The organism is Bradyrhizobium daqingense (assembly GCF_021044685.1).
Classification (GTDB): Bacteria; Pseudomonadota; Alphaproteobacteria; order Rhizobiales; family Xanthobacteraceae; genus Bradyrhizobium; species Bradyrhizobium daqingense.
Genome location: NZ_CP088014.1, coordinates 3,712,077 through 3,942,762, shown reverse-complemented (window position 1 = coordinate 3,942,762; position 230,686 = coordinate 3,712,077). Strand labels below are relative to the sequence as shown.

Annotated in this window: 195 protein-coding genes and 4 pseudogenes (2 of these 199 only partly in view); 98 read left to right on the top strand and 101 right to left on the bottom strand. The window is 64.9% G+C overall.

What is annotated here, in order from left to right; all coding sequences use genetic code 11:
• The 8 genes from LPJ38_RS18680 to LPJ38_RS18645 all read left to right on the top strand — a co-directional run.
• On the top strand, window positions 1–485 hold the final stretch of the coding sequence (locus tag LPJ38_RS18680) for a Bug family tripartite tricarboxylate transporter substrate binding protein (RefSeq protein ID WP_145627480.1). It extends 523 nt beyond the left edge of the window; the window shows 485 of its 1,008 coding nt (coding positions 524–1,008); its start codon lies beyond the left edge, outside the window; its stop codon occupies window positions 483–485.
• Between the two features lie 88 nt (window positions 486–573).
• Window positions 574–1,071, top strand: coding sequence for a tripartite tricarboxylate transporter TctB family protein (locus LPJ38_RS18675; protein ID WP_145627482.1), 498 nt, complete (start codon window positions 574–576; stop codon window positions 1,069–1,071).
• Between the two features lie 60 nt (window positions 1,072–1,131).
• Window positions 1,132–2,631, top strand: a complete 1,500-nt coding sequence (locus LPJ38_RS18670) for a tripartite tricarboxylate transporter permease (protein WP_145627485.1) — start codon at window positions 1,132–1,134, stop codon at window positions 2,629–2,631.
• A 415-nt stretch (window positions 2,632–3,046) separates the two neighbouring features.
• Entirely contained in the window at window positions 3,047–4,336 is a 1,290-nt protein-coding gene (gene oxlT, locus LPJ38_RS18665; protein ID WP_061848827.1) for an oxalate/formate MFS antiporter, read from the top strand.
• A 257-nt stretch (window positions 4,337–4,593) separates the two neighbouring features.
• Window positions 4,594–5,916 (top strand): oxalate/formate MFS antiporter, encoded by a 1,323-nt coding sequence (gene oxlT / locus LPJ38_RS18660; protein WP_145627488.1) that lies wholly within the window; start codon window positions 4,594–4,596, stop codon window positions 5,914–5,916.
• Window positions 5,917–6,091: 175 nt separating this feature from the next.
• Window positions 6,092–6,520, top strand: a complete 429-nt coding sequence (locus LPJ38_RS18655; RefSeq protein ID WP_145627490.1) for a CBS domain-containing protein — start codon at window positions 6,092–6,094, stop codon at window positions 6,518–6,520.
• 102 nt (window positions 6,521–6,622) lie between these two features.
• A complete protein-coding gene (locus tag LPJ38_RS18650) occupies window positions 6,623–7,642 on the top strand; it encodes a 2-dehydropantoate 2-reductase (protein ID WP_145627492.1) in 1,020 nt (339 codons plus the stop codon).
• A gap of 11 nt (window positions 7,643–7,653) precedes the next feature.
• Window positions 7,654–8,427 (top strand): fumarylacetoacetate hydrolase family protein, encoded by a 774-nt coding sequence (locus tag LPJ38_RS18645; protein ID WP_231088654.1) that lies wholly within the window; start codon window positions 7,654–7,656, stop codon window positions 8,425–8,427.
• A 121-nt stretch (window positions 8,428–8,548) separates the two neighbouring features.
• Here LPJ38_RS18645 and LPJ38_RS18640 read toward each other — a convergent pair whose 3' ends face one another.
• Complete coding sequence (locus LPJ38_RS18640) at window positions 8,549–9,532, bottom strand: ABC transporter substrate-binding protein (RefSeq protein ID WP_158644724.1); 984 nt, start codon at window positions 9,530–9,532, stop codon at window positions 8,549–8,551.
• 778 nt (window positions 9,533–10,310) lie between these two features.
• Between LPJ38_RS18640 and LPJ38_RS18635 the strand changes: the two are divergent.
• From LPJ38_RS18635 to LPJ38_RS18610, 6 genes and pseudogenes are all read left to right on the top strand, one after another.
• Window positions 10,311–10,507 (top strand): annotated as a pseudogene (locus LPJ38_RS18635) (hypothetical protein).
• Window positions 10,508–10,554: 47 nt separating this feature from the next.
• Entirely contained in the window at window positions 10,555–11,205 is a 651-nt protein-coding gene (locus LPJ38_RS18630) for a hypothetical protein (RefSeq protein WP_061848832.1), read from the top strand.
• A 364-nt stretch (window positions 11,206–11,569) separates the two neighbouring features.
• A complete protein-coding gene (locus LPJ38_RS18625) occupies window positions 11,570–12,565 on the top strand; it encodes an NAD(P)H-dependent flavin oxidoreductase (protein ID WP_145627498.1) in 996 nt (331 codons plus the stop codon).
• A gap of 25 nt (window positions 12,566–12,590) precedes the next feature.
• Window positions 12,591–13,559: a zinc-binding dehydrogenase gene (locus LPJ38_RS18620; protein WP_145627500.1), complete on the top strand. Its 969-nt coding sequence runs from the start codon at window positions 12,591–12,593 to the stop codon at window positions 13,557–13,559.
• 260 nt (window positions 13,560–13,819) lie between these two features.
• Window positions 13,820–15,190 (top strand): cation-efflux pump, encoded by a 1,371-nt coding sequence (locus LPJ38_RS18615; protein WP_145627504.1) that lies wholly within the window; start codon window positions 13,820–13,822, stop codon window positions 15,188–15,190.
• A 213-nt stretch (window positions 15,191–15,403) separates the two neighbouring features.
• The gene (locus LPJ38_RS18610) at window positions 15,404–17,731 is read left to right on the top strand and encodes a PAS domain-containing sensor histidine kinase (RefSeq protein ID WP_145627506.1); all 2,328 of its coding nucleotides are present in this window, start codon (window positions 15,404–15,406) and stop codon (window positions 17,729–17,731) included.
• 166 nt (window positions 17,732–17,897) lie between these two features.
• Here LPJ38_RS18610 and LPJ38_RS18605 read toward each other — a convergent pair whose 3' ends face one another.
• From LPJ38_RS18605 to LPJ38_RS18540, 14 genes are all read right to left on the bottom strand, one after another.
• Window positions 17,898–18,791, bottom strand: a complete 894-nt coding sequence (locus LPJ38_RS18605; protein ID WP_145627508.1) for a LysR family transcriptional regulator — start codon at window positions 18,789–18,791, stop codon at window positions 17,898–17,900.
• A 188-nt stretch (window positions 18,792–18,979) separates the two neighbouring features.
• Window positions 18,980–21,967, bottom strand: coding sequence for a bifunctional [glutamine synthetase] adenylyltransferase/[glutamine synthetase]-adenylyl-L-tyrosine phosphorylase (locus LPJ38_RS18600; RefSeq protein ID WP_145627510.1), 2,988 nt, complete (start codon window positions 21,965–21,967; stop codon window positions 18,980–18,982).
• Entirely contained in the window at window positions 21,964–23,424 is a 1,461-nt protein-coding gene (locus LPJ38_RS18595; protein ID WP_145627512.1) for a sensor histidine kinase, read from the bottom strand. Before LPJ38_RS18595 ends, LPJ38_RS18600 begins: the two co-directional genes overlap by 4 nt.
• Window positions 23,408–24,088 carry a response regulator transcription factor gene (locus tag LPJ38_RS18590; protein ID WP_145627514.1) on the bottom strand — a complete coding sequence of 227 codons (681 nt, stop codon included), beginning with the start codon at window positions 24,086–24,088 and terminating at the stop codon, window positions 23,408–23,410. The genes LPJ38_RS18595 and LPJ38_RS18590 overlap by 17 nt, the downstream gene beginning before the upstream one ends.
• 274 nt (window positions 24,089–24,362) lie before the next feature.
• A complete protein-coding gene (locus LPJ38_RS18585) occupies window positions 24,363–25,940 on the bottom strand; it encodes a Do family serine endopeptidase (RefSeq protein ID WP_008553794.1) in 1,578 nt (525 codons plus the stop codon).
• A 293-nt stretch (window positions 25,941–26,233) separates the two neighbouring features.
• The gene (locus LPJ38_RS18580) at window positions 26,234–26,716 is read right to left on the bottom strand and encodes a cytochrome c-type biogenesis protein (RefSeq protein ID WP_145627516.1); all 483 of its coding nucleotides are present in this window, start codon (window positions 26,714–26,716) and stop codon (window positions 26,234–26,236) included.
• A gap of 4 nt (window positions 26,717–26,720) precedes the next feature.
• Window positions 26,721–28,703, bottom strand: a complete 1,983-nt coding sequence (locus LPJ38_RS18575; RefSeq protein WP_145627519.1) for a heme lyase CcmF/NrfE family subunit — start codon at window positions 28,701–28,703, stop codon at window positions 26,721–26,723.
• On the bottom strand, window positions 28,700–29,209 hold the full coding sequence (ccmE, locus tag LPJ38_RS18570) for a cytochrome c maturation protein CcmE (protein ID WP_145627521.1): 510 nt from the start codon (window positions 29,207–29,209) through the stop codon (window positions 28,700–28,702). The genes LPJ38_RS18575 and ccmE overlap by 4 nt, the downstream gene beginning before the upstream one ends.
• A 37-nt stretch (window positions 29,210–29,246) precedes the next feature.
• Window positions 29,247–30,347 carry a c-type cytochrome biogenesis protein CcmI gene (gene ccmI, locus LPJ38_RS18565; RefSeq protein ID WP_145627523.1) on the bottom strand — a complete coding sequence of 367 codons (1,101 nt, stop codon included), beginning with the start codon at window positions 30,345–30,347 and terminating at the stop codon, window positions 29,247–29,249.
• A gap of 132 nt (window positions 30,348–30,479) precedes the next feature.
• Entirely contained in the window at window positions 30,480–30,749 is a 270-nt protein-coding gene (locus LPJ38_RS18560; RefSeq protein ID WP_145627525.1) for a hypothetical protein, read from the bottom strand.
• A 95-nt stretch (window positions 30,750–30,844) separates the two neighbouring features.
• On the bottom strand, window positions 30,845–32,248 hold the full coding sequence (locus LPJ38_RS18555; RefSeq protein ID WP_167520185.1) for a hypothetical protein: 1,404 nt from the start codon (window positions 32,246–32,248) through the stop codon (window positions 30,845–30,847).
• A 160-nt stretch (window positions 32,249–32,408) separates the two neighbouring features.
• Window positions 32,409–33,785, bottom strand: a complete 1,377-nt coding sequence (locus LPJ38_RS18550) for a sensor histidine kinase (RefSeq protein ID WP_145627529.1) — start codon at window positions 33,783–33,785, stop codon at window positions 32,409–32,411.
• A gap of 93 nt (window positions 33,786–33,878) precedes the next feature.
• Window positions 33,879–34,553 carry a response regulator transcription factor gene (locus LPJ38_RS18545; RefSeq protein WP_011085905.1) on the bottom strand — a complete coding sequence of 225 codons (675 nt, stop codon included), beginning with the start codon at window positions 34,551–34,553 and terminating at the stop codon, window positions 33,879–33,881.
• A 228-nt stretch (window positions 34,554–34,781) separates the two neighbouring features.
• Complete coding sequence (locus LPJ38_RS18540; RefSeq protein ID WP_008553760.1) at window positions 34,782–34,937, bottom strand: hypothetical protein; 156 nt, start codon at window positions 34,935–34,937, stop codon at window positions 34,782–34,784.
• 224 nt (window positions 34,938–35,161) lie between these two features.
• On the opposite strand from LPJ38_RS18540, the gene ku reads away from it, so the two are divergent.
• From ku to LPJ38_RS18500, 8 genes are all read left to right on the top strand, one after another.
• Window positions 35,162–36,157 (top strand): non-homologous end joining protein Ku, encoded by a 996-nt coding sequence (gene ku / locus LPJ38_RS18535; protein ID WP_145627530.1) that lies wholly within the window; start codon window positions 35,162–35,164, stop codon window positions 36,155–36,157.
• Window positions 36,158–36,214: 57 nt separating this feature from the next.
• Window positions 36,215–36,451: a hypothetical protein gene (locus tag LPJ38_RS18530; RefSeq protein WP_145627532.1), complete on the top strand. Its 237-nt coding sequence runs from the start codon at window positions 36,215–36,217 to the stop codon at window positions 36,449–36,451.
• A 205-nt stretch (window positions 36,452–36,656) separates the two neighbouring features.
• Window positions 36,657–36,830: a hypothetical protein gene (locus tag LPJ38_RS18525; RefSeq protein WP_060737648.1), complete on the top strand. Its 174-nt coding sequence runs from the start codon at window positions 36,657–36,659 to the stop codon at window positions 36,828–36,830.
• A 206-nt stretch (window positions 36,831–37,036) separates the two neighbouring features.
• Window positions 37,037–37,201: a Flp family type IVb pilin gene (locus tag LPJ38_RS18520; RefSeq protein ID WP_008553742.1), complete on the top strand. Its 165-nt coding sequence runs from the start codon at window positions 37,037–37,039 to the stop codon at window positions 37,199–37,201.
• Between the two features lie 403 nt (window positions 37,202–37,604).
• Window positions 37,605–38,006, top strand: a complete 402-nt coding sequence (locus LPJ38_RS18515) for a hypothetical protein (RefSeq protein ID WP_145627534.1) — start codon at window positions 37,605–37,607, stop codon at window positions 38,004–38,006.
• A gap of 154 nt (window positions 38,007–38,160) precedes the next feature.
• Window positions 38,161–39,795, top strand: coding sequence for a thiamine pyrophosphate-requiring protein (locus LPJ38_RS18510; protein ID WP_145627536.1), 1,635 nt, complete (start codon window positions 38,161–38,163; stop codon window positions 39,793–39,795).
• Window positions 39,796–39,899: 104 nt separating this feature from the next.
• On the top strand, window positions 39,900–42,398 hold the full coding sequence (locus LPJ38_RS18505; RefSeq protein ID WP_167520186.1) for a GAF domain-containing sensor histidine kinase: 2,499 nt from the start codon (window positions 39,900–39,902) through the stop codon (window positions 42,396–42,398).
• 78 nt (window positions 42,399–42,476) lie between these two features.
• Window positions 42,477–44,126, top strand: coding sequence for an alpha/beta hydrolase (locus LPJ38_RS18500; RefSeq protein ID WP_145628344.1), 1,650 nt, complete (start codon window positions 42,477–42,479; stop codon window positions 44,124–44,126).
• Window positions 44,127–44,128: 2 nt separating this feature from the next.
• Here the strand turns inward: LPJ38_RS18500 and LPJ38_RS18495 are convergent, their stop codons facing one another.
• Window positions 44,129–45,709 (bottom strand): MDR family MFS transporter, encoded by a 1,581-nt coding sequence (locus tag LPJ38_RS18495; RefSeq protein WP_145627540.1) that lies wholly within the window; start codon window positions 45,707–45,709, stop codon window positions 44,129–44,131.
• A gap of 157 nt (window positions 45,710–45,866) precedes the next feature.
• On the bottom strand, window positions 45,867–46,382 hold the full coding sequence (locus LPJ38_RS18490) for a YcgN family cysteine cluster protein (RefSeq protein ID WP_145627542.1): 516 nt from the start codon (window positions 46,380–46,382) through the stop codon (window positions 45,867–45,869).
• Window positions 46,383–46,677: 295 nt separating this feature from the next.
• Here LPJ38_RS18490 and LPJ38_RS18485 point away from each other — a divergent pair, with 295 nt between their 5' ends.
• The 4 genes from LPJ38_RS18485 (at window position 46,678) to LPJ38_RS18470 (ending at window position 51,668) form a co-directional block, all read left to right on the top strand.
• Window positions 46,678–48,966, top strand: coding sequence for a transglycosylase domain-containing protein (locus tag LPJ38_RS18485; protein ID WP_145627544.1), 2,289 nt, complete (start codon window positions 46,678–46,680; stop codon window positions 48,964–48,966).
• 9 nt (window positions 48,967–48,975) lie between these two features.
• Window positions 48,976–49,554 (top strand): DUF1214 domain-containing protein, encoded by a 579-nt coding sequence (locus tag LPJ38_RS18480; RefSeq protein WP_145627546.1) that lies wholly within the window; start codon window positions 48,976–48,978, stop codon window positions 49,552–49,554.
• A complete protein-coding gene (locus LPJ38_RS18475; RefSeq protein WP_061848857.1) occupies window positions 49,551–50,132 on the top strand; it encodes a DUF1254 domain-containing protein in 582 nt (193 codons plus the stop codon). The genes LPJ38_RS18480 and LPJ38_RS18475 overlap by 4 nt, the downstream gene beginning before the upstream one ends.
• A 459-nt stretch (window positions 50,133–50,591) precedes the next feature.
• Complete coding sequence (locus LPJ38_RS18470; RefSeq protein WP_145627548.1) at window positions 50,592–51,668, top strand: Cj0069 family protein; 1,077 nt, start codon at window positions 50,592–50,594, stop codon at window positions 51,666–51,668.
• Window positions 51,669–51,772: 104 nt separating this feature from the next.
• Here LPJ38_RS18470 and LPJ38_RS18465 read toward each other — a convergent pair whose 3' ends face one another.
• Complete coding sequence (locus tag LPJ38_RS18465; RefSeq protein WP_145627550.1) at window positions 51,773–52,960, bottom strand: MFS transporter; 1,188 nt, start codon at window positions 52,958–52,960, stop codon at window positions 51,773–51,775.
• A gap of 300 nt (window positions 52,961–53,260) precedes the next feature.
• Between LPJ38_RS18465 and LPJ38_RS18460 the strand changes: the two genes are divergently transcribed.
• Complete coding sequence (locus LPJ38_RS18460) at window positions 53,261–53,671, top strand: GFA family protein (protein ID WP_145627552.1); 411 nt, start codon at window positions 53,261–53,263, stop codon at window positions 53,669–53,671.
• 9 nt (window positions 53,672–53,680) lie between these two features.
• On the opposite strand, the gene LPJ38_RS18455 is transcribed toward LPJ38_RS18460, so the two are convergent.
• Genes LPJ38_RS18455 through LPJ38_RS18445 form a run of 3 tightly spaced genes read right to left on the bottom strand, consistent with a single transcriptional unit; the run spans window position 53,681 to window position 56,309 of the window.
• Window positions 53,681–54,733, bottom strand: coding sequence for a transketolase family protein (locus tag LPJ38_RS18455; protein ID WP_404437812.1), 1,053 nt, complete (start codon window positions 54,731–54,733; stop codon window positions 53,681–53,683).
• Complete coding sequence (locus tag LPJ38_RS18450) at window positions 54,688–55,527, bottom strand: transketolase (RefSeq protein ID WP_145627556.1); 840 nt, start codon at window positions 55,525–55,527, stop codon at window positions 54,688–54,690. Before LPJ38_RS18450 ends, LPJ38_RS18455 begins: the two co-directional genes overlap by 46 nt.
• Window positions 55,528–55,547: 20 nt before the next feature.
• Window positions 55,548–56,309 carry an SDR family NAD(P)-dependent oxidoreductase gene (locus LPJ38_RS18445; RefSeq protein WP_145627558.1) on the bottom strand — a complete coding sequence of 254 codons (762 nt, stop codon included), beginning with the start codon at window positions 56,307–56,309 and terminating at the stop codon, window positions 55,548–55,550.
• Window positions 56,310–56,441: 132 nt separating this feature from the next.
• On the opposite strand from LPJ38_RS18445, the gene LPJ38_RS18440 reads away from it, so the two are divergent.
• Complete coding sequence (locus LPJ38_RS18440) at window positions 56,442–57,329, top strand: LysR substrate-binding domain-containing protein (RefSeq protein WP_145628346.1); 888 nt, start codon at window positions 56,442–56,444, stop codon at window positions 57,327–57,329.
• Window positions 57,330–57,394: 65 nt separating this feature from the next.
• Here the strand turns inward: LPJ38_RS18440 and LPJ38_RS18435 are convergent, their stop codons facing one another.
• Both LPJ38_RS18435 and LPJ38_RS18430 read right to left on the bottom strand, forming a co-directional pair.
• Window positions 57,395–58,759, bottom strand: a complete 1,365-nt coding sequence (locus tag LPJ38_RS18435) for an NAD(P)/FAD-dependent oxidoreductase (RefSeq protein WP_167520188.1) — start codon at window positions 58,757–58,759, stop codon at window positions 57,395–57,397.
• Between the two features lie 52 nt (window positions 58,760–58,811).
• A complete protein-coding gene (locus LPJ38_RS18430; protein WP_145627562.1) occupies window positions 58,812–59,129 on the bottom strand; it encodes an ArsR/SmtB family transcription factor in 318 nt (105 codons plus the stop codon).
• A 118-nt stretch (window positions 59,130–59,247) separates the two neighbouring features.
• Between LPJ38_RS18430 and LPJ38_RS18425 the strand changes: the two genes are divergently transcribed.
• From LPJ38_RS18425 to arsC, 3 genes are read left to right on the top strand one after another with little or no spacing between them, the layout of a single operon-like run.
• A complete protein-coding gene (locus LPJ38_RS18425; RefSeq protein WP_145627564.1) occupies window positions 59,248–59,610 on the top strand; it encodes an ArsR/SmtB family transcription factor in 363 nt (120 codons plus the stop codon).
• Between the two features lie 4 nt (window positions 59,611–59,614).
• A complete protein-coding gene (locus tag LPJ38_RS18420) occupies window positions 59,615–60,316 on the top strand; it encodes an aquaporin (protein WP_145628348.1) in 702 nt (233 codons plus the stop codon).
• Window positions 60,313–60,714: an arsenate reductase (glutaredoxin) gene (arsC, locus tag LPJ38_RS18415; RefSeq protein WP_145627566.1), complete on the top strand. Its 402-nt coding sequence runs from the start codon at window positions 60,313–60,315 to the stop codon at window positions 60,712–60,714. The genes LPJ38_RS18420 and arsC overlap by 4 nt, the downstream gene beginning before the upstream one ends.
• Before the next feature lie 21 nt (window positions 60,715–60,735).
• On the opposite strand, the gene LPJ38_RS18410 is transcribed toward arsC, so the two are convergent.
• The 3 genes from LPJ38_RS18410 to LPJ38_RS18400 form a co-directional block, all read right to left on the bottom strand.
• Window positions 60,736–61,713: a tripartite tricarboxylate transporter substrate binding protein gene (locus tag LPJ38_RS18410; protein ID WP_145627568.1), complete on the bottom strand. Its 978-nt coding sequence runs from the start codon at window positions 61,711–61,713 to the stop codon at window positions 60,736–60,738.
• Between the two features lie 72 nt (window positions 61,714–61,785).
• Window positions 61,786–62,691, bottom strand: coding sequence for a VOC family protein (locus LPJ38_RS18405; RefSeq protein WP_145627570.1), 906 nt, complete (start codon window positions 62,689–62,691; stop codon window positions 61,786–61,788).
• Window positions 62,692–62,701: 10 nt separating this feature from the next.
• A complete protein-coding gene (locus tag LPJ38_RS18400) occupies window positions 62,702–63,694 on the bottom strand; it encodes a zinc-dependent alcohol dehydrogenase family protein (protein ID WP_145627572.1) in 993 nt (330 codons plus the stop codon).
• A 112-nt stretch (window positions 63,695–63,806) separates the two neighbouring features.
• On the opposite strand from LPJ38_RS18400, the gene LPJ38_RS18395 reads away from it, so the two are divergent.
• The 3 genes from LPJ38_RS18395 (at window position 63,807) to LPJ38_RS18385 (ending at window position 66,067) form a co-directional block, all read left to right on the top strand.
• On the top strand, window positions 63,807–64,508 hold the full coding sequence (locus tag LPJ38_RS18395; protein ID WP_145627574.1) for an FCD domain-containing protein: 702 nt from the start codon (window positions 63,807–63,809) through the stop codon (window positions 64,506–64,508).
• 96 nt (window positions 64,509–64,604) lie between these two features.
• Window positions 64,605–65,468 (top strand): fumarylacetoacetate hydrolase family protein, encoded by an 864-nt coding sequence (locus tag LPJ38_RS18390; protein WP_145627576.1) that lies wholly within the window; start codon window positions 64,605–64,607, stop codon window positions 65,466–65,468.
• Between the two features lie 8 nt (window positions 65,469–65,476).
• A complete protein-coding gene (locus LPJ38_RS18385; protein ID WP_145627579.1) occupies window positions 65,477–66,067 on the top strand; it encodes an amino acid synthesis family protein in 591 nt (196 codons plus the stop codon).
• 21 nt (window positions 66,068–66,088) lie between these two features.
• On the opposite strand, the gene LPJ38_RS18380 is transcribed toward LPJ38_RS18385, so the two are convergent.
• The 6 genes from LPJ38_RS18380 to LPJ38_RS18355 form a co-directional block, all read right to left on the bottom strand.
• Window positions 66,089–66,853, bottom strand: a complete 765-nt coding sequence (locus LPJ38_RS18380; protein WP_145627580.1) for a hypothetical protein — start codon at window positions 66,851–66,853, stop codon at window positions 66,089–66,091.
• A gap of 2 nt (window positions 66,854–66,855) precedes the next feature.
• Window positions 66,856–67,053, bottom strand: coding sequence for a hypothetical protein (locus LPJ38_RS18375; protein WP_145627583.1), 198 nt, complete (start codon window positions 67,051–67,053; stop codon window positions 66,856–66,858).
• Entirely contained in the window at window positions 67,050–67,493 is a 444-nt protein-coding gene (locus LPJ38_RS18370; RefSeq protein ID WP_145627585.1) for a hypothetical protein, read from the bottom strand. The genes LPJ38_RS18375 and LPJ38_RS18370 overlap by 4 nt, the downstream gene beginning before the upstream one ends.
• Window positions 67,494–67,515: 22 nt before the next feature.
• Window positions 67,516–70,932: a CHAT domain-containing tetratricopeptide repeat protein gene (locus LPJ38_RS18365; RefSeq protein WP_145627587.1), complete on the bottom strand. Its 3,417-nt coding sequence runs from the start codon at window positions 70,930–70,932 to the stop codon at window positions 67,516–67,518.
• A 190-nt stretch (window positions 70,933–71,122) separates the two neighbouring features.
• Window positions 71,123–71,884: a hypothetical protein gene (locus LPJ38_RS18360; RefSeq protein ID WP_145627590.1), complete on the bottom strand. Its 762-nt coding sequence runs from the start codon at window positions 71,882–71,884 to the stop codon at window positions 71,123–71,125.
• 15 nt (window positions 71,885–71,899) lie between these two features.
• Window positions 71,900–72,088: a hypothetical protein gene (locus tag LPJ38_RS18355; RefSeq protein WP_008553585.1), complete on the bottom strand. Its 189-nt coding sequence runs from the start codon at window positions 72,086–72,088 to the stop codon at window positions 71,900–71,902.
• 256 nt (window positions 72,089–72,344) lie between these two features.
• Here LPJ38_RS18355 and LPJ38_RS18350 point away from each other — a divergent pair, with 256 nt between their 5' ends.
• Entirely contained in the window at window positions 72,345–73,319 is a 975-nt protein-coding gene (locus LPJ38_RS18350) for a DUF2336 domain-containing protein (protein ID WP_145627592.1), read from the top strand.
• Between the two features lie 148 nt (window positions 73,320–73,467).
• Here the strand turns inward: LPJ38_RS18350 and LPJ38_RS18345 are convergent, their stop codons facing one another.
• From LPJ38_RS18345 to LPJ38_RS18335, 3 genes are read right to left on the bottom strand one after another with little or no spacing between them, the layout of a single operon-like run.
• Window positions 73,468–73,812: a DUF1491 family protein gene (locus tag LPJ38_RS18345; RefSeq protein WP_145627594.1), complete on the bottom strand. Its 345-nt coding sequence runs from the start codon at window positions 73,810–73,812 to the stop codon at window positions 73,468–73,470.
• Between the two features lie 56 nt (window positions 73,813–73,868).
• Entirely contained in the window at window positions 73,869–74,570 is a 702-nt protein-coding gene (locus LPJ38_RS18340) for a peptidoglycan-binding domain-containing protein (protein ID WP_145627596.1), read from the bottom strand.
• Complete coding sequence (locus LPJ38_RS18335; RefSeq protein WP_167520189.1) at window positions 74,563–76,407, bottom strand: PAS domain-containing sensor histidine kinase; 1,845 nt, start codon at window positions 76,405–76,407, stop codon at window positions 74,563–74,565. Before LPJ38_RS18335 ends, LPJ38_RS18340 begins: the two co-directional genes overlap by 8 nt.
• Window positions 76,408–76,816: 409 nt before the next feature.
• Here LPJ38_RS18335 and LPJ38_RS18330 point away from each other — a divergent pair, with 409 nt between their 5' ends.
• Window positions 76,817–77,248 carry a DUF5330 domain-containing protein gene (locus LPJ38_RS18330; protein ID WP_145627601.1) on the top strand — a complete coding sequence of 144 codons (432 nt, stop codon included), beginning with the start codon at window positions 76,817–76,819 and terminating at the stop codon, window positions 77,246–77,248.
• A gap of 80 nt (window positions 77,249–77,328) precedes the next feature.
• Window positions 77,329–77,757 carry a SufE family protein gene (locus LPJ38_RS18325; RefSeq protein WP_145627602.1) on the top strand — a complete coding sequence of 143 codons (429 nt, stop codon included), beginning with the start codon at window positions 77,329–77,331 and terminating at the stop codon, window positions 77,755–77,757.
• Window positions 77,758–77,889: 132 nt separating this feature from the next.
• Here the strand turns inward: LPJ38_RS18325 and LPJ38_RS18320 are convergent, their stop codons facing one another.
• Both LPJ38_RS18320 and LPJ38_RS18315 read right to left on the bottom strand, forming a co-directional pair.
• Window positions 77,890–78,306 carry a Ros/MucR family transcriptional regulator gene (locus LPJ38_RS18320; RefSeq protein WP_008553547.1) on the bottom strand — a complete coding sequence of 139 codons (417 nt, stop codon included), beginning with the start codon at window positions 78,304–78,306 and terminating at the stop codon, window positions 77,890–77,892.
• 139 nt (window positions 78,307–78,445) lie between these two features.
• Entirely contained in the window at window positions 78,446–79,282 is an 837-nt protein-coding gene (locus LPJ38_RS18315; protein ID WP_167520190.1) for a DUF308 domain-containing protein, read from the bottom strand.
• Between the two features lie 310 nt (window positions 79,283–79,592).
• Here LPJ38_RS18315 and LPJ38_RS18310 point away from each other — a divergent pair, with 310 nt between their 5' ends.
• Entirely contained in the window at window positions 79,593–81,242 is a 1,650-nt protein-coding gene (locus LPJ38_RS18310) for a glycosyltransferase family 39 protein (RefSeq protein WP_145627609.1), read from the top strand.
• A 182-nt stretch (window positions 81,243–81,424) separates the two neighbouring features.
• Complete coding sequence (locus LPJ38_RS18305; RefSeq protein WP_061848876.1) at window positions 81,425–82,204, top strand: class II aldolase/adducin family protein; 780 nt, start codon at window positions 81,425–81,427, stop codon at window positions 82,202–82,204.
• A 323-nt stretch (window positions 82,205–82,527) separates the two neighbouring features.
• On the opposite strand, the gene LPJ38_RS18300 is transcribed toward LPJ38_RS18305, so the two are convergent.
• From LPJ38_RS18300 to LPJ38_RS18290, 3 genes are all read right to left on the bottom strand, one after another.
• Window positions 82,528–83,922 carry a M20/M25/M40 family metallo-hydrolase gene (locus tag LPJ38_RS18300; RefSeq protein WP_145627611.1) on the bottom strand — a complete coding sequence of 465 codons (1,395 nt, stop codon included), beginning with the start codon at window positions 83,920–83,922 and terminating at the stop codon, window positions 82,528–82,530.
• A 24-nt stretch (window positions 83,923–83,946) separates the two neighbouring features.
• Window positions 83,947–85,275 carry a glycosyltransferase family 87 protein gene (locus LPJ38_RS18295; RefSeq protein ID WP_145627613.1) on the bottom strand — a complete coding sequence of 443 codons (1,329 nt, stop codon included), beginning with the start codon at window positions 85,273–85,275 and terminating at the stop codon, window positions 83,947–83,949.
• A 151-nt stretch (window positions 85,276–85,426) separates the two neighbouring features.
• Entirely contained in the window at window positions 85,427–87,049 is a 1,623-nt protein-coding gene (locus tag LPJ38_RS18290; protein ID WP_145627615.1) for a helicase HerA-like domain-containing protein, read from the bottom strand.
• Between the two features lie 337 nt (window positions 87,050–87,386).
• Between LPJ38_RS18290 and LPJ38_RS18285 the strand changes: the two genes are divergently transcribed.
• The 9 genes from LPJ38_RS18285 to LPJ38_RS18245 all read left to right on the top strand — a co-directional run bounded on the left by LPJ38_RS18285 (window position 87,387) and on the right by LPJ38_RS18245 (window position 95,074).
• Window positions 87,387–87,752, top strand: a complete 366-nt coding sequence (locus LPJ38_RS18285) for a hypothetical protein (protein WP_008553501.1) — start codon at window positions 87,387–87,389, stop codon at window positions 87,750–87,752.
• A 25-nt stretch (window positions 87,753–87,777) separates the two neighbouring features.
• The gene (locus tag LPJ38_RS18280; RefSeq protein WP_008553500.1) at window positions 87,778–88,185 is read left to right on the top strand and encodes a DUF4332 domain-containing protein; all 408 of its coding nucleotides are present in this window, start codon (window positions 87,778–87,780) and stop codon (window positions 88,183–88,185) included.
• A 244-nt stretch (window positions 88,186–88,429) separates the two neighbouring features.
• Window positions 88,430–89,290, top strand: coding sequence for a dihydropteroate synthase (folP, locus tag LPJ38_RS18275; RefSeq protein WP_145627617.1), 861 nt, complete (start codon window positions 88,430–88,432; stop codon window positions 89,288–89,290).
• Complete coding sequence (gene folB / locus LPJ38_RS18270; protein ID WP_008553485.1) at window positions 89,287–89,655, top strand: dihydroneopterin aldolase; 369 nt, start codon at window positions 89,287–89,289, stop codon at window positions 89,653–89,655. The genes folP and folB overlap by 4 nt, the downstream gene beginning before the upstream one ends.
• On the top strand, window positions 89,655–90,146 hold the full coding sequence (gene folK, locus LPJ38_RS18265; protein ID WP_145627619.1) for a 2-amino-4-hydroxy-6-hydroxymethyldihydropteridine diphosphokinase: 492 nt from the start codon (window positions 89,655–89,657) through the stop codon (window positions 90,144–90,146). Before folB ends, folK begins: the two co-directional genes overlap by 1 nt.
• An 81-nt stretch (window positions 90,147–90,227) precedes the next feature.
• Entirely contained in the window at window positions 90,228–92,099 is a 1,872-nt protein-coding gene (locus tag LPJ38_RS18260) for a methylmalonyl-CoA mutase family protein (protein WP_145627621.1), read from the top strand.
• A complete protein-coding gene (locus LPJ38_RS18255; protein ID WP_145627623.1) occupies window positions 92,096–92,560 on the top strand; it encodes a GFA family protein in 465 nt (154 codons plus the stop codon). The genes LPJ38_RS18260 and LPJ38_RS18255 overlap by 4 nt, the downstream gene beginning before the upstream one ends.
• Window positions 92,561–92,583: 23 nt before the next feature.
• The gene (gene scpA / locus LPJ38_RS18250; protein ID WP_145627625.1) at window positions 92,584–94,740 is read left to right on the top strand and encodes a methylmalonyl-CoA mutase; all 2,157 of its coding nucleotides are present in this window, start codon (window positions 92,584–92,586) and stop codon (window positions 94,738–94,740) included.
• Between the two features lie 37 nt (window positions 94,741–94,777).
• Window positions 94,778–95,074, top strand: a complete 297-nt coding sequence (locus LPJ38_RS18245; RefSeq protein WP_145627627.1) for a nucleotidyltransferase family protein — start codon at window positions 94,778–94,780, stop codon at window positions 95,072–95,074.
• Window positions 95,075–95,292: 218 nt separating this feature from the next.
• On the opposite strand, the gene LPJ38_RS18240 is transcribed toward LPJ38_RS18245, so the two are convergent.
• The gene (locus LPJ38_RS18240) at window positions 95,293–95,772 is read right to left on the bottom strand and encodes an SRPBCC family protein (RefSeq protein WP_145627630.1); all 480 of its coding nucleotides are present in this window, start codon (window positions 95,770–95,772) and stop codon (window positions 95,293–95,295) included.
• Window positions 95,773–95,990: 218 nt separating this feature from the next.
• Here LPJ38_RS18240 and LPJ38_RS18235 point away from each other — a divergent pair, with 218 nt between their 5' ends.
• The 8 genes from LPJ38_RS18235 to LPJ38_RS18200 all read left to right on the top strand — a co-directional run bounded on the left by LPJ38_RS18235 (window position 95,991) and on the right by LPJ38_RS18200 (window position 103,192).
• The gene (locus LPJ38_RS18235) at window positions 95,991–96,983 is read left to right on the top strand and encodes a tripartite tricarboxylate transporter substrate binding protein (protein ID WP_145627632.1); all 993 of its coding nucleotides are present in this window, start codon (window positions 95,991–95,993) and stop codon (window positions 96,981–96,983) included.
• Window positions 96,984–97,254: 271 nt separating this feature from the next.
• A complete protein-coding gene (locus LPJ38_RS18230; protein ID WP_145627634.1) occupies window positions 97,255–97,746 on the top strand; it encodes a tripartite tricarboxylate transporter TctB family protein in 492 nt (163 codons plus the stop codon).
• A gap of 3 nt (window positions 97,747–97,749) precedes the next feature.
• Window positions 97,750–99,261 (top strand): tripartite tricarboxylate transporter permease, encoded by a 1,512-nt coding sequence (locus LPJ38_RS18225; protein ID WP_145627636.1) that lies wholly within the window; start codon window positions 97,750–97,752, stop codon window positions 99,259–99,261.
• Window positions 99,262–99,356: 95 nt separating this feature from the next.
• On the top strand, window positions 99,357–99,671 hold the full coding sequence (locus LPJ38_RS18220) for a nucleotidyltransferase family protein (protein WP_145627639.1): 315 nt from the start codon (window positions 99,357–99,359) through the stop codon (window positions 99,669–99,671).
• A complete protein-coding gene (locus tag LPJ38_RS18215; RefSeq protein WP_145627641.1) occupies window positions 99,672–100,016 on the top strand; it encodes a HepT-like ribonuclease domain-containing protein in 345 nt (114 codons plus the stop codon).
• A gap of 21 nt (window positions 100,017–100,037) precedes the next feature.
• Complete coding sequence (gene meaB, locus LPJ38_RS18210; protein WP_145627643.1) at window positions 100,038–101,024, top strand: methylmalonyl Co-A mutase-associated GTPase MeaB; 987 nt, start codon at window positions 100,038–100,040, stop codon at window positions 101,022–101,024.
• Window positions 101,021–101,728 (top strand): pyroglutamyl-peptidase I, encoded by a 708-nt coding sequence (locus LPJ38_RS18205; protein WP_145627645.1) that lies wholly within the window; start codon window positions 101,021–101,023, stop codon window positions 101,726–101,728. The genes meaB and LPJ38_RS18205 overlap by 4 nt, the downstream gene beginning before the upstream one ends.
• Window positions 101,729–101,821: 93 nt before the next feature.
• Entirely contained in the window at window positions 101,822–103,192 is a 1,371-nt protein-coding gene (locus LPJ38_RS18200; RefSeq protein WP_145627648.1) for a TIGR03808 family TAT-translocated repetitive protein, read from the top strand.
• A 122-nt stretch (window positions 103,193–103,314) separates the two neighbouring features.
• On the opposite strand, the gene LPJ38_RS18195 is transcribed toward LPJ38_RS18200, so the two are convergent.
• The 4 genes from LPJ38_RS18195 to LPJ38_RS18180 form a co-directional block, all read right to left on the bottom strand.
• Window positions 103,315–104,097 (bottom strand): TIGR03809 family protein, encoded by a 783-nt coding sequence (locus LPJ38_RS18195; RefSeq protein WP_145627650.1) that lies wholly within the window; start codon window positions 104,095–104,097, stop codon window positions 103,315–103,317.
• A gap of 481 nt (window positions 104,098–104,578) precedes the next feature.
• Window positions 104,579–106,294: a S8 family serine peptidase gene (locus LPJ38_RS18190; protein WP_145627652.1), complete on the bottom strand. Its 1,716-nt coding sequence runs from the start codon at window positions 106,292–106,294 to the stop codon at window positions 104,579–104,581.
• A 16-nt stretch (window positions 106,295–106,310) separates the two neighbouring features.
• Window positions 106,311–107,006: a hypothetical protein gene (locus tag LPJ38_RS18185; RefSeq protein ID WP_145627654.1), complete on the bottom strand. Its 696-nt coding sequence runs from the start codon at window positions 107,004–107,006 to the stop codon at window positions 106,311–106,313.
• Window positions 107,003–107,572, bottom strand: coding sequence for a sigma-70 family RNA polymerase sigma factor (locus tag LPJ38_RS18180; RefSeq protein ID WP_060735540.1), 570 nt, complete (start codon window positions 107,570–107,572; stop codon window positions 107,003–107,005). The genes LPJ38_RS18185 and LPJ38_RS18180 overlap by 4 nt, the downstream gene beginning before the upstream one ends.
• Before the next feature lie 436 nt (window positions 107,573–108,008).
• Here LPJ38_RS18180 and LPJ38_RS18175 point away from each other — a divergent pair, with 436 nt between their 5' ends.
• The 3 genes from LPJ38_RS18175 (at window position 108,009) to LPJ38_RS18165 (ending at window position 112,481) form a co-directional block, all read left to right on the top strand.
• Window positions 108,009–109,166, top strand: coding sequence for a GGDEF domain-containing protein (locus tag LPJ38_RS18175; protein WP_145627655.1), 1,158 nt, complete (start codon window positions 108,009–108,011; stop codon window positions 109,164–109,166).
• Between the two features lie 62 nt (window positions 109,167–109,228).
• Complete coding sequence (locus LPJ38_RS18170; RefSeq protein WP_145627657.1) at window positions 109,229–110,329, top strand: DUF2336 domain-containing protein; 1,101 nt, start codon at window positions 109,229–109,231, stop codon at window positions 110,327–110,329.
• 247 nt (window positions 110,330–110,576) lie between these two features.
• Window positions 110,577–112,481: a hypothetical protein gene (locus LPJ38_RS18165; protein ID WP_145627659.1), complete on the top strand. Its 1,905-nt coding sequence runs from the start codon at window positions 110,577–110,579 to the stop codon at window positions 112,479–112,481.
• Window positions 112,482–112,505: 24 nt separating this feature from the next.
• Here the strand turns inward: LPJ38_RS18165 and LPJ38_RS18160 are convergent, their stop codons facing one another.
• Both LPJ38_RS18160 and LPJ38_RS18155 read right to left on the bottom strand, forming a co-directional pair.
• Window positions 112,506–113,144: an NrsF family protein gene (locus tag LPJ38_RS18160; RefSeq protein ID WP_145627661.1), complete on the bottom strand. Its 639-nt coding sequence runs from the start codon at window positions 113,142–113,144 to the stop codon at window positions 112,506–112,508.
• 2 nt (window positions 113,145–113,146) lie between these two features.
• Window positions 113,147–113,692: a sigma-70 family RNA polymerase sigma factor gene (locus tag LPJ38_RS18155; RefSeq protein ID WP_145627664.1), complete on the bottom strand. Its 546-nt coding sequence runs from the start codon at window positions 113,690–113,692 to the stop codon at window positions 113,147–113,149.
• Between the two features lie 286 nt (window positions 113,693–113,978).
• Between LPJ38_RS18155 and LPJ38_RS18150 the strand changes: the two genes are divergently transcribed.
• The 5 genes from LPJ38_RS18150 (at window position 113,979) to LPJ38_RS18125 (ending at window position 119,181) form a co-directional block, all read left to right on the top strand.
• Window positions 113,979–114,656 carry a hypothetical protein gene (locus LPJ38_RS18150; RefSeq protein ID WP_145627666.1) on the top strand — a complete coding sequence of 226 codons (678 nt, stop codon included), beginning with the start codon at window positions 113,979–113,981 and terminating at the stop codon, window positions 114,654–114,656.
• A gap of 105 nt (window positions 114,657–114,761) precedes the next feature.
• Complete coding sequence (locus LPJ38_RS18145) at window positions 114,762–115,541, top strand: enoyl-CoA hydratase (RefSeq protein WP_145627668.1); 780 nt, start codon at window positions 114,762–114,764, stop codon at window positions 115,539–115,541.
• Window positions 115,542–115,762: 221 nt separating this feature from the next.
• Window positions 115,763–117,160, top strand: a complete 1,398-nt coding sequence (locus LPJ38_RS18140; RefSeq protein ID WP_167520191.1) for a TolC family outer membrane protein — start codon at window positions 115,763–115,765, stop codon at window positions 117,158–117,160.
• Between the two features lie 389 nt (window positions 117,161–117,549).
• Window positions 117,550–117,900: an addiction module antidote protein gene (locus LPJ38_RS18130; protein ID WP_145627673.1), complete on the top strand. Its 351-nt coding sequence runs from the start codon at window positions 117,550–117,552 to the stop codon at window positions 117,898–117,900.
• A 318-nt stretch (window positions 117,901–118,218) separates the two neighbouring features.
• Window positions 118,219–119,181: an amidohydrolase family protein gene (locus LPJ38_RS18125; protein ID WP_145627675.1), complete on the top strand. Its 963-nt coding sequence runs from the start codon at window positions 118,219–118,221 to the stop codon at window positions 119,179–119,181.
• Window positions 119,182–119,184: 3 nt separating this feature from the next.
• Here the strand turns inward: LPJ38_RS18125 and LPJ38_RS18120 are convergent, their stop codons facing one another.
• The 3 genes from LPJ38_RS18120 to LPJ38_RS18110 form a co-directional block, all read right to left on the bottom strand.
• The gene (locus LPJ38_RS18120) at window positions 119,185–122,301 is read right to left on the bottom strand and encodes an efflux RND transporter permease subunit (RefSeq protein ID WP_145627677.1); all 3,117 of its coding nucleotides are present in this window, start codon (window positions 122,299–122,301) and stop codon (window positions 119,185–119,187) included.
• Window positions 122,302–122,330: 29 nt separating this feature from the next.
• The gene (locus tag LPJ38_RS18115) at window positions 122,331–123,575 is read right to left on the bottom strand and encodes an efflux RND transporter periplasmic adaptor subunit (protein WP_145627680.1); all 1,245 of its coding nucleotides are present in this window, start codon (window positions 123,573–123,575) and stop codon (window positions 122,331–122,333) included.
• Window positions 123,576–123,715: 140 nt separating this feature from the next.
• Window positions 123,716–125,134 carry a CoA transferase gene (locus tag LPJ38_RS18110; protein ID WP_145627682.1) on the bottom strand — a complete coding sequence of 473 codons (1,419 nt, stop codon included), beginning with the start codon at window positions 125,132–125,134 and terminating at the stop codon, window positions 123,716–123,718.
• 56 nt (window positions 125,135–125,190) lie between these two features.
• Here LPJ38_RS18110 and LPJ38_RS18105 point away from each other — a divergent pair, with 56 nt between their 5' ends.
• Window positions 125,191–125,478 carry a hypothetical protein gene (locus LPJ38_RS18105; protein ID WP_145627684.1) on the top strand — a complete coding sequence of 96 codons (288 nt, stop codon included), beginning with the start codon at window positions 125,191–125,193 and terminating at the stop codon, window positions 125,476–125,478.
• Window positions 125,479–125,694: 216 nt separating this feature from the next.
• Window positions 125,695–126,465, top strand: a complete 771-nt coding sequence (locus tag LPJ38_RS18100) for an SDR family NAD(P)-dependent oxidoreductase (protein WP_145627687.1) — start codon at window positions 125,695–125,697, stop codon at window positions 126,463–126,465.
• Window positions 126,466–126,634: 169 nt separating this feature from the next.
• Here LPJ38_RS18100 and LPJ38_RS18095 read toward each other — a convergent pair whose 3' ends face one another.
• From LPJ38_RS18095 to LPJ38_RS18085, 3 genes are read right to left on the bottom strand one after another with little or no spacing between them, the layout of a single operon-like run.
• Complete coding sequence (locus LPJ38_RS18095; protein ID WP_145627690.1) at window positions 126,635–130,123, bottom strand: error-prone DNA polymerase; 3,489 nt, start codon at window positions 130,121–130,123, stop codon at window positions 126,635–126,637.
• The gene (locus LPJ38_RS18090; RefSeq protein WP_167520192.1) at window positions 130,120–131,715 is read right to left on the bottom strand and encodes a Y-family DNA polymerase; all 1,596 of its coding nucleotides are present in this window, start codon (window positions 131,713–131,715) and stop codon (window positions 130,120–130,122) included. Before LPJ38_RS18090 ends, LPJ38_RS18095 begins: the two co-directional genes overlap by 4 nt.
• Window positions 131,612–132,400, bottom strand: a complete 789-nt coding sequence (locus tag LPJ38_RS18085; protein WP_145627692.1) for an ImuA family protein — start codon at window positions 132,398–132,400, stop codon at window positions 131,612–131,614. The genes LPJ38_RS18090 and LPJ38_RS18085 overlap by 104 nt, the downstream gene beginning before the upstream one ends.
• A 162-nt stretch (window positions 132,401–132,562) precedes the next feature.
• On the opposite strand from LPJ38_RS18085, the gene LPJ38_RS18080 reads away from it, so the two are divergent.
• From LPJ38_RS18080 to LPJ38_RS18070, 3 genes are all read left to right on the top strand, one after another.
• Window positions 132,563–133,798, top strand: coding sequence for a putative DNA modification/repair radical SAM protein (locus LPJ38_RS18080; RefSeq protein WP_145627694.1), 1,236 nt, complete (start codon window positions 132,563–132,565; stop codon window positions 133,796–133,798).
• Window positions 133,798–135,240: a UdgX family uracil-DNA binding protein gene (locus tag LPJ38_RS18075; protein ID WP_145627697.1), complete on the top strand. Its 1,443-nt coding sequence runs from the start codon at window positions 133,798–133,800 to the stop codon at window positions 135,238–135,240. The genes LPJ38_RS18080 and LPJ38_RS18075 overlap by 1 nt, the downstream gene beginning before the upstream one ends.
• 94 nt (window positions 135,241–135,334) lie before the next feature.
• The gene (locus LPJ38_RS18070) at window positions 135,335–136,963 is read left to right on the top strand and encodes an inorganic phosphate transporter (protein ID WP_145627700.1); all 1,629 of its coding nucleotides are present in this window, start codon (window positions 135,335–135,337) and stop codon (window positions 136,961–136,963) included.
• A 119-nt stretch (window positions 136,964–137,082) separates the two neighbouring features.
• On the opposite strand, the gene LPJ38_RS18065 is transcribed toward LPJ38_RS18070, so the two are convergent.
• Window positions 137,083–138,255 carry a M20 aminoacylase family protein gene (locus tag LPJ38_RS18065; RefSeq protein ID WP_145627702.1) on the bottom strand — a complete coding sequence of 391 codons (1,173 nt, stop codon included), beginning with the start codon at window positions 138,253–138,255 and terminating at the stop codon, window positions 137,083–137,085.
• 175 nt (window positions 138,256–138,430) lie between these two features.
• Between LPJ38_RS18065 and LPJ38_RS18060 the strand changes: the two genes are divergently transcribed.
• Window positions 138,431–140,059, top strand: coding sequence for a GMC family oxidoreductase (locus LPJ38_RS18060; protein ID WP_145627706.1), 1,629 nt, complete (start codon window positions 138,431–138,433; stop codon window positions 140,057–140,059).
• A 104-nt stretch (window positions 140,060–140,163) separates the two neighbouring features.
• Window positions 140,164–141,045, top strand: coding sequence for an alpha/beta fold hydrolase (locus tag LPJ38_RS18055; protein ID WP_145627709.1), 882 nt, complete (start codon window positions 140,164–140,166; stop codon window positions 141,043–141,045).
• Window positions 141,046–141,082: 37 nt separating this feature from the next.
• Here the strand turns inward: LPJ38_RS18055 and hpnO are convergent, their stop codons facing one another.
• Window positions 141,083–142,474 carry an aminobacteriohopanetriol synthase HpnO gene (gene hpnO / locus LPJ38_RS18050; protein ID WP_145627712.1) on the bottom strand — a complete coding sequence of 464 codons (1,392 nt, stop codon included), beginning with the start codon at window positions 142,472–142,474 and terminating at the stop codon, window positions 141,083–141,085.
• Window positions 142,475–142,615: 141 nt separating this feature from the next.
• Between hpnO and LPJ38_RS18045 the strand changes: the two genes are divergently transcribed.
• A complete protein-coding gene (locus LPJ38_RS18045) occupies window positions 142,616–143,302 on the top strand; it encodes a DUF2147 domain-containing protein (RefSeq protein WP_167520193.1) in 687 nt (228 codons plus the stop codon).
• Here LPJ38_RS18045 and hpnN read toward each other — a convergent pair.
• Window positions 143,270–145,858: a hopanoid transporter HpnN gene (gene hpnN / locus LPJ38_RS18040; RefSeq protein ID WP_145627720.1), complete on the bottom strand. Its 2,589-nt coding sequence runs from the start codon at window positions 145,856–145,858 to the stop codon at window positions 143,270–143,272. The genes LPJ38_RS18045 and hpnN overlap by 33 nt on opposite strands.
• 460 nt (window positions 145,859–146,318) lie before the next feature.
• Here hpnN and ispH point away from each other — a divergent pair, with 460 nt between their 5' ends.
• The 3 genes and pseudogenes from ispH to LPJ38_RS38130 all read left to right on the top strand — a co-directional run bounded on the left by ispH (window position 146,319) and on the right by LPJ38_RS38130 (window position 149,054).
• Complete coding sequence (ispH, locus tag LPJ38_RS18035; RefSeq protein WP_145627723.1) at window positions 146,319–147,245, top strand: 4-hydroxy-3-methylbut-2-enyl diphosphate reductase; 927 nt, start codon at window positions 146,319–146,321, stop codon at window positions 147,243–147,245.
• 36 nt (window positions 147,246–147,281) lie between these two features.
• Complete coding sequence (hpnH, locus tag LPJ38_RS18030; RefSeq protein ID WP_008553273.1) at window positions 147,282–148,442, top strand: adenosyl-hopene transferase HpnH; 1,161 nt, start codon at window positions 147,282–147,284, stop codon at window positions 148,440–148,442.
• 360 nt (window positions 148,443–148,802) lie between these two features.
• Window positions 148,803–149,054 (top strand): annotated as a pseudogene (locus tag LPJ38_RS38130) (antitoxin).
• A gap of 122 nt (window positions 149,055–149,176) precedes the next feature.
• On the opposite strand, the gene LPJ38_RS18025 reads toward LPJ38_RS38130, so the two are convergent.
• From LPJ38_RS18025 to LPJ38_RS18000, 6 genes are all read right to left on the bottom strand, one after another.
• Window positions 149,177–149,929 (bottom strand): phosphorylase, encoded by a 753-nt coding sequence (locus tag LPJ38_RS18025; RefSeq protein ID WP_167520194.1) that lies wholly within the window; start codon window positions 149,927–149,929, stop codon window positions 149,177–149,179.
• The gene (shc, locus tag LPJ38_RS18020) at window positions 149,926–151,908 is read right to left on the bottom strand and encodes a squalene--hopene cyclase (RefSeq protein ID WP_145627729.1); all 1,983 of its coding nucleotides are present in this window, start codon (window positions 151,906–151,908) and stop codon (window positions 149,926–149,928) included. Before shc ends, LPJ38_RS18025 begins: the two co-directional genes overlap by 4 nt.
• 50 nt (window positions 151,909–151,958) lie before the next feature.
• Window positions 151,959–153,215, bottom strand: a complete 1,257-nt coding sequence (hpnE, locus tag LPJ38_RS18015; protein ID WP_145627733.1) for a hydroxysqualene dehydroxylase HpnE — start codon at window positions 153,213–153,215, stop codon at window positions 151,959–151,961.
• Window positions 153,215–154,054, bottom strand: coding sequence for a presqualene diphosphate synthase HpnD (hpnD, locus tag LPJ38_RS18010; RefSeq protein WP_145627737.1), 840 nt, complete (start codon window positions 154,052–154,054; stop codon window positions 153,215–153,217). The genes hpnE and hpnD overlap by 1 nt, the downstream gene beginning before the upstream one ends.
• Complete coding sequence (gene hpnC, locus LPJ38_RS18005; protein ID WP_145627741.1) at window positions 154,044–154,928, bottom strand: squalene synthase HpnC; 885 nt, start codon at window positions 154,926–154,928, stop codon at window positions 154,044–154,046. The genes hpnD and hpnC overlap by 11 nt, the downstream gene beginning before the upstream one ends.
• Before the next feature lie 191 nt (window positions 154,929–155,119).
• Window positions 155,120–155,353 (bottom strand): hypothetical protein, encoded by a 234-nt coding sequence (locus LPJ38_RS18000; protein ID WP_008553259.1) that lies wholly within the window; start codon window positions 155,351–155,353, stop codon window positions 155,120–155,122.
• A 458-nt stretch (window positions 155,354–155,811) separates the two neighbouring features.
• Between LPJ38_RS18000 and LPJ38_RS17995 the strand changes: the two genes are divergently transcribed.
• Window positions 155,812–156,309: a hypothetical protein gene (locus LPJ38_RS17995; protein WP_145627745.1), complete on the top strand. Its 498-nt coding sequence runs from the start codon at window positions 155,812–155,814 to the stop codon at window positions 156,307–156,309.
• A 75-nt stretch (window positions 156,310–156,384) separates the two neighbouring features.
• Window positions 156,385–157,218: a hypothetical protein gene (locus tag LPJ38_RS17990; protein ID WP_145627749.1), complete on the top strand. Its 834-nt coding sequence runs from the start codon at window positions 156,385–156,387 to the stop codon at window positions 157,216–157,218.
• A gap of 13 nt (window positions 157,219–157,231) precedes the next feature.
• Here LPJ38_RS17990 and LPJ38_RS17985 read toward each other — a convergent pair whose 3' ends face one another.
• From LPJ38_RS17985 to LPJ38_RS17965, 5 genes are all read right to left on the bottom strand, one after another.
• A complete protein-coding gene (locus tag LPJ38_RS17985) occupies window positions 157,232–157,927 on the bottom strand; it encodes a class I SAM-dependent methyltransferase (protein ID WP_158644725.1) in 696 nt (231 codons plus the stop codon).
• A 162-nt stretch (window positions 157,928–158,089) separates the two neighbouring features.
• Window positions 158,090–160,456, bottom strand: a complete 2,367-nt coding sequence (locus tag LPJ38_RS17980) for an efflux RND transporter permease subunit (protein ID WP_145627754.1) — start codon at window positions 160,454–160,456, stop codon at window positions 158,090–158,092.
• 208 nt (window positions 160,457–160,664) lie between these two features.
• Window positions 160,665–161,450, bottom strand: a complete 786-nt coding sequence (gene eutC, locus LPJ38_RS17975) for an ethanolamine ammonia-lyase subunit EutC (RefSeq protein WP_145627756.1) — start codon at window positions 161,448–161,450, stop codon at window positions 160,665–160,667.
• 6 nt (window positions 161,451–161,456) lie between these two features.
• A complete protein-coding gene (locus LPJ38_RS17970; RefSeq protein ID WP_145627759.1) occupies window positions 161,457–163,043 on the bottom strand; it encodes a B12-binding domain-containing radical SAM protein in 1,587 nt (528 codons plus the stop codon).
• A gap of 152 nt (window positions 163,044–163,195) precedes the next feature.
• Window positions 163,196–164,578, bottom strand: coding sequence for an ethanolamine ammonia-lyase subunit EutB (locus LPJ38_RS17965; RefSeq protein ID WP_145627762.1), 1,383 nt, complete (start codon window positions 164,576–164,578; stop codon window positions 163,196–163,198).
• Between the two features lie 222 nt (window positions 164,579–164,800).
• Between LPJ38_RS17965 and LPJ38_RS17960 the strand changes: the two genes are divergently transcribed.
• The gene (locus tag LPJ38_RS17960; protein ID WP_145627766.1) at window positions 164,801–166,540 is read left to right on the top strand and encodes a methyl-accepting chemotaxis protein; all 1,740 of its coding nucleotides are present in this window, start codon (window positions 164,801–164,803) and stop codon (window positions 166,538–166,540) included.
• Between the two features lie 229 nt (window positions 166,541–166,769).
• Here LPJ38_RS17960 and LPJ38_RS17955 read toward each other — a convergent pair whose 3' ends face one another.
• The 3 genes and pseudogenes from LPJ38_RS17955 to LPJ38_RS17950 all read right to left on the bottom strand — a co-directional run bounded on the left by LPJ38_RS17955 (window position 166,770) and on the right by LPJ38_RS17950 (window position 169,577).
• Window positions 166,770–168,224: a hypothetical protein gene (locus LPJ38_RS17955; RefSeq protein ID WP_145627770.1), complete on the bottom strand. Its 1,455-nt coding sequence runs from the start codon at window positions 168,222–168,224 to the stop codon at window positions 166,770–166,772.
• 273 nt (window positions 168,225–168,497) lie between these two features.
• Window positions 168,498–168,724: pseudogene (locus LPJ38_RS38125) on the bottom strand (acyl-CoA dehydrogenase family protein); the annotation flags it as partial.
• Between the two features lie 22 nt (window positions 168,725–168,746).
• On the bottom strand, window positions 168,747–169,577 hold the full coding sequence (locus LPJ38_RS17950; protein ID WP_231088653.1) for a hypothetical protein: 831 nt from the start codon (window positions 169,575–169,577) through the stop codon (window positions 168,747–168,749).
• A 311-nt stretch (window positions 169,578–169,888) separates the two neighbouring features.
• Between LPJ38_RS17950 and LPJ38_RS17945 the strand changes: the two genes are divergently transcribed.
• Window positions 169,889–170,344: a DoxX family protein gene (locus LPJ38_RS17945; RefSeq protein ID WP_167520214.1), complete on the top strand. Its 456-nt coding sequence runs from the start codon at window positions 169,889–169,891 to the stop codon at window positions 170,342–170,344.
• A gap of 614 nt (window positions 170,345–170,958) precedes the next feature.
• On the opposite strand, the gene LPJ38_RS17940 is transcribed toward LPJ38_RS17945, so the two are convergent.
• The 15 genes from LPJ38_RS17940 to hpaR form a co-directional block, all read right to left on the bottom strand.
• Window positions 170,959–171,339, bottom strand: coding sequence for a type 1 periplasmic-binding domain-containing protein (locus LPJ38_RS17940; protein WP_158644726.1), 381 nt, complete (start codon window positions 171,337–171,339; stop codon window positions 170,959–170,961).
• A gap of 216 nt (window positions 171,340–171,555) precedes the next feature.
• Entirely contained in the window at window positions 171,556–172,773 is a 1,218-nt protein-coding gene (locus LPJ38_RS17935) for an acyl-CoA dehydrogenase family protein (RefSeq protein ID WP_145627776.1), read from the bottom strand.
• A 208-nt stretch (window positions 172,774–172,981) separates the two neighbouring features.
• Complete coding sequence (locus LPJ38_RS17930) at window positions 172,982–174,193, bottom strand: ABC transporter substrate-binding protein (protein ID WP_145627780.1); 1,212 nt, start codon at window positions 174,191–174,193, stop codon at window positions 172,982–172,984.
• A gap of 120 nt (window positions 174,194–174,313) precedes the next feature.
• Window positions 174,314–174,889, bottom strand: coding sequence for an HdeD family acid-resistance protein (locus LPJ38_RS17925; RefSeq protein WP_145627783.1), 576 nt, complete (start codon window positions 174,887–174,889; stop codon window positions 174,314–174,316).
• A gap of 124 nt (window positions 174,890–175,013) precedes the next feature.
• Window positions 175,014–176,537: an FAD-dependent oxidoreductase gene (locus tag LPJ38_RS17920; protein ID WP_145627787.1), complete on the bottom strand. Its 1,524-nt coding sequence runs from the start codon at window positions 176,535–176,537 to the stop codon at window positions 175,014–175,016.
• Between the two features lie 28 nt (window positions 176,538–176,565).
• Complete coding sequence (gene folE, locus LPJ38_RS17915) at window positions 176,566–177,192, bottom strand: GTP cyclohydrolase I FolE (protein WP_145627791.1); 627 nt, start codon at window positions 177,190–177,192, stop codon at window positions 176,566–176,568.
• 171 nt (window positions 177,193–177,363) lie between these two features.
• A complete protein-coding gene (locus LPJ38_RS17910) occupies window positions 177,364–178,257 on the bottom strand; it encodes an alpha/beta fold hydrolase (RefSeq protein ID WP_145627793.1) in 894 nt (297 codons plus the stop codon).
• Between the two features lie 113 nt (window positions 178,258–178,370).
• Window positions 178,371–179,198: an HD domain-containing protein gene (locus LPJ38_RS17905; RefSeq protein ID WP_167520195.1), complete on the bottom strand. Its 828-nt coding sequence runs from the start codon at window positions 179,196–179,198 to the stop codon at window positions 178,371–178,373.
• Between the two features lie 216 nt (window positions 179,199–179,414).
• Window positions 179,415–180,293, bottom strand: a complete 879-nt coding sequence (locus LPJ38_RS17900; protein WP_145627796.1) for a transglutaminase family protein — start codon at window positions 180,291–180,293, stop codon at window positions 179,415–179,417.
• Complete coding sequence (locus LPJ38_RS17895; protein ID WP_145627799.1) at window positions 180,290–182,815, bottom strand: circularly permuted type 2 ATP-grasp protein; 2,526 nt, start codon at window positions 182,813–182,815, stop codon at window positions 180,290–180,292. The genes LPJ38_RS17900 and LPJ38_RS17895 overlap by 4 nt, the downstream gene beginning before the upstream one ends.
• A 27-nt stretch (window positions 182,816–182,842) precedes the next feature.
• On the bottom strand, window positions 182,843–186,112 hold the full coding sequence (locus LPJ38_RS17890) for a transglutaminase family protein (protein WP_145627802.1): 3,270 nt from the start codon (window positions 186,110–186,112) through the stop codon (window positions 182,843–182,845).
• A 168-nt stretch (window positions 186,113–186,280) separates the two neighbouring features.
• On the bottom strand, window positions 186,281–187,804 hold the full coding sequence (locus tag LPJ38_RS17885) for a UxaA family hydrolase (RefSeq protein ID WP_145627805.1): 1,524 nt from the start codon (window positions 187,802–187,804) through the stop codon (window positions 186,281–186,283).
• A 197-nt stretch (window positions 187,805–188,001) separates the two neighbouring features.
• A complete protein-coding gene (locus tag LPJ38_RS17880) occupies window positions 188,002–188,778 on the bottom strand; it encodes an HpcH/HpaI aldolase family protein (protein ID WP_124160740.1) in 777 nt (258 codons plus the stop codon).
• A gap of 128 nt (window positions 188,779–188,906) precedes the next feature.
• Window positions 188,907–189,992, bottom strand: coding sequence for a malate/lactate/ureidoglycolate dehydrogenase (locus LPJ38_RS17875; RefSeq protein ID WP_145627808.1), 1,086 nt, complete (start codon window positions 189,990–189,992; stop codon window positions 188,907–188,909).
• A gap of 116 nt (window positions 189,993–190,108) precedes the next feature.
• On the bottom strand, window positions 190,109–190,627 hold the full coding sequence (hpaR, locus tag LPJ38_RS17870) for a homoprotocatechuate degradation operon regulator HpaR (RefSeq protein ID WP_145627812.1): 519 nt from the start codon (window positions 190,625–190,627) through the stop codon (window positions 190,109–190,111).
• Between the two features lie 124 nt (window positions 190,628–190,751).
• Between hpaR and hpaH the strand changes: the two genes are divergently transcribed.
• From hpaH to LPJ38_RS17855, 3 genes are all read left to right on the top strand, one after another.
• The gene (hpaH, locus tag LPJ38_RS17865; protein WP_145627816.1) at window positions 190,752–191,558 is read left to right on the top strand and encodes a 2-oxo-hept-4-ene-1,7-dioate hydratase; all 807 of its coding nucleotides are present in this window, start codon (window positions 190,752–190,754) and stop codon (window positions 191,556–191,558) included.
• 45 nt (window positions 191,559–191,603) lie between these two features.
• Window positions 191,604–192,002 carry a 5-carboxymethyl-2-hydroxymuconate Delta-isomerase gene (locus LPJ38_RS17860; RefSeq protein ID WP_145627820.1) on the top strand — a complete coding sequence of 133 codons (399 nt, stop codon included), beginning with the start codon at window positions 191,604–191,606 and terminating at the stop codon, window positions 192,000–192,002.
• 81 nt (window positions 192,003–192,083) lie between these two features.
• Window positions 192,084–193,712 (top strand): thiamine pyrophosphate-dependent enzyme, encoded by a 1,629-nt coding sequence (locus LPJ38_RS17855; protein ID WP_145627822.1) that lies wholly within the window; start codon window positions 192,084–192,086, stop codon window positions 193,710–193,712.
• A gap of 123 nt (window positions 193,713–193,835) precedes the next feature.
• Here the strand turns inward: LPJ38_RS17855 and alkB are convergent, their stop codons facing one another.
• From alkB to LPJ38_RS17835, 4 genes are all read right to left on the bottom strand, one after another.
• On the bottom strand, window positions 193,836–194,489 hold the full coding sequence (gene alkB / locus LPJ38_RS17850) for a DNA oxidative demethylase AlkB (protein WP_145627824.1): 654 nt from the start codon (window positions 194,487–194,489) through the stop codon (window positions 193,836–193,838).
• A 9-nt stretch (window positions 194,490–194,498) separates the two neighbouring features.
• Window positions 194,499–195,245, bottom strand: coding sequence for a 2OG-Fe(II) oxygenase (locus tag LPJ38_RS17845; protein ID WP_145627826.1), 747 nt, complete (start codon window positions 195,243–195,245; stop codon window positions 194,499–194,501).
• Between the two features lie 193 nt (window positions 195,246–195,438).
• Window positions 195,439–196,128 carry a DUF2848 domain-containing protein gene (locus tag LPJ38_RS17840; RefSeq protein WP_145627829.1) on the bottom strand — a complete coding sequence of 230 codons (690 nt, stop codon included), beginning with the start codon at window positions 196,126–196,128 and terminating at the stop codon, window positions 195,439–195,441.
• Window positions 196,121–197,470 carry an amidase gene (locus LPJ38_RS17835; protein WP_145627834.1) on the bottom strand — a complete coding sequence of 450 codons (1,350 nt, stop codon included), beginning with the start codon at window positions 197,468–197,470 and terminating at the stop codon, window positions 196,121–196,123. The genes LPJ38_RS17840 and LPJ38_RS17835 overlap by 8 nt, the downstream gene beginning before the upstream one ends.
• A 176-nt stretch (window positions 197,471–197,646) precedes the next feature.
• Between LPJ38_RS17835 and LPJ38_RS17830 the strand changes: the two genes are divergently transcribed.
• The 4 genes from LPJ38_RS17830 to LPJ38_RS17815 all read left to right on the top strand — a co-directional run bounded on the left by LPJ38_RS17830 (window position 197,647) and on the right by LPJ38_RS17815 (window position 201,498).
• On the top strand, window positions 197,647–198,060 hold the full coding sequence (locus LPJ38_RS17830; RefSeq protein ID WP_145627838.1) for a Zn-ribbon domain-containing OB-fold protein: 414 nt from the start codon (window positions 197,647–197,649) through the stop codon (window positions 198,058–198,060).
• Window positions 198,061–198,063: 3 nt separating this feature from the next.
• Window positions 198,064–199,203: a thiolase C-terminal domain-containing protein gene (locus tag LPJ38_RS17825; RefSeq protein ID WP_145627840.1), complete on the top strand. Its 1,140-nt coding sequence runs from the start codon at window positions 198,064–198,066 to the stop codon at window positions 199,201–199,203.
• A gap of 138 nt (window positions 199,204–199,341) precedes the next feature.
• Entirely contained in the window at window positions 199,342–200,256 is a 915-nt protein-coding gene (locus tag LPJ38_RS17820) for an SDR family NAD(P)-dependent oxidoreductase (protein ID WP_061848957.1), read from the top strand.
• Window positions 200,257–200,385: 129 nt separating this feature from the next.
• On the top strand, window positions 200,386–201,498 hold the full coding sequence (locus LPJ38_RS17815) for an SMP-30/gluconolactonase/LRE family protein (RefSeq protein ID WP_145627843.1): 1,113 nt from the start codon (window positions 200,386–200,388) through the stop codon (window positions 201,496–201,498).
• A 117-nt stretch (window positions 201,499–201,615) separates the two neighbouring features.
• On the opposite strand, the gene ppc is transcribed toward LPJ38_RS17815, so the two are convergent.
• Entirely contained in the window at window positions 201,616–204,408 is a 2,793-nt protein-coding gene (ppc, locus tag LPJ38_RS17810; RefSeq protein WP_145627847.1) for a phosphoenolpyruvate carboxylase, read from the bottom strand.
• 1,216 nt (window positions 204,409–205,624) lie between these two features.
• On the opposite strand from ppc, the gene LPJ38_RS17805 reads away from it, so the two are divergent.
• The 3 genes from LPJ38_RS17805 (at window position 205,625) to LPJ38_RS17795 (ending at window position 208,810) form a co-directional block, all read left to right on the top strand.
• Window positions 205,625–206,731, top strand: coding sequence for a TRAP transporter substrate-binding protein (locus LPJ38_RS17805; protein ID WP_158644727.1), 1,107 nt, complete (start codon window positions 205,625–205,627; stop codon window positions 206,729–206,731).
• Between the two features lie 94 nt (window positions 206,732–206,825).
• The gene (locus LPJ38_RS17800) at window positions 206,826–207,389 is read left to right on the top strand and encodes a TRAP transporter small permease subunit (RefSeq protein WP_145627856.1); all 564 of its coding nucleotides are present in this window, start codon (window positions 206,826–206,828) and stop codon (window positions 207,387–207,389) included.
• On the top strand, window positions 207,386–208,810 hold the full coding sequence (locus LPJ38_RS17795) for a TRAP transporter large permease (protein WP_145627859.1): 1,425 nt from the start codon (window positions 207,386–207,388) through the stop codon (window positions 208,808–208,810). Before LPJ38_RS17800 ends, LPJ38_RS17795 begins: the two co-directional genes overlap by 4 nt.
• Before the next feature lie 73 nt (window positions 208,811–208,883).
• Here the strand turns inward: LPJ38_RS17795 and LPJ38_RS17790 are convergent, their stop codons facing one another.
• The 4 genes from LPJ38_RS17790 to LPJ38_RS17775 all read right to left on the bottom strand — a co-directional run bounded on the left by LPJ38_RS17790 (window position 208,884) and on the right by LPJ38_RS17775 (window position 213,114).
• Complete coding sequence (locus tag LPJ38_RS17790; protein ID WP_145627863.1) at window positions 208,884–209,288, bottom strand: YccF domain-containing protein; 405 nt, start codon at window positions 209,286–209,288, stop codon at window positions 208,884–208,886.
• Window positions 209,289–209,354: 66 nt separating this feature from the next.
• A complete protein-coding gene (locus tag LPJ38_RS17785; RefSeq protein WP_145627866.1) occupies window positions 209,355–210,446 on the bottom strand; it encodes a rhomboid family intramembrane serine protease in 1,092 nt (363 codons plus the stop codon).
• Between the two features lie 174 nt (window positions 210,447–210,620).
• Window positions 210,621–212,165 (bottom strand): acyl-CoA synthetase, encoded by a 1,545-nt coding sequence (locus LPJ38_RS17780; RefSeq protein ID WP_145627869.1) that lies wholly within the window; start codon window positions 212,163–212,165, stop codon window positions 210,621–210,623.
• Between the two features lie 139 nt (window positions 212,166–212,304).
• On the bottom strand, window positions 212,305–213,114 hold the full coding sequence (locus LPJ38_RS17775; protein WP_145627873.1) for a crotonase/enoyl-CoA hydratase family protein: 810 nt from the start codon (window positions 213,112–213,114) through the stop codon (window positions 212,305–212,307).
• Window positions 213,115–213,219: 105 nt separating this feature from the next.
• Between LPJ38_RS17775 and LPJ38_RS17770 the strand changes: the two genes are divergently transcribed.
• A complete protein-coding gene (locus tag LPJ38_RS17770; RefSeq protein WP_145627877.1) occupies window positions 213,220–214,092 on the top strand; it encodes an SDR family oxidoreductase in 873 nt (290 codons plus the stop codon).
• A 236-nt stretch (window positions 214,093–214,328) separates the two neighbouring features.
• Complete coding sequence (locus LPJ38_RS17765) at window positions 214,329–215,906, top strand: fatty acid--CoA ligase (RefSeq protein ID WP_145627879.1); 1,578 nt, start codon at window positions 214,329–214,331, stop codon at window positions 215,904–215,906.
• A 180-nt stretch (window positions 215,907–216,086) separates the two neighbouring features.
• Here the strand turns inward: LPJ38_RS17765 and LPJ38_RS17760 are convergent, their stop codons facing one another.
• Complete coding sequence (locus LPJ38_RS17760; protein ID WP_145627881.1) at window positions 216,087–217,361, bottom strand: acyl-CoA dehydrogenase family protein; 1,275 nt, start codon at window positions 217,359–217,361, stop codon at window positions 216,087–216,089.
• A 213-nt stretch (window positions 217,362–217,574) separates the two neighbouring features.
• Between LPJ38_RS17760 and LPJ38_RS17755 the strand changes: the two genes are divergently transcribed.
• Window positions 217,575–218,354: an enoyl-CoA hydratase-related protein gene (locus tag LPJ38_RS17755; RefSeq protein ID WP_145627882.1), complete on the top strand. Its 780-nt coding sequence runs from the start codon at window positions 217,575–217,577 to the stop codon at window positions 218,352–218,354.
• Window positions 218,355–218,470: 116 nt separating this feature from the next.
• Here LPJ38_RS17755 and LPJ38_RS17750 read toward each other — a convergent pair whose 3' ends face one another.
• Genes LPJ38_RS17750 through LPJ38_RS17740 form a run of 3 tightly spaced genes read right to left on the bottom strand, consistent with a single transcriptional unit; the run spans window position 218,471 to window position 220,622 of the window.
• On the bottom strand, window positions 218,471–218,848 hold the full coding sequence (locus LPJ38_RS17750) for a DUF6285 domain-containing protein (RefSeq protein ID WP_145627885.1): 378 nt from the start codon (window positions 218,846–218,848) through the stop codon (window positions 218,471–218,473).
• Window positions 218,849–218,850: 2 nt separating this feature from the next.
• Entirely contained in the window at window positions 218,851–219,837 is a 987-nt protein-coding gene (locus LPJ38_RS17745) for a phosphotransferase family protein (protein ID WP_145627887.1), read from the bottom strand.
• Complete coding sequence (locus LPJ38_RS17740; RefSeq protein ID WP_145627889.1) at window positions 219,834–220,622, bottom strand: enoyl-CoA hydratase/isomerase; 789 nt, start codon at window positions 220,620–220,622, stop codon at window positions 219,834–219,836. The genes LPJ38_RS17745 and LPJ38_RS17740 overlap by 4 nt, the downstream gene beginning before the upstream one ends.
• Before the next feature lie 202 nt (window positions 220,623–220,824).
• On the opposite strand from LPJ38_RS17740, the gene LPJ38_RS17735 reads away from it, so the two are divergent.
• From LPJ38_RS17735 to LPJ38_RS17720, 4 genes and pseudogenes are all read left to right on the top strand, one after another.
• Window positions 220,825–221,604, top strand: a complete 780-nt coding sequence (locus LPJ38_RS17735; RefSeq protein WP_145627891.1) for an SDR family NAD(P)-dependent oxidoreductase — start codon at window positions 220,825–220,827, stop codon at window positions 221,602–221,604.
• Between the two features lie 108 nt (window positions 221,605–221,712).
• Window positions 221,713–222,093: a VOC family protein gene (locus LPJ38_RS17730; RefSeq protein ID WP_145627893.1), complete on the top strand. Its 381-nt coding sequence runs from the start codon at window positions 221,713–221,715 to the stop codon at window positions 222,091–222,093.
• A gap of 294 nt (window positions 222,094–222,387) precedes the next feature.
• On the top strand, window positions 222,388–223,665 hold the full coding sequence (locus LPJ38_RS17725; protein ID WP_145627894.1) for an acyl-CoA dehydrogenase family protein: 1,278 nt from the start codon (window positions 222,388–222,390) through the stop codon (window positions 223,663–223,665).
• Between the two features lie 112 nt (window positions 223,666–223,777).
• Window positions 223,778–224,396, top strand: a pseudogene (locus tag LPJ38_RS17720) (flavin reductase family protein).
• Window positions 224,397–224,536: 140 nt separating this feature from the next.
• Here the strand turns inward: LPJ38_RS17720 and yghU are convergent.
• Complete coding sequence (gene yghU / locus LPJ38_RS17715; protein ID WP_145627897.1) at window positions 224,537–225,412, bottom strand: glutathione-dependent disulfide-bond oxidoreductase; 876 nt, start codon at window positions 225,410–225,412, stop codon at window positions 224,537–224,539.
• A gap of 235 nt (window positions 225,413–225,647) precedes the next feature.
• A complete protein-coding gene (locus LPJ38_RS17710) occupies window positions 225,648–227,303 on the bottom strand; it encodes a flavin-containing monooxygenase (protein ID WP_145627899.1) in 1,656 nt (551 codons plus the stop codon).
• Window positions 227,304–227,549: 246 nt separating this feature from the next.
• On the opposite strand from LPJ38_RS17710, the gene LPJ38_RS17705 reads away from it, so the two are divergent.
• Both LPJ38_RS17705 and LPJ38_RS17700 read left to right on the top strand, forming a co-directional pair.
• Window positions 227,550–228,683: a nitronate monooxygenase gene (locus LPJ38_RS17705; protein WP_145627901.1), complete on the top strand. Its 1,134-nt coding sequence runs from the start codon at window positions 227,550–227,552 to the stop codon at window positions 228,681–228,683.
• A 177-nt stretch (window positions 228,684–228,860) separates the two neighbouring features.
• A complete protein-coding gene (locus LPJ38_RS17700) occupies window positions 228,861–230,369 on the top strand; it encodes an acetyl-CoA acetyltransferase (RefSeq protein ID WP_145627904.1) in 1,509 nt (502 codons plus the stop codon).
• A gap of 152 nt (window positions 230,370–230,521) precedes the next feature.
• On the opposite strand, the gene LPJ38_RS17695 is transcribed toward LPJ38_RS17700, so the two are convergent.
• Window positions 230,522–230,686: the end of an efflux RND transporter periplasmic adaptor subunit gene (locus tag LPJ38_RS17695; protein ID WP_145627907.1), read on the bottom strand. It continues 1,032 nt past the right edge of the window; only the last 165 of its 1,197 coding nucleotides appear in the window; the start codon falls outside the window, past its right edge; it ends in the stop codon at window positions 230,522–230,524.

Here is a 230,686-nt window from a genome sequence, read left to right as displayed (position 1 = left end):
AGGCGATCGAGGCGAAATTCACCTACATCCCCTACAAGGGCGGCGGCGAAGTCGCCGTCCAGCTCGTCGGCAATCACGTCGATTCCACCGTCAACAATCCGATCGAGGCGGTGGCGCAATGGCGGGGCGGCAAGCTCCGTCCGCTCTGCGTGTTCGACGCCCAGCCGATGGCCTATGACGAGCCGATCGCAGATGGCAAGGCCTGGAAGGATATTCCGACCTGCAAGTCGCAGGGTCTCGCGATGGAGTATCTCATGCTGCGCGGCATCTTCATGTCGCCCAGGGCCACCAAGGATCAGATCGAATATTATGTCGAGCTGTTCAAGAAAGTCCGCGCCACGCCGGAATGGCAGGACTTCATGAAGAGCGGCGCCTTCAATACGACCTTCCTGACCGGGGCCGACTACGCCAAGTGGATCGAGACCGAGGAGAAGCGCCACCAAGACTTGATGAAAGAAGCCGGCTTCCTCGCCTCGGGGAATTGACCGGCGACATCGGCGACGGCTCGAGGACGCTGGTCGTCCTCCCGTCTGCCGCGACCGTTGAAAGACTGCAATTCTGCCTGGAGGTCCTATGACTCAACGATCCGGCTCCGCGTCCGGCCCGGCGCACAAGACGCTCGAAATCGGCATGGCGCTGCTGATCGGCGTCTTCGGGCTCGTCGTGATCTTCGGCAGCCTGAAGGCCGGCATCAACTGGGGCGCGGAAGGCCCGCGTGCCGGCTTCTTCCCCTTCTATATCGGCGCCGCCATCGTCGCCTCGAGCGCCATCAACCTGTGGAACGCGCAACGCGACGACGACGGCCGGCTGTTCGCCGAATGGGGACAGCTGCGCCAGGTCATGAGCGTCGTCGTGCCCACCGCGATCTATGTCGGCTCGATGCCGTTCATCGGGCTCTACGTCGCCTCCATGGTGTTCATCGCCTGGTTCATGCGCTGGCTCGGCGGCTACCGCTGGCTGACGACGATTGCAATCGCGGTCGGCATGCCGGTTGTGACCTATCTCGTTTTCGAGCGCTGGTTCCTGGTCCCGCTGCCCAAGGGGCCGATCGAGGATTGGCTCGGTCTGTAAGAGAGCTTCGTCTGTAAACACCGACCCGTCATCTCCGTTACTGTTGCAGGACGTATCGATATGGAAGAGTTGGCCAATCTGTTTCACGGCTTCGCGGTCGCCCTGCAGCCCTACAACATCATGCTGATGGTCATCGGCATCACGCTCGGGGTCATCATCGGCGTGCTGCCGGGGTTAGGCGGCGCCAATGGCGTCGCGATCCTCCTCCCCCTCACCTTCAGCATGCCGCCGACGTCGGCGATCATCATGCTGTCCTGCATCTATTGGGGCGCATTGTTCGGCGGCGCCATCACCTCGATCCTGTTCAACATACCGGGCGAGCCCTGGTCGGTGGCGACCACCTTCGACGGCTATCCGATGGCACAGCAGGGCAAGCCCGGCGAAGCGCTGACCGCCGCTTTCACCTCCTCCTTCGTCGGCGCGCTGTTTGCCGTCATCATGATCACGCTGGTCGCGCCGCTCGTCGCAGGCTTCGCGTTGCGATTTGGGCCGGCGGAGAAGTTCGCCGTGTACTTCCTCGCCTTCTGCAGCTTCGTCGGCCTCAGCAAGGAGCCACCGTTCAAGACCATCGCGGCGATGATGATTGGATTTGCGCTCGCCGCGGTTGGCCTCGATTCGATCACCGGGCAGTTGCGGCTCACCTTCGGCGTCACCGAGCTGCTCAACGGATTCGACTTCCTGATCGCGGTGATCGGCCTGTTCGGCATCGGCGAGATCCTGCTGACCATGGAGGAAGGGCTGGCGTTCCGCGGCGGCAAGGCCAGCATCAACCTTCGGGTGGTGCTGCAGACCTGGCGGGAGCTGCCCGCCTATTGGATGACCTCGCTGCGCTCCTGCCTGATCGGATGCTGGATGGGCGTGACGCCCGCCGGCGCGACGCCGGCCTCCTTCATGAGCTACGGCATCGCCAAGCGCCTGGCGCGGCGCGGCAACAATTTCGGCAAGGGCGAGATCGAGGGCGTGATCGCGCCGGAGACGGCCGCGCATGCTGCGGGCACCTCGGCGCTGCTGCCGATGCTCTCGCTCGGCGTGCCCGGCTCGCCGACCGCCGCCGTCCTGCTCGGCGGATTGTTGATCTGGGGCTTGCAGCCCGGCCCGATGCTGTTCGTCGAGCAGAAGGAATTCGTCTGGGGCCTGATCGCCTCGATGTATCTCGGCAATATCGTCGGCCTCATCGTCGTGCTCACCTGTGTGCCGATCTTCGCCGCGATCCTCCGCGTGCCCTTCGGCATCATCGCGCCGCTGATCCTGGTGCTCTGTGCGATTGGCGCCTATTCGGTGCACAACAGCACCTTCGACGTGATGCTGATGCTGGTGTTCGGCGTGATCGGCTATCTCCTGAAGAAGTGCAACTACCCGCTCGCGCCGCTGGTGCTGGCCATCGTGCTCGGCGACAAGGCCGAGGAAGCCTTCCGCCAATCGCTGCTGGGATCGCAGGGCTCGCTCGGCGTGTTCTTCTCCAACGGCCTCGTCAGCACGATCATGGCGCTCGGCCTCGTCGCCCTGTTCTGGTCCGTGATCCAGGAAGGCTACAGCCGGCTGCGCACCTCGGCGGCGTGAGACGCGAGGCGCGGCGCAATCCGCGCCGTCGCTCACGCCAAATTGCCGCAGGCCGGACTTCTGGAATATAGGATTCCAGGAATCGCAGGCTCAACCAAGCCTTTGCGCGCCGGCCAGCGGGAACAGTGCCGGTGCTAAAAATCCCCGACTTCGCCGCTTCAGTGGGATCCGCGCGGCCTTGCCGCCTCGGATGAAAATATCTTTGAAATCAATATTTTGAGTGGAAAAAGCTCCACGCGCCGCCGACACACCGGCGGCGATTGGGGCTTTACAATTTCCCGCTGATGGCGCATGGGGAAGACCCGCGCTATTTCGCCGCACCCTCCAGTCCCTCGCTTGAATCTTGGCATAATGCATACCAGGATGCGCGCCAGCGCATGCTTAAAAATGATCGGCGCGTTTGGGAGGGTTTTGAATGACGGACATGGTGCAGTCGGCTGCGGTCCCTGGTACCGCACGTGTGAGCGATGCTTATCGGTGGGCGCAGCTGGCCATCGGCGTAGGCGCGATGGTGATGATCGCCAACTACCAATACGGCTGGACGTTCTTCGTCCCTGATATCCAGAAGACGTTCGGCTGGGATCGCGCCTCGATCCAATGGGCCTTCACGCTGTTCGTGCTGTTCGAGACCTGGCTCGTGCCGGTCGAGGGGTGGTTCGTCGACAAATACGGCCCGCGCATCGTCGTGCTGGTCGGCGGCGTGCTCTGCGCCATCGGCTGGGCGATCAACGCGCAGGCCACCACGCTCAACGGTTACTATCTCGGCATGATCATCGCGGGCATCGGCGCCGGCGGCGTCTACGGCACCTGCGTCGGCAACGCGCTGAAGTGGTTTCCGGACAAGCGCGGTCTCGCCGCGGGCATCACGGCTGCGGGCTTCGGTGCAGGCTCCGCACTCACCGTCGCGCCGATCCAGGCCATGATCAAGGACAGCGGCTTCCAGACCACCTTCCTCTATTTCGGTCTCGGACAGGGCATCATCATCTGCATCCTCGCCTTCTTCCTGCTGTCGCCGAAGGCCGGCCAGGTGCCGAACGTGGTTGCGAACGCCCATCTGCTGCAGACCCGCCGCAACTACCAGCCGACCGAAGTGCTGCGCCAGCCGATCTTCTGGCTGATGTACTTCATGTTCGTGATCGTCGGCGCCGGCGGCTTGATGGTGACTGCCAATCTGAAGCCGATCGCGGCCGACTGGAAGGTCGACAACGTGCCGGTCACGCTGATGGCGGTGACGATGACGGCGGTGACCTTCGCGGCCACGATCGACCGCGTGCTCAACGGCCTGACGCGTCCGTTCTTCGGCTGGATCTCCGACATGATCGGCCGCGAGAACACGATGTTCATCGCCTTCGGCATGGAAGGGTTCGGCATCTGGATGCTCTACCTCTGGGGCCACGATCCGATCTGGTTCGTGCTGCTCTCGGGCTTCGTGTTCTTCGCCTGGGGTGAGATCTACTCGCTGTTCCCCTCGACCTGCACCGACACGTTCGGCGCCAAGTTCGCGACCACCAATGCCGGCCTGCTCTACACCGCGAAGGGCACCGCCGCGCTGCTGGTGCCGATCGCCAACTACATGCAGCAATCGTCGGGCACCTGGGACGCCGTGTTCATCATCGCAGCCGGCGCCAACATCCTGGCCTCGGTTCTGGCGATCGCGGTGCTCAAGCCCTGGCGCAAGGTCGTGGTCGCCAACTCGACGGTCTGACCCGCTTCGCTCAGCTCACTGAACAAGACGCCCGGCCTTACGGCCGGGCGTTCTCGTTTGGCGCGAAGGATCGCCGCTATCGCCATCCAGGCGGAACCCGCCGCATTTCGTAAGCGTGGCGTCAAGTTAAAGCTTGCAATCTGGAATATCGTATACCAATCTCCCGCCCTACGCCTGCGACGATAAGCCACAATACTTGCGACATCAGGTCGTCTTGCGATCCTGCGTCACTGAAAATCAGGCGTTGGGAGGTTTTGATGATTTCCAGCCCGGATGGCGCCGTCACCGCCGCGCCGCTTCGCACAGGTTTCCGCTGGCTGCAGCTCGCGATGGGCATCGTCTGCATGGCGATGATCGCCAATCTGCAATACGGCTGGACGCTGTTCGTCGATCCGATCGACGCGGCCCATCATTGGGGACGCGCCGCGATCCAGCTCGCTTTCACCATCTTCGTCGTCACCGAGACCTGGCTGGTGCCGGTCGAGGCGTGGTTCGTCGACAAATACGGCCCGCGCATCGTCATCATGTTCGGCGGCGCGATGATCGCGCTCTCGTGGATTCTCAACTCGTATGCCGACAGCCTCACCCTGCTCTACGCGGCCGCGATCATCGGCGGCATGGGCGCGGGCGCGGTGTACGGCACTTGCGTCGGCAATGCGCTGAAATGGTTTCCCGACCGCCGCGGCCTCGCGGCGGGCGCGACCGCGGCCGGCTTCGGCGCGGGCGCTGCGCTCACCGTCGTGCCGATCGCGAGCATGATCGTGTCGAGCGGCTACCAGCACGCGTTCCTCACCTTCGGCATCGGCCAAGGTCTGATCGTGTTTGTGCTCGCCTTCTTCATCCAGCCGCCGCGGATCTCGATTCCGCCGAAGAAGAAGCAGCTCAACCTGCCGCAGACCAGAATCGACTTCACTCCACCCCAAGTGCTGCGGACCCCTGTTTTCTGGGTGATGTATCTCGTTTTCGTCATGGTCGCCTCGGGCGGGCTGATGACGGCGGCGCAGATCGCTCCGATCGCGCACGACTTCAAGATCGCGGATACGCCGGTCACCCTCGCCGGCTTCCAGATGGCGGCGCTGACCTTCGCGATCTCGCTCGACCGCATCTTCGACGGCTTTGGCCGCCCCTTCTTCGGCTTTGTCTCCGACACGATCGGCCGCGAGCCCACCATGTTCATCGCCTTCGGCACGGCGGCGGTGATGCTCCTGACCCTGTCGGCGTACGGCCACATCCCTGTCGTGTTCGTGCTCGCGACCGCGGTCTATTTCGGCGTGTTCGGCGAGATCTACTCGCTGTTTCCCGCCACCTGCGGCGACACCTTCGGTTCGAAGTTCGCGACCACCAACAACGGCATGCTCTACACCGCCAAGGGCACCGCATCCCTGCTCGTCCCGCTCGCGAGCGTGATCTCGACTGCTTATGGCTGGAAGGCGGTGTTCGTAGTCGCTGTAGCCCTGAACGCAACGGCGGCGCTGATGGCGCTGTTCGTGATCAAGCCGCTGCGCCGCGCCTTCATCCTCGGCAAGGAAGCCGAGGGCACCAGCACCGCGACCGGCAGCGCCAAGACCGAAACGGCTTGAGCAGCACACGTTGCGCCGGCTCGAGAAGGGGCGCAGCAATGCGCCCCTTCTTTTTTGGCGCAGGGCAAACGTCAGCATCGCTGTCGCAAGATTTTTCGGATCAGCCAAATCCAGCGCTTGACGATTGGCATTATGTATACCACACTTGCCCTGTCATTCACCCAGGGAGGTTGCAATGCTGGTCGGAGACATTCTGCGCAAGAAGACCCCGCGCGTTGTCACGCTGCGAATGAACGAAACGGTGGGTATCGCCGCCAAGCTGATGCGCGCCAACAATATCAGCGCGCTGGTGGTCAAGGACGTGGTTCGCTCGGAGGGCAATACCGCCGTCGGCATGTTCACCGAGCGCGACGTGGTGCGCGCGGTCGCCGAGCACGGCGTCAACGCGGTCAATGTGAAGGTCTCGCAGCTCGTCTCGGTGCAGCAGCTCGTCTCCTGCACCTCCTCGGACACGATCGAGCACGTCCGGCACCTGATGAACCGGCATCACATTCGCCATCTGCCTGTGATCGACGATTACAGCCTCGTCTCCGTCATCAGCATGCGCGACATCGCCGCGGCCGTGGACGAAGCGATCAACGGCTCGCCGCAAGCGGCCGCCTAAAGCTACACACACTTCCCCTGCGACTACCGGCCCCGGCTCGGATTCTTCCGAGCCGGACCGGATCTTTCGTCCCAAAATCCGGTCTCTGCTCGCGAGGATTTCATGAAGATCTGCATCTACGGCGCCGGCGCGATCGGCGGATATCTCGGGGTTCAGCTCGCCCGCGCGGGCGCCGATGTCAGCCTGGTCGCACGCGGCGCGCACCTTGCCGCGATGCGCGAGCGCGGCCTGACGCTGCTCGCGGGCGAGGAGACGCACACCGTGCATCCGCGCTGCACCGACGATGCCACCGAACTCGGCGTGCAGGACTTCATCATCGTCACGCTGAAGGCGCATTCGATCACTGGCGTGATCGAGAAGATGCAGCCGCTGCTCGGGCCCCACACCCGCATCGTCACCGCCGTCAACGGCATCCCCTATTGGTATTTCTACAAGCATGGCGGCCAATACGAGAATTCGACGCTGGAGAGCATCGATCCGGGCGGCCGGCAGTGGCGCGAGATCGGGGCCGAGCGCGCTATCGGCTGCATCGTCTATCCCGCCACCGAGATCGAGGCGCCCGGCGTGATCCGCCATGTCTACGGCAACAATTTCCCGCTCGGCGAGCCCTCCGGCGAGATCACCCCGGACGTGCAGCGGCTCGCCGACCTGTTCGTCACGGCCGGGCTGAAAGCCCCGGTGCTCGACCGCATCCGCGACGAGATCTGGCTCAAGCTGTGGGGCAATGTCTGCTTCAACCCGATCAGCGCCCTCACCCACGCAACGCTCGACGTGATCTGCACCGATCCCGCAACGCGGGCGCTGTCGCGCGCCATCATGGTGGAGACGCAGGCCATCGCCGAGACGTTCGGCGTCAAATTCCGCGTCGACGTCGAGCGACGCATCGAAGGCGCCCGCAAGGTCGGCGCGCACAAGACCTCGATGCTCCAGGATCTCGAGCGCGGCCGTCCGATGGAGATCGATCCGCTCGTCACCGTGGTGCAGGAGATGGGCCGCCTCACCGGCATCGCCACGCCCGCGCTCGACTCGGTGCTGGCGATGGTGACACAGCGCGCCCGCATCGCCGGCCTCTATGACGGCGTGTCGGCGCCGGCGGATCCGCGCGCATTGGCGGTGGCGTGATGGCGGGTGAGATGAAGAAATGGCTGCGCTTTCGCCACGCCGGCACGACCGGTTTCGGCAAACTAACCTCGTCAGGCATCAGCGTGCACGAGGGCGAGTTGTTCGGCCGCAACGCACCCACGGGCAAGACACTGGCACTGTCGGAAATCGAGTTGCTCGCGCCCTGCGTGCCCAGCAAGATCGTCGCGCTCTGGAACAACTTCCACGCGCTCGCCGCCAAGCTGAATCAGCCCGAGCCGCCGGAGCCGCTCTATCTGCTCAAAGCGACCACCAGCATCACGACGCCCGGCGCCGTGATCCGCCGCCCCTCATACTATGACGGCAAGACCACTTATGAAGGCGAGCTCGGCATCGTCATCGGCAAGACCTGTGCGCGTGTCTCGCCTGGAGAAGCCGACAACTTCATCTTCGGCTACACCTGCGTCAACGACATCACCGCGAACGACATCTTGACCCGCGACCCCACCTTCCCACAATGGGCGCGCGCCAAGGGCATCGACGATTATAGCCCGTTCGGCCCCGTCATCACGACCGGGCTCGATCCAGCCAGGCTCACGGTCCGCACGATCCTCAATGGCGCGGAACGGCAGAACTACCCGATCTCGGACATGATCTTCAGCGCGCAGGAGCTGGTCAGCAAGATCTCACACGACATGACCCTGCTCCCCGGCGACCTCATCGCCGTCGGCACCTCGGTCGGCGTCGGCGTGATGAAGGAGCCGGTCAACACGGTGACCGTCGCGATCGACGGCATCGGCGAGCTCACCAACGAGTTTCGCCTGTAGGGCGTGTACTTATAAGTGAGACGCTTGATCTTGGTTGGCCTGATGTCCGCTCATCATTCAACAGCGGCACAAAAGCAGACATCATCGAGGTCGCAGAAGGGCGAGAAGGAAGTACCAAGCCTTATTCGATCAAGTCGTCCGCACGAGCGAGAAGGGACGCCGGGATTTCCAGACCGAGCGATTTCGCCGTTTTGAGATTAATGACGAGCAGGAATTTGGTGGGTTGTTGAATAGGAAGTTCGGCCGGCTTTGCGCCTTTCAGAATCCGATCGACATAGCGAGCCCCAAGCCGAGCCAAGGCGGGAAAGTCTGGCCCGTAAGACATCAATCCGCCCGCCTGCGCAAAGCTGGACATCAAGGAGAGCGACGGTAGTCCTGCCTGTGCCGCGAGATCGGGCGCCCGGTTTGGCGGGTAGGAAAAGATGGGGTCACCAAATATGTTCAAAGCCTCAGCACCTCGGGCTTTGGCCTCGGCAAAGGCGCCAGGCATTTCCGTCGTTTCACGCATCTCGATAACGTCGAGTTGAAAGCCGAGCTTAGCGGCCGCAGGCGGCATCTCCGGAAATGTCAGCCGATGGATCTCGTTTGCAGGATTGATAAAAACTGCAACACGCTTTGCCTGTGGCAAAAGCTCCCGAAGCAGGTCGAGCGCCTTCGCATTGAAACCGCCCGGAACCAACGTGGAAACGCCAGTCAAGTTTCCGCCGGGATGGGCAAGGCTTGCTGCAAGCCCCAGACCGACTGGATCGGCGACGAAGAGCATTACAATTGGTATCTCCGATGTTGCGTTCTTTGCGGCGCGCACAGCCGGAGGGGTGAAGGCGGCGATGAGATTGGGTTTTGACCGGACGAGTTCGGCGGCGAGTTCGGGAAGGCGGTCGAGGCGATACTCCGGGTCTTTACGCTCGATGACGATGGTCGTGCCCTCGATCCAGCCGAGCTTACGAAGCTCGTCCAAAAAAGCGTCGTTGGGACTGACGTGGCATGTGGGGGCGCAGAGCATTCCAATCCGCGCAACTTTGGACGCCGGTTGCGTTGCGGCTGCCGACGCGAAGGCAAGCAGCACAACAAGAATTACCGGTACCGCAGCGGCAAAGCGGCCCATTCGATCACCGTGTCTTCTCATATGAGAATTTCGCGATCGCGAGGCCGCGCGCGTTTGGCCCCGAGCGGGGTAAGTCATAGCACCTTCTGAGCCGACCTGCGGATCACAATTGTCCGCCTCGGGTCCACAAGCGGTCATGCGCTAACCAGTCAGACCATTTCCGCTCAGCCATCAGAAGCCGACATCGTCATTCATGAGTGCACGCCCTGGTGCTCTCCATCATTTCGGCGCGCGACAAGTCGTGCCTCCGGAATGAAGGCTCCCCGGCTATTTGCTCCGCAGCACAGCAAAATTGATCCAGCGCAAATCGCGCCGTCGCGGCCAAGACTATCCTTCCCGCAAGACATCAATTTCTGATGCCAGGGAGGACGCCATGTCGAATGCCGGCAATGCACTCTTGTGGACGGTCCTGTACTTCGCTCTCTCGTTCGTTGCGATTTTCGTGGTCTGGTTCGCCGAGAAGCTGCGCTCGAACTTCCTCGGAAAACGATAGACCGATCCGGTGAGAATAGGCTGTGTTGTATTCCGGATGAGCGAAGTGACATCCGGGACCCATGCACCCGTAAGGAACCCGTATCGCTGTGCTCAGGCGGGCTACAAAGCTGCATGCGCTCGCGCGGCCGAAACATCCGTAGACATCACATCTCCGCGCGTCAGACATATGCCGCCAACATGTCCCGCGCGTGCCGCAACTTAGACGCATTCGACCGCCCTTCTGTGAGCGTGTCTGGGGGCACGGCATGGTCGTGTTTTGACCAAACCTTCTAGGGGTATCACTGTGAAGAAGATTGTAATTGCTCTGGGTGCCACGCTTGCTCTCGTGACGGCTGCGAACGCTGCGGATCTGCCGCGCCGTCAGCCCGTGCCGGCCTATCCGGCCGCCAGGCACCGATCGGCAAGATGCCGATTGGCAAGAGCCCGGTTGGAAAGGCCCCCATCGGCAAGGCGCCCGGCCCGGTCGCAGCGCGCTACTGACGCGCAACACGAAGCAGCGTAAGCGGCCGAGCCAGAGGGGGCACAGCGTGACGTACAAGCCTGATCGATCGGGATCCTGCATCCTCGCGGGCTTCGCGCTCGCGGCCATGATCGCCTGCACGATGCCCTCGGCCTCGGCTCACGAAGCGAACAAGCGCGTTGCCGATGCGAACGCGCTTGCCACTGCTGACACCGCATCACGGCCGGCACCGCAAGCAACGCGGCGTCCACTGGCGCGTGCGGAGAAAGGTCCCTATTACGTCGACTTCCGTGCGCGGACGGCGGCGAGTTGGGGCCACGCCTTCGTCTGGTACGGCAAGACAAGCGAGAAGGCGGTCGAGGTCGCGGGCCTCACGCCGGCGGGCGACACGCTGGCTTACGTGCTCGGCCACATCACCTTCGTGCCCGCCGAGACCGGCGCGAGCTATGGCGACCTCGATCCGGAATATCTGACCGCGAGCTATCGGGTCTATCTGAACGAGGCCGACGCCAAGCGCGTGTTCGCCTACATCAAGAAATTGCAGGCGAACACGCCAGTGTGGAACGCCGAGACCATCAACTGCACCGGCTTCATCGGCGACATCGCCGAGTTCATGGGCTTGCAAGTCCCCAACCGCTGGCAGCGCCCGGAAAACTTCGTCAACCGCCTCAAGGAAATGAACGGCGGCCGCCAGATGGTGCGGCTGTCGGCGGAGTAGCTCCGCAGTCATCGCAAGCAATTTGGCTTGAAAGCCGAGGCTCGTGCCCCGGACGCTGCGCAGCACCATAAGCGCGTTCACGCGCGTCTTCGACGCGCTATGGTGATGCGCTGCAGAGCCGGGGGCCATGCATCGGCACGCCGCGCGGCTTTCTGGGTCCCGGCTCTGCGCCGCAACGCCGAGAGGCGTTGCAGCGCGTCCGGGACACAGGCCTCCAATTATCCGCCCCACGGAATCTCTCTCATCACTGCATGAGGTCCCGCCCTCAGCGCACGGCCCCGCAATAGACATTTCCCCACCCGGGCGGCATCCTGCCGCCATCAACCGATAACAGAGTGCCATCCAGGCGCGGGGGAAACAGATCATGTTGCAGACACGGTTCACCAAGCTCGTCGGTGTCGAGCACCCGATCGTCCAGGGCGGCATGCAATGGGTCGGGCGCGCCGAACTGGTCGCGGCGGTCGCCAATGCCGGGGCGCTCGGCTTCATCACCGCGCTGACCCAGCCGACGCCGGAGGACCTCTCCAAGGAGATCGCGCGCTGCCGCGACCTCACCGACAAGCCGTTCGGCGTCAACCTCACCATCCTGCCCGCGATCAAGCCGCCGCCTTATGCCGAATACCGCGCCGCCATCATCGAGAGCGGCATCAAGGTGGTCGAGACCGCCGGCAACAAGCCGCAGGAACATGTCGACGAGTTCAGGAAGCACGGCGTCAAGGTCGTGCACAAATGCACCAGCGTGCGCCACGCGCTCTCGGCCGAGCGGATGGGCGTCGACGCCATCTCGATCGACGGCTTCGAATGCGCCGGCCATCCCGGCGAGGACGACACGCCCGGCCTGATCCTGATCCCGGCCGCCGCCAACAAGGTCAAGATCCCGATGATCGCCTCGGGCGGCTTCGCCGACGCGCGCGGTCTCGTTGCCGCGCTGGCGCTGGGCGCCGACGGCATCAACATGGGTACACGCTTCATGGCCACCAGGGAGAGCCCGATCCACCAGCTCATCAAGGAGAAGATCGTCGCCAATGACGAGCGCGAGACCGAGCTGATCTTCCGCACCATGCGCAACACCTCGCGCGTCGCCAGGAACGCGATCTCGACCAAGGTGGTCGCGATGGAGAAGGAAGGTGCCAGGTTCGAGGACATCCGTGAGCTCGTTGCGGGGGCCCGCGGCAAGATGGTCTATGCGACCGGCAATTCCGACGAGGGCATCTGGTCGGCCGGCCAGGTGCAGGGCCTGATCCAGGACATCCCGAGCTGCGCCGAACTGATTTCCCGCATCGTGCGTGAGGCCGAGGCGATCATTCGCGGCCGGCTGGAGGGCATGATCGTTCAGCCGCAGCGCGAAGCCGCGGAATAGTCACTGCAAGAAGCGAGAGCAATTCATGAAGGCTTACGTCTACGGCTCTGACGGCGCTCGTATTTCCGACGTCCCTCAACCAAAGCCTGAAGGCACGCAGGTGCTGGTGCGCGTACGCGCCTGCGGCCTGAACCGCGCCGACACCGGCATGCGCAAAGGCCATGCGCACGGCGCGGCCGGCGGCGTCGGCACCGTGCTCGGCATGGAATGGGCCGGCGAGGTCGCCGAGCTTGGGCCTGACGCAAAGGGCGTGAAGGTCGGCGACCGGATCATGGGCTCGGGCGGCGCCGCCTTCGCCGAGTACACGCTGGCTGATCACGGCCGGCTGTTTCACGCGCCCTCGAACATGAATTTCGAGGAGGCCGCCACCCTGCCCGTCGCACTAGCGACCATGCACAATGCCGTCGTCACCGTCGGCGGCGTAGAAGCGGGGCAGAGCGTGCTGATCCAGGGCGCCAGCTCCGGCGTCGGGCTGATGGCCATGCAGATTGCGAGGCTCAAGGGAGCAAAGCTTGTGATCGGCTCGTCGACCGATGCCACCCGTCGCGGCCGGCTGAAGGACTACGGCGCCGATCTCGCCGTCGACAGCTCGGACCCCAAATGGGTCGACGAGGTGCTCAAGGCAACGAACGGCGAAGGCGTCGATCTGATCGTCGACCAGGTCTCGGGCAAGGTCGCGAGCCAGAATCTCGCCGCGACCAAGGTGAAGGGCCGCATCGTCAATGTCGGCCGGCTCGGCGGCGCCCATGCCGACTTCAATTTCGACCTGCACGCGGCGCGGCGCATCGACTACGTCGGCGTCACCTTCCGCACCCGCACCATCGAGGAGGTCCGCGAGATCTTCGAGGAGGTCCGCAAGGACATCTGGGGTGCGGTGGAGTCGCGAAAACTGCAGCTGCCGATCGACAAGGTGTTCGCGTTCAACGACATCGATCAGGCGTTCGCGCACATGGAGGCGAACAAGCATCTGGGGAAGATCGTGGTGACGGTGTGAGGCGCATGGAGCGAGGGGCGGCGTTGGTCTGGCCGTACGGCCCCGCTCTCTCCGCTCGTCATGGCCGGGCTTGACCCGGCCATCCACGATTTGCCAATCGGCACGAAGGACGTGGATGCCCGGGACAAGCCCGGGCATGACGGAGCAAGTGCCCATTCAAATTCGGAAGCATTCGCAGTAGCTTCGCTCCTGCAACTCACTTGCGACTACAGCTGTGGATCGTCGCTTGATGTTCAGCCACGCCCTGCTAAATCCCCGCCATGACCTCCCAGCACAACAAGACCTCGGTGGCCGCGATCTCGATCTTCGCCAGCGGCGGCATGGCGGCGGCCAAGTTCGTGGTCGGGATCGCGATCGGCTCGCTGGCGCTGATCTCCGAGGCCCTGCATTCCGCGATCGACCTGGTTGCGACCATCATCACCTGGGCCGTGGTGCGGGTGTCCGACAAGCCGGCCGACGAGGAGCACCATTACGGCCACGGCAAGCTCGAGAGCGTCTCCGCGCTCGGCGTCACCGCCCTGCTCTACGTGCTCGCCGGCGGCATCCTGGTCGAGGCCTATAGCCGCCTCAGCGAGGGAAGCCCACCGCCGACGATCTCGGCCGTGCCCTTCGTGGTGCTGGTGATCGACATCGCGGTGAACCTTTGGCGCGCCCGCGCCCTGCACCGCGCCGCGCGCGCGACGCGGAGCCAGGCGCTGGCGGCCGATGCGCTGCATTTCGCCTCCGACGTCATGGGCTCCTGCGCCGTGATCGTCGGCCTGGTCCTCGCGGGGCTCGGCTTCTGGTGGGGCGATGCGGCCGCCGCCGCCGCCGTCGCAGTCATGATCGCGGCTCTCGGCCTGCGCATGGCCGGCTCAACGGTGCAGACCCTCGTCGACCGCGCGCCGGAGGGCGCCCATGAGAAGGCCACGGCCGCGATCCGCAGCGTGCCCGGGGTGATCGACGTCGAGCGACTGCGCGTGCGCATGGTCGGGGCGACCACGTTCATCGATACCATCGCCAAGGTGCCACGGACCTATCCGATCGACCGCGTCGAGGACATCAAGCACAATGCCGAACTGGCGGTCAGCAAGGCGTTCGGCGACGCCGACCTCACCTTCACAGCCGTCCCCGTCGCGCGCAACAACGAGACCGTGCGCGACCGCATCATGGTGATCGCGCGCAATTCGGGCCTCGCCATCCACCACGTCACGGTGCACGATCTCGGCGCCAAGCTGATCGTCAGCATCGACCTCGAGGTCGACGGCGAGATGCGGCTCGATTCGGCCCACGACATCGCCAACACGCTGGAGCGCAACATCCAGGAGGAGTTCGAGGATGTCGAGGTCGACGTCCATATCGAGCCGCTGGAACCGGAACTGCCGTTCGGCATCGACGCTCCGGCGGAACGCGTGCAGACCATCGCCGCCGCGCTCGCCGAGTTTGCCGGCGAGGGCGAGATCCACGACATCCATAATGTGCGCGTCCGCAATACCGACGCCGGCGAGATCGTCAATTTCCATTGCCGCGCTGCGCCGTCGATGAGCGTGATCAGGGTGCACGAGCAAGTCGACGCGATCGAGCGCGCGCTGCGCCGCGCGTTCCCGAGCGTGAAGCGCGTCATCAGCCACGCCGAGCCGCCGCGTGCGTGACTAGGCGCGACCCGGAGTCACACGTTCTCGTTTCGGACTCCTCACGCCCGTGAGTTTGCGGACGCGCGCTGCAGAAACTGCGCATTGGATAAGAATAATTTCGCGTTAACGATTCGTTGACTCTCGACAGCCCGCGAAAACTGGATTCAAATCGGTGTGATTCGAAAGCGACGTGGGGCTGCTTTCGAAACTCGTTTTCAGGGGGCCGAAGGCATGTCGCGTGCAGACGCCGCGAACGCGTGCGTCCAATCCGATTCGATCAAAGGATTGGCGCAATCGATCGCGAAACCTGCCTATCACCGGCTGCTGATCGCGGAGCCGGCGCTGCGCCGCGCCGTGCCGACGCTCATCATCGCATTCCTGATCACGATCTGCCTCGGCGCGTTCGTGCAGGTCGTCGACCAGACGCGCCAGAAGCGCATGGTGATCCGGCACGACATCTCGGCGCTCGCCGACCTGCTCGCCGAACGCATCGACCGCCTCACCTCGGTGCGACAGGAGCGGCTCAAGACCATCGAGAGCCTGCCGACGCTGCTGCCTGATCTCATTCCGTCCTGGGGCACCGCCTCGGGCCGCCACGTCATCGTCACCTCGGCCGGCATCGACCGCCGGATCCTCGCCCGCATCCCGATCGACAACGACCCTGCCGGCAACGACCGCCTGCTCGATGCGATTACCACGGCGCAACTGGTCGCGGCGCCGCCGCGCGACGCCAGCGTCTCCGACATGACGCTGCCGAACGGAAATGCCGCGATGGCGACCTCGCGCCAGATCAAGTCGCTCCCCGGCTTCATCACCGTGATCCAGGAGCGCAACGAGCCGATCTGGGGGTCGGACGCCGCGCTCTCGGTGACCTTGTCGGCGACGACAGGCTTCGTCGTCCTGATCCTGGGCTTCGCGTTCCACTGGCAGTCGACCCGCGCCCGCGAAGGCGACCTCATCAACGACGCCGTGCGTGGCCGCATCGACACCGCGCTCAACCGCGGCCGCTGCGGCCTGTGGGACTGGGACCTGTCTCGCGGCCGGATCTTCTGGTCGCAGTCGATGTTCTCGATGCTCGGCCTCGACGGCCGCAACGAGCTCCTCACCTTCGGCGAGGTCAACGCGCTGGTGAAATCCGACGACATCGATCTGTTCGAGATCGCCGACCAGCTCATCTCCGAGAAGATCGACCACATCGACCAGACCTTCCGCATGCAGCATGTCGACGGCCACTGGATCTGGCTCCGCGTCCGTTGCGAAAAGGTGCGTGGCGCGACCGATTCCAGCGTGCACCTGATCGGCATCGCGGTCGACATCACCGAGCAGAAGAGCCTCGCCGAGAAGACGGTGGAAGCCGACCTCCGCCTGCGCGACGCCATCGAGACCATTCCGGAAGCCTTCGTGCTGTGGGACGCCAGCGACCGCCTGGTGCTGTGCAACTCGCACTTCCAGCGCCTGCATAAGCTGCCGGACACCGCCGTGATCCCCGGCACCTCCTACGAAACCGTGCTCGAAGTCGGCCGCATGCCGGAGGTGCGCACCCGCCACAACGAGACCGCCGCCCAAGGCCCCGGCGCGCGCACCTTCGAGGCGCAGCTCGACGACGGCAGCTGGCTGCACATCAGCGAGCGCCGCACCAAGGACGGCGGCTACGTCTCGGTCGGCACCGACATCACGCGCATCAAGGAGCACGAGCAGAAGCTGGTCGACAACGATCTGCGCCTGCGCGCCACCGTGATCGACCTCAAGCGCTCGCAGGCCGCGCTGGAGCGCCAGGCGGTCGAGCTCGCCGACCTCGCCGAAAAGTACCAGCGCGAGAAGACCCGCGCCGAGGAAGCCAACCAGACCAAGTCGAAGTTCCTCGCCAATATGAGCCACGAGCTGCGCACGCCGCTCAACGCGATCATCGGCTTCTCCGAGATCATGGGCTCGGGCATGTTCGGCGAGCTCGGCAGCGAGAAGTACCAGGAATACTGCCAGGACATCCTGACCAGCGGCCACTACCTGCTCGAGGTCATCAACGACATCCTCGACATGTCCAAGATCGAGGCCGGCCGCATGAAGCTCGACATGGAGGAGCTCGACCTGTCCCGGACGCTGGCGGAATCGCTGCGGGTCGTCACCGGCCGGGCGCAGGACAAGCACCTGACGCTGGATGCCGACATCGCCAAATCCATCTCCGTCGTCGCCGACCGCCGCGCCACCAAGCAGATCATCGTGAACCTGCTCTCCAACGCGGTGAAGTTCACGCCCGACGGCGGCCGCGTCGTGGTGCGCAGCCGGCAGCTCGACGACAAGATCGTGTTGATGATCGCCGACACCGGAATCGGCATCGCGCCGCATTCGCTGGCGCGGCTCGGCCGCCCGTTCGAGCAGGTCGAGAGCCAGCTCACCAAGACCTATCATGGCTCGGGCCTCGGCCTCGCCATCGCGCGCTCGCTGGCGCAGCTCCACGGCGGCTCGATGCGCCTGCGCTCCAAGATCGACGTCGGCACGGTGGTGCGCGTGACGCTGCCGCGCGACGCCGTGAAGGCATCCAAGATGTGGGCTGCCGCTTAGCGCACCGCGGGAGGCTCGCCTGCCACCATCCTTCGAGACGCCCGCCTCCGGCGGCCCTCAGGATGAGGGCGGAGTACGCGGCAGCAGTTTCAACGAAAACCGAGGAGCCCGCGAAGCGGGCGTGTCGAAGGACGAGGCGCTTGCTCAGGCGCTTTCGCCCTGGTCCCTACAGCTGCAGCGTCGGCGCCACTTCGCGCGCCACATTGACCAGCGCCGCGATCAGCGGCGTCATGGGATCGCGCTGCGGGATCACGAGGCCGATGCTGTAATTGACCTCGGGATCGACGATCGGGATCGAGCGCACCGTATCTGACAGGCCGAGCGTTTCGGCGAGCTTGGCCGGCATCACGCTCGCCCACCGCCCGGTCTTGACGTGCGTGAACAGAACCAGCAGCGAGTTCGAGGTCAGCGTCGGTGTCGCCTCCGCGCCGACCGAGCGCAGCGCGCGGTCGATGATGCGGCGGTTCTGCATGTCGGGCGTGAGCAGGCACAGCGGCACCTGCCCGACCTCGATCCAGGTCACCGTTTCGCGGTCGCCGAACATCCCGTCCGGCGCGGTCAGCAGGCGGTAGCTCTCGTTGTAGAGCGGGATGGTGCGCACCTTGCCGATCGGCTCGTTCTCGATATAGGTCAGCCCCGCATCGACCTCGAGATTTTCGAGCAGCCCGAGCACCTCCGATGAGGTTGTCGAGCGGATGCTGAAACGCACATCGGGATGCCGGGCGCGGAACGGCGTCGTCAGCGCGGCGACCATACCGAGCACGGTCGGGATCGCCGCGATGCGGATCTCGCCGGAGAGCTGATGCTTCAGCCCGTTGATCTCGTCGCGCATCGCGCGGGCATCGCCCACGATCCGCCGCGCCCAGTCGAGCGCACGCTCGCCTTCGGGCGTGAAGCCTTGGAAGCGGGAGCCGCGCTGGACCAGCATCACGCCGAGGATCTCCTCGAGCTGCTTGAGCCCGGTCGACATCGTCGGCTGCGTCACGCCGCAGGCCTCCGCCGCGCGCCCGAAATGCCGCTCCTTCGCCAGCGCCAGCAATAGTTCAAGCTTGTCGATCAACCGGTCGTCCCCTCGTGTTCCGTCGGGGCGCGCAAGCTAGCACACCCGCCTCCGCCCCACACCCTGAAATCCCCCGGCTCGATGGCGCATTATGTCATTTTCAGATCGCGTGATCACCCCCGCCAATCGATCCGAATTCACGGCCGCAGCACGGGACGCCGACCTCGCGCCTGACGTCCGCGAGGCCCTCACCGCGCTGAAGCAGACGACGTCCCTTCCAGCAGCGCCCTGAAGACGCGCCGCACCTCGCTCTGCGTCTCCTTCACCCGCGCCTCCAGCGAGGAGAAATCCGGCGCATCGCCGGCCCGCGCCATCACGCGCTGGAGATCGGTGCCGGCCGTTTCCGGCTTGAAGCGGTCGCTGACGCAGAGCCGCAAGATCTGCGTCAGGTCGTGATAGAGGCGCGCTGCGGCGCGCAAGATCTCGGTCTCCGATTGCGGGAGCACGCCGAGCCTGCATGCGTTCTCCAAAACCTGCATGGTGCTGACGTCGAGAATCTCCGGCTTGTCGTGAGCGTGCACGAGCTGGAGATATTGCGCGATGAAGTCGATATCGACCATGCCGCCGGCGGCATGCTTGATGTCCCAGCAATCGGCCTCGCCCTTCTCCTGGGCGATGGCACGCCGCATGTCGGCGACGTCGTTGGCGGTGATGGCGGGGTCGCGGCGGCGGATCAGGACGTCGCGGATGACGCGCTCGATCCGCTCGCGGAATTCGGGCGAGGCCGACACCACGCGGGCGCGTGTCAGGGCCATGTGCTCCCAGGTCCAGGCCTCGTTGGCCTGGTAGTCCGCGAACGAGACGAGGCTCGAAGCCACGGGACCGGCACGGCCCGAGGGACGCAGTCGCATGTCGATCTCGTAGAGCACGCCGTAATTGGTGCGCGTCGTGAAGGCGCTGATCAGACGTTGGGTGAAGCGTGCGAAATAGTGGGCGCCTTGCAGCGATTTCGGCCCGTCGGAGTCCGGATCGTCGCTGTCGAAATCGTAGAGCAGGATCAAGTCGAGATCCGACGAGGCCGTCATCTCGCGGCTGCCGAGCCGGCCCATCGCGATGATCGCGGTCTCCTGCCCCTTGATGCGGCCGTGCTGAGCGGCGAAGCGGTCGGCAACGAGGCCATGCACGGTGTGGACCATGCCTTCTGCGACATCGGCAAAGGCCGTGCTGGCCTGTTGCGCCGAGACGGTGCCGGACAGGATACGCGTGCCGATCAGAAACAGGCTCTCCTGCCCAAAGAGGCGCAGGCGATCCAGGAACTCTTCGTATGAGCCGGCATCCTGCACGGTCGCAGCCAACCGTCCCGACAATTCCTGCCGGTCCGGCATCGCGCCGAAGAAGCGCGGATCGATCAGGCCGTCCATCAGCTGCGGCTGGCGCGCCAGCATCTCGCCGAGCCGCGGCGCCGCGCCCAGCACCAGCGCCACCAGCGCGACGAGATCGCGATTCTGGCCGAGCAGCGTGATCAGCCGGCCGCCGCGCTGCAGCGCGGCGAGGAAATGATCGAACGCCACGACGGCACGATCCGGCTCTTCGGCATGGGCGAGACCGTCGATCAGGGCCGGCACGAACTCGACGAAGGCGCTTCGCGTCGCCTCATTGCGGAACACGCGATAGTCGCCGGTGATCCAGTCGCGCACGGTCTGCGCGACCGCGGCAGGCTTTTTGAAGCCGAGCGCGGCAATGTGCTGAAGCAGGCGCGGATCTTCGGGACCCGCGCTGTAGTCGAGCGCCGGCAATTTGGCCGTGCCGGTCGGATCGTCGCCCTCGAACAGCTTTTCGTAATGGCCCTGCACGATCTCGAGCTGGCGCAATAGATCGCGCGCAAAGGCCTCGCGATCGGGGTAGCCGAAGAAACAGGCGAAACGCTCGACCGCCGCCTTGTCCTCGGGCAGCGTATGGGTCTGCTCGTCGGCGATCATCTGAAGACGATGCTCGACGCGGCGCAGGAATTCGTAGGCCGTGGCCAGTTCGTCCCGCGCGGCAGAGGTGATCCAGTTGCTGGAGGCGAGCACGTCGAGCGCTTCAAGCGTCGGCCGGACCCGCAATTCCGGATGGCGGCCGCCGGCGATCAACTGCTGAGTCTGTGCGAAGAACTCGATCTCGCGGATGCCGCCGCGCCCGACCTTGACGTTGTGGCCCTCGACGGCGACTTCGCTTTGGCCGCGATAGGTCTGCATCTGACGCTTCATGTCGTGCACGTCGGCGAGCGCGGCGAAGTCGAGATGCTTGCGCCAGACAAACGGCGCGATCTCGGCCAGCAATGCCTCGCCCGCTTTGGGATCCCCGGCGCAGGCACGCGCCTTGATCATCGCGGCACGCTCCCAGGTGCGCCCTTCCCTTTCGTAATAGCTCAGCGCAGCATCTCGGGAGATCGCCACCTGTGTCGAGGACGGATCTGGCCGCAGGCGCAGATCGACACGAAAGACGTAACCGTCATAGGTGCGCTGCTGGAGAACGCGCGCCATGCCCTGGGTCACGCGTACGAAGAACGGCTGCGGTTCGATATCGGGCGCGAGCGTGGTCGCCTCGGGGTCGAAGAACACGATGAGATCGATGTCGCTGGAATAGTTCAGCTCGCCCGCGCCCATCTTGCCCATCGCGAGCACGATCAGCCCGCAGCCGATCTCGGGCGCCTCCGGATCGGGCGGTGAGAGCTTGCCGCGTGCGGCTTCCTGCCGCAGCAGGTACTGGAGCGCCGCCTGGACCGAGAACACCGCGACATCGGTCAGCGCCGCGGTCACGCGCATCACGGGCCAGACGCCGCCGATGTCGCACAGCGCGGTCAGCAGCGCTGCCTCCGCCTTCATACGGCGAAGCAGGCGCATCACCTCGGCTTCGTCAGGCGCCGCGAGCACGGCGCCCCTCGCCTCCGCCATCAACCCCGCCAGATGCACATTCGGATCGCATTCGAGCAACCGGATCAGGCGCGGAGGATCGGCGCGCACCAGCTCGAACAGATAGGGCGAGAATTCCGCAATGCCGGTCAGAATCTCCCGCGTGAAGCGATGAACCAGCAGCGATTCGAGACGGGCTGATTGCGCCGGCTCGAGCTCGGCCAGCCAATTCGAAAAACGATTCTCGTCGGTTGTGGAAGCGGCAACACAGGGAGCCTCCGCGAAGCGTGCGGCGAGGCTCTCACCATGCTTGTCCGCGTTTCCCGGCGCGGAGTGGTTCATGCCACCTTCTGTGGCACATCCGGTATTGGCGGAGCAACCCTGTCGCCGACACCCGCGCGCGCCGGCAGGACGAGTGTGGCGACGAGGCCGGGATGCGCATCGCCCAAGCGCAATTCGCCGCCGTGCAATGTCGCAACCGCCGAGGCGAGGCTGAGGCCGAGGCCGGAGCCCGGCAGCGTGCGGCTGGCTTCCAGCCGCACGAATCGCTCGACTACATGCTTGCGATCCGCTTCCGGGATGCCCGGGCCACGATCGGTGACGCTGAGCAGCACCTGGTCGCCATCGCGCCTCGCCTCGATCGTGATCTGCCTGGCGTCCATGCTGACCACGGTTCCCGCGGCCTGCGCCACTGGCTTGCCATATTTGATCGCGTTCTCGACGAGATTGGCGAGCGCCTGACTGATCAACTCGCGATTGGCGTGAACCGGCGTCGGCTCTGCCTTGACCTTCAGCGTCATGCCGTCGTCTTCGGCAAGCGGCTCGTAGAGCTCGTGAATGCCGTTCGCGACCTCGGCGGCGTCGAAGTCGTCCATGTTGCCGCGCGCCTGTCCGGACTCGGCGCGCGCGATCATCAGAAGCGCGTTGAAGGTGCGGATCAGCCCGTCGGATTCCTCGATGGTTCGCTCCAGTGCGGCGCGATAGTCGGCCTCGCAGCCTGATTTGGCGAGCGCCTCTTCGGCGCGGTTGCGCAGGCGCGTCAGCGGCGTCTTGAGATCGTGCGCAATGTTGTCGGAGACTTCCTTCAGCCCTGCCATCAGCGCCTCGATCCGCTCCAGCATGGCGTTGAGGTTTTCGGCGAGGCGATCGAGCTCGTCGCCGCTGCGCCCCACGGGCAGGCGCTCGCTGAGATCACCGGACATGATCCGCTGCGTGGTGCCGGTCATCGCGTCGATGCGCCTCAAGACACGGCGCGCGACGAAGATGCCGCCACCGAGGCCGAGCACCACGACGATCAGGACCGACCATTGCGCGGCCTTGGCCACGATGCCGAACAGCCGCCGCCGCTCGTCGAGATCGCGGCCGATCAGAAGTCGGAAGCCGTTCTCCAGCTCGGTGACGCGCACCAGCGCGCGATGATCCCGTTCGTCCGCATCCTCGATCCGCCGATAGGCCGTCTCGGACCAGCCGCGCGTCGCCATCACGCCGGGCGCGAGCGAGCCGACATTGCCGGCGATCGCCTGCCCGGTCGGCGTGGTCACGAGGTAGAGGTTGGCCCCCGGCCGCAGCGCCCGGTATTCGATCGCAAGCACGAGACCGCGCAGCCCTCTGCGACCGTAGATCTCGCTGATCTCCGAGGTTTCGGCATTGACCGTCTGGGTGATTTCCTCGGTGATCAGCCGCCGCGTGTTCCAGGCGAAATAAGCCAGAAGCGAGGCCGCGAACATCGCAAACAGCAGCAGATAGACCAGCGTCAGCCGGAACGCCGTGGTGCGGACGAGTTTACCGAATGCCGTCACGGATCATGTATCCGGCGCCGCGGATCGTGTGCAGCAGCGGGCGCTCGAAACCCTTGTCGATCTTGGAGCGCAACCGCGAAATGTGCACGTCGATCACGTTGGTCTGCGGATCGAAATGATAATCCCAGACGTTCTCGAGCAGCATGGTGCGCGTCACCACCTGGCCGGCGTGCTTCATGAGGTATTCGAGCAGGCGGAATTCGCGCGGCTGCAGCGTCAGCTCGTCCTTGCCGCGGGCGACGCGGTGGGAGAGACGGTCGAGCTCGAGATCGCCGACGCGGTAGAGCGTGTCCTCGGCGGGGCCGCCGCGGCGGCGCGACAGCACCTCGACGCGGGCGAGCAGCTCGGCGAAGGAATAGGGTTTCGGCAGATAATCGTCGCCGCCGGCGCGCAGGCCCTTGATGCGGTCGTCGACCTGTCCGAGTGCGGAGAGAATCAGCACCGGCGTGGTGTTGTCCTTCTCGCGCAGCGCGCCGATCAGCGACAGGCCGTCGCGCTTGGGCAGCATGCGGTCGACCACCAGCACCTCGTAATCGCCGCTCTCCGCCATGGCGAGGCCTTCCTCGCCGTCGGCGGCGTGGTCGGCAATGTGCCCGACTTCACGAAACGCCTTCACGAGATAGTCGGCGGATTCGCGGTCGTCTTCGATGATGAGGAGGCGCATCGTGCGTTCGGCGACGGTCAAGGGCGTGAACCTTCTCTAAACATGGCGCGGACGGCAATCGCATGCAAGCCGAGCGGGACCATCTCGGAGCGAGGAAAAGGCGGGCGGTGAGGCTGGGGGGACCTCACCGCCCTAGGCCTTCCGACGGAGGGGGGCGTAATTCCACCGGAAGGTAGACAGGGGAAGCGAGCATTGCGCTGCTCCCCCGAAGGGCGCCACCGGCGGGGGCGACTGATGCCGGCGACACCCTTCATCTCGTAAGCCTCCTGACGCCTCAGCCCTTGGCGATGGGCACGGCGACGAAGCGCGACTGGCCGCCGCTCTTCACACGCATCAGGATGCTGTTCTTGTTGTCGGTCCGCGCCGTGTTGATGGCATCGCGGACTTCGCCGGCAGTGGCGACGCTCTTGCCGCCGACTTCGAGGATCACGTCGCCTTCCTTGAAGCCGCGTTCGGCCGCGGCGCTCTTCGGATCGACCTGGGTCACCACGACGCCTTCCTTGCCGGCGCCGGCGACGGAATTGGCGGGCGCAACGGTCATGCCGAGCTTGGGCACGTCGGTGCCGCGGCTCGCACCCTTGCCGCTGTCAGTGTCGGTGTCGGCCTTGGCCTCGACCGTGTTCGGCAGCTGGCCGAGCGTGAGGTTCACCACCTTGTCCTGGCCCTTGTGCAGCACGTTGAGCTTCACGGTGGCGCCGGGCGCCATGCCGCCGATGGTGCGCGCCAGCTCGCGGGCGTCCTTGACGGCTTCGCCGTTGACCGCGGTGATGACGTCGCCGGACTCGATGCCGGCCTTGGCCGCCGGACCGTTCGCCTGCGGCTCCGCCACCAGCGCGCCTTCGGCCTTCTTCATGCCGAGGCTGTCGGCGATGTCGGAGGTGACGGGCTGAATCTGCACGCCGATCCAACCGCGGCTGACCGAGCCCTTGTCCTTGAGCTGGGCGATCACGCTCTTGACGGTGTTGGCCGGAATCGAGAACGCGATGCCGACGCTGCCGCCCGAGGGCGAGTAGATCGCGGTGTTGACGCCCATCACCTCGCCGTTGGTGTCGAAGGCCGGACCGCCGGAATTGCCCTTGTTCACGGGCGCGTCGATCTGGATGAAATCGTCATAGGGGCCGTTGCCGATGTCGCGGCCGCTGGCCGAGACGATGCCTGCGGTCACGGTGCCGCCGAGACCGAAGGGATTGCCGACCGCGAGTACCCAGTCGCCGATCCGCGGCTTGCTGTCGGCAAGCTTGGCGAACGGGAAGTTCGAGCTGCCTTCGACCTTGATCAAAGCGAGGTCAGTGCGCTGGTCGGTGCCGATCACCTTGGCGGTATAGGTCTTGCCGTCGTCGGTGGTGACCTCGACCTTGTCGGCGCCGTCGACCACGTGATTGTTGGTCACGGCATAGCCGTCGGCCGAGATGAAGAAGCCGGAGCCCTGGCCCTGCACGACGCGGCCACGACCGCCCTTCAGCCCCGGGATACCATCCGGACCGCCGAAGCGGCGGAAGAAGCGCTCCATCGGCGAGCCCGGCTGGAACGGCGAGGACTGGTCATCGCCGTCATCGTTGCTCGCGGCCTTCTCCTTCATGTTGACCTTCACCGAGATCACCGACGGCTTCACGCGCTCGACGACATCGGCGAATCCGACCGGACGCTCGACCTTGCGGACCTCGTTGTTGACCTGTGCATGCGCCGGACTGGCGAACAGGTCTGCCGGCGAGGTCGAGGGGCTGAAGCCATAGACGGCCGCGCCGAGACCGGCGACGACCGAGGCCATCAGCGCGATCTTGCGTGCGGAGAACACCGACCGGCGCGGCTGCCGGTAGGACGGAAGGTTCGAGAGGTCGGGACGGTCGGTCATGTAGAGATCTCCAGGGCCTTGAAATTCTTTTGGCGCCCGATGGCGGCACCTTACGGACCTGAACATGGGGGCTCCCGCCTTACCGTGCGCTGGCGGCGGGGTTAAACTTTCGTAATGAAGCCACGCGCGGATGCGGCAGTTTAGCGCAGCAAGAAAAGCGTTGCGCTCCAGGAACTTAGTCGAGTTCCGGTGACACGCGTTAGATCAGGTTTTTGGCGACGTCAGCTCGCCCTGCCGCTGACGATGAACTCGTCGACTTTGCGCTTCCCGGCGGCCTACGTATCATTGCGTAGCTAGGACGACTTCGCGTCGTCCGACATCAAGGAAGCGAGTCGCGCTTTCTCTTCCGGCGAGAGCGGCGGAGCCGGTAGGTCTGCACCGCTTCGCGCACGACGCCGGATTTGCAGCCATAACGCAAGGCCGCCGCCGATCAGCAGCACCGGTCCGAGCAGCCACAACAGCAGGTTCTGGCGTTCGAAGCGCGGCTTGAGCAGCACGAACTCGCCATAGCGCGCGACCAGGAAATCGAGCACCTGCGAATTGCTGTCGCCCGCCGCGATGCGCTCGCGCACCAGGAGCCTGAGATCGCGCGCCAGCGGCGCGTCGGAATCGTCGATCGACTGGTTCTGACAGACCATGCAACGCAGCTCTCGCGACAATTCGCGCGCGCGCCCTTCCTTGACCGGGTCCGACATGATCTCGTCGGGCTGCACAGCGTGCGCCGCAGGCGAGGCCAGCAGCATCAGCGCCACGAACGCAGCCATCATCCGGCGCATCGGATCACTCCGCCGGCTGGAGGCGCTGCTTGGCCCGCGCCGGCTTCGGCGCGCCGACGCGCAGGCGCCGGTCGGACAACGACAGCACGCCGCCGAACGCCATCATCACCGGTCCCCACCATATCAAGAGTACCATCGGCTTGTAATAGATGCGCACGGCAATGGCGCCTTCGGCGGTGGCATCGCCGAGCGAGATATAGAGCTGGCTCGCGCCACGCGTCATCAGCGCCGCCTCGGTGGTGGACGAGCCGCGCGTGGTGAAGCTGCGCTTGGACGGCGTCATGACGGTGACAGGCTCACCGTCGCGGCTGACGTTGAACTCGGCGATCATCTCGCGATAGTTCGGGCCCTGGCGCTGCAGCAAGCCGTCGAGCTTCACGTCGTAGCCTGCGATTTGAGCGACGTCGTTCTGCTTCATCGTCGCGATATGTTCGCTGTTCCAGGTGGTCTCGCAAACGATCCCGATCAGCGCCACGCCGAGACCGGCATGTGCAAAGGCGGAGCCCCAGGCCGAGCGCGGCAGGCCGCGCGCGCGGTGCAGCACCGTCGCGAACGGCAGGCGGACCAGGCCGGTGCGCTCGGCGAGGTCGGTGACGGCGCCGGCAATGACGAAGACCCCGAGCCCGATCGCGAGCGGCGCCAGCGCGCTGCCGCCCCGTACCCAGGCCCAAACGATGGCGACGACGACGAGGCCGGCAACGCCGGCTGCGAGCAAGCGCTGGGTCACGCCGAGCAGATCGCCGCGCTTCCACGCCAGCATCGGCCCGAACGGCACGGCGAGCAGCAAGAGGGCGAACAGCGGGGCGAAGGTGAGATTGTAGAAGGGCGCGCCGACCGACATCTTGAAGTCGGCCAGCATCTCCATCGCCAGCGGATAGAGCGTGCCGAACAGCACGACCGCACAGGCGACCGTGAGCAAGAGATTGTTCAGCACCAGCGCGCCCTCGCGCGAGATCGGCGCAAACAGGCCGCCCTGCTTCAACGACGTCGCGCGTCCCGCGAACAGCGCGAGGCTGCCGCCGATGAACAGGCAGAGGATCAGCAGGATGAACACGCCGCGGGTCGGATCAGTGGCGAAGGCGTGCACCGAGGTGATGACGCCCGAGCGCACCAAGAACGTGCCGAGCAGCGACAGCGAGAAAGTCAGGATCGACAGCAGGATGGTCCAGACCTTCAGCGCGTTGCGCTTCTCCATCACCAGCGCCGAGTGCAACAGCGCGGTGCCGGCGAGCCAGGGCATCAACGAAGCGTTCTCGACCGGATCCCAGAACCACCAGCCGCCCCAGCCGAGCTCGTAATAGGCCCAGTACGAGCCCATGGCGATGCCGAGCGTCAGGAATATCCAGGCAACCAGCGTCCACGGCCGCACCCAGCGCGCCCAGGCCGCATCGATCCGTCCCTCCATCAGCGCCGCGATGGCGAAGGAAAACGAGATCGAGAAGCCGACATAGCCGAGATAGAGCATCGGCGGATGCACGGCGAGGCCGATGTCCTGAAGCACCGGATTGAGGTCGCGTCCCTCGATCGGCGGGCTGGCGATGCGCAGGAACGGGTTCGACGTCGCCAGGATGAACAGATAGAAGGCGCTGGCGACCCATGCCTGCACGGCAAGCACATGCGCGCGCAGCGACAGCGGCAGATTGTTGCCGAATGCCGCAACGAGGCCGCCGAACAGGGCCAGGATCAAGACCCACAGCAGCATCGAGCCTTCATGGTTTCCCCACACGCCGGTGACTTTGTAGAGCAGCGGCTTCATCGAGTGGGAATTCTCGTAGACGTTGGCAACGGAGAAATCCGAGTTGACGTGCAGCATTACCAGCGCGGTGAATGAGGCGCCGACGAACAAGAGCTGCGCCAGCGCGGTCGAGCGCGCCACGTTCATCAGCGCAGGATCGCGCAGGCGTGCGCCGACCAGCGGCACGATCGACTGGATCAGTGCGAGACCGAGCGCCAGCACCAATGCGTAATGTCCTGTTTCCGCGATCACCGCACCGCTCCCTGCGGATTGCCCTGCGCCGTCGCGGCTTGAGGCTTGCTGCCGCCGGAGGCTTTGGGATCGTAATCGTCCTTCCAGTGCCCCTGCTTCTTCAGGGCATCGGCGACGTCCTTGGGCATGTAGGTCTCGTCGTGCTTGGCGAGCACGGTGTCGGCCTTGAACACGCCGTTGGCGTCGAGCGCGCCTTCGGCGACGACACCCTGCCCTTCGCGGAACAGGTCGGGCAGGATGCCCTTGTAGGCGACCGGAAGCTTGGCGCTGCCGTCGGCGACCTCGAAGGTCACCATGAGATTGTCGCCACGCTGGAGCGAGCCAGGCTGCACCAGGCCGCCGAGGCGAAACCGCTTGCCGGGCTCGACGTGCTTCTCGGCGACCATCGTCGGCGTCGAGAAGAACACGATGGAGTCGCGCAATGCGTTGAGCACCAGCGCGGCCGCGAGCGCGAGCACGGCGAGCGAGCTGCCGATGATGGTCATACGTCGCTGCTTGCGGGTCATGGCGTGTCCGTTCTCCGCTCGTGTGGTCCCGACATCGTCATCCGTCGAGCCCGAGAGTTTTGAGGCCATCGTTGAGTTGGCGCAGCCGCTCGGCATTGCCGGCCACCGCCTGCCGGGCATCGGCCGATGCGCCGACGGCCTTCTCGCGCTCGCCCATCACGAGATAGGCGCGTACCAGGCGCAGCCAGCCGTCGACATCGTCGCCGTTCTGCTTCAGCCGCGTGGCCAGACGGTCGACCATGCCGCGCACCATCGCGTTGCGGTCGCCCTCGGCCATATCCTTGGACGCAGCGATCGTCTCATCCGACAGCGCCGGCATCGTGCTTCCGCCGACCCGCGCCAGCGACGATTGCACCAGGGGACGCCAGGGCGCATCCGCCGGCGCCTTCGCAAGCAGCGCGCGCCAGATATTGGCCGCATCGTCCTTGCGCCCGTCCTGCTCGGCGGCGAGCCCGAGGAAATAGTTCGCCTTGGGATCATCGGCATCGAGCGCATGCGCGCGCTCGAACTCGGTCTTGGCTTCGGCAGTCACGACACCGCCCGCGGCCGCCGAGAGCGCCTCGCCGAGATCGGCCCGGCGTTCCGAAGTCTCGCCATTATAGGTCAGCGAGTTGCGATAGGCGCGCACCGCATCGTCGAAGCGGCCGAGCCGCTGCAGCACCGGCCCGAGCACGTTCCAGCCACGGCCGTCGGTCGGATTCTTCTCGAGGTGCTGCTCGACCTGCGTGACCATATTCTCGAGCGTGTTGGACCCCGGCCCGCGCTCGCGCTGCGCCAGCGGAAAATCCTGCAGCCTGGGCGAGCCGAGCGGCACGTAGACGCCGATCGCAACCACCGGCAGGCCGATCAGCGCCAGCACGGCGGCCGCACGGCGCCATTTCAGACTAGACTTCGGCTCCAGTGCCGCTTCGCTGCCGGCCGCGGCGAGCAGCCTGCGGCTGATCTCGACGCGCGCCGCCTCGGCTTCAGGTGCGGCGATCAAGCCCGCACCGAGATCACGCTCGATCTCGGCCAGCTGGTCCTTGTAGACCGCGACCTCGCTGCCTTGGTTTTGCGCGCGTCCGCTGCGGCCGAGCGGAAGGAGCACGGCGAAAATCGCCGCGACCGTCATCAGCGCGAACACGAACCATAGCGTCATCTGGCAAGCTTCCGGCGGGCGCACGATCCGCGCCCATAGGTGGCTTTACACCACGGCTAGACGAGGCGGCAATTGACAATTGTCAATTCGGCGCGACCGCAGGCGGTCCCGAAACGGTGAAACTCCAACGGCTTAGCCGATCTCGAAGTCCGTGCTTTGCGCGGCGTCCTCGCCGTGCCCGTTAAAAGCCTTGAGGAAGTACGTCCCTGCCCGGATCGCCGCCGGCAATCTGATGCGCAGCGCGCCGACGGGAACCGGCGAGGCGACCCTGGTGACCGTTTCCGGCAACTGCCGACCGCTTGCCTTCTCGACCAGCACCACCTTCGCGCCGACCATCAGTCGTTGATATTTGGCAGTGATGACGCGGTTCTCGATTTCGATGGAGCTGATAACGGGTTTCATGCGCCCACAAATAGAAATTCCCCGGACTTGCACGGAGCGTAGGGCTCAGCACCGGCAGCGTCAACTTAAAATTGTGATCAGGAAAAGATGCGTGTCTATCCGCTTGCACGCGACGATTTGCGTTCGCCCGTGAGCGCGTTTTCTGCCGCGCGACTCATCAGCGAGGCGTAATCGTCGCCGAACAGCACCTGACAGAATCGGATCGCGGCCTGCACTTGCTGCTGCCGATAGGTGCGGACCTTGTGATCGGCGGCGCGCAGCGCCTGCACCAGCTGCTCGGTCGAGCGTTCGACATATTGCTGGAGATCGGAATAGGTGCGCAGCGTCACCTCGTTGATCGCGAGCTCGCTCGCATAGTTGCGGCAGGTCGCGACGAAATCGATCAGCGCCACAGCTTCCTCGACCTCGGTGCTGTCGATCCGCGCCCCCGGCGGAATATCCTTCTCGGGGCGCTGGCGCAGGATGCGGCGGACACGGCCGGGAACGCTGTCGATCTCGGATTGCAGCGCATTGGAGATGTCGGCCCGGATCGAAGTCAATTGTTTGCCCCAGGCAGAATCGTTGCGCAGGTCCAGCTCGGTGCGCAGGCCCCGCACACCGTCATGCAGTGTCTTGAGATTGTCGGCGACATTGTCGAAATGGCCGCGCTTGATATCCATGCGCAGGATCGCGGCAACGCGGGACAAATCGTGCAGGGCGATGGTGACGGCGACACCGTAGGGCGTTGCCGCGACGCGGATTTCGTCGTCGGATGCGGCAATCTTGATGGCGAGGCGGATGATCTGCCACGGCGCGGTCATCCGCTGCACGACCATCGACAGTGCAAAGGGCAGCATCTGCGGCGTCTGGAGCACGGGGATGTTGAGCGCCGAGGTCACCGAGGCGATCTGGGAATCGCCGAAGGCGCGCAGGAAGCGCGGCAGCTTCTCGTTCAGGGCCGCGATGGCCTCCCGGACCTGGAGCACCGCACCGATCGAATAGAGGTCCTCGATCACGTTGGGAGGGCCGACCCGGGCGAGCGCGCGCGACTTGTCGCCGCCGCCGGGTCCCGTCAGCTCGAAGATGGCGTCCGCAGCCACCGCCTGGAGCTTCGAGGCCAGGGCCTCGACCTGCCCTGCATTGTCCGCCGGCATGCGGGCCAGCGCCGCCTCGAATTCATTCACCTTGTCCGGCGCGCCGTCGCGGCCGAGCCACTGCCAGATCGGGTGCAGCGAGGAGCGGCGGATCTGCCCGACCCTGACAGGGGCACCCGCCTCCACCAGGAACGGTTCCAGCACCTGAAACAGCAGCCGCGACAGATCGTCCGTGCGAGGTGGCGAGGCGTCGTCGGCTTCGCTCTTGCGGACGATCTTGCGCAGTTGCTCAAGCACGAGGGTTGCCACTGCCGTGTCCTGGCCACGCTCCAGCGCGCGCTCGAACTCCCGCATCAACAGCGCCTGCGCCTGCGGCGGGAGCTGCGCGAGATATTCCCTCAGCCGCTCGATCGATGTCTGGCTCATGCGCCCGGGTAATGCATGGTAAAATGGCGGACCTGGGATGCGTCCGGGCGCGATCATAGGAGGTCCCGCTTAAGAAGCCGTTTAGGAAGAGGCCTCGAAATGCCGCGGTTTCCACCGGAGAGCTATCGGTCGTGACGAAAAATCCCGTGGGAACAAGAGATTACAATCCGGGAAGGACCAGCTCCGCCCGCAGACCGCCGGTCGGCGCGCCGCCAAGCGAGAGGCTGCCGCCATAAAGGGCGGCGAGATCGGTCACGATCGACAGCCCCAATCCGGAGCCGGGCTTGGATTCATCCAGCCGCTGGCCGCGCCGGGAGACCTGGGCCCGCTCGGCCTCCGACAGGCCGCGGCCGTCGTCGTCGACGATGATCCGCAGACGCGGGCCGGTGCCGGTCTGGTGCGGCGTCTCGACCAGAACCTCGATCAGGACGCGCGAGGTCGCCCATTTGCAGGCGTTATCGACGAGATTGCCGACCATCTCCTCCAGATCCTGCCGCTCGCCCCGGAATTTGGCGGACGGATCGGCCTTGGCCTCGACCACGATGCCGCGGTCGCGGTGGATCTTCTCCATGGTCCGCCGCAGCGCCTCGATCGCGGGCGCAACTTCCGTCACCGTCGCGACCACGGAGACCCGTGCTGCAATCCGCGCGCGCTCCAGATGATGGGCGACCTGGTCGCGCATCACGTCGGCCTGCTCCATCACCTTGGACGCGAATGGATCGGCCGGATGGCTGCCTGCCTCATTGACGATGACCGAGAGCGGCGTCTTGATGGCGTGGGCGAGATTGCCGACATGGGTGCGCGCGCGCTCGACGATCTCGCGATTGGCGTCGATCAGCGCGTTGGTCTCGCGCGCCAAAGGCGCGATCTCGACCGGGAATTCGCCCTCGAGCCGCTCCGCCCGCCCGGAGCGGATGTCGGCGATGGATTCCGAGATTCGCTTGAGCGGCGCGAGGCCAAAGCGAACCTGGAACACCGTGGTCAGCAGCAGCACGATGCCGAGCGCCGTGAACGTGCCGCCGAGATAGTAGTCGAAGCTCCGCGTCTCGTCGAAAATCTCGGTGTCGTCGCCGGCGACGCTGACGAGATATTTGCCGTCGGCACCGAGGTCGACCGGTCGCTCCACCATGCGCAGGTTTTGCCCCTCCGGACCGTCGACATAAGCCAGGCGGATGCCGGCGGCGGTGAGTTCGGCGCCCTGCTCCTCGAGCTTCGGCAGCTTCTTGTCCCAGAGCGAACGCGAGGAGCGTACCTCCGGCTTCTCGGTATCGGTGCGCGTGATCTGCCAGTACCAGCCGGACAGCGGCAGCTCGAACAGCGGCTCGCCGAGCGACTGGAACTGGCGGTCCGGCGGCTCGTCGGGGGTCGCGACCTCCGCGATCAGGGTGCGTAGGTAGAGATTGAGCCGGCGGTCGAAGGCGCGTTCGGTGGCGTCCTTGTAGACCGACGACAGCACCACGCCGGTGATGGCCAGGATCACCACGAGCCAGGCGGTCGCCGACAGGAACAGGCGGTTCGCAAGCGAGCTAGCGGCCATCGGTCATGAACCCGGAAGGCGCGATGTCAGGTCGTCGGATGTCATGACCGGACCAAGGCCCCTGTTCGGCCTCCCGTCAAGTCCGCGAGGGGCTCAAGCGCCCGGAGCCGGCGGCGGGGTCAGAAGATAGCCGAGGCCGCGGACGGTCTGGATGATGTCGACGTCGAGCTTCTTGCGGATGCGGCCGACGAAGACCTCGATGGTGTTGGAGTCGCGGTCGAAGTCCTGGTCGTAGAGATGCTCGACCAGCTCGGTGCGGGAGACCACGCGCCCGGAATGGTGCATCAGATAGGCCAGAAGCCGATATTCGTGCGAGGTCATCTTCACGGGATTGCCTGATACGCTGACCCGGCCGGTCCTGGTGTCGAGGGTGACGGGACCGCAGCTGAGCTCGCTCTGGGCGTGGCCGGTCGAGCGGCGCAGCAGCGCGCGGATGCGTGCCAGCACCTCCTCCAGATGGAACGGCTTTGCGACATAATCGTCGGCGCCGGCATCGAAGCCCTGCACCTTGTCGCTCCAGCGGTCGCGCGCGGTGAGGATCAGGACCGGCATGGTGCGGCCGTTACGGCGCCATGCCTCCAGCACCGAGATGCCGTCCTTCTTCGGCAGGCCGATATCGAGCACCACGGCGTCATAGGGCTCGTTGTCGCCGAGATAATGCCCCTCCTCTCCGTCGAAGGCGCGGTCGACGACATAGCCGGCGTCGGTCAGCGCCTTGGTGAGCTGGCGATTGAGATCGGGGTCGTCCTCAACAACGAGCAGGCGCACGCGTCTCTCCAAAGATTGGCTGCATCTTGCGCCAGAGATGAGCAATTCCGGCGTGAACTGAATATGAACGCGGGGAACCCGCCAACGTTACTTTTTGGTCATTTAGGATTTCCGCCGGCCCATACGACTGCGCCCACCAGTCCGGCCGGGCGAACCGGCGGCTTGGCGGGCGCAATGTGCCGCGACACGCGGCGAATAGGAAGGGTCCGAGGCGTGTTGGTCTGCCCGTCAGGTCCGGAAGAAGACGAACCAGACGACGGCGAGGATCAGGATCGCCAGCCCGGTCGAGATGGCGAGCAGCGCCGCCACCGAAGGTCCGGGTTCGCCCTGACGGGCCTCGGTCGGAGTTTCGACGATACGGTGCTGCTCTCGCGTGGTTGCCATGATGCCCTCAATCTCTGGATGTCGCTTCGTTAGCCGCGACCTCCTCGCAGCCGTGTCCCGAGCCAACGCGGGATCGAATGCGATGTTCCGACTTTTGCGCTCCGATCGGGCCGCAACCACCGGCCGATTAACGCAGTTGCCAGATTCAGCAACGCCCCTTGCTATGATTCGTTGTTCCCCGATGGTATCCTCGTCATCTGTCCCCGTTGCGTTTGGAGTAGCCCATGGCCCCCCGCGCCAATTGGAAGGGTTTTCTGCGTCTGTCACTCGTGACCTGTCCGGTCGCGCTCTATCCGGCCACTTCGGATACCGAGAAGGTCTCTTTCAACCAGATCAACCGCAAGACCGGCCACCGGATCAAGTATCTCAAGGTCGACGCCGAGACCGGTGACGAGGTGACGTCCGAGGACATCGTCAAGGGCTACAAGGTCGACACCGACACTTATATCGAAGTCACTAAGGACGAACTGGACGACATTGCGCTCGACTCCACTCACACGATCGAGATCGACGAGTTCGTTCCCAAGGCCGACATCGACAGCCGCTATCTGATTCGTCCCTATTACCTCGTGCCCGACGGCAAGGTCGGCCATGACGCCTATGCGGTGATCCGCGAGACGATCCGCAGCATGGACAAGGTCGCGATCGGCCGCGTGGTGCTGACCAACCGCGAGCACATCATCGCGCTGGAGCCGCTCGAGAGCGGGCTGATGGGCACCCTGCTGCGCTACCCCTATGAGGTCCGCAGCGAAACGGAATATTTCGACGACATCCAGGACGTGAAGCTGACCAGGGACATGCTCGATCTCGCCAGGCACATCGTCGAGAAGAAGTCCGGCGCGTTCGAGCCCGAACTCTTCGAGGATCACTACGAAACCGCGCTGATCGACCTCATCAACAAGAAGCGCAGCGGCATGCCTATCGCAGCCAAGGCCGCGCCGAAAACCGGTGGCAACGTCATCAACCTGATGGACGCGCTGAAGAAGAGCCTCGCGACCGAGAAGGACGCTGCGCCCGCGGCGAAGGTTGCCAAGGAAACTGTCAAGGAGACCGTCAAGGGCAAGAAGCCGAAGAAGCGCGTCGTGGGCCAGCGCGAGATGCTGCTGCCGATATCTGGCAAGGTCGGCAAGGACGCCACGGCAAAGACCGCGCCCAAGGAGGCCGCGAAGAAGGCCGACAAGCCGGTGCGTGCGCCGGCGCGGGCGAAGAAGGCCAGCTAGAGGCTTCACACCAGCAACGCGCCGTGATGTCCTCCCTCGCCGGTCGGCCGGCCTGACATGCCCTGGTCGACGACGTTCGACGATCCGATCCGGGTGAACAACAAGCGCAAGTTGCTCACGCTGCAACAAGCGGCCGACTACATCATGCAGCTGCCCGAGGACGCCCAGCACGAGACACACTGGCAGACGGCGATCGAGACCCTGATCAACGCAGCCGAGACCGGCGGCGGCTGGGTCATGTTCGCCCGCATCGCCATGTTGCGGGCCCTGAATGCGGACGGCCGGCGTGAATGAGGGCGATGACCGGCACGCACGATCGACATGCTTGCCCAGCCGTTGACGAACAGGCTCAACGATCCGTTAAACGCGACCGTCATTTCCGCGGCGGCGGAGCCCTGCGCATGAACCAGAGTATTCCCAGGGGATACGAAGTTGAGCACTGGTTGTCCTTGCGCCCAGCATGGTCCCAGCCCTCAGATCGAGCCAAGGTTTGCGTGCCGTGCAGCAGCAGGACGTCAGAAAGAACTACATCGGCATCGTGAGCGACGCGACCGAGCGCGAGCGGGCCGCGGGCACGGCAGCGCGCTGGCAGCCGGGCACGATGAAGGATTTCGTCGGCCGCCTCACAGCCGTGCTCAAGCGCCGTCTCCCCCGCCCGACAATCATGTCCTAACGAACGTCGCGGATGTACGCAGGCAGCGTTGCGGTTTGCGTCCATTTGGACGGGATGAGGGAACCTTAAGTTAATGAATGTTACCGTATGAAACTGGGGCGCGCTCGCCCGGGTCTCATTCATTTGACGCGCAGAATATCTATTCGATCGATTCGAATTCGAAAACGACGCGACCAAACATTGGATTGGATGAAGAGGAGTTGGCAATGCGTTTGCTTAGGTCTTTCCTTGCCGATGAGACTGGCGCCACCGCCATCGAATACGGCCTGATCGCCGCCGGCATCGCACTGGCCATCGTGACCGTCGTCAACAACACGGGCAGCCAGCTCCTCAACAACAAATTCAACTCGATCAGTTCGTCGCTGAAGTAGCGGCCGCGACGGCTCGAGGCGACGTCCTGCACACGCGGAGTTCGGCGCGGCCTCCGGCCGCGCCGCTAGCGGCCATACTCTCTCCCCGTCATTGCGAGCGCAGCGAAGCAATCCAAAGTCCTTCCGCGGAGGGATTCTGGATTGCTTCGCTGCGCTCGCAATGACGCGTATGGGGCCGCCGTTCTTTCGACTCACATTTCAAACAGCAGACACGACTTCTCGCTCTCGCGACGGATTTCGTCGGAGTTCTGCTCTCGTTTCCGCCCCTTTCTTAGAGAAAAAGAGCGCAGGGAAGGCTGGACGGGCGCTTTGACGGCCAGCTGAGTCCTGATATTCTTCAGCGCGGCATGCCCCAATGAGCCATGCCGCCCATCGACAAACCAGAGCTGTTTGCAGGATGCAGATGAGAAGCGCGACGCTCTTGGCTCTCAGCCTCTTGTTTGCCGGCCTCTGGCCGCACGATGGCGCGAGGGGACAGACGTCGGCCGCACCGCCGGTCTCGCTTGCTCCGCCCGACGCATCGCCGCCGCGCGCGAGCGCTAAAAATTCCAGACCTCCCCCATCCGGCAGAGAAGCTTTTCCACCCGTGATGGGCAGACTTACACCGGCGCCAAATCCGGCCGCCGACTATGATGGCTTCAGCGCCGTCGACGACAATGACACGCCAAGCCGGGTGGCGCCGGCCGCGAGATCACGCGCGGCAAAGGGCGCCGCGTCCAATACGGATGCCGACGGGCAGTCATCGATCGATCAGGAAGACGAGTCGTTGAAACGGAAGCTGACGATCTGCAAGAACTGCAAATAGGAAGTTCATAGCCCGGATCGCGCGCAACGAAATCCGGGGACGCGCGGCTTACTGCATAGCTGACTATCGCTTGCCCGCGCTTTACCCTCCCGCAAAATCCTGATCCTCTCTCCCTCAATCAGCCGGACCAACCGGCCTGCCAGGGAGAGACGCCATGAAGCTCGGCACTGCCATCGCGGAAATCATGCGGCGTGAGGGGATCGAGATCCTCTGCGGCTATCCGGTCAACCATCTGATCGAGCACGCAGCGAAAGCGGACATCCGGCCCGTGATGGTGCGACAGGAGCGCGTCGGCATCCACATGGCAGATGCGATCTCGCGGGTGACGTCGGGCCGCAGCATCGGCGCGTTCTGCATGCAGCATGGCCCCGGTGCGGAGAACGCGATGGGCGGGGTCGCGCAGTGCTTCGGCGAATCCGTGCCCGTGCTGGTGCTGCCGATGGGCTATCAGCGCCGGCTTGCGCATATCGAGCCGAACTTCAATTCCAGCGAAGCGATGAAGCCGTTCGCAAAATCGTCCGAGCCGATCATCCTCGCGACCGAGGTCGCCAACATCTTCCGCCGCGCCTTCACCAAGCTGAAGAACGGCCGTGGCGGGCCCGTGATCGTCGAGATTCCCTCGGACATGTGGAACGAGGAAGTGCCGGAGCCGCTGAACTACACGCCGGTGCTGCGCACCCGCTACGGCGCAGATCCCGTTCACGTCAAGGAAGCAGCCAGCCTCCTCGTGAATGCAAAGCGCCCGGTGATCTATGCCGGCCAGGGCGTGCACTACGCACAGGCGTGGCCGCAGCTGAAACGGCTTGCCGAGCGGCTGGCGATCCCCGTGACCACCAGCCTGGGGGGCAAGTCGTCTTTTCCGGAAACGCATCCGCTCTCGCTCGGCTCGGGCGGGCTCGCCGTGCCGCGCGCGGTGCCGAAATTTCTGAGCGAGGCCGACGTCATCTTCGGCATCGGCTGCTCCTTCACGGAGACCAATTTCGGCATCGCGATGCCGAAGGGCAAGACCATCATCCACTCAACGCTCGACCCGAACCATCTCAACAAGGACGTGGAAGCAACGATCGGCCTCGTCGGCGATGCCGGCCTCGTGCTCGACGCGCTGCTGGAGGAGATCGGCAAGTCCGTCACGTCCGATCGTGACGCGTCGGCCGTCGCGGCCGAGATTGCGGCTTCGCACAAGGAGTGGCTGGCAAAATGGATGCCGAAGCTCACCAGCAACGACGCGCCGCTCAGCCCCTATCGCGTGCTCTGGGACCTCCAGCACACGGTCGACATCAAGAACACCATCATCACGCATGATGCCGGAAGCCCGCGCGACCAGCTCTCGCCGTTCTGGAAGTCGGTCGAGCCCCTCACCTATCTCGGCTGGGGCAAGACGACACAGCTCGGCTATGGCCTTGGGCTGGCGATGGGCGCCAAGCTGGCAAAGCCGGACAAGCTCTGCATCAATGTCTGGGGCGATGCGGCCATTGGCTTCACGGGCATGGATTTCGAGACCGCGGTGCGCGAACGCATCCCGATCATGTCGATCCTGCTCAACAATTTCTCGATGGCGATCGAGTTGAAAGTGATGCCGGTCTCGACTGAAAAATATCGCTCGACCGACATCTCTGGCGACTATGCCGCAATGGCGCGCGCCTTTGGCGGCCATGGCGAGCGGGTGACGCGCCCGGAGGACATCGTCCCCGCGATCAAGCGCGGCATCCAGAAGACGCGGGAGGGCGTCCCGGTGCTGCTGGAATTCATCACCAGCAAGGAGACCGAGGTGTCACGGCCCGGCACGTGAGCCGGGTCGGATCTCAGCAACGCCGCGAGCGCTGGCTCCGGCCGCAGGAGATGTGATAATCCGGCCCGGTGACGCGCATCTCGCGGCATCGAGCCGGATTAGGAATGACCACCGCTTCCCACGATATCGAGGACCTCGAGCGCCGATTGCAGTCGGCAGCAACCGAGAACGCGCGGCTGCGCGGCGAGCTTGCGGTCGAACGCGATCGCCAGAGTGCCAGCGCCGAGATCCTGCGCACCATCGCGGCCTCGCCCTCCGATGCGCGGCCGGTGTTCGCGGCGATCGCGTCCAGCTCGAAGCGCCTGCTCGGCGGTTTCTCCGCCACCGTGCTCCAGTTCACCGGCGACGAGTTGCACCTCGTGGCATTTACGCCGACCAGTCCGGAAGCCGATGAAGGGCTGAAGGCATCCTTTCCGCGCAAGATCGCGGACTTCCCGACCTTTGCCCTCGTGCGCGACGGCGAGACCATCCAGTTTCCAGACAGCGAGGCGGCCGACGTCCCCGAGCTGAACCGGGAGCTGGCGCGGCTGCGCGGCTTCCGCAGCGTGCTGTTCATGCCGCTGATGAACCGGGGCACGCCGGTCGGCATGATCAGCGTCACGCGCGCCGAACCTGGCGCGTTCGCGCCTGACCTCGTGCAGCTGCTGCAGACCTTTGCCGACCAGGCCGTGATCGCGATCGAGAACGCACGCCTGTTCAACGAGACGAAGGAGACGCTGGAGCGCCAGACCGCGACGGCCGACATCCTCAAGGTGATGGCCGCCTCGCCCTCCGACGTGCAGCCGGTGTTCGAGGCCATCGCCACCAATGCCAACCGGCTGATCGGCGGCTTCTCCACCGCGGTGCTGCGCTATATCGACGGCGCCGCGCACCTTGCGGCCTTCACGCCGACCGATCCGGCCGGCGATCGCGTGCTCCAGGGTTCGTTCCCGGTGCCGTTCGCAAACTTTCCGCCCTATCCGCTCGTGGCCAAGGGTGAAGCGGCACAACTGCCCGATACCGAGCTCGAGCCGGCGGCGCGCGACATCGCGCGCGCCCGCGGCTATCGCAGCATGCTGTTCACGCCCTTGATGAGCGAGGGCGAAGCCATCGGCATCATCATCGCGACGCGTCGGGCGACCGGCCGTTTCGCCGAGCATCACGTGCGGCTGCTCCATACCTTCGCCGACCAGGCGGTGATCGCGATCAAGAATGTCAGCCTGTTCAACGCCACCAGGGAAGCGCTGGAGCGGCAGACCGCGACCGCCGACATCCTCAAGGTGATCGCGGCCTCGCCCGCCGATGTCACGCCGGTATTCCAGGCCATCTCCGACAGCGCCAAGGCGCTGATCGGCGGGCACTCGTCCACTGTCACCCGTGTCATCAACGGCATGCTGCATCTGGCCGCCTTCACCACCGACAACGAAGCGGGCAATGCGGACCTGCTCAGCTCCTTCCCGGCACAGCTAGCGTCGTCAGGCATTCACAGTCGGGTGGCGACCAGCGGAGAATATGCCTTCCGCAGCGACATGCAGAACGAGCCTGACCTCACCGAGGCCATGAAGGAGCTGGCGCGGACCCGCGGCTATCGCAGCATCCTGGTCGTGCCGATGCTGCGCGACGGCGTTGCGATCGGCACCATTGCCGTGACGCGGCCGGAGCCCGGTCATTTCGCCGACAAGGCGATCAACCTGCTCAAGACCTTCGCCGACCAGGCCGTGATCGCGGTCGAGAACACGCGCCTGTTCAACGAGGTGCAGGACCGCACCAGGGAGCTTGCCAAATCGCTCGACGACTTACGCGCCGCGCAAGACCGGCTGATCCAAACCGAGAAGCTGGCGTCCCTCGGCCAGCTCACCGCGGGCATCGCCCATGAGATCAAGAACCCGCTCAACTTCGTCAACAATTTCGCTTCGCTCTCCGACGAGCTGACCGACGAGCTGAACGAGGTGCTCGCGCCTGTTTCGCTCGCAGATGACGTCCGCAGCGAGGTCGACGAGTTGACGGGGCTCCTGAAGGATAATCTGCAAAAGATCGTGCAGCACGGAAGGCGCGCCGATTCCATCGTCAAGAACATGCTGCTCCATTCGCGCGAAGGTGGCGGCGAGCATGGGCTGGCGGACATCAACGCGCTGGTCGAGGAGAGTCTCAACCTCGCCTATCATGGCGCACGCGCCGAAAAGCCGGGGTTCGACGTGACGCTGAAGCGCGAGCTCGATCCGGCGGCGGGCCAGGCCGAGGTGTTTCCGCAGGAGATCACCCGCGTGCTGCTGAACCTGATCTCCAACGGCTTTCATGCGGTCACCAGGCGCAAGGCGGACGGCGCCGCCGGTTACGAGCCGGTGGTGATCGCCGCAACGCGCGACCGCGGCGAGCGCGTCGAGATCCGCATCCGCGACAACGGCATCGGCATTGCCGACGAGGTCCGGGAGAAGATGTTCAATCCGTTCTTCACCACCAAGCCGGCCGGCGAAGGCACCGGGCTCGGGCTGTCGATGAGCCACGACATCGTCGTGAAGCAGCACGGCGGCACGATCGATGTCGCAACGGAGCCGGGCGCGTTCACGGAGTTCACGATCCGCCTGCCGCGCAGGAGCAGTTTTGCGGAGAGCAACAAGGGATAGCGTCAGCCGGAGGATGCCTTGAAGAGTCTCGCGTGGTTCATTCGGCGACAACTCCTCTCGCTGTCCGGCGTCGGCCTCATGCTTGGCGCGCTGTTCTTCGCGGCCGCGCTGACGCCGACGCTGATCCCGCGGAGCTACCTCACGCAAGGCGTCCTCGCCGGGGGGTGCTTTGCGATCGGCTATTTCGCCGGAATCCTGTGGCGGCGGCTGTGGCACTATCTCGAATTGCCCGAGCCTTCGGCGCGCGCGAGATCGATTACGAATGCACTTGTCGCGGCCGCCTGCCTGCTCGTCGTCATCGTCTTCCTGTGGCGCGCCGCCAGCTGGCAGAATTCGATCCGTGCCGTGATGAAGATGGCCCCGGTCGAGACTGCACATCCGCTCAAGGTCTGCGCGATCGCCTTGATCACATTCGCAGTGCTGTTGGTGCTGGGGCGACTGTTTGCCCTTGTCGCCCACTTCGTTGCTGCGCGCACCAGACGCGTCATTCCCCGGAAGGTCGCGAACGTCATTGGCGTGATCGCCGCAGGCCTGCTGTTCTGGTCGATCGCCAGCAATGTCCTTGTCCGCATGGCATTCAACGCGCTCGACTCTTCCTTCCGCGAACTCGACGTCCGGCTCGAGCCCGAACGGCCGCAGCCGACCGCGTCGAATCGGACCGGCAGCCCGGCATCGCTGGTGAAGTGGCAAGAGCTCGGGCGCATGGGGCGCCGGTTCATTGCCTCAGGCTCGACCGCGGCCGAGATCGGCGCCGTGACGGGACGGCCTGCGCAGGACCCCGTGCGCGTCTATGTGGGGCTCGGCAGCCGCGACACAGCGCAGGCGCGCGCCAGGCTTGCGCTCGATGAACTCAAGCGCCAGCGCGGCTTTGAACGCAAACTGTTGATCGTCATCACGCCGACCGGCACCGGCTGGATCGATCCGTCAGCGATGGATACGGTCGAATATCTCCACCATGGCGATGTCGCTAGCGTGGCGATGCAGTATTCCTATCTCAACAGTCCGCTGTCGCTGCTGTTCCAGCCGGAATACGGTGCCGAAGCGGCGCGCGCGCTGTTCGCGGAAATCTACGGCTACTGGACGACGCTGCCGAAAGACCGGCGGCCGAGACTGTACCTGCATGGACTGAGCCTCGGCGCCATGAACTCGGAAAAATCCGCCGAGCTGTTCGAGACGATCGGCGATCCCATCGCGGGCGCGCTGTGGAGCGGGGCGCCGTTCGAAAGCCGGATCTGGCGCTCGATCACTGAAAGCCGCAATCCGGGCACGCCGGCCTGGCTGCCGGAATTCCGCGACAGCCGCTTCGTCCGCTTCATGAACCAGGACGGACCGACAGTGCCGCCGGATGCGCCCTGGGGTCCAATGCGCGTCGTCTATCTGCAATATGCCAGTGACGCGATCACGTTCTTCGCCTACCGCGACGCCTATCGGGCGCCGGCCTGGATGGCGGCTCCGCGCGGACCGGACGTCTCGCCCGACCTGCGATGGTATCCCATCGTCACCATGCTACAGCTCGCCCTCGACATGGCGGTTGCAACCCATACGCCGATGGGCTTCGGCCATGTCTATGCGCCCGAGCATTACGTCGATGCCTGGGTCGCCGTCACCGACGTCCATGATTGGTCCACCGAAGCGCTTGCGCGACTCAAATCTCATCTTGCGACGACGGCGCGAAAAGCGGCCGGGAGCCACGTCGCCGACGAGCCCTACGCCGATCGGGGCGGCTAGCCCTACTCCGCCATCTCGGCCGGCTGCGAGGTGGAGGGACCCGCCAGCGGCCGCTCCTCCATCGCGATCAGGCAGAGTGCAGCAGCGGTCATCAATGCCGTGGCGGCGCCGAAGACGTAACGGAACGCATGCCGCATGTCCTCGGCGGGAATCGCGACGCTGCCTGCGGCATGATGCTCGCCGAGCGGAATGTCGGCACCGAGCGCGATCAGCAGGATGGCCGCGAACGCCGCAACCGTGAAGGACGACATCAGCGAGCGGAAGAAGTTCAAGGCGCCGGTGATGGTGCCGACCTGGGGCCGCGCGACCGAATTCTGCACCGAGACCACGCAAACCGGGAAGGTGGTGCCGAGGCCGAGCGCAAAGGCCGCCATCAGCGTCAAGAGGCCCCATAGCGGCAGCGTCGTCAACGTGAGGCCGAGGCCGCACAGCGCAGCCCAGGACGTACCGACGATGGCGACGCGCTTGTAGTGCTTGGCCCGCGCCATGGTGCGGCCGGCGATGGCTGCGCCGCAGGTGGAGACGGCAGCGAGCGGAATCAGCGCAAGGCCCGCTTCGCTGGCGCTGAGGTGATAGACGGACTCGTAATAGAGCGGCAGCTGGACTGTGAGGCCCGTGATCGCGCCGAGCGCGCAACCGCCGGCCATCAGCCCGAACGGCACGACGCGTCCGCCGAGCAACGGCAGCGGCAGGAACGGCTCGTCCGCCCGGCGCGCGTGCCAGACGAAGCTGACGGCGAGCGCGACCGCACCGCCGACCATCGCCAGCACGGTCGGCGACAGCCACGGATAGCGTGTTCCGCCCCAGGTCAGCACCAGCATGAAGACGACGGCAGAGGCCATCAGCAGCACGCCGCCGAGCCAGTCGACCTTGCGCCTGCGGTGAAACACCGGGATCTTCTTCATCTTCGGCAGCAGCAGCGCAATCGCAGCGGCCGAAAGCGGCAGGTTGATCCAGAAGATCATCGACCAGTGCAGATGCTCGGCGAACACGCCGCCGATGACCGGGCCGAGAATGCCGCCGACCATCCAGACGCTGGAGAAATAGGCCTGATATTGCCCGCGTTCGCGCGGGCTCACGACGTCGGAAATCACTGTCTGCACGACAGGCATGATGCCGCCGCCGCCAAGGCCCTGAAGTCCGCGTGCCAGGATCAGCATCGGCATGTTCGGCGCGATCGCGCACAGCACGGAGCCCGCAACGAACAAGCTGAGCGAGGTGATGATCATGGCCTTGCGGCCATAGATGTCGCTGAGCGTGCCGAACACCGGAGCGACCGCAGTCGAGGCGAGCAGATAGGCGGTGATCACCCAGGACAGGTTGGACACGTCCTGGAACTGGCGTCCGATGGTCGGCAGCGCGGTCGCCACGATGGTTTGGTCGAGCGCGGCCAGGAACATCGTCAGCATCAGGCTGATGACGATGGTGCGGACCTCGTCCTGCGACAGCGGCACCGGCGGGGCGATGGAGGGCGCGTCATCGACACTGATGACCTCGCTCGGAAGCCGGGACAGCTCTTCGGCGATATCGTCGGGCAACGCCTGGATGTCGGCAGAACTGCTCTGCCGGTCGAACTTGTTCATCTCGATCGGACGTCGTGAGGCGGCGCAACGCCGCGAAGGATTCGTTCTATGCAGCCCAATGTAGACAGCAAAGACTTCCCCAGGCAGGCACCGCGGCGCATGGGTGCATCCCATCGCAGGGTCATCCCGAACACGTGATCGCGACAAGTACGGCGGATCAGTCCTTCGGACGTCGCTTCAGGCGGGCCCGTTTCGGCAAGGTCCCCGGCCATTGCACGATGTGGTCCTCCAGCTCCTCGTCCGGGATCTCATCCTCGCTGCCCTCGACCCGGCCGCGCACGGAGACGCCGGCCTCGTGCACGGTGTTAGGATCGCCTGAGACCAGCGGATGCCACCAATAGAGGTCGCGTCCCTCGGCGACGAGCTTGTAGCCGCAGCTCGGCGGCAGCCAGTTCAGGGTGCGGACATTGGCCGGGGTCAGGCGGACGCAGTCCGGAACCTTGTCGGAGCGATTCGGGTAGTCTTTGCAGGCACAGCTGGCGCCATCGAGCAGCTTGCAGCCAATATGGGTGAAATAGATATCGCCGGTGTCCTCGTCCTCGAGCTTGTTCAGGCAGCAGCGGCCGCAGCCGTCGCACAGGCTTTCCCATTCTTCCCCAGACATCTGTTCCAACGTCTTGGTTTTCCAGAAGAATCCTTCCTGGCCGGAAGGTCGCTTGGGAGCTGCGGTCATGCGCCTCAACAAGAGTTCGAAAGAGCTACGGCACCGCCATCTAGGGCGTGCGTCGGGAACGGTGCAAGCAACGCCCCCGCAAAGCCCGTAATGACCCGGGGGCAATTAGGCCTGTTGTTCAAAATCGCGAGCGTGGCCATTGGTTTATAGACCCTGCTCGGCTAGAAGGAACGCTGGGTCCCCCCTCGGACGCGTACCGGGCGCCTTGGGTTTGCCGCAACATACCCGCAAGACGTCTCGATGCCGCCCCGGCCGGGTGCTTGAACGCTTTCGAAGCAAGCCGCAAGGGTTCTAGGTGCGCCAGATCATACCACCGCATTGGAAGCAGAGGATCCGGAATTTCTTCCTGGATCTCGATGCGCGCATTGACTCCTCGCTGTTCTCCTCGGCCAAGGGCATCCGCGAGCTCTACGAGCGCTACTCGACCTTCATGGACCGGTTCTATGTCGGGCGCTGGAAGCGTTGGGTGTTCATCGAGCCGCTGTCGGAAGCCGCGACGCTCGGCCTCGGCGGCCTGATCGTCATGCTCGCGCTCGCCATTCCCGCCTTCCGCGAGACGGCGGATGAGGACTGGCTGAAGAAGTCCGATCTCGCGGTGAGCTTCCTCGACCGTTACGGCAACCCGATCGGCAGCCGCGGCATCAAGCACAACGACTCGATCCCGCTGGAAGATTTTCCGGACGTGCTGATCAAGGCGACGCTCGCGACAGAGGACCGCCGCTTCTACGACCATTTCGGCATCGACATCGCCGGCACCGCGCGCGCGCTCGTCACCAATGCCCAGGCCGGCGGCGTCCGCCAGGGCGGCTCCTCGATCACCCAGCAGCTCGCCAAGAACCTGTTCCTGAGCAACGAGCGCACCATCGAACGCAAGGTCAACGAGGCCTTCCTCGCGATCTGGCTGGAATGGCGCCTGACCAAGAACGAGATCCTCAAGCTCTATCTCGACCGCGCTTATATGGGCGGCGGCACCTTCGGCGTCGACGGCGCGGCGCATTTCTACTTCAACAAATCGGCACGCGACGTGACCTTGGCGGAAGCTGCGATGCTCGCCGGCCTGTTCAAGGCGCCGACGAAATACGCGCCCCACATCAACCTGCCCGCGGCACGCGCCCGCGCCAACGTCGTGCTCGACAACCTCGTCGATGCCGGCTTCATGACCGAGGGCCAGGTGTTCGGCGCCCGCCGCAACCCGGCCTTCGCGGTCGATCGCCGCGACGAAGCCTCTCCGAACTATTATCTCGACTACGCTTTCGACGAGATGCGCAAGCTGGTCGACACCTTCCCGAAATCCTACACCGAGCGCGTCTTCGTGGTCCGCACCGCGATCGACGCCAACGTGCAGAAGGCCGCCGAGGACGCAGTCGAGAACCAGCTGCGCCAGTTCGGCCGCGACTATCATGCGACGCAGGCGGCGACGGTCGTCGCCGACCTCGATGGCGGCATCCGCGCCATGGTCGGCGGCCGCGACTACGGCGCCAGCCAATTCAACCGCGCCACCGACGCCTATCGCCAGCCCGGCTCCTCGTTCAAGCCCTATGTCTACACCGCGGCGCTCTTGAACGGTTACACGCCGAATTCGATCGTGGTCGACGGACCCGTCTGCATCGGCAATTGGTGCCCGCAGAATTATGGCCATTCCTATTCCGGCTCGGTGACGCTGACGCAGGCGATCACGCGCTCGATCAACGTCGTGCCGGTGAAGCTGTCGATCGAGATCGGCCGGCGGGATCAGCCGAAGGCGCCGAACCCGGCCAAGGTCGGCCGCGGCAAGATCGTCGAGGTCGCCCGCCGGTTCGGCATCAAGGCGCCGCTGCCCGACACGCCGTCGCTGCCGATCGGCTCGGACGAAGTCACCGTGCTCGAGCACGCCGTCGCCTATGCGACCTTCCCCAACCGCGGCAAGGCCGTGACGCCGCATGCCGTGCTGGAGGTGCGCACCGGCGCCGGCGACCTCGTCTGGCGCTGGGACCGCGACGGGCCGAAGCCGCGCCAGGCGATCCCCGCCTCGGTCGCCGCCGACATGGCGGGCATGATGAGCCACGTCGTCAGCGAAGGCACGGCGCGCCGCGCAGCGCTGGACGGCATTCCGACCGCGGGCAAGACCGGTACGACCAATGCGTATCGCGACGCCTGGTTCGTCGGCTACACCGGCAATTTCACCTGCGCGGTCTGGTACGGCAACGACGACTATTCGCCGACCAACCGCATGACCGGCGGGTCGCTGCCGGCGCAGACCTGGCACGACATCATGCTGGTGGCGCATCAAGGCGTCGAGGTCCGGGAGATTCCCGGCATCGGCATGGGCCAGAAGCTGCCGCCGCAGCATGTCAGCAACGCGCAGGCCAATGCGGGGCCGAAGGTGCTGGAGACCAAGCCCGGTCCGCCGCCCATCCTGACCAAGCGCGGCGCCGACATCCTGGTGCGCGTCGAGAAGCTGCTGGATGACGCGGCCAAGACCGTGAACAAATCGTCGGCCGCCGACGCCAATCCGGCCAGGTCGTCATCGTCGAACAGCGCGCTCGCCTTCCCGCAGAACTATGCGGAAGAGAACGCCAATGCCTCCGCCCCGCGCAAGAATTGATCGAAACCCGTGCGGCTGATCCTGATCACATTGACGGCGCTTCTTCTCGCAGGCGTGGTCGGCGTCGGCGCGACCTGGATGACGACGACGCGCGGCACGGATATCGGCGCACTGACCATCGGCCCCTGGACCGCGCGCCCGCGCACCGGCACCGCCGACGTCGACCCCTATTCGCGCGCCACCATCGTGCGCAACGGCGAGCTGCCGATCGGCACCGGCGATGGCGTCGCTTTCACCGCGACCACCGACGACAAAAAGAAGGCGCTTGACGGCCGCTGCGACGTGGTCGTCTCCGGCGTGACGCCGCCGGCGCGGTTCTGGACGCTGACGCTCTACGACCGCAAGGGCCATCTCGTCGCCAATTCGCTCCAGCGCTACGGCTTCACCAGCCAGGAGATCGTGCGCCAGTCCGACGGCTCGTTCGAGATCCGCATCGCCTCGCGCTCGCGCGCCGGCAACTGGCTGCCGACCGGCGGCATCGAGCGCTACGCCTTGATGCTGCGCCTGTACGACACGCCGGTGGGCGTCGCCACCCGCACCCAGCGCGATGCGCCGATGCCCTCGATCACGACGGTGGGCTGCTCATGATCCGCCTGCTGTTCACCATCGTCGCCGGCATCGTCCTCGGCCTCGTCGTCCATCTCGTCAGCGTGCTGGCGCTGCCGCGGATCGCGACGCAGGATGCCTATTCGCGGCTGACGCCGATGACCAAGCTGAACGCCGTCACCCAGCTTCCCCTCGCCGATCCGCAGACCTCGCCGATGCCGTTCATGGATCCGGCCTTTGCGCTCGCGATCTGCCGCTATGATCTGACGAACGGGCCGATCAAGCTCACGGTGCCGGTGAGCCAGGCCTACACCTCGGTGTCGTTCTACACCCGCAACGAGATCGCCTATTACGCCATCAACGATCGCTCGGCCGGCCGCAAGGTGATCGAGCTCGACCTGATGACGGAAGCGCAGCACAGCGAACTGCCCGAGGACGAGGAGGTCACCGCGGCCGACCGCCTGATCATCGATTCCCCGACCGCGACCGGCCTGATCCTGATGAAGGCGCTCGCCCCCGAGCCGGGCCTGATGCAGCAGGCGCAGGCAACGCTGGCAGCCGCGACCTGCGCGCCGCAGACCGAGGCGCCCGCCAAGGCCGAGGCGCCGCGTCGACGCTGACGAACGGTTGTTTGGCAGCGCCGCAAAAACCAGATTCGAAAACAACCCCATGCACAGTAGCGAAGCTGTTGATTTCCATCTGTTTTTATTCTCAGAGATTCCTGCCGCTCGAGTGGCGGCCCTGTCCGCCTTGGCGCCCTGGTAGCTCGGGCGGAGACACGCCTGACGCAATCGCTCCAAACTTCCTTTGACACGTCGGGCAAAACACCTGTCAGAATGGCATCATCGAATGTCGTGACACCCGCACGGAGCAATCCGTTGCGGGTTTTTCATGTCGAGACCCAGGGACGTCATGCAGATTGCGGATGGGCGGTGTTGATCCTGTCTAAGAACGTCCTGATCCCCCATCTTGAAACAGCCGGGCGATTTCACATACATTGTCCGCGTGGGGGACGAAGCAGACTCCCCGTGAGACTCCGGTCCAAGCTCTGCGCAGCACGCAATACGTGGAGCTTGCGCATGGACACCGAACGACACCCCTCTTCCCGCAATATCGTCGCCATCCTCTCGCGCGGAGATGCGGTCGCGCGCCGGGACGCGACGCCGCAAAACAGCCGCTTCGTCTGCGTCTTCGAGGCCCTCGCCGCCGTCGGCGTCGAGGCTCGACCGGTCATCTACGACGAGAGCGTCAGCGACACGGTCCGCGACCAGCTGCTCAGCGTCGACGGCGTGCTCGTCTGGGTCGATCCGATCCATCAGGGCAAGACGCGCGCCGAGCTCGATGCCCTGCTGCGCGACGTTGCGGCCCGGGGTCCCTGGGTCAGCGCACATCCGGACGTCATCCTGAAGATGGGCGTCAAGGAGGTGCTCTACCAAACGCGTCATCTGGGCTGGGGCACCGACACGCATCGCTACGATAGTGCTGCGGCATTCCGCGCCGAATTTCCCTCACGCCTCAAGGCGAGTGGCCCCCGCGTGCTGAAGCAGAACCGCGGCAATGGCGGCCAGGGAATCTGGAAGGTCGAGTTACCAACTAGCGCCGACGGCATCGTCCGCGTGCTGCATGCGCAACGCGGCAGCCTGCCCGAGGACATGCCGATCGAGAACCTCTTCGCGCGCTGCGAGCCCTATTTCGGCTGGGGCGGCTGCATCATCGACCAGGCCTATCAACCTCGCCTGCCCGACGGCATGATCCGCTGCTACATGAGCGGAGCCAAGGTTGCCGGCTTCGGCCATCAATTGATCAAGGCCCTGATCCCGCCGCCGCCGGAAGGCCCCGATGCGCCTGCGGCGCAACCGGGACCGCGCATCATGCACGGGCCGGATGCCCCGCCGTTCCAGGCCCTGCGGCGATCGATGGAGAACGAATGGACACCACGGATGATGGAGACGCTCGGCATCGATGAAGGCTCGTTGCCCGTGATCTGGGATGCGGACTTTCTCTACGGCCCGCGGAATGCCACCGGCGGCGACACCTACGTGCTGTGCGAGATCAACGCCAGCTCCTGCTTCCCCATCCCCGACGAGGCGCCCGCCGCGATCGCACGGACGGTGAAGCATCGCTTGCGCCGGGCTCAGAAAGTGCGCGCCGGTTGACATCGCCGAGAACACGCGACGGACGGGCTCCACCCGTCCTCGCATCACGGCACCAGCCCGCACTCGATTTGATTGCTACCAAGCCGCATCAGTCTCAGCCGCGATCATGGTGAATTCCTCTCAAGGACGACTCGTCTTGCCGATGCGAGCCCTGCAGCAGTCAGCACGAGGAAGGTCATGCCGATCGTGACTGGCAGGCCGGCTGGGCCGAGGTGATCCATCGCGACTCCCGCGAGGAGTCCACCTCCCGTTCCGCCTACCCCTCGCATGAGCGAGAGGCCTGCGGTTCCTGCAATCAACTTCTCTCCGGAGAGCCGGTCGCCCATTTCGATCAGGGACAAGGTCTTCACGCCGTAAGCGACAGCGCCCCAGACGAACAGCAGCGGCCACAACACATTGGTCGACACGACATAGGGAAGCGCCGCAGCCCCGGCCGTCGTCAGTCCTGCGCAGAGCAGCATGGCAAGACGGCGCGAGCTTCGGTCGGAAAACCATCCGATAAGATATTGGAGGGCGATGCTCCCCGCGTTCAAGACGCTCACTGCCACGGCCATCGCTGCTTCCGACCATCCCGCCGTCACGCCGTAGACGGGAAACAGCGAGAGCGTAATCTGGTCGAACAGGGCAAAACATGCGACGGCAAGTGCGAGAAGCGGGAACGGCATAAGAGAGCCGCGCCTCTTCTTGTTCTCGGCGGCCATTGTAGGCGCGGTGCGCCAAATGCATGAAAGGATTCCCGCCGACACCAGCGAGGCAATGCAAATGACGACAAATGGGATATCGCTGTGGGCGCCCGTAACGACGAGGACGAGCGGTCCAAGTGCGAACGCCAAAGCGAATACCGATGCATAGACACCTACAATGCGTCCGCGCTTCGTGGGATCTGCCCGTTGCGTAATCCATGCTTCGCCGACCACGAAAAGGCCGTTCAAGGCAACGCCCAGTGCCAGCCGCGCCGGAAACCACAGCGTGACGGAATGAACGGCTCCGATCACAGCGACCACCAGGGCGATCGCGACCGCGCATCCGATCGCGAGTCTCGACGCGCCCACGCGCCTTGCAAGTGTCGGAATGAAAGCCGCGGACGCTATCGCTCCCAAAGGAGTCATCGCGGCACTCAACGCAATCATCGAGGAACTGGCTCCCTGCGCAGCGAGCCGAAATGCCAGCAATGGATACAACACGGATGAACACACCGCGACTGCGCTGACGGCGCAGATGAGTGCGGCTTGAACCGGCGCTGCGCATGCAGGCGCCGATTCCCTGTTCTCCAACCGCTCGTCGTGATGCATGATGCGCTACGTCAGCCACTAATTTGCCGAGCCCTTCGGTAGAGTTAATAAGAAAGGCAGCGTCTGGTTGCAAAGACGTTGATCGTTTATCGAAAAAGGCTCTCAAGCGGCTCGCTCGGGACCTGACGACGAGTGTTGTCAGCTCGCGGTCTGACGGATCGGGCAATAGCTCATGTCCGCGAACGATGGCAGCAGCTGTCACGCGACAGTAGGACGCAATCGCAACCCGCGATGCGTCGTTGAAGCTGCGAGTCTGCGGCGTTATCGATCCCTGCAATCTGCTTTGATCGGGAGGAACGCATGAGCACCATCACTGGCGGCTGTCATTGCGGCGCAATCCGCTATGAGATCGAGGGCGAGGCAATCGTGCACGCGCTGTGTCACTGTCGTGACTGCCGGCTCCACGCGGGCGCACCGGTGGTTGGCTGGACGATGTATGCCGAAAATGCGCTCAAGGTGACCAAGGGCGAGCCCAAGCTTTACAAGTCTTCGGAGCACGGCCGGCGGCACTTTTGCAGCAATTGCGGCACCGGCCTGTTTTACGTCAATGCCGACATCCTGCCCGGGATGATCGACATCCAGAGCGCGACCTACGACGATCCCGATGCGGTGCCGCCGACGATGCAAATGCAGGTGGCCGAGCGCCTCCGCTGGATGGAGCACGCGCACGAGCTGCCGACGTTCGACCGCTATCCGCCGCAGCCGTCGTAGCGGCAGGCATCATCGCAGCCACTGCTTGATCTGCCGCGTCACTTCGGCAGTCGAGATGCCGTAGCGGTCGTGCAGTGTCGGCAGCGCGCCGGCGGTGAGAAACGCGTCGGGCAGCCCGATCTGTCGAAACGCGGGATGGACGCCCGCGCGCATCAGCAGCGCCGCCACGGCTTCACCCAAGCCGCCGATCACGGTGTGGTTCTCGGCGACGACGACGAGGCGGCCGGGCCTGGCCGCTTCGCGCAGGATCGCCTCGGTGTCGAGCGGCTTGATGGTCGGCACGTGCAGGATTGCTGCGTTGACGCGATCATTAGAGAGAGCCTGGGCCGCCTCCAGCGCGCGCATGGTCATGATCCCCGACGAGATGATCAGAACATCAGTGCCGTCGCGCAGCAGCGCAGCCTTGCCGAGCTCGAAGCGGTAATTGTACTCGTCGAGCACCAGCGGCACCTGCCCGCGCAGCAGCCGCATATAGACCGGCCCGCGATGCGCGGCGATGGCCGGCACGATCTGCTCGATCTCATGCGCATCGCAGGGGTCGATCACCGTCATGTTGGGCATCGCGCGGAACAGCGCGAGATCCTCGGCGGCCTGATGGCTCGGCCCGTAGCCGGAGGTCAGGCCGGGCAGCGCGCAGGCGATCTTCACGTTGCGATCTTCTTCCGCGATGGTCTGGTGGATGAAGTCGTAGGCCCGGCGCGAGGCGAACACCGCATAGGTCGTCGCGAACGGCATGAATCCTTCCGCGGCGAGACCCGACGCCGCGCCGAACAGCAGCTGCTCGGCCATGCCCATCTGATAGTAGCGATCGGGGAACGCCTGCGCGAAGATGTGCAGGTCGGTGTATTTGCCGAGATCGGCGGTCATGCCGACGACGTCCTCGCGGCTGCGGGCAAGCTCGACCAACGCATGGCCGAACGGAGCCGGCCTGGTGCGCTGCCCTTCCGCCGCGATCGAGGCGATCATCGCCGAGGTGGTCAGCTTGTCCTTTCCGGTCGGAGGCGATCCCTCGGACTTCACGGCTGGTCTCCCGCGTCCAGGGCCGACAGGGCGAGCTGCCATTCATGCGGCTCGATACGAATGAAATGGTTCTTCTCGCGCTGCTCCAGGAAGGGAACGCCCTTGCCCATCAAGGTGTCGGCGACGATCATGCGCGGCTTGGGTGCGGCATGTGCCATCGCCGCATCGAAAGCGCCCACGACGGCGTCGAGATCGTTGCCGTCGACACGCTGCACGAACCAGCCGAACGCTTCCAGCTTGTCGACCAGCGGCTCGAAGCCGAGCATCTGCTTCGAAGGACCGTCGGCCTGCTGATTGTTGACGTCGACGATCGCGATGATGTTGTCGAGCTCGTGGTGGGCCGCCGACATGATGGCTTCCCATTTGGAGCCTTCGTCCAGTTCGCCGTCGGAGAACAGCGTGAAGATGCGCGCGGTGGATGTCTTGCGCTTCAGTCCGAGCGCCATGCCCACGGCAATGGCGAGGCCGAGGCCCAGCGAGCCCCCGGACATCTCCATGCCCGGCGTATAAGAGGCCATACCGGACATCGGCAGGCGGCTGTCGTCGAAGCCATAGGTTTCGAGCTCGGCTTCGGGAATGATCCCGGCCTCGATCAAGACTGCATAGAGCGCGATCGCATAATGCCCGTTCGACAGCAAGAAGCGGTCGCGGCCCTCCCAGGCGGGATCTTCGGCGCGGAACCGCATCGCGTGAAAATAGGCGACCGCCAGCACGTCGGCGATGTCGAGCGCCTGGGCGATATAACCCTGGCCCTGGACCTCGCCCATCCGCAGGGCGTTGCGGCGAATGTTGCGGGCGCGCTGCGCCAGCGTCGGCGCGTTCGCGAGCGTTGCCATGATCGTCTCTCCCTGCCCGCTCAGTGGATCAGCATGCCGCCGTTGACGTCGATGACCGCACCGGTGACGTAGGCCGACAGGTCGGAGGCGAGGAAGGTGTAGATGCCGGCGACGTCGGCGGCCTCGCCGAGCCGGCCGAGCGGGATGCCCTCGATGATCTTCGCGCGCATCTCCTCGGTGAGCTTGCCGGCGGTGATGTCGGTGCCGATCAGGCCCGGCGTCACGCAGTTGACGCGGATGCCGTCGGGCCCGAATTCACGCGCCATTGCCTTGGCGAGCCCGAGCACGCCCGCCTTGGCCGCCGAATAATGCGGTCCGCCGAAAATGCCGCCGCCGCGCTGGGCCGAGACCGACGACATGCATGCGATCGATCCGCTTCTGCGCTTGCGCATATGCGGGATCACCGCCTGCGACAGGAACAGGATGCCCTTGAGGTTGACGTCCTGGATGCGGTCCCAATCTTCCGGCGTGATGTCGAGAAGCTTGACCGGCTGGGTGACGCCGGCATTGTTGATGAGGATGTCGATCTGGCCGAATTTGGCCATCACGGCTTCCACGGCCTTGATGCAGGCCTGCTTGTCGGCAACGTTGCAGGCAAGGCCGAGATGCGGCTCGCTGCCGGCCGGTTCGAGGCCGCGGGCAGCAGCCTCCGCAGCCGGACCGTCGATATCGAGGATGGCGACCCGGGCGCCTTCCGCTGCAAAGCGGCGGGCCGTGGCAAGGCCAATGCCCCGCGGCGAGGCCGCGCCGGTGATGATGGCAGTCTTGCCGCGTAGCAGCATGTGCTCCTCCCTGGATCGCTTTTGCCTGCCGCGCAGGCGCGGCGTTCTTGACCTCATTCATTATGCAGGCGCAGCTTTTCCCACAAACGCGCTGTTGTCTTGCATAGGTGAATTTGGTTCACTTGTCGGATGCTGCTGTCATCCATCCCGATATCGTCCATCCGCGCCTTCGAGGCGGCCGCGCGCACCGGCTCGTTCCGGGATGCGGCGAACGAGCTTCACCTCACCCCAAGCGCAGTCAGCCACGCCATTCGCAAGCTCGAAGGCGCGATGGGCACCGTCCTGTTCGAACGCAGCGCCCGCGCCATTCGTTTGACGCCGGCAGGCGAGAACCTGATGCGTCATGCCGGTGCCGCCTTCGACAATCTGCGGCGCGGCATCGAGGAGGTCGCGGGCCGCGGTCCGCAACTATTGAGGGTGCACTGCGCGCCGAGCTTCGCCGCCCAATGGCTCGCCCCGCGCCTCGCCCGCTTCATGGCCGCCGAGCCCAAGCTCGAGGTCCGCCTCGCCGCCGGCACCGAGTACGCCCGGTTCAGCAACGACGATTTCGACATCGACATCGTCTACGGCCAGCCGCGGGCCGAGGGCGTCGAGGTGATGTCACTCGGCGAAGAGACCGTGACGCCGCTCTGCACGCCCGAACTCGCAAAGAAGATCCGCAAGCCGAAGGATCTGTTCGACCAGGTGCTGATCCGCTCCGAGGTGAAGCAGGTACAGTGGCATCAATGGTTCAGCGCCAACGGCCTCGAGGCGCCGGCCATTCACGGCATGCGCTTCGATCGCAGCTTCCTGGCGATCGCGATGGCCACAAGCGGCCTCGGCGTGACGCTGGAATCGACCCGGCTGGCCGAACGCGAGATCGCGACCAAGCGGCTGGTTGCGCCGCTCTCCGGACGTTCCGTCGATATCCGCTATGTCGGCCATCACCTGGTGTTTCCGCGCGCAAGCCAGCAGCGCCGGCCCATCCGCGTGTTCACCGAATGGATCACGCGCGAGCTTGCGGCCGGCCGCCCGGTCTGATCTCTGCGCGCGAACGGGTCAGGCCGAGTCGGGGAGTGTCGTCCGCCCGATCGCCAGCAGAGGCGTCATGAACAGCCGCACCCCGAAGCGCCGGCCTTCTTGGCGGTTTCGTCGGCGGCGCAGCAGGCCGAGACGTCTTCCGTCGCTGGGCCACTGCAGCAGCCGGAAGCGGCTGCGGACTCCACGCCGCCCCGGGTGCAGACGCCGGTCTCCGGCAGCACGAGCTCGACACGCGCCGCAGCCGCCTTGTCGCCGGCGATGTCGGCGGCGATCGAGCGCACCTGTTCGTACCCGGTCATCATCAGGAAGGTCGGCGCACGACCGTAGGATTTCATGCCGGCGATGTAGAAGCCTGTCTCGTCATGGGCGAGCTCGCGCGCGCCGTGGGGACGGACGGTGCCGCAGCTATGCTCGTTGGGATCGATCAGCGGCGCGAGCGCGACGGGTGCCTCGATGGCGGGATCGAGCCGCAGCCGCAGCTCGGAGAGGAACGACAGATCGGGACGGAAACCGGTCGCGACGATCAACTCGTCCGCGATCACGCTGCGCGCGCCGCAGCAGGCACCCGCCGAGATCCTGAGGCGGCCTTCGGCGTCCGAGACGTGCGTGACACCGAAGCCGGACTCGATCGCGATCTTGCCGGCGGCCACGAGCGCTGCGAAGGCAGAGCCAAGCTCGCCGCGTGCGGCCAGCTTGTCATTGCGGCCGCCGCCAAACGCCTTCGCAGGTTCGGTGCCACGCAACAGCCAGACGGGCTTCGTGCCGGGTACCTCCTCGGCGAGTTGCACGAGGTCGATCAGCGTGCCGATGGCGGAATGGCCGGCGCCGAGCACGGCGACGGTCTTGCCGGCATATCTGGCGCGGCCTGCGCCCCGCACATCCGGCATGCCATAGGCGATGCGATCCGCGCGCTCGCGTTCGCCGATGGCGGGCAGGCCGTTGCTGCCGGCTGGATTGGGCGAGAACCACGTGCCTGAGATGTCGATCACGGCATCGGCGCGCAGCACCTCCGGGCCCTTGCCGTTCTGATAGCGGATCTCGAACGGCGCCTGCTCCCTGCCCTTCGTCTTGGCCTTGTCGAAGCCTGCGCGGCTGATGGACGTGACACGGCTGGACGTCCGGATCACATCGCGCAGCTTCGTTCCGGTCGCGAGCGGCGCGAGGTAGCGTTCGATCAGCTCGCTGCCGGTCGGATAGGAGCCCGGGTCTGGCGAATTCCACCCCGTGGGCGCGAGCAGGCGTGCCGCCGCCTTGTCGACATTGTATTCCCACGGCGAGAACAGCTGCACGTGTTGCCACTGCCGGACGGCGTGGGCGGGCTCAGGCCCGCCTTCGAGCACAATGGGAGACATGCCGCGTTCGAGCACGTGCGCGGCCGCCGCGAGACCGACGGGCCCTGCCCCGATGATTGCCACCGTTTTCTCGCTCATCTCGCCATCTCCCATCCTTCTAGAATCATCGAATAAGTCTGCCCGAAAGAAATCAGGCCGCCGTTTGCGTATCCTTGCACCCGACGTCGTCCGCGCAGCATTCCGCAGCCAGGAAATCCACCAGGCCCCGCATCGCGTCGTAGTTCGCATGGCACACGAGCGTCGTGGATTCGCGCACCTGACTGACGAGCCCGACCGAGACCAACGTCTTGATGTGATGCGACAGCGTCGAGGCCGGGATCTTGAGCTTGTCCTGCAGGCGGCCGACGGGCATGCCGGAATGCCCGGCGCGAACCAATGCACGATAGATCTGGAGTCGCGTCCGGTTGCCCAGTGCTTCCAAACGTGCCGCTGCGTCATCGATCCTCATGGCCGGCAACGATGCTCTCATTCACGTCGGCAGTCAACCATATTTCTAGAATGTTCGAAATACGCGGGGCGTGGATTCGGGGTTGACGCATTCCCAACATTTCCATAAGTCTGGATATATGGAAATCGAGGAAGTTGTCCTGGCGCTCGCGGCGCTGTCGCAACCGACCCGTCTGGAGGCGTTCCGGACGCTGGTCCGGCACGAGCCTGAGGGTCTTGCGGCGGGCGATCTCGCCCGCCTGCTGGAAGTCCCCCAGAACACGCTTTCGGCACACTTGTCGATCCTGAGCCGCGCGCGCCTCGTGTCGTCCGAGCGGCACAGCCGCTCGATCATCTACCGCGCCAATCTCGGCGAATTTCGCGACGTCGCGGTTTTCCTGCTGCGCGATTGCTGCGGCGGACGGCCGGAGGTTTGCCAACCCGTCGTCGAGACGCTGCGAGCGTGCTGCGCGCCCAAACGAAGGGAGCGAAGCCGTGCCTGATCAGATGCACGCCTTCGATCTTTCGCGGCGCCTCGCGGCCGAGGCGCTCGGCACCGGCATGCTCGTCACGACCGTGGTCGGGTCCGGAATCATGGCGGAAACCCTGACCAGGGACGTGGCGCTTGCGCTGCTCTGCAACACCTTGCCGACCGGGGCCATCCTGGTCGTCCTGATCACGGTGTTCGGTCCGATCTCCGGCGCACACTTCAATCCGGCGGTCACGCTCGTCTTCACCGGCAAACGCGAGCTGCCGATGAACGAGGCCGCGCTTTACGTGATCGCGCAGATCGCCGGCGGCATCGCGGGCACGCTGGCGGCACATCTGATGTTCGGACTGCCCGTGCTCGACCTCTCGGCCAAGGTCCGAACCGGAGGGCCGCAATGGTTCGCCGAAGCCGTCGCCGCGTTCGGGCTGGTCACGACGATCCTTGCCGGCGTCCGCTTTCAGCGAGCGGCCGTTCCCTGGCTGGTGGGCCTTTACATCACGGCGGCCTATTGGTTCACGGCCTCCACATCGTTTGCCAATCCGGCAGTAGCAATCGCAAGGTCGCTGACGAACACGTTCGCCGGCATTCGCCCTGTTGACCTGCCCGGATTCATCCTTGCCGAACTCTGCGGCGCGTTCGCCGGCATGCTGCTGATGCACTGGCTGCTCGGCCCCTCCCGCGCGCCCGCCCCTGTCCCGATTGCGGAGACCACACGATGAGCGTCACGATCTATCACAACCCGGCTTGCGGCACCTCGCGCAACACGCTGGCGATGATCCGGCAGAGCGGCGTCGAGCCTGATGTCATCGAATATCTGAAGACGCCGCCCTCCCGTGAAAAGCTGGTCGGGCTCATCGCAGCCATGGGCATGACTGCTCGCGCGCTGCTGCGGGAGAAAGGCACGCCCTATCGCGAGCTCGGCCTCGACGATCCCAAATGGTCAGATGACGAGCTGATCGACCAGATGCTCGCGCATCCGATCCTGATCAACCGCCCGATCGTCGTGACGCCGAAAGGCACCCGGCTGTGCCGTCCTTCGGAGGCCGTGATCGATCTTCTGGACAACCCGGTTGGCCGGTTCGTGAAGGAGGACGGCGAGGTGGTGGAAGCGCGATAGGCGCTTCATCGCCGTTTGCGATCAGATCTTCGGAATCTTCGCCCGCTCCACCACACCCGTCCATTTGGTGATCTCGGTCTCGATCAGCGCCTTCATCTCCTCGGGCGAGCTGCCGCGCACCTCGCCGCCGACGGCAGTTTCCAGCCGTTGCTTGAGATCGGGGTCCCTGAGTGCGTCGCGCGTTGCTGCATTGAGCGCAGCGACGATGGCGGGCGGCGTTCCCTTCGGGGCCAGGAGGCCCGCCCAGGTCCGCACGTCGTAGCCCTTGATGCCGGCCTCCTGAACCGTCGGCACGTCGGGCAACAGCGCGGTGCGCACCGGCGAGGTCACCGCAAGTCCGCGGATCGCGCCGCTCTGGATCTGGGGCGCGAGGAGAACCGGCGTGCCGACGATGACCGGAACCTCGCCGCCGAGCAGTGCGGTGATGGATTGGGAATCGCCGCGATACGGTACGTGCAGGATTTCGACGCCTGCAGTCGCATTCAACAGCTCGCCGGCGAGGTGATGGGTGCTGCCGAACCCCACCGATCCAAAGCTGAGCGAACCCGGCTTCGCCTTCGCCATGGCGACGAGCTCGCCGAGCGATTTTGCCGGATGGTCGTTACGCACCGCGATGACGAGCGCGTAGTACACCAGCGTGCAGACCATCTCGAAGCTGTCGGCGGGCTGATAGGCGAGGCTCTTGTAGGTCGCCGCGGAAATCGCGTGGGCGCCGGTGACGAGCCCGATCGTGTAACCGTCGGGCGCAGCTTTCGCGATCGCATCCGCAGCGATGTTGCCGCCGGCGCCGGGCTTGGCCTCGACGATGATCGGCTGCCCGAGCCGCTTCGAGAGGCCGTCGGCAATGATGCGCGACAACGTGTCGGCCGCCCCGCCTGCGGCAAAACCGTGCAGCAGGCGGATCGGGCGCGACGGATAATTGTCCGCTGATGCAGGAACGGTCGCCAGACAACCGCCCAGCAGAAAAATGGCCGCAGCAAGCCGCTTCATCCGTCGCATGGATGCTCCTCCCCTTGATGTTATCTCGTTGGCCGCAGGGCGTGCGGCGTCGTTCCGTCGAATTTGAATCCGCTAACGGGCGAACTCGATGCATTCAGGCGAAGGCGCCATGCCCCAGACGTCGCGCGGCAGGCCGACCCAGATCTTCGGCCGCTGTGGACGATCGCGATGCCAGGGACGCGGCTCGAAATAGCCGAGCGCCTCGTCGGTCATGCGGTCGAGATCGCAAAACAGCTCGACCAGATGCCCGTCGGGATTGCGGTGATAGATCGCGGTGTTGTGCCCGGGGCCGTGACGCACCGGACCCCAGAGCACAGGCAGCTTGTGCCGCGCGAGATGGTCGCAGGCCTGATGCATGTGGGCGGGGCCGCGCAGCTCGAAAGCGACATGATGCAGGCCGCGGCCCGGCGCGCGGGCGAAGTTCAGCGTGTGGTGTTCAAAGCCGCTGCGCATGAAGACGAAGCGGTCCTCAATCCAGTCGGAGACCCGCAAGCCCATGAAATTGGCATAGAAGTCCGAGGCCGCGTGCGGATCGGGCGTCCGAAGGGCGACATGGCCGAGCTTGCTGACGGCAAGCGCACCGATGCGCTCCTGCGCGGGCGTCGGCGTCCAGCCCTGAATCAGCTCGAAGCGTGTCCCCTCGGGATCGCTGAACGACAGCAGCCTGGAGACGCCAGGCAAGGAATCGCTCTGAAGCTCTGGCCGCAGATCGGCCTGCTTGAGCGCAGCGCCGAGCGCCTCGATCTGCACATCGGGAGATATCTCGAAGGCGATGCTCTTTAATTCGGCGTCACCGGGCTCGATCACGAGCGAGAGCTGCTCGGAATCGTTGGCGAGAAAGACGCGGTCACCGTCGCGGCCGACGAGGCCAAGGCCGATCACGGCGCGGTAATAGTCGAGCAACCGCTCCGGATCGGGCGAGGCAAAGGTGGCGTGCCGCAACCGGGTGAAGCGTGCAATGGGTGTCTGTGTCGTCATCGTCCACCCCTCATGGCGTCATGATGATCTTGCCGAGCGCGGAGCCCTGCTCGAGCAGCGTGTGGGCCTGCCTGACCTCGTCGAGCTTCAGGACCGCCGAGATCGCCGGCCTGATCGCATTGCGGCCCAGGGCATCGATCACACTGCGCATCAGGGCGCGACGCCCGTCGCGATCGTGGTCGTAGATATGGAAGGAGAAGCAGCGCACGGCCGGACAGATGTCGAGATGGTTGCGCATCGCCCCCATCAGGTTCTCTTCCGGCAATCCCGCGAAGGCGTTGTACGACAGCAGCGTGCCCCATTTGCCGAGCGCGCCGAGATAGGCGGTGAACTCGGGCCCGCAGACGTGATCGAGCACGAGGCCGACGCCCTCGCCGTTGGTGAGTTCGCGGGTGCGCGCCACCACATCTTCACTCCGATAGAAGATGACATGATCGGCGCCGTTGCTGCGCGCGAACTCCGCCTTCTCTTGGGTCGAGACCGTGCCGATGACATTCATCTGCGCGAGCTTGGCGAGCTGCACCAGCGCAGTGCCGACCCCCCCGGCCGCGCCGATCACCAGCACGCTTTTAGGCGCGCGCGGATGGTTGCACTCGTGCAGCAGCGCGTACGCGACCTGATAGTTAGACAGGCACACGGCCGCTTGCAGATCGACATTGTCGGGCAGCGCGTGAACGGCGTCCGCCGGTGCGACCACATAATCGGCGTAACAGCCGCCGCGCTGAGACAGATCGCGCGCGCTGAGCAAAACCTTCTGGCCGATCGCAAAACCCTCGACACCGGGGCCGAGCGCTGCGATGCGGCCCGCGACGTCGTTGCCGGGATTGGCCGGCAGCGGCGGCATCCATTTGTAGACGCCGCGCCGGATCAGCACGTCGGGCTGGCCGACCCCGAACGCTTCGGCCCGGATCTGCACCTGGCCGGGTCCGGGCACCGGCACGGGAAGCTCGACCAAGTCGAGTGCATCCGGCCCACCCGGCTGACGCACCAGCACCGCTCTCATGATTCAGCCGCCTCCCAAAGTCCATATTTTCGAAAATCATACCGTTTGCGAAAATTATTGCAAGATGGTCGTTGGCGCGGCATGTTGGACCATCGATTCACCGACAGACATCATGCCTGACAGCGCCATCCGCCCCCGCAAGGAATTCGGCAAGACCATCGCTGCCGACATTACGCATCGCTTGCGCGAGGAGATCATTGCCTGCGGCCTGGCGCCGGGCGAGCCGCTGCGCTTCGACGTGCTGCGCGAACGGTTCGGCGCGAGCTTCACGACGCTGCGCGAAGCGCTGACGGCGCTTGCCGCCGAAGGACTGGTCGATGCGCAGGAACAGCGCGGATTTCGCGTGGCGCCGGTCAGCCGCCAGGATCTGGTGGAAGTCACCGACGCGCGGGTCCTGATCGAGATGGAATTGATCCGCCGCGCGATCGCGCGAGGCGATGACGATTGGGAAATCGCCGTGATCTCGACGCTGCACCGATTGAAGCGGATCGAGCAGCGCGATCCCGAACACCCCTTGAGCGACCCCGAGTGGAAGATCGCCCATCGCCAATTCCACCAGGCGCTGGTGTCCGCCTGCGGCTCAGCGACGCTGCTCGCCATTCGCGCCGAACTGTTCGATCGCGCCGAGCGCTACCGGCATCTCTCCGCCAATTTCCGGCCGCGCCCGCGCGACAAGGCCGGCGAGCACCAGGCGATCATGCAGGCCGCCATATCCCGCAATGCGGATCTCGCCGTGCAACTGATCGAGGCGCATATCCGCTCGACGTCGGACAATGTGGCGACCTACGCCGGCCACCTGCTCGATACTGAATAGGCCGTAACAGGAATTTCCGACGCGGCGGGCTTGCGTGGCGCCTAATTTTCGAAAATAATGCGCAAGATCGAAAATTGGAACCTTCGGGGCGAAACCATGAAGCTACTATCATTCTGGGATGGAAATCGGGAAAGCTGGGGCGCCGTTGTCGAAAACGGAATCGTCGATCTCTGCCGCGCCCTGCCCCAATACCCTGTTCTCGCCGACTTCGTCGGCAGCGATGACTATGCGCGCCGCGAGGCCATCGTCGCCGCACACAAGCCGACGATGGCGCTGAGCGACGTCAAATATCTGCCAGTGATCCCCCGCCCCGAGAAGATCGTCTGCGCCGTGCGCAATTATCTCGACCACCACAACGAGGCGGTGGCGTTCGGCATGAAGCGCGAGATCACCGAATTCCCGCCGATCTTCCTGCGGGTCTGGCGCTCCCAGGTGGCGCACAATGCACCGGTGATCCGGCCGAAGGTCTCGGACAATTTCGACTGGGAGGGCGAGCTCGCCGTCGTCATCGGCAAGGGCGGTCGTCACATCAGCCAGGCCGACGCCTGGAGCCACGTGGCGGGATACTCGATCTACAACGACGTCAGCGTTCGCGACTGGCAGCGCCACGCCCAGCAGATCGCTTCCGGCAAGAACTTCGTCGGCACCGGCCCGTTCGGCCCGTGGCTGGTCACGCCCGACGAGATCGGCGACCCGACCAAGCTGAAGCTCGAGACGCGCGTCAACGGCGCGACTGTGCAATCCTCCGACACCTCGATGCTGATCTTCTCGATCCCGCGGCTGATCGAATATTGCTCGACCATCTTCGACCTCGCGCCCGGTGACGTCATCGCCACCGGCACGCCGGCCGGTGTCGGGTTCACCCGCAAGCCGCCGATCTTCCTCAAGCCCGGCGACGTGGTGGAGGTCGAGATCGAGAACATCGGCGTGCTCAGCAATCCCGTCGTGGACGAGGCATAGCACCGCGTATGTCGTACGACATTCGAAAGACCGCGGTCAGCGTCGAGACGATCTGGCACGAGCGTGGCCCGCGGCTGGAGCAGCCGCTGCTGGTCGGCACCGCCGTCGCAATCATCCGCAATCCCTTCGCCGGCCGCTTTGAATCCGACCTGATGCCGTTTCAGGCGTCCTTGCGCGAGCTCGGGCGCGAGCTGGCGACCCGTCTGATCGCGCAGCTCGGCGGCGCAGAGCGCATCGAAGCCTATGGCAAGGGCATCATCGTCGGCGAGGACGGAGAGCTCGAGCATGGTGCGGTCTGGCACGAAGCCGGCGGCCACGGCATGCGCGAGGTGCTGAGCCGATCCAAGGAGCAGCCGAAGGCGATCGTCCCGGCGGCAAAGACCATCGGCGGCCCCGGCACGCGCCTGATGGTGCCTCTCGGCCACATCCACGCCGCCTATGTCCGCAGTCATTTCGGCACGGCCGAGATGACGCTGTGGGACGCGCCACGACGCGACGAGATCGCTTTCGGCCTCGTGATGGCGACGGGCGGCCGCCCGCATGCGCGCATCGGCGGCCTCAAGGCATCGGAGATCTCAGTGCACGACGGGCAGCGCTGACCGACGGGCGTCGACGTTCAGCTATCCGAGCAGTCCCTTCAGTCCCGCGTAGATGGAGCCGACGCCGGTCGCGGCGACGCCGGCCAGCGGCCCGACCGTCTGCATCAGGTCCTGGATCAGGCGGGCGCGGCGGCGCAGCTGTTCCTCGCCGACATGCTGCCCCAGCAGGCGCGCCACCCTGAATGCGAACGCGTTCGGCTTGCCGCCCTGGGTCAGCACACGCGGCAGTATCTGGAAGATCACGACGCTGAGAATGTTGCCGGAGACGAAGGCGAGCAGGATGCTCGCGCCATATTCGAACACTTCACGCCATTCGATCCAGATCGTCGGAAGGATCGGAACATGATCGTGGATCCCCGTGACCGTCAGCATCGACAGGACGCTGACGGCCGCCGCCAGGAACGCCAGCACGAGTGCCGTCAGGGCGGACACCCGGTGCAGCGGATAGGCCACGAAGCCGAACAGCAGCGGGATGGCAATCGACGCAATCCGAAGCGGGATCGGGGACACGTTGAAGGTGATGGTCACGAGCACGTGCGTGATCACCAGCAACAGCGACGGAATGACGACATAGAGCACCGCATGCGTTCCGTAATAGCGCAGCGGATTGTTGTGGCGCTCGAGGCGGACATTGACGCGGTCGAGATCGCGCCTGAGCTTGTCGAGATCGGCAACGATCTCGTCGATCTCGAGCAGCGTCGGCCGCACGACACGCAAGTCCCGCGAGCAGTGCTTGCACGCGATGGCTTCGTCCTTGATCGTCTCGGCGCAGAACGGACATTCCATCGCTAGCGCGACTTCCTTCGCCTCATGATGGCCTCGGCCTCGTCTCTGGCCCGCTGCAGCTCATCGCGCAGCGCCTCGCGCTTGCGCAGGAGATCGTCGCGCTCGGCGATCAGCGTCGCGGGAACGGCGATGTCGCGTCCGCAGGCCGCACAAACCAGCGCCCCCTCCGCAGTCCCGGACTGGCAGTAGGGACACCTCACTTGGGCGCGACCTTGAGGGTGAACATGGTCGTGCCCGGCCGGCCATCGCTGTCCTTGATGTCGACACGCATCGTGTACTCGCCCGGCGGCAACTCTGCATCATGCATGTTGATGCCATCGGGCTGCACGAAGGGCTTGACCCGATGGGTCAGGTCGACGTTCGGCGTCCGGAGGAAGATCACCTTGACCGATTCCGGATCGATCTTGGCCCCGCCATAGGACTGGAATTTCAACACCAGCCGCAGAGGTGAACTCGCGGGGGCGCCCGGCGAGACGAACTCGATCTTGGGGCCGCGCATGATGCCGCGCTGATCGACGGCGACCGCGCCCTTTGGAGGCGGCAGCTGGGCTTCCTCTTCCGTGATCAACGGCGCGGCGCGCGATGATCCCGCAGCCAACAAACCTGCAGCCACCAAGCCCAGTAGCATGTTCCGCTTCATTTTCTTCCCCCTCCCCTTGTCGTCACCGCAAGCCGCCATCGCCGATAATGGTGTAAGGCGCCCAGAACAGCGGGTGAGCGTAGGCAAACTCGGTCTTGCCTTCGCCGCTGAGATAACCGGGACCATCGACGAGGGCCATCGTCGCCTGGCGCAGCGCCTCGCTGCGCGACAGCTTGGGATCGTCGGCCTGCCGCTTGAACAGGTCCGTCACCAATTGCCGCGCCGACTGGGAGTGCACCGACCAGTTCGTCACCAGCAGAGCGCGCGTGCCGGCGTAGAAGAACGCGCGGCCGAGCCCGGAGGCCGCCTCGGCCCCTGCGCCCGCACCGGCGCCGGTGTTGCAGGCGGACAGGACGACCCAGTCCGCGTCCAGCTTGAGACCGAGGATCTCTTCCATCGTCAGCAGCCCGTCGCCGCCATCGCCCGTCACCACCGGCGACGACAAGGCGAGCGCCGGTTGCGTCAGGCCGTTGAGCTCGCCCGGGACCAGGCCGTGCGTGGCAAAAGCCAGGATCCTGAAGCCGGAGAGATTCATGGTCTTCACCGCACTCTCGGTCGCGCTCTTGCCGAGGAACAGCACCTTCGACGGGTCGGCCTGCAAGGCCAGCGCGATCGACTTCAACTCGTCGGCGGTGTCGGGAAGCCGAGGCAAGAGGCCGAGCTCGGCGCTGTCGACGCCGTCGAGCTTGGGACTGTTGCGCCGCTTGAGCGGTCCGCCGCGCGTGATGTTGCCGCCGGCGTCGGCGACCTGAATCTTCTCACCGGTGCCTTCCGCTTCGGCGTGCTGTTCGCTGTTGAAATAGGGATCGCCGAACGCCACGAGATCGCCGCGGCCGGGCTTGCCGGGCGGCAACTGCCGCAGCGTGCGCAACGCTGCCGCCGACGGCACCGTCGACACGGCATCGGTTCGCGCCAGCCACGGCACCTTGCGATAGCCAATGAAGAGCGGATCCTCGTCCGCGGCCACCTCCGCCGGTGCCGTCGGCAACAAGGACAGCGGCAGCAGTCCGAGCGCGCCGTTGGTCACGACGATCAGGTTCTTGGCCGGCTTCCAGCCGCTCTCGACAGGCTTGAGCAGCAGCTCGTACAACTCGTGGCCGAGCTTGAGGTCGAAGGGCGGAATGTCCGAGATCATTGCAGCCTGCGGCTCGAGCGCTTCGCGCAGCTTGCGGATCTTGCTCTCGATGTCACCGATCTTGGCCTGGACGGCGGCGAACGCCACCGGCCCCGACTTCGGCACGGCCCAGACGAAACTGCCGTTCTGGCCGAAATAGAACGACAGCATCGCCTCGTCGTCGGCCAGCGTCGCGCGGATCTCAGCGACGCTCGGCGGCCTGGGTGAGACGAGATCGGCGTAGATCGGGAATTTCTGCTTGATCTCCTGGCGCGCCTTGTCGCGCTGGCCGCGCAAGGTGGAGATCGAGGCCTGGATTTGTCCAACACCTTTCTCGTCGCGCTCCGCCGCGGGAAGCGCGAGCACGTTGTTGAGCGTGCCGAGCTGGGCGTTGACCTGCTTGGTCAGGTCCTGCTCCTTGCGCACGAGTTCGGCGAGCGCGGGATCCTTGGCCGCCGCGCGCGCACTCGAGGCTGCCAATGCCTGCTGCACCGAGCGGCCGCGGACGGCATCGGCCAGGCTGAACGTCTCTTCACCGACGTCCTTGCCGGCTCCTTCCACCCTGCCGAGCAGCAGCAGATAGCTCTCGACGATGGTCTGCAGCCGCTGGCTGCGCGCGGCCACCACGGTGGTGTTCTCGTCGTCGGCGTTCTCGTTGGCGCTCGCCATCATGACCGGAATGGCGGCCTTGAACTCCCTGATCGCATCGGCGTCGCGACGAGCACGCATCAATCCGACCGCCAGCGTGCCGCGCGCGGAGGCGGCGTCGAAATGATTTTCCCCGACCCGGGCGATCTGCTTCTTCACGAGCTGCTCGGCGGCGGCAATGCCGGCGTCCAGCTGACCGGCGCCATAGAGCGACAGGATGCGGGACGGATTGAGCTCGAACACCTGGCGACGCTGCGGCTCCCAGCCCGCGACCGCCTTGTCGATCCGCGCAAACATCACGTTCGCTTCGGCGTTCTGACGCCGCAGCGTCAGGATGCCGGCGAGCTGCGACAGCAGCTGCACGGTGGTCTGCGACTCCTCGGGCACACCCACGGTCTTGTTGATCTCGAGGGCGACACGGCCGAGCTTCTCGGCCTCTTCGTAACGGCCCTGGTCGACCAGAATGCCCGCCAGGCCCATGACGTAGCGCGGCGTAACCGAGTTGTACTTGCCGGTATCCTTCAGGCGCGAGAGCAGCGCGCGGCGCGCGTCCACCTCGGCCTCGGCGAGCCGGCCCTGCTTCGCCTTCATGCGCGCCTGGCTCAACACGGTGCCGTCGATCGCCTGCAGCAGAAGCGTCTCGGCCGGCGCATTGTCCGACGCCATGATCGCCTTCGTGCTGGCGCGCTTGCGCAGCTCCCCGTTGCGATAGGCTGCCTCGGCGTCGGCGAACTGCCCGCGCGCCTCGAAGATCACGGCGCGCGTGAGCTCCAGCTCGCCCTCCCAGCTCTGGCCGAACTTCGCATAGGCCGCTCGCCAGTTGGGATGGCCGCTGGTGCGGGCCTCCTGGATCGCGGTCTGGCTGCGGCGAAGATAGGCTTCGGCCTGTGCGATGTCGCCCATCTGGATGAGAACGGCCGCGATCCCGCGGTTCGTCACGAACTGGAATCCCTTGGCGCCCGGCATGCTGGCCGATTCGCGCAAGAGCCTTTGCATGATCTCGAGCGCGCGCTTCGGATCGCCCGCGATCGAGTGCTGCAGGGACTGGAGCTGCAACATCCGCCCCAACAGATTCGGGCCGACGGCGCCGCGCCCGATTTCCACGGCCTTGTCGGCGTCGGTCATCGCTTCGGCGAGCCGGCCGAGCTGCGCGCGTGCATTGGCGCGATCGAAATAGAGCTGGGCGAGATCCTGGCGGGACTCCTTCCCGGTCGGTGCCGCGTCGGCCTCCGACTTCAATTCCGCGATCAGCTTCTCGTCGGGCTTGTCGCCGTCGAGGATGGCCGTGATGTCGGCGATGCTGCGCGGCGGCGCAACGAAGTCCTTCGGCAGCGCTGTGCCCGCCTCGAGCTTCGGTGCGGTTTCCTTGGGAAGTTCGACCGCGACATTGGCGCGGCCATTGGCGGCATTCAGTGCCGCCATCACGCAGGCCCTGACCTGAGGCGTTGCCTTGGCACGGCAGGCTTCGAGATTGGCGCCACCGGCGGGCCCACCGCCGGCACGCATACAGGCCTGCACGATCGGCCTGCCGACGGTCATACGGCAATTCTCGATCGCCGCTTCCTTGGTCAGCGCGGCTGCGGAGCCGGTCGATCCGAGCAGAATTGCGAAGGCCAACAGGTGGCGGGCGGGAATGTCCAGACGGCTGTTGCATGGACGCGCGGCGTCTAAGCTCATCTCGAAGGACCTTTGTGTAAAATGACTTTGAAGAAACGACACAATCCTATCTGGCCGGCCCGGGAGGACAAGGGGGGATCAATACGGTTCCCGAAAGCCTCACAGGCCGGAGGAGCCGAGGCTCCGCCGAGGGGCCGGTTCCCAGGCTGTTGGCGCTGATCGGTTGGGGGACGAGCCGAGGGCGGCCTGCTCAGCCCTTCGAGATGACCGCGCGGCCGTAAGGCGGCTGTCCTGCGACCGGGGGATTGGCGGTCTGGGCGGCCAGTTCGCCGATCAGGCGGTCGGCGTCGGCGGCCATGCCGTCGGGCGCCTGGATCACCAGGCGCTCGAGCGCCCAGCGATAGGACGAGACGCGCTGATCCAGGCACTGCTGCACCCACTGCACGATCAGCGAGTTCTCCTGCATGCGCGCCACCGCGTCGTCCTTCTCACGCGGCGAGAGGGAGGAGACGCGCGCCATGCTGGCATCGCGCTTCCTGTCGAGATCGATGACGCGGATCGCAGAGGCGAAGAACGGCTCGAACCGGGTGATGTCGTTGCGCACGTCCTCGATCAGCTGCGCATAGCGCGAGGCATGCGAGCGGTGCGGCTCGTCGATCAGGGTGCGCCCGTACATCGTGCGGTCGAACACGATCTTCTGCCGCCAGGGCGATGGCAGCGCCTTGTAGTCGCCGAACACGCTCTTCCATGCGGGACGCGACAGCGGCGGCTCGATCATGGGATAGGCGAGATCGCGGAGCTGGCGTTCTTCGTCGGTGAGCTGAAATTGCGAGGGCTTGAGGCCGACGCTGGCGGTGACCTCCGCACCCAGCCAGCGGTGCATGTCGTCGCTGCGCATGCTCTCGCGCGTGCGGCCGAAATCTCCGCCACTACAGGCGCCGAGCACCGCGCCAAGCAGCGCGAGCAGGACGGCCGATAAAAAGGGCCGGATCTGGCGGATGGGCTCCGGCATTGCAAAAACCCGAAATCAGCGGCGACGACGACGGCGCCCCGGCGCTGTGCCCTGCTCCGGCCCGCGATCGCCGCTGGTTTCGTCCGCCTCACGCTCGATACGAATCACGGGAAGGATCACGATCGTTCCCATGTCCGCGCGCGGAGCGACATCCCCCGACGAGCCCACCCGGCGACCGGCCGGAAATTCAATGATGGTCCCCATGTCAGCTCTCTTCGATTGCCGCGCGACCGAACGCGCCCCTGCAACATGTCAAGCATTAAGATCAGTTCATGGTTAACGGGGTGTAAACGCGGCCTCCGGACCGTAACCGAACGGACGGTGCCGCGCCGTCCCGCTGCGGCACGACAAGGCTCAAATTGTTGAGGCGGCTTCACCCCTCGTTTTCCTTAACGAGGCTTTAAACGAAGCTGCGATAGGCTGGCCCGCAAGTATCCTTCCCGAGTTGCGTACGCTTCCCATGACCAAGTCGCTGTTTCCCGGATTCGACGGGTTGATGACCCTCTCCCGTCGCGAAGGCGTCGACATCCGTCCGACGCTGCTGCGCGTGCTGACCGACCTCTATGTCCAGACGCGCGTCCACAGCGATGACGAACAGCGCCAGTTCATCGAGCTTGCGACGCGGCTGATCGACCAGGTCGACGATGCGACGCGCGCGGCGATCAAGGCCAAGCTCGCGATCTATCCGCAAACACCCGTCCCGGTGCTGCAGAAGCTCGGGCTGGTTGCCGCTCAGGAAGGCCGCAGGGTTCCGCTCGCGCGCGAAATCCCCTCGCCCGCGCCGGCGCCCGCCCCGCACCGCGCGCCCACCGAGGCCGAGCAGCACATGGCCTCGAACATGGCGATGCAACCGAAGGACGCCGCCGAGATCCACGACATGTTCTTCCGCGCCGGCGCCTCCGAGCGCGCGCTGATCCTGCACAATCTGGCGCAGACCCCGCTGAAAGCCGCGCCGCGAATTCCGTCCGTGCGCGCCAAGCGCGCGATCCAGATCCTGGAGATGGCGGCGATCGCGGGCGACGTCGAGAACTTCACCTTCGAGCTCGGCGACAGCCTGATCCTGCCCTCGCGCGTCGCCGCCCAGATCGTCGACGATGCCGGCGGCGAGGCGCTCGCGGTTGCCGCGCGCGCGCTCGACATGCCGAGCCCGGTGTTCCAGCGCATCCTCCTGTTCTTCAGGCCGGAGATCGGGACGTCCGTGAACGATGTGTACCGGCTGTCGCGGCTCTATGACCGCCTCAGCGACCGCTCGGCGCTGGTGATGCTGGCGGCCTGGCGCGGCTCGACGCTCGCCGTCACCCGCGCCAAGTATCAGTCCTCGCTGCATGACGGCGAGCGCCAGCGCGCACGTGCCGGCGCCAGCCAGACACGGCCCGGCGTGCAACCCGGCTCGAACCCGGCGGTGCGCACTGGCACCAGCTCGCAGGATCGCTGACTAGCGCGATCGGCGCTATCGTTGAGTGAGACGCGCGAGATTTCCCAAGCCCGTCATTGCGAGGAGCGCTTGCGACGAAGCAATCCAGCCCCCCTCCGCGGAGAGAATTGCTTCGTCGCTTCGATCCTCGCAATGACGGTCGCGGCAATCACGTCTTCGCCAACTCGAGAAAGTGGCGCCCCGCGCGGTCCTCGGTCTCGACGATCCAGGCGTCCGGGTCGAAGCGGATTTCCTTGCTCAGTCTTTCCTCGATGGTGTGCTCCGGCAGAGCCCGCGGCGCGACCGGCACGAAGAAGCGATCGACCGGGCGGCCGTCGTCATAGACGGTCTGCGGCGCGGGCGCATACAGCATCGCATTGCCGTCGAGCAGCGACACCTTGACGAACACCGCGCCTGCCTCCTCGGCCCCGCGGCGGCGCACGGCGCCGAACACGCCTTCGGTTTGGCAGCGGCGCAAGTATGCCGCCACCCAAATGTTGGATTTCAAACGCATGAATCGAACGATAAGCCAGTGGCGCAGTCAGCGCCAGCCGTCGCACGCGCGTGGACTCAATCGACGGGACGGCCGATCGCCGCACCGAGCTCGCGCAGCAGACGGTCGGACACCTGCCCGGTGACCTGCATCTTGTGCTCGCGCTCGAACTTCTGGATCGCGGACTGGGTCTCGGCGCTCATCGTGCCCGTGATCTTCAAATTGCCGTAGCCGTATTCGGACAGCGCGCGCTGCACGCCGGCGATGCGTCGCGCGGCCGGGCTCTGCGCCGGAATCGGCGCAGGCGGACGCATGGCGGCGGGCGACGTCGAGGTCGTCGCCTTGACCAGATTGGCCATCGGATCGTTCGCGCGCGTCGATGCGGTCGCCTCGACCGGTTTTTCGGCCGGCTTCTCGGCGGCGCGCTCGGCCGGTTTGGGCTCGGCGCGGAACTCGGTCGCGCGCGGCTCGAGCGGCGAGGTATCGGCGCCGACGGGGCGCGGACGCGGCAAGGGATTCGACAGCGACGCGGACGACGGCGCGGGAAGATTGATCACCGTGCCGAACATCGGCGCCGGATGCCGGCCGGTCTGAAGGAACAGCGCATTGGCGACGATCGCACCGACCGCGGCGACGGCGACGAGGCCGGCCAGCGTATCCTTGGGGCTGTGCAGCAGCACGCGCAGCACGAGGTTGCGCTCGGTCTCGACATCGATGACCGCGGCCTTGGCGCCACGACGGCGCGGCGCGGTGTCGTCCTTTGCAGACTTCTTAGGCACTTTTCTTCACCAGAGCGGGTTGGTTCTGAGGTTCCTGGCGCAGCACCGGCGTCAGGGTCGCGATCTTGCTCTCGCCCGCCTTCTCATCGGCGAGCTTGACTTGCGGCGGCGTGTAGACGAGCGGCAGCTTGACGGTGACGGTCGTGCCCTCACCCAACCTGCTTTGTACCGTCAATTCGCCGAGATGCAACGCCACGAGACTCTTCACGATCGAAAGTCCGAGGCCGGTACCTTCGTGACGGCGCTGATAGGTCTTGCCGGCCTGGAAAAACGGCGCGCCGATGCGCTCGAGATCGTCGGGCGCGATGCCGACGCCGGTGTCGCTGATGCGCAGCGCGAGCTGCGAGCCCGAGACCGCCGCCGTCACCGTGACCTGGCCGCCGCGCTCGGTGAACTTGATGGCGTTGGCGACGAGGTTGAGCACGATCTGCTTGAAGGCCCTGGGATCACCCGTCATGACCGGCAGGTCCTGCGGCGCATCGGTGATGAGATCGATGCCGTTCTCCCGTGCCTTCAGCGCCAGCAGATTGCAGCAATGCATCAACGAGGCACGCGGCGCGAACGGCTCGGAGGCAATCTCGAAATTGCCTGATTCCATCTTGGACATGTCCAGGATGCCGTTGACCACCGACAGCAGGTGCTGGCCGGACGCGTTGATGAGTTCGGCGTATTCCCTGCGCTGGGTCGCGCTCAGCATCAGGGTCTGCTCCTGCGCGATCATCTCGGAGAAGCCGATGATGGCGTTGAGCGGCGTGCGCAGCTCGTGACTCATGGTGGCGAGGAAGCGCGTCTTGGCGGCATCAGCCGCCTCGGCAGCGCTGCGGGCCTGATCGAGCGCCTGCTCGGAGAGCTTGCGGTCCGTGACGTCGCGCATCACGGCGACGACTTCGGCCTCCTGCATGACGTCACGCGCCCTGTCCTGATCGAGCGGACGGCAGCGCATCTCGACCCAGATGAAGTCGATCTGGCCGCGCTCGGAGCCGGCAGGCTCGCGCCGCAGCCGGAACTCGACGCTGCGCACGTCGCCGCGCGCCGCATCCGAGAGCGCGGTGAGATAGGCCGGCCGATCAGCCACGTGGACGCGGTCGAACAGGCCATGGCCGAGCAGTTCCGCAACGGAGATGCCGAGCATGGCCTCCGCCGCGGGAGAGATGAACTGCACCGCGCCGTTGCGTTGGTGCCGCGAGATGACGTCGCTCATGTTGCGCGCGAGCAGGCGATAGCGCTCCTCCTCGCGCGACAGCAGCGCGACGCTGGTGCGCGCGAGCGATTCCGCGCCGAAGGCGAGGCCCGCAGCGTACAGCGTCGCCGACCCCACGCCGAGGGCCATCAGCGCGCCGCGTTCTGCGGCGCTCGGTTCGCTCAGCGGGAGCAAGCCGAAATGGCCGACGAGGATCAGGATGCCGGCGCAGGACAGAGCCAGCAGCGAGGCAAAGGCGGTGACGCGGCGCGAGGCCGACAACGCGGCTTCCAGCGGAACCACCACCAGCCAGATCGTGGCAAAGGATTCGATGCCGCCGGTGGTGACCGCGACCGCCATGATCAGGCCGGCGAGCGCCAGCGACGACAACACATGGGCGCCTTCATAGCGGCCGGTGCGCGACAGGAACCAGGACAACAGGATCGGCGCGATCAGCCAGGCGAAGGCGGCGACCTCGAGCGCGCTCGGCGCGCCGCGCAGCACGAGGTAGATCGGGAATGCGGCAAAGGCGGCCAGGCTGCCGAGCAGCCGCGGGGCCATGAAGGCACGATGGCGCGCTCGCGTCAGCGCATCGTAACGCGCGGAGGGATGCAGCAGCGCATCGAGACAATCGCGGATGATACTCAAAACTGTCACGGGTCTCGCGCTTCGGCTCAATCGTCTGAGAAGACGCGCCGGAACGCCTCCTTGTCGTTGAGCCACCGTGTCAGAGCGACCTTAAACGAGTGCTAAGGCGGGCCGGCATGCGGCCCGACACCGCGTCATCGCGGGGCTTTTTAGACGATTTGGCGACGTCTTCGCTGCGGATGGTGAACACAGGGTTTCACCTCGCGCCGCATGGTTTCGAATTGGTGGATTCGGGACAGCCGGCAGAATCACGGGCGCGGACGTCAATCGAATATTTACCGCAGCGTCGATCGCGAAGAAATCTGCGTAAATTTTCCGCGAATTAAGCTCGAGGCAATCACTTGCGATTTATCGAGGGTTGCTAGGTCCGACATCCGCGGGGATCGCCGCGAACGGGATCGAACGTACAGGTCGCAAGATGCGCTTTCTGCTCCGCATCACATTCTGGCTCGGGCTGGTGCTGGTGCTCCTGCCACGGGACAAGACTCCGGAATCGGAGAAGCTGCCGCAGATCGGCGCCGCCGACGCGGTGCAGGCTGCGACTGCAGCGGTCTCCGACGCGACCCAGTTCTGCAAGCGTCAGCCGGCCGCCTGCGAGGTCGGCGGCCAGGCCGCGGCCATCATCGGCCAGCGGGCCCAGGACGGCGCGCGCAAGCTCTATCAGATCATCAACGACAAGAAAGAGCAGATCACCAACGAGAAGAACGACGGCACCAAGACCGATCACAAAAAGGCGCCCGACCATACCGGCTCGATTGCGCTGACCGGCGAAGGCGACATTGCCGCGGGCGAAGCTGTGCGGGATACCCTGACCCAGGACGACCTCGCGCTGGAATGGCGCGGCCCTTAGGCGGCGAATTAGGGCCCAAACCCTATCGATTTCACGGCTTCGCGTCCCTATATTGGTGGGAAGCGGGAACCGTGGGCCACATGACGACGATCGACGAAATTAGGGACAATTTCGAGCTTCTGGACGAGTGGGACGACCGTTACCGGTACGTCATCGAGCTCGGCCGAACCCTGGAACCGATGCCGGAGGCCGAGCACTCCGCCGAGAACAAGGTGAACGGCTGCGTCAGCCAGGTCTGGCTCCAAAAGCTGATCGACCGCAGCCATGGTGCACCGATCCTGAAATATCGCGGAGACAGTGACGCGCATATCGTGCGCGGGCTGGTCGCGATCGTGCTTGCGCTGTATTCCGGCCGCACGCCGCAGCAGATCCTCGCTACCGACGCCATCGCGGTGTTCAACGAGTTCGGCTTTCGCGATCATCTGACGCCGCAGCGATCCAACGGGCTGCGCTCGATGGTCGAGCGCATCAAGACCGACGCGAAAGAGGCGCTGGCCGAAGCGTCTTGAAGGTCCTCATGGTGAGGAGCGCGAAGCGCGTCTCGAACCAATGAAGGCCATGCTGATGCCCGCGACCATCCTTCGAGACGGCGCTGACGCGCCTCCTCAGGATGAGGGCGGAGCGCGCGCAAGCTACATACTCTACTTCCGCTTCCGCTGCTGCTGCCCGAGGCCCATCTGCTTGGCCAGCTGCGAGCGCGCCACCGCGTAGTTCGGCGCGACCATGGGATAGTCGGCGGGCAGGCCCCATTTCTCGCGATATTGCTCGGGCGTCATGTTGTACTGGGTGCGCAGATGGCGCTTCAGCGACTTGAAGCGCTTGCCGTCTTCCAGGCACACGAGATAGTCCGGCGCGATCGACTTCTTGAGCGAGACCGCCGGCTTTGCCGGCTCGAGCGGCGCGGTCTCGGTACGGCCCGACGAGACCCGCACCAAGGCCCCATGCACCTGGCTGATCAGGTTCGGGATCTCGGCCGCAGGCGTCGGATTGTTGCTGAGATAGGCCGACACGATGCCCGCCGTCAGCTCGATGAAATTCTTACCTCCCGCATCCGACATGCGCCCGCCCTTTCTACGCCTTGCGTCCCACGGGATTGACGACGTCAAAGTATTCCATGTCAAGAACACGTTCGGCTGCACACGACGACTGCCTACGATCGACTGATTACTGCCGAATGGTAGCCCTTTACTTGGGTACTCAGCCGCGCTGGTCGAGATGCGAACGGAGCTCGTCGATCGAGGCAAAGCGCATCATGCCTTCCGGCATCTGCGCTTCGATCGAGCCGTCGGAATAGAGCGAATAGGCCATGCCGTCGACGACACCGGACTTGAGCACGGTGACGGGCGGCTGCTCGGGCGCGGCCGCCGGCTCGAGCAGAGGCGCGGCTTCCGCAGACGTCGAGGGCGAGCGCGTCGGCGCCGGCGGCGGTCGGCGCGGCGGCGGCTCCGTCGGGCGCATGCGCTCTGGCTTCGGCCAGGCATCGTCGAAACTGGCGGGCGGAGCGCCCTGGCCGGCGGGCGGTACGGGTTCGTCGTGAGGCGGCGGCGAGTCCTCGGTGGCCTTCGCCTCCGTGCGCTCCCTCTCCTTGCGCGAGGTCGAGGCGAACAAGAGGTTGCGACGGCGCGGCGCTTCCGGCGCCGCAGCAGGCGTTGGTGTTTCCGGCGTCTCGACGTGCGGACGCTCGCGCGCGACGGCTTCGCTCTGCCTCGGCGGCGGACCTGCTGCAGGAGGCGGCGGCGGCGCCGATTCGGTCTTGGGCGACGGCTCGGGCGCGCCGGGCATCGCGAGCCCCGGCAGCACAGGCCTGACACGCACCTCGGACGGCGAACCGGCAGCCAGCCGGCGCGCGATGCCCTTCAGCTCGAGCAATAGGACATGGAGGCCGACCAGTAACAGTCCGGTGCAGACGCCGAGGGTTCCGGAGATTATGAGGGTGCTGCCGAGACTGAATTCCCTGACGTTGTAGCCGAACAGGATCGCAAGGAGGCCCGCCAGAACGGCGAAAATCCCCGCGATCAACAATGCCAAGGTCATCGAACTCACCCCCGGCCGCGCACCCACACGCGACACTCGTCTCGCCACGATACCGTCATACGGTGTTCCACGCCAACGACCAATTGGGGGCGCTGTTCCTAAAGAGAAGGAAATCAGGGACTTATTCACATTCCCTTCAGCTACGGCTCACTACAGCTACAACGCTCGAAGTTTCTGAATTTGTGCGTTGCATCAGGAATTTAGCCATAATGCCCAATTACTTGGTAATGGAACTGCGCTATAGGGAATCCGGGGAGCAGGCCCGCGCGCACCAGTCGGGCCAAGAGGGGATTCCGGGGCGCCAATAGCCATGACATCCATCACGACTTCGGCGATCGACACGCCTCTGCGGCGCTCGGTCGAGCGGACTTGCGACGATCTCGCCATGGTGGTGCTCGCCGCGGTCGCCGTCATCGCAGGCCTGACCTTCCGTGACTACGGCCTCGGCTGGGACGATTACACCCACGCCGAATATGCCGATCTATTGCTGCGCATGTTCGGTTCCGGCTTCAAGGACACCGCGGCACTCTCCTTCGCGAACCTCTACATGTATGGCGGCGGCTTCGACATGGTCGCCGCGCTCCTGCACAAGATCATTCCGCTCGAGCTATTCGAGACGCGACGGCTGGTCGGCGCGATCGTCGGCGTGATCGGGCTCGCGGTGACGTGGCGGCTCGGCCGCCGCGTCGGCGGACCCCTTGCCGGCCTTGCCTCGCTCCTGCTGCTCGCGCTGTGCCCGATCTTCTACGGCCACATGTTCATGAACCCGAAGGATGCGCCCTTCGCGGTGGCCATGATCGTCCTGATGCTCGGCCTCGTCCGGCTCGCCGAGGAATATCCGCAGCCCTCGCCGCGCACGATCCTGATCGTAGGCTTGGGCGCAGGCCTGTCGCTCGGCTGCCGCGTTCTCGGCGGTCTCGCGCTGGTCTACGCCATGGTCGGCTTCATCCCGCTGTTCCTGGAGGAGTTGCGCAACGAAGGCCCGCGCGAGTCGGTCCGCCGCTTCGCCCATGTCGTCTACGTGCTGCTGCCCGGCCTCGTGGTCGGCTATCTCGTGATGGGGCTGATCTGGCCGTGGTCGATCATGGAGCCCGGCAACCCCTTCGAGGCGCTGACCTACTTCTCGCATTTCTTCGAGAAGCCCTGGAAGGAGATGTTCGACGGCGCGATCGTGTCCGTGCCCGACATGCCCTGGTCCTATCTGCCGACGCTGTTCGCGCTGCAGCTGCCCGAGGTGATGCTGGTGCTGATGGCCGGCGCCATTGTCGGCACCTTCGCGCTGCTGCCGCGCCGCGAGGTTCCTGCGCGGCGCAAGACCATCCTGTTGATGCTGACGCTCGCAGCGACCCTGCCGCTCGTGATCGCGATGGTGAAGCGGCCGGCGCTGTACAACGGTATCCGTCACTTCGTCTTCGTGATCCCGCCGATGGCGGTGCTCGGCGGCGTCGCCTTCGCCTGGGCCATGGAGCGCCTGCGCGCCAATCACCGCACCTGGCAGCCCGTCGTGCTCGCGACCTTTTGCTTCGGCCTCGCGCTATCGCTGGCCGAGATGATCCGGCTGCATCCCTATCAGTACACGCACTTCAACCACATCGCCGGCACCGTCCGCGGCGCCGACGATCGCTTCATGCTGGACTATTGGGGCCTGGCGCTGAAGCAGGCCTCGGACGAGTTGCGCGAGCAGCTCGTCGAGCGCCAGGAGGTGCCGCCGGCCAACCGCAAATGGAAGGTCGCGGTGTGCGGTCCGCAGCGTCCGGCCCAGGTCGCGCTCGGCCCCGACTTCACCATCGGCTGGGATTCCAACGCGGCCGATTTCGCGATGACGCTCGGCGAGTTCTACTGCAAGGGCCTCACCGCACCCGTGATGGTCGAGATCAAGCGCGACGACGTGGTGTTCGCCCGCGTCTACGACATCCGCGGCCGCGGCATTTCCAGCCTGCTGTCGATCCCGGCGCCGTAATATCCTTCTCCCGTAGCCTGGATGGAGCGAAGCGCAATCCGCGACCGCTGATGAGGCGCCCCGCATTGCGCGTTGCTCCATGCGGGCTACGCTGAACTGCCGCGCGCTTTGCCCGCCTTGCCGCCGCGCCGGACCGGTACTACGCTCCCTCCCCGCAACAACGATGTTCGGAGAGATCAGCCATGTCGCCAGCGGAAGCGCGCCTGAAGGAAGTGCCGTCGAACATGACGGAGGCGGAATGGCAGCAACGGGTCAATCTCGCCGCCTGCTATCGCCTCGTCGCGCTGTACGGCTGGGACGATCTGGTCGACACCCACATTTCCGCGCGCGTGCCCGGCCCCGACCACCATTTCCTCATCAATCCCTACGGGCTGATGTTCGACGAGATCACGGCGTCGAGCCTCGTCAAGGTCGATTTGCACGGCAACCAGCTCACCGAGAGCGAATACAGCATCAACCCGGCCGGCTTCACCATCCATTCGGCGATCCACGAGGTGCGCGAGGACGCGATCTGCGTGCTGCATCTCCACACTCTCGACGGCACCGCGGTGTCGAGCAGCGCGGAAGGGCTGCTCCCGCTCAACCAGACCGCCCAGCTCGTCACCCACGATCTCGCCTATCACGACTATGAGGGCATCGCGCTGGACCACGACGAACGGCCGCGGCTCCAGAAGGACCTCGGCGACCATAACCACATGCTCCTGCGCAACCACGGCACCCTGACCGTCGGCCGTTCGGTCGCCTCCGCCTTCGAGCGCATGTATCACCTGGAGCGCGCCTGCTCGATGCAAGTGCGTACGCGCGCACTGGGCACGCCGGTCTATCCGGTCGAGGAGATCGCGATCGAGAAGAACACCGAGCTGCTCGCCAACCGCGACCGCGCCGAGCTGCGCGCCACCACGCTGGTGTGGCCGCCGCTGCTGCGCAAGCTCGACCGCGAGCTTCCGGGCTACAGGACTTGAGATTTTCCGGATTTGCTGTAGAGTAATGCTCAACGAACCTCTACGCCTTTTGGAATGAAACGCCGCCCAATCCCGGGCGGCGTTTTTGTTTGGGGCGGTCTTCCGCCGTCATTGCGAGGAGCCCTTGCGACGAAGCAATCCAGGCCGTCTCCGCGGAGAGATTCCTGGATTGCTTCGCTACGCTCGCAATGACGGGGATGGAATCTTCGTGAGCCCAAGGTCTCGTAGGGTGGGCAAAGGGGCGCAGCGCCGTGCCCACCATCTTGCGGCTTGCGCGGGAAATGGTGGGCACGCTGCGCTTTGCCCACCCTACGGCACCCTGCCTACTTCACCTCCGCCAGCGCGGCGAGGATTCTCGCCCAGGAGCGAATGCCCTTCTGGAAGCTGCGCAGGTCGTATTTCTCGTTCGGCGAGTGGATGTTGTCGTCGTCCAGTCCAAACCCGACCAGCAGGGAATCGAGGCCGAGCGTGCGCTTGAAATCGGAGACGATCGGGATCGAGGCGCCCGAGCCCATCAGCACGGTCTCCTTGCCCCATTCTTCCGTCAGCGCCTTGCTGGCGGCGGCAAGCGGCTTCATGTTCCAGTCGAGCGCGATCGCGGACCCGGCCGAGTGGTCGCCGAACTCGACCTTGCAATCTGCCGGAATGCGCGCCGACACATAGTCGCGGAAGGCCTTGCGGATCTTCTGGGGATCCTGGCCCTGCACGAGGCGGAACGACACCTTCGCTGAAGCATGCGACGGGATCACGGTCTTGGAGCCTTCGCCGATATATCCACCCCAGATGCCGTTGACGTCGCAGGTTGGACGCGTCGAGGCCTGCTCGACCAGCAGCCTGCCCTTCTCGCCGGCGGGAAGCGACAATCCGACGGGCTTGAGGAAAGTCTCGGGCGTGAAGTCGAGCTTCTTCCACTGCTCCAGGACGTCGGACGGCGTATCCTTCACGCCGTCATAGAAGCCGGGAATGGTGATGCGATTGTCGTCGTCGAACAGGCCGCCCAGAATCTTCGTCAGCAGGCGGATCGGATTCATCGCCGTGCCGCCGAACACGCCGGAATGCAGATCGCGATTGGCGGCGGTGATCTTCAGCTCCTCATAGAGCAGGCCGCGCAGTGACGTCGTGATCGCTGGCGTGTCGCGATCCCACATGCCGGTGTCGCAGACCAGCACGTAGTCGGCCTTGAACTCGTCCTTGTTGGCCTCGATGAACGGCACGAAATTCTTGGAGCCGACCTCCTCCTCGCCTTCGATCAGGAAGGTGACGTCGATCGGCAGCGAGCCCGTTACCTTCTTCCAGGCGCGGCAGGCCTCGACAAAGGTCATGACCTGGCCCTTGTCGTCCTCCGCACCGCGCGCGACGATGATCTTGCGGCCATCGGCATGATCGGCGACGACGGGCTCGAACGGCGGACGGTGCCAGAGATCGAGCGGATCGACCGGCTGCACGTCGTAATGGCCGTAGAACAGCACATGCGGCCGTCCGCCTGCCCGGGTCTTGCCGACGACGGCGGGATGGCCGGCGGTCGGCCTCACCTCGGTGGCAACGCCGAGGCTCGCAATGTCCTTGGCGAGATGCTCGGCCGCAGCCTTGCAATCGGCGGCGAAGGCCGGATCGGCCGAGATCGACTTGATCCGCAGCAGCGAGAACAGGCGCTCGAGGCTATTGTCGAAATCCTTGTCGATGTGGTCGAGCACGGATTGAAGCTGCGCATTGGCCATGGTCGAATTCCCGATTGTGAGGTCTCAAGACGTCTGCGCTTTTAGCCCTCCCGCCGGCTCGGAGCTAGCCGCAACCGGCGGATGCCGGATGTGCCATGCGAGGGTACCTGCCAGGATTGCGGTCGCTATGAGGTTATTGCCCGAGGCCTGGATGACATTGGGAAACCACGGCAACGACAGCAGCATGAGGATGCCGGCCGAGCCCAAAGCAAGCCAGGTTCCGAGCCGCACACGCAGGCGCACGTCGAAGGCGGCGCGAAGCACCAGCACCGTGATCGGGAAGAACAGCCACATGAAATAGTATTGCCGCGCCAGCGGCGAAGCGATCGTCATCAGGCAGAACAGAATGCCCAGTTCCTCGGCATCGGAGCGCGCCGTTCGCCGTGCTTGCCGCGGTATGACAGCGATGAAGCCAAGGCCGAGCAGCGTCGCGAGCACCAGCACGATCCAGTTCGCCGTCTTGTAATCGACATCGATGACGTTCATCGTGCGTGGCGGCTTGTTGGGATCTTCCTGGTTGTAGTTGATCGGCCGGACCAGGCGATGCGTGACGGCAATGAGAGACTGGTTGACCCACGACCAATTCTGCTCGTCGCGCTGGCCGAAGCCTTTTTCCGAGCTCGTCCCGACCATGGCCTGGTACCAGGTCTTGAGCTCGGCGGCGTTGCGCTCGAAGCCGCGGATCGGTGCCGGCACGACATAGAGAAGGATGCCGGTGAAGGCGAGCGTCGCGGCAACGCTTGCCCACTTCCCCCGCCAGACCAGATAGGGCAGCACCGCGATCGGGAACACCTTGATGGCGGTGGCGAGCGCGAACATGAAGCCTGCGAGCCACGGCCGCTGCTGTCGCAGGCTCCAGAAGCCGTAGAGCATCATCGCCAGCAGAACGAGGTTCGGCTGGCCGAGGTCGAACATGTCGAACACGAAGGTCACGGTGACGACGGCAGGCAGCGCTTCCAGCCAGGGACCGGGCTTGTGGTCCGATCTGGCCAAGACCTGGGAGAACGTCCCGGTGTACCACCATGCCAGCGCATTCAGGATCGACAGGACGACATAGAGCGGGATCTTGCCCAACCAGCTCGGGATCGCCAGCAGGATCGCCGGCAGCGGTGGATAGATGAACTCGAAATACGCGCTCGCCTGGCTGGGATAGAGCGGCCGCCCCTGCAAGACTTGTTGCCCGGCCCAGTACCACAGCCCGTAATCCTTGGTCTTGCCGTTGCCGAAGATCTCGGGGACGAGCACGTCGGCGGTCAGGAGCACGCAACAGAACAGGAAGAGCAGGTCCAGCGGCGCACGCAGCGACAAGCGTCTCGGCGCATCGGGTTTAGCTAACGGGGCAGTCGAGGTCACAGGTGCGGTCCAGTGAGGCGGCAGAGTAGCACGTAGCAGATGGGTGGCCGCTTGGAGAGCCCCTCACCGGAATTTGTGCCTTTAGTGATCCGCTCTGCCCCCGCGCGCGGCGGCAAGTACCCGACCGGCCGATCTCCCAAGCAGGACTTGCCTATCGCCGCAGCAGTCCGCCGAGCGCGCCCCGCACCAGCGTGCGGCCGATCGAGCCACCGAGCTGGCCAGCGACCGACTTGCCGATATTGGCGGCCATTCCTCCGATCACCTGATTGGTCACGGATCGCGTCACGTCGCGCGCAATGACCTGGCCGGTCGACAGACGGCCGCGCTTGACGTTCGTGCCAAAAATGGTGCCGACGATCGATCCGATCTGGCCGAGAATGCCGCCACCGCTTCCATCCGCCGGACCGTCGGCTGTCACGGCCGTGCCGGCGATGCGCTTCTGAAGCATCTCGTAGGCGGACTCGGAATCGACGGCGGTGTCATATTTGCCCTTGACCGGGCTCGCGGCCATGATCGCCTTGCGCTCCTCCGGCGTGATCGATCCGATCCGTGCCGATGGCGGCCGGATCATCACGCGCTCGACCATCGACGGTGTGCCGTTGCCTTCGAGGAAGGAGACCAGCGCCTCGCCCTTGCCGAGCTCCGTGATCACCTTGGTGGTGTCGAGCTTCGGATTGGGCCGGAAGGTCTGGGCCGCGGCAGCGACCGCCTTCTGGTCGCGCGGCGTGAAGGCGCGCAGCGCATGCTGGACGCGGTTGCCCAGCTGCCCGAGCACGCGATCGGGGACGTCGACCGGGTTCTGCGTCACGAAATAGACGCCGACGCCCTTGGAGCGGATCAGGCGCACCACTTGCTCGATCTTGTCCATCAGCGCCTTGGGCGCGTCGTTGAACAACAGGTGGGCCTCGTCGAAGAAGAACACGAGCTTGGGCTTGGACAGGTCGCCCGCCTCGGGCAATTCCTCGAACAGCTCCGACAACATCCACAACAGGAATGTCGCGTAAAGCCGGGGGCTCTGGAGCAGCTTGTCGGCGACGAGAATGTTGACCATGCCGCGGCCGTCGCGGTCGGTCTTCATGAAATCCTTCAACGTCAGCGCCGGTTCGCCGAAGAAGCTGGTACCGCCCTGGTTTTCCAGCACCAGAAGCTGGCGCTGGATGGTGCCGACGGTCGCCTTGGTGACGTTGCCGAAGCCCTGGGCGGCCTTGCGGATCGCGGCGAACTGATCTTCCTCCGCGTCCGCCCCTTTCTTCGCAGTGCTGGGCACGATGGCATCGAGCAGCGCGCGCAGGTCCTTCATGTCGATCAAGGTGAGACCGTTGTCGTCGGCGACACGAAAGGCGACGTTGAGCACGCCTTCCTGTACCTCGTTCAGATCGAGCATGCGCGCGAGCAGAAGCGGCCCCATCTCGGTGACGGTCGCCCGCACCGGGTGGCCCTGCTCGCCGAACACATCCCAGAACACCGTCGAGAACTGGTCCGGCTGGAAGTTCAGACCCATCTCGGTGGCGCGCTTGACGATGAAATCCTTGGGCTCGCCGACCTCCGATATGCCGGAGAGGTCGCCCTTGATGTCGGCTGCGAAGACCGGAACGCCCGCGCGCGCAAATCCTTCCGCCATCACCTGCAGCGTCACCGTCTTGCCGGTTCCGGTGGCACCCGTGACGAGGCCATGGCGATTGGCGAGCGCCAGCGTCAGCCAGGCCTGCTCGTCTCCCTTGCCGACGAAGATCTTGCCGTCGGTGTCGCCGAGCTTGCTGTCCTGTGCGGTCATTTTTCTCTCTGATCTCTCTGTCGTATTTCGCGTATCGAGACTCGAACGCACCAGTTCCGTAGTTTAACGCATGTCGCGCGCCGATTAAAACCATTCAACGTGTCCGCCGCGTGCGACATTGTCGGAAACTTCAGCCGAAAGTCGGAACGACGTGCTCGCAACGCGGCAATTTACCGCCGTTTCCATCTCTGCTCTTGCGCCGCTGCAACACTTCTAGGCGTTCGAGGATGAATCGCGACCACCCATGCGTTCATCGCTTGTATTTCACATCGCACCGGCTCAAGATCATTTTCGAAAACAATATTCCGGCATGTGAACCGGCTGAGGGGCAGGCCATATGGACGAGCTGATCGGACGGCTGGCGGCGAACGCCAGCATAGATAGTGCTGTCGCGGAAAAAACTGTCGGCATTATCCTGGGCTTCCTCCGCAGCGAGGGTCCTCCCGACAGCGTGCAAGCTCTGATCGACCATATCCCAGGTGCGGAAGCCGCGATCGAAGCGTCCAGGAGCGGCGGCGGACTGTCGCGGCTGATGGGCGGCGGCCTGATGGCCGTCGGCACGCGCCTGATGGGCCTTGGGCTCGGCATGTCGGAGATTCAAAACATCGCCCGTGAACTTTTCCGCTTCGGCCGAGACAAAATCGGAGCGGATCAGATGGGCAAGATCATCGCGGGGACGCCGGGCCTCAGCCAATTCGCCTGAAGCCACGCATTTCATATCGAGTATCATGACATATCCGATCTCCGAGATTGAGGGCCTGTCGACCTTTGCCGCCAACAAATTGAAGGCGCAGGGAATCCGCACCACCGACGCGCTGCTCGAGGCGGCTTCGACCGTGAAGGGCCGCAAGGCGCTGTCCGCCAAGACCGGCATCAGCGAGCAGCAGCTCTTGGAATGGGCCAACGTCTCCGACTACATGCGCATCCCCGGCATGGGCCGGGCCAAGGTCAACCTCGTTCGCGCTGCCGGCGTCACCACCGTGCGCGAACTCGCCTATCGGAATCCGGCAAGGCTCGCCCAGAGCATGCGGGACGCCAATGAGAAGAAGAAGCTTCTCCGCATCCTGCCTTCCGAGAAGTCGGTCAGCGACATCATCGCCAAGGCGAAGAAGCTTCAGCCGAAGATCACGTATTAGCGCGGGCGTTCGGTCTCATGTCCCGGACGCGCTGCAACGCCTTTAGCGTTGCTGCGCAGAGCCGGGACCCATCCTACGCAAACAGCTCTCGGCGACATGGGCCCCGGCTCTGCACCGCACCGCTGAAGAAGCGCTGCGCTGCGTCCGGGGCACGGGTGCGATCATCCCGCGTAACGTCCGGCCACGCCCAAAGCCCGCCAATCCCGCCTTGAATCCCCCCTCCCCGCCCGCTAAAGCGGGCCGCATGAATGCGTCGCCCTCCCCATCCGTCCCGGCGGCCGGCTCGGCCGGGGCTGACGTGCTGCGGACGCTGTTGGAACGGCCCGTTCCGGCGGTGATGGGCGTGCTCAATGTCACCCCGGACTCTTTCTCCGACGGAGGCAGGTTCGTCGCGCCAGAGCAGGCGCTCGCCCGGGCCCGGGCGATGGTCGCTGATGGCGTCGACATCATCGATATCGGCGCCGAGTCGACCCGGCCCTACACGGGCGCCCAGCCGGTCACGGCGGCTGACGAACTGACCCGGCTGGAGCCGGTGCTGGCAGGCATCGTAGCTCTCGGCGTGCCTGTCTCGATCGACAGCATGAAAGCGGAAGTGGCAGCCTTCGCACTCGACCAGGGCGTGGCTGTCGTCAATGACGTCTGGGGCCTGCAACGCGACGCCGCCATGGCGCCGCTGGTGGCGGCACGAGGTGTTCCGGTCATCGTCATGCACAACCGCGACACGGCCGATCCCAGCATCGACATCGTCACTGACATGAAGACCTTCTTCCTGCGCTCGCTGGATATCGCCGCCAAGGCCGGCATCGCGCGCGAGAAGATCGTGCTCGATCCCGGCATCGGCTTCGGCAAGACGGCCGAGCAGAGCATGATCGCGCTGGCGCGGCTGCGCGAGCTCGACATGTTCGGCCTGCCGATCCTGGTCGGCGCCTCGCGCAAGCGCTTCATCGCCTCGGTGTCGCCGTCGGAGCCGAAAGAGCGCCTCGCCGGCTCGATCGCCGCACATCTGATCGCCGCGCAGCGCGGCGCCAGGATCATCCGGACCCATGACGTCGCCGAGACCTTGCAGGCCTTGCGGGTCGCGCATGCAATCGAGAGCAAGCAATGACCGATACGATCTTCGTGACCGGCCTGTCGATCCATGCCCGCCACGGCGTGATGGATCACGAGACCGAGGTCGGCCAGCGCTTCGTCATCGACCTCGAACTCTATACCGACCTGTCGGAGCCCTCGCGCAGCGACCGGCTCGCGGACACCGTGTCTTACGCCGAGGTGGTGGCGACGACGACCGCGGCGTTCAAGAACACCAATTACAAGCTGTTGGAGCGTGCCGCCGGCGCGGTGGCCGATGCCATCCTGTCGCACTTCCCGCGCATCCGCGCCGTGAAGATCACGGTGCACAAGCCGCACGCGCCGATCGCCGCGATCTTCGACGATGTCGGCATCATGCTGACACGCTCGCGGCATCCCTGATGGCGAGCGTGCTGATCGCTCTCGGCGGCAATGTCGGCGATGTCCGCGCGACATTCAAAAAAGCGATCGCGCACATTTGCGGCATGGCGCAAGCCGCGCTGATCGCGCGCTCGTCGGACTACACGACGCCGCCCTGGGGCGACGAGGACCAGGCGCCCTTCATCAATGCCTGCATCGAAATCGAGACTGATCTCGATCCGCATGCGCTGCTGTTCGTGCTTCAGAAGGTCGAGCAGAAGTTCGGCCGCACGCGGGAGAAGGCGCGGCGATGGGGTCCGCGGACGCTCGATCTCGACATGATCGCCTACGACGATGTGTCCTTGCAGAAGCCGGATCTGACGCTGCCGCATCCGCGCCTGTTCGAACGGGCCTTCGTGCTGGTACCGCTGGCCGAAATCGCGGCCGAGCGCGTGATAGCAGGCATTCGTGTGCGTGACGGTCTCGCCAGCGTCTCGACGCAAGGCATTGAGCGGCTTCCGGATACCGGTTAACCAAAAACAGCCGTTTGCAGGGACGGTCCGCCGTGGCATTTTCGCCTGCGAACAACGATACGTTTGGGAGCCCCTCGCCGCATGACCTCCGTGACTGACGACCTGCCGCTGGCGGCGGATTTCCCCAAGGCGACCGTCGAAGACTGGCGCAAGCTCGTCGACGGCGTGCTGAAGGGCGCGCCGTTCGAGAAGCTGGTCGGCAAGACCTACGACGGATTGAAGATCGAACCGCTCTATCCGCGCGCCAAGGGCGTTGCGCCCGTGGTGGGGCGGCCACAAGCCGCACCCTGGCAGATCATGCAGCGGGTCGACCATCCCGATGCGGCCATGGCGAATGCGCAGGCGTTGCAGGATCTGGAGAACGGCGCGACGGGGCTGGCACTGGTGTTCGCCGGCGGCAGCGGCGCGCATGGCTTCGGCCTGGAACCTTCGGCCGACGCGGTCGCAAAGGTCTTGAAGGACATCCATCTCGATGCCGGCATCGGTCTCGAGCTCCAGATCAGTCCGCAATCGCGGATGGCCGCGATCCATGTCGCGGAATATGTGAAGAACGCGGGCCTCGACCCCGCCGCCTGCGACATCCGCTTCGGCCTCGATCCGCTGGCGGCTCTCGCGGTATGGGGTCACAGCCCCTACAGCTGGGAGGAGATCGTTCCCGCCGTGAGCGGCGCCATCAAGGGCCTCGCCGGACTTGGCTTCAAAGGACCGTTCCTGTCGACCGACGGGCGCGCCATCCACGATGCCGGCGGCTCCGAGGTGCAGGAGCTCGCCTTCGTGCTGACCTGCGGCCTCGCTTATCTGCGCGCGATCGAAGGCGCCGGCATTCCGCTGGAAGCTGCGCAGGACATGGTCTATGCGCGGCTTTCCGCCGATGCCGACCAGTTCCTGACCATGGCGAAATTCCGCGCGCTGCGGCTGCTCTGGGCGCGCATCGAGGTCGCCTGCGGCCTGACGCCAAAGCCGCTGTTCATCGCCGCCGACACCGCCTGGCGCATGCTGACGCAGCGCGATCCTTACGTGAACATGCTGCGTGCGACGATTGCGACCTTCGCGGCGGGGCTTGCCGGCGCCAACGCGATCACGGTGCTGCCGCACACGCTCGCGCTCGGACTGCCCGATCCCTTCGCGCGCCGCGCGGCGCGCAACACGCAGCTTCTGCTGCTGGAGGAAAGCAACCTCGCCAAGGTCAGCGATCCCGCCGCGGGCGCCGGCGGCATCGAGACACTGACCGCCCAGCTTTGCGATGCTGCCTGGGCGCTGTTCCAGCAGAGCGAGAAAGCTGGCGGCGCCTTTGCCGCGCTTCAGCAAGGTCTGTTCCAGAGCAAGGTGGCGGCTGCGCGAAAAGCGCGCGAGGCCAACGTCGCCAAGCGCCGCGACGTGCTGACCGGTGCCAGCGAGTTTCCGAACCTGCACGAGAGCGAAGCCACAGTATTGAAAGCGACACCGGTCGCGCTCCCGCCCTACGGCGAGCAGAAATACAAGTTCGAGCCGCTGCCGCCGATCCGGCTGGCGGAACCGTTCGAGGCGCTGCGCGGCAAGTCGGATGCCGCGTTTAAGGCACGCGGCGCGCGGCCGAGGGTATTTCTGGCCAATCTCGGCACGCCCGCCGATTTCACCGCGCGTGCGACGTTTGCAAAAAGCTTCTTCGAGGCCGGCGGCATCGAGGCCACGGGCAGCGAGGGCTTTGCCGACCCGGCCAAGCTCGCCGCCGCCTTCAAGGCCACGGGGGCCGAACTCGCCTGCCTGTGTTCCAGCGACAAGGTCTATGCGGAACAGGCGGAAGCCGCGGCCAAGGCCCTGCAAACGGCCGGCTGCCGGCATATCTATCTGGCAGGCCGCCCAGCCGAGGCTGAAGCGGCACTCCGTGCGGCTGGCGTCACGGGCTTCATCTTCGCCGGCGGCGATGCGCTTGCGACACTGCAGGACGCCTACCGACGGATGGAGCATCCATGACCGACACCAGCAAACCCGTTCTCACCGGCGGCTGCCAATGCGGCGCCGTGCGCTTTGGCGTCAAGACGGCACCGACCAGGGTCTCGATCTGCCATTGCCGGATGTGCCAGAAGGCGTCCGGCGCACCGTTCGCCTCTTTTGCCGATATCACGAAGACGGACCTCACCTGGACCAAGGGACGGCCGTCGTTCTTCCGCTCCTCCTCGATCGCCGAGCGCGGCTTTTGCGCTGCCTGCGGCACGCCGCTGAGCTTCGGCCGTATCGACGGCGATCGGATCGAGATCATGACCGGTACTTTCGACCGGCCCGACTGCATCGTGCCGACGCGGCAGTTCGGCACCGAATCCCGCCTCGGCTGGGTGGTCGGCATCTCCAATCTGCCGAGCCAGACCACGCAGCAGAATTACGGACCGGAGAAGATGGCGACGATCGTCAGCCATCAGCATCCGGATCATGATTGAGCGTCCATGATATGGTTGAAACCATGAGCCGCATTCCCAATTTCGCCGATGTCGCCTTCGAGCGTGCCGCCACCGCCGCACCGTCAGGCAGCGCCGAACCGTGGCTGACACCTGAGGGCATTCTGGTGAAACCGACCTATGGCGAGGCGGATCTCGCCGGGCTCGATTTCCTCGAGACCTATCCAGGCATCGCACCTTACCTGCGCGGCCCCTACCCCACCATGTATGTCAACCAGCCCTGGACCGTCAGGCAATATGCCGGCTTCTCCACGGCGGAGGATTCCAACGCGTTCTACCGCCGCAACCTCGCCGCCGGACAGAAGGGCCTCTCGGTCGCCTTCGATCTTGCCACCCATCGCGGCTATGACTCTGATCATCCGCGCGTCGGCGGCGACGTCGGCATGGCCGGCGTGGCCATCGATTCCATCTACGACATGCGCACGCTGTTCGCAGGCATCCCGCTCGACCAAATGAGCGTATCCATGACCATGAACGGAGCGGTGCTGCCGATTCTCGCGCTCTACGTCGCCGCCGCCGAGGAACAGGGCGTGCTGCCGGAGAAGCTGTCGGGCACCATTCAGAACGACATTCTGAAAGAGTTCATGGTGCGCAACACCTACATCTATCCGCCCGCGCCGTCGATGCGGATCATCTCGGACATCTTCGCCTACACCTCGCAAAAGATGCCGAAATACAATTCGATCTCGATCTCCGGCTATCACATGCAGGAGGCCGGCGCGACGCAGGACCTCGAGCTCGCCTATACGCTTGCCGACGGCGTCGAATATTTGCGCGCCGGCCTTGCCGCGGGGCTCGACGTCGACCGCTTCGCGCCGCGGCTGTCGTTCTTCTGGGCGATCGGCATGAACTTCTTCATGGAAGTCGCCAAGCTGCGCGCCGCGCGCCTGCTCTGGGCCAAGCTGCTCAAGCCGTTCAATCCGAAAGACCCGCGCTCGCTGTCGCTGCGCACGCACAGCCAGACTTCGGGCTGGTCGCTGACCGCGCAGGACGTCTTCAACAACGTGATGCGTACCACCGTGGAAGCGATGGCGGCGACGCAAGGCCACACCCAGTCGCTGCACACCAACGCGCTCGACGAAGCGCTGGCCCTGCCGACCGATTTCTCGGCGCGGATCGCCCGCAACACCCAGCTCTTCCTGCAGCAGGAGAGCGGCACCACCCGCATCATCGATCCCTGGGGCGGCTCCTACTACGTCGAGCGGCTCACCCGCGACCTCGCGGCCAAGGCCTGGAGCCACATCCAGGAGGTCGAGGAGCTCGGCGGCATGGCCAAGGCCATCGAGGCCGGCGTGCCCAAGCTGCGCATCGAGGAGGCTTCCGCGAAGACGCAAGCGCGCATCGATGCCGGCAAGCAGGCGGTGATCGGCGTCAACAAGTACAAGCCGACCGACGAAGACAGGATCGAGATCCTGAAGGTCGACAACAGCAATGTCCGGCGCCTGCAGATCGACAAGCTGACGCGGCTGAAATCCGAGCGCAATCAAAAGGACGTCGAAGCTGCGCTCGCCGCGATCACGCGCTCGGCCGGCGAAGGCAACGGCAATCTGCTGGCGCTCGCGATCGACGCCGCGCGGGCCAAGGCGACCGTCGGCGAGATTTCGGAGGCAATGGAGAAGGTGTTCGGCCGGCACCGCGCCGAGATCAAATCCATCACCGGCGTCTACAAGCGGGAGGCGTCCAGCATGGGCAACCAGGTCGAGAAGGTTCAGGCGCTGATCGACGCCTTCGAGGAGGCGGAAGGCCGCCGCCCCCGCATTCTGGTCGCCAAGATCGGCCAGGACGGCCACGACCGCGGCCAGAAGGTGATTGCCTCGGCGTTTGCCGATATCGGCTTCGACGTCGACATCGGGCCGCTGTTCGCCACCGCCGACGAGGCCGCGCGGCAGGCGGTCGAGAACGACGTCCACATCCTCGGCGTCTCTTCGCTCGCCGCCGCCCACCTCACTGCCGTACCTGAATTGAAGGCCGCACTGCAGAAGCAGGGGCGCGACGACATCATGATCATCGTCGGCGGCGTGGTGCCGCCGCAGGATTACGACGCGCTCTATGCCGCCGGCGCCGAGGCGATCTTCCCGCCGGGCACCGTGATCGCGGACGCCGCCGAGGAGCTGATTCGCAAGCTGAATGCGCGCCTCGGGCATAGCGAAGCGGCGGAGTAGACGATAGACTGGCCGTACGACCGGCTAGGTTGTGTCCATGACGCGTGACGAGATCATCGCTGCTATACGTAAGAACGCGGATGCCATCAAAGGCAAGGGCGTATCGAAGCTTGCAATCTTCGGCTCGCGCGCCCGCGACGACTATCATCCTGACAGCGACATCGATATTCTCGTCGAGATCGAGCCGGACACCTCTTTCTCGCTACTCAACCTGATCGATGTCGAGCACATCATCGAGGATGCGACTGGCTTGCAGGCACAGGCAACCGTTCGCCGCTCCATCTCTCCCCGCTTTGCACAGCGGATCGCAGACGACATTCTCGAAGTATTCTGATGTGCCCCCGGCGCTTGCTGACCGGGGTGGCCATATCCTGGATGCGACTGACAAGATCAGGCGAGCCGTAGCTGCTCACACCTTCGCCCAGGATGCCGCTCGATACTTTCATTCGAACGATCGCCAAGAAGCCTCCTCGACGAGAAGATCAAAGCCGACGCGCCTCACGCGGGGCGGCGTGCGGCCGAAGGGCGACGGTAACGAGCCGTGAACAACCGCTAACTGGCACGAGCCAGTGTCCGCGCAAGAGAATTCGTCCAGACGGGTATCCAGGAGTCAAACAGCGCCTGCCAGCGATCGGCATCGGCAGGTTCGGTCTCGAGGTCGACGGACCATTCGATGAGGGTGCGGTCCCCTTCGGCGATCGGGCGCAGATGCATGGTGCCCTGGTAGCGCGTCGGCGCCGGCGCCTGGCTTTCGCCTGGACTCCCGTCATCTTGCGGAAATGGCAGCGCTTCGAGACCGGCATAGGTCAGGGTGTGCTGCCGGTCAGAGTGATCGACCAGACGCTGGCGGATCCAGTTTCCGAGATAGCAGAAGCGCCTGATGGCGCCGACTTCGTCGCCGCGCTTGCCGTCTTCGATCAGGCTCTCGCTCACCCCATCGATATAGGCGGGGTAGTTGTTGAAATCGCGGATCAGCGACCAGACGTCGTTCAACGGGTGGTCCAGCACGGCGCTGTAATAGGCTTGGGTCATCGGAGGTGTGCCTTTGGCTTTCTTTGCGCGCTAAGGTTGGCGCTTGGCGCGGGCAAAACCCACCCGATTTCCGACTGCCTCTTCGATGGGCTTCCAGCTTTCGCACAAGATGGCGAACTGGTTGGTAGCGCTACCTTGCAGCGGCGCCGCAAAGCCGACTAGAATGCCGCCATTGACAAGAGCGCCCGGCGTCACGGGCGCCGCTGGGAGGCCATTCAATGTCCAAGATTTCGCGCCGCACCTTTGCGGCCTCATCCGCCGCCGTTGCGGCATCCGCCGCATTCGGCTTCAAGCCCGCACGCGCACAAGCCTATCCGGCGCGGCCGGTCACCGTGATCGTACCGTGGGGCGCGGGGGGCGGAACCGACGCGACGGCGCGCATCGTCGCGGCCCTGCTGGAAAAGGATCTCGGCCAGCCCTTCAACGTGGTCAATCGCACCGGCGGCTCCGGCGTCGTCGGCCACAGCGCGATCGCGACTGCGCAGCCTGATGGCTACACCATCGGCATGCTGACGGTCGAAATCTCGATGATGCACTGGCAGGGCCTCACCGATTTGACGCCGAAGAGCTACACACCGCTGGCGCTGATGAACGAGGATCCGCCCGGCATCCAGGTCTCTTCCTCCTCGCCCTACAAGACGGTCAAGGAACTCGCCGAGGCGATCAAGGCGGCGCCTCCCGGCAAATTCAAGGCGTCCGGTACCGGCCAGGGCGGCATCTGGCACCTGGCGCTGGTCGGCTGGATGCAGGCGATGGGCCTGCCCGCCAACCAGGTCGCCTGGGTGCCCTCGAACGGCGCAGCGCCGGCGATGCAGGATCTTGCCGCCGGCGGACTCGACCTCACCACATGCTCGGTGCCGGAAGCACGCGCCATCATCGAGGCGGGCAAGGCCAGGAGCCTCGCCATCATGGCGCCGGCCCGCAACCCGGTCTTCAAGGACGTGCCGACGTTGAAGGAGGCGATGGGCATCGACTATGCGACCGGCGCCTGGCGCGGCATTGCCGGCCCGAAGAACCTGCCGCCGGAGACCGCCACGAAGCTCACGGCGGCCCTGAAGAAGGTCTACGACTCCGCCGAGTTCAAGGACTTCATGAGCAATCGCGGCTTCGGCACGGTGTGGGGTGATGCCGCCCATTTCGCCGGCTTCATGGATAAGGGCGACGCCCAGATGGGCGAGGCGATGAAGGCGGCGGGCCTGAGCAAGGCGTGATGCTTCACCTCCCCCGCTTGCGGCGGGCTATCGCAATGAAGAAGTGTGTGGCGAGTAGCTCGCTTGCAGCCCATCTTTCGAGACGCCCGTCCGCGGCGGGCGCTCAGGATGAGGACATGTTTTGCGGCGAGATATCAGCCCCTCATGGTGAGGAGCCCGCTAAAGCGGGCGTCTCGAACCATGCAGGCCGAGCACTTTCGCCATATGCGCTAGCCCAACCCGCGCGGAGAGAGGGAGCCCACCTCCCGGAATTCTGACAGGACTCCTCCCAATGCGTCTTCCCGACTCCGTCACGGGATCGTTTCTGGTCGTGCTGGGCGCGGCCGCCGCCTATGGCGGCTGGATCTTGCCGCCGGTGCCGGGGCAACCGGTCGGCCCCAACGTGTTTCCGCTGGTGATCGGCTGCGGCCTTGCGCTATGCGGCCTCGCGATCGTGTTCGGCATCGGGCATTCCTTCGAGGAGGAGGAAGAGCTGGTCCCGTTCGAGAACGGTCAGGCCGCTGCGCCGCCGCCGCAAAGCAAGCTCTACGGCCTGCGCGCGCTGCTGCCGCCGGCGCTGCTGTTGTTCTACGTCTTTGCCGCCGACCGACTCGGCTTCATCATCACCGCGGCCATCATGGTCTACGTCACCTCGACTGCATTGGGAGCGAAGTGGAAGCTGGCGCTGCCGCTCGCGGCGCTCTCGCCCTTCGCCATCCACCTCATCTTCGGCAAGCTGCTGCGCGTGCCGCTGCCGGTCGGCCTGCTGCCGATGCCCTGGTGATTCATGCTGAAAACCCTGATTGATGCGTTCGCGCTGATCTCCACCTGGGAGGTCATCATCTCGATGTTCGCGGCTTCCGTGTACGGGCTGGTGATCGGCTCGCTGCCGGGTCTGTCGGCGACCATGGCGACCGCCCTGCTCGTCCCCGTCACCTTCTACCTGTCGCCAATCGCAGCGATCGCAACCATCGTCGCGGCGTCCTCGATGGCGATCTTCTCCGGCGACATTCCCGGCGCATTGCTGCGCATTCCCGGAACGCCGGCGTCCGCCGCCTATGCCGACGAAGCCTATGCCATGACGCGCAAGGGCCAGGCCGAGCTCGCGCTCGGTGCCGGCGTCTGGTTCTCCGCGGTCGGCGGCATCGCCGGCGTGCTCTCGCTGATGATCCTGGCGCCGCCGCTCGCCGAGATCGCGCTGTCGTTCTCGACCTTCGAATATTTCTGGCTGGCGCTGCTCGGCCTGATGTGCGCCACGCTGGTGGCCCGCTCCTCGCCGGTGAAGGCGATCGCGGGCATGTTCATCGGCCTGCTGGTCGCCTGCATCGGCATCGAGAACCCCGGCGGGGTACCGCGCTTCACCTTCGGCATCACCGATCTGTTCGGCGGCATCGAGCCGATCCCGGCGCTGGTCGGCGTGCTCGCGGTGGCGCAAGTGATGCGCTCGATGCTGACACCCGAGCCGCCGCCGCTGCCGCGCCGAAAATTCGGAAGCATCATGGCCGGCCAGTGGAGGCTGACCAAGCTCTATCATTGGCAGATGACGCGCGGGAACATCGTCGGCATCATCATCGGCGTGCTGCCCGGCGCCGGCGCCGACATGGCCGCCTGGGTCTCCTATGCGATGTCGAAGCGCTTCTCCAAGGAGCCGGAGAAGTTCGGCACGGGTCACGTCGAGGGCCTGGTGGAAGCCGGCGCCAGCAACAATGCCAGCATCGCCTCCGGCTGGGTGCCATCGCTGCTGTTCGGCATCCCCGGCGACACCATCGCTGCGATCGCGATCGGCGTGCTCTACATGAAGGGGCTCAATCCAGGCCCGACGCTGTTCACCGAGAAGGCGTCGAGCATGTACGCGATCTATCTGATGTTCATCATCGCGAACATCATGATGATCCCGCTCGGCATCGCCATGATCCGCATCGCCGCCTACATCCTGCTGGCGCCGCGCTCGGCCATCATGCCGATCATCATGCTGTGCTGCGCCGTCGGCTCGTTCGCGATCGGCAACAACATGTTCGGCGTCGTCACCGTCGCCGCCTTCGGCGTGATCGGCTATGTCATGGAAGCCAACGGCTATCCCGTCGCCGCCATGGTGCTCGGCATCGTCATGGGCACCATGGTCGAGCAGGCTTTCGTCACCTCGCTGATCAAGTCGGACGGCAGCATCCTGCCGTTCTTCGAGCGCCCGGTTGCGGCCATCCTCGCCGCCATGGCGATCGGTGCCCTGCTGTGGCCGGTGATGGTGTGGGTGTGGCGCAAGGTGAAACCGGCCCAGACGGCGGCGGCAACGGGCCGGTGACATCGGGCGGGCGGGGCCTCGTCTGTCCCGGCCGGGGCAGCCGCGCTGTCTTCGTATCGCTGGGCCGGGCGGCTACCCTGTGCTAAGATCCGTCCATGACAGATGTCGCAGACATTCCACTCCAAACTCTCATCGGGAAGCTCCGAGAGCTTGCTCCCGCCTTGAGGGCTGCGGGCGTGAAACGGCTGCAGATCTTTGGATCGCGTGCCCGCGGTGACGCGCGGCCGGACAGTGACCTCGACGTGCTGGTCGAAACGACCTCGCGCGAGGAAGCGCCGCGGTTCGACTATTTTGAGGCTCTACACCTGATCGAGGACCATGTCGGCGTTCGAGTGCAGATATCGATGCGGGACTTGTTGAAGCCGCGCATGGCCGAGCGGATCGCGGACGATCTGATCGAGGTCTTCTGAATGCCGCCGACCGTCGAAGACCGGCTGCTCGATATTCCGGAAGCCATATCGGACATCGAAGGTGTCACGAAGGGCCTAACGTTCGATCAATTTGTCTCCGAAAAGACCTCCCGCCTCGCAATCGAACGCCTTCTCGAGATCATCTGCGAGGCATCGAGATTCATCCCGGATGAGGTCAAGCGAACGGAGCCCGCAATCGACTGGCGCAAGATGATCGACTTTGGGAATCTTCTGCGTCATGCCTACAATATGACGAAGGCCGAGATCGTTTGGGATATCATTCAAACACACCTTCCACCGTTGAAATCCTGCGCTGAGAGACACGTTCGCATGTCGGGCCGCTAGCGGCTGGACGCGAAAGCAACGATGACCAGTCCCAAATCCATCGACACCAAATCCCTTGCCCGCGACCTCCGCACCGGCAACCGCGCGGCACTGGCGCGGGCGATCACGCTGGTGGAGAGCCGGCGCGCCGACCACCAGGCGCTGGCGCGCGAGCTGGTGCAGATGCTGCTGCCCGACACCGGCAAGGCGGTGCGCGTCGGCATCACGGGATCGCCGGGCGTCGGCAAATCCACCACCATCGACGCGCTCGGGACGTATCTGATCGAGCAAGGCAACAAGGTCGCGGTGCTCGCGGTCGATCCGTCCTCGGCACGCAGCGGCGGCTCGATCCTCGGCGACAAGACACGGATGGCGCGCCTCGCGGCCTCGGACCGTGCCTTCATCCGGCCCTCTCCGTCATCAGGCACGCTCGGCGGTGTCGCGGCCAAGACCCGCGAGGCGATGCTGCTCTGCGAAGCCGCCGGCTTCGATGTCGTGCTGGTGGAGACCGTCGGTATCGGCCAGTCCGAGACCGCGGTCAGCGACATGACCGATTTCTTCCTCGCCCTGATGCTGCCGGGCGGCGGCGACGAGCTGCAGGGTATCAAGAAGGGCCTGGTCGAGCTCGCCGACATGATCGCGATCAACAAGGCCGACGGCGACAATCTCAAGCGCGCCAACATCACCGCCGCCGACTATCGCGGCGCGCTGCATATTCTCAGCCCCCGGTCCGAGCATTGGCATCCACCGGTCGAGACCTATTCGGCACTCACCGGCGATGGCATCGCAAAGATCTGGCAGAAGATCCTGGATCACCGCAAGGCGATGAACGCGTCCGGCGATTTCGCCGCACGACGGCGCGATCAGCAGGTGAAGTGGATGTGGTCGATGCTGGAGCAGCGCATGCTGGCACGACTGCGCAGCGAGGCGTCGGTGCGAACGAAAGTCCGGAAGATCGAGGCCGAGGTCGCCGAGGGTCATCTCACGCCGGCCCTCGCCGCCGAGCGGATCCTCGAGTTATTGCAATGAGCGAAAAGCTCCGCATTCTCCTCACCGGCTTCGGACCGTTCCCCGGCGCGCCCTATAACCCGACCCAGCCGCTGGTGGCACGGCTGACGCAGTTGCGCCGTCCGGCGCTTGACGGTGTCGAGTTGTCGAGCCACATCTTCCCCGTGACCTATGCCGCAGTCGACCGGCAATTGCCCGAGGTGCTCGCGAAGATCAAGCCGCATGCGTTGCTGATGTTCGGCCTCGCCGCGCGCACGCCCTACCTGCGGATCGAAACCCGCGCGCGCAACGCCGTCACCATGCTCTGGCCCGATGCCGCCAACACCCGCTCGAGCAAGCGCGGCATCGCCGGCCACGCGGACGCGATGATGTTCGGCCCGCACACGGCAAAACTGCTGCGCGCCGCGCGACTGACCGGCATCGATGCCCGCGCCTCGCGCGATGCTGGCGCCTATCTCTGTAATTATCTGAGCTGGCGGGCGATCGAGAATGTGAGAGCCGACGGGCCGCAGCTTGCGGCGTTCATCCACATTCCCCTGCTTGCCCGAAGCGGCGCCGTGCGACGCAAGGGCGCACCGCGCATGACGCTGGAGGAGCTGGTGGATGCGGGCGAGGCGATGTTGATGGAGATGGTGCAGTTGGCACGGAAGCAGCCGAACAAGCCGGCATCGAAAATGGTGGGCGCGCTTCGCTTTGCCCACCCTACGGCACCGGCTGTGCGGTAAACATTTAACCCTACCGCGAACAATCCCCACGGCCCTCAGCTGGCTGCGCTACCTAATCCCCCGCGGACCCCCGCGTCCGCCGGAGGACGCGTCATGGACCTCAATCGTCGCCATCTCATCGGGGCTTCGACCGCCGGCATCGCCGGCGCACTCGCCATGCCGGCCGACGCGGCGCGCGCGGCGCCGCTGACGTCCCTGCTCGGCCGCGACGCCACGCAATATGGCGTGCGACCCGGCAGCAGCGAGGATCAGACGCGCGCGCTGCAGCGCGCGATCGACGAGGCGGCGCGGGTGCAAATGCCACTCGCCTTGCCTCCCGGCATCTATCGGACCGGTCTGTTGCGATTGCCGAGCGGCGCGCAACTGATCGGCGTGCGCGGCGCGACCAAGTTCATGTTCACCGGCGGGCAGTCGGCGATCCAGAGCGACGGGTCCGATGCGATCGGCCTCACCGGCATCACCTTCGACGGCGGCAAGTTTCCGCTGCCGACCCGCCGCGGCCTGATCCACATCTTGGGCGGCCGCGACGTGCGCATCGCCGATTGCGAGATCACCGCTTCCGGCGGCAGCGGCATCTGGCTCGAGCAGGTGTCGGGCGACATCTCCGGCAATATCTTCACGAATATCGCGCTGACGGCGGTGGTCTCGTTCGATGCCAGGGGCCTCAGCGTGTCCCGCAACACCATCACCGGCACCAACGACAACGGCATCGAGATCCTGCGCACCGCGATCGGCGATGACGGCACCTTGGTTGCCGATAACCGCATCGAGGATATCAAGGCAGGCCCCGGGGGCTCGGGCCAGTACGGCAACGCCATCAACGCCTTCCGCGCGGGCAACGTGATGGTGCGCGGCAATCGCATCAGGAATTGCGACTATTCGGCCGTGCGCGGCAATTCCGCCTCCAACATCCACATCACCGGGAACAGCGTCAGCGACGTACGCGAAGTCGCGCTCTATTCCGAGTTCGCGTTCGAAGCCGCCGTGATCGCCAACAACACGGTAGATGGCGCCGCCGTCGGCGTCTCCGTCTGCAATTTCAACGAAGGCGGCCGCATCGCGGTGGTCCAGGGCAACATCATCCGCAACCTGATCCCGAAACGGCCGATCGGCACCGCGCCGGATGATGATGCCGGTGTCGGCATCTACATCGAGGCGGATTCGTCGGTGACCGGCAATGTGATCGAGAACGCGCCGTCCTATGGCATCGTCGCCGGCTGGGGCAAATATCTCCGCGACATCGCGATCACGGGCAACGTGATCCGAAAGGCGCTCGCCGGCGTCGGCGTCTCCGTGGTGCCGGGCGCCGGCACCGCACTCGTCAACAACAACATGATCTCCGAGACCCCGCGCGGCGCCGTGGTCGGCCTGGACCATGCGCGCGCGGTGACGTCCGACCTTTCGGCAGATGGCGCGCAGCGATTTGCTCAGGTCGTGATCGGCGGAAACGCGGTGCGGCGCTAGGCCCGCGGCTAGGCAGAGGGGCCGTTCATCCTTCGAGCCTCCACCTGAGACGCGATGCGTCCCTTGCCTCGCACCTCGGGATGACGGGTGAGAGAGATGCGCCAGGCCTGTTGGGCCTTGCCCTAGAATGCGTTCCTGAGAAGCGGGTATTTTGCTTCCAGGCCATCGAGGCTGAAGGTGAATTCGACGACGCGCTCCGGGGCCGCGACGATCTCCTCGGGCGGCGGGGCGAACTGCGGAAGGAGCGCAGCCATTGCTGCAGGCGCGCTCTTCGACGGCTTCGCGGCTGGCACCGCGAGCGGCAGCTTCACTTCAGGCGCAGTGGACGGCGCCGTCGCGGCAGGCGCAAGCGGTGACCTCACGGCGGGTGCGGTGAACGGCGCCCGCGCAGCGGGAGCCCTGAGCGGCGGCATCTCGGCGGGGGCGATGAACGCTGCCATCGTGGGCGGCGCCATCATGGCAGGCGGCGCGACCGGCGCCGGCGGCTCGTTGCGCGGTGCGATCGGGGCTTCGATGATTTCGGCGAGAACGTCCGGCTTGGGATCGAGCCTGACCGGTACGGCGGTCTCGGGCGCGATGTGGACGGCCTTCGGCTGCACGGTCTGCGCCTGTTGCTCGCGCGGAAACACGCGCGGCATCGTTGCCGGCGACCAGCCGAAGGCGGGCGTCACGCTCGCGGCGGCTTCGGCGACGTCCGCGCCGGTCGCAAGCGCGCGCCAAGTCTGGACCGCGCGCTTGGCCTCCTGGATGTTCTCGAGAAACGCGATCTCCGAATGATAACGGCGCCAGCGGCCGGTCTCGAACATTTCGGAGAGATGCTGCAGCCGCTGCTCGGCGAGAGCGCACCAGCGTGCCGCAATGTCGCGGCTAACAGCGTCGCGAACGACTTCTTGGCGATGTGTCATGAACCAGCCCGTCAGGGGAAAATACGGACGCGGAGGACGCAACGCACACGAATCAATTTAGACGCGACATGAATATTTTGTGGAAAAGTTTTGACTTGTCCAGCAACGACACCGCGTCGGTCATCAAACACCGTAGTCGTGCGGACATTTGCTGTGTTTTCGAGTCAAGCTTCGCACAAGCATGACGGGCTTGCAGGGTGTCGAGCGAAGGTTCGCCACGAATCCAGACAGGTTCGTTCAACCGCAAGCTGAATGCGCGCGAGGCTTCAAAAATCAGGATGCAAAAGAAAAGACCCGTCCGGGGGGACAACCGGACGGGTCAAGCCATATGGGCGCTTGGGGTGGATGGGCGCTCGCGCCTGATATGACCGATGGGGAGGGATGACCGCTCCCACATCATTTGGTCGTGGCAGCTGGCTGAACGTTCAACGCGACGTTTGCTTTTTGGGGCTTGGCCTAGCGCGCAGCTTTGTCGCAGGCCTTATCGCGTCGCCGGCCTATCCGCCTGAGAAACCGTGGATTTCTCGTCCGAGCTCGACAGCGAGGGTTGTTCGATTGCGCGCATACCCGGCTCGTCGCGACGCTTGCCGGCATCTTCACGTTTTGTTGTACCGGATGCCGCGGCGACCGGCGTCGCATTGTCGGCGGGAACGGCCATGACCGCGGCAAACGCGTCGGCCTGGCCGTCGCCGAACTGATCGTCGCGCCCGGGTGAACCGAGGTCGCGCGCGGTCTTCGTCAGCGTCATGCGCAGCGCTTCCGGCTTCAAGGCATGGTTGCGCTCCAGCAACAGCGCCGCTACGCCGGAGACGTAGGCCGCCGAGAACGAGGTTCCCGACGTGATCTGATATTTGCCGCCGGGCGCCGGCAGGAAGATGTCGACGCCGGGAGCTGCGACCGCGATGTGATTGCCGCGGTTGGAGGCGGTGAACAGCCTGTCCTGCTGATCGGTCGCGCTGACCGCGATCACGTTCGGGTTGGCGGCGGGATAGAGCGGCGGCGATTTCGCGCCGGCATTGCCGGCGGCCGCGATCAGCACCAGGCCGCGCGCGGCGGTCGCGGCGATGGCGCGCTCGATCACCGCGTCCTTCGGACCGGCAAAGCTCATATTGACGATCTGCGCGCCGTGCTCGGCGGCATGGTTCAGCGAGCGCAGGATGACGTAGGACGAGCTCTCGGCGCCGCCCGCAGTGCCCCCGAAGGCGCGGATCGCGATGATGCGCGCCTCGGGCGCGCTGCCCATCAGCCGGGCGTGCGCCACGATGGCTCCCGCGATGCCGGTGCCATGAATATGCGGGCCCTCGGCGCTGCCGAGCGCATCGAAACTGTCGGCGACGGAGTTGGCGAGTTCGGGATGGCTGGCGTCGATGCCGGAATCGATCACGGCGACCGTGACGTTGGCGCCGTGCACCAGCGTATGCGCCTGCGGCAGGCGGAGCTTCGTCAGCGCATATTGCGCCGGATCGCCCTCGGTCGTTCGCGACGACCTTTGATCCTGGAGCACATAGCGGAAGTTCGGCTGGAGCGAGCGCACGCTGCCGTCGGCCGCGAATTCGCGCCGCACCGTCTCGTACGGTCGGCCGTCGCTGATGCGGAACAGGCCGAAGGTGGCGCCGATCAACGGAAAATTCTCGGAGGCGACGCGCGTCAGGCCGTGGCGACGGGCGAGCTCATCGGCCTCGGTCGGCGACAGCGCAGCGTCGATCTCGGCGACGAATTCATTGGCGAAGCTGCGCGAGGTGACCGCGACCGGCGTGTTGTTGCCGCGCCCCTTGCCGGCGGTTTTCTTGCCCGACTTTCCACCGCCCTGCCCGCCTGCGTTGGGTTGACCTGCGCACTCGCCGTCGGCATCACGGTAAGCTGCAGTGCACGCCGGATAGAGGTTGGGGGAATAGCGCGCATAGGGCACTACCGGCTTCATCGGCCGTACGCGCGACGTCGTGGTATGGGGAATGGTCGCCATCGTCCGCGGACCGCGGTCGACGCTGACCGTGCGCCCGGCGAGACTGGAGGTGACGCGCGGGGCCATGCTCGGAGAGATGGTCGGCGTGCGCGAGGGAACGCTGATCGCGGGTGCGCGCATGATCGCCTGCGCCTGCGCAGGCTCCACGCCCAAACAGGCGGTGAGCAATAGCGCGGCGCCGACCGACGAAGCGTAGGCCCCGGCGCGTCCCCTGTTCTCGGACTTGCGCGTCATGGGTTCAGCGGCGCGTTCAGGGCGCCGCGACGGCCAGATTGACGAACTTCTCGCGCTGCATCTTGCCGAGCAGCGAGGCGAGCTCGTCCTGGCTCATCGCCTTGTTGAACTGGAGGCGGAACATGCCCCCCTTGGCGCCGTCGACGATCGAGGCCTGGTAGCTGTCGAGCAGCGCGGTGATGTCGGCAATGCGCGCCTCGGGCGTGAAGCGCACCAGCGCGCGGGCCGGCGTCGACGCGTTGCCGAGTTCGCGCGTGACCGGAGCGCTGGTCGACAGCGAAGCGGTCTGGAAGGTCGCCGGCTGGTTCTTCATCAGCACGGCGCCGATGATTCCGGCCTGCAGCACCAGCGCGACGGCGCCGAGGCCCGCCGACCAGGCCAGCGTGCGCGGCGACAGGCCCGCGAAGAAGGTCGAGATACGCGCCGACAGCGGCAGCGAACCGGTCGCCCGCGCCGGCTCGGCGTCGATCGCGGCGAACAGTTTCTGCATCGCTCGCCCTGACGGAGCCCCCAGGCTCTCGTTCAGACGAATGGTCTCTTCGTACTCGCCGCGGATCGCGGCATATTGCTTCGCCAGCTCGGGATCGCGCGCCAGCGCTTCCTCGACGCGGCGGGCATCGCGCGCGTTCAGCGTGCCGGCAGCGTGCCAGGGCAGCAGCAGTTCAATCTCACTGGGCTCTTGCTCCAGCATCTTCTTGCTCAAAGCCATCATGGCCAGCCTCGCTCAACGCCGGCTGCCTTCAGCAGTTCGGCCAGTTTCTTGCGCGCATAGAACAAGCGCGTCTTCACAGTGTTCTCCGGTATCCCGACGATTTCGGCCACTTCCTCCACGGACTTCTCGTGGTAGTAGACGAGATCGACGATCTCCCGATGGTCAGGCGAGAGGCCCGTCAGACACTCCCGCAACGCCTCACTGGTATCCTTCTTCTGGACCACCGTTTCCGGATCGTCGGACGTATCCTCGATCGCGTTGGCAGCCTCTTCGTCCAGCTCGAAATCCTTCCTGCGCCGCAGCGCAGAGAGGGCCTTGAATCGGGTGATTGCCAGCAGCCAGGTGGAAACGGCGGATCGACCCTCGAACTTGCCGGCTTGACGCCAGACGTCGAGAAACACCTCGCTGATGAGGTCTTCCGCCGCCTGCTCGTCCCGCACGAGCCTGAGACCGAACCTATAAACCCTGACATGGTGCCGCCCGTACAGCACCTGCATGGCGAGCCGGTCACCTTGGGCGATCCTGGCGATCAGGACCTCGTCCGTAGCCGCCTGTGTCACGCTCAATGGCCGTCTCGCAAGGTTGGTCGGGTCGGTGCGGCGGACGGTTCGACTGGAGGGGCGAAATTCTTCAACCTACCGCAGTCATCCGGGAGCTTGTGTGATCTACTCCACATACGAGCATTTTCCGTGTTCCGCCCCTGGCGGCCGGCCGTTCCGGTCCAGATTGGTAGCATAATACTGAACATTTCCCTGCAGTGGCCGTCCGGCACAGGCGGTGCGGCCAAGTCTGGTTCCCCATAGTAGCCCTGCACGACCTATGTCTCGCGAACCCCCGTTTTGGCTCGACCGCATTGCACCCAATGCCTAATCGACGGCAAACGATCTTGCCCGTCGATGTTCCATGGCCCGAAGACCACGGACGGATTCGATTTCAAAAGGATACCAAACCTAAAGGCTTGCCACGTAGATTTTTGCGCTGACATCCACCATTGGCGGGACAATGAGCACGGCCGCGACGTCCTTTCCGGAGAGGAATGCCGCCGAAGTCGCGGATCTCGTCCTCACACCCGAGGCCGCCGCGCCCGAAGTCCGCGCGCGCCGGACCCGGCAGCGCCGCCAGATGTATATCGGCCAGGTCGCAAGCTACTCGCTCGGCGCCTCGGTCTTGTTGCTATACGCCTTTGACGGTGCGATCTCCCTCGACGTTGCCTCGTTGTTCTGGTTCGGCGGGCTCCTGACCATCGGCACGTTCGCCGTGCTCTCCGAAGCCGGTGTCGGCGAAAGGTTCAGCGACCACTATCTCACCGTATTCCAGATTTCGGCGCACACGGCGCTGCAGTTCGTGTTCCTGCTATCGGTGCCGACCATCGGCATCACCTTCATCAGCGTGCTGTTCCTGATCTTCGCCTTCGGCTCGCTGCGCATGACCTCGGCGCAGGCGATGCTGACCTGGGCGATCGCGACCTGCGGCCTTGCCGCGGTCTTCCTCGCGTCCGACCTGCCGATCGGCCTGCCCGTCGCAACGCGGCTGCAGCGGACCGCCTCCATGCTGTGCTTCGTGCTGGTGATCGGCCAGTGCGCCTTCCTCGGCCTGTTCGGCGCCACGCTGCGCAAGGTCCTGTATCGGCGCAGCATCGAGCTGAAGGCCGCCTATGAGCGCATCGAGGAGTTGGCCGAGCTCGACGAGCTCACCGGCTCCTACAACCGCCGCTGCATCATGCGGCTTCTCGATGCCGAGATCGAAAAGTCGCGGCAGGCATCGACAGCTTGCGCGATCGCGCTGATCGATCTCGACTGGTTCAAGCGCATCAACGACGCTCACGGCCATCCCGTCGGCGACGAGGTGCTGCGTACCTTCGCGATCACCGTTTTCGCCAACATCCGCCCGGCCGACTGCTTCGGCCGCTACGGCGGCGAGGAATTCCTGCTGCTGCTGCCGGGGACCGATGGCGAGGCGGCCGCGTGCATGCTCGAGCGCTTGCGCGGCATCGTTGCCGATCTCGACTGGAGCGCATTTTCCCCCGGCATGCGCGTGACCATTTCCGCGGGCGTCGTGACGCTGCGCGAATCTGATACTGCCGACACGTTCCTCGCCCGCGCCGACAGCGCGCTCTATTCCGCCAAGGCACAAGGGCGCAACCGCATTTCAACGAACTGACCAATTCATTTTCCCCGGCGCGTGAGAAGACGTCGCCGGAGCAAACGCTCCAGGACAGGGCAATGAGATCGAAATCCATGAAACCATCCGAGAACCTGCTCGAGGAATTGCAGGCTGCGCTCTCGCACGGCACCGTCGCGCGCCGGGTCGAGACGCTGCGCCGGGTCACCGATCTCTTCGTCGGCAACGCAATGGATTATTCCGACGACCACGTCCGCGTGTTCGACGACGTGTTCCAGTGCCTCATCGAGGAGATCGAGACCTCGGCCAAGGCGCTGCTCGCCGACCGCCTCGCTCCGATCGCGGCCGCGCCGCCCGGGATCATCCGCGCACTGGCGCGCGACGAGGTGATCGAGGTCTCCGGGCCCGTGCTGTCGACATCGGAACGGCTCGACGAGGCGACCCTCATCGAGATCGCGCGCACCAGAGGCCAGGCGCATCTCAAGGCCATCTCTCTGCGGCGGGTGCTGTCGGAGGCATTGAGCGACGTCCTGGTGACCCGCGGCAATGAGGACGTGGTGCAGTCGACCGTCAGCAATCGGGGCGCGCGCCTCTCCGAGGGAAGTCTCACCGATCTCGTCACCCGCGCCGAACGCGACGACGAGCTCGCCACCTGCATCGGCCAGCGGCCCGATTTGCCGCGTCATCACTATTTGAAGCTGGTTGCGAAAGCCTCATCGAGCGTGCGCAGGAAATTGGCGGCTGCGCATCCGGAGCTCGCCGAGGAAGTGTCGAGCGTGGTCCAGGAAGCGGCCCAGCGGGTCCGCGCTGCTACCATGACGAAGCAGACGGAGATGGCGCGCGCACTGGTGAAGTCGCTGTACGACGACGGCCGCCTCAACGAGCTCCAGGTGACCGCTTTCGCCGAGCAGGGCAAGTTCGACGAGACCAATGCGGGGCTCGCCGCGCTTGCGGGCGTTGCGGTCGAGACCGCCGAGAACATGATGATCGAGAGCCGCACCGAGGGCGTGATGATCCTCGCCAAGATCGCGGGCATGTCGTGGCCGAGCGTGCGCGCGATCATCGCCATGCGCGAGAAGCTCTCCGGCGGCTCGCAGACCGACATGCTGGCGCTGCGCGACACCTACGAAGCCCTGCGCTCATCGACGGCGCAACAGGTGCTGCGCTTCCACCGCATGCAGCAGAACACGACGCCTGCCTGAGGCGTGACTCAAGGCATCACCGCTTCGATCGTCGCGCGTGACGTTTCCATGAAACATGCTGCCGCGCTGATGGCGCCCTTGATTTTTTTGTTTTAGCTTCCGGAGGATTCGTCCCGGGGGGTGGGTATTGTTGCGTCTTGTCAAGCCGATAACACGGTCGGAACTCGAGCTTTGGCGATTTCAGAGCTTCGCATTCTGGGGAGCGTGCGTCGGCGCCGTTGCAGCTGGCCTTTCGGCCTATCTGATCTTGAGCGCCGCCAAGCCGGACCTTGGCTTAAACCTCGCACAGGACTTTCCGGTCGTTCAGTCGGACGTTCCGTACGCCGAGGCCATCAAGCGCGCCGAGAAGATCTTCTACATCCTGTTCTACGGGTTCGGAGCCGCTGCAGCGTTTGCGGCCCTCAAGCTTCGACAATTCTTCGAAGGCCGCTCGCTCGTTCTGTTCTACGTCTCGTCGGCGATCATCGTCACGGAGCTGCATCCGTTCCTGCGGGCCACGTTCGAGCCTCGATTGCAAGAGCTCGCGCTGACGGCCCTCGTCGCCGCCGCCTTCATCCCGTTCGTGAGACGCTTCCCGACCCGCATTCACATCGATGGCGATGCGGAATACAAGCCGATCAGGCTCTTCGAATTTCGATGGATCGATGCGGTGCTGATCGCGGCACTGGTGGCTCTGATCCTGCCTGCGGACGTGCAGGGCATGGCCGCGCGGGCATTGATCGGCAATCATCCGGTATCCTACCTGACGGGACCGGCGCTCTATCACTTTGCGGAGGGCTTGGTGCCCGGCCGCGATTTCCTGGCATTCTACGGATACGGGCCGCCTTACCTGTTGAGCCGGTTTCTCACGACGGACGTCAACGCGCTCTATCGCTCCTACATCTGGCTGATCGCCGCAAGTCTCGTGGTCTTCCACCTGTCGGCCTATTGGGTGCTGCGGGACTTCTTCCAGAACCGGGCGATGCCTTTCGTCCTGGCGGTCGTGTTTCTCGCATTGTGCCAGTACGCCGACGCCGATGCTTTCGGCGGCCCTTCCGCACTCGCGATCCGGTACATGTTGGTGTTCATCGCCGTGGGCATGCTTGCGCGCCTCATGGTGCAACCGTCCGAACGGTTGCTGGTGGCGCTGTCCGCCGTCTGCGCCTTCTCGATTTTCTGGAACACCGAGACCGGCATTTATACCTGGGCCGTGGCTTGTGCCGCGTTGTGCGTGCGGTTGCTGGAGCGGCGCCGGTTCTGGGAGGTCGCTGCGTTCACCGGCATGTCGATCGTGTTTCTGCTGGCCTTGTTCGTTGCCGCATATGGTCCGGCGGTCCTCTCCAAGAACTTCCTGTACGTGTTCCTTGCGCCGCTCGGTTTGCACAGCTTCTCGAACTGGGTCGCGGTGATCCTGGTCTGGAAACCCGGTTTGGGGACGGTGTACCAGATCGTCCTGCCCGCGATCGCGATCGGCACGGCGGTGAGCGTCGCCGCCGCATGGACCGGCTCACGCACCGTCGAGCGCGCCTATTTGCTGGTTCTGTCCCTCGTCGCGCTGGTATTCATGGTCAAGTGGGTGAACCGGTCGCTCGATGCGGTCTGGCAGCAGAACGCGTTTGCTTATCTTGCCGTTGGCGCGTGGTGGGGCCGATCGGCGTTTCGTGCCGCCGTCGGCCGAACAAAGTCGCAGCTGGTCCCGGCCGTGTCGCTGGCGGCGGTCGCCGTCGTCTCGATCGCCGTACTTTTGTATGCGCAGGATCGGCGGCAGAACGTGACGATCGGGCTGCGTTCGTATTTGAAGTATCCGAGCATCGCCAGCTTCCGATGGGGAGCAAGCGCCGACCCGATCAAGGTCGCACTCGACGCCAGCGACATCGACCTGGTCAACAAGGCCCTGCCGCCCGGTGGCCGCATGCTGTTGCTGTCCGACCAGGACTGGATCGTTCTCCCGGCCTTGGGGCGGGCCCCCAAGAGCGAGTTCATGCCTTTCCGGGACTCGTTCAGCCGCGACCAGGTGAGCAGGAGCCTTGCCGGCGCCGACTACTTCTTCTTCGAGCGCGGCGCGACCTACCAATATGATTGGATGAAGGAGATGGTGGACGAGACCTTGCGGGAGCAGTTCGTACGCTCCGGAGAGTCGACCCGGTTTATCCTCTATCGCAGGAAGTCATGACGCCGCGCCGCCTTGCCGGCGCGGTCAGTATCTCAAGACTTTCGAGCCGGCCAACGCGCCGACCGCCGTGACGATCGCGGTCGCGAGCGTGTACCAGGTCGCGACGAACAGCGGGGAATCGTCGGTGCAGTGCGAGGCGTAGAGCGTCGCGGCGAGCCCGGCCGACACCAGGCCCGCGAGCGCACCGGCGAGCGCGGGACGCGACGGCGCGCCGTGGCGCAGGCCAAACAGCGCCCCAGCCAGCAGCGGCAGCGACATTGCGGGGATCGCGACCAGGCACACCCTCGAGTTCTTGCCCATCATGCGCATCGTCATCGGCATGGCCGGCGCCATCATCATCTCGCCGCCGATCGCGACCGCGAGCAGGCCGACGGGAAGCAGCAAGAGCCAGCCCCAGCCGCGCAGCAGCGCCTCGGGCCGCGACAGATGCAGGCTGACGATGATGGCGGGAATCGCGAGCGAGAGCGTCACCGCGAATTTCATGTCGAAGAACGGATTGCCCATCGCGCTCATCACGTCGGACCGTATGCCGAGGAAGGTCGCGAAGATCAGGATCGAAAGCGGCGCGGCTACGAGCAGCCCCGTGGTCAGCACAGCGCCGACGCGCGGGGCGCGATGGACGTTGTCGGCCGCGAGCGAGCGAATGAGTTGATCGGTATCCATGACTACTGGTCCCGCAGTTTGGCCGTCAGCGCGGCTAGTCCGCGATGCAGCGCGACCCGCACCGCGCCTTCGCTCATCGCAAACTTTGCCGCCGTATCCTTGATCGAGGCGGCCTCGACCGCGATCGACTGCAACACGTCGCGCTGGCGCTGCGGCAGACTGCTGAGCTGCGCGGCGACCTCGCCGGCCGAGGCCGTCTCCTGCGGCGCCTCGCCCGGCAGCGTCTCGGCGAAATCGTCGATATTGACGAAGACACGCCTGCCGCGCCGCCGCAGCGCATCGATCAACTTGTTGCGGGCGATCGCGAACAGCCAGGGCGCGAACGGGGCTTCGCTGTCCCAGGTGTGCCGCTTCAGATGCACCGCCAACAAAATCTCCTGCACGATATCCTCGGCTTGATCGGGAGGCTGGCCGGCCCGCGCCAGCCCACGCCTCGCAGCGGCGCGCAGCACCGGCGTGACCGCCTTCAACAGACGATGGTAGGCCGCATCATCGCCTGCCATGGCCGACCGCATCAGGCCGGTCCATTCGTCCTCACGTCCGCGCACGCGCGCCCCTCACCATGCAATTCGGCCACTCGTTCAATTTGTTACGCAGGCCGCCACGAGTTCACGAATTCGTGATCAACCTGCTGCCACCGTCCGATACGGCCGTGGGAATCCGGGACGGCTCATAACACCGATTAATCCTCTCCGCACCGGCCCGGCGCGCAGGGGCGGCTTGCCCCGTTTTTGTCCGGCGTGGCCCGAAGATTCCCATTTTCTGCCCCGCTGTCGTCACGCCTCAGGGTCTCTGTTCGTTCTTGGGACGGGCGGAATTGGGGAGATCGTCAACATGATCAAAGCCAGCGGGCGTGCGGCCCTCATTGTTGCGGCCGGCCTTTTCTTGCTGCTTGGCGGCGTTGCACAGGCGGAGCCGAGCTCAACCGGCAAATCGGACAGCGCGGGCAAGCAGGTCGACACGGCCAAGCCGAGTAAGCAGCGGCGCCACGAGTCGCGCCGTACCGGCGATGGCAAGACGGCGCAGAAGTCCGGCGACAGGGCCGACAAGCAGGACGCCGCGGCAAAGGCCGACGAAACCAAGCTTGAGAATAAGGCGAACAACGATGTGCCGGCCTCCGGCCAGATGCCGCCGGACGTCGCCAACGCCCATGCGCAGCTCGCAGCCGCCGAGACGCCGACCGCGGCGGCGGCCTCCGCGATGACGGGCCGTGCCAATGACAACGTCCAGGCAGCGGCCGATGATACCGCCAATGGTGCCGCCTCGAACGCCGAGCCCCAGGTGGTGGCGCCCGATCAGCTCAACGACATCGACCGCGCCGTGCAACAGGACAACCCGCCGGCCCAGAAGACTGTTATCGCCGCAACCGCAGCGCAGCCGCGCCCCGCGCCAGTGATGGCGAGCAGCCAGCAGAGCTCGGCCTGGGACCAGAGCTCCCTGATCGGCAAGATCTTCATCGGCGTCGGGACGCTGCTGACGCTGGCCTCGGCGGCACGCATGTTCATGGCCTGATTGCCAGTTCCACCAGAGGCGCGCTCGCGCGTCCTGGACCGGCCCCCTTGAAGCCCACCGCGCCAGCGGGCACATTGCCCGCCCAATCAAAAGCGTGGGTGGAGCATGAGCACGTTCGAACACATCATCGTCGAAAGCGTCGGCGCGGTCGGCATCATCAAGCTGAACCGGCCGAAGATGCTCAACGCGCTTTCTTTCGGCGTCTTCCGCGAGATTGCGGCCGCCGTCGACGACCTCGAGGCCGACGAGGCGATCGGCTGCATCGTCGTGACCGGCAGCGAGAAGGCCTTTGCCGCCGGCGCCGACATCAAGGAGATGCAGCCGAAAGGCTTCATCGACATGTTCTCCGAGGATTTTGCCGCGATCGGCGGCGACCGCATCGCGCGCTGCCGCAAGCCGACCATTGCGGCAGTCGCGGGCTATGCGCTCGGCGGCGGCTGCGAGCTCGCCATGATGTGCGACGTCATCATCGCCGCCGACACCGCAAAGTTCGGCCAGCCCGAAATCACGCTCGGCACCATTCCAGGCATCGGCGGCACCCAGCGTTTGACCCGCGCGATCGGCAAGTCGAAGGCGATGGACCTCTGCCTCACCGGCCGCATGATGGATGCCGCGGAGGCCGAGCGTAGCGGCCTCGTCAGTCGCATCGTGCCGGCTGACAAGCTGATGGACGAGGTGATGGCGGCGGCCGAGAAGATCGCCTCGATGTCGCGCCCTGCCGCCGCGATGGCCAAGGAAGCGGTGAACCGCGCATTCGAGACCACGCTGGCCGAGGGCATGAGCGTCGAGCGCAACCTGTTCCACTCGACCTTCGCGCTGGAGGACCGCTCCGAGGGCATGGCGGCGTTCATTGAGAAGCGCAAGCCGATGAACAAGAACCGGTAGAGGCCCGCCCCGCGGTAAGGCTGGTGTAAGGGCCGTCTCGCTGCCGCGGAACCTCTGTGACGAAGCTGCAACAAGCACGGATTTCATGGGGGTTTCCCCCGCGGCAGTTTGCCTGCGGGACCTGCGCTGGTTAAACAGTTAAGAGGGCCGCCGTCGGCGGGGGCGGACAGGCAGGGTTGCGGGTTTACATGATTGGGCGTGCCGCCAGAGCTGGTCGCGTGATGATGCGGCATCGATCGGGCGTGGCTCCCGTGTTTGCGACATGGGCCACGCTGGCGCTTTCTTGCGCCCTTTCCTCGACGGCGTCGGCAGAAGCCCTGCCCGATGCCCTCGCCAAGGCGTACCAGACCAATCCGCAGCTCAACGCCGAGCGCGCGCGGCAGCGCGCGACCGACGAAAACGTGCCGCAGGCCCTCGCCGGCTACCGCCCGCAGATCGTGGCCAGCCTCAGCGCCGGCCTGCAATCGGTGCGCAATCTGCTGCCCGACAACACCATCCAGACCGCCAATCTGAAGCCATGGATCATCGGCGTCACCGTGACGCAGACTCTGTTCAACGGCTTCCGCACCGCCAACAGCGTGCGCGCCGCCGAACTCCAGGTGCAGTCGGGTCGCGAGGCGCTCCGCAATGTCGGCCAGGGCGTGCTGCTCGATGCGGTCACCGCCTATACCAACGTGCTGGCCAACCAGTCGCTGGTCGAAGCGCAGCGCTCCAACGTCGCCTTCCTGCGCGAAACACTCTCCGTCACCCAGCGCCGCCTCAACGCGGGCGACGTCACGCCGACCGACACCGCCCAGGCCGAAGCGCGCCTCAACCGCGGCCTTGCCGATCTCAACGCCGCCGAAGTCGCGCTCGCCGTCAGCCAGGCCACCTATGCGCAAGTGATCGGCAATGCCCCGTCGCAGCTTCGGCCTGCCGAAGCCGTCGACCGCTATCTGCCGAAGAGTCGCGAAGACGCGATGACGATGGCGATCCGCCAGCATCCGGCGGTGATGGCCGCAGGCTTCGATGTCGATGTCGCCTCCACCAACATCCGCATCGCCGAAGGCACGCTGCTGCCGAGCGCCACCATCCAGGGCAGCGCCAGCAAGAGCCGCAACAACGACCCGACGCTCGGCACCTTCGCCGAAGACCAGGCCTCGATCGTCGCCAACGTCACCGCGCCGATCTACGACGGCGGCCAGGCCGCGGCGATGACGCGCCAAGCCAAGGAAATCACCGCGCAGAGCCGGCTCGTGCTGGATCAGGTGCGCAACCAGGCGCGCACGGCGGCGGTCAGCGCCTGGGTTGCCAATGAAGGCGCCAAGGTCACGGTGTCGGCCTCGGAGTCCGAGGTGAAGGCGGCGACCGTCGCGCTCCAGGGCGTGCAGCGCGAGGCCGCCGGCGGTCAGCGCACGACGGTGGATGTGCTGAACTCGCAGGCGGATTTGATCCAGGCCAAAGCCCGCTTGATCGGAGCGCAGCGCGACCGCGTCATCGCCTCCTACACGCTGCTCAGCGCCATCGGCCATCTCGACGTCAAGACCTTGAACCTGAACACGCCGGACTACCTGCCCGAGGTGCATTACCACCAGGTCCGCGACGCCTGGCATGGCTTGCGGACGCCGTCGGGGCAGTAGAGGTCGCAAGTACCCCTGGGGATCTCACTGCACCTTCTCCGTTTCGGCACATCGCTCCTCTTTGACATTTTGTAGCCCATGGGCTACATTTTCGTCTCTTGATCGAGGTCAGACAAACCGAGCATTTTACGGAGTGGCTGAACCGCCTCAAGGACGCCAGCGCCGTTGCGCGGATCACTGTCCGCATTCGCCGCATGGAGATGGGCAATTCCGGCGACAGCAAAAAGCGTTGGCGGCAATGTCCGAGAAATGCGCATCGACTACGGCCCGGGCTACCGAGTTTACTATTTGCAGCGCGGAACTCGGATCGTGATCCTGCTGTGTGGCGGGGACAAGCGCACGCAGCGGCAAGACGTCAAGCTAGCGCAACAACTAGCGGAGACATTGTGATGCCAAAGGCAGCGAGAACGACGGTCAAATCGGCATCCAGGACGACGCGCTTCGACGCCGCCGACTATCTCGACACGGAGGAACGTCAGGCGGCCTATATCGGCGCCGCGCTGGAGACCGGCGATGCTGATTTCGTGCGTGATGCGCTCCGCCTTGTCGCACGTGCGCGCGGCATGAGCGCGATCGCGAAGAAAGCGGGCTTGAACCGCGAGAGCTTGTATAAGGCTCTCGGAGAGACCGGAAATCCCGAGTTCGGGACGGTCATGCGAATTGTCGGAGCGCTGGGCCTGACATTGTCGACCCAACCCGCGACAAGCGGACGAGTGACAAAGCGCCGCCCGGCCGCCTAAGGAGAGCGCGTGCGACGCCTCGGAACGCCACGATCGCCGTCACGGTCGCCACTTGGTACAGGACGCCTCAGGATGTGAACACGAAAAGCCGCCGCACCACGACAGCGACTATTTCTGGCCTCCGACCGTGTCGCCCTACCAGCCCGAAGTCTCGCCAAGCACGAAGCCTGGCACGCCAGCTTGCCCTGCCTGATCGTGCGCGTCGACGGCTCAAGCCCGGTTGCGATCTTGTTGAGCAGCTATGCTGAGAAGCCAGTCGATTGCCAGGCAGACGTGGTATTGTCTTGGCGCCATAAAAACGATCAGGGGAGAGAAACTATGCTCAGCCGACGCGGCGTCCTCTTTGCCTCCCTTGCCGCCGGAGTAGCCATGACCAGCAAAGCCCATGCCCGCGCGGCACAGCCCGCAACGCCCATCAATTTCGATGTCCCCGCACACGCCTGCGATTGCCACACCCACATCCATGGCGACGTCGAAAAATTTCCGTTCTTCGCCGGGCGCGTCTATACGCCGGAGCCGGCGAGTCCCGAAGAAATGACGGCGCTGCACAAGGCGCTCTATATCGAGCGCGTGGTGATCGTGACGCCGAGCGTCTACGGCACCGACAACTCCTCGACCCTGTTCGGCATGAAGGCCCGCGGCGCGAATGCGCGTGGGGTCGCCGTGATCGACGACAAGACGACGGAGGCCCAGCTCGATGCAATGCATCAGGACGGTTTCCGCGGCATCCGCCTCAATCTCGCGACCGGCGGGGTCAATGATCCCAATGTCGGGCGGCCACGCTTCACCGCCGCGGTCGAACGCATGAAGGCGCGCGGCTGGCACGTGCAGCTCTACACCACACTCGCCATGATCTCGGCGATCAAGGACCTCGTCGAGACGGCGCCGGTGCCCGTCGTGTTCGACCATTTCGGCGGCCTCGAGGCTTCGCTCGGGCTGGAGCAGCCGGGCTTCTCCGATCTCGTCGCGCTCGTCAAATCCGGCAAGGCCTATGTGAAAATCTCGGGCGCCTATCGCTCGTCCAAGCTCCCGCCCGACTATCAGGATATGGTGCCCTATGCCCGCGCATTGATCGCGGCGAATGCGGATCGCATCGTCTGGGGCACCGACTGGCCGCACCCGGATTCGAGCCGCGTCGAGGGACGCAAGCCCACCGACATCGCGCCACTCTATCAGATCGACGACGGCCGCCTGCTCAATCAGCTTCCGGTGTGGGCGCCGGACGCGGATGTGCGCAAAAAGATCCTGGTCGACAATCCGGCGCGGCTCTACGGGTTCTGACGATCAGCGCGCGCGGCGCGAGAAGAACGAGATCAGCACCGGCAGCGTCACCAGGATAACCAGCGGCGCCAGCATCATGCCGGTGACGACCACGACCGCGAGCGGCTTCTGCACCTGCGAGCCGATGCCCTCCGACAGCGCCGCCGGCAACAGACCGATGCCGGCGACGACGCAGGTCATCAGCACCGGCCGAAGCTGCAGCTCGCCGGTACGGATCACCGCGCTCATGCGGTCCATGCCTTCTTCGATGAGCTGGTTGAACTGGGACAGGATGATGATGCCGTCCATCACGGCGATGCCGAACAGTGCGATGAAGCCGATCGCCGCCGAGACGCTGAACGCCGTACCTGATATCAACAGGCCCAGCACGCCGCCGAAGATCGCCATCGGGATCACGCTCATCGCCAGCAGCGTGTCGGTCATCGAGCCGAAGTTGAACCAGAGCAGGACCCCAATCAGCGCCAGCGAGATCGGCACCACGATCGACAGCCGGCGGATCGCGTCCTGCAGATTGCCGAACTCGCCGACCCAATCCATGTGCGAGCCGGGCGGCAGCTGCACCTGCTCGGCGATCTTCTGCTGCGCCTCGCGGATCGCACTGCCGAGATCGCGCTCGCGCACCGAGAACTTGATCGGCAGATAACGCTCCTGCTGCTCGCGATAGATGTAGGCGGCGCCGGAGACGAGGTTGATGTTGGCGACCTCGCTCAAGGGAATCTGCGTGACGGTGCCGTTCGGCCCGGGCGCGCCGATGCGCAGATTGTGGATCGCCTCCGCACTCCTGCGATACTCCGGCGCGAGGCGGACGATGATCGGGAAGTGACGGTCGCTGCCCGGCTCATAGAGATCTCCCGCAGTATCGCCTCCGACCGCGACCTTGATGGTGGCGTTGATGTCGCCGGGCGATAGGCCGTAGCGGGCGGCCTTGGCGCGGTCGATGTCGATCTGGATGGTCGGCTGCCCGAGCGAGGTGAACACCGCAAGGTCCGTGACGCCCTGCACGGTCGCAAGCACCGACTTGATCTTGTTCGCGGTGTCGGTCAGCGCCTGGAGATCGCTGCCGAACAGCTTGATCGAGTTCTCGCCCTTCACGCCCGAGACGGCCTCTGAGACGTTGTCCTGGAGATATTGCGAGAAGTTGAACTCGACGCCGGGAAAGCGATCGTCGAGCTGCTTGAGCAGCTCCGCGGTCAGCTCTTCCTTGTCGCGCGTGCCGGGCCACTGGCTCACGGGCTTGAGCGGCGCAAAGAACTCGGCATTGAAGAAGCCGGCTGCATCCGTGCCGTCGTCGGGACGGCCGTGCTGCGACACGACGGACTCGACCTCGGGCCGGGCGCGGATGATCTTGCGCATCTCGTTGACGTAGGTGTTGCCTTCTTGAAGCGAGATGGTCGGCGGCAGCGTGGCGCGGATCCAGAGATTGCCCTCCTCCAGCTTCGGCAGGAATTCGAGGCCGAGCAGCCGGCTGAGCGCCACCGTTAGCAGCACGAGGCCGACGGTGCCGCCGAGCACGATCTTGCGGTTGGCGACTGCCCAATGCAGCAACGGAGAATATATCCGGTGCAGGAACTGCATGACGCGGGTCTCCGTCTCCTCGACATGCGCCGGCAGGATGATCGCAGACAGCGCCGGCGTGACGGTGAACGTCGCAAGCAGCCCGCCGGCCAGTGCATAGGCGTAGGTGCGGGCCATCGGCCCGAAGATGTTGCCCTCGACGCCGGAGAGCGTGAACAGCGGCAGGAAGGCCGCGATGATGATCGCCGCAGCGAAGAAGATCGATCGCGAGACGTCGGCGGCCGCGCTGAGGATGGCGTGGCTCTTCATGCCGAACAGCGTCTCTGACGACATCTGCTCGGCATCCGACATCGGCGTCGTCTGCGTCAGGCGGCGGAAGATCGCCTCCACCATGATGACCGTGCCGTCCACGATCAGGCCGAAATCGATCGCGCCGACCGACAGCAGATTGGCCGATTCCCCGCGAAGCACCAGGATGATCACCGCGAAGAACAGCGCGAACGGAATGGTGGCGCCGACGATCAACGCGCTGCGGAGATCGCCGAGGAAGATCCATTGCAGCAGCACGATCAGCAGAATGCCGACGACCATGTTGTGCAGCACGGTGTGGGTGGTGAGGTCGATCAGGTCCTTGCGGTCGTAGATGCGCTCGATGCGCACGCCGGGCGGCAGGATGGACGAATTGTTGATCTGCTGGACGAGTTGCTCGACCCGTTTGATGGTGGGCGTGCTCTGCTCGCCGCGGCGCATCAGGACGATACCCTGCACGATGTCGTCGGCATCATCGAGACCGGCGATGCCGAGACGCGGCTTCTGACCGACCGTGACCGTTGCGACGTCCTTCACCAGCACCGGATTGCCGCCGGTCTGCGCCACCATGGTGTTGGCGAGGTCGTCGATCGAGCGGATCAGGCCGACGCCGCGGACCACGGCCGATTGCTGGCCGATGTTGACGGTGTTGCCGCCGACGTTGACGTTGGAGTTGCCGACCGCCTGGAGCAATTGCGGCAGCGTCAGGCCATTGGCAACCAGCTTGTTGAAGTCGACCTGGATCTCGTAGGTCTTGCTCCGGCCGCCCCATCCGGTGACGTCGATGACGCCGGGCACGGCGCGGAAGCGGCGCTGCAGGATCCAGTCCTGGATGGTCTTGAGGTCGAGCACACTGTAATTCGGTGGCCCCACCAGGCGATAGCGGAAGATCTCGCCGATCGGACTGAGTGGCGAGATCTGCGGCTGCACGTTGCCCGGCAACGGCGCGAGCTGCGCCAGCCGGTTCAGCACCTGCTGCTGCGCCTCGTCATAGGTGTAGGCGAAGGAGAACTGGATTTTGACGTCGGAAAGGCCGTACAGCGAGATGGTGCGGATGGTCGTGACGTTCTTCAGGCCCGCGACCTGGGTCTCGATCGGGATCGTGATGTAGCGCTCGATCTCCTCCGCCGACAGGCCGGGGCTCTGCGTCACGATGTCGACCATCGGCGGGGTGGGGTCGGGATAGGCCTCGATATTGAGCCGGTTGAACGCGATCACGCCGCCGATCAAGACAGCGACGAACATGCCGACCATCAGGAAGCGCCGGTTGACGGCAAGAGCGACGAGACGATCCATTCAGGTCTTCAATTTTCTTGGGTCGTCGATCAGCTGCCGGATGCCGCGCGGTCGATGAACAGGCTGCCTTTGGTGACGATCTGCTCGCCGGGATTCAGATTGCTGGTGACCTCGACGAGGTTGCCGTTGATGAGGCCGGTCTTGATCTGACGCAGCTCGACAGATTTGTCGTCCCGCGCGACCCAGATGCGGACCTTGTCGGCTTCATAGATCAAAGCCTGTTTCGGCACCGCCGGCGCGGCACGGTCGCCGGCCGAATAGATCGTGACGTTGGCGAACATCTCCGGCTTGAGCAGGCCGTCCTTGTTGTCGATGGTGGCGCGGACCAGGAGACGGCGGGTGCTTGGGTCGATCGCAGCGGCGACATAGTTGATCCTGGCCGTCAGCGGTCGGCCGGGCAATGCCATGACGTTGACGCCGATGTCCTGGCCGATGCAGATCGCAGCTGCATCGCTCTCGCGCACGAACGCCGTCAGCCAGACCGTGGAGAGGTCGCCAATCACGAAGACCGGATCGCTGGCTCCGGAGCTGACATATTGGCCGGGACCGATCTTGCGCTGCACGACGGTGCCCGAAATCGGCGAATAGATCGTGATCTCCGGATTGATGGTGCCCTTTTCCTGGAATGCCGTGATGGTCTCGTCGGTAAAGCCGAGGATGCGCAGCTTGCTGCGCGCGGCTTCCAGGGCCGTCCCTGAGGAGCGCATGTCGTTTCGCGCCTGGACCTGAGTCGCTTCCGCCTGCTGATAGTCCTTCAGCGGAATGGCATGGCCTTCATAAAGATCCTTGGCGCGCTTGAACTGGATGTCGGAGAGCTCGAGCGCAGACCTCGCCTTGTTCTGCGAGGTCATCGCGGCGATGAAATCGTTCTGGGCCTGCACCGTGTCGGCGGCTTCGATCGTGAACAGCGGTTGGCCTTGCTTCAACATCTCGCCCGGCTTGGCGAGCAGCTTGGTGACCCGGCCTGCATAAGGGGAAAACACCGGCGTGGAGCGATCCTCGTCGACCGCGACCTTGCCCTCGGTGACATACTCGGCCCGGAAGCTCTTGGCCTTGACCGGCTCGATCGTCAGCGTCGCCCATTCCGACGGCGTGGGCGTGAAGGTCTGGGCATTCTTCCGCGACTGGCTCGAAATCTCGGAATGCTTCTTTGGCTTGGCTCCCGAATATGGGAAGCCGTAGGCCGCGGCACCGGCAACAGCCAGTAAAACTACGGAAGCGATCATCCGTCGTTTTGTAAACACCTGCAATCTCTTGGTATTTTCAACCACCATCGAGCCCGGTCGTTTCTGCGACGATCTCGGCAAATGACTGCCTCATCGATCGCGCTAATAGTGCCGAATTCTGATTTCAAACAACCTAAAAAACGCAAGACACCTCGCAGTTGGCGTTAAAAGTTTGCGACGTGTCAGCTTCATGTCAGCTTTTGCACCGGCCACTGTGCCGGATGACTGCCGAGCGGCATCGCCCGACGGCTCCATTGCGCCGGCGTCGTCGACAGCAGCGCCGAATGGCGCACCGCCTTCAACATACCGAAGCCAGATGACATGCGTTCGATGAACGCAGCATGTACGGCCTCGCTCGTGAGATCCAGGGTGTTCAGCCCGCCGTCGAGCCGGCCGAGATTCCACAGCCATCGCCCGGTCTGCGCCAGCGATACGCGCACGTGCCAGCTGCCGCCTTCGCGGGCCTGACGCGCCTTGGCCATCATGGCGCCGAATGCCATTAGATAACCCGTGGCGTGGTCGAGCATCTGCGCCGGCAATTCCTTGGGACCGTCGATGCCGGCAGCCAGTCCTTCGGCATGGTTGAAGCCGGTCGTGGTCTGCACCAGCGAGTCGAAGCCGCGCCGCTCCGCCCAGGGGCCGGCATGGCCGTAGGCAGACAGCGTCACATAGACGATGCCCGGATTGATTTTCGCGGCGTCCTCGGGCGCGAAGCCGAGAGCAGCAAGCGCACCCGGGCGATAGCCTTGCGAAAAGATCTCAGCGTCCTGCAATAGCGCACGCAGTTGCGCCCTGCCCGCCTCGCCCTTCAGCTCGATGAAGGTTGTAAGCTTGCCGCGGCCAGTGTCGATGGTGAGCCAGTCGATCGCGGGCAGCTCGGGGCCTGATACCAGCAGCACGTCTGCGCCGTGCGCGGCGAGCGTTCGGCCCGCGACGGGACCGGCGATGACACGTGAGAGATCGAGCACGCGCAGGCCTGCGAGCGGGCGGTCACTGTTCGATGATCTTTGCGGCCACGGTTTTGGCGCGGCCTCGCCGATCTTCTCGATCGAGATCAGCGGCAATTGCACGAGCGCATGCGCTTGCGGCGATGCAGACCATTCGTCGTAGCTGCGCATCAAAGCAACCACGCCGCCCGCGGCGTAAGCCGCAGTCTCGAAATCCTCGCCCTTCCATCGCATCAGTGCGGCCTGCACCTTTTCGCGCTCCGGCTCGCAGCCGAGCACCCCGCAGACGGCGTCGCGATGATGCGGAAAATTGGTGTGACAGCGCACGAAGCGGTCATCGCCCGTCCTGTAGACGCCGGCGATGGCATCCCAGGCCGGCGGCGGCGGCTTGTCGTCGAGGCGGAGGTATCGCTCCGAACGGCATTCGGCGACGGCATGGCGGATGTCGACGGAGACGTCCTGCGCCTCGCCGCTGCGCAGCCGCCAGATCTCGGCGGCGGCGAGGCCAGCAGCAGCGATCATCGTTTGTCCGGCGACCGCGACGCGAAACGAGGACGGGATCTGCGGCTCCTCGCCCGTCAGCCGTACGCGGTCGAGCGCGGCCGCGTCGCCACCGACGGAGGTCCAGATCTCCCTGAGAATGCCGGCGGGACTTTGCATGGCCGCTTCTCTCCCTTAGTTTTTTGCGACCATCCATTAGCACATAAGGGAACGCAATGGCCGCCATCGATCCCCTCACCGCAGGTGCCGTGTTCATCGCAACGGCTGCCACCGACGCAGTCTATGTCATGTTCACCTCGGCCGTGATCGCGCGCAAGCGCATCCCGGCGGCGAACTGGAGCGCGATCTGGTACATGCTCTCCTCCTACGCGGTGATCAGCTATACCGACAACCCCTTCTATGTCGCTTTCGCGGCGATCGGCTCCTGGGCCGGCGCCTACGTCTCACTGACCTACCTGCACCGCCCGCCCGGCGGCCCGCCGGTGGGGGCGGCACCGGAGTGAGGATTGCGCGCCTCTCTCTCCACGTCATTGCGAGGAGCCCTTGCGACGAAGCAATCCAGACTGTCCCCGCGGGTGCATTTCTGGATTGCTTCGCGGAGCCTGTCATCGGGCCGCGCTTCGCGCGGACCCGTTGGCTCGCAATGACGAACTGGACAGTTCAGCATCCCCACCGAAACAGCTACACTTCCATCACTCAACAACAAGGAAAAGCAGACAATGGATCTCGGCCTCAAAGGAAAGAACGCCATCGTGCTCGGCGGCACGCGCGGCATCGGACGGGCGATCGCGGCGACGCTGGCCGGCGAAGGCGCCAATGTCGCGGTGTGCGCGCGCAACGCCGATCAGGTTACGTCCACCGTCGCCGAACTGAAAGCGAGCGGTGTCAACGCCACCGGCGGCACGGTCGACGTCACCGACGGCGCGGCGCTGAAAAGCTGGATTGAGAGCGCGGCAAGGGAGCTCGGCGGCGTCGATCTTCTGTTCTCCAATGCCGGCGCGATGGCGCAGGGCGGCGATCCCGCATCGTGGGAGCAGAATTTTCGGCTCGACGTGCTTGGCGCGGTGCATGCGTTCGATGCGGCCCGGCCGTTCCTGGAAGCGAGTGGCGCCAGAAGCGGCGACGCCGCCTTCGTGATCATCTCGTCGATCTCGGCAGCGCAGGCGGACACCGCCAGCTCCTACGGCCCGATCAAGGCGGCGCTGATCCACATGGCCAAGGGACTGGCACGGCAATACGCGAAGAAGAAAATCCGCGTCAACGTGGTCTCGCCCGGCACCGTCTACTTCAAGGGCGGCGTCTGGGAGATGATCGAGAAGAACATGCCGGATCGTTACAAGGACGCGATGAGCCGCAACCCGACCGGCCGCATGGCGACGCCGCACGAAATCGCGAGCGCGGCGGTGTTCCTGGCGAGCCCGGTGTCGGGATTCACGACCGGGTCCAATCTCGTCGTGGACGGCGCGATCTCGAACCGGGTGAATTTTTAAGGGAAGCTGGCTTGCCGAGCTCTCTCCTCCGTCATGGCCGGGCTTGTCCCGGCCATCCACGCGTCACTGCGCATTCAGAAAGACGTGGATGCCCGGGTCAAGCCCGGCCATGACGACCGAGAATGAGGCGCGCGATTCCTCAACAAGTGGCGCCACCTCACGTTAGACCTCAATGAAAATCCCGCGACGGCGGCAGGATGCGGACGTTGCGGGGATGACGGACTTTCTGCGCCGGCATCTCCGCGAGCGCGCGGGGGTCTTCGTTGAGCGGCTCGACCACGGTCGCCCCTGCGGGCACCGGATGCTTCCGGCTCAAAGCATCGCCGGCGAGGCCGACCAAATCGTGCGAGCGGTCGATCATGCGCTGGGCGATCAGATGCGTCACCTTTTCGGGACTGCTCTGGATGTAGCCTTCGACCAAAATGAGGCGCGCGCCCATCACTTCCTTCCGGTACTGCTCCATGATCTTGGGCCAGACCACGACATTGGCGATGCCGGTCTCGTCCTCCAGCGTCATGAACACGACGCCGCTGGCGCTGCCGGGCCGCTGCCGCACCAGAACAACACCGGCGCAGCGGACGCGCCGCCGCTCGTTCTCATGGCTGATCTCCTTGCAGGTAACGACGCGCTCGCGCGAAAACATTTCGCGTAAGAACTCCATCGGATGTCCTTTCAGCGACAGGCGGATGGTCTGGTAGTCGGCGACCACCTGTTCGGCACGCGGCATGACCGGCAATGGTTTTGCGCCTTCATCCGGCTGCTCGCGCGCGGTCGCCGCCTCGAACAGCGGCAGCGGCACGTCGTCGGGCAGCCGCCGCACCTGCCACAGCGCCTCGCGGCGGTCGAGCCCGAGCGAGCGGAACGCGTCGGCATCCGCCAAGAGGATCAGCGCGCGCTTGGGCAGGCCGGTGTCGCGGGCAAAATCTTCGAGCGAAGTGAAGGGACGGTGGGTGCGGGCCGCGACGATGCGGTCGGCCCAGTCCTGAACTTTCTCTACATCGTCATTCCGGGGCGCGCGAAGCGCGAACCCGGAATCCATCGAGCCACATACGCCTGGCGGAATGGATTCCGGGTTCGCGCCAAGTGGCGCGCCTACATTGCGCAATTGCGCAATTGCGAATGACAGCTGAGACCGTTTCAAGCGTTCTTCGTCTTCATCGAGCCAGTGAAAGCCGTCGATCTGGCGGAAGCCAAGACGGACGGCGCAATATTTGCCGTTTCCCTCCTCCAGCGTGTTCTGCGCAAAGCTGTAGGACACGTCGATGTCGCGCACCTCAACGCCGTTCTTGCGGGCATCGCCGACGATTTGCGCAGGCGCGTAAAAGCCCATCGGCTGCGAGTTCAGCAGACCGCAGCAGAACGCATCCGGGTGGTAATGCTTCAGCCATGACGAGATGTAGACGAGCTGCGCAAAGCTCGCGGCATGGCTCTCCGGAAAACCATAGGAGCCGAAACCCTTAATCTGCTCGAAGCAATTTCTGGCGAATTGAGGATCATATCCTCGGCGGATCATGTTGCCGATCATTTTTTCTTCGAAGCTACCGATGGTCCCGACATTGCGGAACGTTGCCATGGCCCGCCGCAACCCATTGGCCTCTTCCGAAGTAAATTCTGCGGCCACGATCGCGATCCGCATCGCCTGCTCCTGAAACAAGGGCACACCAAGCGTCTTGTGCAGGACCTCGCGAAGCTCATTCTCGTTACCGCCCTTTGGGTAAGGATACTCGATATCCTCCGGGTTCATTTTCCGCCGCCTCAAATACGGATGCACCATATCGCCCTGGATCGGACCAGGCCGCACGATCGCGACCTCAATGACGAGGTCGTAGAACGTCCGCGGCTTCAATCGCGGCAGCATGTTCATCTGGGCGCGGCTCTCGACCTGAAAGACGCCGAGGGATTCTCCCCGCTGCAGCATTTGATAAACTTCGTCGTCATCCTCCCCCTTGATATCGGCAAGCGCGTAACGCTTACCCTTGTGCTTCTCGATCAGATCAAAGCATTTCCTGATGCAGGTCAGCATGCCCAAAGCGAGCACGTCGACCTTCATCATGCTCAGCGCATCGACGTCGTCCTTGTCCCATTCGATGAAGGTGCGATCGTCCATCGCGGCATTGCCGATCGGCACATAGGTATCGAGCCGGTCTTGCGTCAGCACATAGCCGCCGACATGCTGGGAGAGATGGCGCGGGAATTCGATCAGCTCGGTCGCAAGCTCGACCGCGAGATTGATCATGGGATTGTTGGGATCGAGCCCGGCCTGCTTGACCTGCATGTCGTTGAGGCCCTTGCCCCAGCTGCCCCAGACGGTGTCGGCGAGCGCGGCGGTGACGTCCTCGGTCAGGCCCAGCGCCTTGCCGACGTCGCGGATGGCGCTGCGCGGACGGTAATGGATGACGGTGGCGATGATCGCGGCGCGATGGCGGCCGTAGCGGCGATAGACATATTGCATCACCTCCTCGCGCCGCGAATGCTCGAAATCGACATCGATGTCGGGCGGCTCCAGCCGCTCCTTGGAGATGAAGCGTTCGAACAGCAGATCGACCTTGGTCGGGTCGACAGAGGTGACGCCGAGCACGTAACAGACGGCCGAGTTGGCCGCCGAGCCCCGCCCCTGGCACAGGATGTTCTGGCTGCGCGCGTATTGGACGATGTCGTGCACGGTGAGGAAGTAATGCGCGTATTTCAGCTCGGCGATCAGCGCGAGCTCTTTCTTCAGCGTCGCGCGCAGCTTGGCGTCGATGTTGCCGATGCCGCCGAAATATTTGTCGACGCCTGCCCAGGTCAGATCCTCCAGATGCCCTTGCGCGGTCTTGCCCGGCGGCACCGGCTCGTCCGGATATTGGTATTTGAGCTGATCGAGCGAGAAGTCGATGCGATCTGCAAAGCGCATGGTCTCCGCGACTGCCTCGGGGAAATCGCGGAACAGCCGGGCCATTTCCTGCGGCGTCTTCAGAAAGCGCTCGGCATTGGCTTCCAGCTTCTTCCCGATGGCCTCGATCGTGGTCTTTTCCCGGATGCAGGTCAGCACGTCCTGGAGAGGACGGCGGCCGGGATCGTGATAGAGCACCTCGTTGGTCGCAAGCAGCGGGACCTTCGCCTTCATCGCGAGATCATCGAGCCGCGCCAAACGGCGCCGGTCGTCGCCGCGATAGACCAGGCTTGCCGCCAGCCACACGCCTGCGGCGCGACTGCCCCTGAGCTTTGCGAGAACATCCAGCGCTTGGGCGGGGTCGAAGCGATGCGGCATCGTCAGGACCAGCAGCTGTCCTTCCGTAAATTCCAGCAGATCGGCGAAGGTGAGACGGCACTCGCCTTTCTCGATTCGCGTGGCGTCGTCGCCGCGCTTGCCCCTGGTGAGAAGCTGGCACAGCCGGCCATAGGCCGCACGGTCGCGCGGATAGACCAGGATATCGGGCGTGCCGTCGACGAAGACGATGCGCGCGCCGATCAAGAGTTTCGGCTTGCGCAGCACCTTGTCATTGTCGAGCTCCTTGTAGGCCCGCACCACGCCGGCCAGCGTGTTGTGATCGGCGATACCGATCACGGGGATCCCCAAAGCGCTGGCCTGATGCACATAGGCGCGCGGATCCGAGCCGCCGCGCAGGAAGGAGAAATTGGTGGTGATGCCGATCTCGGCATAGGCGGGCGCGGTCATGCGAAGAGTCCGTGCACGTACCAGCCGGGAGGAACGGGCTTGCCGTCGGCATCGAAGCACTCTCCCTCATAAAGTCCGTCGCGAAAGATCCAGAAGCGCAGACCTTCGGCATCCTCGACGCGGAAATAATCCCGTGTCAGCTGCTTGCCGTCCTGCCGCCACCATTCCATGGCGATGCGCTCCGGCCCTTCCACCCGCACTACGGCATGTTTTGCGCGGCGCCAGGTGAATTGATGCGGCGGACCGTCGGGCACGGTCGCAAACGGCACCGTGACCGGTTCCGGCTTGTCAAACAGCCGCAGGGGACGCAGCGGCGGCTCGCTCTCGGCCCGCGCCGGCCATTCGGCATGCATGGCAGCGGCGAGATGATGCTGCGCCGGCGCGGCCAGCACCGCGCATTCGGGAATATGGGTCTCCTCAGGCAGGTGCACGACCACGCGTTTTCCCCCGATGCGCGCGGCGATGCGGTCGATCAGCGCGGCGAGTTCGTCATTGTCGTGGACATGAGTGTCGAGGTCGCGTTGCTCCTGCACCACGATCTCGGTGCGGCTCGCCGACAGCCGCACCATGTCGAAGCCGAAACCGGGATCGAGGGGATCGGCGAGCGCATCCAACCGTTCGCGGAACAGGCGGTCGATCACCGCGCTTCGTGTCACCGGCCGTCCGGTCTCGACCATGATCGTACGCACCACGCCGTCGGTGCGGAAGAACGCCGCCTCCAGGCGCCGCGCGCCCTTGCCCTGCTTCTCCATGGAGGTAACAAGCGTGTCGGCCAGCCGCGACAGCGTCATCGCGATCATGGTGTCGGTTGCGATCGGCTCAGCAAAACGCTTCTCCACGATATAGTCAGGCAGCGGCTTGCGTGGATTGATCGGCGCATCGCCCTGCCCCAGCGCATGCGCGAGCAACGTGGAGAAGCGCGCGCCGAACCGCGCCGTGATCTCGTGGGCGCTGCGCGAGGCGACATCGCCGATAGTCTTCAGGCCGGCGCGGCGCAGACCGGTGGTGACGGCCTCGCCTGCGCCGAGCGCGGAGATCGGAAGCCGGCTGATTGCCTTCGCCTCCTCGCCATCGGCCACGATGGTGCCCGTGGCTTGCCGCGTCAGCGTGCGCGCGCAGACCGAGGTGCCGGCGATCGCCGCGCTGACGACAAAGCCCTGCCGGGCCAAGGCACGGACCAGGGTGCGCAACAGCGCGGCCTCGCCGCCGAACAGATGCGCGCAGCCGGTGATGTCCAGGAACAGCCCGTGCGGCGGATCGAGCGCCACCAGCGGCGTGAAGCGGTCGCACCAGTCGGCGATGTCGCTGAGCGTCTTCGCATCGGCGACGGTGTCGGCGTCGAACACACGCAAGTCCGGGCACATCGCCCGCGCGTTGGCCAGCGGTTGGCCGATGTAGAGGCCGAGGCGCTCGGCGGCCTCGTCCAGCGCATGGATCACCAGCGCATTGTTGTCCTTGATGACGACGATGCTGGGCGCATGCTTGGTTTCACCCAGCCCGGCGCTGCCAAGGAACCGCTGAATCCGGTCGATGGGCAGGCGCGGCAACCACAGGCTGAGAATACGTCGACGGCTCGCTGAACTGGCACTCATCACAATTCCATTCCATGATCCACCGGCCGCACGGGCCGTGACGATTGCGCAAGAGTTCGGCATCGAAGCGCGGCGCGCCCCAGGCAGTCCATGCCGCTCCCGGCGGCGAAGGCGCCGCGCGCAGCATCCATCGGGTCTCCGCGGTCGAGGGCAAAGGTTGCGCGGCCATGCGCAGCAAGAGGCCGGTGACGCCGGAAGATTGCGCGGCGAGCGTCAGCTTGCGGCTCGCGACCAGATCGAACTGCCTGGTCTCGCCCCAGAGCTCGAGCACGACGGCACCGAGCGCATCGCAGGCGAGCGCATCGGCCGAGGTGCGCAGCGCACTCTCGACATCGACGGCGCGCACCATCACCACGCGGCGCGGATCGAGCCCGAGCTCGGCAAGCCCGCTCATCGACAGCGCGCCGGTTTCGATTTCAGAAAAATCCTGCCGCACCCACAGCAGCGGCTTGCGGGCCGTCACACGGCCTGCAAGCCCGCTGACGAACCCCGTCGCGGCGGCGCCCTGACGCCCTTCGCAAAACACCTCATGGATCGCCGCGCGCGCGAGCCCGCCCTTCAGCACGCGGTCGGCCTCGCCATGGCCGAGCGCGACGCGATCATACTGATGCACGACCTCCGCCGTCTCGATGCGCTCGATCTGGCCGCGCAAGGTCGCAAGCGCGCTCATGCGTGCGCCGCTCATGCTCGCCGCTCCTTCAGAAATTGGTGCCGTGGTTCTCAAAAGAAGAACCAACGGCTGGCTCATTTGTTCATGATATGTTCTAATATAAAGCTAACGGCGCGCGGAGAGTCAATCGAATTGGCGCGTTTTCAGATTCATGAGCGGAATCAACGGGATTCAAACATGGACGTACAACGCAAGCTGGAAATCCTGGCAGACGCCGCCAAGTACGACGCGTCCTGCGCCTCCAGCGGCACCGAGAAACGGGATTCCAGCGACGGCAAGGGCATGGGCTCGACCGCGCCCGGCATGGGCATCTGCCATTCCTACGCGCCGGACGGACGCTGCATCTCGCTGCTCAAGGTGCTGCTGACCAATGCCTGCAATTACGACTGCCTCTATTGCGTCAACCGCGCCTCCTCCAACGTGCCGCGCGCCCGCTTCACCGTCGACGAATTGGTCAAGCTCACGCTCGACTTCTACCGGCGCAATTACATCGAGGGTCTGTTCCTCTCCTCCGGCATCATCCGCAGCCCCGACTACACGATGGAGCAGGTGGTCAGTGTCGCGCGCAAGCTGCGCGAGCAGCATCACTTCCGCGGCTACATCCATCTGAAGACCATTCCGGAGGCCGACGACGCGCTGATCGCGGAGGCCGGCAAATATGCCGACCGTCTCTCCATCAACATCGAGATGCCCCAGGAGACGAGCCTGCAGCAATTCGCGCCCGAGAAGGACGTGCGCGCGATCCGCCGCACCATGGGCCGGCTGCGGCTGAAGCTCGACGAGGCCGAGGAGAACCGCAACGCGAAAACGAAAGCGAAGCCGCAGCGCTTCGCGCCCGCAGGGCAAAGCACCCAGATGATCGTCGGCGCCGACAGCGCCAATGACCACACCATCCTTCACACCAGTGCCAATCTCTACGGCGCCTACCGGTTGCGGCGCGTCTACTATTCCGCCTTCAGCCCGATCCCCGACGCCAGCCGCGCCTTGCCTCTGGTACAGCCGCCCTTGCTGCGCGAGCATCGACTCTACCAGGCCGACTGGCTGATGCGGTTCTACGGCTTCGACGTCGGCGAGATCGTCGACGACAGTGCGATGCTGCCGCTCGACATCGACCCGAAGCTCGCCTGGGCGCTGCGCCACCGCGACCGCTTCCCGCTCGACGTCAACCGCGCCAGCCGCGAGGAATTGCTGCGCGTTCCGGGCTTCGGCACCAAGGCCGTGGAGCGCATCATCGCGACGCGGCGCACGACGACCATCCGCCTCGCCGATCTCGCGCGGCTGCATGTCCCCCGCAACAAGGCGCTGCCGTTCATCGTCCTCAGCGATCATCGGCCGACGCCACATCGCCTCGACGAGGCGCGGCTCATCGAACGGTTCAAGCCGAAGGCAACACAATTGGGGTTTGGTTTCTGATGCAGTACATCATCCTCGACACCGAAACCGATTTCGACGGCTGGCGCAAAGCTGCGCGTACGCTCGTGCTGCATCACGTCGAGCCGCGCGATGTCACCTGGGCCGTGCAGGGCGGCGAAGCGGACTTGTTCGCGCCGCCCGCGCCGTCGCCGATCCTGGAGGTGAATGACGGCACCTTCAGCGTCTCCGCAAAATTCGTCGAACTCGCCAAGGCGGCGATCCTGCATCGGGATGGCGAGCGCTTTGCGATCCTCTATCGCCTGCTGTTCCGGCTGAAGGACAATCACGATCTCATCGAGGTCGCGACCGACGCCGATGTCGCGCAAGTCACGGCGATGGCAAGAGCGGTCCATCGCGACGAGCACAAGATGCATGCCTTCGTGCGCTTCCGCGAGATCGGCAGGGAACGCCAGGCGCATTACGTTGCCTGGTTCGAGCCGGAACACCACATCGTCGAGCTCGCCGCGCCGTTCTTCGCCAAGCGCTTCGCCGACATGCCCTGGTCGATCCTGACGCCGGACCTCTGCGCGCATTGGGATGGCCACGCGCTCTCGTTCACGCCGGGCGTCTGCAAGAGCGAGGCCCCGGGCGAAGACCGGCTGGAGGAAACCTGGCGGCGCTATTACGCCAGCATCTTCAATCCGGCCCGGCTCAAGGTGAAGGCGATGCAGGCCGAGATGCCGAAGAAATACTGGAGGAACCTGCCCGAGGCTTCGATCATTAAGCCTCTGATCGAGGATGCCGAGCGCATGACCGGCGCCATGATCGCCAATGCCGCAACCGATCCGCACAAGCCTCAAAAGCGGCCGGAGGCTCAGATGATACGCAAGACTGCCAGCAACGACCTCGAAGCCCTCCGCGAGGAAGCCGCGCATTGCCGCGCTTGTCACCTCTACAAGGACGCGACCCAGACCGTGTTCGGCGAGGGCCCGAGGAATGCTAACATCATGCTGGTCGGCGAACAGCCGGGCGATAAGGAGGACCTCGCCGGCCATCCCTTCGTCGGCCCTGCCGGTCAGATGCTCGACCGCGCACTCGAGGAGGCAGGCGTCGACCGCAAGAAGGTCTACGTCACCAACGCCGTAAAACATTTCAAATTCGTGCCGCGCGGAAAGATCCGTCTGCACCAGAAGCCGAACACGCCGGAGATCCGGGCGTGCCGCCAATGGTATGAACGGGAAGTTTCGGCAATCCAGCCCGATCTTATCGTGGCGATGGGGGCCACTGCCGCGCAATGCGTGTTCGGCAAGATCACGCCCATCGGCAAGACCCGCGGCCGGCTCATCGACCTCCCCGAGGGACGCAAGGCTTTGGTGACGGTGCACCCGTCCTATCTGCTGCGGCTGCCTGATCCGGAGGCCAAGGTGCTGGAATATCGGCGTTTTGTCGAAGACCTGAAGATCGCGGCCAGCTTGCAAAGGAAGGCTGCACGGGCTGCCTGAACACGGGCAAGCGGCTTTCACGCCCTGGTTGTCATCCGCCCTTCAAATCCATCGCGGACAATACCCTTACCTGAAAGTTAAGGGGCGTCCAGACATGACAGATGTTGCATTCGACCGTGCGGTAGGCGATCCGACGCCCGTGCAGCCGGCCTCCCGGCCCAATCTCGACAAGGGCTTCAATCCGCTGACGATGATCCTGTTCTTCGGCATCCTCGCCGCGGGCCTGCTGTTCGTCGCCTACAGCATCTATGTCGATATCAATGCGACCGGCGTTCGGGTGACGACCTATCTGCCCTATATCCTGCTGTTCGTTGCGCTGCTGATTGCGCTCGGCTTCGAGTTCGTCAACGGCTTCCACGACACCGCAAACGCGGTGGCGACCGTGATCTACACCCATTCGCTGCCCGCCGAAGTCGCGGTGATGTGGTCTGGCTTCTTCAACTTCCTCGGCGTGCTCTTGTCCTCCGGCGCGGTCGCCTTCGGCATCGTCTCGCTGCTGCCGGTCGAGCTGATCCTCCAAGTAGGCTCCAGCGCCGGTTTCGCCATGGTGTTTGCGCTGCTGATCGCCGCGATCCTGTGGAATCTCGGCACCTGGTTCTTCGGCCTGCCCGCCTCCTCCTCGCACACGCTGATCGGCTCGATCATCGGCGTCGGCGTCGCCAACGCCGTCATGCGCGGCCGCGACGGCACCTCGGGCGTGGATTGGACCAAGGCGACAGAGATCGGCTACGCGCTGCTGCTGTCGCCGCTGTTCGGCTTCCTCTGTGCCGCCACGCTGTTGCTGCTGCTCAAATTCATCGTGCGCAATCCGGCGCTCTATGCCGCGCCCGAAGGAAACACGCCGCCGCCGCTCTGGATCCGCGGCCTGCTGATCGCGACCTGCACCGGCGTCAGCTTCGCACACGGCTCCAATGACGGCCAGAAGGGCATGGGCCTGATCATGCTGATCCTGATCGGTACCGTGCCAACCGCCTATGCTCTCAACCGCGCGCTGCCGGAATCCCAGGTCGCCCAGTTCCAGAAGACCTCGGAGGCCGCATCAAAGGTGATCTCGGCCAAGGGAGCCGGCCACAGCATCATCGGCGATCCCCGTCCCGCGGTGACGCAATACATCACGGTGCGTCACATCAACGAGGGCACCTATCCCTCGCTCGCGGTGCTGGTGAAGGACGTCGGCGATCAGGTTGCCAGATACGGCACGCTCAGCAAGGTGCCGGCGGAAGCCGTCGGCAACACCCGCAACGACATGTACATGACGTCGGAAGCCATCCGCTTCCTGATGAAGGACAAGGAGAACGATCTCAACAAGGAGGAGATCGCGACCCTGAACGCCTACAAGGGCTCGCTCGACGCCGCCACGAAGTTCATCCCGACCTGGGTGAAGATCGCGGTCGCCATCGCGCTCGGCCTCGGCACCATGGTCGGCTGGAAGCGCATCGTCATCACCGTCGGCGAGAAGATCGGCAAGAGCCATCTCACCTACGCGCAAGGCGCCTCGGCCGAGTTGGTCGCCGCCGGCACGATCGGCGCCGCCGACGTGTTCGGCCTGCCGGTCTCGACCACCCACGTGTTGTCGTCCGGCGTCGCCGGCACCATGGCCGCGAACGGTTCGGGACTGCAATGGGCGACGATCCGCAACTTGCTGATGGCCTGGGTGCTGACGCTGCCTTGCGCGATCATGCTGTCGGCCACGCTCTACGTGATCTTCTCGCGGATGTTCTGAGCGAGCGACAGCGACACTTCATGAACGCGAATGGCCGGGTTTGAGCCCGGCCATTTGCTTTTGAGCTCGTCATTCCGGGGCGGTCCGAAGGACCGAACCCGGAATGACAACGGAGGCACTTAAGATGCCGCGAGCTGCTCCTCGACCAGCTTGACCCAGTAGGACGTGCCAAACACGATCGCCTCGTCGTTGAAATTGTAGGCGGGGTGATGCAGGCCGGCGCTGTCGCCATTGCCGCAGAAGATGAAGGCGCCGGGGCGCGCTTCCAGCATGTAGGCGAAATCTTCGCCGCCCATCAGCGGGGACATCTCGTGCACATTGCTCTCGCCTGCGACTTGCATCGCAATGCGTCGCGCCACCTCGGTCTCGGCGGCGTGGTTGTTCACCACGGGATAGTTGCGCTTGTAGCGCAGGTCGATCTTGGCGCCGGTGATCTGCGCCACACCTGCGACCACCTCGTGCACGCGCTTCTCGACCAGCTTGCGCACCTCCGGCGACAGCGTGCGGATGGTGCCCCTCAGCGTCGCCGTCTGCGGGATGACGTTGCGGGCGTTGCCGGCGTGGAATTCGCAGATCGAGATCACCGCCGATTCCAGCGGATCGACGCTGCGCGCGACGATCGATTGCAAGGCGGTGATCACCTGCGCGCCGACCAGCACGGAGTCGATGCATTTGTGCGGACGCGCGGCATGGCCGCCGAGGCCCTCGATCATGATGTCGACCTCGTCAGTCGCCGCCATGATCGGACCCGGCCGGATCGCGAAGGAGCCGATCGGGATGCCCGGGCCATTGTGCATGCCGTAGACCTGCTCGATGCCGAAGCGCTCCATCAGGCCGTCGTTGACCATGGCCGCGCCGCCGGCGCCGCCCTCTTCGGCCGGCTGGAAGATCACCACGGCATCGCCGGCGAAGTTGCGGGTCTCGGCGAGATAGCGCGCTGCGCCCAGCAGCATCGCCGTGTGGCCATCATGTCCGCAGGCATGCATCTTGCCGGGATTTTTGGACGCGTAAGGCAGGTTGGTCTGCTCCTCGACCGGCAGCGCGTCCATATCGGCGCGCATGCCGATCACCTTGAGTCCTTCGCCGGCCGGCTTGCTGCCCTTGATCAGACCGACCACGCCGGTCTGGCCCAGACCGGTCACGACCTCATCGCATCCAAACTCGCGCAGCCGGTCCGCAACGAATGCTGCGGTGCGATGAACATCGTACAGCAACTCCGGATGCTGATGGATGTCCTGGCGCCAGGCCTGAATATCGGGTTGGAGGTCGGCGACGCGGTTCACGATGGGCATGGAAGATCTCGAGCTTCGTTGGGAATGCAGGACTGTCTACCATGCAAGCGCCGGTCCACCCAACAGCCGGGGATCGGGACCTAGCCCTGACGCGCAGGCATGGCCGGGCTTGTCCCGATCAGCTGCGTCTGCCTAATAGGAAGGAACGTTGAGTGACCATGCGGGTGGAAGCAGAATGCCAAGGCGGCTCGAAGGTGAATTTGACTACATTGTCGTCGGGGCCGGTACGGCGGGCTGCATCGTCGCCAATCGGCTGTCGGCCGATCGCAACAACCGCGTCCTCACCCTCGAAGCCGGCGGCGACGACAATTGGATCTGGTTCCACATTCCCGTCGGCTATCTCTTCGCGATCGGCAATCCGCGCTCGGACTGGATGTTCAAGACCGAGCCCGAGCCGGGCTTGAACGGCCGCACGCTGGCCTATCCCCGCGGCAAGGTGATCGGCGGCTGCTCGGCGATCAATGCCATGATCTCGATGCGCGGACAGGCTGCCGATTACGATCACTGGCGCCAGCTCGGTATGACCGGCTGGGGCTATGACGACGTGCTGCCGCTGTTCAAGAAGCTCGAAGACCACTTCCTCGGCGCCAGCGAGCATCACGGCACTGGGGGCGGCTGGCGCATCGAAGCGCCGCGGCTGTCGTGGGCCGTTCTCGACGCCGTCGGCGACGCCGCCGAGGAGATGGGCATCAAGCGCATCCCGGATTTCAACACCGGTGACAACGAGGGCACCAGCTACTTCCACGTCAACCAGAAGCGCGGCCGGCGCTGGTCGTCGGCACGCGGCTTCCTCAAGCCGGCACTGAACCGTCCCAATCTGCGGCTCGAGAAGCACGTGCTGGTCGACCGCCTGATCATCGAGCAGGGGCGCGCAATCGGCGTGCGCTTCATCCAGAACGGCGAGATCATCGAGGCGCGCGCCAAGCGCGAGGTCATCCTCTCGGCCGGCTCGATCGGCTCGGTGCAGGTGCTGCATCGCTCCGGCATTGGCCCGGCCGACTGGCTGTCGCCGCTCGGCATCGACATCGTGATGGACAAGCCCGGCGTGGGCCGCAATCTCCAGGACCATCTCCAGCAGCGTGCGATCTACAAGGTCGACGGCGTGCGCACGCTGAACGAGACCTATTACAACCTGTTCCGCCGCGGCCTGATGGGCCTCGACTACGCCTTTCGCCGCCGCGGCCCTCTGACCATGGCGCCGTCGCAGCTCGGCATCTTCACGCGCTCGGATGCGACACGCGCACGGGCCAACATCCAATTCCACGTGCAGCCGCTGTCGCTCGACAAGTTCGGCGATCCCCTGCACCGCTTCCCCGCCATCACCGTGAGCGCCTGCAATCTGCAGCCGACCTCGCGCGGCACCGTTCGGCTGCGCTCGGCAACGCCAGACGAGAAGCCGATCATTGCGCCGAACTATCTGTCGACCGACGATGACCGCCAGGTCGGCGCCGACGCCATCCGCACCACGCGGCGCCTGATGCAGCAGAAGGCGCTGGCAAAATACCGCCCCGTCGAATATCTCCCAGGCCCCACGGTCGGCGACGACGATGCCTCGCTCGCGAAGGCCGCCGGCGACATCGGCACCACCATCTTCCATCCCGTCGGCACGGCGAAGATGGGCGCGGCGAACGATCCGATGGCGGTGGTGGACGAGCGGTTGCGCTTCTACGGCCTCGACGGCCTGCGCATCGTCGACGCCTCGATCATGCCGACGATCACGTCGGGCAATACCAACACGCCGACCGCGATGATCGCGGAGAAGGGGGCGACGATGATCTTGGAGGATGCAAAGGATGCAAGGTAAACGACCGTAACCCAGCGCAATCCGGGACGCCCCTCAACTCGCGCAACCCCGACTACGCTTCGCTCTACCGGGCTACGACTCTACGACGCATCACCCCTCACGCTATGATCAATCCGCACCGCTTTTCGATCGGCCCCGCCGACGCAGAGATCGCCATGCTGCAATGGGGCGAGAGTGGCAGGCCGCCTGCCCTGCTCGTCCATGGCACCGGCTTCGTCGCCGACGTCTGGGACGAGGTCGCGCGCGAACTCGCATCGACCTACACCGTCTATGCCCTCGACCGTCGCGGACATGGTGCAAGCCACAAGCCCGGCGCCTATCACTTCCTTGATTACGCCGACGACGTCTGCCAAGTGGTCGATGCGCTCGATCTTCGCGACATCTACGGCATCGGCCACAGCGCGGGCGCGACCGACCTGCTGCTTGCAGCAAAGATGCTGCCCGAATGCTTCACGCGCCTCTTCGTGATGGAGCCGACGGTCATGGATCCTGGCGCGGCGCGCGCCACGGATTTGAGCGAGGAATCTCTCGCCCGCTTGCAGGGCACGCTGCGCCGGCGAGCCGAATTCGACAGCGCCGACGCCGCGCTCGCGCGCTACCGCGAAGCACCGGCGTTTGCGGATTGGACGGAGACGTCGCTACGCGCGTACGTACGGCACGGCTTCACGCCGCTCGACACTGGCCGCGTACGGCTCCGCTGCACGCCCGAGATCGAGGCCGCAATCCTGCGTCCCATCTACGAAGTGATGGAGCAGGTTTACGTTGGCGATGCCCGCGGCAATCCGTTTGCGTCACTCACCAAGCTCGACTGTCCGGTGCGCGTCACGACAGCGGCGAAGTCGGACCCGATCTACAAGGAGATGGCGCGACGCGCGATCTCGCTGATTCCGGGCGTGACCACACTGGTTTTCGAGAATGCCGGGCACTGTGTCGCGCAGGAAGCGCCGGCGGCCGTGGTGGAAGCCGCACGCGAGTTCGGAAAGTAAGTTTCGCCCGCGGTCGAGACGCCTCGGGCGCTCGGCTTCACGCCGACCGTCGCACCGCGTTGTCCACCAGCGTCTTGCCGAGCGACCAGATCGCGCCGGGGACCTTGTGGCTGCCGGCGATGACGTCGTCGAACGCCTTCTCGATCCAGCTGCAGTCTTCCTCGGTGATCGTGAGCGGCGGCAGCAGCTTGATGGTGTGGCTGCCGTGGCCGGCCACCTGGGTCAGGATCTTGTGATCCTTGAACAGCGGCACGGTGATGAGCTGGCAGAACAGTCCCTTGTTGGCGGTCTCCAGCACGTTCCAGGAGGCGCGCAGGCGCAGCGATTTCGGCGGGCCGAATTCGACGCCGATCATCAGGCCCTTGCCGCGCACTTCCTTCATCAGCTCGTAGCCCGGCACCATGCGCGTCAGCGCGAGGCGCAGCTCGGCGCCGCGCTTGGCGGCGGACTCGATCAGCTTCTCGGACTCCATGACGTCGAGCGTGGCGATACCCGCCGCCATCGCGAGGTCGTTCTTGGAGAAGGTGGAGCCGTGCACCACCGCACGGTCCATCTGGTTGAAGATCTTGTCGAAGATGGCCTTGCGCGTCAGCACCGCGCCGACCGGCACGTGGCCGCCCGACAGCGACTTCGACAGCAGCACCATGTCGGGCTCGACGTTCCAGTGCTCGACGGCGAGGAAGCGGCCGGTGCGGCCCATGCCGGTCTGGATCTCGTCGGCCACGAACAGCGTGCCGTATTTCTTGCAGAGCGCAGCCGCGCCGGGCAGGAATTCGTCGGTGGGCATGTTGACGCCCTTGCCCTGGATCGGCTCGACGACGAAGGCTGCGACCTCGCGCGAGGCCAGCGCCTTTTCGAGCGCAGCCAGATCGTTGAATGGGATCGGGGTGCAGCCCGGCAGCAGCGGCTCGAAACCGGTGCGGAAATTCGAATCACCCGTCAGCGACAGCGCGCCATAGGTCAGGCCGTGATAGCCGTGGGCGCAATACACGATGCCCGGACGCCCCGTCGCCCCGCGCGCGAATTTGATCGCGGCCTCGACGCATTCCGCGCCGGAATTGGCGAAGAACGCCTTGTCGAGATAGGGAACGTATTTCAGGAGGCGCTCGGCCAGCACACCGGCGAGCACCGAGACGTCGAACTGGACGAGGTTGGGCAGGTCGGCATCGAGCACGCTCTTGAGCGCCTCGCGCATGACGGGATGATTGCGCCCGATGGCGAACACGCCGAATCCGGACAACAGGTCGAGGTAGCGCGCGCCCTCGCGGTCGTAGAGATACTGCCCCTGCCCCTTCTGGAAGCCGACATCGTAGCCGATGGTCTTGAGAACCCGAACGAACTGCTCGTTCAGATATCGGTTATGCAGGGCGCTGCGCTGGGCCTGACGGTCCGCGAACAGCTGAGACATGTCTGGATTTGGACTGTGCATCCGCTACATACTTCGTTTGAGGGCCGTCCCGTCAACTGAAAACGGACCGCTATCGAAAACGCTCTGTGCGGCCTTTTGCCCTTTTTCGGACCATCTTCGCAAGCAGAGCTTTAAACCATGTTGCACTGCCGAGGAACACTCATGCGTTTAGCCCTTTACACCGGAATTATACTGGCTGGCGGTTACACCTGTCTGACCCCCGCGCTCGCCGCGGACCCGACCGGGGACTGGCGGGTCGCCGATGGCGTCGCCAACATCCGTGTCGCCCAATGTTATGGCAGCATGTGGGGCGCGGTTTCCTGGGAAAAGCAGCCCGGAGGCCGTGACGAGAACAATCCCGATGTATCGAAAAAGAACAGACCGACGCTTGGCATGCCGACCCTGATCAACATGAAGAAGAAGCCCGGCATCGATCAGTGGGAAGGACAGGTCTACAACGCCAAGGACGGCCAGCTCTACAGCGCCACGATCACGCCGGCCGGTCCCGACCAGCTCGAGATCAAGGGCTGCGTGATGGGGTTCCTGTGCGGTGGCGAGACCTGGACCCGGGTTGCCCCGCCGATCCCCTTGAGCCCGGCCAATGCCATGGCCAAGGGCGCTCCAAAGTCCCCCGGCGCGGCGCCGAAAGCCCAGGGAACGACCGGCGCCACGCCGCCTGCAGCTGGGTCAGCACCTGGGTCAGCACCTGGATCGGCAGCTGGATCGGCACCTGGATCGACACCTGGGCCCGCCGCCCCGAAGGTTGCGGCCAAGCCCGGTCAGAAGGGCGCCGCCGACCCGGTCGGCGACATCTGCCTACTCCCTGACATTGCGGGGTTTGCCCATTAGGGCCGGCTGAAACAGCAGCACCGCGGCAAGCGTCGTCACCAGCGAGAGGGCGAGCAGCTTGCCCATGCTGGACGTGCCGGGATGGCTCGACAGCCACAGGCTGCCGAACGCCGTCGCCGTCGTCAGCGCGCTGAAAAAGATCGCCCGTGTCAGGCTGGTCTGGAGCAAGTTCGTCCTGCCCGAGCGCCAAGCCACGACGTAATAGATCTTGAAGGCAACGCCGACGCCGAGCAGGAGCGGCAATGCGACGATGTTGGCGAAGTTGAGCGGCAGGCCGATCAACACGCAGATCTCGAGCGTCACCACGCCGGCCACCAGGAGCGGCACCAGCGTCATCAGCACGTCGACGAACCGGCGGAGCGTGATCCACAACAACAGGCCGATCACCAGCAGCGCGTAGATGCCGGCGTGGATGAACGCCTTCACCACGGTGTCACCCGATTTCAGGATCGAGACCGGCCCGCCGATCGCGGTCGGCTCGGCCGCGAGCACCGCAGCGGCAAACTTGCGCAGCGTATCGTTGTCGTTGGGATCGCCCTTCGGCAGTGCCTCGACGCGGATGATGCCGTCCTTGCTCTTCCACGCGTTGACGAGATCGGGCGGCAGCGAGTTCAGGGTGACTGGCCCGGCCTGCATTGCATTCCTGAGCTGGCTGAACACGATCTTCATCGGCGTGACGAACACATCCTGCGCCTTGTTGCGCGTGGCCTCGTCGCCCTTGGCGAGCTTTTCGAGCGCGTCGGCGAGCCGGCGAGAGGCCGTCGCACCAGGTCCTTTCGCATCGCCCGCGGTCCGGCGCAGATTGTCGACCGAGGATTTCAGCGCCTCGACGTTTTCCTGATCCGACGGCGCCTCGTCGATCTGGTCGGGGTTTAGCGCGGGATTCAGCACCTTGGCGCCCTGAGCGAGCAGCTTCAGCTTCGGCGGCTGGTCCTGCGGCACGAAGCTGTCCAGCGACATCACGCGCAGCACCTCGGGCACCTTCTCGAGCTTCGCCTCGACCTGCTTTGCCTGCTCCTCCGACGTCGTCATCACGTTGATTGCATTGGCCCCGGTGTTGGGATCCTTGCGCAGGTCGAGGAAGGTCGCGATCGATTCGGCGTGCGGGTTGCGCAGATTCATCGGATTGAAGTCGAACTTCATGAAGTACAGCAGCGGCAGGCCGGCGAGCGACAGCAGCAGCGTGCCGCCCACGACCAGCACGCGGTGCTTCTCCAGGAAGTGATCGAGCGGCGCCAGGAAGGCATAGCCGACCGGCTCCATCTCGCCGGGCGGGTTCAGCAGCTTCAACAGCGCGGGCAGCACGGTGATCGACGACAGGAAGGCGACCAGCATGCCGACGCCGGCGATCTGGCCGAGCTCGGAGATGCCCTTGTAGTCGGTCGGCATGAAGCAGAGGAAGCCTGCGGCCGTCGCCATTGCTGCGAGCGACAGCGGCACCGCCGAGCGCTTGGCCGCCAGCACGAGCGCGCCCGAGAGATCGTCGTGCTTGTAACGCTCGGAGCGGTATCGGACGCTGTACTGGATGCCGAAATCGACGCCGAGGCCGACGAACAGCACCGCGAACGCGATCGACAGCAGATTGAGCGAGCCGACCATCATCAGGCCTGCTGCCGTCGTGATCGCGAGGCCCACGAACAGATTGACGAACACGGCGAAGATGATCTTCGACGAATGCAGTGCCAGCCACAGGATCAGCAGCACGACCAGGACGGTGCCGACGCCATTGACGACGGCCCCTTCCTGGACGGTGGCGTATTCCTCGTTGGCGATCGGGACCGGGCCGGTCAGCCGCACCCGCGCCTGATATTTGTTCGGAAAGTCGAGCTCGGCCGCCGCTTTCCGGATCGCGTCGGTGGCATCCTTGCCGGGCTCCAAGGCGTTGTAGTCGAGGATCGGCTTGAACTCGATGAAAGCGCGCTTGTCCGATTCCTTCAGCGGCTCGTCGCTGACGAGTTCGCGCCAGGAGAAGCTCGCATTGCCCTTGTTGAGCACGGTCTCGACCGTCTGCGCGATCAGGTTGAAGGGCCGCTCGGTGCTGTCGAGCTTGACCTGGCCGCGCTTGACGCCGGCGAGACCCGTCTCGAGCGCGCCGGTGAGGCCTCGGATCGAGGGATCGCCGGCCATGATCTCGATCAGAGGCGCTGCGGATTCGAACTGGCCGGTGATCTTGCCGACCTCCTCGGTCGGCAGGAACAACAGTCCGCTCTTCTCGAAGAACTCGCCGCTGCCGAGCTGCTGCAGCGACTGGAAGTTGGTCTTGTCGTCCTTCAGCTTGGCGTAAAGCGCGTCGGCAGCTGCGCTCGCCATCTCCGGGGTCCGGGCCTCGATCACGGCGAGGATCGTTTCGTTCTGATCGAACGCCTTGTCGAATTGCTGGTCGCGCTTGCGCCAGTCGAGATTCTGGGAAATCAGCGAATTGATGTCGGTGTTGATGGCGAAGTGGCGCGCAGCGTAATAGCCCGCTCCCACCGAGAGCAGGAGCCCGAGAATGACGACGAGGGAGGCAAATCGGGTGCAGACCCTGACGGTGGCAACGACTACGCTTTGCAGCACTTCTTTTCTTTCTGCGGTTAATAGCTTGCCGGAAACGCCCGCTGTTTATCGGAGTTCCCGGGCGAAACCTACTGCTGTTTTGAGTGGCTCTCGCCAGGAGAAGGTTCGAGGTAAGCGGCGGAGAACCGTGGCAAAATCATGCGGGCGGTCGGTATAGCCGGGGAGTTGAGGCGGGAAAGTGACGAAGGGGTGAGCATAAGTGTCGCTCATCCGGCCCTATGCAGATAATACCATAATACCGCAAGATTGATCCCGTAGGGAACCAAGGGTTCATTGCCCTTCCCTTGCTGCCGATTTTTTGACACAAAGTATTGCGCCTGCATGCGCCGGAGCCCCGACGGGGTGGGTGGCTACCGTGTGCGCGAGACCAATGGTGCGGATATTGCACTTCACTGGTCAGTGTCGGGGTGCTGCCGGGAACTTTGAAGCGGATTGGTGCAACTTGCGTGATGGGCGTCCAATGGAAGTTTATCTGGCGCAACCGCGCGGCTTCTGCGCGGGCGTGGTGCGTGCGATCGAGATCGTGGAACGGGCCCTGGAGAAATACGGCCCGCCCGTCTACGTGCGCCATGAGATCGTGCACAACAAATACGTGGTCGAGAGCCTGAAGAACAAGGGTGCGATCTTCGTGGAGGAGCTGTCCGAGGTTCCGCCGAAGTCGGTGACCGTTTTCAGCGCCCATGGTGTCGCCCGCAGCGTCGAGGAAGAGGCTGCCGCGCGCGACCTTCCGGTGCTCAACGCCACTTGCCCCCTGGTCACGAAAGTTCACAATCAGGGGAAGCGATACATCACCAAGGGGCGCACCCTGATCCTGATCGGCCATGCCGGCCACCCCGAGGTCGAGGGTACGATGGGCCAGGTTCCGGGGCCCGTGCTGCTTGTTCAAAGCGTTGAAGAGGTTAAGGCCCTGACGCTGCCGACGGATACGCCAGTGGCCTACATCACCCAGACCACCCTCTCGGTCGACGACACCAGGGACATCATCGCGGCCCTCCAGGCCCGCTTTACAGATATTCAAGGCCCGGATATCCGGGATATCTGCTATGCGACACAGAACCGCCAATCTGCGGTAAGGGACTTGAGCAAGCTGGTCGACGTGATCTTGGTGGTGGGCGCTGCCAACAGCTCGAACTCGAACCGGCTCCGCGAAATCGGCACTGAGGCCGGCGTCGCGAGTTATTTGATTGCCGACGGCAGCGAGCTCAATCCGGAGTGGTTGAAAGATGCCAGGACCGTCGGCGTCACGGCCGGCGCTTCGGCGCCTGAGGTACTCGTGGATGACGTGATCGAAGCGATGCGGCGAATCGGACCGGTCAAGGTCCAGGTACTGCCGGGCCGCGAGGAAAACATCGAATTCCGGCTTCCGGCCCAACTGGCTGCGAGCTGACCCACCCGAATTGAAAAGCCCAGAAAGAAACGTGTAATGGCCATCCCCTTCTTCAAGGAAATGCGTATCGGCGGCTATTTGCTCAAGCAGAAACTGCTTGGCCGCAAGCGCTATCCGCTCGTGCTGATGCTGGAGCCGCTGTTTCGCTGCAACCTCGCCTGCGTCGGCTGCGGCAAGATCGATTACCCGGATGCGATCCTCAACCGCCGCATGACGGCGCAGGAATGCTGGGACGCGGCCGACGAGTGCGGCGCGCCGATGGTCGCCATCCCCGGCGGCGAGCCGCTGATCCACAAGGAGATCGGCGAGATCGTGCGCGGCCTCGTCGAACGCAAGAAGTTTGTCTCGCTCTGCACCAACGCGCTGCTGCTCGAGAAGAAGCTCGATCTGTTCGAGCCCTCGCCGTATCTGTTCTTCTCCGTGCATCTCGACGGCCTGAAGGACCATCACGACAAGGCCGTGTCGCAGAAGGGCGTGTTCGACCGCGCCGTGTCCGCGATCAAGGCGGCCAAGGCGCGCGGCTTCACCGTCAACGTCAACGCCACCATCTTCGACGGCCATCCGGCCGAGGAGATCGCGAAATTCCTCGACCTCACCGTCGAGCTCGGCGTCGGCGTCTCGATGTCGCCGGGCTATGCCTATGAGCGTGCGCCAGACCAGGAGCACTTCCTCAACCGCACCAAGACCAAGAAGCTGTTCCGCGACGTCTTCGCCATGGGCAAGGGCAAGAAGTGGAATTTCATGCATTCCGGCCTGTTCCTGGACTTCCTCGCCGGCAACCAGGAATACGAGTGCACGCCGTGGGGCATGCCCGCGCGCAACATCTTCGGCTGGCAGAAGCCCTGCTATCTGCTCGGTGAAGGCTACGCCAAGACCTTCAAGGAGCTGATGGACACCACCGATTGGGACACCTACGGCACCGGCAAGTACGAGAAGTGCGCCGACTGTATGGCCCATTGCGGCTACGAGCCGACGGCCGCGACGGCTGCGCTCAACAACCCGCTGAAGGCGATGTGGGTGTCGCTGCGCGGCATCAAGACCTCTGGCCCGATGGCGCCGGAGATCGACATGTCCAAGCAGCGCCCCGCGCAGTACATCTTCTCCGAGCAGGTCCAGAAGAAGCTGTCTGAGATCCGCAAGGACGAAGCCGCCGCCGCGCAGGCGAAGGCCGCGCAGAAGGCTTCGACCGCGGCGTAAAGCGCGCACGCTCAAGTCTCACGACGAAGGCTCGGCCGCGATCGCGACCGGGCCTTTTCTTTTGTGCTGGTCTTGTGGAGCATGAAGGCACGCTGTCCCCAGCATTGCGAGCCAACGGGTCCGCGAGAGGCGCGGCCCGATGACAGCTCCGCTAAGCAATCCAGACTGTCCCCGCGGAAAGACTTTGGATTGCTTCGCAGCGCTCGCAATGACGGCGTATGTGGCACCGGCTTGGATTCCATCAGCGTTCTTCATGCAGACACAACTTCGCATTCTCGCGACGCATTCGCCCGAGTCTTGCTCGTGTCATCGCCCTCCAAAGACCAGAGGGCGCAGGAAAGGCCGGGCGCGCGGGCCGCCATGCCTCACATCGCTAGGTGTTGAAATCCGGCAATTCCCAGGCTGTCAGACTGCCGAAGGATTTCCGTTATCGGTCAATGAAGTGGAGGTTTCCCGCGAGGGCGACGCCGTGATCCTGCGCCCGAGACGAACCACCACCGCCCCTTGGCGTCGCTTCGCGCGGCCGTCTTACGCGGCTTCAGCCCGGACTTCATGGCCGAAGGCCGGGAGCAGCCTGAAGAGCAGACGCGCCCTGATCTGGGCTTTCGATGACAAAACAGCTCGTAGGATAGGTTGAGCTCTTCGCGAAACCCATCACCCCATCCTAGGCCCAACGAAAAGCCCGATCGCTTTCGCGACCGGGCTTTTTCTTTAATCTCAGCTCGACGCGCCCTTCAGGCTGCCTTCGACACCACCAGCGGCTCGCTCTCGATGAGCTCCGTCCCGATCAGATAATCACGGCAGCCGCGAAGTGAGCGCAGCGCGCGGTTGAAGTCGAGGCCGGTCGAGACCAGCGCATGCAGCGTCGCGGGGTTGCGCACGATGCCGCGCAACACGGCGGAAAGGTCGATCTGGCCGTTCGGCTTGATGGCGGCGCGGGCGAGCGCCGGCAGCGCGCGATGGGCGGGGTCGCTGATGACGCGGACCGCGGCGAAGGGCAGCCCGGCTTCGGCGGCATAGGCAGCCGCGATGTGGCTCTCCATATCGACGGCCGCAGCGCCAGTCTCGGAATGCAGCGCCGCCTTGCAGGCGCGTTTCGTGACCACTTCCTCGGCACCGGCGAGGCTGCCGCGCACCACGCGGCGGCGCCCCGAGGTCAGGCGGTCGATGAGGTCGTCGCCGAGCGACAGCCCGGCGGCCCAGCGGGTGTCGCCCGACAGCACCTCGGTCGCCAGCACAACGTCGCCGGAGCGCAAGCTCGGGTCCAGCCCGCCGGCCACGCCGAACGAGATCACACCGCGAATCGTCTCAGGATCCACCACGGTCAGCAGGGCCCGCAACTGGGTCGGGCTGCTCGACGAACAGATGACCGCCATGCCAGGCCCGGCCGCGATACGGGCCTCCTGAACCAGTCCGGTCACGATCAGTATCGGCCGCGGATCGATGGCATTACCCGCGGTAATATAGTCCCCCGTCCCCAAAGTCACATTCCGACCCCTACCACCCTGCTGTTGGTGTTCCGCAAGTTCCGATACCGCGCCAGTGCCCACAGCGGAAAGAACTTTGGGTAACCATGATACCGTAGATAGAACACGCGGGGGAAGCCTGTGGCGGTGTACCGCTGCTCGTCCCACAGTCCTTTTTTGTTTTGTGTTGCAATCAGGTACTCCACCCCGCGGGCGACGGCCGGGTGATCAACCTCGCCTGCCGCCATCAGGGCAAGCAAGGCCCATGCCGTTTGCGAGGCGGTCGAGGGGGCGGCCTCCCAGCCCTTATAGTCCAGGCGGTAGCTGACGGCGTCCTCGCCCCAGCCGCCGTCCTCGTTCTGGATCGACGTCAGCCAGTTCGCGGCCTTGCGAATCATGGGGTCCTTGTGATCGACGCCAGCCATGTTGAGGGCACACAGCACCGACCAGGTTCCATAGATGAAGTTCATGCCCCAGCGCCCGTACCAGGAGCCCTCGGGGTGCTGGGTCTTCCTGAGATAGGCAACGCCATCGGCCACGTGCTTGCTGGTCTTCACGGTCTCGCCGAGCTGGGCCAGCATCGAGACGCAGCGCGCGGTGACGTCCTCGGTCGGCGGATCGAGCAGCGCACCGTGGTCCGAGAACGGGATGTTGTTCAGGTAATATTCGAGGTTGTTGACGTCGAAGGCGGCCCAGCCGCCGTCGTCGCTCTGCATGCCCTCGATCCACTCCCGGCCGCGGGCGATCGCGGCGTCGTAGCCGGCAACCCCGTGCTCCCGGCGTATGCGATCCATCGACATCACCACGACGGCGGTGTCGTCGAGATCGGGATAATGGGCGTTGTTGTACTGGAAGGCCCAGCCGCCCGGGCGCACGTCGGGCCGCTTCGCCGCCCAGTCACCCTTGACCTCGAGCTCCTGCTTCGGGATCAGCCAGTCGAGGCCCTGCTTGGCCGCCGGCACCGCCTTGTCGCCGCCGGCTTCGAGCAGCGCATGAGCCGTCAGCGTCGTGTCCCACACCGGCGAGACGCAGGGCTGGCAATAGGCCTCCTCGCCGTTGATGACGAGCAGCTTGTCGATGCCGCGGCGCGTGACGGCCCGCGGCGGATAATTCTCGTCCTTGCCGAGCGCGTCATACATCATGACGATGTTGGCCATTGGCGGATAGATCGCGCCCATGCCGTCCTCGCCGTTGAGGCGCTCTTCGGTGAAGGCGAGCGCCGTGTCGATGGCGCGCTTGCGCAGGCTCTTCGGAAACATCGGCTCGATGACGCGCAGGATGGCATCGAGCGAGCGAAACAGCACGAACCAGGCTATGCTCTGGTGCGGCGCCTTCGCGGTCATGCCGATCGAGCGCGGATCCTGCAGGAACAGCTCGTCGATGCCGACGCCCTTCGGATTGCGCGCGCCCGGCTTGAGCGCCGCGAGCACCATCAGCGGCACCATGGTGGTGCGCGCCCAATAGGAAATCTTGTTGAGGTGGAACGGCGACCAGAACGGCAGCAGCACGATCTCGACCGGCAGCACCGGCACCGCGCGCCAGGTCAGGACGCCGAACATCGCCAGCGTGAAGCGGGTGAAGACGTTGCTGTGGATCGCGCCGCCGCGCGAACGGATCGCCTCGCGCGCACGCACCATGTGCGGACTGTCGATGGAATCGCCGATCATCTTCAGCGCGAAGTACGCCTTCACGCTGGCGCTCATGTCGAACTCGCCGTCATGCACCAGCGGCCAGCCGCCATGGGCGCCCTGGATGCGGCGCAGATAATTGCCGATCCTGGCCTCGAGTAAGGCGTCGACCGGCTCGGCGAGATGGTGGCGCAACAGAATGTATTCTGCGGGAATCGTGGCGTCGGCCTCGAGCTCGAACACCCAATGGCCGTCGGGTTGCTGGAAGCCGAGGACGCCTTCGGCCGCCGATGCAATGCTCGATTCCAGTGCCTTCGAATCCAATAGCTTCGAATCCAAGGCTTCGCGGCTGGTCGCGTTCACGGAATCCATGGCGCTCGATTTGCTCCGATAGTCGATTGAAATTGCCGGACGTCTGCCCGTCAGGGCCGCTTTGCGGCCAAAACCAGATCGGCGGCACGATCGCCCGACCGGACCGATCCCTCGATGGTTGCTGGCAATCCCGTAGCAGTCCAATCGCCGGCAAGAAACAGGTTTTTCAGCGCAGTGACCGGCCCCGGACGCAGGGCATTCTGCGCCGGCGTCGCCGCAAATGTGGCACGGCGTTCGCGCACGATCTGCCACGGGGGCAGCTCACCCGAAACGCCGCCGGCCCTGCAGACATCGTTCCAGATCGCCTGCGCGAGTTCCTCGCGCGGCATGTCGACCAGACGGTCGCCATTGCTGATGGTGACGGACAGCCGGTTCGAGAACGCGAACAGCCACTCCACCACGCCGCCGATCACACCGAGGATCGGCGCCGAACCCGGCGGCGGCGTGATGCGAAAATGCGCATTCACGATGGCGCGGAATTCGGTCGGCGTCTTCAGGCCCGGCAGCAGGCTGGCTGCGGCGCGTGGCGGCACCGCGAGCACGACGACATCGCCCTCACCCAGCGCGACCACGTCCTCGCCGCCGAAATTCAACGCATTGGCCTTGCCGTCGCCGGTCGCAAACGAGCGCAGCTCATGGCCGAGCTGAACGATGTGGCCCCTCTCCTGCAAGAACTTCACCGCGGGCTCGATCAGCACGGCACTGAGGCCGTCGCGCGCGATCAGGGGACGGCAGGCCTGCCCGCCCGCGAGCAGCGTCTCGCGCACGATCGCGCCGGCGAGCCCGGCCGAGCCCTCGGGCGGATCGACGTTGAGCGCGGCGAGCAGCAGCGGCTGCACCAGGCGCTGGTAGAGCACGCCCTCGGTCGGAATCGACTTGCCGACCGGCGTCTCCTCCGACGCCCAGATCAGCGGCGCCAGCTTCAGATAGTCGGTGAGACCCGTATCAGGGACGCGGCGGCTCTCGTCGAGTACCCAGGTCGGCAGCCGGCCAGCGCCGAGATCGATCTGCCAGCGCTGTCCGGTCTTGATGTCGACGAAGGGAAACTGCGCGCTCTCGGGGCCGACCAGGCCTGCCTCGGTGCCGATCGCGCGCGCATAGGCGCGGGCATGGCCGTTGCCCGACAGCAGCAGATGATTGCCGTTGTCGATGGTGAGGTTGGTGGCTCCGTCGAAATAGGACCGGCAGCGGCCGCCGGCCTGGTGCGTCGCCTCGTGCACGGCGACCTTGAAGCCTGCATTGGCGAGCCGCACGGCGGCAGAGAGGCCGGAAATTCCAGCACCGATGATGTGAGCTGTGTTTTGCATCAGATGAAAGCGTAACGGAGCAGGATCAGCATACGTGTGACCTTCGACACACGCACCGGCTCGCGCGGCGCGTTGAAGCCGCGCGCGATCAGGAGGTCCAGAATGGAATGATAGTATTTCGACATGATCCGCGGCGCGCGCACCGCGCGGCGCTTGTTGCGGTTCATGATCTCGTCCGACTTCTCGAAATGCGATTTTGCGCGCTGCGTCAGCGGCAGGCAGACCTTCGGCAGCGCGCGCTCGGCGATCACGCGATCGGGATCGTTGGAGGTGATGCCGGCGTGCAGCAGCGCCTCGCGCGGCAGATAGAGCCGGCCGAGCCCCGCGTCCTCGTCGATGTCGCGCAGGATATTGGTGAGCTGGAGCGCGCGGCCGAGATGATGAGCGAGCAGGATGCCATCCTCCTCCGGCATGCCGAACACGCGCACCGACAGGCGCCCCACGGCGCTGGCGACGCGATCGCAATAGAGATCGAGCGTCGCCATGTCGGGCGCACGGATGTCCTGCGGCACGTCCATCTCCATGCCGTCGACGATGGCGAGGAAATCCTCCCGCTTGAGGCCGAAGGTCTTCACCGAGCCGACATAGTCCTTCAGCCGCGGCGGCGGATTGCCCTGGTAGAGGGCGTCGATGTCGTTGCGCCATTGCTGAAGCGCGGCGAGCCGCTCCTCGCGCGGGCCGTCGGAATCGGCGATGTCGTCGACCTGGCGGCAGAAGCTGTAGATCTGGAACATCGCTTCGCGCTGGTCATGCGGCAGGATGCGCATCGCGGCGTAGAACGAGCTACCGGATGCGGTCGAGCCATAATTGGCGCCGGGCGAGGTCGCCTCAAGCGTCATGTGCAGTCCCCGGTCTGGAAATGGCCTTGCGTCCGATCGCGCGGCGGCCGACTTCGCCGATCATGCCGGCGAGGCTGAAGGTGAGAAGCTCAAGCTTGTTCAGGTGCACGCGCTCGCGCAGGGGATCCCGCACCTTGAGCAGGCGCACGATGCGGTCGGCATAGGCCTGGATCACCGAGATGTCGACGCCGAGGCGAAAATCCCTCACCTGCGCGCTGAGCGACTTGCTCTCGTTCAGGAGCGCCTCGTTGCGCACGGCGAGGGCCTGGAGGCAGGCCAGCATCGTCGGCGGCGACTGCGCCAGCCCGAGCTCTTCGACCGAGGCGCCGTGTGCTGCCAGCGCATCGCGCGGCAGATAGACGCGGTTGAGCTCGCGGAAATCCTTCCCGCAATCCTGCAGATGGTTGTTGATCTGGAGCGCCGCGCAAAGCGCATCCGATGCCGCCCAGGTCGAGGTGCTCTCGCCGTGGACGTCGAGCATGAAGCGGCCGACCGGCATCGCCGAATAGCGGCAATAATGGATGACCTCGTCCCAATTCTCGTAGCGGAGCTTGGTCACGTCCATGCGAAACGCGATGAGCACGTCGAGCGCATGGCGCGGCGCCATGCCGCGTTCGGCCAGCGCACGACGCAAGCTGACGGCCTCGGCCTGGGTGTCGCCGTTGCCGAGCAGTTCCGCCTCGAGCAGATCGAGATAGCTGAGCTTCTGGTCGGCCGGCAGCGTCGCATGGTCGGCAATGTCGTCGGCGGTGCGGACGAAATTGTAATAGGCCAGGATCAGGGCCCGATGACGCGGATGAATGATCCAGGACGCGACGGGAAAATTCTCGTCGCGGTCACCCTTGCCGGATCGCAATTCGCTCGCAGAGGTCATCGAGGGCTGGTTTACAATCGTTTGGACAGGAAGGGCTTTTTCGCTCGCGCGGGCTCATGCCGGCGATGCCGCCGCGGCCCCCATATAGGGGAATACGGCCGCAAAACCAATCCTGTCTGTCGATGGCTGCCCCTCGCGGATTGCGCCCTGAAGGCGGCCCCGGGGCCGCCTCCATGGGCCAGCGGCCGAGCTTACTGGTTGTGGTTCTTCAGGACCTGGTCGCAGGCCTGGGAGATCTTGGCCCGGTTCTCCTTGAGGCAGGCCAGGATGGTGAAATCGCCCTGGTCAATGACCGGACGGCAGAACTTCTGCACATCGCGGGTGCAGGCCTTCTGCTCGGCGTCCGTGCCGCGCCCCTGCTGGGCGAACGCTGCGGTCGAAAGGGAGGCCGACAGCAGGGTGAGAGCGACGAGAAGCTTACGCATTGTATTCCTTCATTCTGACGGCAGAATCGCACCGATCCCGGGCTGCACAGGGCGGATGGCCGGAACGGATTGTTCTGATGGCAAGTCGCCGCGAGTAGCGGCCTTCAGAGAAGGCACAAGCACTGGCAAATGCGGCCAAATTGGCGCCGCGCCCGCCGAATCAGGTCTTCCCTGCGCCATCCTTGGCAGATGTAAGAGCTTGATACTACGTCATAATTCATGAGCCCCGCATTTTGCCGCATGGCTGTTGCAGTGCTGCATCTCTCAAGGCTTGCCCTTCCGCCCGAAACACACCGAAACACGACTAATCGCCGCGTCCTGACATGGCGCGAGGCGCCATGAACCGCCGTCTCTGGCCGCAGGCTTTGAACCTGACACAGGCTCGGAGCACTAAACTTTCGATGTGGCGAGACGTTCTCAATCGTGGGCGAACGTCGTTCCAAAACGGGATATTTGAGATGACATTCTTTGGGCGATCTGGACTGGCAATCAAGGCGGCTGGCATCGGCGCGGCGCTGCTCTTTTCGGTTTCGGCAGGCCACGCTCAGTCGTCCGGGCCGTTCGCCGGTTTCGACGGCGCCTGGACGGGCACCGGCACGGTGTCGCTGTCCGACGGCTCCACCGAGCGCATCCGCTGCAAGGCGGACTACAAGGTCGCCGGCAGCGGGCTCTCGCTCAAGCAGGCGCTGAATTGCGCCTCCGACAGCTACAAGTTCAATCTCACCAGCGACGTGACCAGCCAGGGCGAACGCATCTCCGGCAATTGGAGCGAAACCAACCGCAACATCTTCGGCAATTTGCAGGGCACCGCCGGCGGCGGCCAGATCGACGTGTTCGTCGAGGCCAACGGCTTTGCCGCCAACCTGTCGCTGCGCACCAACGGCACCAAGCAAACGGTGCAGATCTCCTCCAAGGGCGAGATCCGCGGCGTCAACATCACGATGACGAAGGGCTGAGGCCCTTCACGCTTCGAAACGAATTCAGCCTCCGGGTCTCGCGAGCCGGAGGCTTTTTGCTGACAGTATTGCGACATGAACCTGCTTCGCCGAAACCTGCTCAAAGCCGCCGGGCTCTTCGCGGCCAGCCGCGCCTTCGCCAATGATCAGTACGGAACGACCATGCAGCCTACACCCGTGAAGCCGCGCCACGTGCTCTGCTTCCTCGGCAAGGACGAAAGCCTGCTGCATCCGCCGAAGGCGCTTGCCAGGACGATCGCGGATTTCAATTTCGAGATCGATCGCACCTATTCGCAAGCCAAGCCCGACCCGCACATGGAGCGCTCGTTCGGTGTGTGCTGGGACCGCGTCTTTCCGAGAGCATGGTCCGAAGCGGACGAAATGGCCGTGCTCAACCACAAGGCCGTGCTCTACGTGCTGAGCCCGCCGATGGAGCAGCAGAAGACCGTTGCACATTCAGCCGCCGCCTTGCGCATCGTCGAGGAGATGATCGAGGCCGGCGCCACCGCCGTGAAGGGCGAAAGCGCGGGCGTGGCCCACGGTCTCGCACGATGGATGCAATTGGCCAGGGAATGCACGGCCGCCGCCAAGACGAACCAGGGCCTCACGGTGACGACGGCCATGGGCCGGATCTGCCGCCTTGCCTTCGCCAAGCGTCCGCTCGGCGGCGATACCTACAATGAAAGCGTCGGCTTCCACCTCGTCGGACTGCCGGACATCTACGTCGCAAAATCGCGCGGCAGCGACCGCGACGCGGTGAAGCTGATGGACGAGATCGCCGACGCAATGGCCGAGCGCGGCATCGAGGCGACGCCGCGCGACCGCAAGCTCGCGCTGTCACAGGAGCAGGACTACGCCGAGGGCGACTTCAAGTTCAATCCCTACGGGATCGTCCGCATCGGCGCGTGAGGGCGCCGGCAAGTCAGTCCTTCCGCGCAACACACTCGCAGCGGCATCTGAAATACACCGCATCTGGATCGGCTCCCCAGGCATCCCATCCGGCAAGTGCCGCCTGAATTTCACCGTCCGTCGCGAGCCCTTTGCTCACAAGTTGCGGCCCGAGGCCAAGCAGGCTTCGCCGGGCATCAGCAACGGCCTCACTGCGGCTTGTCGCGTCGGCGCTGTGGTTGACATAACCGGCACTGGACCAGATCGGCGTGAAGCCGCGGGCGCGAAGAAGTGAGCTCTGGCGGCGGCCGAAGAGAAGCGCCTCCGGATCGTCATGCTCGTACCACCGCTGCCAGAGATCGAGCGCGAGTCGCACCCCATCAAGTTCGGGATGGAGAATATTGCCGCCGACATCGGCATCGCGCGTCCCGATAACCCCGCCCGGCTTCAGCACCCGTCGTGCTTCCGCCAGCGTTCTGGTCAGCGCCGCGCCATCCTGGTGGTAGAGCACCGCGTGAAAGAACACCGCGTCGAAGGTCTCGTCCCCGAACGGAAGCGCAGTCATGTCGGCTTCGACGAATGCCAGATTGGTTAAGCCCGAAGTCGACGCAAGCCGGTCGGCCGCCACGATCGCGTGGGGCTCGATGTCGACCCCGACCGCCGTTCCGACGATCCCTGCTAGGGCAGCCGTGATTGTCCCCGGCCCGCAACCGGCGTCGAGCAGGATCATGTCTGAAGCCAGGAATGGGACAAAAAAGGCGGCTGAATCACCGCCTCGCTTCCGCTGAAACTCCACGATGGAGCTATCGTGCCGCATTTGGCTGCATCCTCGGCCGGGACTTCGGCGCAGTCATCAGACTGCGCCGATTCCATGTCCCACGGATGAAGCCGCTCAGATCGCCGGCTTGTCGGGGCCCTGCAGCTTGGCGTGCAGATTGATCAGCCACATCGCCGTCGGCCGCAGGATGAAGAGGTCGGCGACGAGGGCCATCACCATCGAGAAGGCGCTGAGCCAGCCGAACAGCCGCAGCGACGGCAGGTCGGAGAACACGGTGACGACGAGGCCGCAGGCCAGCACCACCGTGGTCAGGATCAGCGCGGGGCCGACCAGCACGGTCGCGCGCTCCACCGCCAGCGCCGAGCCGACGCCAGGCTTGTTCTCCAGCCGTAGGCGGTTGAGGAAGTGGATGGTGGCGCTGAGGCCGAGGCCGAACGAGACGGTGAGCGCGACGACGCTGGCGAATTGCAGCCCCTCACCCATCGCCCACAGCACCGTGCCCGACATCACCACGGGGAAGATGCCCGGCAGGATACAGGCGAGCGTCACCACCCAGGAGCGGAAGGCAAGGCCGATGAAGATCGCGACCAGCGCGAATTCGATCGTGAGGCCATGGTTCAGCTTCTCGATCATGCTGGCCGAGTTGCGCGCGGCGATGGCGGCAAGGCCGGTGACCGCGATCTCGTAGCCGGGATGCTTCTTGCGGACGGCGTCGAGCTCGCTGTCGAGCTTGTCGACGATCGGCAGCAGCTGGCTGGAATCCTTGTCAGGCACGCGGCCGGCGACCACGACCGCGTCCTGCTCGGCGTCGATGAAGCGCCGCACCAGATGCTCGGGGATGACGTTGACATATTCCTTGAGCGTGGCGACGTCGGCGCTGCCGGCCTTTTCCGCGAGCCAACGGCGCAGGGTCTCGAGCGACCAGACATTGCCGACGCCGGCCGCCTTCTCCACGGTCGCGTGCACGTCGGCGATGGTCTGGAGCGTCTCCGGCGAGTAGAGCGATTCGCCCTTTGGAAAGGCGATCAGAACGTTGACCGGATTGGCGCCGGTCAGCTTGGCATCGAGCCGGTCGCTGGCGGCGACCGCCTGGCGCTTGTCCGGCACCTGGTCGGCGAGCCGGTACCGCGGCTCCAGATTGGCGTAAATGACGCCGAGGCCGCCGACGAACAGCACCGCGATGAGGCTGAACAGGCCGGGCCTGCCGACCATGCGCACCGCGATCCAGTAGCAGAAATTGCGCAGCGCCTGGACGCCGGCATCGGCGCCCTGGAACTTGACCGCGAACACCTTCTCGTTGCGCACCAGCAGCACGCCGAACACCGGCACCAGCGACAGCACCGCGACCAGCGCGATGATGGTGGCGGCAAGCCCCGCTTCGCCGAACTTGCGGATCAGGTCGGAGTCGGAGAACTGGAGGGCGATGAAGGAAATGCCGGCGGTGCCGTGCGTCAGCACGCAGGCCGGGCCCACCACCAGCACCGCGTTCTTGAAAGCGGTGAACTTGTCCTGCCCCGCGATCAGCCGGTCGCGCGCGGCGAAGGTGAGCTGCATCGAGTCCGAGAAGCTGATGACCATGATGAGCGGCGTCATCACGTTCAGGAACATGTTGAGATTGAAATTGGCCCAGCCGAGCGCGCCGAGTGCCAGGAGGATCGCGATCATCGGCGGGAACGCCGCCGCGACCATGAACGAGATCTTGCGGAAGAAGATGATGGCGATGATGCAGCCGGCGAGGATGCCGAGGATGTTGTAGGTGAGCCCGTCGCGCTCGACCGCGTTGCGGATCTCGAGCTGCATCACCGGCACGCCGGAGAGCTGGACGTTGAGCCCGGTGTCGCTCAGGTCCTCCTTCATCAGCGCCCGGATGTCGCCGACGGTCTTGGTCAGCTTGTTGGAGCCGACCACCTCCGGATCGAGCGACAGCACGATCAGCGCCAGCGTGCCGTCCTCCGACAGCAGCTTGCCGCGGATGATCTCGTTGTTCTTGACGGTCTCGATGAACTTGTCATAGGCCGCGCCCTCGGGCAGCTCGGCCGGGAACAGCGCCGCCGGCAGCTTGCCCGGCGCCGGCGCCTGGCGCGCCGAGAACAGCGAGACCAGTCCGCGCGTGCCTTCGACCAGCTGCAAGTCGGTGACGAAGTCGCGCAGCTTCTCGAGGTTGTTCCGCGCCAGCAGGGTCTTGCCCTCGACCACGACGAGGACGTCGAACTCCTCCGCCGGGAACTTCTTGGTCACCTCTTCGTACTGGCGGAATTCGCGGGTGTCCGAGCGGAACAGCTGCGACAGCGAATCGTCGATCTTGATCCGGTAGATACCGAACACGGCACCGACGATCAGCGCGACCAGGACAATGCAGGAGATGATCGGCGCCCGGACGGCGATCAGCCCCAGTCGCTCCAGCCCGAAGGCGATCGAGGACGTAGGTCCCTGCTCGACCTTGTCGACATGAACCTCATTCTCGCTGTGCTTTTCGAGCATGCCTTGTCCAGTTCCTAAATCGGCTCGGTCTGAGAGCTTATTGCGCCCCGCGAACGGCTTGAAAACGCCATACAAATGGGAGGCTTGCCCTTTGAAAATGCGCGGAAAATCGCCGCGAGGGGTTTAGCAGGTCAATCCCCCTTCTCGCAAGCAGGCGAAGTGTGGGCAAATCGATCAAGATGCGGCGATTTTGCGTCGTCAGCACAGGTCATCCCGGTGAAGCTGTGCCAATTCGACGCGGCGCGCGGTCCGCACTCTCGTCCTTCAGCGCCACGCCGGTCGTCTGCCGCGCGAGACCCTCGCGGACCAGCCAGGCGATCTTGAAGGCCGCCTCGTCATAGCTCAACCCAGCATGGTGGATGTTCGACACGCAATTGCGCTCGGCATCGGTGCGGGCGGGCTGCGGCGCGAAGGTCAGGTAGGCGCCGAGGCTGTCGGGCGCCGACAGGCCCGGCCGCTCGCCGATCAGCATCAGGACCATGCGCGCACGGAGAATCGCGCCGATCTCGTCGCCGAGCGCGACGCGCGCGCCTGAGGCGACGACGATCTGGCCGATCGCGACAGCGTCGCCCTCCGCGAGCAACGGCGTCAGATGCGTCAGCAGCGTCACTGCATGGGCATGGACCGCGGCCGCCGACAGGCCGTCGCCGATCACGACCGCGAGCTGGCACGGCTCCGAAGCGACCTGTGTCAAGGCCTCGACCGATCCGGCATCGAGCTGTCGTCCGAGATCCGGGCGCCGCAGATAGTCTGCGCGGTCGACCGCCCGGCTCCTCGCCTCGCTGACGACGAGCCCAAGCGCGCGGAGCTCGGCGAGCAGGCGCGGCGCATCGAAGGCGGCATGCACGGCATCGCGGGCGCGGGCATGATCGAGGGTGAAGTCGAGCAGTGCGCGCGTCGGCACGCTGGCGCCGCTGCGACCCAACGCAACGCGTGCGGGCGTGAACGCCCGCAGATCAAGGATGGGACGGCGCGGTGGAGCCGGATCAGACATGTCGCATCATTCGGCGGGAACGGCGGCCTCGCGCAGCCGGATCGAATAGTTCGAGGCGTTCTGCTTGCCGCTGGAGGCCGCGCGCGCAAAGGTGATGAGATGGTGCGCGATCAGCGTGCAGCCGATCAGGCTTTCGATGTCACGGCGCTTGATGCGGCCCAGCGCGAAGGTCCAGAACACGCGCCTGTAGTCGCCGAGCACGCCCACTTTCCAGAAGATGTTGCGCAGCATGACGAGGCCGCGCCGGATGTTGCGCCAGGTCTTCATCTCGTCCGGCACCGGCATCTTCATACGGTGCACATAGACGTTGTCGCATTGATATTGGAAACGCGCATAGACCTTCTCGGGCGCGTAAGCGACCGCCATGGCGTGCTTCCAGGATGCGACGACTTCTTCATAGGGCAGCAGGAAGTCGACATTGGAATCGCGCCCGTCGTCCTCGACCAGCCGCCCCTCGCGCTCCAGCCGGTCCCATAGCGGCGTCTTCGGCAGCGCCTGGAGCAGGTTGATGGTCAGCAGCGGAATCCGGGACTCCTCGACGAAGGAGAGCAGCGCCTCCGACGTGTTCGGCTTGTCGGTGTCGAGCCCCATGATGATGCCGGACACGACCTCCATGCCGTAGGAGTTGATGGTGCGCACGCCCTCCAGGATCGGGACCATCATGTTGTGGTCCTTATGCATCGCCTTCAGGGCATCGGGGTCGGGCGTCTCGATGCCGCAGAAGATGGTGATGAAGTAGGCCTCGCGCATCTTCTCGAGGATCTCGGGGCGCTTGGCGATGTTGAGCGTGGCTTCACAGGCGAGCCGCACGACATAGCCGGTCCGCTTCTGCCATTCAATCAGATGCGGCAGCAGATCCATCGCCGCCTTGCGGTTGCCGATGAAATTGTCGTCGACGAAATAGACCGTGTCGGTCATGCCGCATTCGCGCAGGCGGTCGAGCTCGGCGATGATCTGCTGCGGCGATTTAATGCGCGGATTGCGCCCGTAGAGGCCAGGGATGTCGCAGAACTCGCATTGGTAGGGACAGCCGCTGGAATATTGGATGCTGCCGAGGAAGTACTTCTTGACGTCGACGAGCTCGTAGGCCGGGATCGGAAACTCCGTCATCGGCACGCGGTCTTTGGTGGTCAGCACCACCTGCTGTTCGGGCCGCGAGGTGTCGCGCGAGAGAACGTCGATCAGCTGGTTGGTGGCATCGCCGAGCTCGCCGACATGCAGATAATCGAACGAGGGATAATAGTCCGGGCAGGCGCTGACCGAGGGGCCACCGAGCGCGACGGGCAGATCGAATTCATGGGCGCGGCGGCAGATGTCGTTCATCTGCTGGCGCTGGATGTGCATGCCGCTGACGAAGACTGCTTCCGCCCATTCGAACTCCTCCTTCGTGGTCGGGCGCAGATTCTCGTCGACGAATTTGACCTGCCACTCTCTCGGAAGGTAGGCGGAGATCAGCAGCAGCCCCTGTGGCGGCATGAAGGCGCGAACACCATCCGTCAGCGGATAGGAATGCTCGAACGTCCCGAATGATGATGTATAGCGCGGAAACACACAGAGAATCCGCCGGGACGTACCGTTACTTTCAGCTCGCATCAAAGCTCCCCCGCCACGCTCGACCGAATGGTGCGGAAATTGCCAGCCCAACACATAGCGTAATGCTGTCGCCGGAATTTCTCAATATTGTGGCACAAGCATAATTCCAAGGAGGAGCAATGGTTTCCTGAAGGCCCGCAGCTTCCGTCGCATCATGCGATCAGCCGCGCGGCAAAATCGGGCAACAGGCCTGCATCGCCGGCAATGCGGAAATCGGCACCCGCAATACCCGCCTGCACCAGCCAGTCGTCGAATTCCGGCGCGCGGCGCAGGGAGAAGACGTCGCGGACATAGAGTGCGTCGTGAAAAGACGTCGACTGGTAGTTCAGCATGACGTCGTCGGCGCCGGGCACGCCCATGATGAAGGTGACGCCGGCAGCCGCGAGCAACGTCAGCAGATTGTCCATGTCGTCCTGGTCCGCCTCGGCATGATTGGTGTAGCAGATGTCCACCCCGAGCGGCAGGCCGAGCAGCTTGCCGCAGAAATGATCCTCCAGCCCGGCCCGGATGATCTCCTTGCCGTCATAGAGATATTCCGGGCCGATGAAGCCGACCACGCTGTTGACCAAAAGCGGGGCAAAGGCGCGGGCGACCGCGTAGGCGCGCGCCTCGCAGGTCTGCTGGTCGACGCCGTGATGGGCGTTGGCCGACAACGCCGAGCCCTGCCCGGTCTCGAAATACATCACGTTCTGCCCGGCCGTGCCGCGTCCGAGCGACAACCCGGCCTCCTGCGCTTCCTTCAGAAGCGCGAGGTCGACACCGAAGCTGCGGTTGGCAGCCTCGGTGCCCGCCACCGACTGGAAGACGAGGTCGACCGGCACGCCCTGCCCGATCAACGACAGCGTCGTCGTGACATGGGTCAGCACGCAGCCCTGGGTCGGAATCTTCAGCCGCGCGATGATCTCGTCGAGCAGCCGCAGCAATTGCGCGATCATTGCGGGATCGTCGCTGGCGGGATTGATGCCGATGCAGGCGTCGCCGGCGCCCAGCAGGATGCCGTCGAGGATCGAGGCGGTGATGCCCCTGGCATCGTCGAACGGATGGTTGGGCTGCAGGCGCGTGCTCAGCCGCCCCTTCAGCCCGATCGTGTTGCGGAAGGCTGTGGTCACCTCGCATTTGCGCGCCGCCAGGATCAGGTCCTGGTTGCGCATCAGCTTCGAGACGGCCGCCGCCATTTCCGGGGTGATGCCGGGCGCAAGCTTCTTCAGCGCCTCGGGCGTCGCGGCGTCCGACAGCAGCCAGTCGCGGAAGGCGCCGACCGTGAGCGAGGCCACCGGCGCAAAGGCCTTGGCGTCGTGGCTGTCGATGACGAGGCGGGTGACCTCGTCGGTCTCATAGGGAATGACCGCTTCCTGGAGGAACCGGCCGAGCGGGACATCGGCGAGTGCCATCCGTGCGGCGATCATCTGCTCGGCGCTGGCGGCGGCGATCCCGGCCAGCCGATCGCCGGAGCGTGGCGGCGTCGCCTTGGCGAGGAGGTCGCGCAGGTCCGGGAAGGCATAGGTCGTGACGTCGATAGTGTGGCGGTAGACCAAGGGGCCCCTCCGGGTTCGTCGGCCAATGGCCGAGTCCAGCGCGATCCCAAGACTATAGCTTCAGATCAAGACGCTGAAATATCTTACCTTTCTTTCGACTAAGGGCGAAGGGCCAAACCGTGCCCGTTAACGGCGCATCCATCTTCGTTCTGCATGATTTTGCATCGATTTGTACGAACTGCTGACCGGCCGCTCCAGGCCATCTCGGGCTCCTTGAACACCATGCCATCTGACCGATCCGGGAATGCCGCCAATCTGGCCGGCCGCTTCACGCTTGCGACCAAGCTCTATGCGATCTTCGCGCTGTTCGCGCTGCTCACGGCGGCGATCGCGATGCTGTCCGACTACAACAGCCGCCGCAACGCCGACCTGATCAGCGCGACCGAGACGGCGAATGCCGCCGCGCTGAACGTCGAGCGGGTCAACTCGCTGGTCTATGCCGTCGTGATGGAATCGCGCGGCATCTACATGTCGACCGAGCCGGCCGTGGTGAAGAAATACGGCGAGGGCCTGCTCAAGTTCAACGCGCAGATCCTCGACGTCGTCAAGCGCTGGGAGACCATCGTCAAGGCCGACGACGCCGAGCAGTTCGCGACCTTCAAGAAGCGCATCGAGCAGTTCGTCGAGTTCCGCAAGGAGCTGGTACGCCGCGGCATCGAGATCAATGCGGCCGCGGGCCGCGAATGGGGCGACAACGACGCCAATCGCAACGTGCGCTCGGCGCTGAACAAGGACCTCGAAGCGCTCTCCAAGGTCTATGCCGAACGCGCCAAGCAGATCGCCCAGCAGACCGAGACCAACCGCACGATGTCCTTGGTGCTGACCTGCCTCGGCGGCGTGGCGCTGGCCCTGGTCGTGATCGGCATCGTCATCATTGCCCGCTCGATCGCTCGGCCGCTCTCCGCCATCACCGCGACCATCAAGCAGGTCGCCGACGGCACCGAGGACGTCGTGGTGCCCTATAGCCGCCGCGCCGACGAGATTGGCGCGCTGGCGCGCGCCATCGAGGTCTTCCAGGAGGCGATGGGCCGCAACCGCAACCTCGCCTCGCAGGTCTCGAACGATTCCGCCGCGCGCGAGGAGCGCGCCCGCCACATCGAAACGTCCGTCGAAGCGTTCCGCGAGGCGATCGGCGCCATCATGCGCGGTCTCAGCGACAGCGCCTCCACCATGCGCGAGACCGCGCAGACCATCACCCGCGTCACGGCGGATGCGAACAATCGCGCCGGCATGGCGGCGAACGCCACCGAGCAGGCCTCGCACAACGTCACCGCGGTGGCGGGCGCGGCCGAGGAGCTGTCCGCCTCGGTGGAAGAGATCGGCCGCCAGGTACGGCAATCCGCCGGCGCGGTCGAGCAGACCGGCCAACGCACCGAGAAGTCGATCTCGGAGATCGAAAGCCTCGCCGCGGCCACGCAACGCATCGACGGCGTGCTCAACCTGATCCAGGCGATCGCCGAACAGACCAATCTGCTCGCACTCAACGCCACCATCGAGGCCGCGCGCGCCGGCGACGCCGGCCGCGGCTTTGCCGTGGTCGCCCATGAGGTGAAGGCGCTGGCGGGCCAGACCGCCAAGGCCACCGCCGAGATCGGCGAGAACGTCTCGATGATCCAGGCCTCCACGCGCAACGCGGTCGACGCCGTCCGCGAGATCGGCGGCGCGGTGCGCGAGATCAACGAGGTCACCTCGGCGATCGCCGGCGCCATCGGCCAGCAGGATCAGGCGACGCGCGAGATCTCGTCCAACGCACAAAGCGCCGCGCAGGGCAACGAGACCCTGGTCGCCAACATCACCTCGCTGCGCGACGCCATCGGCGAGACCGACACCGCGGCATCCTCCGTGCTGACGGCTGCGAGCAGCCTGACGGAGACGGCGGACACGCTGTCTCGGGAGGTGGAGAAGTTCTTCCAGAACCTGCGCGCAGGGTCGGGGGACGGCCGCATCGCCAAGGCGGGGTGACGGTGCGAACGCCGTCGAGGACGGGCGGCGAAGGCGTTCAAACCAAACTCTGAAAACAACCCCATGCACAGTAGGCGGGGTGAGGTTTTTCAATGGCTTGGCGCGTAACGCGAAAGCACGGCTGATTTTACGAATTCTGCTTGAGGCGTCGGGCAAAACACTGGCATGACAGCATCATGACGGCTGCACGCTGCTCCCCGCCTTCCTGCGCTTGCGCCGACAAAATGGATCATCGCTCTGGCCGCGATTGGTCGACGAATATTCGAACGCGGCCGACGTCCTCAGCCTCACGATACCGACGCAACTCCATATCGAGCTCTGGATCTGCTTTGGCCCAAGTAAGCCAATCGAACGGGACCGTCCCCTGCAGATAGGAATCCACGAGAATCACGTCCGGGCGACCGTTTCGCAGGTCTGCCAGCAGCTGCCGCCGCTCGAAGCGTATGATACCGTCGAGTTTTGCTCGCTCTGCATGGCTTGGCTGTGAGCTGTTCTGGACCAGGATTGCGCCGGCCGTCAGCAACTGGCCACACGAACTACCCACCCAGGTCCCACCAATCTGGCGAACAAGCGGATGCCCCAGCGCGACGTGATCGCCGATCGTGAGCAGCTTCGGATGCTTTGCTAGTGCATTGATCCGCTGCTCCAGCGGCGGAAAGTCACGGACCGACAAGGACAACCAGAACCCGATGAGCACAACGCTGACAAAGCCGCCGATCCTGACCAGCCTTGGCAGCGCCCCCCTGCGAACGTGCAGCAGCGGTGCCGCAATCGCAAACATGCACAGCGGGTACAGCGTGTATGTCCAGCCCTTGCCTTGAATAAGGAAACTCGCGGCGCCGCCAATGGCTGCTGCCAGCCACGGGGTTGCTTCGCTCTCCAGTCTGAGACCCTGCGAAGTCACTCGGCGGAGAAACACAATCGAAGCAGTGATTATGAGGATCGGGAAAGGAAGCAGGTACGCCAAATCCCTCCGCATCGGGAGATAGGTGGCAGCAACCATCGGTGCATAGGTCAACAAGTAGTCGGGAAAGGCGATCACGACGACTGCCCCGTAACCGATCCCGACAGCGGCGGCTGCACACGCCTCCGGGGTGAACAAAGGCCTGAAGGAACGCTGGCGGATGGCGCCAAGGATGATCGGCAGGCCTGCCACGAGCCCAAGCTGGGGCTTGATGCTGATGGCCAGCCCGGCGCCCAGTCCTGCCAGAATCGCGGCCGGTCCGGGGGAAAGCCCACGCCAGCGTATCGCAGTGACGGCGACAAACGGCGTCAACGCGATGACGGCTATGTGCTCGCGTTGCCCGAATACGGCGCCGGGGAGGACGGCGAGCAGGAAGGCGAGCACGCACGTCCAGATATTTCGCTCTCCCGCATCGAACTTTGCCGCCGCAGCGGCACGATCGATCACGACAAGCGAGCCAATGATCTCCATGATCACCAGGACGATCACGATGATCTCAGGCGCGATTCCGGTCCACCGCGCAAGCTGCGCCGCCGGCATGTACAGGTAGATCGATAATGGCGGATTCAGTTCGAAGAGGTCGATCCCCAATTGCCGGCCATCCAGAATCTGCTCTCCTTCAGAAAGCAGGCAGCTCAAATCGGTATTGAGAACGACGGGCATTTGCACGAGCAGGGCCGTCAGCAGGATCGCGGCCACGATGATCCAGCGCTGATTCATGCGATAGCTGCTTTCAGGCCTACTCTAGAGGCTTCGCGCGAACCGGGTGTCCACTTCGCTCGAAAACGCTCAGGGGGATCGCGGCATCTTCCGACTTGGCAAATCTGCTCTCGTTGGGCGGAAGCGGCCTGCTCTCTTCTTGCGTGACTGCGCAAAAGTGCAGGCAGCGCCATTCTCAATCCGCAGTCGTTACTATTGTGCTACAATGACCTAAAACTATACGACTTCGTGGCCGGAGCGCGGAGTTGCCATTCCCCGGCGGCGTGCGACGCCCTACCCCATCACCCCGCCGCGCTTGATCAGCTCTTTCCCGAGCGCGGCGAGGTGCACCTGGTCCGGACCGTCGCCGATGCGGATGAAGCGGGCGTAGACATAGGCTCGGGCGAGGACGTGTCCTGCGAGACGCCGACAGCGCCTTGGATCTGGATAGCGCGGTCGATGACACGGGCGGCCATGCCGGGCACCACGATCTTGGCCGCGGCGATCAGGTCGCATATCGCCAGAAATCGCTGCCCGTTCCGTTCACGGTGGAAGCCGGGCCGCTGCCTGCTCGACAAATTCGCGACTGGACAGGGGTTGACGGGACCGCGCGAATACGAGGCGGGATGTCGCCGGTATGCCCGCTTCGGCTCTGCCGTCCTGCCCGATCAGGATCAATCCGGCTCCGCCATTTGCCACATTCAGAATGATCGGCTCGCCACTCCACGTCTTGATCGGCTCCATTCCGATGACGAGAAATTCACCCATCGGCTGGTCGAGATATTGGATCCGCAATTGTGGGCCGACTTCTGCCGCAACGAGCTCAAACCCGAATTCCCGCGCGCGCGCGTAAACGTCGGCCAAGGTCGTCGTGTCGGACGTAAACCCAAGTTGGGCCGGCGATACGACAACAAGCTCCACGTCCTTCTTTTGAGAGCTGACGGTGAACGCCGGTCGAGCGAGGATTTCAGCGGCCTGCCCACCGACATTGCAGCCCATTCCATGCAGCGCATTGCGCAGCTTGATCGGGTCGGTGAAGCTGCCGATTGCAATCGTCCTCCATGTCGCGACATCGCGGGCCGACTTGATGGGCTGGGGCGCTTGCGCCGAAGGTGACTTGAACGTCAGTTGATTTTGCCGAACATCGCGAGCGGCGCATTGAGCCGACGCGGTGCGCGCCAACTGAACGAGGCTAGCCACACATAGCAGGGAAAGCATGAGGCAGCGGCTGACACGTCTCGCATTCGAATGATCAGCGCATGCCTTGGAATTGGCTCGGTTTGTCGAAATAAACATGACGAAATCGCTTTTTCGATAGCACTGAGAAAAAGGCCCGCCTCCGAAATCAAAGGAGAGCACGAGGAAAATGAACATTGCCCGGCCGACGATGAAATGCGTCGGAGGAAGGCTCGATGCACTTAAATATTGCAATTTCTAAATGGCAGGCGGCAGTTCGTAAGCCGATCACCCGCCTCATCAGACCACAAAGGAATGATGTCGCCAAAAGGATAGCACCGAGGCCAGATCGGCTCAACACTGAATGACAACGTGCGATACACACTCAGTTGATACACACTCAGTTGATGAGTCCGCCGCGGGCAAGGTCGGGGTTGGCAGACCCGGCGATCGTGATACGATCACCGATATTGAAGTGCCATCGTCAACAAGACGATAAGGCAGTGACCATGTCATTCCGCTCGCCCTGGTCCACATCCGGGACCGACACGTTCGCCACCAAAAATGCCGACATGCTGATTTTGGTCGGTCGCATCCTGCTTGCCTGGGTCTTCGTCGGAAGCGCATACGGCGCGCTCACCAATTTCGGTGGCTCAGTCGCCTATTTTCGGTCGCTGAACCTTCCCGCGCCCCAATTGTTCACGGCGGCGACCGTCGCGGTGGAAATATTGATGTCGGCTTGTCTGATCCTCGGCGTTGGCACGCGCTACTGCGCGGTCTTGGTTTTTCTGTTCGTATTGTCGGCGACTGCGATCGGACATCGTTACTGGGAATACCCCGCCGGTGCGCAACAGATCGGGCAGTACAATCATTTCCTGAAGAACATCTCCATCATGGGAGGCGCTCTGTTGATCTTTGTCACCGGAGCGGGCCGGTTCTCCCTCGACCGGAGGATGGCAGGCTAGAAGCGCGATAGGATTAAGTGAATCGTCATCGCGCTTTGTGTTGTTGTTGACGCGTGATCTTTCCGGAAAAGCGCTTCGCACTTCCGGATCATGCTTTATCAGCCTCGTTCGTTTCAACCTCTTCCCCAGCGTGTAGCCGAGCGTGCAGCTCCACGATTGGGGCGGATCAATTCGGTCTGACATGGCCAAGTCGACGCGCAGCTCCGCCAGCTTGCCCGACGTCGCTGCGCCTTCGTTACGGCATCACTTCGCTCTCAGCCTGAAAGCAACCTCGAGCAGATGACCGAGGCGTTTCGAGAGAGGCTTCAGGCGCTCACTCATCATACTGAAGAGAAGCATCAGCCACGTAGCCATCGCGGCACACCACAACAGGCTTTCCAAAGTCTCGGGCATAAAGACCCCCTTTGAAACAACTACTTGAAATAGAGGCAGTGTCGCCGAACCAAACCGGCGCGGCAAGCCCTCCAGAAAGTGGCAAGTCGTAGAAACACTCGGAACAGCGATCGATGAGTGTTCGCCAAGCCCCGCTATCCGAGGTGCGCGCTGCAAGGCATGAACCAGCGGCAGTTCGCTACCGTTTCAAGCAACTCGGCGGAGGTTCTGATGCGCGACGGTCACGTGGCAGTTAGGTCAGAAGCCCAGCCTGAAATCATTCGCACCGACCGGCTCAGCACTATTGGCCCTGTCGCCTTCATGGCCGCGGCCGTGGTCGCATTGGTCCCGGACACGATGACGTCTACGCCGATCCCAGCCATCTCTGTGGCAAGTGCCGCTAGCCGTCCCATGTCTCCGTCGGCAAAGCGGTTCTCGATGAAGACATTCTCGCCAGCGCGGTAACCAAGGCTCCGCAGGCCCGCTTCGAAGGCTCGGACATTACGAAGCGTTTGCTCCCGCGACGCGCTCGCGAGATAGGCTACCTTGTAGCGCCACCCGGGCGGTTGCTGCGCACGCGCCCCAAGCGGCCACGTCGCCGCCGCGCCGCCAATCAGCTTCATGAACTCGCGTCGTCTCATTCAGCACCGCGGAGGAAACGCCCGTCCATGTCCAAAGCCTAGCACTTTGCCGCGAGACAGCTAGTGAGAATGGACAACGCATCGGATCTCCGAACCTGCGTCCACATGTCCAGACGGGCCCGAAAACGAAGTGTGCAATTGCTTGCCCGGGACCGAAGCATTCCTCTATGCGCACATCCTAGCGCGGAGACAACCCCCCTACCCCGCCATCACCCCGCCCCGCCTGATCAGCTCTTTCCCCACCGCGGCGAGGTGCACCTGGTCCGGACCGTCGCCGATGCGGATGAAGCGGGCGTAGACATAGGCGCGGGCGAGGAAGGTGTCCTGCGAGACGCCGGCGGCGCCGTGGATCTGGATGGCGCGGTCGATGACACGGGCGGCCATGCTGGGCACCACGATCTTGGCCGCGGCGATCAGGTCGCGCGCGGCCTTGTTGCCTTCGCGGTCCATCTTGTCGGCGGCTTGTAGGGTCAGGAGCCGCGCCTGCGCGATCTCGCAGAAGGAATGCGCGATGTCCTCGCGCACCGAGCCCTGCTCGGCCAGCGGCTTGCCGAAAGCGATGCGCGAGACCGCGCGCTGGCACATCAATTCCAGCGCGCGCTGGGCGCAGCCGATCAGCCGCATGCAATGGTGGATGCGGCCGGGCCCGAGCCGCCCCTGCGCGATCTCGAAGCCGCGGCCCTCGCCGAGCAGAATGTTCTCGGCGGGTACGCGGACGTTCTCATAGACGATCTCGGGATGGCCGACAGGGGCGTCGTCATAGCCGTAGGTGAGCATGTCGCGGACGATGCGCACGCCGGGCGTATTCTTGGGCACCAGGATCATGGACTGCTGGCGGTGACGGTCGGGATCATCCGGCGCGGTCTTGCCCATCACGATCAGGATCTCGCAATCCTCGTTCATCGCGCCCGAGGTGAACCACTTCCGGCCATTGATGACGTAGTCATCGCCGTCGCGCCGGATCTCGCACTGGATGTTGGTGGCGTCGCTGGAGGCGACCTGCGGCTCGGTCATCGAGAAGCCGGAGCGGATGCGCCCCTCAAGCAGCGGTTTCAGCCAGCGCTCCTGTTGCGCCGGCGTGCCGTAATTGGCCAGCACCTCCATGTTGCCGACGTCGGGCGCCGAGCAGTTAAAGACCTCCGACGCCCAGAGGATGCGGCCCATGATCTCCTTCACCGGCGCATATTCGAGATTGGTGAGCCCGGGCCCGTGCTCGCCGGAGAGAAACAGATTCCAGAGCCCCTGCTCCCGCGCCAGCCGCTTCAGGTCCTGAAGGATTTGCGGCGTCTTGTAGCGCGCGGCTTCCGGCTTGACCTGCTCGTAATAGAGATCCTCGACCGGTTCGACGTTAGCCCGCATGAACTGGCGGACACGGTCCTGTAGCTCCAGCGAACGGGGAGAGTGTTGAAAGTCCATTCTGGTCTCCTGTTCGCTGCGCTTGATGATGCCTCTTCCCTTCTCCCCTTGTGGGAGAAGGTGGCGCGAAGCGCCGGATGAGGGGTTGCATCCGCGCGCAAGACTGTTCGTGAGGACAGATAACCCTCACCCGGCTCGCCGCTTCACGGCGATCCACCCTCTCCCACAAGGGGAGAGGGTGCATCGTCCCCGCGGCCGCTCGCGCCCCTCACGTCCCGCGCAACAGCTCGCTCGCGATCACCCAGTCGTTGCCGTCGAACTGGAGCATGTAGCCGTCCTTGATCGGGCGGAAATCCTGCGGGGTGGTGTTGAGAGTGATGCCGGGCATCAACAGCGACAGCGGCACGTTCTTCATGTTCGCGGCCTGCGCCATGATGTTCTCGCGCGTCAGATTGTCCTTGCATTGCTTCAGCAGCATCACCAGCGCCTCGGCGACGGTGTAACCGTAGAGGCCGGCGACGTTGTTGACGTCGGCATTGGGCAGGCGCTTCTTCATGAATTCGATATAGGCCGTCATCGCCGGATCGTTCTTCGGCTCGGCCACGAACGGCTTGAGCGAGCCGAGCGAGAGCACGCCCTTGCCGGCGTCGAGGCCGGCCGGCACCATCACGGTCGCCTTGTTGGCGCAGCCGGAGGCCAGAAAGCGCGTCGGCTGCCAGCCGACCTCATGGGCCTTGCGAATGGCCTGCGCGCAGGCGCGCGGCGTCACCGAATAGATCATGAAGACGTCGGCCTTGGTGTTGGCGAGCGTCAGCACCTGGGAATCCACGGTGGGATCGGCGACCTCGAAGCTCGAGGCCATCGCGATCGCCTTGTCGGCGTCGGCACCGAGCGCCTCCTTGACGCCGCGTAAGTATTCCTTTCCGGCGTCGTCGTTCTGGTAGAGCACCGCAAATCGCGCATTCGGGTTCTTGGCGCGGGCATAGGCGACGTCGATCGCGGCCTCGCTGGTGTAGTTCGGCGCCCAGGGCAGCGCCATCGACCAGGGCATGTTGGCGGGATCGTTCCACTTCGAGGCCGAGCTGATCAGGAACAGCTGCGGCACCTTGTTGCTGTTGAGGTACTTCGCGATCGCCGAGCTCGGCGCGGTGCCCATGGTCGCGAAGATGAAGGCGACGCCGTCGCCTTCAACCAGCCGCCGTGCCGCCTCCATGGTCTTGGGCGGCGAGAAGGCGTCGTCCAGCGAAAGCAGATTGAGCTTGCGGCCGTTGACCCCGCCCTTCTCGTTGACCTCGTCGAAATAGGCCGCGATCACCCGGCCGGTGATGCTGAGCGGCGAGGCCGGGCCGCTATAGGGCATGGTATTGCCGATCTTGATCTCGGTGTCGCTGACGCCGGGACCGTAGGACTTTTGTGCGGCGGCGGGCGTGGACAGGCAGGCGGCAGCGAGCGCTGCGGCCAGGACCAAAGCGGCTTTCATGGTTTCTCCCCGGTGATCATCGCCGCGCGAAGGGCTCACGCGGCGTGCTGCCTTTTGCCAGCGCGTCAGCTCACCGGAGTTCCGCCAGATGGTCTTGCGTCGAGTTGCTGATGGCTTTGCTTAGCCGCGCCGCTTCAAGGCAAAGCCCAAGCTGATCCAGCCGGCGCCGGCCATGATCAGGTCAATGCCGAGAAACAGTCCGAGGATGTAGACACTGTTCACCGGCCAGCGAGCTACGATCAAGAGACCGAGCAGCAGCGTGACTGCGCCCGAGAGCGCGACCCACACCCACGGACTTTCGCGCTTCATGCTGAAGGCGAGAAACAGCCTGACGGCGCCAGAGGCAATCAGCGATGCGCCCAGAAAGAGCGTCAGCAGGACTGCCGCGAACAACGGGTTCGCGAAGGTCAGGAAGCCGGCGACCACGTAGAGCACGCCGAGCAAGGCCCAGACCAGGAACTTGCCCCAGCTCTTCATCTGGAACGCACCGATGATCTCGGCCGCGCCGGCGACGATCATCATGGCACCGACCACGATCACACTCGCCACCGTCGCCATCGCGACGCTGCCGAACGCGACAAAGCCGGCGATGAGATAAACGACACCGAGCGCGACGATCCAGCCCCATTTGGCATGCAGCGTCGCGATGCCCGAGCCCAGGCCAAGACGCTGAGACGTATCCGAAGCACTTGTCATGACGCCACTCCTGCTGCGAAGCCCGGAGGCACAATCCAGGATAGCACGGGCCGTACCGGGACGATAGGCAGCAGAGCAGCCCCACCAGCAGCAACATTGACCCAAATCAAGATTGAATGCGGTGTCAGGCCCGCGGCCGCTCCATCTCGAGCTCGGCCTTCAGGTTGTCGAGATCGCGATAGATGGAGGCGACGGCCAGTACGCGTCCGGCCTTGCGGTATTTCAACAGGCAGTCCTTGCCGGAGATGCTGCCGTCGATCGCGACGTCGTCAAAGCTCTCGGCGTGGCCTACATAGTTGATTGGCACGTCATAGTGCTGGGACCAGAAGAACGGCACCGCGTCGAAGCGTTCGCGCCTGCCGATCATGTTGCGTGCCGCGGTCTGACCCTGCCGCTCCGCCACGACCCAGTGCTCGACACGGATGGTTTGTCGCGAATGCGGGTCGGGCCAGCGCGCGATGTCCCCGGCGGCGAAGATGCCGGATATGCTGGTCTCCAGATACTCGGTTACGCTGACGCCACGATCGGCTGCGAGCCCCGCCTGCTCGGCGAGCGCAAGGCGCGGCTTGACGCCGATGCCGACCACGACGAGGTCAGCCTCGATCACCGCGCCGCTCTTCAGCGTCGCCCGCATGCCGTCGAGTCTTTCCACCGTGTCCTTCAAGTGAAAGACAACGCCGTTCTCTTCATGCAGCGACCGGACGAAATCGCCCATCTCGGGGCCGAGCACCTTCTGCATCGGTCGCTCCTCGGGCGCGACCACGTGGACCTCCAGCTTGCGCGCCCGCAAGGACGCCGCGACTTCCAAGCCAATGAAACTGGCGCCGATCACCAGAGTGCGCTTCGCACTGCTCGCGGCCTTGATGATGGCGCGGCTGTCGGCGACGGACCGCAAGGTGTGGACATGCGGCTGGTCCGCGTCCGGGATCTGCAGCTTGACCGGCTCGGCGCCGGTCGCAAGCAGCAGCCGATCAAATGGCAATCTGTCGCCATTGCCCAGCGTGACGCTTCGTCCCTTCGGGTCGATCGCGGAGACGGCTACGTTCAGCCTGAGATCGATGTCCGCATCCTGATAATAGTCCTCGCCGCGCAGCGGCAGCCAATCCTCCGGCGCATTGCCGGCGAGGTAATCCTTGGAGAGGTTCGGCCGGTCAACCGGCATCGCGCCGTCATTGCTGAGCATGGTGATGGCCCCGGCAAAGCCCTCGCGCCGGAGCGTCTCGGCAGCCGCGAAGCCGGCTGCGCCGCCGCCGATAATGACGAATTTCTCCGGCGTCGGTGCGCTACGATGAGCTGATGTTGGTTTAGGCGCCTCGCGCTTGCGCTGAACGACGATGTTGTCGCGATCGCGCGAGACGTCCCATACCGCCAGCGCATTCAATGCCGGCGGGCGGGTGGCCTCGCCCGTCCGCAACGAGAAGCAGGCGTGATGCCAGGGGCAGCGGATGGTGTCGCCGACCACCAGGCCTTCGGCGAGCGGGCCGTGGTAGTGGCTGCAAGACGGCTCGATCGCGAAGATGTCGTCTCTGGTCTGGACCAGGAGAACATTCTCTTCGCCGACATGGCCGAGTAATTTGCCCTCCTTGAATGCGGTCAGCGACACGCCTTTGGTCAGGTCGGGTCCGCTCGGCTTGTTGTCCTCGGCCATTGTGACGTCTCCTTTGGGCCCCCGCGGATCAATCGTCTGAATTGGCAAGCCCCAGCAGTTCCTGACGTGTCAGCGCATTGTCGCGGAACACGCCGAGCATGCGGCTGGTGACGAGATCGGTCCCCGGCTTGTGCGCGCCGCGCGTGGTCATGCAGTGATGCGTCGCCTTGATGATGACGCCGACGCCTTCGGGGTTCAGCACGTCGTTGATCGTGTTGGCGATCTGTGCGGTCATCTTCTCCTGGATCTGGAGACGCTTGGCGTAGATGTCCACCAGACGCGCGAGCTTGGAGATGCCGACCACACGCCCTTGCGGGATATAGGCAACCCAGGCGCGGCCGACGATGGGCGCCATGTGGTGCTCGCAATGACTTTCGAAGCGCACCCCGCGTAGCACGATCATCTCGTCGTAGCCCTCGATCTCCTCGAACGTCTTTTGCAGGATCTCGGTCGGATCCTGCGCATAGCCTGAGAAATACTCCTCGAAGGCGCGTGCGACGCGATCAGGCGTTTCGCGCAGACCGTCGCGCGCGGGATCATCGCCGGCCCAACGGATCATGGTCCGGATCGCCTGCTCGACCTCCGCCCTGTTAGGCCGGTCGCTCGGCGCCTGCGCCACCGCAACACGTTCCAGCCGACGCGGTTGTGACTTCATCGAACGACCTCCCCTGCAACGGGCCGCAGACAATGGCGGCCCCACAGCTTGGACGGCTGCGATTGCAAAAGGTTCCCAGGATCGGGAAAAATCGAAAGGACCGGTCGTTAGCGGACACGCTCCCCCTGAGACCCTCAAGGTGAGGAGTCAGGCTATCGATGACTTGCCGGCCTATCGTTCGGCAGCTTTCCGAAGATCGAGCACAGCCTTTGCCCATTCGGCCGGCCGCTCCTGCGGCAGATTGTGACCGGCGCCCGCGAATACGCGACGCTCGAAAAAGCCCTCGAACTTGCGCGCATGATGAGCGGTGCCGGGATTGACGCCGTCGCTGTCGCCGTCGATGGCGATCGTGGGGACGCGGATTTGTGGCTGCGCGGCGAGCTTTGCCTCGATCGCTGCATAAGCAGGGTCTCCGTCGACCAGCGCATAGCGGTGTCGATACGAATGGATCACGACGTCGACGAAATCGGGATTGTCAAAAGACACGGCGCTACGCTCGAAGGTCGCCTCGTCGAACGTCCATTTCGGCGACCACATCGACCAGAGCTGGCGGGCGAAGCCGCGCCGGTTGCGCTCCAGCGCGCGGCGGCCACGCTCGTTGTGGAAGAGATATTGATACCAGAGTGCCGCCTCCTCCGGCGGCGAGGCCGGCTCCATGGAGCGGGCGATGTTCTGGATGTTGTAGGAATTGCCGGAGACGAGGCCGACCACACGCTCCGGATGGAGTGCCGCGATCACGCAGGCGGCACGTCCGCCCCAGTCATAACCGCCGACGACCGCGCGCGCGACGCCGAGCGCGTCCATGAAGGCGAGAAGATCGGCCCCCAACGCCGCCTGCTCGCCGGAGCGCAGCGTCTCGGGGAAGCGAAACCGCGTCGGCCCATAGCCGCGCAGCCAGGGCACCAGCACCCGGGCGCCGGCCTGGGCAAGAAGCGGTGCGGTCTCTGCATAGGCGTTCACGTCGTAGGGAAAGCCGTGGCCCATGATGCAGGGCCAGCCGTCGGCCGCGCCATAGTCGAGATAGGCGATCTCGAGGACATCGGTGGTGATGGATTTTTGTTGCATGCTTTGCTCACGATCTGATCGCGATGGTAGCCGGGATGAGCGAAGCGACATCCGGGATCACGCACCACCGGCCCCGAATATCGCTTCGCTCATCCGGGCTACGAGAGCCTAGCCTACCGCTGCGGGCCGGACAGCGCGATGTCGCGTTCGGCACGGAACACGTTGCTGTAGAGATTGGCGATCCACTGCCGGCCGATCTCGGTCTTGTTGAGATAGCCGATCTCGGTCTGGATGTGCGGTGCGACGCTGTTCCAATAGAATTGTGGATAGCGGTTCACGATGTCGGCGGGCGAATCGTAGCCGAGCTGGCGGTTGATGCCGACCTCCTCGAACTCGTAATAGAGCGCATTGGCCTTGCGCAAATAGTTGGGATCGCCGAGCTGGCCGATGAAGTCGGCCGCGCGCAGGATCGACGCCTCGTCGTCGTATTCCTGCCCTTCGCGGGCGGGAAAGCGTGTCCCCTCGATGGCGCGGGCGACGCGGTCCGGGTCTACCCCACGAATGTGCCGCAGTCGCCGCGTCACATAAAGCTTGGAGCGGTCGACGTGATACATCATCAGGCTCGCGTCCGATGAACCGCGCGGCAGCGAGATCTTGGTGTCGGCCGCGTCGATCACGAAGCCGTCGGCATCATCCTCCTCGAACAGCCCGCGTACATAGCCGATATCATGGGCGAGGCAGGCGATCAGGACATGAACGTAGTCCTCGGCCGAGAGATGGGTATGAAGGCTTCGGCCGCGGAGGATCGCCTGTGCCGCCAGCGTCACCAGCATCGTGTGCTCGATATTGTGATAGAGCGCATCGCTGTTGCCGATGCATTCCATCGCGGTGCGCGTCGCGCTCTCGACGATGTTGGCAGAAGCTTCATCGTACCGGCGACGCATGAACTTCCCGAGGAATTCCTCCAGGGATTCAGCCGCCAGCCTCGGTAACGTCATCATGGATGCAGCCCCGCTCGTCGGTGGTGTCCCACGCCAACTCCCGATGTTTCGTTCTTGTCCTCGGCGCACCGTCCACCATATCCCATCTTGGGCCGAGGGACCAAATCCTGGAACGACAACACGAAAATATGTTGCAGGTGCGCTCCGCCATATCGCGGTTGCAATAACGGCGCGATACAGCCTCCGGCGGCCGGTGTCCAGACCGCAAGATTGCGGTTATTCGACCAGCACCACGTCCACGGCGACGCCGAGCTTCTGTTTCGGCGAACCAACGATGATGCCGTCGATGGGCGAGACGTCGGAAAAATCGCGTCCGATGGCGAGCACGATATGGTCGTTCGCGACCAGGAGATCGTTGGTCGGATCGAAATCGACCCAGCCGAGATCGGCCCCGCACCACAGCGCGACCCAGGCATGGGTGGCGTCGGCGCCTTGCAGCCGCGCCTGGCCCGGCGGCGCGATGGTGCGCAGATAGCCGCTGACATAGGCCGCCGGCAGACCGAGCCCGCGCAGCCCCGCGATCATCACATGGGCGAAGTCCTGGCAGACACCGTGACGCTTGTCGAAGACCTCGCCGAGCGGCGTCGAAATCACCGTCGCCTTGGGATCATAGCGAAACTCGCTGCGAATGCGACGCATGAGATCGGCGGCACAGGCAAGGACGCCCGCGCCGGGTGGAAAGCTTTCGGCGGCATAGGCGCTGACCGGACGCAGCACCGGCACCAAGGGGCTCGCAAAAACGTAGCCGACCGGCGAGGACGGCCCGAGGCTCGTCGCTTCGAAGGCAATGTCGCGAATGGTCTCCCAGGGCGGGCTCGCGGCATCGCGCGCCGGCGGCCGGCGCGAGACGGAGACGCGCGAGCGCGAGTCGATGCGCAGATTGCGATGGGCGGCTTCGATCACCACGCTCTCGGTGAGCGTGCCGAAGAAATCGCGGCGGACATTGCGCTCGGCCGGACGCGGCCGAATCTCGACGCGGTGCGAGATCAGCTCCTGGCCGCTGCCGCTTCTCGGCTCCAGCCGCAGCGTGCAACGGGCGAAGCTGACCGGACTCTCATATTCGTAGGTCGTGACATGACGGATGTCGTAGATCACGCCAGCCCCGTCAGCTTTTCCGGCCGGCTGGCATTGGGGCCGTGCGGGAAGTAGTGCTGCCCGATCGCCTCGGCAAGGCTGAGCAGATCCTGCTCCAGCGCGAACAGGGTTTTGACCTCGAGCTTCTCGGCCTCCGCGGTCGCGAGCATCGCCTGCATCGCCACCGCAAGCCGCTGCGGCTTCTCGATCAGTCCGTGCTCCTTCAGGCTCGGCAGCGCGGCGATGTGCTCGTTCAGCGTCGTCACCTGGAACGCCACCGAACGCGGATTGTAGCCGTCGAGCACGGCGAGGTCGCGGACCGGCGCCAGGACCGGCGCCAGCAGATAGCGCGAGCGATAGGTGATCTGGCAATCCACCAGGGTCAACAGGATGTCGAGATCCTCGTCGCCGGCCTCGTCATAGGCGAATTGGCGCGTGAAGCGCGTGGTGTTGATGGCGCGCTCGATGCGGCGGCCGACGTCGAGGAAGCGCCAGCCGGCGGCGCGGTTCATGTTCTCCTGCGCAAGCCCTGCGAAGCTCGCCAGCTCCTGCAAGGTCAGCTCGGCGGCGCTGACCACGCTGTCGTCGTCCTCGACCTCGTAAGCGAGGCGTTCGGCCATCTCGGTGATGACCTGCCAGGCATCGGGTGACAGGCGTTCGCGCAGCGAGGTCGCGGTGCGCTGCGCTGCGCGCACCAGCGACAGCGCCGAGCCGAAATGCGCCTCGCTCTGCAGCGCTTCGGCAACGATGCGGCCGGGCCCAGTGCGCGAGGTCTGCGAGATCGCGCCCCAGGCCACCAGCAGGCGCTGGATGCGTTCGGCCGATTGCAACGAGGCGGCGGTGCCCTTGTTGGGCCCGCTCGGCGAGCCCAGTGCGCGCACCAGGCGCAGCGTCGCCTCGGCGCGTTCGAGATAGCGGCCGAGCCAGAACAGATTGTCGGCGGCCCGGCTCGGCAGCACGCCGGCGATGCGGCGGATGCGGACTTTGTCGGTCGCCGGCAGCAGCGTCGCCGTCGAGACCTGCTTGTCGGAGACGACCCAGACGTCGGCCGCGCGGGCGCCGTCGCCCATCGACACCGCGCGTGCATCGGGCTGCTCTGCGATCCGGCAGAAGCCGCCGGGCATGATGGCCCAGCCGTCGGGCGTGGCAGCCGCGAACACGCGCAGCACGAAGGGGCGCGGCGTGAGCTGGCCCTGCTCCCACACCGGCATGGTCGAGAGCCGCACCACCTCCTGGCCGACATAGTCCATGCCGCGCGTGGTGATGGCTTCGACCAGGCGCTGACGATCGCTCGGATCGAGCTCGCTCGCGAGCACCGGACCATTGCTGTCGAAGCCGGGCACGCCGCGGCGGTAGGCGCCTTCGATCGCGACTTCGTCGAGCCGCGCCAGCACCTCGTCGCGCGGGGACCGCTGGCCGCACCACCAGGTCGCGATGTGCGGCATCTTCAGCTCTTCGCCGAGCAGGCGGCGGCTCAGCGCCGGCAGGAAGCCGAGCAGCGCCCGCGCCTCCGGCACGCCCGAGCCCGGCATATTGGCGACGACGACGCCGTCCTTGCGCAGCACATCGATCAGGCCGGGCACCCCGAGCCGCGAGGAGGCATCGAGCTCGAGCGGATCGAGCGAGTTGGAATCGACGCGGCGGAGCAGCACGTCGAGCCGCTTCAGGCCGGCAACGGTACGGATGTGGATGCGGTTATCGCTGACGGCGAGATCGTCGCCCTCGACCAGCAGGAAGCCGAGATAACGCGCCAGCGTCGCATGCTCGAAATAGGTCTCGCTGAAGCTGCCGGGGGTGAGCACGCCGATGCGCGGCTCGTCGCGATCGGCGCGCGCGCGAAGAGAGTCGCGGAACGCTTCGAAGAACGGCGCGACACGCGGCACGTTCATCGACTTGTAGAGATCGGAGAAGGCGCGCGAGAGCACGAGGCGGTTCTCCAGCGCATAGCCCGCGCCTGAAGGCGCCTGGGTGCGGTCGCCGAGCACCCACCAGCGGCCGTCGGGGCCACGGCCGACGTCGGCGGCGTAGATCGAAAGATAGCGCCCGCCCGGCGGCGGCACGCCGCAGACGGGGCGGAGATATTCGGGGCTGCCCGCGATCGCGGCGGCCGGCAGCGCGCCCTCGGCGACGAGACGGCCCTCGCCATAGATGTCGCGCAGCACGAGCTCGAGCAGCTCGGCGCGCTGGGTGATGCCGGCGGAGAGCTGCCGCCAATCGGCTTCGTCGATCAGGAGCGGCAGATGGCTCAGCGACCACGGCCGGTCGGCGCTGTCGCCGGGCGCGCGGTAGGTGACGCCGGCCTCGCGGAGGTGACGGTCGGCCATGGCGAAGCGCCGCTCGGCCTCGTCGGGCGCGAGCGCGCCGAAGGCATCAAAGAAGCGGCTCCAGACCGCGCGCGGGGCGCCGTCGGGCCCCAGGAACTCATCGGGAATGCCGGGCAGGCGGCGATAGTCGCGGACCCATTGCGCGAGCCGGCGCTGGCCTTCACGCTGGCCTTTCGCCCTGCCGGCCTTGTCGTCCTGTTCGGCTGCGCCCTCGCCCATGCGCCTCTCCCTGCCCCACCATCATACTCATTGCAGGAGCGGGGTCCGCAAGTCGAGGGTCAGCGGAAACTCATTTGTGCGTTCCTCCGGCGGCGGCTGGACCGGCCCCGGCGTGTGGCCGTGGTCCTGGAAGCGCGCCAGCCGCCGCGCCTCGGCCTCGTAGGTGTTGACCGGCTTGGTGTCGTAGTTGCGGCCGCCGGGATGGGCGACGTGGTAGACGCAGCCGCCGAGCGAGCGGCCGTTCCAGCTGTCGATGAGATCGAAGGTCAGGGGCGCGTGGACGGGGATGGTCGGGTGCAAGCCCGAGGCAGGCTGCCAGGCCTTGAAGCGGACACCGGCCACGGCCTCGGTCGAGCGGCCGGTCGCGGTCATCGGCAGGCGGCGGCCGTTGCAGGTGACGATGTGGCGGCCCTCGACGAAGCCCTCCGCCTTGACCTGGAGCCGCTCGACGGACGAATCGACATAGCGCACGGTGCCGCCGGCCGAGCCTTCCTCGCCGAGCACGTGCCAGGGCTCCAACGCCTGGCGCAGCTCCAGCGTGACGCCGCCGTGATGCACCCGGCCAAAGGCGGGAAAGCGGAATTCGAGCTGGGCCAGATACCATTCCGGCTCGAACGGGTAGCCGAACTGCTTCAGCTCGCCGAGCACGTCGAGAAAATCGTCCCAGATGAAATGCGGCAGCATGAAGCGATCGTGCAGCGCGGTGCCCCAGCGCACGAACTTGCCTTGTTGCGGCTCGCGCCAGAACTTTGCGATCAGCGCCCGGATCAGGAGCTGCTGCGCTAGCGACATGCGCGGATCGGGCGGCATTTCGAGCGCGCGGAATTCGACGAGGCCGAGCCGCCCCGTGGGGCTATCAGGCGAATAGAGCTTGTCGATACAGATCTCGGCGCGATGGGTGTTGCCGGTGATATCGACGAGCAGATGCCGGAACAGCCGGTCCACCAGCCACAACGGCGTCTGATAGCCCGGCGGCGGCACGTGCGAGAGCGCGATCTCGAGCTCGTAGATGCTGTCGTGGCGGGCCTCGTCGATGCGCGGCGCCTGACTGGTCGGGCCGATGAACAGGCCGGAGAAGAAATAGGACAGCGACGGATGGCGCTGCCAGTACAGGACCAGGCTCTTCAGCAGATCGGGCCGGCGCAGGAACGGCGAGTCCTGCGGACTTGAGCCGCCGACCACGACGTGATTGCCGCCGCCGGTGCCGGTGTGGCGGCCGTCGACCAGGAAGCGGTTGGCGCCGAGACGAACCTTGCCGGCGTCCTCGTAGAGGCCGGAGGTGATCTCGACGGCGTCGCGCCAGCTCCCGGCCGGCTGGATGTTGATCTCGATGACGCCAGGATCGGGCGTCACCTTGATGACCTCGATGCGCGGATCGAACGGCGGCGGATAGCCTTCGACATGGACGGGGAGCTGCATCTCCTCGGCGGTGGCTTCGAGGACTGCGACGAGCTCCAGATAATCCTCGATGCGCTCGACGGGCGGCATGAAGGCGCAGAGCACACCGTCGCGGACTTCGATCGACATCGCGGTACGTACCGGGACCGAGGTGTTGAGATGCTCGGGCTCGAGCCGCGGCGGCGCTTCTGCACGCGCGGGAAGTGTGAACACCGGCAGCTTGCCCCGCGCCTCCATCGGGTCCTGCTCGACGACGTAGGGATATTGGTTGGGAGGGACGTAGCCGAGCGAGCCGATCGGCAGGCGCAAGCCGAGCGGCGAGTCGCCTGGCATCAGGAACAGATGATTGCGTCGGAGCGGCCAGCGCTCGCTGCGCCAGCGCGGCGGGGCATTCCAGCGCTGGATCGGCAGCACGAAGCCGCGCGGCGTGCTCAGGCCCTGGTCGAACACCCGCGCCATCCGCGCGCGCGCTTCGGGATCCGATAGCTTGGAATCGGTGGGATCGACGTTGACCGGAAGCTCGGCTTCCTTCTGCAGCCAATAGGCCGGATCCTCATAGGCCGGCATGATGTAGCCGAGGTCGAGCCCGAGCCGCGCCGCGGTGCCCTCCATGAAGGCTTCGGCGTCTTTGACCTCCGGCCGTCGTGGGGTCGCGATCTTCGCAATGAGGTCGCCGTTCTTCCAGATCGGCACGCCGTCCTTGCGCCAGTACAGGCCGAAGGCCCAGCGGGGCAGGCTCTCGCCGGGATACCATTTGCCCTGGCCGTAATGCAGCAGGCCGCCGGGCGCAAAGCGCGCACGCAGGCGGCGGATCAGGTCGTCGCCGAGCGCGCGCTTGGTCGGACCCACTGCTTCCGTATTCCATTCACCGGCTTCGAGATCGTCGACCGAGACGAAGGTGGGCTCGCCGCCCATGGTGAGCCGCACGTCAGCGCTCGCGAGATCGCCGTCGACCTGCTCGCCGAGATCGTCGAGCCGCGCCCAGGATTCATCGGAGAACGGCTTTGTGATGCGCGGCGCCTCGCGGATGCGCTTCACGCTCATGTCGAAGGCGAACTCGACCTCGGCAAAACCGGCACCGCCGGAGATCGGCGCGGCGGAGCGATAATGCGGCGTCGCTGCGACCGGAATATGCCCCTCGCCCGCGAGCATGCCGGACGTCGCATCGAACCCGACCCAGCCCGCGCCGGGCAGATAGACCTCGGCCCAGGCGTGCAGATCGGTGAAGTCGGTCTCCACCTCCGGCGGTCCCTCGATCGGATCGATGTCGGGACGGATCTGGACGAGGTAGCCCGAGACGAAGCGCGCCGCGAGCCCGAGATGACGCAGCGTCTGGATCAGGAGCCAGGCGGAGTCACGACACGAGCCGGCGCCGGAGGCAAGCGTCTCCTCCGGCGTTTGCACGCCCGGCTCCATGCGGATGATGTAACGGATCTTCTTCTGCAGCTCGCGATTGAGGTCGACCAGGAAGTTGACGGTGTTCGGGGCTTCCTGCGGGATCGTATCCAGATATTGCGCGAACAGGCGATCGGGCTTGATCGTCTCGAGGTAGGGCGCGAGCTCGGTCTTCAGGTCCTTCGGATACTCGAACGGAAAGCTGTCGGCGTAGGGCTCGACGAAGAAGTCGAACGGATTGACCACCGTCATCTGCGTGGTGAAGTCGACCTCGAATTTCAGCTCGGTCGTCTTCTCCGGAAAGACGTAGCGCGCGAGCCAGTTGCCCTGCGGGTCCTGCTGCCAGTTCACGAAATGGTTGGATGGCGTGACCTTGAGCGAATAGCTCAGGATCGGTGTGCGCGTATGCGGCGCCGGCCGCAGCCGGATGGTCTGCGGGCCGAGATCGATCGGGCGGTCGTATTTGTAGTGCGTGACGTGATGCAATGCGACGTAGATCGACACGGGGTGCGGTGCTCCAGCAGCTTTTTTGAGCAGAACACCGCTGGTGACCTCGATCAAGCACTAACAACGGGCAGCGTGTGCCTACGGCACGGGCGAGTGGTGAGTCGCGAATGGTGAATAGCCGAAGGTTTGCTTTATTCGCTACTCCCTGTTCGCCATTCGCCCCGCTCACATCGTCGCGCCCAGCACCCAGGGCGCGAACTCGGCGCCGCCGAAATCGAAGCTCTCGCTCTTGGTCGGCTGGCCCGAAGCCGTCTTGAGGATGAGTTCGAAGATGCGCTGGCCGCACTCCTGCACGCTCTCCTCGCCTTCGAGGATGGTGCCGCAATTGACGTCCATGTCCTCTTCCATGCGCTTGTACATCGGCGTGTTGGTGGCGAGCTTGATCGAGGGCGCCGGCTTGCAACCGAACACGCTGCCGCGTCCCGTGGTGAAGCAGACGAGATTGGCGCCGCCGGCGACCTGTCCGGTGGCCGCGACAGGATCGTAGCCGGGTGTGTCCATGAACACGAAGCCCTTCTTGGTGATGGGCTCGGCGTAGCGCAGCACCTCGACGAGATTGGTGGTGCCGGCCTTCGCCATCGCACCGAGCGATTTCTCGAGGATGGTGGTGAGACCGCCGGCCTTGTTGCCGGGGCTCGGATTGGCGTTCATCTCGGCGCCTTCGCGCGTCGTGTATTCGTCCCACCAGCGCATGAGATCGACCAGCTTCTCGCCGACCTCGCGGCTGACGGCGCGGCGCGTCAACAGATGCTCGGCGCCATAGGTCTCCGGCGTCTCCGACAGGATGACCGTGCCGCCGTGGCGCACGATGAGATCGCTGGCGGCACCGAGCGCGGGATTGGCGGATACGCCGGAATAGCCGTCCGAGCCGCCGCATTGCAGGGCCACGGTGAGCTCGCTCGCTGGCACGGTCTCGCGCTTCACCTTGTTGGCGTCGGCCAGCGCCTCGCGCACGAAGGCAATGCCTGCCTCCACCGTCTTGCGGGTGCCGCCGACCTCCTGGATGTCCATCGCGCGCAGGCGCCCGGCAAGCTTCTGCTCCTCCATCAGGCCGCCGATCTGGTTCACCTCGCAGCCGAGGCCGAGCACGATGACATGGGAGAAATTGACGTGCCGCGCATAGCCGCCGAGCGTGCGGCGGAGCAGCGCCAGGGGCTCGTTCTGCGTCATGCCGCAGCCGGTCTTGTGGGTCAGCGCGACCACGCCGTCGACATTGGGGAAGTCGGCGAGCGGATTGTCGCCGGTGAAGGGATTCTTCTTGAAGACGTCGGCGACGAGGCTCGCCACATGCGCGCTGCAATTCACCGAGGTGAGTATCCCGATATAGTTGCGGGTGGCGACGCGGCCGTCCGGACGGCGGATACCCTCGAAGGTCGCCGGCAGGTCGAAATTCGGCGTCGGCTTGACGTCGGCGCAATAGGCATAGTCCTTGGAGAAATCGCCCATGCCGCAATTCTGCGTGTGCACGTGCTGGCCCGGCGCGATGGGTTGCGTGGCAAAGCCGATGATCTGGCCGTAGCGCTTGACCGGCTCGCCCATCGCGATCGGCTTGATCGCGACCTTGTGGCCGGAGGGAATGCGCTCGACCGTGGTCACGCCGTCGGCGACCACCGTGCCCGGCGGCAGGCTCGCGCGCGCGATCAGCACGCCATCATCGGGATGCAGGCGGATGACGGGGCTGATGGTCATGGGAGTTCTCCTTTATCGAAATTATCGTGCCCCGGACGCAGCGCAGCGTGAAACGGTGCGCTGCTGAGCCGGGGCCCAGTGTTACGTCATGCGCTTCGCCAGCTTCTGGGTCCCGGCTCTGCGGCGCATCACCGTAGCGCGTCGAAGACGCGCGTAAACGCGCTTATGGTGCTGCGCCGCGTCCGGGACACGGAAGCTCAAGCTTTCCCGCCGGAATCCTTGCGGGTCGCGTTCACCTGCATCTTGGCGTAGGTCGTCATCAGGCCGACCTCGTTCGAGAGCGTCACGAGCTTGAAGCCCATGTTGATGGCGCGCGCTGCGCCTTCGGCGCCGCTGCAATGGATGCCCGGGTTGAGGCCGCGCTTGCCGCACTCCTTGATGATCTTCTCGTAGATCGCGAGGATCTCCGGCTCGCTGCGGTCGAGCTTCGGCTCGAGGCCGTAGGAGAAGCCGAGGTCGGACGGGCCGATATAGACGCCGTCGATGCCTTCGACGTCGAGGATCGCTTCCATGTTCTCGACCGCGGTCCTGGTCTCCATCATCGGCAGGAGCACGATCTCGTCGTTGGCCGTCTTCTGATAGGAGCCCGCAGTGCCGTACATGCCGGCGCGGATTGGGCCGTTGGAGCGCACGCCTTTCGGCGGGTACTTCGAATAGGAGACCAGGTTCCTGGCTTCCTGCGGCGTGTTGACCATCGGGCAGATCACGCCATAGGCGCCGCCGTCGAGCACCTTGCCGATGATGCCGGGCTCGTTCCAGGGCACGCGGACCATCGGGGTGACCGGGTGCTTGTCCATGGCCTGGAAGCACTGGACCATCGACAGGTAATCCTGCACGCCGTGCTGCATGTCGACGGTGACGCTGTCGAAGCCGCATTGCGCGACCATCTCGGCCGAGAAGCCGGAGGGGATTGCGAGCCACGCGTTGACAACGGCCTTGCCCGACTTCCAGATTTCCTTGACCTTGTTCGCCACGTTGCCTTCCTTCTTTGTTGTTTGGACCGTGTGATTTGGACCATCGTCATCATGACGAGCGCCGCGACAGCACGACCAGCTGTTACCGCGAACCGGGCCACAGCGCTACGCTCGCAATGGCGCAAGACCTATGCGGTCGCGCTCTGGATGCTGACTTCGCTGACGCCGACCTCGCGGGCGGTGTTCACTATTGCCGCCCAGGTGTCATCCGGCAAGGGGATGCCGTTCCGGGTCCGCTCGCTGCGGGTTTTCCGCTCGGGATCGCCGGGAATCAGCACCTGATCGACCCCGGCCATCGGCTTGGTGGCACGGATGAAATCGACATAGCGCGAGACTTCGCCGTCGAACAGGTTGGAAGTGTCGACCACCTTCGGATCGACATAGAACGCCAGCATGCCGTTGGCAAAGCGTCGCCCGCCCGATGTGGCCCCGGTTCCGGTCAAGGCCCCGCCCAGGAGCTCGCACATGAAGGCCAGGCCCGAGCCCTTGTGCTCGCCGAAGGCGCGGATGGCGCCGGTGCCCCTGGTGTGATCGCGCGGCCCGTCAGGGGTGAACGGCCCGTAGAGCACGACCGGGTCCTCGCTCAAGGTCCCGTCAGAATCGACCAGCGCGCCCTTCGGCAGCTTCTTGCCGCCGCGGCTTGCGACCAGCACCTTGCCCTCGGCGACGACCGAGGTGGCAAAGTCGAGCACGATCGGGTCCTGGCCTTCGCGCGGGATGCCGACGCAGTATGGCGCAGTCGACAGCCGCTTCTCGACGCCGCCGAACGGCGCCACCAGCAGCGAGCCCGCAGCGTTGACGAAATGGATCGAGATGAGACCTTCGGCCGCGGCCATCTCGGCCCAATCGCCGACACGGCCGATATGGCCGGCATTGCGCAGTGCGACCGCGGCGAGGCCCGCTTTCCTGCACTTCTCGATGCCGATCCGGACCGCCTGCGGCGTCACGGTCTGGCCGTAGCCGAACTTGCCGTCGACCACCGCGAGCGATGGCGTGTCGAGCACCACCTCCGCGTTCTGGTTGGGCACGACCGAGCCGGTCTTCTGCCAGCGGATGTAGACGGGCACGCGGATCACGCCGTGGCTGTCGTGGCCGGTCAGGTTCGCGGTGGTGAGATAGGTGGCGATGCGCCTGGCTTCTTCGGGTGAGGATTGCGCATGCGCGAAGACTTCGGTGACGAAGTCGATGAGCTTCTGGACCTGAATGGTGACCATGACGGCCTGCGTGCCTCCACTCGCGCCGATTTTTCAGAGATCGGCTTGGCAGCAGTTTGAACGAGAAAGCGCGCGGATGTCCATGGCCGTGGCCGCACGGGCGCGCATATCAGCCGTCACTCCTCGGCACTTGCCTCTTCGCTTGCGCCGAGGCCTGCGAGACTCTGTTCGAGCTCGCCGAGCATCTCCTGCAAGTCGGCGAGCTTGCGTGCGCCAAAGCGTCGCGTGATCTCCGCATAGATCGCCTCCGAGGTCGGCGCCACCGAGGCCATCAGCTTCACGCCCTCTTTCGAAATCGAGACCATGCTGCGGCGCTGGTCCGCCTTCGCCGTCTTGCGCTCGATCAGATTGCGCGCCTCGAGGTCGCGCAGGATGCGCGACAGGCTCGGGCCGAGCAGGAACGCGGTGCGCGCGAGTTCCGTGACCTCGACCGCCTCGATGGAAGCGAGCGCGCGCAGGATGCGCCACTGCTGCTCGGTCAAGCCGTGCTCGCGCAGCGAGGGGCGGAATTGCCGCATCACCGCCTCACGAGCCCGCAGCAGCGACATCGGCAACGAGCGCGAGAAATCGCGCATCGGCACCTGCCGTGCGGCAGGTCCGCCTCCATTCGCAGGATCAGCCGGTCTCTTCACCATGACGCCCTTTCATGCCGCCAAACGTTTGCAGTGCAGCAAGCCGAATTTGCGTTTGACGCATTCACTTAACATGTTAAGTATCTCCTTGCACTACGATTTGTAAGATCACACGCCTTGAGATCACATGGCGCTTTCCGACGACGATATCCAAGCTTGCGCGAGACGTCTGCACCAGGCGGAGAAGACCCGCACGCAGATCCGGCAGCTCTCGCAGGACTTCCCTGACATCACCATCGCGGATGCCTACGCGATTCAGAAGGCCTGGGTCGACGCCAAGATCGCGGAGGGGCGCATCGTCAAGGGCCATAAGATCGGCCTGACCTCGAAGGCGATGCAGAGCGCACTCAACATCGACGAGCCTGACTCCGGCGTGCTGCTCGACGACATGTTCTTTGCCGATGGCGGGCTGGTGCCGACCGAGCGCTTCATTGCGACGCGTATCGAGGCCGAGCTCGCCTTCGTCATGAGCAAGCGCCTGTCGGGTCCTGACTGCACCATGTTCGACGTGCTCAACGCCACCGATTTCGTGGTGCCGGCGCTGGAGATTCTGGACACGCGCATCGAGCGGGTCGACGCCAAGACCAAGGCCACGCGAAAGATATTCGACACCATCGCCGACAATGCGGCCAATGCCGGCATCGTGCTCGGCGGAAGGCCGATCCGGCCGCTGGATGCCGACCTGCGCTGGATCGGCGCGCTGTGCTTCAGGAACGGCCAGCTCGAGGAAACCGGCCTTGCCGCCGGCGTGCTCAATCATCCCGCGACCGCGGTGGCCTGGCTCGCCAACAAGATCGCGCCGCTCGGCCTTGCGCTGGAGCCCGGGCAGGTCGTGCTCGCCGGCTCCTTCATCCGTCCGATCGAGACCCGCAAGGGCGACACAATTCAGGCCGATTATGGCGCCTATGGCTCGGTGAGCTGCTACTTCGCCTGACAAATAAATCGGTCGGCGAATGAGAAGACAGGGAGTGAAACCGCGATGCCGCATTTCACCATCGAATATTCGGCCAATCTCGACGGCCGTCTCGACATGGCCTTGGTCTGCGAGGTCGTGCGCAAGGCGGCAGTCGAGACCGGCATCTTCCCGCTCGGCGGCATCCGGGTTCGCGCCCTCCGCTGCGAGCACTATGCGATCGCGGACGCACGACAGGATTACGCCTTTCTCGACATGGTGCTGCGCATCGGCGAAGGCCGCGATCTGCCGACGCGCCAGAAGGCCGGCGAGCATGTCTTCCAGGCGCTCTCCAAGCATCTCGATCCGGTCTTCGCCGCCAGCAAGTTCGCCCTGTCGTTCGACATGCAGATCAACGACAAGGACACCAGCTGGAAGCGCAACAACATCCATGACGGCCTGAAAGCGCAAGCATCCGCGGGCTGACGTTTCGGAAAGCCGCGGGCTCCGCGTTCTGCTGAACGGCACTGTCGAGGAACCTGAACTCCAATAGAAGTGGATAGCGCAATGACCACCCTCACCGGCGGCGAAGCGATCGTAAGCGGGCTCGTCGCCCATGGCGTCGACACCGTGTTCGGCCTGCCCGGCGCGCAGGTCTACGGCCTGTTCGATGCCTTCCACCAGGCCCAACTCAAGGTGATCGGCGCGCGGCACGAGCAGGCCTGCGGCTACATGGCGTTCGGCTATGCGCGCTCCAGCGGCAGGCCCGGCGTGTTCAGCGTGGTGCCCGGCCCCGGCGTGCTCAACGCCAGTGCGGCGCTGCTCACCGCCTTCGGCTGCAACGAGCCGGTGCTGTGCGTGACCGGTCAGGTGCCGACGTCATTCCTGGGCAAGGGCCGCGGTCATCTGCACGAGATGCCCGACCAGCTCGCGACCTTGCGCACCTATGTGAAATGGGCGGACCGGATCGAATATCCCGGCGACGCGCCGACGGTGGTGGCACGTGCGTTCCAGGAGATGATGTCGGGACGGCGTGGCCCCGCCTCGGTCGAGATGCCCTGGGACGTCTTCACGCAGCGCGCCGACACCGCCGCCGCGCAGGTGCTGGAGCCGCTGCCCGCGCCGCGGCCTGATCCTGATTTGATCAAGAAAGCGGCGGCGCTGGTCAAGTCCAGCAAGGCGCCGATGATCTTCGTCGGCAGTGGCGCGATCGAAGCGCGCGAGGAGATTCTCGAGCTCGCCGAGATGATCGATGCGCCCGTCGTCGCCTTCCGCAGCGGCCGTGGCATCGTCTCCAACGCGCATGAGCTCGGGCTCACCATGGCGGCTGCCTACAAGCTGTGGCCGACGACCGATCTGATGATCGCGATCGGCACCCGCGCGGAATTGCCGGCTTCAGGTTTCCGCTGGCCGTATCAGCCGCAGGGACTGAAATCCATTCGCATCGACATTGATCCGGCCGAGATGCGCCGGCTCGCCTCCGATGCGGCCATCGTCGCCGACGCCAGGGACGGCACGGCCGATCTCGTCGCCGCCGTGAAGAAGGCCGGCTATGCCAAGAGCAGCGGCCGGCGCGGAGACATCCGCGAGGCCACGGCATCAGCGCAAGCCGAGATCCAGCGAATCCAGCCGCAGATGGCGTATCTCAACATCCTGCGCGAGGTGCTGCCGGCGAACGCGATCGTCACGGATGAACTATCACAGGTGGGCTTCGCCTCCTGGTACGGTTTTCCGGTTTACGAGCCGCGTACCTTCATCACATCAGGGTATCAGGGCACGCTCGGCTCGGGCTTTCCGACCGCGCTCGGCGCCAAGGTCGCCAATCCCGACAAGCCGGTGGTCGCCATCACCGGCGACGGCGGCTTCATGTTCGGCGTGCAGGAGCTCTCCACCGCCGTGCAGTTCAACATCGGGGTGGTGACGCTGGTGTTCAACAACAACGCCTACGGCAATGTCCGCCGCGACCAGCGCCAGCATTTCGACGGCCGCGTGGTGGCGTCCGATCTCGTCAATCCGGATTTCGTCAAGCTCGCGGAGTCATTCGGCGTGGCGGCCGCGCGCGTCACCGCGCCGGACCAATTCAAGGCGGTGCTGGAGAAGGCGCTTGGCCATGGCGGGCCGTATCTGATCTCGGTCGAGGTGGACAGGGATTCGGAAGTGAGCCCGTGGGCGTTCATTCACCCGCCGAAGCCTTAGTTATCCTCATGGTGAGGAGGCGCGTGAGCGCCGTCTCGAACCATGAAGGCCCCGCTCGTGCAGCTCGGCCTTCGTCCTTCGAGATGCTTGCTTCGCAAGCTCCTCAGGATGAGGAGAGATAGATCACCGCGTCCTGCGAAATGTCAGATTGATCCGTTTCCGCCCGAGCAGCGCATGCTCGCCCTCGGCGAGCGGCGCGACGCCGTGATAGGCGAGCCTTGACGGGCCGCCCCACACCACGACGTCGCCATGGACAAGTCGAAAGCGCCGCGGCTTGTCGCTGCGCGCGAGGCCACCGAACAGGAAGGTGGCGGGCAGGCCGAGCGAGACCGAGACGATCGGCGCGGAATAGTCGAGCTCGTCCTTGTCCTGATGCAGCGACAGCCGCGTGCCGGGCTCGTAGCGATTGACGAGGCAAGCATCGGGCGCAAAGGCCTTGAAGCCGCCCTGCTCTGCCGCGCGGCGGGCGAGATCGCGCAACACCGACGGCATCGGCGGCCAGGGCGCACCGGTTCGCGGATCGATGGGATCATAGCGATAGCCGGTATGATCTGTCATCCAGCCGCGCTCGCCGCAATTGGTCATGGCTACCGACATCTGATGGCCACCGGGCGTGGTCATGCGCCGGAACGGCGATTGCGCGACGATCGCGCGCACGGCCTCGATCAGCTCGCTTTCGATCGGCCTGACGAAGCCGCGCAACAGCACGGCGCCATCGGCGATCTCCTCGCGCGACGGCTGGGCCTCGGCCACGCTGTCGAACAAATCAGCCGTCAATGGCTCCGCTCATTTCGCATCATGAAAGATCACACCCAGCGTGTGGCGCTGGCCGGATCGGATCCGACTGACGCCATGGCGCATGTTAACGCGGTAAGTGCCGCGTGTCCCCTGCACCGGGCGATGATGCACAGCGAAGGCGACGGCATCGCCCTGCGCCAGCGGCACCACCTCGGCACGCGACTGCATGCGCGGCCGCTGCTCGGTCAGCACGAACTCGCCGCCTGTGAAGTCTCGGCCCGGCTCGGACAGGAGGATCGCGACCTGGATCGGGAACACATGCTCGCCATAGAGGTCCTGATGCAGGCAATTGTAGTCGCCGGCTTCGTACTGCAGCAGGAGCGGTGTCGGCCGGGTCTGGCCGGCGTCGTGGCAGCGCTTCAGGAACGCCGTGTGCGCGGCGGGATAGCCGACGTCGATCCCCATCGCCTCGTTCCAGCGGTTGGCGACGGCTTGTAGGTGCCCATAGAGCGCGGGGCGCAGCTGCGCGATCAGGTCGGGCAGCGGATAGGAGAAATATTTGTACTCGCCGCGGCCAAAGCCGTGGCGGCCCATGACGATCCGGCTGCGGAAATGCGTGTCGTCAGGGTAGAGGCCGGCGATGGCGCGGCAATGGTCCGGAGTGAGAAGGTTTTTCAGGACCGCGCAGCCTTGGGCGTCGAGCTCGGCGGTGATCTGCGGCCAGTCGAGTGTATTGAGCTGGGCGGCAAGGTCGATGGACGACGTTTGGGGCGATTTGCGTGCGGTCATTGTCATGGCAATCACCTTTGCAGCCCGGCCTTCGCCCCGCCACCCGATTTCCGATGATTATGTCCTCGTCATTGCGAGCCATCTGGTCCGCGCGAAGCGCGGCCCGATGACAGGCTCCGCGAAGCAATCCAGGAGCCCTCCGCGGAACCAGTCTGGATTGCTTTGTCGCAAGGGCTCCTCGCAATGACGCGGAGAGGTCTCAGCCCCTCACCGGCAGCGTCACCACGTCGTAGCCGTGCCGGATCGTGCGATTCAGCACGGGATCTTCAAGCTCGAAATCGAAGCGATCCGCTGGGCGAATGCCGCCCTTGGCGGCGAAGGTGCCGCCGAACATGGCGCAGCCATCGGGCAATTTTCCGCCGGGGAAGCCGCCGCGCGCAATGAGATCCTCGACCGGCAGCATCGCATCGAGCGTGCCCTCCTGGTAGAGCACGCGTTCGCCCTTGATAGTGGCGTAGGAGCGCAGGATCATCCTGTCCCAGTGGCCGATGACGTCCTCCAGCTCCCACAGCGTCGAGGCGATCGGCTTGTCGCACATCTGCTTGGAGACCGTGACGCTGTAGGCCTCGACCTTGCGGTCGGTGTGATCGGAGCCGCAGCCGACGAAGATGCGACCCTGCCAGCCGATCAGCACGAACTCGACCTCGCCGCTGGAATCGCCGCCGGTGCATTCGATGCTGCCTTCCTGGGTCAACCGCCGTGCCGAGGCGCGGTAGTAGATCGGCGTCGAGGCCGGCGGGGCGATGCCCATCTCCTGCAGCTCTTTGATGTGCTTGTCGCGTGCGACGGGGTCGCGGCCGGTCCAGCCAGCGATGACCATCTGGCCGATGGCCAGCGTCAGCGGCGTGGTGGTGTCCTGGGCGTCAACGGTGAAGGTCAGGTCAAACACGGATCACGGCCTCCATGCCGGCAGCAAGCTCGAAGATACGGCGGTCGGATCCGCCCGTCCCCGCCAGCATCAGGCCGACGGGAACATCGCCCGCGCGATGACAGGGCAGCGAGATGGCGCAGCCGTCGATCAAATTGATCAGGCTGCAATTGCGAAGAGCGCGGATGTTTTCGCGGGTGAATACCTGATCGTCGGCGAGGTCGGCGATCTTCGGCGGCGTGTTGGGCGTGGTCGGCAGCACCAGCGCGTCATAGGGCGCGATGCGCGCATTGACGCGCGCGATCAGCGAGCGGCGTTCGTTGAGCAGGTCGATGTAGTCGGCCGCGCTCTGCGCCTCCCCGCGCATGATGCGCACGGCCACCCTGGGGTCGTAGACGTCGCCCTTGGACGTGATGAGATAGCGATGCCAGGCATAGCTTTCGGAGGCGGCAAAGCCGCCCTTGGCATTCATCGGACCGATGTCATGGAATTCGGCCATTTCGATGCGCTCGATGATGGCGCCGTGATCGGCAAGGGATTTAAGCGCACGCTTGAATGTCGCGGAGACCTCTGCATCGAGATCGTCGAGCGCGATCGTGGTCGGCACGGCGAGTCGCATGCCCTTCACCGGGCGCGGCTTGAGCGGAACGATCGGCTCGTTCGCGAGCACCGCATCGAGTATGGCACAGCAGCTGACCGATCGCGCCAGCGGCCCGATGCTGTCGAGCGAGAACGACAGCGGCACCGAGCCGTCGAGCGGCACGCGGCGCTGCGTCGGCTTGTAGCCGACGATGCCGTTGAAGGCGGCCGGAATCCGGCAGGAGCCGCCGGTGTCGGTGCCGAGCGCGCCATGCGCCATGCCGTCGAGCACGGACACTGCCGCGCCGGAGGACGAGCCGCCGGGCACGTGGCCTTCGGCCCGGTTCCAGGCGCCCTTCGGCGTGCCGTAATGCGGATTGATGCCGATGCCGGAATAGGCGAACTCGGTCATGTTGGTGCGTCCGATCACGACGAAGCCGGCCTTGCGCAGGCGCGCCACCGTCACGGCGTCCTGCTCGGCCGGCGAGGAATCGTCGAGCGCGCGCGAGCCGGCGCGCGTCACCTGACCCCTGATGTCGAAGAGGTCCTTGATCGAGATCGGGATGCCGGCATAGCGCGAGGGCGCTGCCTTGGCCCTGCGTAGGCCGTCCATCGCATCCGCCGCCGCGAGCGCGCCGTCCTTGTCGACATGAATGAAGGTGCGCTGGCCCTCGCCCGCGGGGTCGGCGATCCTGGCGATGCAGGCCTCGACCAGCTTGCGGGAGGTGGTGCGGCCGCTTTCGAGGTCTTCGGCGAGCTTCGCCAGTGTCGGAAAATCGGGCATGTCTGTCTCACGGAATATTGGCGCGCGCAATCTATAGCGCTGGCTCAGCGCGACACAAGCATTGTGCGCATGATGGCATGCATGCGCATTGCTGGACCGTTGACGCGCCATGGTCGATTGTCGCATCAAGATCGAAACAGGCGGGCGGAAGCCTGTCTTTTGGAGGAGCCGCCGAGATGGCCGAACCGCAGCGCGCGCGACCGAAACCGACGCCGGAGACCCAGCATTTCTGGGATGGCACGAAGGCGGGCGAATTGCGCCTGCAGCGCTGCGACGCCTGCGCGCATGTCTATTTCCCGCCGCGCCCGTTCTGCCCGTCCTGCGCCTCGCGCAAGGTTTCGGTGTTCAAGGCGAGCGGCAAGGGTTTTCTCTACAGCTACGTGATCAACCATCGTCCCGCCGCACCGGGCTTCACGCCGCCTTACGCGATCGCGGTGGTCGAGCTCAATGAGGGGCCGCGCATGATGAGCAATATCATCGACTGCCCGCAGACGCCGGAGGCACTCGCGCTCGACATGAAGCTCGAGGTCGCCTTCGAGCAACTCGACGACAAGATCACCCTCCCCGTCTTCCGTCCGGCGAAGGGGTAGACCATGCGCAGGAACCAGGTTGCCGTCGTCGGCGCGGCCGAGACCACCGAGCTCGGCGTCATCCCCAGCGCCTCGCAGCTTCAGCTCCACGCCGATGCGGCGCTCAATGCCATCGCCGATGCCGGGCTCAAGCTCTCGGACATCGACGGCTTCGCCACCGCGGTCGAGACGCCGCAGCAGGTCTGCCATTATCTCGGCATCAAGCCGACCTGGGTGGACGGCACCTCGGTCGGCGGCTGCTCCTTCATGCTGCACGTCCGCCACGCAGCGGCAGCGATCGAAGCGGGCCTGTGCAAGACCGTGCTGATCACCCATGCCGAGAGCGGCAAGTCGATGATCGGCAAATTGCCGCGCTCAACGCCGGCCGACAGCCTCAACGGCCAGTTCGAGGCGCCCTATGGCGTCTACGGGCCGCCCAGCATGTTCCCGATTCCCGTGCTGCGCTTCATGAAGACCTACGGCATCACGCACGAGCAGCTGGCTTCGGTGGCGGTGGTGCAGCGGGAATGGGCGGCGAAGAATCCGCGGGCGATGATGAAGGACCCGATCACGGTCGCCGACGTGCTCAACTCGCGCATGATCGCCTATCCGTTCCGCCTCCTGCAATGCTGCCTCGTCACCGACGGCGGCGGCGCGCTGATCCTGACCTCGGCCGACCGCGCCAGGGATTTTCCGCGCAAGCCCGTCTACATCATGGGGACCGGCGAGAGCGTGGAGACGCCGATGGTCAGCCAGATGGAGACCTTCAACTCCTCGCGCGCGTTCAAGACCGCGGGGCCGCTGGCTTTCAAGGAGGCCGGCATCGCGCACAAGGACGTCGACCATCTCATGATTTATGATGCCTTCGCGCATCTGCCGCTGTTCGGCCTCGGCGATCTCGGCTTCATGCCTTATGAGGAGACGGGAAGGTTCATCGCCGACGGCAACACGCGGCCGGGTGGCAAGCTGCCGCTCAACACCAATGGCGGCGGGTTGAGCTACATGCACTCCGGCATGTACGGCATGTACGCGTTGCAGGAGAGCGTGCGGCAGATGCGCGGGATCGCGCCGGCGCAAGTGCCGAACGCGAAGATTTCGGTGTGCCACGGTGTCGGCGGCATGTTCGCGGCGAGTGGCACGATCGTGTTTACGAACGAAAGGTAAGGCGGCGCGGAATTACCTATCCGTCATTGCCGGGCTGACCCGGCAATCCATCCTCTTCTGAAGATGGATGCGCGGGTCAAGCCCGCGCATGACAAGCTGGGTTAGCCGCAGCCGCGGAGACAACACAGAGAGGCTACCATGAGCAAATCACTACAAGACAAGGTCATCATCGTCACCGGCGCGGGCCGCGGCATCGGGCGCGAGATCGCGCTGCTGTGTGCTGGCGAAGGCGCCAAGGTCGTCGTCAACGATCCCGGCGGCGCCGCGGACGGTGCCGGTGCGAACGCTGCGCCGGCCGAAGAAGTGGTCGAGGAGATCAAGAAGCGCGGCGGCACGGCAGTCGCCAATTTCGAGTCGGTGGCGGAGGCGATCCCCGCCAGCAAGATCGTGAAGACCGCGACCGATCATTTCGGCCGGCTCGACGGCGTCGTCAACAATGCCGGCATCTTGCGCGACATGATCTTCCACAAGATGAGCGTGGAAGCCTTCGAGGCCGTCATCAAGGTGCATCTGATGGGCTCGTTCTATGTCAGCCACGCCGCGGCGCGGATCTTCCGCGAGCAGGAGTCGGGCTCCTTCGTGCACTTCACCTCGACCTCGGGCCTGATCGGCAATTTCGGCCAGGCCAATTACGCCGCCGCCAAGCTCGGCATCGTCGGGCTGTCGAAGTCGATCGCTCTCGACATGGGCCGCTTCAACGTCCGCTCCAACTGCGTCTCGCCGTTCGCCTGGACCCGTATGATCGGCACCATCCCGACCGAGACCGATGCCGAGAAGGCGCGCGTCGAAAAGATCAAGCAGATGGGACCGGAGAAGATCGCCCCGCTCTGCGGCTACCTGCTCGGCGATTCCGCCAAGGACGTCACCGGACAGATCTTCGGGGTGCGCATGAACGAGATCTTCCTGTTCAGCCAGAACCGGCCGATCCGCTCGGTGCAGCGGAACGAAGGCTGGACGCCGCAATCGATCGCGGAACACGGCATGCCGGCCCTGAAGGGCTCGTTCTACAAGCTCGACCGCTCGGCCGACATCTTCACCTGGGATCCCGTGTAAGGATTTCGTCCAGCCGCATTTCCGGCATCCCTGCCCTGCAATCTCCGGCTGTCTCAGCCCGAGATTGCCCAGCTTTATGCCCGATTGCGGGCAGATGTTGGCCTCCCAACAAAACTTTGGGAGGAAACCATGACAAGAATACCGACCAACTCCGATGGCGCTCACGTAACTGGCGGCCTTGGCCGCCGCACGCTCCTCAAAGGCACGGCGGCCCTCGCCGCCTCCACCGTCCTGGCCTCGCAGGCCAACGCCCGCGATTTCGGCGCTAATGCCGAGCCGCAGCGCTATCCCGACCCCGACATCGTCGCGATCGACCCCAAGCGCTTCAAGGCCAAGGTCGGCAACACTGCGATCAAGCGGCTCTACACCGGCTGCCTGTGGGCGGAGGGGCCGGCCTGGAACGCGCAGGGACAATATCTCGTCTGGAGCGACATCCCCGCCAACCGGCAGCTGCGCTATCTCGACGACGACGGCCACATCTCCGAACAGTTCCACAAGCCGTCGAACGAGGCCAACGGCAATTCGTTCGACACCGAGGGACGCCAGCTCACCGCCGAACGGACGCGCCTCGTCCGTTACGAGCACGACGGCTCGGTGACGACGCTGGCCGAGCAGGCCAATGGCAAGCCGCTCAACGGCCCGAACGACATGGTCGTGCATCCCAACGACAAGGCGATCTGGTTCACCGATCCCGGCTATGGCGCGATCAGCATCTATGAAGGCAAGCTGGCCAAGACCGGCTCGCTGCAACCGCATCAGAAGGAAGCGGTCTATCGCCTGGACACCCAGACCGGGCAGGTCGCGAAGGTCGCCGACGACCCGTTCAAGCCGAACGGCATCGCCTTCAGCCACGACTACAAGAAGCTCTATGTCTGCGACACCGGCATCACGCATTATCCTGAAGCCAAGAATGTGGTGTGGTCTTACGACATCGACGGTGCCAAGCTGTCGAACCCAAAGAAGCTGATCGATATGACGCTCGACGGCAAGTCAGGCTTCCCGGACGGCTTGCGTGTCGACACCGAGGGCAACATCTGGGTCGGCGCCGGCTGGGTCGGTCCCGGCTATGACGGCGTGCAGGTGTTCGCACCAAACGACGGCGCGCGCATCGGCCAGATCCTGCTGCCGGAGACCTGCGCCAATGTCTGCTTCGGCGGCAAGAAGCGCAACCGCCTCTTCATGACCGCGAGCCAGTCGCTGTACGCGGTGTACGTGGAGACGCAGGGCGCGCATTTCTGTTGAGGCGTACGCTCTCTCCTCGTCATGCCCGGGCTTGACCCGGGCATCCACGCGTCTGCGCTTGCTGAAACACGTGGATGGCCGGTTCAAGCCCGGCCATGACGACCGAGGGAGTAGCTCCTACCCCGTATTCCTTAACCCCGCCGAGATGCCGTTGATCGTCAGCTGGATCCCGCGCAGCACCTGCTCGTCCGGGTTCTGCGCGCGGTGCTCCTTGAGTAGCTCGACCTGCACGTGGTTGAGCGGGTCGAGATAGGGGAAGCGGTGGCGCACCGAGCGTTCCAGCAGCGGGTTGCTCTGAAGCAGCCGGTCCTGGCCCATGATGTCGAGCAATGTCTCGATACAGGAATGCCATTCGCGGCGGATGCGGCCAAAAATCTTTTCGCGCAGGGCTTCGTCCGGCACGAGCTCGGCATAGCGCGAAGCGATCGCGATCGAGCTTTTCGCCAGCACCATGTCCATATTCGACAGCAGCATGCGGAAGAACGGCCATTCCCTGTAGAGCTCCTTGAGGAATGGCATGCCCTTGTCGGGATGTTCTGCGATCCACTGCTCGACCGCGCTGCCGAAGCCGTACCAGCCTGGCAACATCAATCGACACTGCGCCCAGGAGAACACCCAGGGAATCGCACGCAGATCCTCGATCGCGCGGGTCTTCTTGCGTGAGGCCGGACGGCTACCGATGTTGAGCGTCGCGATCTCGTTGATGACGGTCGATGACCAGAAATAATCGACGAAGCCGTCGGTCTCGTAGACGAGGCCGCGATAAGCCTTGAAGGCAAGGTTCGAGAGCTCGTCCATCGCGGTGAGGTATTCGCGGCGCGGCGCGCTTTGGCGCGGATGCAAGAGGCTCGCCTCCAGCGTCGCGGCGGCAAGGATCTCCAGATTGTTGCGGCCGACTTCCGCGTTGGAATATTTCGATGAGATGATCTCGCCCTGCTCGGTGATGCGGATCTGGCCGTTCACGGCGCCGCCGGGCTGGGCGATGATCGCGTCATAGCTCGGGCCGCCGCCGCGGCCGACCGAGCCGCCTCGGCCGTGGAACAGGCGCAGGCGAACGCCGTGGCGTTCGAACACGTCGACGAGGCCGATCTCGGCCTTGTAGAGCTCCCAGCCCGAGGTGACGAAGCCACCATCCTTGTTCGAATCGGAATAGCCGAGCATGACCTCCTGCACGCTGCCGCGGCTGTCGACGAGGCGGCGGTAATCGTGCAGCGAGAGCATGCGGTCCATGATGCCGGAGGAGGCCTGCAAGTCCTCGATGGTCTCGAACAGCGGCACGATGTTGATGGCGCTGCGTCCGGAGGGATGGACGAGGCCCACTTCCTTCAAGAGCACCGCGACCTCGAGCATGTCGGACATGCCCTTGCACATCGAGATGATGCATTGAGGAATCGCGTCCGAGCCGAACTTGGCATGCGCTTCCGCGGCGGCATGGAAGACGTTGAGCTCGCCCATGGTCTCGTCGCTGTATTTGACGAAGGGCGAGACCAGCGCGCGCGTCGAGCGCAGCTCGTTGGTGAGCAGCGAGATGCGGGCTTCTTCTCCGAGCGCGAGATAGGACATGCCGGGATTGGCAGCGTCCATCAGCTCCGCGATGGTGCGCTCGTGCACCGCGGAGTTCTGGCGGATGTCGAGCCGCGCCAGATGGAAGCCGAAGCAGTCCACGGCGCGCCGCAGGAGCCGCAGCCGGCCGCGCGCGATGACGCGGGCGTTGTTGGAGATCAGCGAGCGATGCAGTACGTCCAGATCGGCCTGCAGCTCCTTGACGCTCTCGTACGGCTTGCCCTTGCCAACCGGCCGCCGCGTGATCTCGACCTCGAGCTTTTCGGCCGTCGCGGTGAGGCGCGCATAGATGCCCGACACCGCGAGGCGATAGGGCTCGCCGCTCCGGTGCGGCGAGGTGTCCGGCGAGCGCTCCGCAAGTGTCCGCAGCTCTTCGGAGACGTCGGCGAGATGGGCCGCGATCGACAGCTCGGCGCCGAGAACATGGAGTTCGTTCAGATAGAACTGCATGACGCGGCTCGACTGCAGCCGCAGCGTGCCGCGCATGACGTCGGCGGTGACGAAGGGATTGCCGTCGCGGTCGCCGCCGATCCAGCTGCCCATGCGCAGGAACGAGGCGAGCTCGCTGGCGGCAGCCTCGCCGCCCTCCTCCAGCCGGTCCTCCAGCGCGTTGACGAGGCGCGGCACCTCGCGCAGGAAGGTGTAATCGTAGAACGACAGGCCGTTGGAGACCTCGTCGAGCACCGTGAGCTTGGTTCGGCGCAAAAGGTTTGTCTGCCACAGCGTCAGCACCTCACGGCGAAGCTGCTCGTCGCTGGCCTCTGCCTCTTCCGCGGTCAGCGCCACACGCTCGCGGCGGTCGAGCAGGCCGGCGACCTCCATCTCGCGGTCCATGGTGCTCTTGCGGCGCACCTCGGTCGGGTGCGCGGTCAGCACCGGGCTGACCAGCGCCGTTTTGAAGAAGCTACGCAGCGCATCGGGGCCGATGCCCGCTGCCTTGGCATGGGCGAGCGTCTCCGCCAGCACGCCGGCGTTCTTGCCCGTGCCGCGGGCCCGCATCTGGCGGATGTTGTTCTGGTCCTCGGCGATGTTGGCGAGGTGGGAAAAATAGCTGAAGGCGCGGACGATGCGCACCGTCTCGGAGATCGACATGCCGTCGAGGATCTGCTCGAGCTCGCGTCGGGCAAGCCGGTCCTCGTCGCGGTGGAACCGGATCGAGGTCTGGCGGATGCGCTCGACCAGATCGAAGACATCGGCACCCTCCTGGTCGCGCACGGTGTCGCCGAGGATGCGCCCGAGCAGCCGGATGTCGTCCCGCAGCCGCGCCTCGGCCTCTAGAGCCTGAGCGTCCTCGGGGCGGTTTGGGCGAGTGTCGGTGCTGTCGGATGATATGGTCTGGAGGGACATGGCTCGCTCCTCTTGCAGAGCTCCCTGTGGCTCCCCGGCCTGTCGAGTGTGCGATATTTTTCTGCCGCAGCGCAAGATGAACTTGGGAGCGGCGCACACTGCCGCATTCGTGTCCCGGACAAGCAGCAACGCCCCCTAAGCGTTGCTGCGCAGAGCCGGGACCCACGCAGCCACCGCGTACACGCGGCAACATGGGCCCCGGCTCTACAGCGCACTGCTGAAGGAGCGCTGCGTCCGGGGCACGAGAGCTGCCTGGTCTATCTCCGTAAACACACTTCCGCGATCTCGCGGCACATTTCGCCCGAGCTTTGCTGTCCGTTCCGCCCTCATCGAGAAGAAAGGGCGCAGGAAAGGCCGGGCGCCGGCTGGCACCCGAAGTCCGCACGCGACAAGACGCACGCGGGGTTGACCACAGGTGATGCCGGACGCCCGGCCTTCCCTGCGCAATGGTGTTACGGCTTATGGCGCGCTCTCCCCGGGGAGCGATGCACTATTGCCCCCGTCGCCTTGCGGATCGCTGATGCGCGCTCCCGGTCGGGCCGCTTCATCACCGCAAGCCTTGACGCACAGACCCCGGGCGTCAGGACCACACGCTTTTGCCGTACGCGGACGTTCCTCCCCGGGCGGCCGGAAGCTCGCGCGTGCTCACCCCCGGCGCCGAAAAGAAACGCTGTGACCGCGCCGTGTCGTGCCGCGGATCGAGACGGCTCACGGGGTTCGCCCGCCCTGCCATCCCGTCACGCGTCGGCGCTGCCGTGTCCATCGCATCCCGGCCTACGGTTCGTGACGCTCGCGAAACGCCCCTTTGACCGGCCGGGATGGAATGCGGTTTAGCCGAAATTGCGAATTCGGTCAATCAGAATATTTGCACTCCCGCCACTTGACCTGCATTGGCGTGTTTTGCCCGTCGGGCAACGCGAGGCATGGTGTGCGCCGCATCGCCTGGCCGCGTCCCGCAGCAGCGAAGGGCGCCCCCCGGCGTCTGGTTTGCCACCGACAGACAGCGCAACAAACGAATGGAGGTTCGTCGCCGAAGGGCAAAGAGCTGACGTCTCGACCATGTCCACTTCCAGCGCTTGCTACGGCCAGAAAGCAAGATGACAACTTGCGGCGATGGTGGCAGAATGATGACAGACGTGGTTTGAAGACTTGGCGACCAAGAACAACGAAGAGAATAGTTCGCCGCGGTCACGTTGTCCAAGGGAGGAGATGGCTCATGAAACGCATGTTTCTGGGACTGGTCGCCGTTGCCCTGATCGCTTCGGCGTTTGTCGTATCCACCACAACAGTCATGGCGCAGACGAAGGTGTTGAAGATGCAGGCCACATGGCCGGCGTCGCTCACGCTCTATGACAACTTCACCTATTTCGTCGATCGAGTGAACAAGCTGTCAGCCGGCGCGCTGAAGATCGAGGCGATGCCCGCCGGCCAGGTCGTGCCGGCGTTCGAGGTGCTGGACGCAACCAACAAGAAGGTGCTCGACGGAGCGCATGCGTGGGCCGGCTACTGGACCGGCAAGAACAAGACCGCGATCCTGTTCACCGGCGGTCCCGGCGGCACCTTCGGCATGGACTTCGTGGACGTGATGGGTTGGCTCTATCACGGCGGCGGCCTCGAGCTTTACAACGAGTTTTATCAGAAGGAGCTCAAGCTCAACCTCGTCGTGTTTCCAATCCTGCCTGCAGGGCCGCAGGCGTTCGGCTGGTTCAAGAAGCCGATCCAGACGGTCGAGGACATGAAGGGCATGAAATGCCGCCAGACCGGCATGGCCGGCGAAGTGTGGCAGGCGCTCGGCTTCACGGTGGTCAACATGCCGGGCGGAGAAATCATTCCCTCCGCGCAACGCGGCGTGATCGATTGCGCCGAATGGGTCGGCGGCATCGAGGACATGCAGCTCGGCTTCCACAACGTCTGGAAGTATCACTATTCACCCGGCTTGCATGAGAACGTGACGGTCGGCGAGCTCGTGATCAACGGCGATGTGTGGAAGGAGCTCAGCCCGCAACATCAGGAGATCATCAAGTCGGCGGCCAACGAGACATTCCTCGTCTGGTGGACCAAGTGGCAGCGCCAGAACGCCGATGCGCTGATTGAGATGCAGCAGAAGCACGGCGTACAGATCCTGCGCACGCCGACGGAGATCCTGCTGGCCTTCATCAAGAAGTGGGACGAGATCGCGGCCGCTGAGGGCGCCAGGAACCCGTTCTTCAAGAAGGTGCACGACTCGCAGAAGGCGTATGCCAGCGCTGTGGTGCCGTACAAGAGGTCTTACTTCCCGCCATACTCCTTCATGGCGAATTACTACTTCCCAACCGAGAAATAGGACTTCCTCCGAGGGCGGCCGATTTGACCGCCCTCAATTCGCACGCAGGCGGCCTGTTTTGCGCCGCACGAATGATCGGCGAAAGGGGCGAGGCATGGCTGAGATAACAGGCGGGCAGCCACCGGCGCTTCTGGCTATCGTCAGGATGATCGACGGCTTCACCGACCGGACCGGCACGATCATCTCGTGGCTCTCGGTGCCGCTGGTTCTCGCCGTCGCCTATGAGGTTGGGGCGCGTTACCTGTTCAACGCGCCGACCATATGGGCCTACGACGCAACCTACATGCTGTACGGCTCGCTCTTCATGCTTGGCGCCGCTTACGCGCTGCACAAGGGTGCTCATATCCGTACCGACTTCTTCTGGGAGAAGTTCTCGATCCGTAGGAAGGGCTGGATCGATACGATCTCCTATGTCGTCTTCTTCTTCCCGAGCCTGATCATGCTGTTCCTGATCAGCTGGAACGAATTTCACTACGCCTGGCTGATCAACGAGACTTCGGACCAGACTCCCTGGCGGCCCGTGCTGTGGCCGTTCAAATTCGTCGTGCCGCTCGCCTGCCTCCTGCTGCTGGTCCAGGGCGTGTCCGAGTTGATCAAGAGCATCTACATGGCGCGCACCGGCGTCGAGCTGGAGCATAAGGAGAAAGTCGAGATATGACCGCAGAAGCGCTCATCGGCCTCATCATGCTGCTGGTGCTGCTGGGCGCGATCTTCATCGGTGTGCCGATCTCGTTCACGTTGCTGTTTCTCGCCTTCTCCTTCGGTTACTGGGGCATGGGCGGGACGGTCTTCGAGCTTGGTTACTTCCAGACCATCGGCATGATGAAGGAAGAACTTCTCGCCGCCGTACCGCTGTTCATCTTCATGGGCTTCATCACCGAGCAGGCGGGACTCATGGAGCGCCTTTTTACGGCGTTCCGCATGCTGCTTGCGCCGGTGCGCGGCGCACTCTTCCTCGTTGTCATCCTGACCTCGACCGTGTTCGCGATGGCGACAGGCATCGTCGGCGCAGCCGTCACCGTTCTTGGCATCATGGCATCGCCGATCATGACGAAGGCGGGCTATGATGCCAAGCTTTCAGCGGGCACCATCACGGCGGGCGGCACGCTCGGCATTCTCATTCCCCCGTCGGTCATGCTGATCGTGATGGGGCCGGTGCTCGGAGTTTCGGTCGCCGATCTCTATGCTGCAGCCTTCGGACCGGGCTTTCTGCTGGCCGGCATCTACATCATCTATCTGATGGGCCGCTCCTTCATCAATCCCAAGCTCGGGCCGCCAGTGCCAAAGGATGAGCGGATCTACTCCGCTGGATACATTGCACGCGAGGTGGCCGTCGGCACGCTGCCGCTGCTCGGGCTCATCACGGCGACGCTCGGCTCGATCATCGGGGGGCTTGCGACGCCGACGGAGGCCGCCGGCATCGGCAGCGTCGGCGCGCTGATCCTGGCCATCGCATATCGCAGGTTCTCGCTCAGCGGACTGCAACGGGCGCTGATCTCGACGATGGCGACGTCGAGCATGGTCCTCCTGCTGGCGGTCACGTCGAACATTTTCGGTGCGGTGTTCGCCCGCCTTGGCTCAGCGAACTGGATCACCGAGACGATGCTCGGCCTGCAGTTGCCGCCGAGCCTCATGCTGATTGTCGTGCTTCTTCTCATTTTCCTGCTGGGGTGGCCGTTTGAGTGGCCGGCCATCATCCTGGTGTTTCTGCCGATCTTCTATCCTGTCGTGAAAGGCATGGGCATCGACCTCATATGGTTCGGAGCGTTGGTTGCGGTGGTGCTGCAGACCGCCTTCCTGTCGCCGCCCGTCGCCATGTCAGCGTACTATCTCAAGCAGGTGGTCAAGGGCTGGAGTCTCGGAACGATCTACGCTGGCATGTTCCAGTTCATGGTGCTGCAGGTGATCTGCGTTGGCCTGATGATTGCCTTCCCCGGAATTGCGACCTGGTTCCCACACACGCTGCATGAAGCATCTCGCAGCCAGGTGATCCCGGAGGAGTACAGAAAAATCCTGGAACAGCAGAAACAAGCACCGTCCCTGGAAGACGAGGACTGGTTGACACCAAAAAAGAAGTAGCCCGCGCGATTGAGTCCGCGACGGCGCCACATGGCTGCGCCCTGCCGCCGAACGCCGACGTTGAGGCAACGTCCTAAGCCGGCACGATCACCTTGCCGATCGGCCACAGCGCGATGCCCGCGAGCTTGAGGTGGGCCCATGCGAAGGGGATGCCGATGATGGTGACCGCGAGCAGCACCGCGGTCACGAGGTGACCGAGTGCCAGCCACCAGCCGGCGAGCACGAACCAGATGATGTTGCCGATCACCCCGAGCGGGCCGGTGCCGATATCCTCGACACCCGTGACGTCGTAGCGGTTGACCGCGCGCGAGCCGAAAGGCAGCAGCGTGTAGACGGCGATGTTGAACGCCGCCCGCGCCCAGGGCAGGCCGATGATGGTGATCGCCATGACAATTGCGGCGATCAGCCAGCCGAACGCCATCCAGGCGCCGCCGATGAGGATCCAGAGGATGTTGAGGAGAATGGATACGGGGGTCATGGGATTCAGGAGCCTCGAGATTATCCGCGTTCAACAAGCAGGCATATAGGGTGCGATCTCCGGAAATCAAAGACCATGGCGACGACTGCGTTCAGCTTGCAGTGACGTGCCGACAAATCCAACATCCGCGATCCCTCGCAGAATCTCCTTCGCACCGAGACCAAGCGTCAGCGCGGCGACGCCAACCGCGGCAAGTCCGGAGATGAGAATGGAATTCGGGCAGAACATGACAAGAAACAGATCGAGCGGAATGTATCCAATTGGCATGTGCGGCCAGCAAGCAAATGTCAGCGCCCAACCGCACAACAGCACAGCAACAGCGTTCGCTCCGGCCAGGGCCGGCACGACGACCGCGAGTCCCTTTTTCATGGAGAGCGCGAGATCGACCATCTTCACGACGGCACAGCATGCGACCACGATGACGGCCATCAGCCCCCATGCGGAAGCGCCTGTAGCGATGCTCTGAGCCGGACCGCTCCACGCCCACAGCGCCATGACGCAGGCTAGCAGGATGAGGTTGACCTTGACGACCTCGGGAAACTTGCAACGAAGCGTCCAGGCATTCGCTTTTTCGACAAGGTCGAGCAGTGCGCAGGTGATCAATCCGGCTGCAAAACCGCCGAGATGGACGCCCCAGTCTACCCGCGAATTGCCGAACGCGAACGCAATGTTCAATCCAATGTTGATAGCGAAGAAGTCGAACCCGACGTCGAGCTTGCCGAGTATCCACAGGCAGAGCAGCGCGCCGAGGATGCCGGACGTGGCGCCGGACGCGCCGACTGTCAAATAAGGCGTGGAATGGATGCCATTGCCTATGACGGCACCTAACACCATCGCGCAGAGGTAGATGACAAGGAAATAGGCCGGCCCGACCCGCCGCTCGAGATGCGCGCCCCACAGCACCAGGCACAACATGTTCATGGTGAGGTGGACGAAATCAACGTGCAGGAAGCCATACGCGACGAGGCGCAAGTACTCGTGCCGCGCGATTGCGGTCGCATACATGCCGCCGAACCGATACAGCAACTCCGCCGGCGCCGACGCGCCGCCCGCCAGGATGAAGCAGAAACCCGACGCGAGGACAGTGACCGTCATCAGCACGTAGACGGCGGCATGGGGGACTTCGAAGAAACCAGGACTGGCACGGTATGAGGGCATGAATGATCGCAGCGGTTGGCGTGGGAACGCCAACTTAGCCGAGCCGGCCGATTATTGCTACTCCAGCGTGTGCCCGGCGGCCTCGGCTGCCGCCCCCTCGAACTTCGGCGCGCTTCTCTATGCGTAAGCGAAAATTGGTAGTCACGCTTCCGCTTTGTCCACCCTCCGATATCGTCAGATCCTCCGTCCCGCCCGCTCCCAATAGGGATCACGCAGCCGGCGCTTGAAGATCTTTCCGGAATCTTCGCGCGGCAGGCCGCTGCGGATCTCGATGTGCTTTGGGACCTTGTAGTCGGCGAGATGGGCCTTCAGCGCGGCGCGGACATCGGTGGCATCGAGCGTGGCGCCGGCCTGCGGCTCCACCACCGCCATCAGCGCCTCGCCGAACTCGGCATCGGGGATGCCGAACACCGCGCAATCATGCACGCCGGGAACGGCATGCAGCACCGATTCGATCTCGGCCGGGTAGATGTTGACGCCGCCCGAGATCACCATGTCGCGCTTGCGGTCGCAGATGAAGACGTAGCCGTCTTCGTCGATATAGCCGACATCGCCGGAGGTGATGAAGCCGTCGCGGTCGATCTCGGCCCGCTTCTCCGGCTTGTTGTGGTAGGTGAAATCGGCAAGCTCGGCCATGCGAGAATAGATCTCACCGATTTCGCCGGCACCGAGCACGCGGCCATCCTCCCCGATGAAGCGCAGCTCTGCGCCGGGCGACACCTTGCCGACCGTGCCGGGCTTCCTCAGCGCATCCTCTGATGTTGCGAAGGTGACGGCGCTGGATTCGGTCGAGCCGTAGAACTCGTAGATCACCGGCCCCCACCATTCGATCATGGCGCGCTTGACGTCGGCCGGGCACGGTGCTGCGGCGTGAATGATGTGACGCAGCGAGGAGACGTCGTACTTCTTGCGGACCGCCTCCGGCAGCTTCATCAGGCGGATGAACATGGTCGGCACCATGAAGATGGTGTCGACCTCGTAGCGCTCGATCTGCGCGAGAAATTCCTCGGGCTCGAAGCGCGGCATCAGAACCAGCGCGCCGCCGAGCTTGCCGGCGCGGATGCCGAACGAGTTCGGCGCGGAATGATAGAGCGGTCCCGGCAGCAGCGCGCGGGCGCCGGGCTTGAGCCCATAGATCATCGCGCGCATGCGCTCACCGGCCGCCTGCTGCTCCGGCGTCGGCGCATTGCGGCGGACGCCCTTGGGATGGCCTGTCGTACCCGAGGTGTAGATCATGTTCATGGGCTGCGGCACGACCGGGCCGTCATAGGGCTCGTGCTGCGCGAGCCAGGATTCGAAATCGACTGCGAAGTCAGGGGGCGCCAGATGGTCGGGGTCAATCTTGTAGTTGGAGATGATTTCCGGCGGCGTCGGCACGCTGAGCACGGTGACATCTGCGGGAATCGCATTGCGCAGGGCATGCAGCATGTCGGCATGTCCGATCAGCACGGACGTGCCGGTATCGCCGAGGATGTAGCTGATCTCCTCCGGCTTGAAGTGCCAATTGATCGGCACGCCGTAGGCCCCGAGCCGCATTGCGGCATAGGCCGCCTCCAGGAAGGCGATGTCATTCCGCATCAGCATGCAGACGCAGTCGCCCGGCTTGACGCCGATTTTGGCAAGGCCGGAGGCGATGCGGTCGGCGCGGGCTGCGACTTCGGCATGGGAACGGCGGCGTTCGCCAGAGACGATGCCGAGGAAGTTGGACGTTTCGCTCATTGTTGTTTTTCTTTGTTGCCAGCGACGGTGGCAGTTGGTCGTCATCACCGGGCTTGTCCCGGTGATCCACGTCCTTGCTTTGTCGCTTGCATCAAGAACGTGGATGGCCGGGACAAGCCCGGCCATGACGGAGACGTAATCAATCCGCAAATTTTGGCGCGCGCTTCTCTAGGTTCGCCCTCACCGCCTCGGTCTGGTTCGTACTGCCAATCAGCTTCTGCTGCTCGACGGACTCGGCGAGCAGTGCCGGACCCGGATCGATCGAGAGATTGTTGAGCATCCGCTTTGCGGCGCGGATCGCGTCGGGGCTCTTGCCGGCGATCTCGCGTGCGACTTCGAGAGCGCTCGCGCGCGGATCGTCGCAGATGCGCGTGGCGAGGCCGTAAGCCATCGCCTCCTGTGCGGAGAAGATGCGCCCGGTATAGGTGAGATCGCGCAGAATGTCGTCGCGTACGAGCGAGGCCAGAATCGGCGTGCCCGCCATGTCGGGGACAAGGCCCCATTTGATCTCCATGATCGACATGCGCGCATCGGCTGAAAGGAAACGCATGTCGGCGCCGAGCGAAAGCTGGAAGCCGCCGCCGAAGGCGACGCCGTGCACGGCCGCGATCACCGGAACCGGAAGCTGGCGCCAGCCCCACACCGCCTGTTGCGGAAAGTTCGCCTGGCCGTGGGTGCGCTTGGTGAGGTCGCGATTTTCGCCACCCGGAATTCCGTTGCCGCCCTTCTCCTTCATGGCGGCAAAACGCCCCATGTCGAGACCGGCGCAGAAGGCGCGGCCCTCGCCGGAGAGGACCACGGCACGCACGCTCTTGTCCTTGGAAAGCCGCTCGGTTGCCGCGACAAGCGCCTCGAACATAGCCTGATCCAGCGCATTCATCTTGTCCGCGCGCACCAGCCGCACATCGGCGACGCCTTCCGAGATCGAGATCGAGACGCGATCTTCCATGGATGAATTCTCCCCTGTTCTTGTTCAGTGCCGCTTTACAGGACGCCGGCGGCCGGATTTAGTCAATCGACCAATTAACTGACAATCCGTACGGGAGAAACAGCCATGTTCAAGGAAAATCTTCTGGCCGGACGGCGCATTCTCGTGACCGGCGGCGGCACTGGGCTCGGCAAGTCGATGGCGGCGCGCTTCCTCCAGCTCGGCGCCGAGGTGCATATCTGCGGCCGGCGCAAGATCGTCTGCGACGAGACCGCGACCGAATTGATGGCCGAGTATGGCGGCCGGGTCACCAGCCATGGCGTCGACATCCGCAACGCGCTCGCGGTCGAAGAGATGATCGAGACCATCTTCCGCGAAGGTCCCCTCACCGATCTCATCAACAATGCGGCTGGCAATTTCATCTCCCGCACCGAGGAGCTCTCGCCGCGCGGCTTCGATGCGGTCGCCAACATCGTCATGCACGGCACGTTCTACGTAACCCACGCGGTCGGCAAGCGCTGGATCGCCTTGAAGCAGCCCGGCAACGTCGTCTCGATCACCACGACCTGGGTGCGCAACGGCTCGCCTTACGTGGTGCCGTCGGCGATGAGCAAGTCAGCGATCCATGCCATGACGATGTCGCTCGCGACCGAATGGGGCCGGCACGGCATCCGCCTCAACACCATCGCCCCGGGCGAAATCCCGACCGAAGGCATGAGCAAGCGCATCAAGCCGGGCGACGAGGCCGGCGCGCGCACCAAGGCGATGAACCCGATGGGCCGCGTCGGCACCATGGAGGAACTGCAGAACGTCGCCGTGTTTCTGATCTCCGGCGGCTGCGACTGGATCAACGGCGAGACCATCGCCATGGACGGCGCGCAGGCGCTGGCCATGGGCGGCAATTTCTACCAGCTCCGCGACTGGAGCGACGACGATTGGAAAACCGCGCGCGATAGCATCATGGCACAGAACGAGAAGGACCGCGCGAAGCGGGGGTGATCGCTCCCTCGTGCCCGGGAGCAGCGCAGCACGCCGTCTTCGGCGTGGTGCGCTGCTGAGCCGGGCCCATCTCTCTCTAAGCACGAGGCAGCCTGCTGGGTCCCGGCTCTGCAGCGCATCACTTCGAGCTGCGCAGCGTCCGGGACACGAAACCGCGGCTGATCTTGTCCCACCTTGTCTTCGCCCGCGATTGACTTCACACTCCCTGCATAAGAACAAGACGCGACGGGAGAAACATGTTCACACAGCCACTGGCGAATCTCGCCGACATGGTGCGCGAGCGCGCGAAGAGCCGCGGCGATGCCATTGCCTACGAGTTCGAGGGCCGCCTCACCAGCTTTGCCGAATTCGACGTCAAGACCAACAAGGTCGCCAACGCGTTGATCGCGATGGGCGTGAAGAAGGGCGACCGCATCGCCTATCTCGGCAAGAACAGCGATCTCTATTTCGAGCTGTTGATGGGTGCGATGAAGGCCGGCGTGGTGATGGCGCCGGTGAACTGGCGGCTGGCGGGGCCGGAGGTCGCCTTCATCGTCGAGGATTGCAGGGCGCCGGTGATGTTCGTGGGACCGGAGTTCATCACGCTCGTTCGCCAGATCAAGGACAAGCTACCCGGCGTGCGCACGATCATCACCACCGAGGGAGGCGCGGTGGAATGGCAGGGCTTTACCGCGTGGCGCAATGCGCAGAGCGGTGATGATCCGAGCGTGCCGATCGACAGCAAGGACATCGCGATCCAGCTCTACACCTCGGGCACGACGGGCAAGCCGAAAGGCGCGATGCTGAGCCACGCGAACTTCCTCAATCTGGTGCAGACAGGCAATGCCGAGGACAAGCCGGAGTGGAACCGGTGGTCGACCGACGACGTCTCGCTGGTGGCGATGCCGATCTTCCATATCGGCGGTTCGGGCTGGGGCGTGATGGGGCTCTATCACGGCGCCCGCGGCGTGATCGCGCGCGAGTTCGATCCGACCAAGGTGCTCGATTTCTTCGAGCAGTCGGGCATCACGAAATTGTTCATGGTGCCGGCCGCGATGCAGTTCGTGGTGCGGCAGCCACGCGCGCGAACGGTGGATTTCTCGCGGCTGAAATACATGCTCTACGGCGCCTCGCCGATACCGGCGGCACTGCTGAAGGAATGCATCGAGGTCTTCAAATGCGGCTTCGTGCAGATGTACGGCATGACCGAGACGACGGGAACGATCGTCGCGTTGCCGCCGGAAGACCACGTCGAAGGTCTCGAACGGATGCGTTCGGCTGGCAAAGCCTTGCCGGGCGTCGAGATTGCGATCCTGGATGTCGACGGCAAGCCGTTGCCGCCGCGTCAGGTCGGCGAGATCGCGACGCGCTCGGGCTCCAACATGGCGGGCTATTGGAACCTGCCGGAGGCGACCGCCGCGACGCTGCGCAGCGACGGCTGGCTGCGCACCGGCGATGCCGGCTACATGGACGAAGACGGCTATCTCTACATCCACGACCGCATCAAGGACATGATCATCTCCGGCGGCGAGAACATCTACCCCGCCGAGGTCGAGAGCGCGCTCTGCGATCATCCTGATATCGCCGAGGCCGCCGTGATCGGCGTGCCCGACGACAAATGGGGCGAGGCGGTGAAGGCGGTCGTGGTGATGAAGCCGGGCAAGCAGGCGACTGCCACCGATATCATCAACTTCACCCGGGAGCGCATCGCCGGCTACAAGACGCCGAAGAGCGTGGAGTTCTTGCCGCAGTTGCCGCGGAATCCGTCAGGCAAGATTCTGCGGCGGCAGTTGCGCGAGCCGTATTGGGCGGGGAACGATCGACGGGTGAATTAGGGGTGCGGCTCTCTCCACGGCGTCGTCCCGGGGCGCGCGCAGCGCGAGCCCGGGACCCATAACCACAGGAAGTGGTTTGACGAAGACTCGGGATTACCAGATCGCCCCAAACCACTCCCTGGGGTTATGGGTCCCCGCCTTCGCGGGGACGACCCTAGGAACGGATCACGCGAATAACCCCTAATGCTTCCCCGGCCCCATATAGCCGAACAAGAACCCCGCGACCTTGCGCATCTGGATCTCCTCGCTGCCCTCAGTGATGCGGTAGCGGCGGTGGTGCCTATAGATGTGCTCGAACGGCTTGTGACGTGAATAGCCCATGCCGCCGTGGACCTGCATGGCGCGGTCGGCGGATTCGCAGCAGAGGCGGTTTGCCCAGTAGTTGCACATCGAGACGCGGTCGGAGAGCGTGCGCTCGATCTGCTCCTCGGTGAGCTGGTCCATCTCCCAGGCGGTCTTGCGGATCAACAGGCGCAGCATCTCGGCTTGGGTCGCGAGCTCGACCAGCGGGAACTGGATCGCCTGGTTCTCGGCGAGCGCCCTGCCGAACGGCTTTCGCTCGCGCGCGTATTTCACGCTCTCATTGATGCAGTAGACGGCGGCGCCCAGCGAGCTCGCGGCCTGGCGGATGCGGTTCTGATGCACGAAGCATTGCGCCAGCGACAGACCGCGGCCGACCTCGCCGAACAGCGCATCCTCCGGCACGAACACGTCGGTGAAGCTGACCCGGGGATGATCGGTCGGCATGTTGAAGGTCCACATGTACTCCTCGACCTTGACGCCGTGGCTCTTGGCCGGCACCAGGAAGCAGGTGATGCCGCGGGCATCGCCGTCATTACCGCTGGTGCGCGCGAACAGCGCGCAGTGCGTGGCGACGTGCATGCCCGTGGTCCACATCTTCTCGCCGTTGATGATCCAGCCCTTGACGTTGTCGCGGGTCGCCGGCACCGCGCGCGTCTCCATGTGGGTGGCGTCGGAGCCGTGATGCGGCTCGGTCAGGCCGAAGGTGATGCGGTATTTGCCCTTGATCGAGCCGTCGATCATCGCCTTCTGGTCGTCACGGCCGTAGCGGTCGAGCATGGTGACGACGGGGAAATTGCCGACGATGGAGTGCTCGTTCTGGAGGTCGTTGTGCAGGCCGAGACCCTTGGCGGCAAAATGCTCGCGGATCACCGCCATCCAGAGGTTGGTGCCGTCCTTGCCGCCATACTGCTTCGGCACCGGGAAGCGCAGGTGCCCCGCGGCGTCCGCCAGATCCTTGGCCTTGCGCAGCAAGGCCTCCCATTCGTGACGCGGCAGGCCGCCATTCTCGAAATCGGTACGCGCCCATTCGCGGCGATGATCGAAGAAGCGGATGTTGTCGTCGGCCTCTTCGAGCGGCCTGATCTCGCGTTCGATAAAACGGTCGAGCTCTCCGAGATAGGCGACGAGATCGGCAGGCAGCGAGAAATCCAAGGGTCCTCTCCCGGAATGATTTTGTCGATTTGCGTTAAGGCGCTAAGCGCGTTCTTGCTTCGCGTGATTAAGCGGAGAAGAGCATGCGCAAGTCAAGCAAGGCGAGGCGTGTGACGCGCGCAAAGCGCACCCGCGCAATTCGATGGTGTTGAAACGCACCCGCGCGCTACACTGCCGCCAATATTCCTTCACGAGAAAATGCGGGAGCGCGCGATGGAGTTGAAATTCTCAAAAGTGGAACGCAAGGGGCCGATCACGATTGTCACGCTGTCGCGGCCCGAGGTCTACAACGCCCTGCACACCGACGCGCATTTCGAGCTCAACAAGGTGTTCGACGATTTCTCCGGAGATCCCGAGCAATGGATCGCGATCGTCACCGGCAGCGGCGACAAGGCGTTCTGCGCCGGCAACGATCTGAAATGGCAGGCGGCCGGCGGCAAGCGGGGCTGGGACAAGGGCGGCTTTGCCGGCCTTACCTCGCGCTTCGACTGCGACAAGCCGATCATCGCGGCCGTGAATGGCGTTGCGATGGGCGGCGGCTTCGAGATTGCGCTGGCCTGCGACCTCATCATCGCCTCGGAGAACGCGACCTTCGCCCTGCCTGAGCCGCGCGTGGGCCTCGCTGCGCTCGCCGGCGGTCTGCACCGGCTTCCGCGCCAGATCGGGCTGAAGCGCGCGATGGGCATGATCCTCACCGCGCGCCATGTCAGCGCCAAGGAGGGCCTCGAACTCGGCTTCGTTAACGAGGTGGTGCCGCAGGGCGAGGCGCTCAGCGCCGCGCTGCGCTGGGCGGAGATGATCACCAAGAACTCGCCGATGTCGATCCGGGCCTCCAAGCAGGCGATCCAGAAGGGGCTCGGCGTCTCGCTGGAGCAGGCGATCGAGGAGCAGCGCGATTATCCGGCGGTGAAGGCGATGGTGGCTTCGCAGGATTACATCGAGGGCCCGAAGGCGTTCTCGGAGAAGCGGCCGCCGAAATGGGTGGGGAAGTAAAAGGTCTCTCGGCCGTCATTGCGAGGAGCCCTTGCGACGAAGCAATCCAGACTGCCTCCGTGGATAGATTCTGGATTGCTTCGCTGCGCTCGCAATGACGGTCGATGGAATAGCGCCTATCCGCCTCGCCCCAACTCCCGCTTATACGATGCATAGTTCGGCTGATCGACGGCGAGCTTGTCCATCGTGGTCGCCCAGAGATGCTCGGCAAGGCCGGGCGTTGCGAGATCGACCTCGCCTTTCGCAATGCGCTCCGCCAGTGCGCGGTTGAGCTCTGTCACCGAGCCGTCCATGCCGAGCAACGCGCGCAATCGCTCCACCTCCGCAGCATCGCTCCCTTCCTCCTGCGTCAGCTGCCGCGTGACGAGATCGAGGATGTTGATGGCGACGCGCAGCTTGAAGGCCTGGTGGCCGGAGATCAGCGGCGTGATGTCGCTACGGAGGAAATCGGCGACCGCCTTGGTCAGCTCGATCGGCGTCGGTTCGTCCTGCATGGTCAGCTCCCGCGCGGCGCGAGCAGCCGCAACAGATCGATCTCGGTCTCGGAGGCGCGGCGGCCGATCATGGCGCGCTCCATGGAATGGTCCGGCCCCTCGCGAAACCGCTGCATCATGCCGCCGCACATGATGCCCCAACGCAGCGTGCCCATCACTTCCCAGAATTTCACGCGCGCAGGATCGACGTTGCGGCCCGCGGCCTCATAGCCCGCGAACAATTCCTCGCGCGTGCCAAAACCGCCGACCGGCTTGTCGATCTCGCCGAAGCGCCAGGAATTCACGCAGACCCAGCCGAGATCCTCCATGGGATCGCCGAGATGGGCGAGCTCCCAGTCGAGCACGGCACGGACGCCGTCGGCACCGATGATGAGATTGCCGTTGCGGAAATCGCCATGCACCAGCGTCGTCTCCGCCGAGGGGCCGGGGTCGTGGTCGCGCAGCCAACGCAGCGCCAGTTCAAACACGGGCTTGGGCCAGTTCAGGCTGCGATAGTCGCGCTCGAACTCGGCGATCTCCTGCGTCGCGCTGCGGCTGCGCAGCTCTGGCAATTTGTCCTTCGGCAATCTGTGCAGCCCGGCGAGCACGCCGCCGATCTGCCGCGCAAGCAATGGCCGCGCCGCTGCATACTCCTCATCACGCAGGATCTTGCGTGCGATGGTCTCGCCCTCGACCCGCTGCATGATGAAGCCGGTGCCGAGGTCGTCCTCCGGCGTCAGCACATGCATGACGCGCGGCGACGGCAGGCCGGCCTCAAAGGCGAGCTGCATCAGCTGCGCTTCCGCGGCAAGTCCTGCCGCGCGGGTTGGAGCTGCGCCATAACCCTTCGGCGAGCGGCGCAGGATCGCGCCGATCGCGCCATCGGGATGCACGATGTCGAAGCGCCAGGTTTCCTGGCTGGCGCCGCCGGACAGCTTTGCGGCGCCTGTGACGCCGCTCGCCCCCGGGTACCAGCGCGCGACACTGCGCGAGAGCTCCGCCTCGATCATTTGCCCTTGAACTGCGCGGGGCGCTTCTCCAGGAAGGCGCCGACGCCCTCGCGGAAATCCTGGCTGTCGCCGGCGCGAAGCTGGCACTGGAATTCGAGATTGAGCTGATCCTCGAAGGAGTTTTCCGGGCTATCCCAATAGAGCTTGCGGATCAGCGACAGTGCGACCGTGGGGCCGCTCGCGAGCTCGCGCGCGAGTTTCATCGCCTCCTCCATCAGCACGCCGTCATCATAGACGCGGTTGACGAGGCCCCATTCCAGCGCCTTCTCGGCCGGCAGCCGCTCGCCCATCAGCGACAATTCGATCGAGCGGGCCCGGCCGACGAGACGCGGCAGGAGCCAGGTCGAACCGCAATCCGGCACGAGGCCGATGCGGCGGAAGGCTTGAAGAAAGTAGGAGGACCGCGCGCATAAAATCATGTCGCCGAGCAGTGCGAAGCTCATGCCGGCGCCGGCCGCGGGACCGTTGACCGCGGTCACGATCGGGCAATGCAGATTGCGGATGCGGCGCAGGAAGGGATGGAAGCCGGTCTCCAGCGTCAGACCGGCCTTGGTCTTTTTCGACTGGTTGTTGCGCCCTTGAAGGTTCGCGCCGGTGCAGAACGCCCGGCCCGCGCCGGTCAGGACGACGCAGCGCACCTCGTCCTTCTTCTCCTCGATCGTATCGAGCGCTTCGGCGAGGCCGCCCAGCATGTCCACGGAGACCGCGTTCATCACCTCCTGATGGTCGAGCTTGAGGATTGCGACCGCCCCATCAAAATCGAGCGTGACGTGTTTGAATTGCATGGTTTCCTCGTCAGTTGCCGGCCTGCGACAGTTTCGCAGACCGGAATTTGTTTTGCCGGCGAGCATATTTGATTTTTGGCGCGGTCTTGTCCATGGTGATCAGAGCATGGCAAGCAATCTTGCGCGCAGCGGCTGATGCGCGGCATGCCAGGATGACTTGCCAATAACGGCCAAGAAACTTGCCAAGAACGGGAAACGCGCCATGAACCTTTTCGACCTTTCCGGCCGCGTCGCCGTGATCACCGGCGGCAATGGCGGCATCGGGCTCGGCATCGCGCAGGCGCTCGCCGCCCAGGGCTGCAATGTCTCGATCTGGGGCCGCAATGCGGACAAGAACAAGGCTGCTGCCGCAAGCCTGGCCGGGCTGTCAGGCAAGGTCGAGACCCGCGTCTGCGACGTCACCGATCCCGCCTCGGTCAATGCCGCCATGAAGGCCACGCTCGAATCCCTCGGCCGGGTCGACGGCTGCTTCGCCAACGCCGGCATCGGCGGCGGCGGAAGGCGGTCCTTCATCGAGCGCACCGAAGAGGAATGGCGCACGATGTTCTCCACCAATCTCGACGGTGTGTTCCACGCGTTCCAGGCGGCCGCGAAGCACATGACCGAGCGGGCCAATGCCGGCGATCCCTTCGGCCGGCTGGTTGCGACATCGAGCCTCGCCTCGATCTTCGGTACCGCGCGCAACGAGCACTATGCCGCGACCAAGGCCGCCATCAACGCGCTGGTGCGCGCGCTCGGCGTCGAGCTGGCGCGTCACGGCGTCACCGCGAACGCGATCCTGCCCGGCTGGATCAAGAGCGACATGACCGCAGGGCTCATGGCCAACGACAAATTCGTCGCTAACGTGATGCCGCGCATCCCGGTCCGGCGCTTCGGCGAAGCCTCAGATTTCGGCGGCATTGCCGTTTATCTGATGAGCAAGGCGTCGTCATATCATACGGCCGACACGTTCGTGATCGACGGTGGCTATACGGCGTTCTGATCTTTCGAATCCTCGGATGGAGCGCAGCGCGATCCGGGACGGCCAAGAGCAAACAGACCTGGATTGCGCGACGCTCCATCCGGGCTACAAACTCTGAGGGAATGGGCAATGTTCTCACACGTCATGATCGGCACCAACGACCTCGACAAGGCCAAGGGGTTCTACGACAAGCTGCTCGGCACGCTCGAGGTGCGCCCGGCGATGGTCGATGGGCATCGCATTTTCTACATGACCAAGACCGGCGTATTCTCGGTGTCGAAGCCGATCAACGGCGAGCCGGCGACCTGCGCGAACGGCGCCACCATCGGCTTTGCCTGCAATTCGCCCGAGCAGGTCGACGCCTGGCACGCGGCCGGCGTCGCGGCCGGCGCGAAATCGATCGAAGATCCGCCCGGCGTCCGCCAGGGCCCCAGCGGTAAGCTGTATCTCGCCTATTTGCGCGACCTCGACGGCAACAAGATCTGCGCGATGCATCGGCTGCCGAATTAGCCGCATCAACTACTGTCATTCCCCGCGAAAGCGGGGAATCCAGTACGCCGCGGCTTCTCGATTCAACCATCGCTGTCTCTGGAATACTGGATCGCCCGGTCTTCGCCGGGCGATGACAGCGGAGAATGAGGCGCGGCTGACGCCTCTTTCCCCCGCCCCATTCAAACAACATTTCAAACGACGTCGCCAAATTCCATCGCGTGGCATGGCTTCGACGTGAAAAATGCGCGCTCGCACTTTCGCAGCGCTGCGACTATTCTCCCGCCAGCAATCTCAGCGATCCCGGGAGGAACAATGACAAAACACACCTACATTCCCCGCACCACCAACTACACCCTCAATCCCGGCGACGAGCTCAACGACCTCCGCATGTCGGACCAGGTCCGGCCGCTCTACGATCACGTCAAGAAGTTCATTCGCGACACCGTCGAACCGATGTCGATCGAGTTCGCCAAGGCCGGCGAAGGCAAAGAGGATCGCTGGAGCTTCACGCCGAAGCAGCTAGAGATTCTCGAAGTCGCCAAGAACAAGGCCAAGAAGGAAGGCCTCTGGAACTTCTTCCTGCCCGACGATGAGACCGGCCAGGGCCTGAAGAATCTCGACTACGCCTATATCGCCTCCGAGCTCGGCAAGAGCCCGCTGGCGTCCGAGACCATGAACTGCTCGGCGCCCGATACCGGCAATATGGAGGTGCTGGAGCGCGTCGGCACCAAGGAGCAGAAGGAGAAGTGGCTGAAGCCGTTGCTCAACGGCGAGATCCGTTCGGCCTATGTCATGACCGAGCCGAACGTCGCCTCCTCCGACGCCAAGAACATCTCGACCACGGCCAAGCTCGTCGGCGACGAATGGGTCATCAACGGCGAGAAGTATTACATCTCCGGTGTCGGCGATCCCCGCTGCAAGATCCTCATCGTGATGGTGAAGACCAATCCGGATGCGGCGCCGAGCAAGCAGCAGTCGCAGATCCTGGTGCCGCGCGACACGCCCGGCGTCGAGGTGCTCGGGCCCATGTACGTGTTCGGCCAGGATCACGCCCCGCGCGGCCACATGCACATGCGCTTCAACAATGTTCGCGTTCCGAAGGAGAACATGCTGCTCGGCGAAGGCCGCGGCTTCGAGATCTCGCAGCTCCGCCTCGGACCTGGGCGCATCCATCACTGCATGCGCACCATCGGCAAGGCCGAGAAGGCGCTCGATCTGATGGTGCAGCGGGGCCTCACCCGCGAGGCCTTCGGCAAGAAGATCGCCCATCTCGGCGGCAACATGCAGATCATCGCGCAAGCGCGCTGCGAGATCGAGGCGATGCGGCTGATGGTGCTGAAGGCGGCCAAGGCCATGGACGTGCTCGGCAACAAGGAGGCCCGCGTCTGGGTCTCCATGGTCAAGGCCATGGTGCCGGAGCGTGCCTGCAAGATCATCGACCAGGCGATCCAGATGCACGGCGCCACCGGCATATCGCACTGGACGCCGCTGGCCGAGATGTATCAGGACGTGCGCCACCTCCGCTTCGCCGACGGTCCGGACGAGGTCCACTGGATGGTGGTCGGCCGCCACGAGCTGAGCATGGCTTGATCTCAACTCGTCGTGCGCGGGCTTGACCCGCGCATCCATCGAAGAGAACATTTCTTCAGGATGATGGATTGCCGGGTCAAGCCCGGCAATGACGACTTGCCCAGGAGCCGCCATGGACTACGCCGCCAGCGACCTCACGCCACGCGAGCGCTACAAGGTGCTGACCTCCTTCATCCTACCGCGGCCGATTGCATGAGTGACTACGCTCGGACCAACCGGCGTGGTCAACGCCGCACCGTTCAGCTTCTTTCAACGCATTCTGTGAAGATCCGCCGCTCTGCATGTTTGCGGCGAACCGCAAGCCTGGTGGCGAGGACAAGGACACGTTTCTCAACATCCAGCGAACCGGCGAGTTCGTCGTCAACATCGCCGACGAGCCGCTGGCGAAAGCGATGCACGAAAGCAGCGGCGATTTTCCGCCCGAGGTCGGCGAGCCCGATTATCTCGGCCTGAGGCTCGCGTCCTCGACGAAAATCGCCGTGCCGCGGCTAGCCGACACGCCCTGGGCGATGGAATGCAAGCTCTGGAAGCTGATCGACGTCAACGACGATCGCCGCCTGATCATGGGCGAAGGCATCCACTTCCACATCCGCGACGAGCTCTGGGATCCCGAGGCGATGCGGGTGCACATGGACCGCTATCATCCGATCGGCCGCATGTTCGCCGATCGCTACTGCCGCACCGACGACCGCGTGGTGTTTCCGGCGGCGGAGGGTGTGAAGAATTCGTAGGGTGGCCAAAGGCGCATAGCGCCGTGCCCACGTCTTTTGTGCGCATAATGCTGATTCGTGGGCACGCTTCGCTTTGCCCACCCTACGAGACTTCGATCGAATTCGACCTCTCTGCGCACGCAGGGCGTGGAAGAAGAGAGCTACGTCGCCGCCTCGACCTTGTCCTGCGTCTTGGTCTCGAAATCGCTCGCGTCGTGGCGCTCGTGGAGCTGGCTGGCGGGATCGCCGGAGACACGGTTCACCATGCGGCCGCGCTTCACGGCCGGACGCTCGGCGATCTGGTCGGTCCAGCGCTGCACGTTCTTGTAGTCCTGCACCGAGAGGAATTCGCCGGCGCCATAGACCAGCCCCTTGGCAAGCGCGCCGTACCAGGGCCACACCGCCATGTCGGCGATGGTGTACTCCTTGCCGGCGAGATATTCGTTGTCGGCGAGTCGCCGGTCGAGCACGTCAAGCTGGCGCTTGGTCTCCATCGCAAAGCGATCGATGGCGTATTCGATCTTGGTCGGCGCGTAGGCATAGAAGTGGCCGAAGCCGCCGCCGAGATAGGGGGCGCTGCCCATCTGCCAGAACAGCCAGGACATGGCTTCGGTGCGGGCCTTGATGTCCTTCGGCAGGAAGGCGCCGAACTTCTCGGCAAGGTAGAACAGGATCGAGCCGGACTCGAACACCCGGATCGGCTCGGGCCCGGAGCGGTCCATCAGCGCCGGAATCTTGGAATTGGGATTGATGTCGACGAAGCCGCTGCCGAACTGGTCGCCGTTGCCGATCTTGATGAGCCAGGCGTCGTATTCGGCGCCCTTGTGACCGAGCGCCAGCAGCTCCTCCAGCATCACCGTGACCTTCACGCCGTTGGGCGTCGCCAGCGAGTAAAGCTGGAAGGGATGTTTTCCGACCGGCAGCTCCTTCTCATGGGTGGGACCGGCGATGGGACGGTTGATATTGGCGAACTGCCCGCCATTCTCCTTGTTCCAGGTCCAGACCTTGGGCGGCACGTAGGCGGGGGTGTCGGTCATGCGAGGGCTCCGGCGGAAAGATGCGCCTGCATTAATTAGCCCTCGAAGGGCCGATGACAAGGGCGCCGAAACGCATTGCCCGGCTGGGCAACTCAACGTTTCGTCATGGCACCCCCTCGCTCCGGTCATTCCGGGCGCCCGCAGGGCGAGCCCCGAATCCATCGCACCGCTAGGCAAGCCCTCAGACATGGATTCCGGGTTCTCGCTGGCGCGAGCCCCAGAATGACGGCGTCACCTAGGACGCCGCAGCCTGCATCTGCTCCGCCCGCTCCATCACGAACCCGTCATATCCCTTCGCGGCGACCTCGTCGCAGATCCGGCGGTAGACGCCGACGCCGCCGATATAGGGCATGAAGATGCGCGGCTTGCCGGGGATGTTGGCGCCCATGTACCAGGAATTAGCCTGCGGATAGAGCGTGCCGTGGGCGACCTCATTGACATGGGCGACCCACTTCTCCTCGGCCTCCCTCTCCGCCGCCATCGTGACAAGGCCCTGCTTGCGCATGTGGACGAGGCAGTCGGCGATCCAGTCGACATGCTGCTCGATCGACACGATCATGTTCGACAGCACCGAGGGGCTGCCGGGGCCGGTGATGATGAAGAGGTTGGGAAAGCCCGCGCTCATCAGGCCGAGATAGGTCTTCGGCCCCTCCGCCCATTTCTGGTTCAGCGTCTGGCCGCCCCGCCCGCTGATGTCGATCTTCGCGACCGATCCGGTCATGGCGTCGAAGCCCGTCGCCATCACGAGCGCGTCGACTTCATGGTCCTTGCCTGCGACGCGAACCGCGTTCGCGGTGATCTCCTCGATCGGGTTGGTCTTGATGTCGACCAGCGTCACGTTCGGGCGGTTGAACGTCGCAAAGTAATCCGTGTCGATGCAGATGCGCTTGGTGCCGATCGGATGGCTGTCCGGCTGGAGCAGCTTTGCGGTCTCCGGATCCTTGACGATCTCGGCGATCTTGCCGCGCACGAAGTCGGCGGCGGTGTCGTTCGCGGAACGCTCGAGGCCGAGATTGTTGTAGACATACATGAAGGTCAGCCCGCCGCGTTCCCAGCGCTTCTCGTACTTTCCGAGCCGGACATCCTCGCCGTCATCGAGCGCACCGCGATCGGGTTGCTCGGCGTAGATGCCGTTGCGGGCGACTTCGCGGGCGAAGCGACGGATCTCTGGATAGTTCTTGCGGAACGCGCTGCGCTCCTCGTCGGTCAGGGCGGCGTTGCGCGCAGGAATCGAAAAATTCGCCGTGCGCTGAAACACGGTGAGATGTTTGGCCTGTGCGGCGATGACGGGCGCCGACTGGATGCCGGATGAGCCCGTGCCGATCAGGCCGACGCGCAGGCCGGTGAAGTCGACATCCTCATGCGGCCAATTTCCGGTATGGTAGACGGGGCCCTTGAAATCATCGAGTCCCTTGATGTCCGGCTTGCGCGCGTTCGAGAGGCAGCCGGTGGCGAGCACGACGAACTGCGCTTGAACCGTCTTGCCGTCGGAGGTCGTCACCGACCATCGCTTTGCGCGCTCGTCGAACACAGCGCGCTCGACGCGCGTATTGAACTGGATGTCGCGGCGCAGATCGAAACGGTCGGCGACATGGTTGGCGTACTTCAATATCTCGGGCTGCGGTGCGTAACGTTCGCTCCAGTCCCATTCCTGCTGAAGCTCCTCCGAGAACGAGTAGGAATATTGCATGCTCTCGACGTCGCAACGCGCCCCGGGATAGCGGTTCCAGTACCAAGTGCCGCCGACACCGTCGCCCTGCTCATAGACGCGCGCTGAGAAGCCGAGTCTACGCAAGCGATGCAGCATGTACATGCCGGCAAAGCCCGCGCCGACGACGACCACGTCGTAAGCGTCGATTGCGCGAGCGGGATTCGATTGCGCTGACGACATCGGTTGGCGCTCCCTCGTTGTTCTGTTGTTGTGCGCCAGCATTCGCTCACTGTTGCAAAAGCGCAAGAGGCTTATCGAGGCCTCTTGCCCGCATATTTTGCGCGACGGAATGGCTGCCGCATCCGCGACGCCTGTACGCAAGATGCTCCGTCGATTCCGGCATGGCATCGCGCGCGACGATCGGCTAGCGTCGTTCTTGCTTCGCCACGTCAGCAACGAGAACGCGAAGTCCGCCGGGAGAGCGCCATGAAATCGCCGATCTGCGACATGCTGGGGATCGAGTTCCCGCTGCTCGCCTTCAGCCATTGCCGCGACGTCGTTGCCGCCGTCAGCCGGGCCGGCGGCTTCGGCGTGCTCGGCGCCACAGTGCACACGCCTGATACGCTCGAACGCGAATTGAAGTGGATCGACGATCACGTCGACGGCAACCCCTACGGCATCGACGTGCTGATCCCCGAGAACATCTCGACCGCGGGCGAGAAGGACGTCACCTGGAAGAGCCTGGAAGCGCGCGTGCCGCAGGAGCATCGCACCTACACACGCGAGCTGCTGAAGAAATACGATATCGAGCTCACGACGACGGAGGTCGCGGCCGACCAGCCGCAACCGTTCGACGGGAAGACAGCGCTGGAGCTGCTCGAAGTCTCCTTCAATCATCCGATCCGCCTGATCGCCAATGCACTCGGCGTGCCGCCGAAGGCGATGATCGAGATGGGCAAGAAGCACCGCGTTCCCGTTGCCGCCCTCGTCGGCGCCAAGGAGCACGCGCTACGCCAGGTCGCGGCCGGTGTCGACATCCTCGTGGTGCAGGGCACCGAAGCCGGCGGCCATTGCGGCGAGGTCTCGACAATGGTGCTGGTGCCCGAGGTGATCAAGGCGATCAAGCCCATCCGCGACGTACCGGTGCTGGCCGCCGGCGGCATCATGACCGGGCGGCAGATGGCGGCCTGCATGGCGATGGGCGCGGCCGGCACCTGGACCGGCTCGGTGTGGCTGGCGACCGTCGAGGCCGAGACCACCGAAATCTTTCGCGAGAAGATGATCGCGGCGTCCTCGCGCGACGCGGTGCGCTCGAGAGGCCGCACCGGCAAGCCGGCGCGGCAGCTCCGCTCGGTCTGGACCGACGCCTGGGACCGCGCGCCTGACAGCCCGGGCGCGCTGCCGATGCCGCTGCAAAGCGTCATCAGCCGCGACGCCTTCAATTCGATCGACCGCGCCGCCGCGGGCGGCAACGCCAGGGCGCGCGACCTCGTCAGCTATTTCGTCGGCCAGGGCGTCGGGCTGGTCGACAGCGTGAAGTCCGCGGGCGCCGTGGTGCAGGAGTTCAAGGAAGATTTCGCCGAAGCCGTCGAGCACATGAATGCGCTGGTGGCGGAGTGATGGCGTGTGTAGCGCGAGTGCCACCATTCTTCGAGGCTCGCCAAGCGCCGCAAGCGTCGCTTGGCTCGCACCTCAGGATGACGCTTTCCCCGTAGCCGTCATCCTGAGGTGCCGTAGCGCAGCGAAGGCCTCGAAGACGACGGCGTGCCAAGATCTGAAAACGTGAAGCAAGAAGAAATGGCCAATACCCCAGAAGACCGCATCCCCGTCATCGTCGGCGTCGGCGAGATCGTCGACCGCCCAAAGGAGATCACCGAGGGCCTCGAGCCGCTCGACCTGCTCGAACTGGCGTTGCGGCGCGCAGAACAAGATGCCGGCGCAAGGCTGCTCGGCGAGGTGCAATCGCTCGACGTCGTGAACTTCCTGAGCTGGCGCTATCGTGATCCGGAGAAACTTCTGGCGCAACGCCTCGGCGTCTCGCCGGCGCATTGCTATTACGGCCCGGTCGGCGGCGAGAGCCCGATCCGCTACATCCACGAAGCGGCAAAGCGCATCGCCAGCGGCGAATGCATGGTGGCCGCGATCTGCGGCGCCGAGGCGCAATCGACCGTGACCAAAGCGGAACGCGCCGGCGTCAAGCTGCCATGGACGCCGTTCGCCCATGACGTCGAGGAGCCCAAGCGCGGCGCGGCGTTCCAGAAGCCGCTGGCGGTGAAACTCGGCGTGTTTCGTCCCGTCACCGTCTATCCGTTTTACGAAGCCGCCTCCTCCGCCCATTGGGGCCAGACGCCGCGCGAAGCTATGGCGGAATCAGGCACGCTGTGGTCGCGCTATTCCGAGGCCGCCATGCAAAACCCCAACGCTTGGCTGAAGCGACGCTACGCGCCTGAGGAGATCACGACGCCGACAGCCGACAACCGCTTGATCGCCTGGCCCTACAACAAGCTGATGGTGGCGAACCCGAGCGTCAACATGGGCGGCGCGCTGCTGCTCACCAGCCTCGCCAAGGCGCGTGCGCTCGGTATCGCAGAAGACAAGCTGATTTATCCGCTCGGCGGCGCCTCGGCGGAAGAGCCGCGCGATTATCTCCTGCGCGACCAGTTCTATGAAAGCCATCCGCAGAACGCCGTGCTGAACGCGGTGATGGATCTCGCCGGCGGCGACGGCAAGAAGTTCGACGCGATCGAGCTCTATAGCTGCTTCCCCTGCGTGCCCAAGATGGCAAGGCGGACGCTGGGCCTTGGTGCCGACGTGCAGCCGACCGTGACCGGCGGCCTCACCTTCTTCGGCGCGCCGCTCAATACCTATATGACCCATGCGGCCTGCGCGATGGTTCGGCGCCTGCGCGACGGCGCCAGCCTCGGCCTGCTCTACGGCCAGGGCGGCTTCGTCACCAAGCACCATGCGCTGGTGGTGTCGAAGACACCGCCGCGCGAGGCGCTGGCACAGGAGACGAGCGTGCAAGGCGAAGCCGACCGCAACAAGCGCGCCGTGCCGGAATTCGTGACGGAGGCAAACGGCAGGGGCAAGGTCGAGAGCTTCACGGTGCTCTACGGCCGCGGCGGCGATGTCGAGCACGGCGTGGTGATGCTGCGCATCGAGGATGACCGGCGTACGCTGGCGCGGATTCCGGCCCGAGATAGCGCGTCGCTGGAACACTTGCTGAATATGGACAGGACGCCGGTGGGCTCGATTGGTGAGATCACCATGGCAGCCGATGGTACGCCGGAATGGCGGGTAACGTAGCCGGCTTTCGTGTCCCGGACGCGGTGCGGCATGCAATGCCGCTCCGCAGAGCCGCGACCCAGGAAGCGACACGGCAAAGCGCGGAGAGATGGACCCCGGCTCTGCAGCGCATCACTGCGTGCTGCGCTGCGTCCGGGGGCACGACACCGCCTTTAGCTCCGCGGCGCCTGCTTCTCCGATGCCGTTGCTGGCTTGGCCTTGGCGCCGACCACGCGCACGGCGTCCCCGTCGGAGAGGCCGTCCGGCGGTGCCGTGATGACGCGGTCATCAGCTGCGATCCCCGAGGCGAGCTCGATCTCGCGGCCGAGATCGCGGGC

Coding starts and splice junctions, on each gene's coding strand:
- LPJ38_RS18455 (WP_404437812.1), bottom strand. CDS start 54,733: ATGGCAGCTCGCCCTGTCGGCCCTGGACGCGGGAGACCAGCCGTGAAG.
- LPJ38_RS17970 (WP_145627759.1), bottom strand. CDS start 163,043: ATGCGAGCTGAAAGTAACGGTACGTCCCGGCGGATTCTCTGTGTGTTT.
- LPJ38_RS18365 (WP_145627587.1), bottom strand. CDS start 70,932: ATGAGCTTAGACGCCGCGCGTCCATGCAACAGCCGTCTGGACATTCCC.
- LPJ38_RS17960 (WP_145627766.1), top strand. CDS start 164,801: ATGCCATCTGACCGATCCGGGAATGCCGCCAATCTGGCCGGCCGCTTC.
- LPJ38_RS17855 (WP_145627822.1), top strand. CDS start 192,084: ATGACCACCCTCACCGGCGGCGAAGCGATCGTAAGCGGGCTCGTCGCC.
- folP (WP_145627617.1), top strand. CDS start 88,430: ATGAATGCGTCGCCCTCCCCATCCGTCCCGGCGGCCGGCTCGGCCGGG.
- LPJ38_RS17875 (WP_145627808.1), bottom strand. CDS start 189,992: ATGGTCACCATTCAGGTCCAGAAGCTCATCGACTTCGTCACCGAAGTC.
- LPJ38_RS18215 (WP_145627641.1), top strand. CDS start 99,672: ATGCCGCCGACCGTCGAAGACCGGCTGCTCGATATTCCGGAAGCCATA.
- LPJ38_RS18145 (WP_145627668.1), top strand. CDS start 114,762: ATGAGCACGTTCGAACACATCATCGTCGAAAGCGTCGGCGCGGTCGGC.
- LPJ38_RS18610 (WP_145627506.1), top strand. CDS start 15,404: ATGTCGCGTGCAGACGCCGCGAACGCGTGCGTCCAATCCGATTCGATC.
- arsC (WP_145627566.1), top strand. CDS start 60,313: ATGAGCGTCACGATCTATCACAACCCGGCTTGCGGCACCTCGCGCAAC.
- hpnH (WP_008553273.1), top strand. CDS start 147,282: ATGGCCATCCCCTTCTTCAAGGAAATGCGTATCGGCGGCTATTTGCTC.
- LPJ38_RS18505 (WP_167520186.1), top strand. CDS start 39,900: ATGACCACCGCTTCCCACGATATCGAGGACCTCGAGCGCCGATTGCAG.
- LPJ38_RS18510 (WP_145627536.1), top strand. CDS start 38,161: ATGAAGCTCGGCACTGCCATCGCGGAAATCATGCGGCGTGAGGGGATC.
- LPJ38_RS18640 (WP_158644724.1), bottom strand. CDS start 9,532: ATGGGCCGCTTTGCCGCTGCGGTACCGGTAATTCTTGTTGTGCTGCTT.
- ispH (WP_145627723.1), top strand. CDS start 146,319: ATGGAAGTTTATCTGGCGCAACCGCGCGGCTTCTGCGCGGGCGTGGTG.
- LPJ38_RS18255 (WP_145627623.1), top strand. CDS start 92,096: ATGACCGACACCAGCAAACCCGTTCTCACCGGCGGCTGCCAATGCGGC.
- eutC (WP_145627756.1), bottom strand. CDS start 161,450: ATGTCTGATCCGGCTCCACCGCGCCGTCCCATCCTTGATCTGCGGGCG.
- LPJ38_RS18385 (WP_145627579.1), top strand. CDS start 65,477: ATGTCGTACGACATTCGAAAGACCGCGGTCAGCGTCGAGACGATCTGG.
- LPJ38_RS17985 (WP_158644725.1), bottom strand. CDS start 157,927: ATGATCCTGCTCGACGCCGGTTGCGGGCCGGGGACAATCACGGCTGCC.
- LPJ38_RS17805 (WP_158644727.1), top strand. CDS start 205,625: ATGAAACGCATGTTTCTGGGACTGGTCGCCGTTGCCCTGATCGCTTCG.
- LPJ38_RS18240 (WP_145627630.1), bottom strand. CDS start 95,772: ATGACCCAAGCCTATTACAGCGCCGTGCTGGACCACCCGTTGAACGAC.
- LPJ38_RS18070 (WP_145627700.1), top strand. CDS start 135,335: ATGACAGATGTTGCATTCGACCGTGCGGTAGGCGATCCGACGCCCGTG.
- ccmE (WP_145627521.1), bottom strand. CDS start 29,209: ATGACCCGCAAGCAGCGACGTATGACCATCATCGGCAGCTCGCTCGCC.
- LPJ38_RS18585 (WP_008553794.1), bottom strand. CDS start 25,940: ATGACCGACCGTCCCGACCTCTCGAACCTTCCGTCCTACCGGCAGCCG.
- LPJ38_RS18400 (WP_145627572.1), bottom strand. CDS start 63,694: ATGAGAGCGGTGCTGGTGCGTCAGCCGGGTGGGCCGGATGCACTCGAC.
- LPJ38_RS18370 (WP_145627585.1), bottom strand. CDS start 67,493: ATGAAGCGGAACATGCTACTGGGCTTGGTGGCTGCAGGTTTGTTGGCT.
- LPJ38_RS17885 (WP_145627805.1), bottom strand. CDS start 187,804: ATGACCATCAGCCCCGTCATCCGCCTGCATCCCGATGATGGCGTGCTG.
- LPJ38_RS18160 (WP_145627661.1), bottom strand. CDS start 113,144: ATGGATACCGATCAACTCATTCGCTCGCTCGCGGCCGACAACGTCCAT.
- LPJ38_RS18105 (WP_145627684.1), top strand. CDS start 125,191: ATGGCCGCCATCGATCCCCTCACCGCAGGTGCCGTGTTCATCGCAACG.
- LPJ38_RS18475 (WP_061848857.1), top strand. CDS start 49,551: ATGATCCGCCTGCTGTTCACCATCGTCGCCGGCATCGTCCTCGGCCTC.
- LPJ38_RS18285 (WP_008553501.1), top strand. CDS start 87,387: ATGGACGAGCTGATCGGACGGCTGGCGGCGAACGCCAGCATAGATAGT.
- LPJ38_RS17710 (WP_145627899.1), bottom strand. CDS start 227,303: ATGTCGTCAGCGCAATCGAATCCCGCTCGCGCAATCGACGCTTACGAC.
- LPJ38_RS18435 (WP_167520188.1), bottom strand. CDS start 58,759: ATGAGCGAGAAAACGGTGGCAATCATCGGGGCAGGGCCCGTCGGTCTC.
- LPJ38_RS18080 (WP_145627694.1), top strand. CDS start 132,563: ATGGACGTACAACGCAAGCTGGAAATCCTGGCAGACGCCGCCAAGTAC.
- LPJ38_RS18090 (WP_167520192.1), bottom strand. CDS start 131,715: ATGAGTGCCAGTTCAGCGAGCCGTCGACGTATTCTCAGCCTGTGGTTG.
- LPJ38_RS17980 (WP_145627754.1), bottom strand. CDS start 160,456: ATGCTCGAAAAGCACAGCGAGAATGAGGTTCATGTCGACAAGGTCGAG.
- LPJ38_RS18420 (WP_145628348.1), top strand. CDS start 59,615: ATGCACGCCTTCGATCTTTCGCGGCGCCTCGCGGCCGAGGCGCTCGGC.
- LPJ38_RS17725 (WP_145627894.1), top strand. CDS start 222,388: ATGACAAAACACACCTACATTCCCCGCACCACCAACTACACCCTCAAT.
- LPJ38_RS18110 (WP_145627682.1), bottom strand. CDS start 125,134: ATGCAAAGTCCCGCCGGCATTCTCAGGGAGATCTGGACCTCCGTCGGT.
- LPJ38_RS17730 (WP_145627893.1), top strand. CDS start 221,713: ATGTTCTCACACGTCATGATCGGCACCAACGACCTCGACAAGGCCAAG.
- LPJ38_RS18220 (WP_145627639.1), top strand. CDS start 99,357: ATGACAGATGTCGCAGACATTCCACTCCAAACTCTCATCGGGAAGCTC.
- LPJ38_RS18280 (WP_008553500.1), top strand. CDS start 87,778: ATGACATATCCGATCTCCGAGATTGAGGGCCTGTCGACCTTTGCCGCC.
- LPJ38_RS18330 (WP_145627601.1), top strand. CDS start 76,817: ATGCGCTTTCTGCTCCGCATCACATTCTGGCTCGGGCTGGTGCTGGTG.
- folB (WP_008553485.1), top strand. CDS start 89,287: ATGACCGATACGATCTTCGTGACCGGCCTGTCGATCCATGCCCGCCAC.
- ccmI (WP_145627523.1), bottom strand. CDS start 30,347: ATGACGCTATGGTTCGTGTTCGCGCTGATGACGGTCGCGGCGATTTTC.
- LPJ38_RS18500 (WP_145628344.1), top strand. CDS start 42,477: ATGCTTGGCGCGCTGTTCTTCGCGGCCGCGCTGACGCCGACGCTGATC.
- LPJ38_RS17795 (WP_145627859.1), top strand. CDS start 207,386: ATGACCGCAGAAGCGCTCATCGGCCTCATCATGCTGCTGGTGCTGCTG.
- LPJ38_RS18100 (WP_145627687.1), top strand. CDS start 125,695: ATGGATCTCGGCCTCAAAGGAAAGAACGCCATCGTGCTCGGCGGCACG.
- LPJ38_RS18055 (WP_145627709.1), top strand. CDS start 140,164: ATGATCAATCCGCACCGCTTTTCGATCGGCCCCGCCGACGCAGAGATC.
- ku (WP_145627530.1), top strand. CDS start 35,162: ATGGCCCCCCGCGCCAATTGGAAGGGTTTTCTGCGTCTGTCACTCGTG.
- LPJ38_RS18675 (WP_145627482.1), top strand. CDS start 574: ATGACTCAACGATCCGGCTCCGCGTCCGGCCCGGCGCACAAGACGCTC.
- LPJ38_RS18175 (WP_145627655.1), top strand. CDS start 108,009: ATGAGCACGGCCGCGACGTCCTTTCCGGAGAGGAATGCCGCCGAAGTC.
- LPJ38_RS17800 (WP_145627856.1), top strand. CDS start 206,826: ATGGCTGAGATAACAGGCGGGCAGCCACCGGCGCTTCTGGCTATCGTC.
- LPJ38_RS18065 (WP_145627702.1), bottom strand. CDS start 138,255: ATGCCCATCGTGAACCGCGTCGCCGACCTCCAACCCGATATTCAGGCC.
- LPJ38_RS18300 (WP_145627611.1), bottom strand. CDS start 83,922: ATGGCCAATGCGCAGCTTCAATCCGTGCTCGACCACATCGACAAGGAT.
- LPJ38_RS17755 (WP_145627882.1), top strand. CDS start 217,575: ATGGAGTTGAAATTCTCAAAAGTGGAACGCAAGGGGCCGATCACGATT.
- oxlT (WP_145627488.1), top strand. CDS start 4,594: ATGATTTCCAGCCCGGATGGCGCCGTCACCGCCGCGCCGCTTCGCACA.
- LPJ38_RS18555 (WP_167520185.1), bottom strand. CDS start 32,248: ATGAGCCAGACATCGATCGAGCGGCTGAGGGAATATCTCGCGCAGCTC.
- LPJ38_RS18590 (WP_145627514.1), bottom strand. CDS start 24,088: ATGCGCCTCCTCATCATCGAAGACGACCGCGAATCCGCCGACTATCTC.
- LPJ38_RS17955 (WP_145627770.1), bottom strand. CDS start 168,224: ATGAATCAGCGCTGGATCATCGTGGCCGCGATCCTGCTGACGGCCCTG.
- LPJ38_RS17860 (WP_145627820.1), top strand. CDS start 191,604: ATGCCGCATTTCACCATCGAATATTCGGCCAATCTCGACGGCCGTCTC.
- LPJ38_RS18670 (WP_145627485.1), top strand. CDS start 1,132: ATGGAAGAGTTGGCCAATCTGTTTCACGGCTTCGCGGTCGCCCTGCAG.
- LPJ38_RS17910 (WP_145627793.1), bottom strand. CDS start 178,257: ATGCAACAAAAATCCATCACCACCGATGTCCTCGAGATCGCCTATCTC.
- LPJ38_RS18360 (WP_145627590.1), bottom strand. CDS start 71,884: ATGCCGGAGCCCATCCGCCAGATCCGGCCCTTTTTATCGGCCGTCCTG.
- LPJ38_RS18200 (WP_145627648.1), top strand. CDS start 101,822: ATGGACCTCAATCGTCGCCATCTCATCGGGGCTTCGACCGCCGGCATC.
- LPJ38_RS18540 (WP_008553760.1), bottom strand. CDS start 34,937: ATGGCAACCACGCGAGAGCAGCACCGTATCGTCGAAACTCCGACCGAG.
- LPJ38_RS18310 (WP_145627609.1), top strand. CDS start 79,593: ATGACATCCATCACGACTTCGGCGATCGACACGCCTCTGCGGCGCTCG.
- LPJ38_RS18245 (WP_145627627.1), top strand. CDS start 94,778: ATGACGCGTGACGAGATCATCGCTGCTATACGTAAGAACGCGGATGCC.
- LPJ38_RS18125 (WP_145627675.1), top strand. CDS start 118,219: ATGCTCAGCCGACGCGGCGTCCTCTTTGCCTCCCTTGCCGCCGGAGTA.
- hpnO (WP_145627712.1), bottom strand. CDS start 142,474: ATGCACAGTCCAAATCCAGACATGTCTCAGCTGTTCGCGGACCGTCAG.
- hpnE (WP_145627733.1), bottom strand. CDS start 153,215: ATGCAAAACACAGCTCACATCATCGGTGCTGGAATTTCCGGCCTCTCT.
- LPJ38_RS18430 (WP_145627562.1), bottom strand. CDS start 59,129: ATGAGGATCGATGACGCAGCGGCACGTTTGGAAGCACTGGGCAACCGG.
- LPJ38_RS17830 (WP_145627838.1), top strand. CDS start 197,647: ATGGCCGAACCGCAGCGCGCGCGACCGAAACCGACGCCGGAGACCCAG.
- LPJ38_RS18075 (WP_145627697.1), top strand. CDS start 133,798: ATGCAGTACATCATCCTCGACACCGAAACCGATTTCGACGGCTGGCGC.
- LPJ38_RS18320 (WP_008553547.1), bottom strand. CDS start 78,306: ATGTCGGATGCGGGAGGTAAGAATTTCATCGAGCTGACGGCGGGCATC.
- scpA (WP_145627625.1), top strand. CDS start 92,584: ATGAGCCGCATTCCCAATTTCGCCGATGTCGCCTTCGAGCGTGCCGCC.
- LPJ38_RS18625 (WP_145627498.1), top strand. CDS start 11,570: ATGTTGCAGACACGGTTCACCAAGCTCGTCGGTGTCGAGCACCCGATC.
- LPJ38_RS18650 (WP_145627492.1), top strand. CDS start 6,623: ATGAAGATCTGCATCTACGGCGCCGGCGCGATCGGCGGATATCTCGGG.
- LPJ38_RS17775 (WP_145627873.1), bottom strand. CDS start 213,114: ATGGAAGATCGCGTCTCGATCTCGATCTCGGAAGGCGTCGCCGATGTG.
- LPJ38_RS17765 (WP_145627879.1), top strand. CDS start 214,329: ATGTTCACACAGCCACTGGCGAATCTCGCCGACATGGTGCGCGAGCGC.
- yghU (WP_145627897.1), bottom strand. CDS start 225,412: ATGACCGACACCCCCGCCTACGTGCCGCCCAAGGTCTGGACCTGGAAC.
- LPJ38_RS18195 (WP_145627650.1), bottom strand. CDS start 104,097: ATGACACATCGCCAAGAAGTCGTTCGCGACGCTGTTAGCCGCGACATT.
- LPJ38_RS18450 (WP_145627556.1), bottom strand. CDS start 55,527: ATGGCAACGCTCGCGAACGCGCCGACGCTGGCGCAGCGCGCCCGCAAC.
- LPJ38_RS17815 (WP_145627843.1), top strand. CDS start 200,386: ATGACAAGAATACCGACCAACTCCGATGGCGCTCACGTAACTGGCGGC.
- meaB (WP_145627643.1), top strand. CDS start 100,038: ATGACCAGTCCCAAATCCATCGACACCAAATCCCTTGCCCGCGACCTC.
- LPJ38_RS17835 (WP_145627834.1), bottom strand. CDS start 197,470: ATGCCCGATTTTCCGACACTGGCGAAGCTCGCCGAAGACCTCGAAAGC.
- LPJ38_RS18615 (WP_145627504.1), top strand. CDS start 13,820: ATGACCTCCCAGCACAACAAGACCTCGGTGGCCGCGATCTCGATCTTC.
- LPJ38_RS17770 (WP_145627877.1), top strand. CDS start 213,220: ATGTTCAAGGAAAATCTTCTGGCCGGACGGCGCATTCTCGTGACCGGC.
- LPJ38_RS17935 (WP_145627776.1), bottom strand. CDS start 172,773: ATGGACTTTCAACACTCTCCCCGTTCGCTGGAGCTACAGGACCGTGTC.
- oxlT (WP_061848827.1), top strand. CDS start 3,047: ATGACGGACATGGTGCAGTCGGCTGCGGTCCCTGGTACCGCACGTGTG.
- LPJ38_RS18520 (WP_008553742.1), top strand. CDS start 37,037: ATGCGTTTGCTTAGGTCTTTCCTTGCCGATGAGACTGGCGCCACCGCC.
- LPJ38_RS18465 (WP_145627550.1), bottom strand. CDS start 52,960: ATGCATCACGACGAGCGGTTGGAGAACAGGGAATCGGCGCCTGCATGC.
- LPJ38_RS18115 (WP_145627680.1), bottom strand. CDS start 123,575: ATGGTGGTTGAAAATACCAAGAGATTGCAGGTGTTTACAAAACGACGG.
- LPJ38_RS18395 (WP_145627574.1), top strand. CDS start 63,807: ATGCCTGACAGCGCCATCCGCCCCCGCAAGGAATTCGGCAAGACCATC.
- LPJ38_RS17790 (WP_145627863.1), bottom strand. CDS start 209,288: ATGACCCCCGTATCCATTCTCCTCAACATCCTCTGGATCCTCATCGGC.
- LPJ38_RS17990 (WP_145627749.1), top strand. CDS start 156,385: ATGAACCTGCTTCGCCGAAACCTGCTCAAAGCCGCCGGGCTCTTCGCG.
- LPJ38_RS18655 (WP_145627490.1), top strand. CDS start 6,092: ATGCTGGTCGGAGACATTCTGCGCAAGAAGACCCCGCGCGTTGTCACG.
- LPJ38_RS18345 (WP_145627594.1), bottom strand. CDS start 73,812: ATGCGTTTGAAATCCAACATTTGGGTGGCGGCATACTTGCGCCGCTGC.
- LPJ38_RS17735 (WP_145627891.1), top strand. CDS start 220,825: ATGAACCTTTTCGACCTTTCCGGCCGCGTCGCCGTGATCACCGGCGGC.
- LPJ38_RS18095 (WP_145627690.1), bottom strand. CDS start 130,123: ATGACCGCGCCCGCCTATGCCGAGATCGGCATCACCACCAATTTCTCC.
- LPJ38_RS18355 (WP_008553585.1), bottom strand. CDS start 72,088: ATGGGGACCATCATTGAATTTCCGGCCGGTCGCCGGGTGGGCTCGTCG.
- LPJ38_RS17705 (WP_145627901.1), top strand. CDS start 227,550: ATGAAATCGCCGATCTGCGACATGCTGGGGATCGAGTTCCCGCTGCTC.
- folE (WP_145627791.1), bottom strand. CDS start 177,192: ATGAAGTCACAACCGCGTCGGCTGGAACGTGTTGCGGTGGCGCAGGCG.
- LPJ38_RS18045 (WP_167520193.1), top strand. CDS start 142,616: ATGCGTTTAGCCCTTTACACCGGAATTATACTGGCTGGCGGTTACACC.
- LPJ38_RS18235 (WP_145627632.1), top strand. CDS start 95,991: ATGTCCAAGATTTCGCGCCGCACCTTTGCGGCCTCATCCGCCGCCGTT.
- LPJ38_RS17895 (WP_145627799.1), bottom strand. CDS start 182,815: ATGGGCGAGGGCGCAGCCGAACAGGACGACAAGGCCGGCAGGGCGAAA.
- LPJ38_RS18410 (WP_145627568.1), bottom strand. CDS start 61,713: ATGCGACGGATGAAGCGGCTTGCTGCGGCCATTTTTCTGCTGGGCGGT.
- LPJ38_RS17825 (WP_145627840.1), top strand. CDS start 198,064: ATGCGCAGGAACCAGGTTGCCGTCGTCGGCGCGGCCGAGACCACCGAG.
- LPJ38_RS17920 (WP_145627787.1), bottom strand. CDS start 176,537: ATGGCCGAGGACAACAAGCCGAGCGGACCCGACCTGACCAAAGGCGTG.
- LPJ38_RS18460 (WP_145627552.1), top strand. CDS start 53,261: ATGAGCACCATCACTGGCGGCTGTCATTGCGGCGCAATCCGCTATGAG.
- hpnD (WP_145627737.1), bottom strand. CDS start 154,054: ATGACGCTTGAGGCGACCTCGCCCGGCGCCAATTATGGCTCGACCGCA.
- ppc (WP_145627847.1), bottom strand. CDS start 204,408: ATGTCCCTCCAGACCATATCATCCGACAGCACCGACACTCGCCCAAAC.
- LPJ38_RS18185 (WP_145627654.1), bottom strand. CDS start 107,006: ATGATGGCTTTGAGCAAGAAGATGCTGGAGCAAGAGCCCAGTGAGATT.
- LPJ38_RS18490 (WP_145627542.1), bottom strand. CDS start 46,382: ATGACCGCAGCTCCCAAGCGACCTTCCGGCCAGGAAGGATTCTTCTGG.
- folK (WP_145627619.1), top strand. CDS start 89,655: ATGGCGAGCGTGCTGATCGCTCTCGGCGGCAATGTCGGCGATGTCCGC.
- LPJ38_RS18225 (WP_145627636.1), top strand. CDS start 97,750: ATGCTGAAAACCCTGATTGATGCGTTCGCGCTGATCTCCACCTGGGAG.
- LPJ38_RS18230 (WP_145627634.1), top strand. CDS start 97,255: ATGCGTCTTCCCGACTCCGTCACGGGATCGTTTCTGGTCGTGCTGGGC.
- LPJ38_RS17905 (WP_167520195.1), bottom strand. CDS start 179,198: ATGATGACGTTACCGAGGCTGGCGGCTGAATCCCTGGAGGAATTCCTC.
- LPJ38_RS17950 (WP_231088653.1), bottom strand. CDS start 169,577: ATGTTCATTTTCCTCGTGCTCTCCTTTGATTTCGGAGGCGGGCCTTTT.
- LPJ38_RS17940 (WP_158644726.1), bottom strand. CDS start 171,339: ATGAAGCTGATTGGCGGCGCGGCGGCGACGTGGCCGCTTGGGGCGCGT.
- LPJ38_RS17785 (WP_145627866.1), bottom strand. CDS start 210,446: ATGCCCTCATACCGTGCCAGTCCTGGTTTCTTCGAAGTCCCCCATGCC.
- LPJ38_RS18315 (WP_167520190.1), bottom strand. CDS start 79,282: ATGACCTTGGCATTGTTGATCGCGGGGATTTTCGCCGTTCTGGCGGGC.
- LPJ38_RS18600 (WP_145627510.1), bottom strand. CDS start 21,967: ATGAACCACTCCGCGCCGGGAAACGCGGACAAGCATGGTGAGAGCCTC.
- LPJ38_RS18060 (WP_145627706.1), top strand. CDS start 138,431: ATGCCAAGGCGGCTCGAAGGTGAATTTGACTACATTGTCGTCGGGGCC.
- LPJ38_RS17820 (WP_061848957.1), top strand. CDS start 199,342: ATGAGCAAATCACTACAAGACAAGGTCATCATCGTCACCGGCGCGGGC.
- LPJ38_RS17740 (WP_145627889.1), bottom strand. CDS start 220,622: ATGCAATTCAAACACGTCACGCTCGATTTTGATGGGGCGGTCGCAATC.
- LPJ38_RS18515 (WP_145627534.1), top strand. CDS start 37,605: ATGAGAAGCGCGACGCTCTTGGCTCTCAGCCTCTTGTTTGCCGGCCTC.
- LPJ38_RS18495 (WP_145627540.1), bottom strand. CDS start 45,709: ATGAACAAGTTCGACCGGCAGAGCAGTTCTGCCGACATCCAGGCGTTG.
- LPJ38_RS18000 (WP_008553259.1), bottom strand. CDS start 155,353: ATGCGTAAGCTTCTCGTCGCTCTCACCCTGCTGTCGGCCTCCCTTTCG.
- LPJ38_RS18150 (WP_145627666.1), top strand. CDS start 113,979: ATGATCAAAGCCAGCGGGCGTGCGGCCCTCATTGTTGCGGCCGGCCTT.
- LPJ38_RS17945 (WP_167520214.1), top strand. CDS start 169,889: ATGTCATTCCGCTCGCCCTGGTCCACATCCGGGACCGACACGTTCGCC.
- LPJ38_RS18530 (WP_145627532.1), top strand. CDS start 36,215: ATGCCCTGGTCGACGACGTTCGACGATCCGATCCGGGTGAACAACAAG.
- LPJ38_RS18405 (WP_145627570.1), bottom strand. CDS start 62,691: ATGACGACACAGACACCCATTGCACGCTTCACCCGGTTGCGGCACGCC.
- LPJ38_RS18130 (WP_145627673.1), top strand. CDS start 117,550: ATGCCAAAGGCAGCGAGAACGACGGTCAAATCGGCATCCAGGACGACG.
- LPJ38_RS18580 (WP_145627516.1), bottom strand. CDS start 26,716: ATGCGCCGGATGATGGCTGCGTTCGTGGCGCTGATGCTGCTGGCCTCG.
- LPJ38_RS18645 (WP_231088654.1), top strand. CDS start 7,654: ATGAAGAAATGGCTGCGCTTTCGCCACGCCGGCACGACCGGTTTCGGC.
- LPJ38_RS17845 (WP_145627826.1), bottom strand. CDS start 195,245: ATGACAATGACCGCACGCAAATCGCCCCAAACGTCGTCCATCGACCTT.
- LPJ38_RS18425 (WP_145627564.1), top strand. CDS start 59,248: ATGGAAATCGAGGAAGTTGTCCTGGCGCTCGCGGCGCTGTCGCAACCG.
- LPJ38_RS18390 (WP_145627576.1), top strand. CDS start 64,605: ATGAAGCTACTATCATTCTGGGATGGAAATCGGGAAAGCTGGGGCGCC.
- LPJ38_RS18205 (WP_145627645.1), top strand. CDS start 101,021: ATGAGCGAAAAGCTCCGCATTCTCCTCACCGGCTTCGGACCGTTCCCC.
- LPJ38_RS18290 (WP_145627615.1), bottom strand. CDS start 87,049: ATGACCGCACAGGACAGCAAGCTCGGCGACACCGACGGCAAGATCTTC.
- hpaR (WP_145627812.1), bottom strand. CDS start 190,627: ATGGTGAAGAGACCGGCTGATCCTGCGAATGGAGGCGGACCTGCCGCA.
- LPJ38_RS18260 (WP_145627621.1), top strand. CDS start 90,228: ATGACCTCCGTGACTGACGACCTGCCGCTGGCGGCGGATTTCCCCAAG.
- LPJ38_RS18325 (WP_145627602.1), top strand. CDS start 77,329: ATGACGACGATCGACGAAATTAGGGACAATTTCGAGCTTCTGGACGAG.
- LPJ38_RS18170 (WP_145627657.1), top strand. CDS start 109,229: ATGAGATCGAAATCCATGAAACCATCCGAGAACCTGCTCGAGGAATTG.
- LPJ38_RS18190 (WP_145627652.1), bottom strand. CDS start 106,294: ATGACGCGCAAGTCCGAGAACAGGGGACGCGCCGGGGCCTACGCTTCG.
- LPJ38_RS18445 (WP_145627558.1), bottom strand. CDS start 56,309: ATGCTGCTACGCGGCAAGACTGCCATCATCACCGGCGCGGCCTCGCCG.
- LPJ38_RS18380 (WP_145627580.1), bottom strand. CDS start 66,853: ATGGAATGTCCGTTCTGCGCCGAGACGATCAAGGACGAAGCCATCGCG.
- LPJ38_RS18470 (WP_145627548.1), top strand. CDS start 50,592: ATGGACACCGAACGACACCCCTCTTCCCGCAATATCGTCGCCATCCTC.
- LPJ38_RS18550 (WP_145627529.1), bottom strand. CDS start 33,785: ATGGCCGCTAGCTCGCTTGCGAACCGCCTGTTCCTGTCGGCGACCGCC.
- LPJ38_RS17750 (WP_145627885.1), bottom strand. CDS start 218,848: ATGCAGGACGAACCGACGCCGATCGAGCTGACCAAGGCGGTCGCCGAT.
- LPJ38_RS17925 (WP_145627783.1), bottom strand. CDS start 174,889: ATGACAAGTGCTTCGGATACGTCTCAGCGTCTTGGCCTGGGCTCGGGC.
- LPJ38_RS17930 (WP_145627780.1), bottom strand. CDS start 174,193: ATGAAAGCCGCTTTGGTCCTGGCCGCAGCGCTCGCTGCCGCCTGCCTG.
- LPJ38_RS18085 (WP_145627692.1), bottom strand. CDS start 132,400: ATGAGCGGCGCACGCATGAGCGCGCTTGCGACCTTGCGCGGCCAGATC.
- LPJ38_RS18305 (WP_061848876.1), top strand. CDS start 81,425: ATGTCGCCAGCGGAAGCGCGCCTGAAGGAAGTGCCGTCGAACATGACG.
- LPJ38_RS17780 (WP_145627869.1), bottom strand. CDS start 212,165: ATGAGCGAAACGTCCAACTTCCTCGGCATCGTCTCTGGCGAACGCCGC.
- LPJ38_RS17700 (WP_145627904.1), top strand. CDS start 228,861: ATGGCCAATACCCCAGAAGACCGCATCCCCGTCATCGTCGGCGTCGGC.
- hpnC (WP_145627741.1), bottom strand. CDS start 154,928: ATGACCTCTGCGAGCGAATTGCGATCCGGCAAGGGTGACCGCGACGAG.
- LPJ38_RS18140 (WP_167520191.1), top strand. CDS start 115,763: ATGATGCGGCATCGATCGGGCGTGGCTCCCGTGTTTGCGACATGGGCC.
- LPJ38_RS18560 (WP_145627525.1), bottom strand. CDS start 30,749: ATGAAACCCGTTATCAGCTCCATCGAAATCGAGAACCGCGTCATCACT.
- LPJ38_RS18120 (WP_145627677.1), bottom strand. CDS start 122,301: ATGGATCGTCTCGTCGCTCTTGCCGTCAACCGGCGCTTCCTGATGGTC.
- LPJ38_RS17745 (WP_145627887.1), bottom strand. CDS start 219,837: ATGATCGAGGCGGAGCTCTCGCGCAGTGTCGCGCGCTGGTACCCGGGG.
- hpaH (WP_145627816.1), top strand. CDS start 190,752: ATGGCGCTTTCCGACGACGATATCCAAGCTTGCGCGAGACGTCTGCAC.
- LPJ38_RS18350 (WP_145627592.1), top strand. CDS start 72,345: ATGACCAAGTCGCTGTTTCCCGGATTCGACGGGTTGATGACCCTCTCC.
- LPJ38_RS18620 (WP_145627500.1), top strand. CDS start 12,591: ATGAAGGCTTACGTCTACGGCTCTGACGGCGCTCGTATTTCCGACGTC.
- LPJ38_RS17995 (WP_145627745.1), top strand. CDS start 155,812: ATGACATTCTTTGGGCGATCTGGACTGGCAATCAAGGCGGCTGGCATC.
- shc (WP_145627729.1), bottom strand. CDS start 151,908: ATGGATTCCGTGAACGCGACCAGCCGCGAAGCCTTGGATTCGAAGCTA.